Genomic DNA, 230,686 nt, shown 5'->3' with positions numbered 1-230,686 from the left:
TTCCATGATGGAGACAACGTTCTCCTGTTCGTCGATCACAAGAGCTATGATCATCCTTGCTCCCTCCATATAATTTCATAGTAATTCAATAGGTTTAATAAAAATATAAAGGAGCAACTTCCGTTTGTAAAATTGAAAAAATAGAAGCGATGGTTCAAAAAATATGAAGATCTGTACAACGTTCTCCCGCATAGTGGTCCAGCAAAAAACGAATCCATGTTTCCGTTGCCGGATGGCATGCTCCACTCGCAAATCGTCGCAAGATGCCGACGGTCAGTCCATGGCGAAAATCGACAATTGGCAGCGCCACTGTTCCTTCGGGAGGAGGGGTGACGGAGATTTTTGGAACCACCGCGACACCAAGCGCCGCATGAACGTAGTATTTTAGCGCCAACATATTGCTCACTTCGGTTTCATACAATGGTTGAATATCGAGTTCAATCAACTTTTTTTCCAAATGGCGCCGAAATGGGCAAGCAGCGCTTGTCACAAGGAGGCGCTCATAGGCTAAGTCGTGAAGATCGATCGATGAACGTTTGGCCAACGGGTGGGAAGAAGGAACAAGAAGCACGACATCCTCGGAAAACAATGGTTCGAAGCTTGTCCCTGTTAACGATTCCGGAGTTGCGCAAATGGCGATGTCAATGTCTCCACGCTCGGCCATGTCGATAAGCGTTTGGTTGCTATGAATTTGGATATTGAACGAAATAGCAGGGTGCTTGTTCCGGAAAGCGCTCAGCCAGGCAGGCAGACGATAGCTGGCTGTCGGTTCCATTGCTCCGATGCGGATGACGCCTCCTTCGCCCTCGATGCACTCTTTCAAGGTTTTTTGCAAGTGCTCGAAGCTTTTTAGCAAAAACGCTCCTTTTTCGCTGAGCAATCGGCCTGCTTCAGTCAACTGAAACGATTTGCCCCGTTCGATGAGGGTGACGCCGAGCTCGGATTCCAAATTTTTGATATGGGTGGTAACGGTTGATTGTGCATAGTTCAATTCTTCAGCTGCTCGTTGGAAACTACGGTGTTTCACGACCGCTTGAAATGTTCGGATGGTTCGCAAATCCATCTTGTTTCCTCCCCTCGACGTTCTCTTTTTCCCTTATAAAAAAGGCAGATTGTCCGACAGGGGCAATCTGCTTGCACGATAAGGGTGAGTGGGTGAAATCGCTTCTTACAACGAGCTAGAAACAGACAGATGAAGGGCGGAGCCCAATTCTGATAAGCTTTCATCAAGCCGGCGCTTCAATTCTTCAGGCAGCGAGTAGCCCCCTTCCGGAAGACGGGTAACCCATTGATCGACAGCGTAGACGCCGCCCAACAAGTAGCGCGCTCCCAAGGCGGACAGAACAGGTTTCAATCCGTAGTCTATCGCGAGCAAATGGGCAAGGGAGCCGCCGATGAACAACGGAAGGACGACTTTGTGCTGCAATCCCTTTTGCGGCAGCAAATCCAAGTACGCTTTCAATATTCCTGTGTAGGAGGCTTTGAAAACGGGACTGGCAATGATGATGCCATGAGACTTCTCTACTTTTTGGTTGGCGGCTGCAATGGCGGGGCTGTCAAAGCGAGCCCGCACCAAATCATCGGCCGGCAAGTCGGCTACGCGAATTTGTTCGATGGCGAATCCCTTCTGCCGCAAAGCCTGTTCGGCATACTCAATGAGTCCATTGAGGCGGGACGTGGACGATGGGTTTCCGTTGAGAATAACGATATCAGGCATGGCAACACACTCCTCTATAATTCATATAGGAATACTTGGTTTTTCGATATCGTATCACGCAACAGATGATGTGTCAATCGCCTTTTTGCAAATTTCTCCATCTTGTGTGCAAAACGGTGATGGACATCTGTTCGCTAGAATGCGGCACCCGTTTTTCCCCTTCCGTTTGGCGTGCGGCGACTTTGCTGTGAAAGGGATTCCAAATAGTCATGCTTCAAGGTAAACTAAAAAAGGAATGATCAAAAAGGAAGGGGGACGCATAGGATGCTTGGAGCCATTGAAGCCGGAGGCACAAAATTTGTCTGCGCCATCGGCGATGAACAAGGGAACATTCATGAGCGGGCGGTGTTTCCGACGACGGCGCCGGAAGAGACGATGGCGCACGTTATCGATTTTTTCCGCCCCCACAACGTGGAGGCGATCGGGATCGGGTCATTCGGCCCGGTTGATTTGCGCCCGGACAGCCCGACGTATGGGTACATTACGAGCACGCCGAAACAGGCGTGGCGAAACTTCGATTTTGTCGGCGCGATAAAGCAACATTTTCCCGTGCCGATCGGCTTTGACACGGATGTCAACGCGGCGGCGCTCGGCGAGCAGCGCTGGGGGGCGGCGCGAGGGCTTGACAGCTGCCTGTACATGACGGTCGGAACGGGTATCGGCGTTGGGGCAATCGTCGAGGGCCGCCTGTTGCATGGGCTGCTTCACCCGGAGATGGGCCACATGTTGGTCCGCCGCCATCCGGATGACGCGTTTGCCGGCATTTGCCCGTATCATGGCGACTGTTTGGAAGGGATGGCGTCTGGCCCCGCGATTGAGCGGCGTTGGGGGAAAAAGGGAGCGGAGTTGGCGGACCGCCGTGAAGTATGGGAGTTGGAAGCCTTTTATCTTGCCCAGGCGATCACCAACTACATCCTCATTTTATCGCCGAAAAAGGTGATCACGGGCGGAGGCGTCATGAAGCAGACGCACGTGTTGCCGCTTGTGCGCCGTCATGTGCAGGAACTGCTCAACGGGTATGTCGAGCACGAGGCGATTTTGCGGCGGATTGATGAGTATATTGTCCTTCCGGGGCTTGGCGACAACGCCGGCATTGCAGGTGCGTTGGCGCTTGCGGCGAGGGCGATCGAATAGCAAGAACGGCCGTCCACCGTCTTCAATCAGGCGGTGGGGCCGTTTGTTTTTTGTTTGAAGGCAGGGGCTCTGACCGACTGTTCAAAAAACTCGTTCAAAAATCGACCAATTGGTCAAAAAATATCGTTTTTGAGTTGCAAATCTGTATAACATTAGTTTATAATTAGTTTGACCATCCGGTCATGAGTGATATGGAGGCGAGGACAATGATCCATGCTCGACGGTTGGTGGAATGGCTGCAACAACAAGGTGTGCGCGCCGATTTAGTGAAACCGCGCGCGCTGCTGCCGTCGTATCGGCAGTGGATGAGGACGAATGGGAAAGGAATGAGTGGCTGCCATGGATGAGCGGCGCGCCCAATTTATTGAGGCGGCGTTGAAATTGTTTGCTGAAAAAGGGTATCACACCACTTCCATTCAAGATTTGGTCGAGGCGTGGGGGATTTCCAAAGGAGCGTTTTATCACCATTTCGCCTCAAAGGAGGAGTTGTTGCTTTCGGTGCTCCGCTACTACAGCGAAAAAATGGTCGCTGATTTCATGGCGGACGGCGGGGAAGGGACGGAAAAAGAGCGGTTTGTCCGCCAGCTGGCTGCCCATTTTTCTCACATTCGCGAGTACAAAGACTTTTTGCGTATGATGATGTCGGAGCAATTGCCGAAAGTCAATCCGGAAGTGGAACGGTATATGTTCCGCCAGCATGGGCGCCTTTTTTTATGGTATTGCACGCGCCTAGCGGAGGTCTATGGCGAGGCGGTTGGTCCGTATGTGTATGATGTGGCCATGATGACGAACGGCATCATCCGGCAATATTTGTTTTACTTCTTTTTTCGCGAGGAGGCGTTTGATGCGGACGAGGCAGCTCGTTTTCTTGTGCGGCGCATTGATGCGATTGTCGCCAGCTTCACGGCTGATGAGCGCCCGCTTTTGACCGAGGAGGCGCTTGCGCCATGGATGGAACTGGAGAAGCGTGAGCGCGAGCGTCAGCGGGAGCGGCTGGCTTCGGCGTTCGCCGCCGTCCGGGAGGCCGTCAATGGACTCAATCCGAAGCAGGGGAACGATGTGCTGGAAGCCATAGCGGCGCTGGAGGAGGAGCTGCTTGGGCGCAATGAGCCGCCGCGCGCCTATATCGTCGAAGCGCTGCTGTTGTATTTGCGGCATCAACAGGCGCCTCAACTGGCGTCGGCTTTGGATGCATTGGTCAAAGAAATGGATGAATACCAACGACAAAACGGATGGGAGAGAGAAGTATGGAAAAAGCGATAGCAGTGCCGACGAGCACTATTCGTCATCGCCCGTTGCTGATCACCGGGCTCATTATTGCGATGCTCTTTGCGGCGTTGGACGGGACGATTGTCGGAACGGCGATGCCGCGCATCGTCGGGGAACTTCGCGGACTCGGTGTCATGACGTGGTTGACAACGGCGTACATGCTCACGTCAACGACGGTCGTGCCGATCGCCGGCAAGCTCGCCGACTTATTGGGCCGGCGGATTGTCTATGTGAGCGGGTTGGTCATTTTTATGGCTGGTTCGGCGCTTTGCGGCATGGCGAACGATATGACCGAGCTCATCATTTACCGCGGCATTCAAGGACTGGGCGGCGGGATTATGATGCCGATGGCCATGGTCGTCATCGGCGACGTCTTTACCGGCAAGGAGCGGGCGAAATGGCAAGGGGTGTTCGGCGGCTTGTACGGCCTTGCTTCGGTGCTGGGCCCGCAAATCGGCGGCTTTATCGTCGACCATTTGAACTGGCGCTGGGTGTTTTACATCAACTTGCCGGTGGGCATTCTCGCCACGGTGCTGATTGCCATGGGGTTAAGCAAATATAAAGCCGAGGGGCCGGTGAAATTTGACATCGCCGGGATGGCGACGTTGACCGTGGGCGTCGTCAGCCTGCTGTTGGGACTGACGTTTGGCGGCGACCGATATCCGTGGGGGTCGTGGCAAATCGTCTCGCTGTTTGCGGCCGCCGTTGTCTTTTTCGCTTTGTTTGTTTGGGCGGAAAAGCGAGCCGAAGAGCCGATCATTCCGCTTTGGCTGTTTGGCAATCGGACGTTTACGCTGCTCAATGGCATTGGCTTTTTCATGAGCGTCGGCATGTTTGGCGCGATTATGTTTGTGCCGTTTTTCATGCAAGGCATCATCGGCGTGAGCGCCACCCAGTCCGGGACGATCATGACGCCGATGATGATTACGATGATCATCGGCAGCGTCGTTGGCGGCCGTTTGGTGTATCGGATCGGAGTGAAAACGCAACTCATCGCCGGCATGATCATTATGGCGTCCGCATTCGGGCTCCTTGGCACGATGGATGTCGATACGTCCAAATGGACGGCGACGATGTATATGATTATTCTCGGTCTTGGCACCGGGCTTGTGATGCCGATTTTGACGCTCGCCTTGCAAGAAAGCTTCCCGAAATCGGAGCTTGGCGTTGTCACCTCTTCGAGCCAATTTTTCCGCTCGATTGGCGGGACGTTTGGGATGACAGTGCTTGGCGCCATCATGAACCACCGGTCGAGCGTCTTGCTTGACGAGCGGCTCATGCCAAAGCTTGAAGCGCTGCCGGCGCAGGCGAAAGGGCTTGTCGACCGCTTTGCCGATATGATTCACACCGACCCGCAAGGCTTGTATTCCGTCTTGCTCAGTCCGGAAGCGATGGCGAAAATTCCAGCGCCGCTTCGGGACATGTTCGTGCCGGTGCTGAAGCAGTCGCTTGTCGATTCCCTGCAGGCGGTCTTTTGGTTCGGGCTCGCGTTTATCGCGGTGGGCTTGCTTTTGGTGTTCGGCTTGAAACGGATCGCCTTGTCCGATCGGGCTGAGGCGATGAAGCCGTTGAAGCAGGCAAAAGAGACCGAGTGAAGAAAAGGAAACGGCGGACCGCGCCTTTTCAGCGAGAAGGCGGGCCGCCGTTTTTTGCCGCGACGAACAAACCGCCCCGGAGGTGATAAAGCATGCGGCGGGGGCGGATGGGCGAATGGAAGCAGGCAAGCTCCATGACTCTCATTTGCCAAGCGATTCATGCATCGCGCATGGCGGTTTTACAGCAGCGTTCCGCAATGGGCGGCTACGGCGCGCCTGCATCCGCGCTTTGGCCGAAGACGCGCGAGCGGGTGAGAAAGCGGACGCCTTCCGGGCCTTCAAGCGAAAACATGCCGCCGCGCCCCGGAACGACATCGATGATGAGCTGCGTATGCTTCCAATATTCATATTGCGCCTTGGCGATGTAAAACGGGCAGCCGCCGATTTCGCCAAGCAAAACGTCGGAATCGCCGACGATCAACTCGCCGAGCGGGTAGCACATCGGCGAGCTGCCGTCGCAGCAGCCGCCGGATTGATGGAACATGAGCGGGCCGTACTTTGCTTTCAGCTTTTCGATTAACGCTAACGCTGCTTCCGTGGCGATGACTTTCGGTTCTTCAGCCATTGGGTGTCCCTCCTTTGCATTCATGCATTTCGTTTGTTTTCGGTATGGACGGTCGATCGGCGGATCGGCGGCCCGCCGCTTGGCGGAGAATGAGTGAAACAACAGCAGTGTCATCAAGGTAAAAGAGGGTGTCCCAAACGGACCGGGACACCTTGTCAACATGGTATGGTGGGCTCTTCGCCTCAAAACGGGGAGGCGGTGAAAGAGTGGGTGGGTGAGTATTAGAACAAGCCCAGTTTTTTCGGCGAATAGCTGACGAGCAAGTTTTTCGTTTGTTGGTAATGGTCAAGCATCATTTTGTGCGTTTCGCGGCCGATGCCGGACATTTTGTAGCCGCCGAACGCCGCATGGGCCGGATAGACGTGGTAGCAGTTCGTCCAGACGCGGCCAGCCTGGATGCCGCGGCCGAAGCGGTACGCGGTGTTGATGTCGCGCGTCCAGACGCCGGCGCCAAGGCCGTACAGCGTCTCATTGGCGATCGAAAGCGCTTCGTCATGATCTTTAAACGTCGTGACCGCGAGCACTGGGCCGAAAATTTCTTCTTGGAAAATGCGCATTTTGTTATGCCCTTTGAAAACGGTCGGCTTGACGTAATAGCCGCCGGACAGTTCTCCTTCGAGCATGTTCCGCTCGCCGCCGATCAAAAGTTCGGCGCCTTCTTGTTTGCCGATGTCGATGTATGACAAAATTTTCTCGAGCTGTTCGGAGGAGGCTTGGGCGCCGATCATCGTTTCCGTATCGAGCGGATTGCCTTGCTTGATTTGCTTGACGCGCTCAAGCGCCCGTTCCATAAAGGCGTCGTAAATCGACTCATGGATGAGGGCGCGCGACGGGCATGTGCACACTTCGCCTTGGTTTAAGGCGAACATCGTAAAGCCTTCAAGCGCTTTATCAAGAAAGTCATCGTCTTTGTCCATCACATCAGCGAAGAAAATGTTCGGGGACTTGCCGCCCAGCTCGAGCGTAACCGGCACGATGTTTTGCGAGGCGTATTGCATGATGAGCCGTCCGGTCGTCGTTTCGCCGGTGAATGCCACTTTCGCCACGCGCGGGTTCGAGGCGAGCGGCTTGCCGGCTTCTAAGCCAAAGCCGTTGACGATGTTGACGACGCCAGGTGGGAGCAAATCTTCGATGAGTTCGATGAGAACGAGGATCGACGTCGGCGTTTGCTCCGCCGGTTTCAACACGACGCAGTTGCCTGCGGCCAATGCCGGGGCGAGTTTCCATGCCGCCATGAGAATCGGGAAGTTCCACGGGATGATTTGCCCGACGACGCCGAGCGGTTCTTTGAAATGATAGGCGACTGTGTCGTGATCGATTTCTGAAATCGTGCCTTCTTGCGCGCGGATGCAGCTGGCAAAATAGCGGAAATGGTCGATGGCAAGCGGAATGTCAGCCGCGAGCGTCTCGCGGATCGGCTTGCCGTTTTCCCACGTTTCGGCGACGGCCAGCATTTCCAAATGTTCTTCCATCCGATCGGCGATTTTGTTCAGCAAACGGGCGCGCTCCGCTGGAGACGTGCGTCCCCAGGCGTCTTTGGCCGCGTGGGCGGCGTCAAGCGCCAGTTCGATGTCCGCCGCTTTGGAGCGCGGCACTTCGCAATACGGCTGTCCGGTGATGGGCGTGATGTTTTCAAAATACTCGCCGTCGACCGGCGGCACCCATTTGCCGCCAATGAAGTTTTCGTAGCGCTTTTTAAATGTGACAAGCGCGCCTGGCTGGCCTGGTTGTGCGTAGATCATCCCCGATTCCTCCTCCATTTGAGTTTTTTGTATTCGCTTACAAAGGAAAGAATATTATAAAAATTCTTTCCAATGAATACAATATCATGACTGAACAATACTGTCAAATCGAAAATGTCCATGCAGCCGTATAGATGGTGATGAGAAGAGGCGCCCCGTTGCGTTTGGGGCGCCCTTGGTTGGCTTCAAGGACTTGAATCGACGGTTCGGCCATCAATCGACTTCCAAGCCTTCCAGCCAGCGGCTTGCGTAGACGCTGCAAAGATGGTGGAACACTTCGATCGCCTCGTTCGGGTCAGCTGCAAAAAAGGTGCTGGCGGCCGTTTCGTTTTCTTCGCGGACGAACTCAAGCAAAAAGTCGGTGGCGATCCGGTTGAACAAAAGAAGCGCGCCGTAGGAGCGCTCAAGCTGGCGTTTCCGCTCGAGCGGGTCATCGATGGACAAAAACGGACGCTCATAGCGGGCCGTCATCTCTGACAGCCGGCGCTGGATCTTGCGCTGGGCGTCCGTGAGCATCGCCTCGATCGTCTGTGGCGATAGAAAGGTTTGCTCGCGCAGCATATAGCCCCAAATTTGCTTGAGCGCATGGGCCGATTCGCTCGCAAACGCGATGTTGCCGAGCAGATCGGCAACGTATTGCTCGTCGTCATCAGTTTGAATGCGCAGCTTCATAATGATTTCGAGCACATCGGAATGAATTTTTTCTTTCTGCCATGATTTCGTCAGCTCATGAAGCAAGACGGAAAGCGAGCGTGCCAATTCTTCTTTCGTCATGATCAGCCAGTCCTTTCCCAGCAACATCATTCTCTTTCACATTGTATCATGACGGCTGTCTGGATAAAGCAGATCCGTTATGTTTCCGAATTGACGGAGGAAAACGGCGGTTTGAGCGAAGATTGGGATCCATCGTTTCATCTCTATTTCGCGCAGGAGACTCCCACTTCAACGACCAAAGGGAGTAAGTGGGAGAGGAATGCGCGTTCCCCCTTTCTTTTGTGTATGATAGAATAAAGACGTGGAGAAAACCGTTCAATAAAGGCACTCCCATAACGGCTGCTCGATGGATGGAGTTGGTTGCAGGAAACGTTGCAACCGTCAAACATCGAGCGTAGGTCTGTCTGTTGTGTGTGGAAGCCAAGTACTGCCAACAGACACTCCCATCTCCAAATGTTCACTTCGACACGGTTCGGTTGGTCAAAGGTCATCCGGAAAAAAGGAAGGGGGAGATAAAGATGAAACCGGTTCGTTTGCGCGGTCATCATTTGCTTTGTGTGCACGGATTTCGCGGCATGGGCTACAGCCCGTCGTTCGTGGAAAAAATGTGGGAGATCGTGGCCCGCATTCGCGATGAACACGACGATTTCCCGATTGAAGTCGTCGCGGCGCTCGATGAGGCGTGCCTCGCCTGCCCGCATCATGGGGAGACAACGTGTGAAGCCGGCCCAAATTCCGATGCCCACGTCCGTTCACTTGACGGAGACGTCATTCGCCATTTAGGCTTGGAGCCAGGCAACGTGTATTGGAAGTCCGAACTGATTCGGCGGACGGCGGAACGGGTCAAGCCGGATGATTTGGACGAGTTATGCCGCGACTGCTCGTGGCTGCCGTACGGCGTCTGCAAAGAAGGAATCGCCAACGTCCGCCGCGGCAATGTGGCGCAAACGTGAGAAGTGATTTGCGGAAAAAGAATCGAAGGACGATGGGAACACGGCGCTGCGCTGAGCCGTCATTCGTTTGTCAAGGCGGGGGGCCTGTTGCAGCGGCATCTGTATATATAGATGCAACGAAGAAGTTTAACATATCCTTGACGGAAAAGCGGTTTGTCCATTTTCGACTGTCGAGGGCAAGCCTGTAGCTTGGAAGACCGAACAACCATCCGCTTCACAGACCTATACTGGGGCTGAAAGCGGCGTTGTTCGGTCGCTCGACAGTCGATCCAATGCTCGGTAAAAGCTTCAAATGGTAAAGCTTCAAATGGCATCTATATGTTTTGAAAAGAGTCATGGTCGGCGATGGCGGTGTTTTGGGACGTTGGCGGAAATTTCTAAAAAATGAATAGTTCCATGGGCGGAAAAATGTGATATGATAAACAATTATAGAGACTTTCGACAGAAAGGGTCATGAACGATGAAAGTAGCTAAATTCGGTGGAAGTTCGGTGGCGAGCGCTGCACAATTCCGTAAAGTGGCTGATATCATCAGCTCGGATATCGAGCGCCGCATCGTCGTCGTGTCGGCGCCGGGGAAACGGTACAAGGACGATGTGAAAGTGACCGATATGCTCATCCAGCTGGCCGAACAAGTTGTGGCTGGCGAGCCGCATGAGGAAACAATGGAAGCGATCGTGAAGCGGTATGCTGACATTGCCAATGAGCTGGGGCTGGAAGCCGACGGCTTTTTGGCCGAGCTTGTCGATGACTTGCAGTCGAAAATCAGCGCCTATCGAAGCGAGCCGCCTCGGTTGTTTGACGCCATTAAAGCGAGCGGCGAAGACCATAACGCAAGGCTCATGGCGCTCTATTTGCAAGATTGCGGGCTTGAGGCGAGCTACGTCAGCCCGCTTGAAGCCGGCATCATCGTCACCGATGAGCCGGGCAACGCCCAAGTGCTGCCGGAGTCGTACGACAAACTGAAGCAGCTGCGCGAACGGCGCGGCGTTTTGGTCATCCCAGGATTTTTCGGCTATTCCCGATCGGGCCATATCGTCACGTTCCCGCGCGGCGGGTCGGATATTACGGGCTCGATCGTCGCCGCGGGCGTCAAAGCGGACGTGTACGAAAACTTTACCGACGTCGATTCGATTTATTGCGTCAACCCGTCGATCGTCGCCGATGCCCGCAAGCTGAAAGAAATCACGTACCGCGAGATGCGTGAACTGTCGTATTCCGGATTTTCCGTCTTTCATGACGAGGCGCTTGAGCCGGTCTATCGCGCCGGCATTCCCGTTTGCGTAAAAAACACAAACAACCCGGCCGCTCCAGGCACGTGGATCGTCGCCAAGCGCAACCATATCGACGAACCGGTCGCCGGCATTGCAAGCGACACTGGCTTTTGCAGCATCAACATCAGCAAATACTTAATGAACCGTGAGATTGGCTTTGGCCGGCGTGTGCTGCAAATTTTAGAAGACGAAGGCATCTCCTACGAACATACGCCGTCCGGCATCGACAACATGTCGATCATTTTGCGGGCAGATCAACTCGTGGATGGAAAAGATGAGCGCATCCTCGCCCGCATCCGCGAGGAGCTTGCCGTCGATGAGGTGACGATTGAGTACGGCTTGGCGCTCATTATGGTCGTCGGCGAAGGAATGGAAAAAACGATCGGGATGGCGGCGAAAGCCACGACTGCGCTCGCCAACGCCAACATCAACTTGGAGATGATCAACCAAGGTTCGTCCGAAGTGAGCATGATGTTCGGCGTCAAAGAAGAAGTCGTCAACGAGGCGGTTCGCGCCTTGTACAACGCCTACTTCCAACAGGCAACCGTAAGCCACCTTTCCTAACGCGAAACAGGCGTCCGAAACTCGGGCGCCTGTTCTTATGTACCGAGAAGCCCCCGCTTTCACGCGATCAGCCGAAGGGGGGAATGAATCAGCGTCTTCCATCATGGATGTCCCCCAACGCCGCTCAAAATATCTTGAAAGAAGGACTTCGTTGGAACAGCCAAGTCACAGGGACAGACGGGGATGGTCTGGCTGGCAGTCTGCCTTATGGCAGGTGTCCCCGAGAATCTCCCATCTCTAAGCGTTTGCGTAGGTGGGAGAACGTTCAAGCGCTCTAGGCCGAGCTTTCTTCTTTTTTCGCTCGTTGGCGTACATAAGAGCGGCATGTTCGGAAAATACTACCAATGTACGTCAAAGAAAGCGGAAGGGAGGAAGAACGAATGCGGCAATGGCTAGGAATGGCCGTGCTTGTCGCTGTTTTCGCTTCGTTTCCGGCTGGAGCGGCGGCCATCAGCCGAAGCGAGCTGGAGCAGTACGCTGAGAGTGTCGGCTGGACGGTGAGCGACTTGTTGGACTATTTAGATCGATACGGCTTGACAGCCGCCGATTTTCGCACCATGGATGAACTGAAACAATGGCTTGGCACGCCCATCACCGACGAGCGGCTTCATGCCGTTCTGCGCCGGCACGGGCTGACGGTCGAGGAGCTCGAGGCGCTGCTTGGCCAGTTTGGCGAAACGGTGCAAGACTACACATTTGTCGAAGACTTAGACCGGGCCATCCGTTTTTACTCGCAGCACAACGCCGCCATGCAGCAAATCAACGACTTGCTTGGGGTGCTCGGGATGACGGAACAAGAAGTGCGCGCCTTCACCCGCCATATCGCCTCGCTTGACGACCCGCAGGTAGCAGAGCGGCTTTTGGCGCTTCGTGAGCGGCTGCGCCCGTTTGCGGAGACGGAAGGGCCGTGGACGGAAACAGAGCGCCGCAAACTGCGGGCGATGTGGGAAGAGGGGCTTCGCCTGCTTGAGCTTAAGGCGGACGTGCCGGACATCAAGACGGCCGGAGCGAAGCCCATCCATGTTCGCTTGTACACCCGCCAAGGCGAGAAGGTCGCCGATATCGCCATAACGCGGGAGATGCTCACATCAGGCTACATCGTCCGCGCGGGGGAGAAAGGCATTGACGCCGGGCTGCTCGCTGTCGAGATGAAAGGAAAGATGTATGGGGAAAAACTGCCGGAGACGGCGTCGCCGTATTTGGCCTATACGTTGGCCGGACTGATGCTCGCTTCCGCCGGGTTCCTTCTTTACCGGCGGGTCGGGCGGCTGAAAGGGTGAAGGAACGTGAACGGCAAGCCCGCGCAGTTTTCGTGGGGGCGCCGGGCCGCCCAATGGGCGGCGCTTTGGGCGATCGTCATCGGGGCGGCGACAGCCGGTTGGAACGGCTATTGGTACACCGTCGGTCGGATGGCGGTCAAGCGGGATGCCCCTGCGCCTTCCTCACCGCCGGCCGCAAGCCTTCCAGCGGAACGTTCGGCGCAAAAAGACGCACCGCTTGGCGTCTACCTTGGCGAACTTGCCATTCCGAAGCTCGGGGCGGCGATTCCGGTGTATGAAGGCGTTCGTGAACAAGAATTGCGCCGAGGCGTCGGCCATTATCCGGCGAGCGATTGGCCAGGGGAAAAAGGGCATGTCGTGCTATCCGGGCACCGCGATACTGTGTTCCGCCGCTTTGGCGAGCTTGAGATCGGCGATGCGCTTATCATTCGGACGGATCGCGCCGCCATCCATTACCGCATCGTCAACATTCGCATCGTCGATGACGACGACCGGACCGTTTTGGTCGAGAAAGCGCGCCCGACGCTGACGGTGACGACGTGCTACCCGTTTCGCCTCATCGGCCGCGCTCCGAAACGCTGCATCGTCACCGCCCGCCCGGTTCGGGTTGATGCCCTGGCGTTTCCAAGACGATGATTCACTTGCCTGCAGGAAGGCAAACAAAAAAGGCTGGAAAGTGCGCTCTCCAGCCTTTTACCTTTTCCGTTCCTGCGGCGCCTTGGCATCGATTCGCTCATGCATTTGCTGGCGAAACTCTTGAAGCAGCGCCTCGCCTTGCAGCCCTTTCTTGACAAGGCCGGCCAGCACGACTTCCGCCAAATGGGTGCGCCGCGGGATCATCAGCCCTTCCATCAAGACGCTAATGTGGCCGTTCATTTTCGTGATCGAACGGACGGCGACGAGCATGTTGGCCGGGTCGTTGCTCGTGTGGGTGATCGTCACTTGCAGTTGAAACTCTGGACGCCGCTGCAAGCTCACAAACATTGGCTCATAGTCGTCATCCAAATACGCCTCCACGAGCCAGCGGTTTTGCCCGTCTTCTTTGTTGATGATCAACCCGTCAATAAACGGGATGTCTTGGTGGTGCATGTCGTCATCGATGACCGAGAGCCCGACAAGCTTGAACGTTTTCATCTCGTCCACCTCGTTACCGTTGTCTTATCCAAGATTATAGCACAGGCGGACGAGGGAAGAAAAACGGGATGCCGCCCCTGTTGCTGAAAAACGATCTGCATGTTTTCCGTCGGATGCCAAAAACGCCATTTTGCCCCGCCATTGTCGACGAAGATTTCGCCTTTTTCGCTGGATTGTATCTATAGAGTGCACAAAAAAATGCAAAAATCGCGATTTTACGACCCAAAACGAGATTCGTTATCATAAAGGTGCGGTGGAGGAAAGGGGGGATGCGCCAACACATGATCAACCAAGTCGTGTTGGTCGGCCGATTGACGAAAGATCCCGAGCTTCGCTACACGGCCGAAGGGGCTGCCGTCGCGACTGTCACACTGGCGGTGGCGAGAAATTTCCGCAACGCGGAAGGGGGGATTGACGCCGATTTCGTTCCATGCGTTTTATGGCGGAAAACGGCGGAACATACCGCCAATTATTGCCGAAAAGGGTCGATGGTGGCGGTGACGGGGAGAATCCAAACGCGCCGCTACGATAAAAAAGACGGTCAACGCGTCTATGTCACCGAAGTCGTCGCGGAGTCCGTCCAATTTCTCCACTCCGGAAAGAAACCAGAATGGCCGGAGCACGTATAGTCGTTTCCCCATCCATGCCTTTCAAAGCGAATCCCCAAGAGAAAGAACGTGTCCCCAAACACTCCCCCAACGGATGGCGCTAGCACGTCGTTGTTAGCGCTTTTTTCAGCATGAGGGGAGCTACATGAGCTCGGAGCACTCTTTTACGATTGTCATGATCATCGTTTCGACATGTTTTCGCTTTTTATCCGGCAGCTTCGCGAGCGCGTACACCGCTTCGCTCATCTCTTGGTTATGAAGCAAGTAGTCCAACGCCGCGAGCACCGTTTCGTGCACGTCCGCCGTTCCGTACATGTCCGTCACTTCGCGCAACAGCTCGCGCTGGCGCGTTTCGCCGCCAAGCAAAAAATCGGCGCTGACGTCAAACAACTGGCAGAGCTTCTCAAGCGACTGCACATCGGGAAGCAAACTGCCGTTTTCCCATTTGCTGATTTGCGAACGCGATACATTCAGTTGCTCGGCCAGCTCTTCCTGTGTCCAGCGCCGTTCTTTTCGCAATCGTTTGAGCGTTTCCCCAAGGTTTGTCATCGTTTGTCACCACGCTTTTCATCATTACTCTTTAAAGATAGAAAAGCGCGGAGGTAATGGTTGTTCCTTTTTGGACCATTTATTTCTTCGTTTCCAAATTAGAACATATTTGTCGATTATTCTGTCGTTCGGCCTCTTTTTTGCCCAGGAAGCACATAGTACAATTAGTTAAAAATGGGAAATTTATAAGCAAAAAGAGGGGGTCAAGGTGAACATCTATCTTGCCGATTTTGTCATTTGTGAACGAAACGGGCAGAAGCATACGCAAAAACTGTACCATATCTATATTAAGGAAATGAAAAATCCGTTTTCCGTTCGGCTGAAAACGATCGCCCCGGCCAGTTTCACCGATTCGCTGCGCTCGCTGAAAAACGAAGGTGGACGGATGCGTTTTGCATCGGAAGGCGAGGCGCTGTTTCGCACGATCACGTGCTCGTCCGAAGCTCAGCTCTATTTTGTGTTTAAATGCACGAGCCAGTTGTACATGTTCATCGTCAAGCTCGACCTTCGCCAAAAAAAAGTTTACCGTCGCCCTCTACGAGTGGAACGAACCGAAGCAAAAATACATCCCGATCCGCGTTGACGAATGGCTGGCGATGGAAAAACAGCTCATTTATGAAGTGCTGCAGTCGATTTACCTTGTCGATGATCGGCGTGTGTCGCACTTGTTCGCCAATCTGTCGCGTCCGAAACGGGGAACACCCCATTCCGGTTCATGATCTTCTTTCTTCTCCCAATGGAAAAAAGCATTTCCTTTCATGGCTTTCATACGATATACTGAAAATATAGAACATTGCCGCGCCTCATCTTGAACATCCACTCAGGACAAGACGACAACAAACGAAAGGGGCGGCGAAGGGAGAGGACGCGTCCGTGAAACCGAATCACGCCTTCTTTGCCGCTGCCATGGTTTCGTCCTTTTTTCTTGCCCCGGATGACAGCCAGGCGGCGGAATGGAAAAAAGGCATGAGTTCCCCCGAGATTGCACAAATCCAGCAGCGTTTAAAGGAACAAGGCTTTTTTACATACCCGAAAGCGACCGGCTACTTTGGCGCCATCACCGAAGAAGCGGTCAAGGCGTTCCAACGGGCGATGAACCTGCCGACGACCGGCATCGTCGATGCCGCCACCTACGCGAAGCTGAAAAAGCCTGCGTCAAACGACACGCTTGCCATCGGGTCCCGCGGCGCGGCCGTCCGCGATTTGCAGCGCTGGCTGAAGCAGCTCGGCTATTTCCGCTATCCTCAAATCACCGGCTACTATGGCGCGGTGACCGCCGATGCGGTGAAGCAGTTTCAACGGGCGAACGGGCTTCCCGCCACCGGCCGGGCGGATCGTGGGACGCTTGAACGGCTGAAGCAAAAAGCAACAAGCCAGCCAGTGGAGTCGTCTGACGTGTTGACAATCGGTGATCGCGGCGACGACGTCCGCAAGCTGCAGCAGCAGCTTAAACAACTCGGCTACTTTACCTATTCGGACATCACCGGCTACTATGGGGTGCTGACCGCCGACGCCATCCGCCGCTTTCAACGCGACAACGGCCTGCCAGTGACCGGCGCGGTCGACAACCAAACCGTTGCCCGCCTCGCGAGCGCAGTAAAAGCGAAAACGACCTCCCCTGCACCGATCGAACGCGAGCGTCAAGCGGTTCGCCTCTCAATCGGCGCGCTCGGCGACGACGTCAAGCGCATTCAGACGAAGCTCAAAGAGCTCGGCTACTTCTGGACGGACATCACCGGCTACTACGGCACCGCCACCGCCGATGCCGTCCGCCGTTTTCAACAAGCGGCCCAACTCCCCGCAACCGGCGTTGTGGACGGCGAAACATACGAGCGCCTGATCGGACAAGCCCCTGCGGCGAAGCTGGACGTCATCGAACTCGTCGCCGATGCGGCTGAGCTGCTCGGCGTCCCGTACGTTTGGGGCGGCGAGACGCCGGAAGAGGGATTTGACTGCAGCGGGTTCATTTTTTACCTTTTCCAGCAACAAGGCATCGCCGTGCCGCGCACCGTCGCCTTGATGTGGAATGCAGGCGCATCGGTTTCCGCCCCGGAAGTCGGCGACATCGTCTTTTTCGCCACGACCACGAATAGCCCGTCGCACGCCGGCATCTATATCGGCAACGGCCAGTTCATTCATAGCGGCGCTTCGACCGGCGTGACGACGAGCCGCCTCGACCAACCGTATTGGAAACAGCGGTACTTGGGGGCGAAGCGGTTCTTTTAGCATGCTATATAGATGCAACGAAGAAGTTTACCATATCCTTGACGGAAAAGCGGTTTATCCCTTTTCGACTGTCGCAGGCAAGCCACAGGCTTCTCCGTCACGCCTTGGCGTGACGGAGGACCGAACAACCGCCTGCTTCACAGACTCATATATGTGTCTGTGAAGCGGCGTTGTTCGGTCGCCCGACAGTCGATCAAACGCCCGCTAAAAGCTGCAAATGGTAAAGCTTCAAATTGCATCTATATAGAACGACACCGATGACCAAAATGAGGAGGAAAACGAAGATGAAACATGCATTCCAAATGGCAGCCGCCATCTGCCTCGCCGCCGCCATCGCCCTCGGAGGAAATGGGCAAACGGTTGACGCCGCCGTCCAATGGGGGCAAGTCCAATGGAAACAAGGCATGATCGGCAAAGTCGTCATTTTGCGCGACACGCCCCTATACCGCTTGAACGGAGCAGCATGGCAGTCCGCCATGACGGCGAAACAAGGGCGCGAGTATCGCGCCTACAGCCAAAAACGGGCAGGCGGCGCCGTCTATTACAGCCTCGGCGGCGGACTGTATGCCAAACAAGGGGATGCCATCCAATACGTGCCGTTCACCAAAGACGAACTTCTCGCCCTTGTCGCCCGCTCATTGAAAGGGCAATACATTCTTCAGGCAGGAAATGAATCCGTCCCGTTCGTCATTGAGCGGCAAAAAGGAAATCGTCTGTTCGGCTGGTATTTATACGGCCAAAATATGTCATTGCCGCTTGAAGGCCGCATCGACGGCGCCGCGGTGACACTCTCCATTTATTTCAACGACAATGCCGAAGCGATCGCCGACTCGATCTCTTACTTAAAAGCGTACAACGTGCCGAAGGAAGAGATCGAAAAAATCGCCGAACAGCTCGCCAACAGCGGCGATTACGCCATGCAGCTGCAATTTTCCATCACGAACAGCCCGGAACAATTCGCAGGACAGTTCCGCTTTCTCGATTTGTACCTGAATGACCGCTATGACGTCGTCAAAATGACGCTTGGCCAACCGATGGACGTCACGGTGAAGAAAAACGATTGATGTTTTTGCACAAAATGTTTGCCAACCAAAACCATCAAACTGCCAAAATATCGTTCTAAATTTCTGTTACAGGCATATTCATATCAATGTCGCCATCGATGGCAATAATTTCAATGGCATATTCTCTAAAAAATTTGTATTTAGGGCTAGAATTTAGAAGAAAAATGTATTATTATAGGAGACGTGGAGCATTGAGAAATTATGCTCAAGTGCTCAAGTGCTAGCAACAGATGCTAGGCTTTCTAATCAGCCCAGCATCTAGCCGTCAAGGATGATATTGGTTGATGTTAGCACCTTTTAGGCAATGAATCTACTAAACGGCAGCCGTTTAGGATCATTGTCTTAAAGTTTCATAAAAATGAAGGGGGATTTTAGGCTTTATGGACAAAAAGAAAGCAGTCAAACTCGCCACAGCCAGCGCTGTAGCAGCGAGCGCTTTCGTCGCAGCCAACCCGCATGCTTCCCAAGCAGCCACGGACGTTGCGACGGTCGTCAGCCAAGCGAAAGCGCAAATGAAGCAAGCGTACTATACGTACAGCCACACGGTAACGGAAACGGGCCAATTCCCGGACATTAACGATGTATACGCAGCCTACAACAAAGCAAAACAAGCGTATGCGAACGCTGTCGCTGTTGTGAACAAAGCCGGCGGCGCGAAGAAAGACGCGTATTTGGCTGACTTGCAAGCTACATACGAAACGTATGTATTCAAAGCCAATCCGAAATCGGGCGAAGCGCGCGTGGCTACGTACATCGACGCTTACAACTATGCGACAAAATTAGACGCGATGCGTCAAGAACTCAAAGCAGCCGTCGATGCGAAAGATCTGAAAAAAGCAGAAGAGCTCTACCACAAAATTTCGTACGAGCTCAGAACGCGCACGGTCATCCTGGATCGCGTCTACGGCCAAACGACGCGCGAACTCCTCCGTTCGACGTTCAAAGCCGATGCTCAAGCATTGCGCGACAGCTTGATCTACGACATCACCGTTGCCATGAAAGCGCGTGAAGCGCAAGACGCCGTCAAAGCCGGCAACTTGGACAAAGCGAAAGCCGCGCTTGACCAAGTCAACCAATATGTATCGAAAGTAACCGATGCGTTCAAAGCTGAACTGCAAAAAGCAGCACAAGACGCCAATGCGGCGTATGAAGCGGCATTGACGCCGAAGGTTGAGAGTGTAAGTGCGATTAATGCTAAAGAATTAGTTGTTAAGTTTAATAAAGCTATTGATAAAAATACAATTATTGATGATAAAGGTACGAGCGCAACTGGGGACGATACGCTGAAATCTGGAGTAGTTAAGATTAACGGTTCTGATGCTGCTTCTAACTATGCTAGCTTGAGTGCGGACGGTAAAACTTTAACTATCCAGTTAGCATCTTATACTGCTGGTGCAAACGTTAAATTTGAATTAATTAACGACGGAACTAACTATGTTAAATCTGTTGATGGTAAAAAGGTACCAGCATATGCTGGACTAGTAACAACTGAAGATACAACTCGTGCGGAATTAACAAAAGTTGAATATGTAACTCCAGAAAAAGTTCGTGTATATTTCTCTGAACCAGTTCAAAATCCTGCAGCAGGTGAGTTGACTGTTGCTTATGCAGATGGTACTTCTGTTTCTTTAACTCCAACTCAACCATCTGGTGCTGCAGTTAACTACGTTGAATTTGACATAAGTGGTTTAACAGCAGGAAAAGACACTAAAATTACTTTCAATGGAATTAAAGACTATGCTAACAATGTATCTAAGCCAATATCTGTAACAGTTAAAAAAGACGATTCTGATAAAGTTGCTCCAACAGTTCAATCAATTGTTGCAACTTCACCAACAACTTTTGAAATCAAATTCTCTGAGAATTTAAAAACAATTGGTGCAGGTGCAGTTAAGGTTAATGGTACTGCTGTGACTGGAGCTGGTACTAGCGTTGCAATTTCTTCTACTGACAGTTCTGTAGTCAAAGTAACTCTTGCTTCACCAGTTACAGGTGTTGTTCCAGTTGTTGTTGAAGCTGATGTAGCACGAGACTTCAATGGAAACAAAAATACAGAGTTTACACAATTGGTAAATTTCAATGCTGATAAAGTAGCACCTGAGATTCAATCTTATAAAGTTGTTAATAAAAACTCTGAGAACTACTTAGTTCTTACATTCAGTGAAGCGGTATCAAAAGTTTCTACAGCTAACTTAGATTTCAAATATACTGACAAGTTTGGTGTTACTCAAACTATCACAGTTCCTAACTCTAATGTATCTGTGACTTCAGACGCAAAAGTGGTAGAAATTAAGCTAGAAGATAATGCTACACCTGCTGCTGATTTACCATCTAACATTGCATTTACAGTTGACATTCCAAAAGGATTCTTTAAAGATGGGTTCAACAATGATTCAGTAGCAAAAAACTTTAACATTTACAATCGATAGCACTTCTAGCAAGTTAACTCTTAAAGGTGCAACTCCAATTGTTGACGAATCTGGTAAAGGTGGCACATTATTAGTAGACTTCGCAAATCCTGTGGATGTTGCTTCTGCTACTAATGTTGCAAACTACATCGTTGAAGATGCGCAAGTTCAAAAAGTAGAGTTAGTATCAAACTCTGACTCCGGTGCTCGAGTACGTGTTTACTTAGCAGACAATACTGTTGAAGTATCTGGTAACTATAATGTAACGGTTAAAGGTATTAAAGGATTCTATTCAAACGTTACGGAAATGGACCCTGTAACTAAGAATATTTTTATCACGGAAAACGTAAGACCAACTGTTTCTAAAGTGGCTATTGATAGCTTCACTGGTTCTGCTACCAACTTAACTTTAACTGTTAGCGAACCAGTAACTAATGCAGATGCTACTACAAATGATTATGCTCTATACATTGATGGTGTTGAAGTTACAAATAAAACTGTGACTGTAGCTGCCCAATCAACAGCTGCTAATACGCTTTCAGTTGTAATTAATGAAGACTTGTCCGATGAACTTGCTGCTGGTAAGTCAGTTAAACTTGTTGCTAAAGACACACTTGATATTCAAGATGTTAATAACAACAAGATTTCAGCATCTGATATCATTATTAAGTAAAGGGTTGCGTGTCTGTCGCCACTTGAAAAATGTCGAAAGGCTCTGCAGAGAGAAATCTCTGCAGGGCTTTTTTGTATTAAAGTCAGCAAACCTACTATCAGTCCATGGTCTCTTTTAAGAGACTGTATCAAAAAACTTTTTAAGCATTTAATATAATTATGAACATCAGCTGCAAATTCCATACATTTTGAATAGCCTCAATTCCTTTCGGGGAATTGGGGCTATTTTTGTTTTAGGAGGGAAAAGGATGAGCAAGTATCAAACCATCAACCACCAACAGCTAGAGTTGCTAGAAAGGGAGGTGTCTTCCAAGCAGCCAGCGAAGCGCGTCAACATCGTGAGCCTGAAGCTCGTTCGTGAGTCTAGCGTGCTGTACAGGGAGCGGCAAATCAAATCTCCGGAAGACGCGTACAAGTTGCTGAAGCCGTTTCTCGTGGAAGCCGACCGTGAGAAGTTTGTCGTTGTCTGCCTTGACACGAAAAACCAGCCGACTGCCATCAACGTTTGCCATGTCGGCAGCCTGAACGCCAGCATCGTGCATCCGAGGGAGGTGATGAAGGCTGCCATTCTCTCCAACTCGGCTTCCATCATCGTAGCCCATAATCATCCCAGCGGTCATTGCCAGCCGTCGAGGGAAGACATTGAAGTGACAAAAAGGCTCGTGGAGGCAGGAAGGATCCACTCGAGGATTAATCGAAACAGAGAAACATTGGTTGGGCCTCTATTTTTTTTCATTCATATGCAGGAGTTTGCTTGTTTTTGTTGAAAGAATCCTTAATGATGCATGAACGGAGATTGCTCGTCATTTTGTTGGGGGCAGATGAGCCTGTTGCAAATATGACAAAAAAAGGGGGGGAGAAAAGGTGAAGATGTTTGAGTACCGCTTTGCCATTACACCTCTGTTTCACTTCATTGCAAGCAAATCGATGGAAGCAGGCTTGCATGTATGTGATGGACGTGGAAAGCAAACCGTGCAGTTGTTTATGAATGATGCAGCTTCCGAGAAAGGGAAGAAGCGCATCGGAGCCATACAATATGAAGGAAGCAACGATTACGCAATGAAAGAGCCTTACATTGTCAGCTGGAGGTTTGAACGGGCGTTGCTTCCGGATGGCCTCAAACAAGACTTGGAGGCGATCACGGCGTTTCGCAGAGATCGAAACGCAGGCCCGTCCATCAATCCAAACGCTCAGTCGATTGCTTTTAAGTTTGAAGCGTTGACGGATGCCGTCAAAGAAACGATTGAGGCGATTACGGCTGTTCTTCAGAAGCATGCAAGACGTTGAAACGGTTGCGCGCCTGGCGCTTTTCGATGGGTGGGGCGGTTTGGCTAAGACGGAGATTGGAAGGGAAACGAGGGATTAGGAGTGGCGCATGTATTTCAAATGAAAACGAAGCCGCATGGGTTTCAGCGGTACGACGAATTCATTCGCGATCAGGTCATTGGGATTGGCTGGCCGCTGATTGGCAATTTGAACGGCATAAGCAAAGATGAACGGAGAGAACGATTGCGCAATGTGTACCATTATTCGGGGACGAAGCTTGGCAACGCTCTTGGGGCGATCTGGACGTTTGTCCATACGATGGAACAAGGGGATATCGTGTTGGTTCGCCATGGCGCATGGCTCAGCATCGGCATCATTGGCCCCTATCGCTATGTGAAACATCTCGACAATGATATCGATGGGTTTTGCCACCAGCGATCGGTGGAGTGGAAGATCATCAATGAAAACGTTCGGTTGTATAATGAGAAGGTGCATGAAACATTGCGGAACCCGGGAGTTGTGACAAAAAGCAAATATACTGTACACGAACTTCAACTAGGGATTTAATGGTGAACTAGGAACGTTTGAGACATATATGAAATGGTTCAAAGGTCGAAAATAGTCATTTCGTCTCGCTTCCTTGCGAAGAAAATCATGGTACAATCATGATAAAGGTACAGCTAAGGAAACTTAGCGTCACAAAGCTACAGGGGCTAAGGGGAAACCTATGCCAGCCAGCTGCCATTACCAAAATATAAAAGGAGGAATTGGTAATGTTGAAGAAAGGATGGCCGATTTTGGTGGCGTCGATGCTCGTCGCCTCTCCGGCGTGGGCGGCCGCCAAGCCTGCGGGCAAAGTGCATGAGCGCGAAACGATGGTGAAGAAAGTGGAAGTCGTCGTCAAGAAGAAGACGGAGCAAAAGGAAACAGAAGCGAAGAAAAAACAGGAATCGTCCAAGCAACAAAAATGGCTTGCGCAAAAGTTGGCGCAGTTACATAAAAAAGTGAGCCAAATTGAAGAGCGGTTAGACAAAGTGACCGCTCGCATTCAAGCATTGAGCGAAGCGGAACCGGCAACGGATACGCAAACCTCGCCGACGCCTGCGGATTCGGCGTCAACGGGCGAGCCGTCCGCTTCTCAACCGACAGAAGCCACAGCGGCAACTGACGCTCCGAGCGGACAAGCCGTAGCCGCTAATGACGCTGTAGCTCCGGCGTCCAGCGGGCAAACGGTAACGGAGGCGCCGTCTCCGATTTCCCAACAGCCTGTTGATGAGGATCAAGCGGAGCTTGATGAGGAAAAACAAGAACAAATCGATGGCCTCATCGGCCAGCTCATTGCCCTGTCCAACCAGCTGCGGGCGGTGACGAATGACATTCGCGCTCTTGAAAAGAAAGTCGGCGCCAACAACGCAGACATTCAGAAGGTAAAAGAAAAAGTCAAGGCGTTGAACGATCAAGTGCAAGCGAACAAAAAGGCGTTGCTCAATTTGCTATAGAAATGAGAAAGGGCGCCAGTGTGTGAAGTGCCCCCTGCTGGCGAACATCCTTCTCGACGATTTAGATAAGGAATTGGAGAAGCGAGGATTGAAATTCTACCGCTACGCAGATGACTGCAACATCTATGTGAAAAGTCTGCGGGCAGGACAACGGGTGAAACAAAGCATCCAACGGTTCTTGGAGAGAACACTCAAACTCAAGGTGAACGAGGAGAAAAGTGCGGTGGACCGCCCGTGGAAACGGGCCTTCCTTGGATTCAGCTTCACACCGGAACGAAAAGCGCGAATTCGCCTCGCCCCGGGGTCGATTCAACGTTTTAAACAGCGGATTCGACGACTGACCAACCCAAACTGGAGCGTATCGATGCCGGAACGAATTCATCGTGTCAATCAATACGTCATAGGATGGATTGGGTATTTTCGGCTCATCGAAACCCCGTCTGTCCTTCAGAACATCGAGGGATGGATTCGGAGGAGGCTTCGACTCTGCCAATGGCTTCAGTGGAAACGGGTCAGAACCAGAATCCGCGAATTAAGAGCGCTGGGGCTGAAGGAAACAGCGATCATGGAGATTGCCAATACCCGAAAAGGAGCCTGGCGAACAACCAAAACGCCGCAACTCCATCAAGCCCTGGGCAAGACATACTGGATCGCTCAGGGGCTAATAGTTTGACGCAACGATATTTCGAACTCCGTCAAGGTTGACGAACCGCCTAGTGCGGACCCGCATGCTAGGTGGTGTGAGGGGACGGGGGTTAGCCGCCCCCTCCTACTCGATTGCAATGGTGACCTTCTATTTTTGCTTGGGTTGCTTCTTTTCCTGCTCTTTTAGAAAAGACAGTCCTTAAAGGCATATTCTCTTTGCGAATAATGGATTATTTGAACAGCCTTTCTGCTTCCTTATCTACTCCTCTTTTTGTATATTCAAAGACGAGTGACCAGTATAGAGCAACTTTTGCTGTGGACCACATTTTTTCATTTTTGATAGTATATAATACGTCCCTAATTTTAAACGGAATGAAGAGTATTTGTTCCATTTCCCATTTCCCCGGGATTCCTCTGCTGCGTTGTTTCATAATTTCTTCGGCTTTTTCTTTACAGTGCGCAATGCCGATGATATTCCATTGATAGTATTGTTCATCTACACCGAACCCAAGAAATTTTATATTTTCCCTAGGGATGACAACGCCTAGTTCCTCTTCTGCGCCACGTACAGCAGTATTAAATAGGTCCGGCCCTTGTCCTACCGCTTTACGGTCGTGGGAAGGATGGATTGCTTCGACAACGCTAATATCCAACTCGTTTGGCCGCACCCCGCTTTCAGGCGATCGTTTGGTTAAAATGACGTAATTGTCTGAAGTAATGACAGTGATGGCTACGCCAACGCCGTTTGCTAGCGCTGGGATTGGTTGCCTAACTGTGTTTCCGGCCAAGTATTTCTCTCGGATTGTATAACCGGAAGGAAGTTGTTTATCTAGATTCATATTTAACGCTTTAAATGTATAATAATCTGAAGGAACGAACGAAAAAATGACTTTCATATCCTCATTCACTTTTGTTCGTAGAATTGAATATTTTTCGAGAGAGAGCAAAGGTCCATTCCAACTGTAGCTTTCCCCCCGTTGTTTCTTTGCATCTTCCGCTTTTTCTATTTCTCTCCTCAAAATTTTTAAATCACTGGGAAGCTCAACTGCATGGTTGTTTACTCTTGTTTCAATATTTTCAGGAGAGTAGGTCATAACGCCATCTCCGTCACAAACAATAAACGAAGTAGTTTCATTCCCAATGGTAAAATATGAGGGATCTTTAATAGTTTTTGGCTTTGCAAGGAGGCGCTTCATGTATTTGACAAATTTCCCCCAAGCCTCCTTTAGAGGGTCTCCTAAAATGACCCCGATGATCACACCGAGAACAGCATTGATGATGTCCCGCAACATTGCATACTCCCCTTGCAAATAAAAGCTCCAAGTTTTTATTTAATCATAACATTGATGAACGATGCGTGTCACTCCTTTAATGTCGGCTGTCATTCCTTTTTTTCTATCTTCCAACGGTTTTTTGATGTGTTCTTGCTAATGTTGAGCTGTCAATCGCTCTTCGGACGGAGGTTTCAATGATAATATACAGCATGAATGCGGAAAGGAAGATGGAAAAGATCAACCATTCCCAAGAATAGGACATGGTGTTTTCCTCTATCTCTTTCGATATTGTCTATTTATTTCCTCTATTTCCCTTGTTTTTCCTATCAAAATTTTGTTGCTTTTATGGTAATATGTATAGAGATGACAATGATTTGATCCGAGTGAGGGGGATGGGCATTGCAAAAACGGAAGAAATACGCGGCGGCGAGCGTGGTGTTGGCGTTGGGGCTGCTTGCTCCGGCTGTGTCGCCGACCGCAGCGGGCGCGGAAGACCGAGATGTCGTCAAGCTGCGCATTTTAGAGACGACGGATGTACATATGAATCTCGTCAACTACGATTATTTCAAAGATAGTCCAACGAATGAGTTCGGGTTGTCGAAGACGGCGCGTTTGATCGAGCAGGCGCGCGCTGAGCAGCCGAATACGCTTCTGTTTGACAACGGGGATTTGATTCAAGGAACGCCGCTTGGTGACTATGTGGCCAAAGTGAAGCCGCTGCAAGACGGAGAAGTGCATCCAGCGGTGAAACTGTTGCATTTGTTGAAGTACGATGCGGCGACGGTTGGGAACCATGAGTTCAACTATGGCTTGGATTTCCTCAATGAAGTGTATGACGATGCCAAGCTGCCGATCGTGAATGCGAACGTGTACCGTGACGATCATGACCAAAATCCGGATAACGATGTCAACTATTTCACGCCGTATCAAATTTTAGAGAAAGAAGTCGTTGATGAAGACGGGGAGAAGCATACGCTGAAGATCGGCGTCATCGGCTTTGTGCCGCCGCAAATTATGGATTGGGACAAAGCGAATTTGCAAGGGAAAGTGATTGCGAAAGACATTGTGCAGTCGGCGCAAAAGTATATTCCAAAAATGAAAGCGGAAGGGGCCGATTTGATCGTTGTGCTATCGCACTCGGGCATTGAGACCGGCGGAAACAGCCCGAATATGGAAAACGCATCGTATTATTTAACGCAAATTCCGGGGGTCGACGCCGTGTTGACCGGCCACCAGCATAAAAAATTCCCGGCCCTTCCAGGCACAACACCAGATTTTCCGGACGGAAACGGAATCAACAATGAAACCGGCACGATCAACGGTGTTCCGGTGACGATGCCGGGTTCATGGGGCGATACGCTCGGCGTGATCGACTTGACGGTCGAGCAAGTCGACGGAAAATGGAAAGTGACGCAAGCGAAAGCCCAACTCCGTCCAGTGTATGACAAGGCGACGAAAACGCCCCTTGTCGACAGCGACCCGGCCGTTGAGCAGGCGATCCAAGCGGAACATGAAGCGACGATTCAGTACGTCCGCAGCCCGGTTGGAAAAACAACGAGCCCGATCAACAGCTATTTTGCGCTTATCAAAGACGATCCGTCCGTGCAAATCGTCACGAATGCGCAAAAATGGTATGTCGAAAAGATGTTGAAAGGGACGAAATATGAAGGCCTTCCGGTGCTGTCGGCCGGCGCTCCGTTCAAAGCCGGCGGACGCGGCGGGGCGAGCTACTATACCGACATCCCGGCAGGGGAAATCGCCATTAAAAACGTTGCTGATTTGTACTTGTATCCGAACACGGTGTATGCGCTGAAAATTACGGGAGCCGAGTTGAAAGAATGGCTTGAGTGGTCGGCGGGGCAATTCAACCAAATCGACCCGAACAAGACAGACGTTCAGCCGCTCATCAACAATGACTTCCCGACGTACAACTTCGACATTATTGATGGAGTGACGTACGAGATCGATGTCACCGAGCCGGCGAAATACGACAAAAACCAAAATGTGATCAATCCGAACGCGAGTCGGATTAAAAACTTGAAATTCGAAGGCAAGCCAGTGACGCCGAACATGGAATTTATCGTCGCAACGAACAACTATCGGGCGACGACAAACCGGATCATCAATCCGGGCGGGAAAAACACGATTTTGGCTGCGCCGGATGAAAACCGGCAAGTGATCATCGATTACATTCGGGAAAACGGAACGATCAACCCGTCGGCGGATGGCAACTGGCGGTTTGCGCCAGTGAAAGGGAAAGCGCCGGTGACCGTCACGTTTGAATCGTCGCCGGAAGCGCAAAAATACTTGCCGCAAGACGGCAGCATCCGCTATGTCACCGCCTTGCCGAGCGGATTTGCCCAATATGAATTTGCCTTGCCGCTTTGGAAGGAAGAAAAGCCCAACCCGCCCAAGCAGCCCGAGAAGCCAACCACTCCTCCAGGCCAAGTGAAAAAAGTGTACTGGGATGGCGTGGAGTTGAAAAAAGGGCAAATCGGCCGCTTGACGGTGCAAAAGCCGATCAATCTATGGAAGCGGACGAAGGATGGGCGCCTTGTGTTCGTCCGCATCTTACAGCCTGGGGAAGTGTACCGCGTCTACGGGTATGACGCGCGCTTCGGCGGGCAGTATGCGGTCGGCGGCGGGTATTACGTGACCGACATCGACACGCACATTCGCTACGAAACGCCGTCAAAGGAGAAGTTGAAGCAAGCAAATGGATGGTAACATCAAACACGGCCTTGTGCCGCCATTCATGGCGGGCAAGGCCGTGTTTTTTGCCTCAATGATAGAGCGGAATGTCTTTACAACGCGATCGCAGGCATCAAGGCCATGCCACCAACCGTGGTTCGGTCCAACGGACGAATTCATCAGTCCACGGTCGGGTTGTGATCGACCAAGCGATAGTAGAGACGGTCGTTTTTCTAGGAACCCAAACCGAAACCGAACCGCCATTGACTTTGAACTCCCCCCATCCATCACTGTTGATGGTGACGGTGTCACTCCGGTTGCCGGTAAGGTCATAGAACACTTTTCCGGCGTGTTGTTTGCCAACGTACATCCATTTGCTTCCTCCCGGCCCATCGGTGATCAGTGCGGCCAGTCCGGATCCTGGTTTTTCAGTGACGCCTTCCCTTGTCCACCCGATGATGTCGGAGTGATCAAGATAATCATGTTGCGTTCCATAAGCATAATCCCTGCGCGCGATGAGGAGCGGATCGATTTTGCTTTTCAGCGAAGGAATGTTATATTGTGGAATGCCATAATAGTCACCATAAAAGACGCACGGGTATCCTTCCTGCCGAGTTAGAATAAAGGCGTAAGCCAACGGTTTGAACCATGGGTCGACCCATGACTGCAGCGCTTGGCCGGGTTCGGTGTCATGATTATCAACGAAGGTGACGGCCAATGTCGGTTGATCTTTCATCGTCTTTGGCGAGGAGACCCCCACTTCAACGACCAAAGGGAGTAAGTGGGGGAGGAATCGCTTTTTTTGTTTTTGTATCACTAAAAAATATGATATAATATATGATATAATATATTATATAATATATTTAGTGAAAGAGAGGTGAGACAAATGGACATGACGTTAACAGCCAAAATCAAAATTTACCCAACAGCGGAACAAGCAGAAGTATTGAAAGCCACCCTTTCCGCTTATCGACAAGCGTGCAACGCTGTGTCTGTTGTGATTTTTGACACAAAAGTGCTTGCACAAGCCAAGTTACACGACATGACCTATCGTCTACTTCGATCAAACTACGCTTTGCGTTCGCAAATGGCGCAATCTGTGATTAAAACGGTGATCGCTAGATACCGTTCCCTAAAAAGCAATGGTCATGAATGGACATTGGTTCGCTTTAAAAAGCCTGAATATGACCTCGTTTGGAATCGAGATTACTCCATTGTTCAAGGGTTATTTTCTGTCAATACACTAGAAGGACGAATCAAAGTGCCATTCGAACCAAAAGGCATGGAGCCATATTTTGATGGCTCATGGACGTTTGGCACAGCCAAACTCGTCTATAAGCATAACAAATTCTTTTTGCACATTCCCCATGACCAAAACAATTCCAACCGTAGATGAACACAACATTCGCCAAGTGGTCGGTGTCGATGTGGGTGTTAACTTTCTTGCAACAGCTTATGATTCGCAAGGGAAAACCACCTTTTTTAACGGACGAAAAATCAAGCATATGCGTGCCAAGTACAAACGAATGCGAAAAACCCTCCAGCAAAAAGGGACGGCTTCTGCGCGTCGGAAGTTGAAAACAATCGGACAACGAGAAAACCGTTGGATGACGGATGTGAACCATGCTGTCACGAAGGCACTCGTTCGTCAATATGGAGAACGTACCCTTTTTGTATTAGAAGATTTAACAGGCATTCGTGAAAAAACAGAACGTGTACGTATCCATGACCGATATGAAACTGTATCGTGGGCTTTCTATCAGTTCCGTCAAATGTTAGAGTATAAGGCACGTTTGCATGGGTCAAAAGTGATTGTGGTTGCTCCGCATTACACCTCTTTGACATGTCCAAAGTGCGGGCATACGGAAAAAGCCAATCGAAACAAGCGTACACACACCTTTTGTTGCCGAACATGCGGATATACCTCAAACGATGACCGCATTGGTGCCATGAACCTTCAACGAAAAGGAATAGAGTACATCGTTGAAGGAACGACACAGGCATGACCTGCGTCGTTGGGCAGTTGTCAACCTGCCCCTGATGCAACCCCAAGTCAAGGAAGGAGGACGAAGTCCGCTCGCACTTCTGGGGAGTTGCAAGCCTCCACTTCAAGCGTTAGCTAAGTGGGGGTAGTTGACGAGAGTATTGGTCATTAACGTGCGCATATCAAATGCGCCTCCTGATTTGGAAGCAGTATAAAATTTGTTGTGTAACGGGGCATCAAACAAAGACATCGTTCCGTTTGTTTTCGTAATGTAATTGTGCAACTTGTTGATGTCATAGCTCCAATATTCCCCGACGGTAAATAGTGGCTTGCCAGTCTGAGAACGCACATACGACAACCAATCAGGAAAAAAACTGAACTTAATATGCTTGACGGCATCAAGCCGGAACCCATCAATGTTCGTTGTGTTGACATACCATTTCCCCCAGTTTTTCAGTTCGGTCACGACTTCGGGATGATCCATATCAAGGTCGGCATACATTAAGTAGTCATAGTTTCCGTTTTCCGTGTCTACTTCCCAATCCCACGCTTTGCCGATGCCGCGGAATTTGTAAATGCGGCTTAATTTTCGGCTTTCGTCCCAATCAACGCCGTCAAAATGGTACCAGCGCCACTTAAAGCTGGAGTAGGTGTTGCCCCGCCCGGGAAAATCAAATTTCGTCCATGCTTGGATTTGATAGGTGCCCGAGATTTCTTGGTTGCGGTCGGACGGATTGACTTCGACGGCGTCCACCCATTCCGTGCCGTCGGCGCCGCCTTTATGGTCGAACACGACATCGGCGTACACTTGCATTCCAGCGGCGTGGGCGGCTTGAATGGCTTGAAGATATTGAGCTTTTGTTCCATATTTTGTGCGGACGGTCCCTTTTTGATTGAATTCGCCGAGGTCATACAAGTCGTATACTCCGTACCCTACGTCGCTGCGGCTTGTTCCTTTGTAAGCGGGCGGCAGCCAAAGAGCGGTGATGCCAAGGCTGGATAAGTTGTTGGCTTCATTGGCCACTTTGGTCCATAACGTGCCATCATCCGGCAAGTACCATTCAAAATACTGCATCATGGTGCCGTTAAACGGTGCGGCAGCCTTGGCGTGCTGTCCTGTCGGGCAGAACAGCGAGGCAGTGAGCAAAAACGCGAGCAGGAACACCCACCCTTTTCGAATGATGCGGTGAAACGTTAGTACAATGCCCTTCCCCCTTAATCAAATATTACATTCGACGGTTTGGATTCCAAAAAATGAAGGGAAACGATTGCATAAAAAGAGTAAACAGGAAGCAAAACCTCGAACGTTTACGTCTATTATAATTTTTGTTTGTAATCGTTTTCAATATCGAATTTAAACGATTTTGAGTTAGGAGTGAATCGAAAATAAAAAAAACAGAGGGGAATATAGTTGAAATATTCTGTTTATTCGTATAAGATAAAGATTGATGAAATCGTTTGCATCAACCGTTTTGTGCAAACGATTGCACAAAGAATATAAAAAGGAAAGGAGAGAAGGAAGTTGGCAAAACAAAGGAGAAGGGAGCGGGGGATGATCAAGAAGGCAAGGAGAATGCTATCATTGGTTTTGGCATCGGTGTTGTTGCTGGCATTGACTCCTTTCCAGGCGGTTGCCGCTGCGAACGAGGCAGGAAGTTCTAGCGCTCTAGGGAATGGGGAGCATCGGTGGACGGCCGAATCCACGGCCTCGCAGCCACGGACGATCACGCTAGTCGGCAATTTGCAAGATGAGTTGGGCCATACGGCGGAATGGGATCCGGGGGCATTGGCGACGAGGATGCATGATGAAGGGAATGGGCTTTATACATTCACCGGGACGCTGCCAGCCGGGACCTATGAGTACAAAATTGCGGTCAACGGCAGCTGGGATGAAAATTACGGCGCCGGTGGTCGCAATGGCGCAAATCTGGTGTTGAAGCTGGATCGGCAAACCGAGGTGACGTTTTATTACAATGACCGGACGCATGCGATCGCGGATTCGACATGGTATACGGCGATTGCGAAGGAGAAACAGCCGCGTCTTGTCGGGACGGTGCTGCCGGCCATCGGCTATGAGGGGGAGAACAACGGATGGACTCCAGGGACATCGACAGCGCTGTTGACCGATGATGATTTTGACTCGGTGTACACGTTTACGGCGCGGGTGCCGAAAGGATCGTATGAATATAAAATTGTCCTCGGAAACAATTGGAACGAGAGCTACCCACAAGAGAATGCACGCTTAACCGTTTTGGAAACGACAACCATTACATTCTTCTTCAATGCGAAAACAAAAGAGGTGTACACCGACTACAACCCCAATGGCTCTGACGGTGTTGTTCAGAAAGACCGATTAAAACACAATACATGGGATACGCTGTACCGCCAGCCGTTTGGCGCGGTGAAAGCGGGAACGAAGGTAACGCTTCGTCTTGCGGCGAAAAAAGGCGATTTGACGAAAGCGGATGTGTATGTGAAAAATGCGACGACCGGAACCGCCAAAGTCTACACGATGGAAAAAGTCGGCGTGCTCGGGGATGATGAGTATTGGGAGGCTGCGTTTACTCCTTCTGCGCCGGGGGTATACGGTTATAAATTTATCGCTGTCGATGCCGGGATGAAGGCGGAATATGGCGAAGATACGAAAGAAGGACAATGGGGGAGGGCGGTCGACAAAAATGCGGAGCTGTTCCAGCTGACCGTCTATGATCCGAATTACAAAACACCAGATTGGATGAAAGAAGCGGTTGTGTATCAAATTTTCCCAGATCGGTTCTTTAACGGCAACCCTTCAAATGACAACAGCAAGCAGCAGGCACGCGGGGCGCAGCCGATTGAGCATCGCGATTGGTCGGATTTGCCCGATAATCCGCGCCTGAAAGGAACGAGCGGCTACGATGGCGACGGCGAATGGTCGAATGACTTTTTCGGCGGAGACATCGCTGGAATTGAACAAAAGTTGGATTATTTGCAGTCGCTTGGGGTGAACACGATTTACTTAAATCCGATCGCCAATGCGCCATCGAACCATAAATATGATGCGAGCAATTACAAAGAATTGGATCCGATGTTCGGTTCCCCGGAAGAATTCCAATCGTTTGTGCAGGCGCTTGCGAACCGGGGAATGCATCTCATCTTAGACGGGGTGTTCAACCACGTATCCGACGATTCGATTTACTTTGACCGCTACCACCGCTATCCGACCGTCGGCGCGTATGAATATTGGGAAGCGGTTTACGATTTGATAAATGAAAAAGGATTGAGCGAGGAAGAAGCGCGGAAACAAGTGGAAGAGAAGTTCAAACAAGAGGGACAGACGTTCAGCCCGTATGGGTTTCACCTTTGGTTCAATATTGAAAACAAAAAAGTCGATGGCCATTATCAATACCAATCATGGTGGGGCTATGACAGTCTGCCGGAGTTTAAGTCGGTGACGGGGGAAAAAGTGCCGCATCCGAGTGAATTGAACAACGATGCGCTCGCGAATTACATTTTCCGTGAATCGGATTCGGTGGCGAAAAGCTGGATTGCCCGCGGCGCCTCCGGCTGGCGGTTGGATGTGGCCAATGAGGTGGATCCGGCGTTTTGGCGCGAGTTTCGCCAAGAATTGCTTCAAGGGTCGTACGACCGCGGTCCGACGTTAAAAGAGGGGGAGCAGCCGCTCATTTTAGGGGAAATTTGGGATGACGCATCGAAATATTTTCTAGGCGACCAGTACGATTCCGTGATGAACTACCGGTTCCGCGGGGCGGTGCTTGACTTTTTGAAAAACGGAAATGCAGAAGAGGCGGACAAGCGACTGACGGCCATAAGGGAAGACTACCCAAGTGAAGCGTTTTATGCGCTGATGAACTTAATCAGTTCGCATGACACGGCGCGGGCGGTCTTTCTGCTTGGGAACGGAACGGATTCATCCGAGCGGGCGGAGCTTGATCCGAATTATAATGAGGAACTTGGGAAAAAGAGGCTCAAGCTGGCGGTGATTTTGCAGATGGGATACCCGGGAGCGCCGACGATTTATTACGGCGATGAAGCGGGAGTAACAGGCTCAAAAGACCCAGACAACCGCCGCACGTATCCGTGGGGCAAAGAAGATCAAAATCTGTTGTCCCATTATCAGAAAGTGGGGCACATTCGCCAGCACCATCAATCGTTGTTGGCCCATGGCGACATCAAGACGGTGTATGCGCAAGGGGATGTATACGTATTTGCCCGCCAATACGGGCGTGAAGTGGCGCTCATTGCCGTCAACCGCGGCAATGAGGACAAGACGGTGGCGCTTGACGTCGCTTCGTTGCTTCCGAATGGCACCGTACTCACGGATGAGTTGCATGATGGCGAGAAAGCCACGGTCGCTGGCGGAACGTTGACGGTCACGATTCCGGCCCTGGATGGACGGATGATGTTTGGGACGGTGACGGCGGAAATGCCGGCAGCAGTCAGCAATTTGCAGGCGAGCGCTTCGGATGGCTGCGTGACGTTAACGTGGGAAGGAAATGCGTCGAGATACCGAATTTACGAGTCCACGTTAAAAGGTGCCGGTTATACGATGGTGCAAGAGACGGAAACAACTTCGGCCACGATCGGTTCGTTGACGAACGGAACAGCCTATTACTTTGCCATTGCGGCGGTCGATGAAAACGGGAATGAATCACCGAAGGTCGAAACGAATCGCGTCGTTCCTCATTACCCGCTGACGAGCGACAATGTCCAGTTCGTGACAACGTTAAGCGATGCCACACTGGATTTGTCAAAGCCGCAGCAAGTGGATGTCCATGTCAACATCGACAATGTGACAAGCAAAGGAGCAGCTGATGGGTTGCAAGCGGTGTTGCAAGTGAAAGGCCCGCATGACGAAACATGGAAAGAATACAGAGCGTCCTACCAAGGACAAGACGGCGACGCCAACGTGTTCCGGGCTTCCTTCACTCCGCTCGCCGCAGGGACGTATACGTATCGTTATGCGCTGACGACCAATCTCGGCGAGGAATGGGTGTATACAGCAGAGAAGCAAGTGACGTTTGCGGCAGACAGCAGCGACCAAATAGCGCCAGCAGACGCCATCGAGCTGCGGCAGCCTGCGGTTGAATCCGGACAAGTGAATTTATCATGGACGTTTGTTGGGAAAAAAGATGGAGATGCTTATTTGTTAGCCATCGAGCGCAACGGTGATATCGTGCATACAACCACTTCGATCGGCGATTCATTTACAGACTACGATGTCGAAAACGGCACCGAGTACACGTATGTTGTCAAGTTGTATGACCGCGCCGGCAATGTTGTGGAGTCGAACACGGTCAAGGTGACGCCGGACATTGTGATGGTGAAGGTGATTTTTAAAGTGAAAGCGCCGGATTATACGCCGCTCGATGCCCGCATTACGATTCCGAACAGTCTGAACGGCTGGAACACAGGAGCGTGGGAGATGTCGCGCAACGGTGCGGTGACGCCCGATTGGCAATTTACCGTCGAGGTGCAGGAAGGGGAAACGATCACCTATAAGTATGTGAAAGGCGGATCGTGGGATCAAGAGGGGTTGGCCGACCATACGCGTGAGGACGACAACGATGATGACGTGAGCTATTACGGCTACGGGGCGATTGGCACCGACTTGAAAGTGACGGTCCACAATCAAGGAAACAATACGATGGTTGTGCAAGACCGCATTTTGCGTTGGATCGATATGCCTGTTGTCATCGAAGAGGTGCAAAAACAAGGGAATCAGGCGACGATCAAGGGAAATGCCATTAAAAACGGTGTTTTGACGATCAATGGCGAGCGGGTGCCGATTGATGGCCGGATGGCATTCTCGTACACGTTTGCGCCGGCCAGCCATCAAAAAGAAGTGTCAATTCATATTGAACCATCGGCCGAAAGCAAAACAACCATTTTCAACAACGACGGCGGAGCGATTGCGAAAAACACAAAAGATTATGTGCTGGATTTAGAAACGAAGCAATTGCGCGAAGGGAAGTTGACAACGCCGCCAAGCAACGGCGATTCTCCAGGAAGCGATTGGCCGGGCAGCGAAACGCCGTCCCATGACGGAGGGGCAACGCCAGGCAACGGCACCTCTCCGGGCAGCGGTGGTCCATCGGATGGAGCATCCCCTGGGGGGAGCGTTCCGCCGGGCGGCACAGCTCCGCCGAGGGACGAAGCACCTCCATCCAGACCGCCGCAAAAACCGTCTCCATCGAAACCAAAAGAGAAACCGAGAAAGCCAACCACTCCTCCAGGCCAAGTGAAAAAAGTGTACTGGGATGGCGTGGAGTTGAAAAAAGGGCAAATCGGCCGCTTGACAGTGCAAAAGCCGATCAATCTATGGAAACGGACGAAGGATGGGCGCCTTGTGTTCGTCCGCATCTTACAGCCTGGGGAAGTATACCGCGTCTACGGGTATGACGCGCGCTTCGGCGGGCAGTACGCGGTCGGCGGCGGGTATTACGTGACCGACATCGACACGCACATCCGCTACGAAACGCCGTCAAAGGAGAAGTTGAAGTTGGTGAATGGGGAGTAAGCAAGAAAGCGAGGCCGTCCGAATGAATGGGGCAGCCTCGCTTTTATATGTGAAAATAACGACAGGAATTTTACTTATGGTCGGCATATAATAATAAGTGAATGCATTAAGATGAAAAAAGAGGGATATTGCGAGTAATCGAGAATAAGTATGTTAAACGTTTGCAATGAGTGATAAATGCCGACATTTAGGTGAAAAGAGTGGTGATCATGAATGAAGAAAGAAGTAAGCAAAATCATAAAAGATATTTTTGTGCGTCAAAAAGGATTTGCGAAGACAGAAGACTTAACCAGAGAAGGAGTGAGCAAATATTATATTCGAAAGTTCGAGCAAAATGGAGAAATCATTAGGATAAAACGTGGGCTGTACCGTTATGCTGCATTTGAAAGTGATCAAAATGAAGAAGTGGTTGAAGTATCAAAAGTGATCCCGAATGGTGTTCTTTGTCTTTTGTCGGCATTGTCTTTTTATGAGTTAACAACTTATAACCCGTGGGAGTACCAAATTGCTATTGAAAGAAAATCAAGGAAACCCCGTTTGCCCGATTATCCGCCAATTAAAATTTTCTATTTTTCAAAAAAACAGTTTGAATATGGAATTGAAGAAGTGGAAATAGGCGGCCATAAAATAAGCATTTATAATCGTGAAAAAACGATTTGCGACATTATTCGATACAGAGAAAAAATAGGAATCGATTTAATGAAAGAAGGTTTGCGAAATTATTTACAAAGTCCTGAAAAAAACATAAATAAACTGGTGGAATGTGCTGAGAAAATGCGCATCAAGACCGTTTTATTAAAATACTTAGAGGTGCTTTTATAATGGGAAATGTTAAAAATATACCTGCTTCAGTTGGAGAAAGACTAAAGAATCTTGCCAAACAAAGCGGAAAAACCTTTGATTTCATTTTACTGTTGTATTTTCAAGAAAGGTTGCTATACCGACTTTCCATTTCTCATTATCGGGATAAATTTGTTCTAAAAGGCGGTCTCTTTTTATTTTCCTTAACACAATTTCAATCTAGGCCAACCAAAGATATTGACTTTTTAGCTAGACAAATTTCAAATGATATTCAATATATCAAAACTGCGTTTGAGTCCATTTGTACGTTAACTGCTGAAGAAGATGGAGTCGAATTTGATGTAAAGGGCATTACGGCTGAACGAATTAAAGAGGGTGCTGATTATGAAGGGATTCGTATGAAAATTCTGGCAGCACTTGGCAAAATAAAAAAGCAATTGCAACTGGATATTGGATTTGGTGATGTCGTGATCCCAAAACCACAAGAGATGCAGTATCCTACTTTATTAAATATGAAGCCCCCGGAGATTCGAGTCTACTCAACTTATTCAGTAATAGCTGAAAAGTTTGAGGCGATGATCTCACTATCTGTTGTCAACAGTAGAATGAAGGATTTTTATGATGTTTTCACACTTTTATCAACCGAGAATTTTGATGGACGCGTCTTATGGGAAGCCATATTTGAAACCTTTCAAAGACGTCGAACGAATTTAGAAAAAGAACATCGGCTCTTCACCAAAAGTTGTACTTGATTTTTTCTGAACATCCCCTATTTACGCTTGTGAGGGAACATCAGCACTTTTTGCCTATCCTTGTCAGGAAACCGTTGTCAAGTACATGTTGTGGTGAAGAGCCATTCTTTTTTCTCTTTTCTTTTGATGGAAAGGCATCTATGATGAAAGAAAAAGAGAAAGGAAGGAGCGGACGGAAGTGAGAAAATGGGTGCAGACGGCGGCAATCGGAATGCTGTTGGCTGCGGCTGGATGGCTTTGGATGCCGAGTTCATCAATGGTCAAGGCGGAGGATTGCGGGGAGCTTGTCGGAACGGAAAAAGTGTGGTGGGACGGCGTTGAACTGAAGCCCGGACAAATCGGCCGGTTGACGGTCACAGCGCCGACAGAGCTATGGTTGTCGAACAAAGCAGTGAAGACGCTGCCAAGCGGTGCGGTGTATCGCGTATACGCGTTGCGCGGCGGCTATTTTGATGTCGGCCGAGGATATGGGATCAAGAACGATGCCCGCGTCCGCTATGAAACGCCGTCAAAAGAGAAGTTGGCCGCTGCTTTATGCGTGCAGCGGGCGAAGGCAAACATGGCGGATGTCACGATGAACGGGGTGGCGATCGGCGACTCGCGCGCCAAGGTCGAAGCGATGTACGGCAAGGCGAAGCGGAAGACGAAAAACGCCTACGGCCTATATTGGGAGGCGTATGATCAGGGCGGTTACAAAAACTTTTTGATGGTGAGCTATGACCGTGATCGGGTGGCGGCGATGTACACGAATCAGCCGATTGTCCAAACGAAAAAAGGAACGGGCATCGGAACGGCGAAAACGGTGGTGGAAGCGCGCTACGGCCGGCCGCTTGCGGTGATTCAAAAAAAAGATGGCCTTTACAGCATCCAAAATGATGAATATGATACGTATCTTGTCAACGGCCGCTACGTCACCTTCTTTTATGACCGGTACAACAACAACCGGGTGGATGGCGTGCTTGTCGTCAATCGGGCGCTCGAGTATGAAAAGCCCGGGTTTTACGGAACGGCGACGGAGGAGCTGCGCACGGCCTATGAATATCAAATTTTTGATTTAGCAAACGCGGCGCGCCGCTTGCACGGGCTTCCGGCGCTCGCGTGGGATGCGAAGGCGGCGGCGGCCGCCCGTGAACATAGCGAAGATATGGCGGTCCATCACTACTTCTCTCATACGAACTTGCAAGGCCTGTCGCCGTTTGACCGCCTGAAGCGCCATGGCATCGCTTATCGCGTGGCGGGAGAGAACATCGCCTACGGACAATACGATGCGATTTTTGTCCATGAAGCGTGGATGCACTCGCTCGGTCATCGGCAAAACCTTTTATATCCGGACTTTACCCGCCTCGGCGTTGGGGTGGCGTTCAATTCATTTCATCAACCCTACTACTCTCAAGAGTTTTATACTCCGTGACCGCGGATGATGTTTTCGCTTCTACAGAGCGTCCCAACCTTGCTGGGACGTTCTTTTTTTTTTTTGACTAAATAAATGGAAAAGGGTTCCCCTTTTTGTAGAAGTTTGTCGTATAATAGAATCAGTGTCAACAAAATGATAGAAAGAGAGGAAAATAGGACCAGTGGGAAAAGCGAAGAACATCATCCGCATTGGGATCGGGGCGGTGTTGGCCGCATGGACGGCGCTGCAGGCGGCAGAAGCGGATGCCGGAGCGAATGTCGTCTACTGGGAAGGCATGCGCCTCGTGCAGGGGCAGATTGGAAAATTGGAGATCGTGAAACCGATTAACCTATGGAAACGGGAAAACGGGGCGCTGACGTTTGTCCGCGTGTTGCAGCCTGGAGAACAGTACCGGGTGTATTCGTATGACGAGGCGTTTGGCGGCCAATACGGGGTTGGCGGTGGATATTACGTCACCAATATCAAAGGGCATGTCGTGTATAAAACGCCGTCAAAGGAGAAGCTGAAGCTTGTCAATCCTGGGCGGTACGGAGCGAAACAACTGGCGGTCGGCACGGTGGTAAAGGAGGTGTCGACGCGCATCGCCTCCGGGGTGGAAAAAGAGGAAATGGAAATCGTCGGAACGCGCGGCAAGCAGCATGTGTACAAGCTTGACATCGATACGTCGAATGAGAGGCTGGCCATTGAGACGGCGCTGTCCAATGATCAAGTGCTTGGCATTGAACCGGTGCTTGAGCAGGCAAAACGGTACGATGGCCGCGACGGAATCGTACTGGCGGCGGTGAACGGCGATTATTTCAAAGAGGATGGTTCGCCGACCGATTTGATGGTGCACCGGGGAGAGATCGTGATGACGAATACAACGCCAACGGCGGAACGGACGATTTTTGGCATCAGCGCTGATGGAAAGCCGATGATTGGAAACCCAGATGTTCAAATTGGCGTTCGAATTGGAGAAGGAGGCTCATATCCCGTCGATGGCATCAACAAGCCGCGGCGCGCTCATCAGTTGATTTTGTACACCCCGTATTTCGCTGCCTCCACGAAAACGAACGCTCTTGGGACGGAAGTCGTGCTGACGAATGTACAAGGGGTGTTGAACGGGAATGGAACGGTCACCGGAACGGTGAAGAAAGTTGTAGTCGGTCAAGGCAATGAACCGCTCCAACCTGGAGAGCTCGTGCTATCGGGCCACGGCCGGGCGAGCGACTATTTGCGGCAGGCGAAAGAAGGGGATGCGGTGGAAATTTCCCTTCAGTATGACCAGCCCGAATGGAGTGGGGTGAGAGAAGCGCTCGGCGGCCGATACCGGTTGGTGGCGGATGGACAGGCGCAATCGTTTGCGATTGCTGGGGTGCATCCTCGCACAGCCGTCGGCATTGACCGCAACGGCAACGTCATGCTCGTCGTTGTCGATGGCCGCCAGCCTGCTCATAGCCAAGGCATGACGTTGAATGAGCTGGCCAAACTGATGCATGAGCTTGGCGCCGTCGATGCGATGACGCTCGATGGCGGCGGTTCTTCGACCTTTGTCGTCCGCCAGCCAAACGGGCAGCTCAAAGTCGAAAACAAGCCGTCTGATGGATTTGCGCGTCCGGTGGCGAATGCGCTTCTTGTTGTGTACAAAGAGACGCAAGAGAACGGGGAAAGCGAAGAAGTGCTTGATGATTTTGAGAACGAGTTGAAGTGGAATGCATCGGGCGTCAACTATGTGGGGGCTGCGGTCGAGCGGACGACAGAAAAGGTGAGAGAAGGAAAGCAGGCGCTGAAAATTTCATACGATTTCCGCGGGATGCCAGGGACATCCGGCGTCTATGCTAGTCGGGAGAAAGCGATTTGGATTTCGAAACGGCCGCAAGCGATTGGCATGTGGGTGTATGGAGACGGAAGCGGCCATTGGCTGCGCGCCCAGCTGCAGGATGGAAGCGGGCGCCGCATTTGGATCGATTTTGCCCGCCATGTCGATTGGATCGGTTGGAAATATGTCGAAGCCGCTGTGCCCAGCGATGTCGCGCTTCCGCTCATGCTGGAGATGCCGGTGCGTTATATGGAAACGGATATCGGACGGAAAAACGCCGGAGCGATTTACATCGACGGCCTTCGCGCCATCTTCCGCTGATGGGCGCGCCTCCCCTGCTTGCCTAGAAGAGGGAATGAACAAGGGATGTTGCTCACTAATCGAGAAAGTCCTTGCATGCTGTTCTTCTAGGCATTTGCATTTCTCTGAAAAGTATTGTATATATTAGAAAATGGGCGGATAGGCAAACCACAAGGGAGGCAAAAGTTTGACGATGGACGAGCAAACATTGTTGGAGCAGTTGCGGAAAAATCCGCCGAAGCTGGTCGGAGGATATAAAAAACAAGGATGGGCGATCAAAGTGTTGGAGCGAATCGCCAATCCGGATGTGGAAGACGAAGGGGACGGCCGGGTGACGGCCAAAGCGGTGCTGTGGGCGCAAGACGGCACGTATTACCCGGCTTTTTTGACAATTGACCTCAATCAACAAGGAAGAGTCGTCGGCGTCTATTTTATCGCTGAAAACAAGGAGCAGTTCGATTTGATTCCGTTCGAATGGGCGAAAGAGTTTCTTGGCAAGCCAGAGCAGGAAATCGTTCCGTTTCGCTACCGGACGCTGAGCAAAATCGACGGCGACAAGCAGCAAACCCATTGGCCGGACTTTCGTTGATCAAGGCTGGCTCTGACAGTCAAAAAGGTGGCTGAAGAGTCGGCCTTATTTTATGCTTTGAAGGGCTTACGTTCGATTTTTTTCAGAACATATTTTCATTTTGTTTCTTTTCCAGTAAAATTGAAATACATGTTTCCTATTTTTATAGATAGCAGGTGAAAGTGTGAGGAGAAAACGGAGAAAAGCATTTTCCATCATCGGATGGCTGGCGGTGTTTTGGTTGTCGTTTTCGCTGTTGGCTGTTCAGGCGGAAGCGGCCCCGTTCCCAAGTGTGGAGCGGCTTGAACAGCATGCCGCCCAGCTTGAGCGGGCGATGAAAGCGGATCAATGGTCCAAGCCGTACCGTCTCTTCAACCAAGTCAAACGCGATTATGAGGCGGCAAAAAAAGAAGTGGCGCGCGTGCGTCCACAAACGGCAAGGGCGCAGTTGGAAAAACGGATCGCGGCCGGAGAACAGACGATGAAAAAGGCTTCCGCCTATATCAGCGCGGTCGAAAGCGGGGAGCGATTGCGCGCCTTGACGGCCAACGTCGACCGGGCGCTGCGGACGGGGGATGTGGATGTTGTGTACGATTCCTACGGTCCGCTGGAATATCAAATTCGCAAAACAGCGATTCTCATCGGCCGCGTTCCGGGAGCGTCGCTGCGCGAAAAGATGGAAGGATGGTTTCAACGCCCGGCTTTGGCTGTCAAGCTGCGTGCCTATGATCCCATCAATATTATGAAAGCCATGGACAAGCTGCTTGATGCGTATGATGAAGGGGATATCGCGCGGGCGGAGCGGTTGCTGTCGCTTTGCGACCGGTGGCTGCCAAACGTGGTGGATGCGGCGACGCGCAAGCAGCTGGCGGTGTATATCGATGATTTTAAAGCGCCGGTTGTCTTAGATGTCGATATCGAATAAACTGGCGCATGTCGGGAGAGGAGAGACGGATATGAAGGTGATTCAGCGATGGGCGGCGGCTCTTCTATTGCTTGCGGCTTCATTTTCGGTTTGGAGTCCGCCGGCGGAGGCGGCGACGGCTCCGGCGTCAACGAAGGTGCTCGAAGAAGTGCGGGAAATTGTCCGCCAGTATTATGTGGAACCAGTGAGCGATCAAGTGCTGAAGGCGAGCACCCCGCAAGATATTGTCAAACAGCTTGACCCGTATTCTGCCTATATGACAAAGGAAGAATACGAGGAATTTTTGAAGTGGATTGATATGGAGTCTGTCGGCATCGGCGTGATGATTGAGGAAGATGAGGACGGCGTCCACATCATGTCTGTCTTGGACAATGGGCCAGCCGCCCGCGCCGGACTGCAGCCGGGCGATGTGATTCAGGCTGTTGACGGGCAGCCGGTAACGAATGAGACAATGGAAAAAGTATTGAGCTTGATCGCAGGGGAAGAAGGAACGACGGTGGCCGTAACCGTTTGGCGGCCGTCGACCGAGGAAACCGTCAGCGTCACCATCAAGCGGGAAAAAATCGACTGGCCGAACGTGGAGTTCAAACGGCTGGCAGGGAATATCGGCTATATTCAGCTATATAGTTTTGATGAGACAGCGCCTGGTGAGATCGAACGCGCCATTCGCTCGTTAAGCGGGGTGAAAGGGTGGATTTTTGACCTCCGCGACAATCCGGGGGGATATGTGGAAACGGCGCAGCAAATCGCCGGCTTTTTCCCGAATGTGAAACAGGCGTTTCAGTTGCGCGACCGTTCGAATCACCCAGAAGTGTATGCCGCTGTCAAACAGCCGGTGCAAATGGCGGGTCCGATCCGGCTGCTTGTCAACGCGTCGAGCGCGAGCGCGTCGGAAATGTTGGCGGCGGCGGTGAAGGAGCAAAAGGCGGCCGTTTTGTATGGGCAACGGACGTTTGGCAAAGGATCGATGCAGGAAATGTTTGAGCTGTCGGACGGCAGCATGTTGAAGTTGACCGTCGCCCACTTTTTCTCGCCAAAAGGGACGCCGATTCATCACGTTGGGGTGAAGCCGGATGTGCCGACGGTTGTCGGTAAAGAGCTGTATGCCGCTCACCGCGATTTGCTGATTGGCCAGCTGAAAGGGTATCAGTCGCTCGGCAAGCTGCGCAATGCGCCGGTCGATAAGACGTTTGTCGTCCGCTTCTCTCGTCCGCTCGCCAATACCGCGGTAAGCGGAGTAAAATTGTATCAATTAGGTGGACAGGAAGCGGCGGTGACGGCGCAAATCCGCCGGGGGACGGAGCTTTTGATCAAACCGGCAGCGAAGCTGGCCAAAGGGCAGAGCTATTTATTGGTCATTCCGCCGGTGTTAAAAAGCAAAGACGGCGTGGCGATGAAAAAAGGCGCTTACATGGAGATTCAAACCGCTGCTTCTACGAAATAAGGCCCTCCCGTCCAGATGCGTTGGATAGCCGTCTGCTCTTGATGGTGCAAAGTTCGGCTGCTTCGACTAAGGCTCGGCTGACAACGGGAGCGCGGTCGTTTTGAACGGAACGATGCAAAGAAAGCTGGCCTCCATCGGTCGTTTGGCGACCATGGGGGCCAGCTTTTTGCCGATTACGTTTCGCTTGATTGCGTTTCTTGCCTTTCGCTCTGTGCCGGGGAGGATGGGATTGTCACCTTCCAGGACGTCCAATCCGGTTCTGCTTTGTGCAGCAATTCCGGTGGGAAGAGGAACGTCCATGGTTTGCTGGTGTGGGCTTTCACTTCCAGATGGCACGGAAATAATCCGCGGGCGACCATGTCGCCAGCATGATCCCGCACTTCAAGCGGGATTTGTTCAAAATGGATATGTTTGTCGCTGCCGTTGCGAATGAGCAACGTGACGGCTAGTTCACCGGAAGGCAGCTGTTTCGCTTCAATGCCCATGAAGTTCACCTCCCCGGGAGCGGGAGGCGGAACCGAGTCAACGAGGGCTTGCAGCTGTTGGTGCTGCTTGGCCGACAGCGCCTGCTCCCAGCTTTCCTCTAGGTCGAGCCGATGCCGCGGTGTCAGTTCAAAGGCGATCTTCCATCCATCTTGAGGCAACTGATCGACGAGCTTGTCCTCGGCGGCGAACAAAAACCGCCACGGGCGGGCCGTCATCGGCGGCAGCTCGCCGAAAGCGCTCATATCAAACTCTTTGCGGGCGATCGCCGTGCCATCCTCGTCAAGCAGCAACAGGCGGATTCGTTCAAAGCGAACCGGCTTCGGCAGCGTGTTGCGCAAAATGGCGACAGCGACAAACCCATCGTTGTATTCGACCAGCTTGACGCCGGAAATGGAAATTTGGTTTGGCTGAAGCGGCGGCAGCTGTTCGTGGTAAAAGCGATAGACGTACGTTTCCTCTGGAGACAGCTGCCAGTCCGGATGAAACGACAGCGTCGTTTTCGTTCCGCCCTCCGGCTGTTCGACATGCTGCGCCGGCAGCTCGGCCTCCGGTTGTGTGCGTTGTTTTCGTCGGAAAATCATAGGGAACCTCCTTTACGAGGCGGCGTGCTGCGCCGCGGTTATGGTTCGTTCGCGGCGACGGCCGCTTCGTCATCGATGACAAACTGGCTTTTCAAATAGTTCATGGCTGTGGTGCAAATGCCGGCGTCGATCGCTTGCTGCAGCGCGACGAATTCGCGGTAGGCGTCCATTTCAAAGGCACGGTACGGATCCTCTTGGCCGTAGCTGCGCAAATGAATCCCCTCTTTCAATACATTCAGTTGATTTAAGTGGCGAATCCAGTGGGCGTCGATGGTTTCGACCATCAAATGCTTAAGCCGCATCGTTTGTTCTTCGTCGCACGGAAGATCGGCGAGCGCCGCTTCAAGCGATTTGTATTCGTCCCAAACAAGTTGGGCGATTTCTTCTTTTTGCTTATGGCGAAGATCCTCAATCGGATAGGCAAATTGGAAAAAGGCACGGCGCAGCTCGTTGTGCAGTCCTTCGATGTCCCACTCTTCAAACAAAACGTCTTCCGGACAATAACGGTCGATCGTTTGCGTGATATAACGCTGAATGTGCCGAAGGAGCTCGGACAGCACCTCTGCTTGCTTCAGCGCCAAGACGCGATCGCGCATATAGTAGATGACTTTGCTTTGTTGGTCAATCACAGTGTCCAGTTTCAATAAATGCAAACGCGCTGAATAATGGGCGTTTTCAATCGTTGTTTGTACTTTCTGGACGAACTTGATCGGGTCGGGCGACACGATGAGCCCGGTTTCATCCGTCTTGACTTTGCTTCGCCATTTTTCCAGCTCCTCTTGATCGTACAGCCGAAATAAATCATCCTCCAGCGAAATGATAAACTGGGAAGACCCCGGATCTCCTTGGCGTCCTGCCCGGCCGCGCAGCTGCATATCAATGCGATGGCTTTCATGCCGCTCTGTGCCGATGATGTGCAGCCCGCCAAGTTCCTTGACGCCTTCTCCAAGCAAAATGTCGGTCCCGCGCCCGGCCATATTGGTCGCGATCATCACTTGCCCTTTTTGCCCGGCGGTGGCGATGATGCGCGCTTCTTCTTCCTCCGTTTTGGCATTGAGCAGGTGGTGAGGGATGCCTGCTTTCGAAAACGCCGCTGACAACCGTTCCGACTGTGCGACCGATGTCGTGCCGATGAGAACGGGACGGCCGATGGCATTCATTTTTTTCACTTCGTCGATAATTTTCCGTACTTTCGCCTCGTACGTCTGGTAGACGAGGTCGTCCCAGTCGGTGCGGCGGGATGGCCGGTTTGTCGGAATCGTAATAACGCGCAGCCGGTACGTTTGCCAAAATTCTTCTTTCGACGGCGTAGCGCTGCCGGTCATCCCGGCTAGCTTCTCATACATGCGAAAATAGTTTTGGATCGTAATCGTGGCTTGGATGTCGTTTTCTTCGGTGATTTCCACACCTTCTTTCGCTTCAATGGCTTGATGCAGGCCGTCGCTGAACGAGCGCCCTTCCATCACCCGGCCGGTGAACGGGTCAACGATCATCACTTTGCCGTTTTTGACGATGTAATCGACATCCCGCCGCATGATAAACCAAGCGCGCAGCGACTGCATCGCATGATGGAGCAGCACGTGATGCTCCCAGTCGTATAGGTTATCGATGCCAAACGCCCGCTCGATTTTTTGCGCCCCTTCTTCGGTGAGGAAAATTTGTTTCGTCTCCGGAGACCGTTCATACTCTTTTCCTTCTTCGAAGGTGCGGACGATGCGTGCCATAATCGGGAACAATTCGGCTCCGATTCCCGATTTATTGGCGATGATGAGCGGGGTGCGCGCTTCGTCGATTAAAATGCTGTCGATTTCATCGATGATGGCGTAATACAGCGGGCGCTGCACTTTATCTTCGAGGCGGTACACCATGTTGTCGCGCAAATAATCAAAGCCGAACTCGGTGCCGGTGCCGTACGTGATGTCGGCCGCGTACGCTTCTTTTTTCTCGCTGGCCGTCATTTGCGACACATTCAGGCCGACGGTTAAGCCGAGAAAGCGGAACACACGGCCCATTTGTTCGCAGTCCCGGCGCGCCAAATATTCGTTGGCCGTAATAATGTGGACGCCTTTTCCAAGGAGGGCGTGCAAGTAGCTTGGCAAAGTGGCCGCCAACGTCTTTCCTTCCCCGGTCTGCATTTCGGCGATGTTTCCTTCATGCATCGCCAATCCGCCCATCAGTTGCACGTCGTAATGGCGCAGACCGAGCACGCGCCGCGCCGCCTCCCGGACGACGGCAAACGCCTCGGTTTTTATGTCATCGAGCGTCTCGCCGCGTTCGAGCCGTTCTTTGAAGACAACCGTTTTTTGGCGCAGTTGTTCATCGCTCAGCGAAGAAATGGTTGGTTCCCATTCATTGATTTGCGCCGCCAGCTTGGCAAGACGCTGCACTTCTCGCGCGCTTTCGTCAAATAGTTGCTTTACTTTTGCAAACATATGTCCATTCCTCTCCTAGACAGGCATGATTCACACCAAGTGCTCTAAAACCTAATTATAGCACAAGATGTTTCCTGTGGAGGGAGGATGTAAAATGTGGAATCGTTCGCCGGATTGGCGCTCGAGCTTCTCGCGGCAAGGGAAAAAGAAATTTTCCATCCTTGGGGACAAAAAAGGGGTGTAAAAAAAGATTGATTTACTCATCGTATATGGTAACATAAAGATGATGTGTGTTTCCGCGATTTTATAAGGCCAAGGTGATTGCACATGAATATGGAAGCATTTTCCGCATGTTTGGCTTCGTTTATTACAGTATTGGTCATCACCCCGTTCGTGATCAAGCTCGCCATCAAAATTGGGGCGGTCGATCGGCCGAACGGAAGAAAAGTGCATACAAAAGTCATGCCAAGGCTTGGCGGATTGGCCATTTTTATCGGTGTCGCCGTCGGCTATTTTGTCGGCGGGGTGTATAAAGAGCAAGTGACGGGGATGACGGTCGGCGCCATCATCATCGTGCTCGTCGGGATGCTCGACGATTTGTACGAGCTGTCGCCAAAAGTGAAGCTGGCCGGCCAGCTGCTGGCGGCGTTCGTCGTTGTCGCTTCCGGGCTGAAGGTCGATCTTTTGACTGTCCCGTTTGTCGGCACGTTTGAGTTGGGGCTGTGGAGCTACCCGATCACCATATTTTGGATTATCGCGATTACGAACGCCATCAACTTGATCGACGGGTTGGACGGATTGTCCGCAGGCATTTCCGCCATTGGAATTGCGGCCATTGCCGTCATGGCGGGCATGGCGGGCAAAATGCTCATTTTCACGCTCTGCTTGATCATCTTGGGCAGCGTCATCGCTTTCTTGTTTTACAACTTCCACCCGGCGAAAATTTTCATGGGGGATACCGGCGCGTTGTTTTTAGGTTATGCCATTTCCGTCCTGTCGGTGCTAGGGCTTTACAAAAGCGTGACGCTCTTCAGCTTCGTTGTTCCGGTGATCATTTTGGGTGTGCCGATTTTCGATACGACATTTGCCATTATTCGCCGCATTGTGAATAAAAAGCCGATCTCGGCGCCGGATAAGTCGCATCTTCATCATCGGTTGCTGGCCCTTGGCTTTTCGCATCGCAACACGGTGCTGCTCATTTATGCGTTTGGCTTGATGTTTGCCATCAGCGCGATTTTGTTCTCCGCCTCGACGTTATGGCAGTCCATTCTCATTGTCTTTGCCTTGATCGTCTTCGGGGAACTGCTTGCTGAACTGATCGGCTTGGTCAATGATCAGTACAAGCCGTTTATGACCTTTATTCGCAAGCTGCTTCGGGGAAGCCGAAAAGTATACGGAAATGACCGATAAATAGCAAATGGGCCGTTTGTGTCATGAAAGGGACAAACGGCTTTTTTCAGGAATGGCCCGTCTTTGGAAAATTATACCCTTCTTTTTCGTTGTTTATGCAGCTTCTGCCGTTCCTTCGCTGATTTTTTTTGCGGCAAGGCCAAGATTGCCACAAAACTGTCATTATATATTGACGCAAATGTGATAAACTAAACATGTTTATTCTACATATTTTTTGGATTTGGAGGAACTTGCGATGAACGTGCCAATGTTGGATTTAAGCGAACAGTATGAACAATTGAAGCCGGAGATCATGCGCGTATTGGATGAAGTGATGCGCTCCTCCCGCTTTATTTTAGGGGATTATGTCAAAAAGCTAGAAGCAGATATTGCCGCCTACAGCCGGGCTAGACATGGGATCGGCTGCGGCAACGGAAGCGATGCGATACATATTGCTTTGCAAGCGGCCGGCGTCGGGCCGGGCGATGAAGTCATCACGACGGCGTTCACCTTTTTCGCGACGGCAGGATCGATTGCGCGGGCCGGCGCCAAACCGGTGTTTGTCGATATCGATCCGGTGACGTTCAACATCGATCCAGCGAAAATTGAAGCGGCGGTGACGGAGAAGACGAAAGCCATCATCCCGGTGCATTTGTACGGGCAAATGGCGGATATGGAGGCGATCGCCGCGATTGCCAACCGGCATGGATTGGTTGTCATCGAGGACGCCGCCCAGGCGATCGGCGCGAAATACAACGGGAAATGCGTCGGCGAGCTTGGGACGGCGGCGACGTACAGCTTCTTCCCGACGAAAAACTTGGGCGCCTACGGGGATGGCGGCATGATCATTACGAATGATGACGAACTGGCCGAAAAATGCCGGGTCATCCGCGTTCATGGCAGCAAGCCGAAATATTACCATCATGTACTTGGCTACAACAGCCGCCTCGATGAGATGCAAGCGGCGATTTTAAGCGTCAAATTCCCGCATCTGGATCGGTGGACGGAACAGCGGCGCAAGCATGCGGCGACGTATACGCGCCTGCTCGAGGAGGCGGTCGGCGACCTTGTTGTGACGCCGAAAGAAGTCGACGGGCGCTATCATGTGTTCCATCAATACACGATTCGAGCGCCGAAGCGCGACGAGCTGCAAGCGTTTTTGAAAGAACAGGGGATCGCGACGATGGTGTACTATCCGCTGCCGCTGCATTTGCAGCCGGTGTTTGCTTCGCTCGGGTATAAGGAAGGGCAGCTGCCGGAGGCGGAAAAAGCGGCGAAAGAAGCGCTGTCGCTGCCGATGTTCCCAGAGCTGAAAGAGGAGCAGCAACAGTACGTCGTCGAGAAAATCGCAGAGTTTTACCGTCATTTCGCTTGATCGTCCAACCGGCCAAAGGAAACGTCACTTGCGCACAGCAATGGCGTTTTCTTTGGCGTTGGATCATTTGTTTTGTTCACAACACTTTGTTATTTTATGATAAGGGATGGTGGCCGGATTGACGGCGGAAAAACGACCGTTTGTGCTATACGAATATTTGCGCTTTTTTTGGCAGCGAAAATGGTGGTTTCTTGTCGTTCCGCTTGCGACGATCGTGTTGACCGTCATCGCAGGGCGGCTTTTGCTGCAGGGGGAGAAGTATACGGGGAAAGCTGTCGTGTTTACCGGATCGATTGATGTAAAAGAGTTGACGGATCCGAAAAATATAGAAGCGAAGTTTCCTGAGGTGAAAAACTTGGATGTCGTCGTTCCTGAAGAACAGTACGTGCAAATCACGGTCAAAGGCGACGATGAACAAGACGTGAGTCGAGAATTGAAGCTTGTTGTGTCGGAATACAGCCAGGGGCTCAAGCGCCATTCGCAAGAGCGGATTGATGTCACCACGAAATACTTGCATGCGCTGGAAGAACGGGAGCGCGCCTTGCAGCAAAAAGTCGATTATTATAGCGAACAAATACAGTCGGGCCGCTTGAATCCGGAACAGCTCCATGACATCAGCGACTTGTTGGTTGAGTCGGAAAACAACTTGACTGAAGTGATGGAGCGTGTCAATCGCATCCGCGGCAATCTTGTCTTTTACGAAAAACCGGCCGTATTGTCGGAAACGGTGGCGAAATCGAAAACGTATACGGGGCAGCTGATGGCCGTCGGCCTTGTCCTCGGCCTGTTTTTGACGGTCGTTTGGCTCGTGCTTTGGAAGTATATATTGGACGCGAGGAGGTACTATTCTTCATGATCCGTTTTGCCATTGTCGGCATGGGGCATATCGCCAAAAAACATATCGATGCCATTGAAAAGGCGGACGGCGCCGAGCTGGCGGCCGTGTGCGACACGAATCCGGAACGTTTGCGCGACGTGTCGGATGTTCCTGTTTACACTGATATGGAGACGATGTTGAAGGAGAACGAACAGATCGATGTCGTCAACATTTGCGTTCCGTCTGGATTGCACGCGCGGCTGGCCAAGCTGGCGGCCCGCTATCGCCGTCATATCATTGTGGAAAAACCGATGGCGCTCCGTGTGAGCGACGCCGAAGAGATGATCCGCGCGGCGAAAGAAAGCGGCGTGAAGCTCGCGGTCGTTCATCCGAACCGCTTCCGTCCAGCGATTCGGAAGCTGAAAGAGGCGATGGAGCGCGGGATGTTCGGAAAACTGAGCCATGCGAACGCCACGGTGCGCTGGAATCGAAATCAAGCCTATTATGATCAGGCGGCGTGGCGGGGGACGAAAGAGTTTGACGGCGGCGTCTTGATGAATCAAGCCATTCACAATTTGGATTTGCTGCTTTGGCTGATGGGGCCGGTCAAGGCGGTGCAAGCGATGGCGGCGACAAGGCTGCGCAAGATTGAGACGGAAGACGTCGCGGCGGCGGTCGTCGAGTTTGAAAGCGGGGCGCTTGGCGTCATTGAGGCAGCGACGACGATTTATCCGCAAAACTTGGAGGAATCGATCGCCATTTTCGGTGAAACGGCATCGGTGAAAATCGGCGGCCGGACGGCCAACTTTATCGAAACGTGGGAAGCGGAAGGCGTCAGCGAGGAAGAACGGGCAAAGCTCATCGATGAGATCAACGCCGACCCGTTTGGCAAGCCGGGGCACCAATGGATCATTGAAGATATGGTGCAAGCGATTCGCGAAGACCGCGAGCCGATCGTCACGGGTTTGGACGGATTGGCTCCTGTTCGGCTGATCGAAGCGATTTTGCGTTCGGCGGAAACGGGGACAAGAGTGCAACTATCTGAGTAGAAAGGAATGAGAGGAATGAACTACGCGGAACGGCTGTTGCAAAAATTTGAGAAACGCGACGCGGTCATCGGCGTGGTCGGGCTTGGCTACGTCGGGTTGCCGCTGGCAGTCGAAAAAGCAAAAGCAGGGTTTCATGTCATTGGCTTTGACATCCAACAAAGCCGCGTCGATCAAGTGAACAATGGGATCAACTACATCGGCGATGTCGTCGATGAAGATTTGCATGAGATGGTCAAACAAGGGCGGCTTGTGGCGACGACCGATTACGCCCGGATCGCGGAAGTCGATGCCGTGGCGATCGCGGTGCCGACCCCGCTCGATGAGCATCATCAGCCGGATACGTCCTACGTCGAAAACTCGGCGAAGGAAATCGCTAAATACGCCCATGAAGGGATGCTTGTCGTGTTGGAATCGACCACCTATCCAGGTACGACGGAAGAAATCGTGAAACCGGCGCTGGAGAAAAAAGGGCTCGTCGTCGGGGAGACGGTGTTCGTCGCCTATTCGCCGGAGCGGGTTGACCCGGGCAACAAGCAGTTTAAGACGAAAAATACACCGAAAGTCGTCGGCGGCGTGACAAAGACGTGCACGAAAGTGGCAGCGGCGATGTATCGCGCCGTGCTTGAAGGCGATGTGCACGAAGTGTCGAGTCCGGCGGTGGCGGAAATGGAGAAAATTTTTGAAAACACGTTTCGCCATATCAACATTGCGTTAGCGAACGAAATGGCCATTTTGTGCGAACGGATGGGCATTGATGTCTGGGAAGTCATCGATGCAGCGAAAACGAAGCCGTACGGATTTATGGCGTTTTATCCGGGGCCGGGGCTTGGCGGCCATTGCATTCCAATCGACCCGTTTTATTTGACATGGAAGGCGCGCGAATACAACTACCATACGCGCTTGATCGAGCTGGCCGGAGAAATCAACAACGCCATGCCGGAATATGTCGTCAACCGCGCGATGCTCATTTTGAACGAAGAAGGGAAGGCGCTGCGCGGTTCGAAAGTGACGGTGCTCGGCGTCGCCTACAAAAAAGACATTGATGATGTGCGCGAATCGCCAGTGTTGAAAATCGTCGAGCTGCTCGAGCAATACGGAGCGGAATTTGCGGTCGTCGACCCGTATGTTCCGTCGTTCCGGGCGTGCAACCGGGTGATTGAGACGGTCGAGCTGACGCCGGAACTGCTTGCACAGTCAGATCTTGTCTTGATTACGACGGACCATTCCAACATCGACTATGAAATGGTCGCTCGTCACAGCCGGGTCGTGTTTGACACACGCAACGCCATGAAAGATGTGTCGAAACCGGCCAAATACGTCAAATTGTAAGCGAAGGAGACGAAACCATGAACGTTGTCGATCCCTCTGTTGTTTGCGGTGAACGTGTCGAAATCGGCCATTTCACGGTCATCGAGGCGAATGTCAAAATCGGAAACGACGTTAAAATCGGACATCGCGTCACGATTCACGAAGGAACCGTCATCGGCGACGGCGTGACGATCGCCGACGGAGCGGTGCTCGGCAAACCGCCGAAGCCGGCGAAAACGAGCACCGTCAAGCTGTCGGGCGAGCTGCCGCCGCTTGTCATCGGCGACCATTGCACGATCGGCGCCAACGCTGTCATCTATCGAGGAGCAGTGATCGGCGCCTACACATTGATCGCTGATTTGGCGAGCGTGCGCGAAAACGTGCACATCGGCCAATATGTGATCGTCGGGCGCGGGGTGTGCGTCGAAAACCACGTCCAAATCGGCGATCGGACGAAAATCCAGTCGAACTCCTACATCACGGCCTACACAACGCTCGAAGACCATGTGTTCATTGCTCCGTGCGTCACGACGACCAATGACAACTACATGGGGCGGACGGAAGAACGGTTCGCCAAAATCAAAGGGGCGACCGTCAAGCGCGGGGCGCGCGTTGGAGGCGGAGCGATTTTGCTGCCGGGCGTGACGGTGGCGGAAGAGACGTTTGTCGCCGCTGGGGCGCTTGTGACGAAAGATACGGAACCGAGGACGGTCGTGAAAGGATTCCCGGCGCGCTTCAGCAAAATGGTCGACGAGCGGGAGTTGTTATAAATTGTTCTCGGCATTCAAGCGTTTAGGAGCGGACTCGCTCCTTTACGCGTTTATGAACGTCGGCACGAAGCTGATTGCCTTTTTGATGCTGCCGATTTATACAAGCTATTTGTCCAAGGCGCAGTACGGGGCGGTCTACTTGATCGACCAATGGACGTCGATGCTGACGTTTCTCGTCATTTTCGGTACAGATTCGGCGCTCTCTTTTTACTATTACGACACGGACGACAAAGAGAAGCGCCTTTTGTATGTGCGTAACGTCATGTACTTCCGGCTGTTTGTCGTCGCCATCTTATTTTTGGCTGTCGTTTTGGCCGGTCCGTGGATCGCAGGCGCGCTGTTTCAAGAGCCTCGCTATGTCGATTTGCTGTACATCAGTATCGCGACGTTGCTGCTCGATACGATTTTCGTCATGGCGACGACGGTGCTGCGGTTTGAATTTCAGACGAAAAAAGTCGTGATTTGGACGCTCGTGAAAATGCTGCTTGTCGCTGTGCTGTCGTATGCGGCGCTCCGGTGGTTCGCGGCGACGCCGGAAGGGCTGCTCATCGGCCGGCTCGTGAGCAGCGCGCTCGTGTTTTTGTTGATGTTGCATTTGACCGTCAAGTATATGGTGTGGCGCGTGCGCTTTGACGTGTTAAAGGAGCTGCTTGCCTACGCCGCCCCGCTCGTGCCGACTTCGCTCGCCTTTTGGGTGATCGCCAACGTCAGCACGTTTTTCATCCAACGGTTTGCGTCGTTGGAGGAAGTCGGGGTGTTTGGGGTTGCCTTGCGTCTCGCGACCGTGATCACGCTCATCACGAGCGGCGTGCAGATGGCGTGGCGTCCGTATTCGATGTCGATGAAAGACCGGCCGGAAAGCCGTGCGTTGTTTGCGAAAGTGTATATGGCGCTTTTGCTCATTGGAGCGTTTGGGCTGCTTTTGATCGCCACGGCGAGCCCGTGGCTTGTGGGAACCTTTTTCAAACCGGAATATCGCGATGCAGCGTCCTATATTCCGTTTTTATCGGCCGTCACGTTTTTGAACTTTTATTATCTGATTGTTTCCACCGGCTTGTTTTTGACAAAGGAAACCGGCTATATTTCACGGGTGTTCACGCTAGCGGCGCTTCTTCATCTTGCGTTGAACGCCGTGTTGGTGCCGCTTTGGCTCAGCTGGGGGGCGATCGCGGCCAGCCTCATGACGTATATGGTCGCCGTGGCTTTCATTTTTCGCAAAAGCCAGCAAGTGTATCCTGTGCCAGTGTCATGGAAAAAGATGGCTTTGGTTTTGGTCGGCACATTGCTCGCCCTCATCGTCATCGTCTACGTTCAGCAGGCGCCGCTTGCTGACGGCTGGGTGCTCGCTGGTTGGGGCTTGTTTGCCGCCACGCTCTTTGCCAGCCGGGTTGATCGTGATTTGCGCCGTCCGGTGCGCACGATCGAGGGCGAAAATGCGCAAAATACTTGATAACCGCTCATCTGATCTAGGAGGTGTTTCGGATGAAAATCGCCACCGTGTTAGGCGCCAGACCGCAGTTTATCAAGGCTGCCCCCGTCTCGCGCGTCTTGCGAAAACAATATACCGAAGTGCTGATCCATACCGGGCAGCACTATGACCCGAATATGTCGGCCATTTTTTTTGAGGAGTTGAACATTCCGACGCCTGACTACTATCTTGGGGTGGGTTCAGGCAGCCATGGAAAGCAAACGGGCGAAATGCTGATGAAAATTGAAGAAATTGTCATGCAGGAAAAACCGGATTATGTGCTCGTCTATGGCGATACGAACTCGACGCTCGCGGGCGCTCTTGTCGCAGCGAAGCTCCATATTCCCGTCATCCACGTCGAAGCCGGACTGCGCAGCTTCAACAAGCAGATGCCGGAAGAAATCAACCGCATCATGACCGATCATGTCTCCGAGCTCTTATTTTGTCCAACGGAGACGGCCGTGGAAAATTTACGAAAAGAAAATATTACGCGAAACGTCTGGAATGTCGGCGACGTCATGTATGACGCCATTTTGTACAACAAGGAGCTCGCACAGCGCCAATCGACGATTTTGGCTGATTTGTCGCTGGCGGAACAATCCTACTACTTGATCACCATTCACCGAGCGGAAAATACCGATGACCCCGACAAATTGAAAGCCATTTTGGCTGCTTTTCGGGATATTGACGGAACGAAAGTGTGGCCGATTCATCCCCGGACGCGGCATAAGCTTGAAGAGTACGGCTTGGACGCTTCGGCGATTCCAGGGCTTCGGCTGATCGATCCGGTCGGTTATTTGGACATGCTTCGGTTAGAGAGCGGCGCGAAAAAAATCATCACTGATTCAGGAGGCGTGCAAAAGGAGGCGTATTTCTTGCGCGTGCCTTGCGTGACGGTGCGCGAACAAACCGAATGGGTGGAAACGCTCGAAGGCGGGGCGAACATCTTAACCGGCACGGACCGCGAGAAGATCGTCGCGGCGGTTCACAAGGAAGTCGCCCCTGTTTATGTGGACGTCTTTGGCGATGGGCATGCGGCGGAGAAAATCGTGGCGGCGATCGGACAGCGATAAGGGTGCGTCGGCATGTTGGACGTGTTGATTGGGTTGATTGTTCTTGTCGCCTCCACCTTGATGTTTCGCTATGCAGCGGGGACGCTTTCATGGACGGCGCCGAATCTCGTGTCGATTGTGTACTATTACTCGTTCCTTCTGTCAAGCTTCATCGGCGCGCTGCTGATCGCCTTGGGGATGGACGATTACTACATGATTCGCAAGCTGTTTCGGCCTGAGGAATACCGGCAGATTGGATTTGCTGTCGTATGCTTTGTCATGATCGTGTTCCCGCTGTCGATGGTGGTCGTTTCAAGGCTGTGCGGATTTGAAGCGAGGCAGGAGTTTCGCGCCTATTTGCAAAAGCCGCTTTCTCCGTTGGCTGGAGCGACGGGCAGCCAAGTGTTTTATGCGTTTTTGGCGCTGTCGCTGCTCAGTTTTGCCGCCATTGCATATATGATTTGGAAAACGCCGACGATTCCGGTGTTTGCGCTCTTGACAGGGACGGATGAGAGCTTGGCTGCGTTGCGTGTTGAGGCGTCGCGCCATTTTGCCGGAAACGTGCTCGTTCGCAATATTTTTGCCATTACGCTCACGCCGCTTTTGTCGTTTATCGCTTATTTGTTTGCCGAGCTGACGCACGAGTGGCGGTGGAAGCTGCTGTTTATCTGTCTGTTTGTCGGGGCGGTGTTCGTCAATGTGTATGATTTGGCCAAATCGCCGATTTTCTTTTACGTGATGATGTTTTTGCTGATTCGCATCTACATTGGAAAAACAAGGCTGTCGGCGGCGAAATTGGCGTTGTATGGGGGAGTAGGGGCGGCGGTGCTCGTCGGCATGTACATCGTCATTCAAGGGGTGCAAGATGTTGCGACCTTTTTGTCTTACAACAAAGGCCCGATCGGCCGCATGATTTTGGCGCAAATCGCGCCGACGTTTCTTCATTTGAATTTGTTCGGCGAAGCGCTGCCATTTCTTTATGGAAAAAGCTTGCCCTCGATTTTAACAGGGTTGTTTGACGTCGAGAATGTCCGCTCCGCCCGCCTCGTGATGGCGCACGTGTTCCCAGAGCGGATTGAAGACGGGACAGGGGGAGTGTTGAACACCCTTTTTGTCGCTGAGGCGTATGCCAATTTCGGTTATGTGGGGATCGTCATCGGCACGCTGTATGTCGGTGTCGTGACGCAGCTGTTGTATATTGGGTTTCTACGGCTGCCAAAAAATCCTTTGTTTTTAAGTTTGTTCGTTTATTTTTCCATTAACATCCCCCGCACGCTCGTCGGTGGGTTCACCGATTTTTTGTTCAATCCGACCTGGGTGCTGCTCGTGGCATTGTTTGGCGGAATGGCGTTGTGGCTGCGGGTGCAGGGGGATTTACGGGCATGGTTTGCAACGAAAAGGCGAATGACCGATGAGGGATGAATGATGAAAACCGTATTGATTTATTACCCGTTTTCACTCGCCGCGGAACGAAACAGCGGGTCAAAGCTGCGGCCGTATGAAATGCATCAAGCGTTTTTGCGCTGGGGAGCGAAAGAGGGAGTGGACGTTCTTCTGATCGCCGGCACGTCAGCCGAGCGGGAGAAGCAATTTCAAGAGCTCCGCAGCCAAGGCAAGCTCGATGATGTCTGGTTTTGCTATATGGAAAACCAGACGATTCCGCTTTGGCTCACGGACCCAGGACACCGGCCGCAACGTCCGTTCGTCGACCGAGACGTTCTCCGCTACTTGAAAGCCCGCAATGTTCCGATCGGCGTCTTTTACCGCGACGTCTATTGGAAGTTTCCTGATTTGTATCCGCTCCGCGGTTGGAAAAAAACGGCCATGCAAATGATGTACCGTTGGGAAGAACGGTTTTACGAGCGGTACTGCGATGTCATCTTTTTGCCGAGCCTCGAAATGGGAACATACGTCGCGATCCGCCGCCCGATGGTCGATTTGCCGCCGGGTGGGAAGCAAAAGCCGTTTCAGCGGTTCGGGACGGCGAAACAGCCGCTGAATGCCATTTATGTTGGCGGCATCAACAATGCCGACTATGGGCTTTTGCTCCTGCTTGAGGCGATTCGCTTGGCCAACCGCCGCAAGCCGCTTGTTTCGCTCACCGTCGTCTGCCGAAAAGACGAGTACGAGCGGCAGCCGCTTGCGGTGAAAGAAGAGCTTGCCGCCTTGCAAGTGCGCGTCGAGCACGTCAGCGGCGAAGCGCTCGACCGTTTGTATGCGGAGATGGATTTCGCCTTCATCCCGCGGCGGCGGAGCGAGTATAATGATTTTTCCGTTCCCGTCAAGCTGGTTGACTATCTGTCGAGCGGCCTGCCGATTGTCGCCACCGCTTGCTCAGCGCAAAAGCGGTTGATTGAAGCGGATGGGTACGGCGTCATTTGCGACGACAACCCGTCGTCGATGGCAGAAGCGATCGCCAAGATGGCCGACATGCTCGAGGAGTGCCGCTTGCGCATTGCGCAGACGTTTATGGCGAAACATTCGTGGGAAGCGAGAGTGGAAAAGGTGAAAGAAACGTTGGTGGGGGGCCTCCGATGAAAGTCGCCTTATTGGCTCCAAGCAAATCGATCCATACGCATAAGTGGGCCCGCTTTTACCAAACGCAAGGCATTGATGTGAAAGTCGTGACGTTTAAAGACCATTACGGGCCGGAGCAAGCGAAAGAAGTCGAGACAGTCGTGCTGCCGAAATGGCTGCCGGGGAAGTTGTCGTATTTTTCCACTGTCTTTTCATTAAAGCGGCTGCTCGCTTCGTTTCAACCAGATATTTTGCACGCCCATTATGCCTCCAGCTACGGGTTGATCGGGGCGCTTGCTTCGTATCATCCGTTTTACGTCTCCGTCTGGGGGCGCGACGTGTATCAGTTTCCGAATGCCAATCGTTGGAACCGACGGATGCTTGAATATACATTCCAGCGTGCGGATGTCATTTGTTCGACAAGCCATGTGATGGCGAAAGAAACCGGAAAGTATACGGACAAACCGATCGAAGTGACGCCGTTTGGTGTTGATGTCGCCCGCTTCAAACCGTTGCCGAAACAGCCGAAACGGACCGTGACGATCGGCACGGTGAAAGCTCTTTCCGACAAGTACGGGATCGCCGATTTGATTCGGGCGTTTGCCATTGTGCACGAGCGGCATCCGCAAACGGAGCTGTTGATCGTCGGCGACGGGCCGCAGCGGAGCGAATACGAGGAGCTGTGCGCCCGCCTCGGCATCCAATCCGTGACGACGTTTGCCGGCAAAGTTCCGAACGAACAAGTGCCGCTGTATATCAATCAAATGGATATTTTCGCCGTGCCTTCGACGGAAGACAGCGAAAGTTTTGGCGTTGCCGCCGTCGAGGCGATGGCGTGCGGCGTTCCCGTTGTCGTCTCCAACGTCGGCGGGCTGCCGGAAGTCGTTCGTGAGGGAACAACGGGGTTGATCGTGCCGAAAAACAGTCCGGAAAAGCTGGCGGAGGCGTTCGAACGGCTGCTGCTTGATGAGAGGCTGCGGCAACGAATGGGGGAAAACGGCGTCAACCATGTCCATGAACATTACGATTGGACGGAAAATGCGATGCGCATGATCCGATTGTATGAACAAACGTTGAAAGGCGGTGGAGGGAGTTGATGAGGAACAAAGCCGTCATGTCAGCCGCCGCGGTTGGTGCTCGTTTGTTGCCGAAAGCGGAGGCTAAGTCGCGAAGCCGGCGGCTTTCCGTTGGCAAGCTCATGATGACCGTCGGTTCGCGGCAACGATTATCCATCCAAGGACAGCGGGACGATGCCAGGGGGGCGTTTCCCCTTTTCCACGCCTCGTTTGCGCTCGCCTCTTGGCGCTCGAAATGGAACGTTCGTTTGCGATTTTTTGGGAAAGTGGTGTGGAGCGGGCCATGAGGATCATGTACCTATGCCAACACTTCCCGCCGGAAACAGGCGCACCGCAAATTCGTGTGTATGAGGTGAGCAAAGAGCTGATCAAACGGGGGCATCAAGTGGAAGTGCTCACGGCGTTCCCGCATCATCCGCACGGCGTCATCCCCAAGCCATACCGCGGCCTGTTTTATTTGTTCGAACAATGGGACGGCATTCCCGTTCATCGGACATGGATTTATCCGTCGCCAAAGGGGAGCTTTTGGAAACGGCTCGCTTCGTATTTTTCGTTTACGTTCAGCTCGTTTTATTCGCTGCTTGTGAAAGCGAAGCCGACGGATGTGATCATTTGCAATTCCCCGCCGTTGTTTTTAGGGATCACCGGGTACGTGGGTGCGAAGTTGAAACGGGCGAAGTTTGTTTTCAACGTCGCCGACATTTGGCCGGAATCGGCCGTTGAGCTCGGCATTTTGAAAAATCGGCTGTTCATTCGAATGGCGAGATGGCTCGAGCTGTTTTTATACCGGAAGGCGTGGAAAATCGCCGCCGCGACGGAAGGCATTCGCGATTATATGATTGAGCAAGGGAAAGCGCCCGAAGATGTCTTTTTATTGCCGAACGGCGTCAACACGGATGTGTTTCGCCCGTTGCCGAAAAACAAGAAGCTGCTCGCGGAATTAGGGCTCGAAGGAAAAGTGGTGTTTACGTACGCCGGAACGATGGGATACGCCCAAGGGCTCGATTCGGTGCTGCGGGCGGCGGCCATCGTCAAAGCGAAAGATGAACGGGCGCATTTCCTGTTTGTCGGCGACGGCCAAGAGCGGGAAAAGCTGATGGCGTTAAAAGAAGAGCTTGGCCTTGACAATGTGACGTTTTACGGATCCGTTCCGGTTGAGAAGATGCCGGAGATTTTCTCCATCACCGATTACAGCATCGTTTCGCTGCGCAACATCGACTTGTTTAAAGGAGCAAGGCCGTCGAAAATTTTCCCGGCGATCGCCACCGGAACCCCGGTGCTGTATTGCGGCGAAGGGGAGAGCGCAGAGATTTTAGAAACATACCATTGCGGAAAAATCGCTCCTCCAGAAAATCCCGAACAGATCGCCGCGGCGGTTCTCGAGCTGCTTTGCCTTCCGAGAGAGGAATACGAAAAGATGGCGGAAAATGGGCGCAAGTTGGCGGTGGAGCAATACTCATGGATTCGCATTGTCGACGATTTGCTTCACGCCCTTGGCGATGAAACAAAACGTGAATCCGTCAGATGGACAGAAAAATAGAAAAAGAAGAAAGGGCGTTCCGCTCACAAAGAAGGACGCCCTTTTTTGTTCCCGCGTGATGCCGAGGTGGAGAGCAAAATCCCGTATGACATCATGGACTCTGTCGCTAGAACGAGACTTCAGCACCGGGGAAGTAGTGTTCTAAAATTTGCTCCGCCGTCCATCCGCGCTCGGCGAATGCTTTTGCTCCGTATTGGCTCATGCCGACCCGGTGCCCCCAGCCTTTTCCCGTGACGGTGATCGAGCTGACCCCTGACGGCGAGGCGGAAAGCGGCATGATGCCATCCGTTGTTTGTACTTTGATTCCTTCGACGCCGGCGAGCGAAACCGTTCCGTTCTCTGTTTGGACAGAATAAGATGACAAGGAAGAGGCGGCGATGCTGCCGTTCGTCGTTTGAATCGACACGGATGGACCGCTTTTTTGCACTTGAATGTCGAACCAGTTGGACGGCAAGATGCCGTAAAATTGATTGCCGTCTAGCGGGAACAGTTTGCGGATGGTCGTTTCATTGCCTTTCACCGTTTTTTCGCCGGCCGAGGTTTCAATCGTGACGGCCCCCACTTCCCCGTTCGCGCCGGTTTTGGTGATCGAGACGTCGTATAAAACAACCGATGGATCGGTGAGCCCGAACGAACGCAGCAGCACAGACGGGGAGAAGGTGAACGACCAACGGCTGTACGGCGATGATTCATACGGGTCATCGACGCTCGCCAAATATGGGTAGGCGGTTTGCGACGAGTTCCAGACGTCGCTTACGTTGGCGGTTCTGCCGCCGCTTGTCGAGTGGTAATACGTTTCAATGACACTGCCATTATATTTAAGATACAATCCTCTTGTCGCATCCACTGCCTCGTTCGATCGGGGAGATTCTCCATCATATCCTTTATACGTCTGTGTGTTTGGATTGGTCGTCAAACTTGTTTTATGTTTATAGGCATAGTTTCGGGCTGCAATGGCTTGCGCCTTCAGCGCCTCAAGCGGCCAAGAGGCAGGCATCTCGCTCGGCACGACTCCTTTTAAATAATCTTCCATATCTAAAATATTGACAGCATACAAGGCGCTGTTTTGCAGGCGAATGTCGACGCTTCCCCGATACCGCGTTTGGTTCACCTTGACAAGGGACAACGGCGCCGCGCCGATTGTTTCTTGAATAGTAAATCCGGTGCTTGAAAAATCCGTCTTTCCATTGTACGTGACAAACACGGTCGAAGAGGAAGACCGAAATGTCAGATTTGTCCCGCTTGGCAACGGGGTGATCGTCAACGTCTCTTTATTGACGATTTGATAGTTTCCTTCGACGGCGGCTGTCACCGATGCCCCTTTATATAAAAGGACTTGCACGGGATTGTTGTACGTTTTCACCCCAGCGGCGTTCGAGGCGGAAGGAGAGGTGATGAGCCAAAACAGGACGACGGCCAACCACGCTAGTTTTTTCACCGTCTACTTCACCTCACCAAATTCAGCGGCCATCCAACCCCGCCGCCCGTCAGACAGCTGCACGTTGTACCATTTCTCTCCTTTGCTGTTGGTAAACGGCTGGATATAGACCATCTCTGTCCCTTTTGGAACGGTCGCAATAATCGGATAAGAAGTCGTCGCTCCTTTTCGAATATTGACCGCGGCCGTGGCGATGACGTGCTTGGTGCTGTCGCTGCTGACAGCGGATGTCGAGACATCGCCTGAATGGATCCATCCTTTCAGCGATGAAGATAGGACGACGTTGTACCAAAGTCCTTGGGAAGTAAGGTGCGCCCCGACGACTTGCAGTGAAGCCCCTGCCTGTTTATAAGTGATGACGCGGTAGCTCGTTGACGCTCCGCTGCGGACGGCCGCATTGTTTTTCGCTACATAGACGACAGAAGGCAAAGAAGGCGAAGCGGGTTTGCTGGCAAGTTGTTGTTGAAGCTGTTGAATTTGTTGTTGCTGGGCGGCCAGTTGTGCTTTCAGGTTGGCAATGTCGTTTTTCATCGGGTTGAGCTGGGACGTCACCCAGTCGACGCTCGCTAACACGACTTCTTCCGATGCTTTCATCGCCGATGGCGTAAACAAGAGGGCGCCTGCCGTCATTCCGACCGCCAGGCTGGCAGCAACGGCCCATTTGGCTTTTCGTTTCATCATGTTCATCTCCCCCGTTTTTGGATATGGAAAGAAAGGAGAATAATAGCTTTCCTAAAAGGCCGGTGAAACACAACGGATTCGCTTGGTTCATGAGGAATCGCAAGGAATGAAAACGCGATGTTGCCATGTTTCTCCAGCTTGAGAAACACCGTTGCCAAAGCTTTATATCCGTTGCATCATCGGCCTTCTCATGCTATTATTCTCCGAATGTGAACAAACTAGAATTGGCTGAAGTATTCTTCCAGTCCTTCGCGAATGCCGACGGCTGCTTTTTGGCGGAACGCTTTCGTTTTGAGCAGCGCCTCTTCATTCGGATTGGAGATGAAGGCGAGCTCAACAAGAATGCTCGGCAGCTCGTTTTTCCGGTTGACGTAAAAGTCTTGCGTTTTATGGCCGCGGTCATATGTTCCGAGCTGTTGGACAAGATGTTTTTGCACGATGGCGGCCAACTGCTCGCTTTTTGGCCCGTTGAAGTTGCTCGATACGTTGTAGTACGTTGTCGTTCCGCGAGATGTCCGCGAGTACGAGTCGGCGTGAATGCTGATAAAGGCGTCGTAGTCGGAACTGTTGGCGATCCATGTCCGTTCCGACAGCTCCAAAAAGATGTCGGTGCTTCGCGTCAATTTCACGATCGCTCCGGCCCGCTCCAATTCTTCTTTTAGCAATAAGGCGGTGTCCAGCGTAATATCTTTTTCCCGCGTGCCGCCAGGGCCGATCGCCCCGGTGTCGTGCGCCCCGTGCCCTGCGTCAATAATGATTTTTTTGCCCTTGAGTCCGGTCTCGAGAATTTTCAGCGCCAATCGGTCGCTGTAATGGCGAAGGGTGAACGTGTACCCCGGTTCAAAGGTGATGAGCAGGCTGCTGCCCGTCCACTCCACCGTTTGGATGCCTGGAATGTCGGTCGACGGGACTTCAGCGTAGGAAAACGAGCCGGTGATTTTCAGGCGATTGCCAGGCAACAACGAATAGGAGACGCGGAAATTAGACGTTTTTTTCCACGTCAAATAGGCATTGTCGTTGATGGTCGAAAACGTCGGTTCCACGAGACTATTTAAGGCGACGGTAGAGGTGCTCGATTCTTCCACCCATCCGCGGACGCCATTGGATGTTTCGACATTCAGCCATCCATGATATTCGTAAAGGACAGCAAGCCGCTCATTCGCTGCCAGCGTCTTCAACGATTGATAGTTTGAAGAGGCGCCTCGGCGCAGCGGAGTGCCCGCCTGTTTGACGTATACGTAGGATGGGGCGTTGACTTCAAACGCCGGCATCCATCCCGTTTTCCCCGATGCAGAGGTGACTTGCACCCAGTCGAACGGAGATGCTTCTGTCGTCTTCAAAACCGTGACCGTTCGGTTTTTCGCAATCCGCTCGATGACGGCGGCGCTCAACGAAGGTTCGGCAAACAGCGCCGCATTAGCGGTTGTCACCTGCTTTTGCTTCCCCTGGCTGGCTGGTGGGGAAAGGTAGGATTTGGTTACGACCGTCTCGTGCACCCAGCCGAGCGTTTTTCCATTGAGGGACACTTTGTACCAAAGCGCTCCCGACGCATCTTTGGCGCTTGACAGGCTGTTCAGTTTGGTTCCTTTTTTCAGTTGGGTGACGACTTTTGCTTTTAAAGATGGAGCTTGCCGCACATTGGCGACCGACACGCTGACCGTCAGCGGCTGGCCTGAGATGCTGGACGTATCCGAGACACCGCTTGGAACCGAAATGGTTGATGACATCGTCAACACTTTTTCCGACACCCATCCCCGGACATGTCCGAGATCAACGCGGTACCAAAGTTCCTGACCATTTGTGACGAACAAATCGATCACTTTGACAGATTGACCGCGTGACACTGTGGCGACGGCGCGGTAATGGACGCTCGCCCCGCGGCGAACCGGGGAGGACTGCACAACGTTCATGAATGTCGGCAAAAGTGTCGGAAGCTGTTTGGGTATGTAGATCTGTTCCGTTTTCACCCATCCTTTGACTCCCGCCCACTCCACACGCACATACTGTTCCCCGAGCGAATTGGTGAACTCGGCCATGATGGAGACGACATCGCCGTTAGACAGTGTTTTTACGACCGGATAGTAAGGGGATGCCCCCTTGCGCATCGCGATGTCGTTGGCGGCGATGACCGCACGCTTTCCGACGAGCATGGAAGGTGGTTGGTTGGAAAAGCTGTCCGCACGCGCCCAGCCGGTGACGCCTCCGTACTCGATGCGGTACCACGTTTCACCATAGGCGTTTTGAAACTCGTCTATGACGTTCACTTGTTGGCCAGCGGGAATCGAACCAACGGCCCGATATGAATCGGTTGCCCCTCTTTTCAGCAACGAGTCTTGCTTGGCGAACATCACGTTAGGGAAGGCGGAAGAGACATGCGCTTCAGAAAAGTCGTCTGCCCGCGCCCAGCCCGTGATGCCCTTGTATTCGATGCGATACCACGTTTCGCCAGCAGCATTTTGGAACTTGTCGATGACCTTTACTTGTTGGCCAGCGGAAATGGATTCGACGATTTGATAGGAATCCGTCGCTCCTCTCCTCAGCAAAGCGTTATGCTCAGCGACCATGAGTGTCGGTGAGGATGAGGAAGGACTTCCATCGGCGGCCAAGGCGGCTGACGGCCATAGCGGGCAAGTCGCCAACAAGACGGAAAGAAGCGTTTTTTTCAAGGATTCGATCCCCCCTTTTTCTCAAGTTTGTGTTTTCTATACTATCATAGCGAATTTTGCCGTTTTATCCAACCCGAATTCAGTCCTATTATGAGAAAAAATGAAAAGTTTTGTTGAAAAAGAGAGAAAAAAGCAGAGGACATGAAAGGTTGTGCTCTTTCATCATCATTGCGGCATGATACGCTGTAAATGGAAAAAGGCGCCCCATTGCGTTTGGGAGCACCTTCTTTGTGATCGTTAATTTTGGCTTTGTGTGGATGGTGAATCGCTGCGCGTGAGGGAGGCGTTGGACGTCTCGAGCGCTTGCCGCAGCGTTTCATTGATTGAGCTGACCGATTGCTCGTCCGGGATGTAGTAGTACACGCCGTTGATCGTTTCGTCGTATCCTTTCAAATGCAAATTTTCTACATCCGCGTTTTTCATTTTTTGATAGACGTAGATGAATGACAACAACTCGGACGGAGGGATGTTCGTCCGCACGTGATCCCCTAAATCGGCGATGACGTCATCCAGCTTCGGCAGCGAGGTGATGGACGTGCTTTTGTCAATAATGGCGCGAATGACTTGCTTTTGCCGCTCGTTTCGGCCAAAATCGCCGCGGGGGTCCGATTTTCTCATGCGCACATAGGCGAGCGCTTCATTGCCATTCAACTCTTGTTTGCCTTTATGGAACGTATGCCATTTGAGCGAACCTGTCAGCTGAGCTTTGAATGTGAACGGAACATCCACCGTGACGCCGCCTAGGGAATCGACAATTTTTTCGAACCCTTCAAAATCCGTCGTCACGTAATAGTCGATCGGAACATTGATCAGCTCATTGACGGCTGCAATGGTCGATTGAATGCCGCCATGACTGTAAGAATGGGTGATTTTGTCTTTCCGCCCTTCGCTCGGGATGTAAACGCGCGTATCGCGGGGAATGCTCAACAAATACACTTTGTTCGTCTTCGGATTGACGGTCAACAACATGACGACATCAGACCGCCCCTCCTCGTCGTGGTACTGGTTTTCCACTCCGACTAACAGAACGGTAAATGGGTCTTTGCGCATCTCAATGTTTCTTGCCGGCTTGCTTGATGGATCAAGCGCTTGATAAATTTTGCTTGACGCCTGTTTCGCCTCGGAGTAAATATTGTAGCCAAAGGCGCCGACACCCCCGAGCAACAGAAGAAACACGAGCAAAAAGAATCGGCGGAGCCGCTTTTTTTTCTTTCGCTTTTTCACCGTTTTTCTTGTATGATTCATCGTTTAACCCTTCTTTCCTTTACGGTGTCGTTTTAGGAAGACGAAAGCAGCCGCTCGGCATACTCCATCGCTCCCGCCTGAATGTCCGCCCTTCCGTTTGTCAGTTCGGTCATCCACTCGCCGAACGAAGACTGGCCGTCCTCGGGAACGAGAACATCAAACGTGACGCGGTCGGCATATTGGATATTTTTAATAGTATATACGGAAGAGCGCAGCTCATTTTCCACCTTCCCAAGCCACGGGTAGTCGATCGTGACATGCATGACGCGCATGAGCCGACGCTCGACGATGCCGGCGGCGTTCAGCCCCTCGGAGACAGCGCGGCTGTAAGCGCGCACCAACCCGCCCGCGCCGAGCTTGATGCCGCCAAAGTAGCGGGTGACAACGGCGACGGTGTCTTTCACCCCTTTTTTCTTCAGCACCTCAAGCATGGGCACCCCTGCGGTGCCGCTCGGCTCGCCGTCATCGTTCGCTTTTTGGATTTGGTCATGCTCGCCGATCAAATAGGCGGAGCAGTTGTGGGTGGCATCCCAATGCTTCTTCTTGATTTGTTGAATAAAGGCGACGGCCTCTTCCTCGGTTTCAGCGCGATTGATATAGCAGATGAACCGTGATTTTTCGATCACGATCTCGCGTTCGCCGTATCCTTTGACCGTGTAATATGTTTGCAACAAAGCAAAACACCTCAACATACAAAAAACGCGAAAACGGTTTAATTTTGTTCATTTTTTTGCATGAATGGCTAGCGCTCTACTCTCATTATGGTAAACTGAAAATAAAAGAGCAATAGATAGGGCATGCTTTTATTATTATAAATCGACAACTTTTTTCCTTCAAACAAATTTTGCTGGCGCCCATGCGCACCGCTTGGCAGCGCTGTTGGAGGTTGGCAAATGGCTGAGGCAAAACAGTGGGACGTGAAGCAATTAGATCGGATTGTCGAAAAAATGATCGACACCGTTCAACACAGCAAAGACGAAATTTTCCGCATCGGGGAGCAGTCGCGTCAAGAGCACGACCATTTGCTTCGCGAACTCGAGGAGGTGAAGCGGCTGACCGTGCAGGCGATCGAAGAAGCGGACCGGCTCGAAATGGAGGCGCGCCGGGCGCGCCGCCGCCTGTCGGAAGTGAGCCAAAACTTTTCGACCCACTCGGAGCAAGATATTCGCGAGGCGTATGAAGCGGCGCACGAGCTGCATATGAAGCTGACGATGGTGCGCGAGCGGGAGAAACAGCTGCGGCTGCGCCGTGATGAACTCGAGCGGAGATTGGCGAGCCTTGCGCAAATTATCGAACGCGCCGATTATTTAGTTGGACAAATTACGGTCGTGCTCCACTACTTAAACAGCGATTTCCGCCAGGTCGGCGAGCTTATTGAAGGAGCGAAGCAAAAGCAGGAATTTGGGTTGAAAATCATCGAAGCCCAGGAAGAAGAGCGGCGGCGGCTGTCGCGGGAAATCCATGACGGCCCGGCGCAGCTGCTCGCTCACGTCCTTCTTCGGTCTGATTTGGTCGAAAAGGTGATCAAAGAGCGAGGGACAGAGGCGGCGATCGCCGAGATTCGTGATTTTCGCAAAATGGTGCGTTCGGCTTTGTCCGAAGTGCGCCGCATCATTTACGATTTGCGGCCGATGGCGCTTGATGATTTAGGATTGGTTCCGACGCTAAAAAAATACTTGCAAACGACCGAAGAATATAACAAGGGAGTCCACATTTCCTTTGTACATATCGGCGAAGAAATTCGGCTGCCGTCGCGGATGGAGGCGGCCGTGTTTCGGCTTGTCCAAGAATCGGTGCAAAACGCCTTGAAGCATGCCGAAGCGCGCCATATCGACGTCAAAATGGAAGTGACGTGCCACCATCTGCTTGTCAGTGTCAAAGACGATGGCAAAGGATTTGATCCATCGGTCAAAAAAGAAAATGCGTTCGGCTTGATTGGAATGCGGGAGCGGGTGGAGCTGCTCGGCGGCACGCTCGACATCCGCTCAAAGATTGGCAGCGGAACGACCGTGTTCATTCGCGTTCCGCTCGACCGTTCGACTGACAAAACGAACAAGGAGGAAAGGAAACGATGAAAACACGCATCGCGATTATCGACGATCACCAGCTGTTTCGCGAGGGCATCAAGCGCATTTTGGAATTTGAGGGCGATTTTGAAGTCGTGGCGGAAGGAAGCGACGGAAGCGAAGCGCTTTCGATCGTCGAAACATACCGCCCCGATTTGGTGCTGATGGACATTAACATGCCGGACATCAACGGCGTTGAGGCGACGAAACAGCTGATTGAAGCTTACCCTGATACGAAAGTCGTCGTGCTGTCGATTCATGACGATGAAAACTATGTCATGCGCGCCTTGCAGACGGGAGCGACCGGGTATTTGTTAAAGGAGATGGATGCCGATACGCTCATTGAGGCGGTGAGAATCGTCGCGGAAGGCGGATCGTATTTGCATCCGAAAGTGACGCACAACTTGATTCGCGAATACCGCCGCTTGACGTCGGAAAAAGGCGGCGTGGCGGTCAAACAAGAAGTGCGCCGTCCGCTGCATTTGCTGACGCGGCGCGAGTGCGAAGTGCTGCAGCTGTTGGCCGACGGCAAAAGCAACCGCGCCATCGGCGAGGCGCTTTACATTAGCGAAAAAACGGTGAAAAACCATGTCAGCAGCATCTTGCAAAAATTAAACGTCAACGACCGGACACAAGCCGTTGTGGTCGCGATCAAAAACGGCTGGGTGGAGGTACGCTGAACGGAACGGGGGCTCTCGCCAGTCTTTGCAGCGGTGCATTGACGATCGAAGTGGCTTCCTGTGGCATCGATGCGCCGTTTGGCGGCGAAGGAGCGGCTTGGGCAAAGCGTTGCATGAGGATCAACGATTTTCCGCTTCACGGCTTGCCCGCGTTCTTTGCCTCCTCATGCATTGAGCGGTGGTGGACAGCCAGTCTTTTTGGTATAATGGCAGAAAAGGCTGAATCAGGAAGGAATGGCGCCCGTGAAAATTGCGATTGTCACCGATAGCACGGCTTATTTGCCAAAAGACGTGCGCGAGCGGCTCGGCATCCGGATGATTCCGCTCAGCGTCATTTTTGGGGACGAAACATATCGCGAAGAGATCGATATGACGGCCGATGAATTTTTCGCCAAAATCAAGCAGCACCCGAAGCTGCCGACGACATCGCAGCCCTCAGTCGGCGAATTTGTCGACTTGTTCACTGCCATTCGTGAGGAAGGGTACGACGCTGCCATCAGCATCCACCTCTCAAGCGGCATCAGCGGCACGTACCAAGGGGCGGTCACGGCAGGGACGATGGTGGACGGATTGCGCGTTTACGCCTACGATTCGGAAATCAGCTGCATGGCGCAAGGGTTTTACGCCATCGAAGCCGCCGAGATGGCGCAAGCGGGGAAAGCGCCGGACGAGATTCTCGCCCGCCTCGATGAGATGAAGCGAACGCTGCGCGCCTACTTTATGGTCGACGACTTGGCCCATCTGCAGCGGGGCGGACGGCTGACCGGGGCGCAGGCGTTCATCGGCGGCCTCTTGCAAATCAAGCCGCTTCTTCGCTTTGAAAACAAAGTGATCGTGCCGTTTGAAAAAATTCGCACGCGCAAAAAAGCGATCCACCGCATCGAAGAGCTGTTCGCCGAAGATGCGGAAAAGGGTGTGCCGCTCAAAGCCGCCATCATCCACGCCAACCAGCCGGATGAAGCGGGCCGCTGGCGCGATGAGCTGTCCGCCCGCTATCCGCACGTCGAATTTTCGATCAGCTATTTTGGTCCCGTCATCGCCACGCATGTCGGCGAAGGCGCGCTCGGGTTGACGTGGTATCAGCCTTAAGCCGGGGCTGCAAAGCGCCGTCTCGAGGCGCTGCAGCCAAGCGCAAGGCGGAACGGTGCGCTCCGCCTTGCGCGGCGGCGAATTTGTTGTACAGTAGGTTTCTCTCTGCTTTATGAAACGGACCGAAGATGCGGGGCTGGCCGAACTTGTCGAACCGTTTTCCTTTCCTGAAAAACTTGTCGCTATTTCCCTGGGAATGTTGTCGAAACACGTTATCGATCGGCTCCATGACTCTCCTGTGAATCTTCGCTGGCATCAGGTTTCGCCGCATCCATTTCTTTCGAAGGCCGATATGTCGTGAAAAAGACGGTCAAACCACATCCTGATTCCATTTGGAAAGGCCTTTTCATCTCCACTTTCTTTTCTGATCGAATGTTGTTGTTTTGTGCATGACACCCGTCTTTTATTACCAGCCTTCTAAAGAATGCCGTGAGATCGCTCTTCCTGTACCTTTATGCGCTTCAAGTCTCTCAACTTGGGGAGAGGGTGGTTTTCCATGGCGTTTTTGCCGCGTCATCCGCTCTTTTTGGCTCCCGACTAGGAGACATGCTTTTCCTAAATGACAAAAGGAGTGATGCTCATTGTACATTCCCCCATCAGCCGCTGCTTCCCCGCTCGTCGCTTGGCTCAATGGCCAGCGCCTACCCCGAGAGCAGCTGCCGTTTCCTGATGGAGAAGTCGCTGCCGCCATCCAGACCGGTTCGCTATGCGAACAGCCCGGGCTCATCAAAACAGCGCGCGGCTGGCGCTGCGGCCGTTGCGGAAATGATGATCGCCATCTGTTCGCCTCGTTTCCATGCGCCCGCTGTGGATCGGATTGCGCGTATTGCCGCAAGTGTCTTGTGATGGGGCGCATCAGCTCCTGCACTCACCTTGTGCACGTGACGATGCCGCTTCCGTCCGAGCGGCACGAGGCGCCGCTTGTTTGGGATGGGACGCTGTCCGCCGCTCAGGAGGATGCCGCTATGGCTGTCAAACAGGCCGTGCTCGATCGAAGCGAACTGCTCGTTTGGGCTGTATGCGGTGCAGGGAAAACCGAGATTTTGTTTCCCGCCATCGCCGCCGCGCTCGAGAAGGGCTGGCGCGTTGGCCTAGCCACGCCGCGTGTCGACGTCGTCCGCGAGCTTGCTCCCCGCTTTCGTCAAGCGTTTCCGCGCGTTCCGCTTGCCGTATGGTACGGCGGAAGCGAAGAGCGCGGGCGGATCGCTTCCTTGGTCCTCTCAACCACCCACCAGTTGCTGCGGGCTTACCGCGTCTTTGACGTTATGATCGTGGATGAAGTCGATGCCTTCCCATATTCTGTTGAGCCGATGCTCCAATACGCCGTCAGTCAAGCGCGGAAAGAACAGTCGAGCCTCATTTATTTAACCGCCACCCCATCCCGCGATTGGCAGCTTGACATCACAAGAGGCAAACGGAACGCCGCCGTCATCCCCGCCCGCTACCACGGCCGTCCGCTTCCCGTCCCCGTGTTGGAATGGTGCGGCAATTGGCGCAAACGGTTAGAGCGCGGCCGCTTGCCCGAAAACGTCCTTGCGTGGGTTCTCCATCGTTTGGCGCAGGGAAAACAAGCGTTTTTGTTCGTTCCCCATATCGATGAGCTTGAAGCGGTCACCCGCCTCTTGCAGCGCGTCGATCCCCGCATCGTCGGCGTTCATGCCGAAGCCCCAGACAGAGCTGAGCACGTTCAGGCGTTTCGCGATGGGCGCGTGCCGCTGCTCGTCACAACAACGATCCTTGAGCGCGGCGTGACCGTGCCGAACATCGATGTCGCCGTCCTTGGCGCCGAAGACCGCATTTTCACGGAAAGCGCCCTCGTGCAAATCGCCGGCCGCGTCGGCCGCCACGCCGCGTTCCCTGACGGCGATGTCCGCTTTTTCCATCACGGGAAAACGAACGAGATGGTGCGGGCGCGCCGCCATATCCTTCGCATGAACGAAGAAGCGCGAAAAAGGGGGCTGCTGCGCCCATGAACTGCCTTCTTTGCCATTCTCCATATAACCCGATTAACAGCTGGCGCCAGCTTCTTTTCCTCGAAGACCTTGACGTCCTTTGCCCGCGCTGCCGCGGGTCGTTCGCCGTCATTCACGGCCGCCTTTGCGAGATGTGCGGCCGTCCGCTTGAGGAAGCCAAGCCATCGCTGTGCGCCGACTGTCTAAGGTGGCAGGAAGATGAACAATGGGGGAGGGCGCTCGTGAAAAACCGATCTGTCTATCTATACAACGACTGGATGAAAGACGTCGTCGCCTTGTGGAAATTCCGCGGCGACTATGCCATCGTCGAGGCGTTCCGCCGTCCGTTTTCCCAAGCGTTTCGCCGCCATTTCGGCCGCGGCTGGCACGTCGTCCCGATCCCGTTAAGCCGCGAACGCCTGTATGAGCGCGGCTTCAACCAAGCGGAAGCGCTCGCCCGCTTGCTTCCATCCCCGTATTTCCCTTGGCTGGCCCGCCGGCATTCCGAGAAGCAGTCGAAAAAATCGCGCCACGAACGGCTGGACACCGACAACCCGTTTTTTCTCTCAGGACATCCGCCGATAAATGGGAAGCGAATCGTTCTTATCGATGACATTTACACGACGGGCATCACCGTCCGCCACGCGGCCCGCGTGCTGCTTGAGGCGGGGGCGGCGGAGGTGTGGGCGTTGACGTTGGTGCGGGCGTGAGCAGGCTAAACATTTGCCTGCAGGATGCCGATATAAACAGTAGCAACTGAATGGAGCGGAAGGTGAACGGGGATGGAAATTCGCAACGTTTTTACCAGACAATCGATAACGTCGCCTAATCAAACGCTGATCGTGCAAAAAGGCGAAACATACGATGCTGTCATCAAAGAAAGCCAAGGGGGCGCCGCCGTTGTCGCAATCAAGGGGACCGACGTGCGGGTGCAAACGGAAGGGGAATGGCCGCAGGAAGGGCGTGCAACGATCCAAATCGTCGGTGAACAAGAAGGAGTTCCTGTGGCGCGAATCGTTCCCCGTCCGCCGCAAGAGACGGACAAACAAGCGGTTCATTTTTCTGCTTCTGAACCGTTATCACCTGAGCTGAGACAGGTCGGGGCTTGGCTGCAAAAACATGGACAATCGCTCACAAAAGAGATCGTTTCCACCTTGCGGACGTTTTTCACCGAAGCCCCAGGCACCGTAGAGCAGAAATTAGATACTGTTCGTGTGGTCATCAATAAAAAGCTGGAACTGACCAGCACCCACCTTGTCGCTGTCCATGAGGCGCTGCATGGGAAGCCGCTCGGAGAGAGGCTCGTAGATATGGTAGAGGAGCTGAAGGTGAATGAACAAAAGAAATTCCGCGTTTCCATGGAAGGAAAATTGGATGACAGGGCGTCAACTTCTATGTCCCGTGTTGGTTCTCCACAAGAATTCGTTCAACAATTGCTGCAACGATTAACAGCTCTTTTGTCCGAACCGCATCAAAAGGCAAATGGCACAGAGATGATGCAAGCGATCAATTTATTGCGCGACAAGGTTCTTCATGCCATCGAGCAACTGAAAAAAGAGCCGCATCTTGAACAAGCGCTTGACTTGATTCAAAAGGAGATTGGAGAAGGAGTTCAGATTCATCCTGCCTGGAGGCAGGCGTTCAACGAAGCATTGACCGAAGCGCGCCAGTCGATGGAAAACGGAAGAGAGCTTGCTGCCCGGAAAGCGTTGTTCGATATGTTGAGTGACATGGAACAAACCCTTTCCTCGGGATCATCGGACTATGTTCCGCTTAATGGAACATGGATGCAAGCGAGTGTGCCGATGCAAACGAAAGACTTTCTCGTGCAAACGGTCACAGCCAAAATGGCACAGGCGTCCCGTGACTTTCAGATTGTGAAGCGCAATGTGATGCGCCATTTGGAGACGGTGCTGCACTGGGCGGAACAAAGAGGACAAGCCGCCCGCTTGCAGGCAAAACAGTACTTGGAAAGCGCAATTAAGCAGTTGGACAACGTCATTTTAAAAAGTGATTTGATGCTGTTTACGGACATGGCGACGGAAAAGCAGCTGATGAAGGCGAGCTCCCAGCTGGCCGAAGCCAAAAAGCGGCTTCATCAAGGGGATGAGCAAGGCGCTCGAAAATTGGTCAATGGGGTAAAAGAGACCCTTGCGAATATGGAACTGAAACTTTCCGAAGCAAAAGTGAAGCATTTTGTGGTCGGTTTGGGAGAACCGCAGGAAGATGCGTCCAAAGCGTTTCTCCGGCACATAAACGAAGCGACGCAGCCGTTCGTTGACGGCCCATCAGCACGGCAACTGTTTGAAGCATTCCGACGGTTTGGTTTTACCCACGAGTATGAGGCGGTTGAATCGTTCGTGCAAAAAGGTGCGGACGAGGAAGGAACACTGCAAAATATGAAGGCGGCGCTCTTGCAGCTTGTGCAAAGCGAAAATGAACCCATCGCGCGCCAGTCGGTGCAAGCGCTGGCCAATTTGACTGGCCAACAGCTGTTAAACCGCTGGGACGCAGGAGTGGGCATGCAAAGCCTGTTCTTCTCCTTGCCGTTGCGATGGCAAAATGAAGTGCGGAACGTCAACGTCTATGTCAACGCCCGCCAAGATGGCGAGCGAATCGATTGGGAAAACTGTCAGCTGTATTTCTTGCTGGAGACGAAAAAACTGGGAGACCTCGGCATTTTGCTTCAAGCCAATGAGCGAAGCTTGTCCGTCACCCTTCGCAACGACCGCGATGACTTTGCCCAAAAAGCCGCGCCGTTCATCGATATGGCAAAAAAGCGATTGGAGGAGATCGGCTACCACGTCAAAATGGTCAACATCGCAAAGCTGACGAATGAAACGAAGCGGCAGGAAGAAGAAAAACGGGTGCCATCCGTTCGCCTGTACGGACCGTTTACGGAAAGAGGGTACGATTTCACGATATGATGGCGCAATATTTCAATCAAAAAAAACGAAAGCAAATGACTGGTCCGACGGCGGCCGTCATCCGGTATGACGAATCGTCGGGCCAGTCGCCGACTGTCGTCGCCCAAGGAAGCGGACATGTGGCGCAGAAAATCATTGAACTGGCGAAACAGCATCACATCCCGATTCAAGAAGACCCATTGCTCGTGCAAAACTTGCTTCAGCTTGATCTTGGCGACCGCATTCCGCCGCAATTGTATGCGGTCATTGCTGAAATACTCATTTTAATTCAGGAACTTGAAAAAAATCACTAAACATGCCTAAAATAACGACCGATATAAAAATGGGGGTAATACATAGTGGATTTTTTTACAGAAGAATGGATTTACCAAAAAAACTCGCAACAGCTGACGGCATTGTTATATGAAGGATTGATGGAATGTTTGGAAGAGGCCATCGCGGCCCTTGAACAAAAAGACTATTGGAAAGCGAACAAACAACTGCAAAAAGGAAACGACATCCTTCGCCGACTCGGCGTTGGATTGCGCTATGACGCGGGCATTATCGCCCATCAGTTGGATGCGCTTTACAACTATATGGCTGGGCGCCTCATCGAGGCGAATATGAAAAAAGACGTGAAGATTGTTCAGGAAGTGTGGCAATTAACGGCTACGATCGCCACCGCGTGGAACGAGGCGCTGAAGAGCGGCGCCTCCCCCGCGCAAACGGTGCGAAAGCCCAAAACAGCAGCGTATGAGCAGTTTGTCGCCTATGAGCAATCTTAAGCAAAGGAGTCGGTTTCGATGCGAATCAACCATAACATTCAGGCGCTCAACGCCTACCGCAATTTGGCGGCCAATCAATCGAGCATTTCGAAAAACTTGGAGCGCCTCTCCTCCGGTTTGCGCATTAACCGTGCGGCTGACGACGCAGCAGGGCTTGCCATTTCGGAAAAAATGCGCTCGCAAATTCGCGGCCTGCAAATGGCGGAACGGAACGCGCTCGATGCGATTTCGCTCATCCAAACGGCGGAAGGGGCGTTAAACGAAGTCCACAGCATCCTGCAGCGGATGCGCGAGCTGGCTGTGCAGGCGGCGAATGGGACGAACCAAGATACGGACCGCGAAGCACTTGACAGCGAATTCCAACAATTGAAAGATGAAATTGAACGGATCGGAACGGATACACAATTTAACACTATGAATATTTTAGCCAGCGGCCAAAATATTACGATCCAGCTGGGGCCGAATAATGGACAGTCCTTGACAATATCGTGGGAAAAACAAAAAAAAGATTCCCTTGGAGAAGACAAGAAAGATATTAACTCATTGGATATCAAGCAGGTGGCGAATGCCCAAGCTGCTATTGCAAAATTAGATGAAGCGATTATATCAGTGTCGAAAACGCGATCGAAAATGGGCGCTTACCAAAACCGCCTTGAGCATACGATTAACAACTTGACAACCGCGAACGAAAACTTGACCGCCGCTGAATCCCGCATCCGCGATACGGATATGGCGATGGAGATGGCCGAGTTTACGAAAAACAACATTTTGACGCAAGCGGCGCAGGCGATGCTCGCGCAATCGAACCAGCTGCCGCAAGGGATTTTGCAGCTTTTGAAAAGCTAATCGGACCGCATTGGGCGGGGCATAAACGCCTCGCCCTTTTGCTATGATTGTGCGATAATGGGGGTAGCGAGAGGTGATGGCGATGGAAGTGCAAAAAGTGACGCGCACAGGGCTGGCGAACGTGGGCCGCAAAGATGATGCCCCGATGGAATCGGTGTCCTTCACTGAAGTGATGGCGAAAACGCGCCGCGACGTCGTATGGGAGCGGATCAACGAACAAGTCCGCCAAATCGAGGAGCAAGGGAAGAAGCTTGCCGAGTCGCGGACGGTTGAGGATTTGCGCAAATACAAACAGCTCGTCAAGTCGTTTTTGGACGACGCGGTGAAAAACGGCCTGCAGCTCGAAGAACAGCGCGGCTTCAGCCGCGGCGGGCGGGCGCGCATTTATAAGCTCGTGAAGGAAGTGGATCAAAAGCTCGTTGAACTGACGAACGAAGTGTTGAAAAAAGAACAAAAGGGGCTTGAGATTTTGCGGCTTGTCGGCGAGATTCAAGGATTGATCATCAACATTTACACATAACCGCTCTGTTTATGTGGGCATCAACATAGCCCCGTGGTCGACCTGCTTGCGGCTGTAGAAGATGGCTAACGGCGCCGCATGCAGAAATGCGGCGCTGACAGAGGGATGATGTCGGCGCCAAGCCGGTGATCACGAGAAGACGCCGTTATTCAACCTAATCGCTTTTATAAGGCGGCTTTATGGCCATGATCGGGAGGGATCCACGATGGCGGAACTAGCCAATTGTTCGAAGTGCGGGCGGTTGTTTGTCAAGTTATCGACCCGCGACGTATGCGAGTCGTGCTATCAAGAAGAAGAACGGCAATTTGAACGCGTTTACGCGTTTTTGCGCAGACGGGAAAACCGCACGGCGACGATGGCGCAAGTGGTGGAGGCGACAGGGGTGGAGGAGAAGCTGATCATTAAATGGATTCGCGCAGGGCGGTTGCAGCTTGTTCATTTCCCGAATCTCGGCTACCCTTGCGACTCGTGCGGTGCGCTGATCCGTGAAGGGCGGCTATGCGCCAAGTGCCTCGGCCAGCTGCAAGCCGACTTGCGGCGGGCGGAGGGGGAAAAGGAAAAAGAAGCTCGTTCCCGCCGCGCCACTTATTACAGCCAAGATCATAAAGAGCGCTAAACATTTCCGTCAGTGTTCCGATATAAACAGTAGCACGATGTGAACCGTGTCGGTCAAGAGAGGTGAACGCGATGAAAATCCACCATATCGGTTCAATGAACGTCAACCCGTATCAACGCCAGCTCGTCAAAACAGAGCGGCTGGCGGCGGGGAAAGCCAATGGCGATCAAGTGGAAATTTCCAAAGAAGCGAAAGAGCTGCAAGAAGCGGCAAGCTGGGAACAGGCGCGGCAAGCGAAACTTGAAGAGCTGCGCCAACAAATTGAAACCGGCGCATACGAAGTCGACCCGCGGGCGGTCGCCAAGCGGATGATCGAGTATTACCGAAACCATCGATAAAGGAAGCGGATCGAGATGACATTTGCCCCACTCATTCGTCTGTTGCGGGCGCACAGTGAGCTTTATGAAAGCTTGCTGGCGCTGTCGAGGAGGAAGACGGAAGCGTTGAAGAAAAACGACATCGAGGCGCTGTCGGCTTTGCTTGCCGACGAACAGAAGCATATTTTGGCCATCCGCCAACTCGAGGAACGGCGGCAGCGATGGCTGAAGGAGACGCTCGGCGATGAGGCGGCGACCCTCTCCCGATGCATGGATCTGGCAAAAGGCAAGGAGCGCGAGGAGCTGAGGGAATGCCAAGCGCGGCTTCAGACCGCTGTGAACGCGGTGGCCGAGGCGAATGAATTAAACCGCCAGCTCATTGAGCAGTCGCTCCAGTTTGTCACCGCGATGCTCGAGACGTTCGCCCCAACGCCGTCCACGTACAGCCGCACGCAACAATACGCCCCTTCGCCCGAGCGACCGCTGTTTGAATCGAAAGCGTAAGGAGGAAGAACGATGCTCTCGACATTCCACGGCCTTGAAGCCGCCCGGCGCGGCATGATGGCCCAACAAGCCGCCTTGTACACGACAAGCCATAACATCGCCAACGCCAATACGGAAGGGTATACACGGCAGCGCGTTCAACTGCGGCCGACGCCGCCGTTCCCGACGCCCGGCCTCAACCGCCCGAACATCCCAGGGCAAATGGGGACAGGAGTGGAAGCGTCGTCGGTCGAACGGGTGCGTGAATATTTCCTCGACATCCAATACCGCGGCGAAAACAGCAAGCTCGGGTACTGGGAAGCGCGCGCGGATGCGGTGGCGAAGATGGAAGATATCATGAACGAGCCGTCCGACAGCGGGTTGGCGAAAACGATGGACCAGTTTTGGCAGGCGCTTCAAGATTTGAGCACCCAGCCGGAGAACGAAGGGGCGCGCTCCGTCGTGCGCCAGCGCGGGTTGGCGGTCGTCGAGACGTTCCATTACTTGTCCAATTCCTTGACGCAAATCCGCACGGACATCGGCACGCAAATCGGCACGACGGTGACGGAAATCAATTCCCTTCTCAACCAAATCAGCGCGTTGAATGAACGGATCGCCGAAATCGAACCGAACGGCTATTTGCCGAACGACTTGTACGACGAGCGCGATCGGTTGGTCGACCAGCTGTCGCAATATATGGAGATCGGCGTGGAAAAGCATCCAACCGGCGGAAACGCTTTGCCCATGGCCGAAGGAACGTACGACGTTTACGTGATGAACGGGAGCGCGAAAGTGTATCTCGTTCAAGGGCGCACGGCGTCTGTTGTGTCATTTCCCGACGGCAGTGATGTCGACGGCGACGGGGTGAAGGAAATGCCCCCCGCTTCAGGCGTCAATACGCTTGATGTCAGCGGGACGACCGTTTCCTTTTCCTCTCTTCCGAACGGTAAATTGCGCGGGTTGATCGAAGGATACGGCTATCAAACAGGAACCGACGCCAGCGGCCAGCCGATCGTCAAAGGGCTGTACCCCGACATGCTTGCCAACTTGGACAAACTCGCCTATACGTTCGGCACGGTGCTCAACGCCGTTCATCAACAAGGCTACGGGCTAAACGGGAGCACGAATCACCCGTTTTTTGATGGGATCAGTGCCGTAAGCGGCGCGGCGAAAACGATCAAGCTCGCCGCCGACATCGACGATTTGGCGAACATCGCGGCGTCCACAAAAAGCGGGGAAACAGGGAACGGCAACAACGCCATCAACCTCGCCAACGTCCGCAGCCTGCTTCTGTCCAATGCGACCGTTTCGCTGCAAGACAACATCGCCGTCAACTTGGCGTCCCTGAATTTGCCGCTTTCCTCAGGCACGGTTGAAACGAACTATCAAGGCTGGATCGGCCAGCTTGGCGTCGACGGTGAACAGGCGAACCGGATGAAAACGAACAGCGAAACGCTGCGCCAGTCGGTGGAGGAAAAACGGCAGTCCGTCAGCTCCGTGTCGCTCGATGAAGAGATGATGAACATGATCAAATACCAGCACGCCTACAACGCCGCGGCAAGGCAGATTACGGTGATTGACGAAATGCTCGATAAACTCATCAACGGCATGGGCGTCGTCGGAAGGTAGGTGAACGGTGATGCGCATTACGCAAAGCATGTTGGCGAACAATACGCTTAAGCAGATTACCCGAAGCTACGCCAATTTGGACAAATATCAAACCCAGCTTTCGACGGGGAAAAAAATCACCCGCCCGTCGGACGATCCGGTTGTGGCGATGAAAGGAATCGCCTACCGTTCGAATTTAGCCGAAGTCGAGCAGTTCAAACGCAACTTCTCGGAAGCGTACAACTGGGTGGAAAACTCCGATTCGGCGCTCGATAAGGCGACGCAGGCGCTCCAGCGCATCCGCGAGCTCGTCGTGCAGGCGAGCAACGACACATACGAAGAAACGCAGCGCCAGGCGATCGCCAAAGAAGTGCGCCAGTTGACCGAACATTTGGTCACGATCGCCAATACGAAAGTCGGCGACAAATACATTTTCAACGGCGCGAAAACGACCGAGCCGCCTGTGACGGTGAACCCGGACGGCACGATTTCGGTGTCGGCAAACAGCCAACAGCTGAACATTGAGCTTGCCAAAGGCATTTACATTCCGGTCAACATTCCGCCGAGCACAGCGTTCGGGGCAGGCAGCGGATTGTTTGCCGACTTGCAAAACTTGGCCGCTTCCCTCGAAAATCCGAGTACGACCGGTAATGATGTAACGGGCTATTTAGACAAACTCGACAGCCATTTGACGAATTTGCTCGGCGTCCGCGCCGAACTCGGCGCGCGCATGAACCGGATCGAGCTGATGGAAGACCGCATCGACAGCCAGCAGGTGATCGCGGAAAAAATGTTGTCGGACAACGAAGACGTTGACCTTGAAAAAGTCATCACCGATTTGAAAACGCAAGAAAGCGTCCACCGCGCGGCGTTGGCCGTCGGCGCGCGCGTCATTCAGCCGACGTTGGTCGACTTTTTGCGTTAAACTAGCGTAATGCCCGCCAAAAGGAGCGATGGCCATGCGCATTCCGCAGCTTAAGATGGAAGCGACGTACGCCAAGCTGGCGATCTCAAGCGAACCTGCGCGGCTTGACATCGCCCAGCCGCCCGCCGAGATGACGATTGAACAGCCGCCTGCCGAAATGAGCGTCGCTTCCATCCCCGCGCGCTTGACGATCGACCAGACCGAGGCGTGGGCGGCGGTGAACAACAAGCACGTATTTCGACTGATTCAAGACGCGGCCGCTGACGGGCAGCAAGCGGTGCTCGACTTCATCGAGCGCGCCGCCATTCAAGGCGATGAACTGATGCGCATTGAACACGGCGGCGATCCGCTCATCGAGCAGGCGGAGGCCAACAGCGAAGGCCCGCCGCTTGAGTTTAACATCGCCCTCGTCCCGCCGCCGTTTAGCGTCAAGGTCGACTATGAACCGGGCAGACTCACGATCGACTGGAACACCTACGCGCCGCGCATTGATGTGAAACCGCATGCGCCGATCATCCGCTGCCAGCAAGGGGCGGTCAAGATCGATCTCGCCCAGCGCCCGTCGCTTCACATTGACGTCGTCATTTGACGAAAATAGGAGGAACAAGGGATGAACATCGACACGAAATACCATGGAACGGTGGCGGTGAACGAGCAAGACATCGTCCACTTTCCCCATGGCCTGCCCGGATTCGCGGACGAGAAGCGGTTCGTCCTTCTTCCGCTCGCCGACACGCCGTTTGTCATCTTGCAGTCGGTCAAGACCCCTGCGCTCGGGTTTATCTTGATTGAGCCGTTTTCGTACTTTCCGTCGTACGAATTTGAACTGGATGAAGCGATGGTCGAACAGCTTGACATCGAAAGCGAACGCGACGTCGCGGTGTACGTCATCTTGACGGTTGCCGACCCGTTCGACAACACGACGGCGAACTTGCAGGCGCCCGTGGTCATCAACGCCCGAAAACGAATCGGCAAGCAAGTGATCTTAACGAACACCCCGTACAAAACGAAACATCGCCTCTTCCCGGAAAAAGCGGCGACGTAAAGGAGGCGGTCCGATGCTTGTCCTAACACGCAAAATCAAAGAAGCGATCCAAATCGGCGACGACATCGAAATCACCGTCCTCGCCATCCAAGGCGACCAAGTGAAACTCGGCATCAACGCGCCAAAACAGATCGACATCCACCGCAAAGAAGTGTATCTTGCCATTCAGGCGGAAAACAACGCCGCCGCCGAAGCGTCCGAAGCCTCGCTCGCCGCACTGACCGCCAAGCTGAAACAATGGAAACAACCATAACGCTGAAGCGCCCACGCGGCGCTTTTTTCGCCCCATCGACAAAAAATTTAAATTTCCCTATTAAACTTCCAAAAAACGCGCCGATATAAAAAGTGAGCGCGGCATATGGCGAAAGGCGGCCGACTTTCGCCCTAGCCCCGCCGTTCCACAAGGACGTGGAAAACATCATTTCAAGGAGGAAGAGAACATGAGAATCAACCACAACATTGCGGCGTTGAATACGTATCGGCAGTTGACGACCAATACGACCAACGCTTCGAAATCCATTGAAAAACTTTCGTCTGGCCTCCGCATCAACCGCGCGGGCGACGATGCGGCGGGTCTTGCGATCTCGGAAAAAATGCGCGGCCAAATTCGCGGGTTGGAGCAAGCGAGCCGCAATGCTCAAGACGGTATCTCGCTCATTCAAACGGCGGAAGGTGCGCTGAATGAAGTGCACTCCATCCTGCAGCGGATGCGCGAGCTGGCAACGCAGGCGGCCAACAGCACGAATACGCAAGCAGACCGCGAGCAGCTGCAAAAAGAGTTCAACCAATTGACGTCCGAAATCAACCGGATCGGTAATACGACGGAATTCAACACGCAAAAATTGTTGAACGGCAATGTGAGCGGCGCGAGCCCGATTAAACTGCAAATCGGGGCGAACACCAATCAGTCGTTTGAAATTAAAATTTTCGATATGCGCGCCCAAGCGCTTGGCTTGGCAGGGACAGCGGCCGGTAGCAAAGCTAGTGGCTTAGGTGCTGCTACTACTTCAAACGGTACGAGCGTATCGAATGAACTTAAGGTAGGCATTTCTAGCGCTACATTTACAAGTGGTGCAACGAACCAATTGACAGACGTTAGCAACGCCAGCACGCCTGAATATGCTTTAAATATCATGTCTTTCAGCGGCGCAACGGCGGCGATTTCGAAAATCGACATCGCGATCAACACCGTTTCGACAGAGCGCGCCCGTCTCGGTTCTTATCAAAACCGCTTAGAGCATACGATCAACAACTTGGATACGTCGGCGGAAAACTTGACGGCGGCGGAATCGCGCATCCGCGACGTCGATATGGCGAAGGAAATGATGGAATTTACGAAACAAAACATTCTCACCCAAGCGGCCCAATCGATGTTGGCGCAAGCGAACCAACAACCGCAGAGCGTGCTTCAGCTGCTGCGATAATCGAAAAGAACAATCAGGCCTCTTCTCGACCTCGGGGAGAGGCCGTTCTCTTTTATTTTGTTCGGAATAATTTTCCGAATCTCATTCGCTTCACACTGACAAAAATGATCCGATAATAATGATAGAAGGTGTCAGAGAGTAGTCGACAAATCTCGTGTAGGAGAGTGCAGGACATGCAACTCAACATTTTCGGACAGACGTTTGAATATCGCAATGATCGATCAGAGCTTGAAGCGATGTTCCAAAAAATCTTCTCCATGATTGACGAGGCGGATCGGCAATTGAGTCATCTCGTCATCGATGGCGTCGAAGTATATGACGATTTTGAAACCTATGTGGAGGAACGAATCGATTTCATCCGCACGATTGACGTGGTAGCGGTGACGATCGAAGAATACATACAAGATGTACTCCAGACGATGCATTCGTATTTGCTGCGCGCCTTGCCAGAGATTGAGCGCATCATTGATGAGTTTTACCAAACGCCTTCGGAAGATGCGTGGATGCGATTCGAGCAAATGCTGGAAGGAATCCAATGGATCGACCAAGCTCTTTATTGGCTCACCGAACACCCGAAACATTCGCTTGATCGCCAAGCGCTCGCTCGCATCCGGGAAACGCTGGCGGAACAATTGCGGCAATTGCTCGAAGCTGTAGAAGCAGGCGACGCGATTTTGATCGCCGACTTGATCCAGTATGAGATCAAGCCGCTATGGAAGGACATTATAGAGCACGTAAAAGTCAATGTTGTGAACTAAACGCAGACAGCAAAGGCAGTGAACCGAATTGAGCATTTACACAGGAAAAAAAATCTTAATTATCGGCGGCACGGGGACGATCGGACAGCATCTCACCAAAGCGCTCTTGCAGCATGACCCGAGCGTCATTCGCATTTTCAGCCGCGATGAGCATAAACAGTTTGAACTGGCGCAACAATTCAAACAACATGCCAAAGTGCTTCGCTATTTAATCGGAGATGTCCGCGACGAAGCGCGGGTGCTGCGGGCGATGGAGGATATTGACTACGTCTTTCATCTCGCCGCCATGAAGCATGTGCCCGCTTGTGAATACAATCCGTTTGAAGCGGTGAAAACGAACATCATCGGCACGCAAAATGTCATTCAAGCCGCTTTGAGCGCCGGAGTGAAAAAGGTGTTATTCACCAGCACGGATAAGGCCATTTCGCCCACGAACACGTACGGCGCGACAAAGCTGACGGCGGAACGGTTGATCGCGGCGACCGAGTATCAAAAAGGACCGAAGAAAACGATTTTCTCGGCGGTGCGGTTCGGCAATGTCATGGGGTCGCGCGGTTCGGTCATTCCGTTGTTTAAAAAGCAGATTTTAGAGGATCGAGAAGTGACCGTCACCCATATGGACATGCTTCGCTACATGATGACGCCGTCGCAGGCCATTTCTCTCCTTTTGAAAGCGAACGAACTGGCCGTGGGCGGAGAAGTGTTTGTGCTGAAAATGCCCGTGGTGGCGCTGAAAGATTTAGTTGAGGTGATGATTGAAGAAGTCACCAAGAAATATCGCATCAACGAGCCCATTCGCATTAAAGAGATCGGCTTGCGCCCGGGGGAAAAAATGTATGAAGAGCTGATGACAGAAGATGAAGCGCATACGGCGTGGGAAACGGACGACATGTATGTGATCGGCCCTCCCTTTGGCTGGAAGCCGCATGCCTATCCAAAGGAATGGAGCATCCGCCCGTGCCAAAACCCGTTTCAAGGCGAGATGATTGATAAAGAAACATTGCGCCGTTGGATTTTGGCAGAAGGCTTAATATAGGGGAAAAGGTGAGTGATGGAGCGATGAGCATCATGTTGTTGGCAGAGAATGAACAATTTTTGCAAAACCGCTATCCATCCATTTGGCAGCTATGGAAGCAAATTGAGCATGAATCGGTTTGGAAACAATATGAAATCGTCCCGTCCCATGCTGGGCCGCCGACGATTCAAGTTCATGTGGATGGACGCCCTCTGTATTTGCACAGCAAATACAATCCCGAACAGGAAGCCGAGCGCCTCGTCGAGCAGCTCAAAGACCAAGTGGAGCAATGCGACCATTTGTTTTTTTACGGCATCGGGCTCGGCTATCATGTCGAAAAACTGTTATCCATGTTTCCTGATAAGTCGTTCACCATTTATGAACCAAATCCATGGATCTTTTTCCGCTTTCTGTCGTACAAACGGGTGACCGAATGGCCGCTTCATCGGCTTCGCTATTTGTATGTCGAAACCGGCGAGGAATCGCGCAGGCAGTTCTTTGCTGAGTTTGCCAACGCGCTCGAGACGAATGTGGGGCTTGTGGCGCTGCCGAGTTATGAGCGCATTTTCGTCGACCAATATCGGCAATTTGTCCGACAGTTTCGAGATATTCTCCAGTCAAAGCGCATCAACTTGGCGACCGAATTTGCCTTTGGCAAGCGCTGGACATTGAACAGCTTGATGAACTTGCCGACAACGTGGAGGTCGCCAAGCATTTTCAGCCGAAAAGAACATTTTCGTTCCAAACCGGTTTTGCTTGTGGCCGCTGGGCCGTCGCTGCAGGAGGAATATGACAACCTTCGCTATATAAAGGAAAAAGGGCTGGCCTATATCTTTGCCGTCGGATCAGCGAATCGAGCGTTAGTGGCGAACGGCATCCTTCCCGACGCCGTTTGCACGTATGATCCACAGGCTCATAATTTCGCTGTGTTTTGGGACATGATTGACAAAGGCATTGACGCCAACGTGCCGATGATTTACGGGACGAGCGTCGGATACGAAACGATTCAACAATACAAAGGGCCAAAGTTTTACGCCGTCACCTCCCAAGACACGGTAACGCCATACTATTTGGACAGCCTTGACCACAGCGAAGTGATCGACGATGCGTTCTCCATCGCCATCATTACATTGCAAATCTTGGCGAAGCTGGAGGCGAATCCGGTCATTCTTGTCGGGCAAAATTTCGCCTTTCGCGACAATTACTATTATGCGAAAGAAATCAAACGGGGAGAAAAGCAGACCGCTGAAGTGCTCGAACATGAGCGGCGCGGCCTCATGCAAGTAAAGGACGTATACGGCCGCCTTGTCACGACGAATGAATCGCTCAACCAAATGCGGCTGCTGATGGAGCACTATATCCAGAAGTATGCTCAGATCGAAGTCATCAACACAACAAAAGGCGGTGCGGATATTTCTGGCGCACCATTTCTTCCGCTGGAGGCCGTCATCCAAAACCGGTTGACGAAGAAAGTCGTGAATGAAAACTGGCATGCCGGCCAAGAACGCAACCCGACGCAAGGGATGGAAGACAAAATCGGGAACATGAAGCGTGCGATGACCGATTTCATCAAGAGATATCATGAGCTTGAAGCCATGTTTCATGAGTTGGAGCGAGCCGCTATTCGAAAAAAAGAAGACAAATTGCTCAAATTATTCGCCCGCTTCGATGAGCAGTTCCGCCGCTTCACCCAAAACGACTTTTTTGACGTATACGTCCGGCCTGTCGTTCGTGTCTATACGGAAATGCTGCAAAAAGAAGCGCACAACATCCGCAAAGAGCAAGATCCCGTTGTGAAAGCGGGCAAGGTGGTTCGGGCGTTCCGCAGTTATTTGCATCTATGCCAGCAAGTCTATAACGAAATGGCGCCGTTGGTGCAAACCTATCTGCATCCCGCCCTGAAACAGAAGGACGATGGCTGGAAGAGACGCGAATGCACATCTAGTGAATTTCAATACATCGGCCAATGGCGGAAAAAGGAGATTAAAATTGAAAAACAATCGTCCGGAGAAGCGGATGTGATCAGCGCATATTACGAAACGAACGAACCGAATGCCACGATTAAGTTTACGTTTAAAGGGACGGCGCTTCGGGTGATTGGGGCGAGGCACGTGGAGTGTTCGGATCAATTGCAAGTAATTATGAGGGGATATAAAAGGAACTTCTCTGCTCAAGATAGAAAAATAGGTGATTTATTTTCTCCACAATTTGAACAGATTTTATTCCAAATATCAGGATTGTCACCAAGGATATACGATGTGGAGATAAAGTTGGCTGATGATAGAATCTTTATTTTTCAGCGAATAGAAGTGAAGGATTAGAAGCTTTTGGTCTTAGAAAGTGGAAAAGGAATGTTTTGGAATATAGAATGTTGATGGAAGGATGAAATAGCTTGAGCTTGAAAATATTTTACGGGCTAATATCTATTTGTGGGTTGAATACTACCTTTGCAAATGCACTTAGAGAAAAAGGGTTCGATACTAAGTCTGTCTCATTTTTAAAACATTACTTTGAAAAATCTGATATTGACTTTGATATTAATCAATTTACTAAACACGAAAAAATAGCAATTCGTCAAAAAATATTCGAAGAACATAAAGATCACTACGATATTTTTCATTTCTTTTTTGCCCACACATTTTTATATGACCAGAAAGATTTGATTTATTTGTCTTCTAAAGGAAAAAAATTATTTATGCACCACAATGGAACTGATGTAAGGCGACCTAGTGTATTGGAGAAATTTAATCCGTATGCGAGATTGATGTATAAAGATTTTTTGGTGAATGAGGATGAGGTAGTTAAATACATAAAAAATTGCGCTGAATGGATCCCTGTATCAATTGTACAAGATTTAGAATTGGCCGAATATGTGCAACCCTTCTATGATTACGTAGAAATACTACCTTTACCAATTGATTTGCGATTGGATAAATATAGTATTGAAAATTATGATTATGAACCAATTACTTCAACGCGAAAGAGAAGGTTGAAAATTATTCATGCTCCGACAAATCGAACATTTAAAGGGACAGACTATATTGTTGATGCTATAAAGAAAGTATGTTTGAAGAGAAACGATATCGAATTTATTTTAATCGAGAATCAAAATCATAATGATTTTCTCAAAGAGCTAGCCAAAGGAGATATTATTATTGATCATCTATTATACGGGGCTTACGGAATGTTATCGATTGAAGCAATGGCGCTAAAAAAGCCAGTCATTACTTATATCAACGATTTTGTTAAAAAAGGTTATCCTCATGATCTGCCTATTATATCCGCGACGATAGATAATCTTGAAAAGGTTATTGACCAATTAATAGATGATAAAGAAAAAATGATTTATGCAGGCGAACAAGGAAGAAAATATGTAGAGGAGTACCACGACTTAGAGAAGGCTGTTTTGCCAAGGCTCATAGATATATATGAAAAATATTGTTAGTTCCTTCATTTGGCGTATAATTTTATTTTTTGTATATTTCGTAAAAAATGAAATGTATCAAACACTATACCTACCCTAAAAAGGGATGCGACTTCCAAATGTGATTTAATCTGGATCATTATTACAAAATGTATCCGGTAAAAAAAGGATTATATAGGAGGAAAGAGAACAAAATGATAGGGAGATATAAGGTGCAAAAAAAAATTTTGAATTTATTTACATGTTTGCTGGACGATAAAGACCAAATATTGATTTGGGGAGCGGGAGAACATACTGTTGCTTTGTTAGGGTTTCTGAGAGAAAAAAATATTTCGCTCCATTCTATCCGAGGGATTGTTTCTTCTTATAAAGAATATGATCAAATAATGGGAATCCCAGTATACTCGCTTCAAGAGGCTCTTGATTGGATTGATCATATTAAGTACATTGTTGTTTCCTCACACTCTTTTCAAAATGAAATTTTGTCGGGATTAGAGAAAAATGGATTACGCTCTAAGGCGTTCGTTTTGTATGATACGGAGAAGTTTGATCCATTGTTTTATTGGAAAGTAGGAAAACAGTTGTATTACAACTATGAAGATATTCCTGAGGAACAAATTATTCATGAGGTAAAGCTAGGCAATATTGAATTTAAAATGTTGCTTAACATAAAGGAGTTTATCCAGAACACCATTTACAATTACGGCTATTATGAGGAAAAGGAAACTCGATTTTTATTACAACAAATTCAGCTGGGCCAAACGGTTTTTGACTTAGGTGCGAATGTCGGTTATTATACTTTAATGTTTGCCCGAAAAGTTGGAAATAGTGGGATAGTCCATTGTTTTGAGCCGGATCGCAAAAACTTTAGACAACTGGTGGATAATATCTATTTGAATCAATTGTCAAATGTGGTGGCTAATCAAGTCGCTGTTTCGAATGCTAATGGTTATATGACTTTGTATTCTAACTCTGATGAGCATGGAGGAATGAAATCAATTGTGCAGCAATTTGAACACGTTTATTACCGAGAAAAGGTAGAAACTATCTGCTTGGATGATTATGTTAAACAAAACGAGATTCATAAAGTAGATTTTATTAAAGTTGATATTGAAGGAGCAGAAATGCTTGCTTTTCAGGGAGCTGAACATCTCCTCTCATCTTCCAAAGCACCAGATATTATGTTAGAAATTAATCCTATTTGTTTATCAAGATTAGGATTTTCCGATATAGAGCTTCAGAAGTTGTTAATTGACTATGGATATAAAATATACTTGATAGAAGATAATGGCACGTTAAAGCATCTTCCATCGGAAATCGAAACGAGGAAGTCTATTAATGTCTTTGCGACAAAAAAAGATTATTGAGTTAAAGGGTGTTAATTATGAAAAAGTTGAGAGTAGCAGTCTTGTCAGATCATCCAAGCAATAAAGATCCTAGAATATGGAGAATGACAAAAACCTTGGTGGAATTAGGATATGAAGTGACGCTCTTTTGCCAAAAAGAAAAAGGCGATCGAGAGTATGATTATGAAGACAATATTCATATTAGGAGAGTATTAGATTATAAGTTAGGCACCTCAGTGTTAATTGATAAATATTTAATAGCACATTTTCAATTAAGAGACGCTTTGCTGAAGGAGGAACGCTTTGATATTTTCCATTGCCATGACCCAGAGACGTGGCCAATTGGATATTTAATGGCTAGGGAACAAAAGGCAAAATGGATAGCAGATTCACACGAGTATTTTCCAGACTATATTGAAAAGCGAAATTATGGGGATGATATAAATAAATATCATACTGCTGTTCAATTAGGAAAAAATCGCGGGAATTATATAAGGTTTGCAGACGGGGTTATAGCTGTTAGTGAAGAAATGTTACATGTTCTTTCCAATGAGTATTCTCTCACCTGCCCTAGGACGGTGATTTTTAATACTCGTTATTCCTCACATATAATGACCAAATCCAAACAAAAAACACGCCAAGAGCTTGGCCTCAGTGAAGAGTTTAAATATTTTGTGTTTGCCGGAAACATTATGCCAGATCGAGGCATTGATACGATTATTGAAATGATTAAGATGATGCCAGACCACTTTCGCCTTATTATTATTGGTGATGGTTTATTGGATGATTATGTAAAAGAAGAACATAAACAATCTCATAAGATTATATATTTAGGTAGATTAGAATACATAAATTTAATTAAATATGTTTATGCTTGTGATGGTTACTTGTATTTTCCGCATCACTATGGAGAAAATGTATTGAGAAATTACAAATACGCTATTCCGAATAAATTATTCGATGCTATCTTTTCTGATATTCCTTTTTTTACATATGATGGATTTGCTTTCTCTGAGATTGTAAAAAAATTCTGTGTGGGGGTTGCTTATCCAATTGGGAAGGACATAGCGTCTATTACTGAGGATATTGTTAATAAGTTAAATAACAATGCTTTTGCGAAAGAATCTTTCGAACAGGCCAAAATATACTATTCATGGGAAAATCAGAAATATAAGTTGGATAGTTTATACAAGGATATTTTTAGAGAGGAACTTAAATAATGAGGAGCAAGGTTGGGTACTTTTGTAGGAAATTTTCTGTATGAGGTGATAAATTATGACCGCTATCTGCGCAGTTGTTCCATCCTTTAACTCAGAGCTGCATATTGAACAGACCGTTGCCAGCCTTTTAAATCAGACAAAGCCACTCCATAAAATCGTTATTGTAGATGATGGCAGTCAAGATGGTACGTTAGAAGTCATTAATAGAATGATGCGGGAAAACAAAAATATAGAGTTGATTCAATTAAAACAAAACTCAGGTCCTTCGTATGCACGAAATATTGGGGTTGAGCATGCAGACAGTGATTGGATCCTATTTATGGATTCGGATGATATAGCTCATCCGCTATTAATTGAAGAGCTTCAAGCACATTTGGAGCGTTTGAATCGAACAGGTGATCAGCCAGAGTATTTTCTTGCTCATCCCAACTATCGTCATATTGATGAACATGGCAAGGTAATAGATGAGTTAAACTACGGTCGTCCATATAGGAAAGAGGAAGCTTTGGGATTTCTGCTATTAAGGAATACAATCGCGACAAGTGGTATTTTAGTGAATCGGGAGTTGTTTCGAAAAGTAGGTGGATTCAATACTGAATATCGTTATGCAGAAGATTGGGATTTATGGTTGCGAATGAGTGAACATAGCGGAATCGCCCATATCAATAAACATTTAGTTGATATTCGAAGACATTCCCATAATTTATCTGCGAGTATGTCTACCATGCATGAGTATGAAAAAAAAGTGCTGTTGTCTTATTCATTAAAGAAGATAAAAGAAGCGATCTTTAGAAGGACGAAACTTTCTCCCACGCAGAATATGTGTGATTATGTTTCCATTCTTTTTCGTTTAGACAAATGGGAGGAAGGCTATACAATTATACAAGAGTTAAAAGATGACGACCGTAATGATGAGCAGGTCTTATTCTTAGAGGGGATTTATTTTCTGAAGACCGAGAGCGCTATAGAGGCTGAGAAAAGATTTGCAGAGATACTTAACGTTAACCAGTGTGATGGGGCATCTTTAAATAATTTAGGAGCTGTGAAGTTAATCAGAGGAAAAGTAGAGGAAGGTAGGAACTTGCTGCTAAGAGCTTTAGAACTTTACCCTAATTATTTAGATGCTAGTTATAATCTTCAGGCGAATCCGCCTTATACTTGGAAATCGCTGAAGTTTACATGGAGAAAATTACGTTCTAAATTAATCTCTTATAATCGGCAATAAAATCTTTTCTACGGGTTTCGAAAGTGTTCCAAGACTATTACAAGCGTTGGAGAATGAGCTACAAAGGATACATCTTCGACCTCGACGACACGCTGTATTGTGAACACGATTACGTCAGATCGGGATTTTGGACGGTGGCGAATGAGCTGGCGAAGCAGCGTCCAGACATAGGGATAGACGGCATTCATCAAATGCTGATCGATGAATGGCGGCGAAATGGGCGCGGGCGGGTGTTTGATGACGTATGCAAGCAGCTAGGTATTGACGCCGATATTGCCCGCCTCGTCCATCTTTATCGCAGTCATCGGCCCGATATTTCGCTATATGATGATGCGAAGGAAGTCCTGGCTCATTTGAGACAGACAGGAAAAAAGCTTGGCATCATCACGGATGGGGATTCGACGATGCAATGGTCGAAAATCAAAGCGCTTGAACTCGAGCATGTCGTAGATGCCATCATCGTCACCGGCGATTTGGGAAGGGAACATTGGAAGCCGAGCGAAACGCCGTATCGCAAGATGGTGGAGGAGTTGGGGGTGGATTTTCGCGATTGCGTATACATCGGCGATAACCCCAATAAAGACTTTATTGCCGCGAAAAGGCTTGGGATGGGCACGGTGCGGATCATTCGAGATGTCGGCGATCATATGCGAACGATGTTGGGGGACGAATACGAAGCGGACATGACGATTCATTCGTTGACCGAATTGATTGACAGGCGTTTGTAGGTGGAGGGGGCTTTTTCCGCGTTTGGTGAAAGAGGTGGTTCGTATACACGTATTGGTGACCAGCATTTCCAAAAAGATTCCGTTGCTTCAAGCGGTTCGACGCGCCATGCAGAAAATCGGAATGCCAGGGATTTTGATCGGGGCTGATCGAAACAGTAGCTGCATTGGCCAATATTTTGTCGACGAATTTTGGCACATGCCTTCACTCGAACAGTTCACTGTTGAAGAATTCATTTCGATTTGCCGTCAAAAGCGCATCCGCTTCATTATACCGACAAGAGATGGCGAGCTTCCGTTCTTTTCTTCCTATCGTCAAGTATTCGAAGAGAACGGTATATTTGTCATGGTGTCTGAACGGAACGCGATTGAGATTTGTCTTGACAAGTTGCGGTTTTATGAACTGCTCTCTGCTCAAGGGTTTCCTGTCATTCCGACAGCACTTTCGTTGGAAGAGCTGAACGATGGAGACTATGTTGTGAAGGAGCGTTACGGAGCGGGGGCGAGAAACATAGGGCTTTGTTTAACGAAAGAGGAAGCAAATCAGCATGCCAAGAAGCTGGAGGCCCCTGTTTTTCAACCTTTTATCGCTGGGACAGAGATCAGCATCGATCTCTACATGACACGGACAGGACACGCGAAGGGAGCAGTGGCTCGAAAAAGGGATTACGTCGTGAATGGGGAGTCACAAGTCACCACAACGATCAGAAATGAGAAATTAGAGGGCATGTGTATCGCTGTCGCCTCCTATTTAGGGGTATACGGGCATGCGGTGATGCAAGTGATCATCGATCGTGAGGGGCAGTTTCATCTCATCGAGTGCAATCCCCGCTTCGGTGGGGCTTCGACGTTAAGCATCGAAGCTGGTTTGGATAGTTTTTATTGGTTTTTCCTTGAGTCCCAAGGGGTGAACTTGAACGATTATCCATTTATCCGTTCAACGAATGAAAAGAAACAAATTCGGTATCCCGCCGATTTCGTAATCGATTTGTAAAGGGGGATTCAGTTGAAAACACTCATCATCATCCAAGCCCGCATGGGATCATCGCGGCTGCCGGGAAAAGTGCTCATGCCGCTTGGGGATACGGTTGTGTTGGACTATGTTGTTTCACGATGCCAACAAGTAGAAGAAATTGATGAAGTGGTGGTGGCGACGTCCACTCTGATGCAAGATGATGCGATTGAAAATTGGTGCCAGAAACGCTATGTATCTTGTTTCCGCGGCTCAGAGGGCGACGTGCTTGCGCGCTATTATGAATGTGCAAAACCTTATCAGCCTGACTATGTGATTCGTGTGACGGCGGATTGTCCGTTTGTTGATTATGAATTGGCAGACCAAATTGTGGGAGCTATGAAAGCAGAACCATCGGATATTGTCATCGTGGAGGGAGAGTTGCCGCGCGGTCTAGTGGTTGAAATGGTGTCGTTTTCGGCGCTCGAATACATATACCATCATGGCAAAGAACCGCGTCATCGCGAGCATGTGACGTACTATGCCTATGAATTTCCGAGTGAATTCCGCCGCACCTATGTTCAAGCGCCGAAAGACATTTGTCAACCGCAGTTGCGCATCACATTGGATACCGAAGAAGACTATCAATTGTGCGCGGCCGTTGCGAACCATTTCAAAGGGAATCGGCTTGTTCGTTCGAGCGAGGTCGTTCAGTTTTTACTGGCTCATCCCGATGTGGCCAAGCTCAACGCCCACGTTCAGCAAAAACCGGTGGTGTAACATGTGTACGCGGAGGCAAAGCGATGAGTGATCAAAATAAAACGATTGTCCTTTATAATGGGCAAAGTCAGTATGGTGTGCTTCGATATTTTATTCAAGATCTCGCTGTAAGTTTTCAACAACTTGGTTTTGAAGTGAAAATTATAGATCTTCTAGCATCTTCATGGATAGCAGACCTAGAAAGAGTTTTAAGAGAAAAAGAGGTATTTTTCTTCTTATCCATGAATGCCATGGGAATTGACATAAAGGTTGGAGATCAGTCTTTATATGACCATTTAAATACTCCATTATTCGCCTTTTTAGTTGACCACCCTATGTATCATATAAATCGATTAAACCAAGGAGTAAAAAATCTCATTGTTTCGACTGTGGATCAAACCCATCTCTCATTTCTAAGAACCTTTTTGAATGGAGTATATTCCAAAGTTTTTATTCCTCATGGTTCTTCGTATCATGAGGTTTCTGTTTCAAGTAAGACAATAGAAGAGAGAAAGATCGATATTTTATTTGTGGGGACGTTTACAAATCCAGATCACTTCCGAAAACAATGGATAAACTGTGATAAGTATATCGGTAAATTGTTTGATGCAATTATGGAAAAATATTTATATACTCATAATGAAACGTTAATTGATATAGCTGAGAGTGTATTTGTCGACTATGGAATTGATCAGGAATATATGCATCACGTTAACTTTTGGAGCCATCTTGTGAATGTAGATTTGTATATACGAAACAGGAGAAGAATGGAAGCGGTTTTGGAAACGGCCAAGTTGGATGCTAGATTTGAGGTATATGGGAATGGATGGGAAAATTTATTCACTAATCATCATTCCATAAAGTTGAATCGGGCTATTGGTTTTGGAGATGTATATGAGAAGATGAAGGACTCCAAACTTGTTCTGAATGTTTTGCCCAATTTCGTTCACGGTGGTCATGAGAGAATTTTTACGACTATGCTAAATGGATCCGTTAGTTTGACAGACAACAATCTATTTTTGGAAAGTGAATTTAAGGACGGAGAAGATCTTCTTTTGTACTCTTTTGCTCCGTATCCTCATGCTAGGATACAGTCATTTTTAGATGATAATGCAACGTTGCAGAAGATTGCTGAAAATGGAAGAAAGAAAGTCATGGAAAAGCATACTTGGCTGGCAAGAGCGGAAAAAATCGTTGAAACGGTTATGTATCACAAACATTTTATGGCTTGAATGGATAGAGGCGGATAGGATCATGAATATTTTATTCCGTGTCGACTCATCGTTTGCGATCGGCACTGGTCATGTGATGCGCTGTTTGGCGTTGGCGGAGATGCTGAAAGAAGCTGGTTGCGCCGTTTATTTTGCGATGAGGGCAGGCCCAGAGGATTTGTGCGATGAGGTTGAACATAAAGGGTTTCCTGTGCTCCGCCTTGTGTACGAAGGACCTGTTGTACAAAAAATCGATGCGAAGCGGACGATTGAGATGATTAGGAAGCAGCTTCCATCGCTCGATTGGTGCATTGTCGATCATTATGAGCTTGACCGCTGCTGGGAAGAAAACGTGAAAGCCTATGTCGGCCGTATGATGGTGATCGATGATTTAGCGAACCGACCTCATCAATGTGATTTGTTGTTGGATCAAAACTATTACCGTCAGGCGCAACAGCGGTACCATAGTCTTGTACCGCCAAGCTGCCGTCTATTGTTAGGTCCTCAATATATGTTGTTGCGGCCGGAATTTTATGAAGCGAAAAAATTCTCCCAGCTTCGCAACGGTCAAGTGAAGCGGATCCTTCTGTTTTTCGGCGGCAGCGATCCGACGAATGAAACGGAGAAAGCGCTGCATGCTTTTCGAGAGTTGGATGTTCTTGATGTGGAAGTTGACGTTGTGGTAGGGAAAGCCAATTCGAATCGTGTTCGCGTGGAATCATTCTGTCGTGAAAAGGGCTTTCGTTACCATTGCCAAATTGATTACCTTGCTGAGTTGATGGCAAAGGTGGATTTTTCGCTGGGAGCCGGCGGCGTGTCGATGTGGGAACGATGCTTTCTCGGCCTGCCCTCCGCGGTGACGATCGTGGCGGAGAACCAAAGGCGATCGACGGAAGACGCTGCCGCGTACGGAGCCGTTTGGAATATAGGTTGGCATGCAGATGTAAAATCGGCTGATTATGCCGATATCATAGATAGAGCGATGGCTTCACGGGAAGAGCTGAAGCACATGAGCCGCAAAGCGCTCGAATTGGTGGGGAGTACAAAAGAGTATATTGTACATCCGGTCGTGAAGGCGCTATTGGAGGGATGATTCATTGATCCAAGACATTCAAATCGGCCACCGTCTTATTGGGCCAAATCATAAACCGTTTATTATTGCGGAAATGTCCGGTAACCATAATCAATCGTTGGAAAGAGCGTTGGCCATCGTGGAGGCGGCAGCGCAAGCAGGCGTCGATGCGGTGAAATTGCAGACGTATACGGCGGATACGATGACGCTCGATATGGACGAAGGAGATTTTTTGATTGATGACCCCGAGAACCTTTGGCGGGGGAATTCGCTTTATAAGCTCTATCAGGAAGCGTACACGCCTTGGGAATGGCATAAGCCGATTTTTCAACGCTGTAACGAATTAGGGCTTATCGCGTTCAGCACTCCTTTTGATGAAACGGCCGTTGAGTTTTTAGAGGAACTGAATGTGCCTGCCTATAAAATCGCCTCGTTTGAAAATACGGATTTGCCTTTGATCCGCAAGGTTGCCGAGACGGGGAAACCATTGATTATTTCAACAGGAATGGCAACAGCGGCGGAGTTGGACGAAACGGTTAGAGCGGCGAGGGAAGCGGGATGCCAGGATCTGATTTTGTTAAAATGTACAAGCACCTATCCTGCGACGCCGGAGAACTCCCATTTGGCGACGATTCCGCATATGAGAGAGCTGTTTCAATGTCAAGTCGGACTGTCCGACCATACGATGGGCATTGGAGTCAGTGTCGCCGCTGTTGCGCTCGGCGCCACTGTCATTGAAAAACATTTCACCCTTTCCCGCGCAGAAGGAGGAGTGGATGCCGCTTTTTCCATGGAACCGCATGAAATGGCTGCATTAGTGATCGAAACGGAACGGGCTTGGCAAAGCATCGGCCATGTTCAATATGGCCCTACGGACGCGGAGAAAGCATCATTGAAACATCGCCGGTCGTTATACATTGTGCGAGATATGAAGGCAGGCGAGACGTTGACGAAGGAAAATGTGCGCGCGATTCGTCCTGGCAATGGATTGCCGCCGAAATATTTTGACCAGTTGCTTGGAAAAACCGTGAAACGCGACGTGAAAAAAGGAACGCCGGTGACATGGGATTTATTATGGTAAGGAGTGATCCGTATGAGAATATTGTTGACAGGCGGTGCGGGGTTTATTGGGCGCGCCGTGGCGAAACGGTTGCTTGATGATGGACATGATGTCTGGATTGTGGATGACCTTTCGAATGGGCGGGAAGAAAATATTTCCGAGTTTCGCCATCATCGGAATTTGAAGCAATTCATCGTCGGGGATATCAAAGATGAACGTTTGCTTGCCCAGCTTTTTCGTGAACATGAATATGATCTTTGCTACCATTTAGCGGCATCGATTAATGTACAGGATTCCATTGATGATCCTAGAACGACGTTTTTCAACGATACGGTCGGAACGTTTTATCTTCTTGAACAATGCCGGAAGCATGACACGAAACTAGTGTTTATGAGCACGTGCATGGTCTATGACCGCTGCCATGATGAAGCAGGCATCGCGGAAACCCATCCGACCAAGCCTGCTTCGCCGTATGCGGGAGCGAAAATTGCGGCGGAAAATATGGTGTTGTCTTATTTCTATGCTTATCACCTGCCCGTTGTCGTTGTGCGTCCGTTTAATACATATGGTCCTTATCAAAAAACAAGCGGCGAAGGCGGGGTTGTCGCCATCTTTATTCGGAAAAAATTGATGGGGGAGCCGTTGCACATTTACGGCGATGGCACGCAAACACGCGATTTATTGTATGTGGACGATTGTGCGCGATTTGTTGTTCAGGCAGGCTATTCAGATAAGGTGAATGGGGAAATCTTGAACGCTGGATTAGGCAGGGACATCTCGATCAATGATTTGGCCAAGCTCATTGTGGGCGATGAAAAGCGGATTAAGTATGTTCCCCATATTCATCCACAGAGCGAGATTCAAAAATTGCGATGCAATTATGAGAAAGCCAAGCGGTTGCTTGGTTGGGAGCCGCAAGTGTCTCTTGAAGAAGGGATTCAAAAGACGGAAGAGTGGATCAAAACGAGCCGCCTGATGTAGTCGGGGCGGCTTTTCTTCAGTGTATCCAAGGAGGGAATGAGGCGTGAAGCTAGCGATCCATGGTGGAACCCCTGTGCGTGAATCCTTTTTGTCTTACGGACAGCAATGGATTGATGAAGAGGATATTCAAGCGGTGGTCGAAACATTGCGAAGCCCGTTGATTACACAAGGACCGAGAATTCAGCAGTTTGAAGAAGCGGTGGCCCGCTATGTCGGGGCGAAATATGCGGTGGCGTTTGCCAATGGAACAGCTGCCTTGCATGGAGCTTGCTATGCGGCTGGTATTTCGCAAGGAGATGAGGTGATTACGACCCCGATTACCTTCGCAGCCAGCGCCAACTGTGTGCGGTATGTAGGGGGCAAGCCCGTGTTTGTGGATATTGATGAAAACACGTACAATATCGACCCCAGCCTCATTGAGAAGGCCATCACGCCGCGCACGAAGGCGATTATTGCCGTTGATTTTACAGGCCAGCCTGCCGATTTAGATCCAATTCGGGAAATCGCCCAAAAATATGGTCTCGTCTTCATCGAAGATGCAGCTCATTCTCTAGGTTCGTGTTATAAAGGAAAGAAAGTAGGCTCGTTAGCAGATATGACGATGTTCAGCTTTCATCCTGTCAAGCATATTACGACTGGTGAGGGAGGGATTATTGTCACTGACGATGAGGAGTATTATCATAAATTAAAACGCTTTCGTACGCATGGGATTATAACAGAAAATGTAAACAATGATGAAGGGCCTTGGTATTATGAGATGGTGGATCTCGGCTACAATTACCGAATGACGGATTTGCAAGCAGCGCTTGGGCTCAGCCAGTTGACAAAGCTTGATGCATTTGTGCAGAAACGGCGAGAAATTGCTGCGATCTATAATGAGGCGTTTTCTAACGTTCCTGGTGTATGCATTCCTTATCAACTTCCATATGTTGATTCTAGCTGGCATTTATATGTACTTCAGTTGCAATTGGAGCATTTCCGGGTTGGGCGCAAAGAGATCTTTGAAGCGCTGCGGGCGGAAAATATCGGTGTGCACGTTCATTACATTCCGGTTTATTTCCACCCTTATTATCAACAACTAGGATATAAGAAAGGCATTTGTCCGATTGCGGAAAAGTGGTATGAAGGAGCGTTAACGATCCCCATTTTTCCGAAAATGAGCGAATATGATATCCGAACGGTTATAGAAGGGGTAAACAAAGTGCTCTCCTTTTATCGAAAATAACGAGGTTTGTCGCCTGGTTTTTATTTGATGGAAGCCGCTTTCTGAGTTTTTATTGGTGACCGCGGCAGGAAATGGCGATGGGAATGGAGAAAGGAAAAATACGGTTTCATGATTTAGGTATCGTTAACAATTTGGACCTTAGGTATTAAGGGCAAGGTTACATCTTGTTTATTTCAAAACGTATGTTCATAATGAAAATAAAGACTGTGGCATGGAGGTTGTATCATGTCTGGCAAAGAAAAGGTCGTTCATTTTAAATACTTGTTTGCTGATGACTATAATCCTGTCTACGTCAATGGGGCGCACGGCGGAATTTCTCCGCAGGGGGAGATTGTTGTGAACTTTTATTTTGAACGCCGTCCCTTGCCTTACGAGGAAACATACGTGTTTGAAGGAACGGGACAGCCAGCAAGAAAGACGGATGTACAGCCCCCTGACCATGAGGAAAATGTGATCCGCTATGTGTCAACTGGGGTTGTGATGAATTGGGAGACCGCGAAACTTTTTCACGAGTGGCTGGGTGAGCATATTATGATGTTGGAACAAATTCGGAACGAGGGGACACAGCGATGATTTTACGCGCAGAGAAGTCTTCATCTACTGGAATCGACGAGTATTTTCGTTTGCCGAAAACCCAAGCTGTCCGTGCCCGTTTTCCCGTTTCGGAACCATTGATTCGGGAAACAGTGGGAGAGGAACGTGTTCGGTTGCCTCATGTTGAGGAAACAGCAACACCAATGAAAACGGTGATATGGCGAAATGAGCATTCTTTTGGACGGGTGACTCCCTTTATTTATGACCAAGTGCGAAAGGCAGAAAACATAGCGAAACTGCAAGCCATCAGAGAACTGGGAAGCGATTGGAATGGAAATGGCGCCGATTCATTTTCCGGTAAATTGATTGAGAAGGTCTTCAATGTAATTCACACGATCATTAAGCAGCCGAAGCTGTTCCCCACAGCACGAGATAGCATTCAGCTTGAATTTGAAAAAGAAAATGGCGATTACTTGGAGTTTGAACTTTTTGAAAACAAAATTGATGTTTTTGTGTCATATGCAGATGGGTGTGAAATGGAAACATCGATCCCATACGATGTGCGGGAGATTAATCGAATCATTGTTGACTTTTATGAACCCAAAGATCGAACGGGAAGAAAGGCTGTTTAGAGCTGTTTTTCCGAGCATTGTATGGGATGAGGAGCAGAACCGTCCATCGTCTGCTTTGTTCAAAGACAAAAGAGGCGTTTCGGTTGACCGAGACGGCGGGCGAACGGAGGAAGAGATCGTTTCTAGATTTCAAGACCGTTTTGGTGTGGAAAAAGTGAAGGCTGTCGTCTATGTTGAAGCCGGTTTTTGTATGGATATAGGCGCTCATCTTGTATATTGTCCGTCGCGACGAAATCCATATCATGCCGAAATTCATGATTCTCCTAGTAAAACGATGTTATCAACCGCTAAAGCGAGAAAGCTGGCATTGCATTGTGCAGTTGTTTATCGCGCATAGATCTACAAGACTGGTGAAAACAAAATTTTCCTTCCCCCGACAAAACCGTCCGTCTCGACGCGCAAGAACCTCTAATAAAGCGTCGGAAAAAGAATCTTCATTTAGATCAATAAACCGGATGTTTGGCGGGGGAGTGACGATTTTCCATGCGTATTCGATGTCGTCTTTGTCTTCGAGGGAATTGGTCTTCTTGAATGCCACAGCTGATTTGCTTTCGCTCCCTCTCTTCTTTCTTCTGTTTCAAAAACTGCTCTAAATGTTCCAACCCCAACGTACTCATCTCCTTTGCTTTTCGATACCTTGTATTATACATCAATTTTTCCAAGAAGGACTCTTTCTTCGTTGCCCACCGCATTTCTCTCCTTCCCCCCTTCACACTTCCCATGTTTCATCCGATATAAATCATAGAAAGTGTCCAAAACAAAGGAGCGGTTTGTATGACGATTGAACGGGTGTCTTCTTCTTTCCTTTCATATGAGCCGATGCGAAGCGAACAGGTGCATGCAACCGTCGAACGCGCGGCAGTGCAGCCTCAAGAAGCGGGGGGTTCTGCTTCTTCCCTTTTTCAACCGCTTTCGGAAGAAGCCGTGGAGAAAGTGGTCAACGGCTTGAATGAGCTGGTGCAGCCGAGCCATACGTCGGTTCGGTTTGAGCTGCACAAAGAGTTGAACGAGTATTACGTGCAAGTAATCGATGAAAAGACGCATGAGGTGATCCGCGAAATTCCGCCGAAAAAGCTGTTGGATATGTACGCGGCGATGATGGAGTTTGTCGGGCTTTTGGTGGATAAAAAAATTTAACGGTGGTGAGTCGAAATGGCGAATACGTTGCGCATCAGCGGCCTCGCGAGCGGAATGGACATTGACAAAATCGTCAGCGATTTGATGAAAGCGGAGCGGGCGCCGCTTGATAAATTGAAGCAGAAAAAGCAGCTGCTCGAGTGGCAGCGCGATGATTACCGAGCGATGAACACGTTGCTTCAGGGGCTTGACGACTATTTGTTCAGCAACATCACACTCCAAAGCAGCATGCTCAAAAAAACCGTCTCGAGTTCGAACGAATCGGTCGTCACAGCGACGGCGGGCTCGAGTGCGGCGAACGTGGCGGCGGCGATTCAAGTCAATCAAGTGGCCACATCGGCCGTCTGGCTGTCCGATGCTACGAAAAGGGTGGATAAAGCGAGTTTCTCGGTAGACGCCGATGTCACGCTGACGATTAACGTGACAAACGGGGATGGGACGACGAAGCAGGCGGCGATCACAGTGAAGAAAGGAACGACGCTCGATGGGGTGATCGCCCAACTCAACAGCAACCTAGACCTTGGCGTCAGCGCGTTTTACGACGAGCAAACCGGGCGGGTTTCGATCATGAAAAAAGAGACGGGGGGGCGGGCGAGCCTTGTGCTCGCCGACCAGACGACGGCTGACTTTTTTGCGCAAAAGCTCGGGTTTGCGGGCGCGATAGCGGGGCAGGAGCTCCCGGGGAAAACGGCAGGGAAAGACGCCGACATTACCATCAACGGCTTGCGAACGACCCGCTCGTCGAACACATTTACGATCAACGGTGTGACGTATACGGTGAAAGGGACGGGCACGGCGACGGTGTCGGTGGCGACGGACGCGGACGCGATGTTTAACGCCATTAAAGGGTTTGTTGACAAATACAACGAAACGATCGCCAAAATCAACGCCGAGCTGAAAGAAGAGCGCTACCGCGACTATCCGCCGCTTACCGACGAGCAAAAGGAAGCGATGACGGAAAAGCAAATTGAGCTGTGGGAAGAAAAAGCGCGGAGCGGGATGCTTCGCGGTGATTCGATTTTGTCCAGCGCCCTCAGTAAAATGCGGATGAATGTGTACACGAAAGTGGAAGGGGCGAACATCCCAAGCGGGTTCTCGCAGCTCGCGCAAATCGGGATTACGACGTCGTCGAATTATCTAGACGGCGGGAAATTGATCATTGACGAAACGAAGTTGCGGGAGAAAATCAAGGAAAATCCGGATGCCGTCTATCAGTTGTTTAACCAAGACGGCGCGACCGATGCGGAGAAAGGCATCGCCCGCCGCCTGCGCGATACGATTAAAGCGACGATCGGGAAAATTGAGCAAAAAGCGGGGAAGACGATTTGGACGAACCAGCAGTTTGCGATCGGGCGCGATTTAATCCAGATCAATGACCAAATTGACCGGTTTCAAGATCGGCTGAAACAGATTGAAGACCGCTACTACCGCCAATTCACAGCGATGGAAGAGGCGATTCAGCGCGCCAACCAGCAAAGCATGTACTTGATGAACGCCTTTGGCGGCGGTATGCAGGGATAGGCGGGTGAAGGCTAAGGCGCCATCGTGGTGACAGTGGGTGAAGAGGCAACCCCGCTCACGGATGGCAACGAATGAAGGGCGTTCGGCGCTGTAGGCGGTGAGGAGCGGCGCGGCCCGTTGTGCTGAATCAGATGATGGCTTTGCGATGGGGTGAACATCATAGAAGAGGAGTGACGGAAGATGGCGACAAACAATCCGTATCAACACTACCAAGCGAACGCGGTGCAAACGGCGTCGCCTGGCGAGCTGACGTTGATGCTGTATAACGGGTGCTTGAAGTTTATCAAGCTTGCGCGCCAGGCGATCGAGAAAGGGGACATTGCGGCGCGCAATGAGAACTTGATTAAGGCGCAAAACATCATTTTGGAACTGATGAAGACATTGAAGATGGAGTATGAGGTTGCGAAGTCGATGATGACGATGTATGACTACATCTACCGCCGTCTGATCGAGGCGAATGTGAAAAGCGATGCGGCGATTTTGGACGAGGTGGAAGGGTATGTCGTCGAGTTTCGCGATACGTGGAAACAAGTGATTCAGCTCCATCGGCAGCGCCAATACGCGGAAGGCGGGCAGGCGTAATGGGCGTGGTGCATGATGTGTGGCGGGTGACGAAGGAGCTGCTGGAGGCGACGGCGTTGCCGTGGCCGTCCGAGGAACGGGAAGAGCGGCTTCGGACGGTTGATCGATTGCTTCAGGAGCGCGAGGAGCTGCTTCGGGAGCTGCGTCCGCCGTACAGCGAGGAAGAGCAGCGGCTTGCCCGCGAGATCATCGCTTGGAATGAAGAAATTGAGAGGCGGCTTCACCGCGTGGGTGATGAGATTCGAAACGATTTGCGCATGGCGGGGGCGAAGCGGCAGGCGAATGCCCGCTATGTTCATCCGTACGAGCAGCCGCTTTCGTTCGATGGAATGTTTTACGATAAACGGCGATAGGTGGAATGGATATGGCAAAATTGACGAGTGACGCGCTGGACATCATCCGCCAATACGCAGCGTTGCTCGAGACAGTCGAAGAAGGGCTCGACTATGTGGCGGCGAGCTTTTCTGACCCGCGGCGGATGCATGCGGACGTGCTGCTTTCGGATGTGTTGCTGGCGCTTGGGAAAATCGGCGAGACGAACGTGTATCTAGAGCAGCTGTTCGCTGAGGAGAACGATTTCGTCCGTCATCTTGAACGGTTTGTCGATGTGCTCGACGCGGCCGCGGCACTTGACGGGCAGTTTTCTGATGCAGCGGCAAAGGAGCGGATTGTTTGCGGACGGTTGTCACCGGCGTTTCAAGCTTGGAAGGCGGCGGTTTCCGGCCGGTTGCGGCGGTATGTCGTCCAATGAGGATGGATCCATTGGTGAGGTCATTGCTTAGGGGGAGATACAATCCATCGCCAGTCCATTCCAACGCAAGGTAGGGACGATCATCCGCCAGCCTTGTCTGTCGGAGGGAGGCATTGGGACCAGCGCAGCGCCACGCGACGGGAACGAATGACCGACGGGGTGGCAGCTGGCATGGAACGCGGGGCAGCGGCAGGGAACGTGCTGTCACGGTTTCGCTCGTTGTACGGGCGGCCACGGATGTTTAAGTAGAGAACGGAAAAAAAGCAAGGACAGCGCTGTGCTGTCCTTTTCGCTTCAAACCGCCTTCACAATCGTGATGTTCATCTCTTTCCGCAAGTCAATCTCATACGGACTTTTCAGCTCCTCGCCCGCGGGATTTTTGATGACGCGGACGATGGGGCGGAGCGGGAAACCCGGAAACACTTGCGAGACGACGCCGACTTCTCCGGTGTTGAGTTTGACGGTCGTGGCGACCGGGTAGACAGCGATGTAGGAAAGAAAGAGCTTAATGAGCTCGTAGTCCAAAATGCCGCCCGCCGCGGATAAGTATTCGGCTGCTTCGTGCGGCGAGTATTGTCTTCGGTGGTAGCGCGCTGACGTCAAGGCGTCAAAGACGTCGGCGATGGCGACGATGCGGGCGTATTCGTGAATTTCCTTGCCCGATAAGGCGCGCGGGTAGCCGCTGCCGTCGCACCGCTCGTGGTGCTGCAAGGCGCAGTGGGCGGAAAAGAGCGAGATGTTGCGCTGGCGACGCAGCAGTTCGAAGCCGAGATATGTATGGCGGCGGACGATTTCCTTTTCCTCTTCCGTCAAGGCTCCTTTTTTCCGCCAAAGACCGTCAGGCAGCTGGGTCATGCCGATGTCAAACAGCAGCGCGCCGATGCCGAGGTCAAGCAGCTGCTGGGGGCGATACCCTTTGGCGATGCCGATGACGCCGGCGATGGTGGCCACGTTGACCGAGTGGTGGAAAAAGTAGCCGTTCGAGATGACCAAATCCGACAAGTTGATGAGCAAGTTTTCTTGCTTCAATAAGTAGTCCAAAATGTCTTTGAACACTTTTTCATACTCTTTTCCCAAATCGAGCGAGGAGGCGCGGCTGAGCAGCTTTTTTTGCTCGATCAAGGCCGTCATCGTCTCGTACACTTTTTTCACCGCCTGCTGGCGCACGGTCGGGCTGATGAGCGGGCGCGGGCGGATGTCATATGTTTGTTTGTCGTCAATATAAATGTATTGAACCCCTTTTTGTGCTAAAGAACGGATGTAGCCGCTTGTCAGCCGCACGCCGCGCGACAAAAGGACGCTGCCGTTGGCGGCGAACAAGTCGACAGCGAGCACGTCACCGCTTTTCGCATGGGAAATATGGACCTTTCGCATCGTTCACACACTCCGTACCTTCCACATCATAAGAAAAAACACCTATGTCTATCTTACCATATTTTCCTGTGTTTTTCACAAAATCTTCAAAAATATTTTTGATTGAAACATGGATTGGATGGGTAATAAAAAAGTGTAGGGATTTACAGTTTTAAAGATAAGGAGTGGTCAGCGATGATGTATAACGTTCGCGGGGAAAACATCGAAGTCACGCCAGCGCTGCGCGAGTACGTGGAGAAAAAAATCGGCAAATTGGAGCGCTATTTCGATCGCACCGATGACGTGAATGTCCATGTCAATTTAAAAGTCTATAACGATGGACAAGGGAAAATCGAAGTGACCATTCCGATTCCGCATTTGTTGCTGCGCGCTGAAGAGCGCCATGAAGATATGTATGCGGCCATCGATTTAGTAACCGATAAGCTCGAGCGGCAAATCCGCAAACATAAAACGAAAGTCAATCGGAAGCTGCGCGACCGCGAGAAAGAAGCGAAGCTGGTTGCCCCTGTGCCAAGCGGCGCTTCCGCGGCGGAGAATAATGAAGAGGAGTTTGAAATCGTGCGCACGAAACATTTCAGCTTGAAGCCGATGGACAGCGAAGAAGCGATTTTGCAGATGAATTTGTTGGGGCACAACTTCTTCATTTTCACCAATGCGGAAACAAACCGGACGAACATCGTCTACCGCCGCAAAGACGGAAAATACGGATTGATCGAGGCGAATTAAACGGTTGCCTCTTGTGCGCATCCCCTGCTTTTTTTGGCAGGGGATGTTATAATATGCATGAGAAAAATCAAAATGGGGGAGAGCGATGGAGGAATTGTTGCGTCAAATTTTGTCCAAGTTGGACAACATGGAAAAAGGATTTTTGGTGTTCCAAGAAGAAACTCGCCAACGGTTTGAGCAGATGGATGGCCGTTTGACGGAGATGAACGGACGCCTCGTCGGCCTCGAACAGGAAATGAGCGCGGTGAAAGAGCGGTTAGACCGTGTGGAAACGCGGTTGGGCGGCGTAGAGACCCGGTTGGACGGCGTGGAAACGCGGTTGAATGGCGTGGAGACCCGGTTGGACGGCGTGGAAACGCGGTTGAATGGCGTAGAGACCCGGTTGGACGGCGTGGAAACGCGGTTGGACGGCGTAGAGACCCGATTGGACGGCGTGGAAACGCGGTTGAATGGTGTGGAAACTGAATTGGAGGAAGTGAAAGAGACGCTTCATCGGGTCGAAACGCAGCTTGTGGATGATGTGCAAATATTGCTTCGCAAAATTCATGAAAAAGTTGAGGAGAAAAGTTTTGAAATTTATGCGCTGAACCGGCGGCTTCACCATGCGGAAGCGGCGATTGAGCAGCTTCAGTCCAAGGCGTGATTCCCTCTTTTGGACATGCCCCTCTCTAAGCCTGTGCAACAGTTGTCACCTATCCCTGTAAATGATATGATGAAGAAGTGAGTCCATGAAAAATAAGGAGCGTTTCCTATGCTTGGAGTCTTAAAAAAAGTATTTGACCCGAACAAGCGTCAGTTGGCAAGGCTCGAGAAAATTGCGGATCAAGTGGATGCGCTCGGTCCGGAGATGGCCCGACTGTCCGATGAACAGCTGCGGCAAAAAACCGAGGAATTCAAAGCCCGCTACCAACAAGGCGAATCGCTCGATGATTTGCTTGTTGAGGCGTTTGCCGTTGTGCGCGAAGGGGCGAAGCGCGTCCTTGGCTTGTACCCATATAAAGTGCAAATTATGGGCGGCGTCGTCTTGCATGAAGGCGACATCGCCGAGATGAAAACTGGGGAAGGGAAAACGTTGACGGCGACGATGCCCGTCTATTTGAATGCCTTGACGGGGCGCGGCGTGCATGTCGTGACAGTCAACGAATACTTGGCGACGCGCGATGCGACGGAAATGGGCAAATTGTATGAGTTTTTAGGCATGACCGTCGGCTTGAACTTAAGCGGCATGTCGCGCGAGGAGAAGCAGGCGGCGTACAACGCCGACATTACGTACGGGACGAACAACGAGTTTGGCTTTGACTATTTGCGCGACAACATGGTGCTCTATAAAGAGCACATTGTGCAGCGGCCGCTCTATTATGCGATCATCGACGAGGTTGACTCGATTTTGATCGATGAAGCGCGGACGCCGCTCATCATTTCCGGCACGGCGCAGAAGTCGACCAAGCTGTATGTGCAGGCGAATGCGTTTGTCCGCACGTTGCGCAAAGATGTTGATTACACATACGATGAAAAAACGAAAAGCGTCCAGCTGACGGAAGAAGGAATCAACAAAGCGGAGCGCGCGTTTGGCATCGACAACTTGTTCGATTTGAAACACGTCACGCTCAACCATCATATTCAGCTGGCGCTAAGGGCGCACGTGACGATGCAGCGCGATGTCGACTATGTCGTGCAAGACGGAAAAGTGATCATCGTCGACCCGTTCACCGGGCGCTTGATGCACGGCCGCCGCTACAGCGATGGGCTTCATCAAGCCATTGAGGCGAAAGAGGGGCTCGAGATTCAAAACGAGTCGATGACCTTAGCCACGATCACGTTCCAAAACTATTTCCGCATGTACGAAAAATTGGCGGGGATGACGGGGACGGCGAAGACGGAAGAGGAAGAGTTCCGCAACATTTACAACATGCGCGTCGTCGTCATTCCGACGAACCGCCCGGTCATCCGAGAAGACCGTCCGGATTTGATTTATCGGACGATGGAAGGGAAATTCCGCGCCGTGGTCGAGGACATCGCCGCCCGCCATGCAAAAGGGCAGCCCGTGCTTGTCGGCACGGTGGCGATCGAAACGTCCGAGATGTTGTCGGAGATGCTGAAAAAACGCGGCATCCCGCACAACGTCTTAAACGCGAAAAACCATGCGAAAGAGGCGGAAATCATCGCTCAAGCCGGGCAAAAAGGCGCGGTGACGATTGCGACGAACATGGCCGGGCGCGGGACGGACATTAAGCTTGGCGAAGGGGTCAAGGAGCTTGGCGGGCTCGCGGTCATCGGCACGGAGCGTCACGAAAGCCGGCGGATCGACAACCAGCTGCGCGGCCGTTCCGGGCGTCAAGGCGATCCTGGGGTGTCGCAGTTTTACTTGTCGCTTGAAGATGAATTGATGCGCCGTTTCGGCTCGGAAAGCTTAATGGCGATGATGGACCGCCTTGGAATGGACGACTCGCAGCCGATCCAAAGCAAAATGGTGACGAAAGCGGTCGAGTCGGCGCAAAAGCGGGTCGAAGGCAACAACTTCGACGCCCGCAAACAGCTGCTTCAATATGACGATGTCCTGCGCGAACAGCGGGAAATCATTTACCGCCAGCGCTATGAAGTGCTCGATTCCGACAACTTGCGCGGCATTATCGAAAAGATGATCCAATCGGTGATCGAGCGCGTCGTCAACGCTCATACGCCGAAAGAAGAGGTTCCCGAAGAATGGAATTTGAAAGGGCTCGTTGAGTATCTCAACGCCCATCTGCTTCCGGAAGGGGATGTAACGGAAGCTGACTTGCGCGGCAAAGAGCCCGAAGAGATGATCGAGCTCATTTGGGCGAAAGTGAAGGCGCGCTATGATGAGAAAGAAGCGCAAATCCCGCCTGAACAGATGCGCGAGTTTGAACGCGTCGTCGTCTTGCGCGCTGTCGATATGAAATGGATGAACCATATCGACGCGATGGAGCAGCTTCGCCAAGGCATCCATTTGCGCGCCTACGGGCAAGTCGACCCGCTGCGCGAATATCAGATGGAAGGCTACGCCATGTTTGAGGAGATGATTGCGGCGATTGAAGAGGAAGTCGCCACCTATATTATGAAGGCGGAAATTCACCATAACCTTGAGCGCCAAGAGGTGGCCAAAGGCGAAGCGGTTCACCCGAAAGAAGACGGCGAAGAACCGAAGAGAAAACCGGTCCGCAAGGCGGTGCGCGTCGGCCGAAACGATCCGTGCCCGTGCGGGAGCGGGAAAAAATATAAACATTGTTGCGGAAGAGTGGTATAACCGTTTATAAATAATAAAGGGAGGCTCGGCCTCCCTTTTGAATGGCAGACATTCATCGTTGGCATACTATATTGATGATGAGGTGAGGACAACATGATCGATTTGGTGGAAATCAAGCAAGAGCTTGAGAAAATGGCTAAGCGATTAGCGGAAATCAGGGGGTCTCTTTGACCTCGAAGCGAAGCAGGCGCGCATTCGCGAATTAGAAGAGCAAATGGCGGCGCCCAACTTTTGGGATGATCAAAAGGCGGCGCAGGCGGTCATTTCCGAAGTGAATGCGCTCAAAGATCTCGTCGAGGAATTTTCCTCGCTTGAAGAACGGTTTGACAACTTGGAAGTGACGTACGAATTGCTCAAGGAAGAGCCGGATGACGAGCTCCAAGCTGAGCTCGTCGAGGAAGCGAAAAAGCTGATGAAAGACTTCAGCGAGTTCGAGCTGCAGCTGCTGCTCAACGAGCCGTACGACCAAAACAACGCCATTTTGGAGCTCCACCCGGGCGCGGGCGGCACGGAATCGCAAGACTGGGCGTCGATGCTGTTGCGCATGTACACGCGCTGGGCGGAGAAAAAAGGGTTTAAAGTCGAGACGCTCGATTACCTCCCGGGCGAGGAAGCCGGGATTAAAAGCGTCACGCTGCTCATTAAAGGGCACAACGCCTACGGCTACTTAAAAGCGGAAAAAGGGGTGCATCGGCTGGTTCGCATCTCGCCGTTTGACGCCTCAGGCCGCCGCCATACGTCGTTCGTGTCGTGCGAGGTTGTGCCGGAATTGGATGATAACATTGAAATTGAGATCCGGCCGGAAGAGCTGAAAATCGACACGTACCGCTCAAGCGGCGCGGGCGGGCAGCACGTCAACACGACCGACTCGGCCGTGCGCATCACCCACTTGCCGACCGGGATTGTCGTCACGTGCCAATCGGAGCGGTCGCAAATCAAAAACCGCGAAAAAGCGATGAATATGTTGAAGGCGAAATTGTACCAAAAGAAACTCGAGGAGCAACAAGCCGAACTCGCTGAGCTGCGCGGCGAGCAAAAAGAAATCGGCTGGGGCAACCAAATTCGTTCGTACGTCTTCCATCCGTATTCGCTTGTCAAAGACCATCGGACGAACGTCGAGGTCGGCAATGTGCAAGCGGTGATGGATGGGGAAATTGATGTGTTTATTGACGCGTATTTGCGTGCGAAGTTGAAGTAAAGGGCGATCATCGGATCGTCCTTTTTTTCGCTTCAAAATCGTGTTTTGGCCTTTTGACGCATCTATGCTTTCGTGATACGCTGAAGGTAATGATAAGGAAAAAGGAGGGCGATGGCTTTGGCTGTGCGCAAACAATTGCTTTACGAACTGATTGACCGGTTGGATGAAACGGATCATCAAACAGCGTACGATTTTTTGATGTACTTGCTTGATCGGTCCAGAAAGGAACGAATGGTATGGGAGCGGATTGACGAAACAGATGAAGAAGAAGCGTTGACGGAAGAAGAGCGCCAGCAGCTGCAAAGCGATGAAGGATATATCACCGGGGGAGAAGCCAAGCGTGAATTCGGGCTACAAGTTGATTTACCGTAAGGCTGCAGTCAAATTCATCGCTCGTCAAGACAAAGATGTTCAAGAACGATTCGCTTTCGGGCTGCAAGGTCTGCTTGCGATCCCGCCGCAGGGGGATATTAAAAAGTTGAAGGGGCAGGATGGATTATATCGGCTGCGGGTCGGAACATATCGTGTTTTGTTTCGCATCGATCATGAAGAACGAATCATCTATATTGAGGCGATCGGCAACCGCGGGGATGTGTATTGAGGCTTGTATTTTTTGGCTAGGGCGATCATCGGATCGTCCTTTTTTCCTTTAGCATAGCAGACCATTATCGCGTTAATCGGCTGTCATTTACTTGCCAAAACGGGCATGCTATACTCACAGAGGAAGGTGGGGAAGCATGCGGGAGCGAAGAGAGAAGACCATGCCTCCGGCGGTGGAGGCGGCTTTGGAGTATGCGTATGTTCTGATCGGCGCGGCGATCGTCGCTGTGGCGTTTAACGTGTTTTTGCTGCCGAACCGGATCGCTTCGGGCGGAGTTAGCGGCATCAGCACGATTATGCACGCGTTGTTTGGCATTGAGCCTGCCTACGTCCAATGGGCGCTCAACATTCCGCTCTTTATCGCTGGTGTTGTGCTTTTGGGCCGGCAGTTTGGCGTGAAAACGTTCGTGGGGACGGTGTTTTTGCCGCTTGTCGTCTATTTGACGAAAGAGATGGAGCCGGCGACGACAAATCCGCTTCTTGGCGCGATTTTTGGCGGCATCGGCGTTGGGCTCGGCCTTGGCATGGTGTTTCGCGGCCGGGCGTCGACCGGCGGCACTGATTTGGCGGCGCAAATCATCCATAAATATACCGGGCTGTCGCTTGGGATGTGCGTGATTTTCATCGATGGCTTGATCGTGTTGACCGCGGCGTTTGTGTTTGATATCGAACGGGCGCTCTATGCCTTGATCGCGTTGTATGTGACAAGCAAAACGATCGATCTCGTCCAAGTCGGGCTTGGGTATTCGAAAATCGCTCTGATTATTACAAAAGAAGAGGAAAAAGTGCGCCGCGCCATTTTACACGAAATCGACCGCGGAGTGACGCGCTTGCCGGCGTATGGCGGCTACACGGAACATGAGCGGCCGGTGTTGATGTGCGTCGTCGCCCAATCGGAGTTCACGAAATTGAAACAAATCGTCCGAACCATTGATCCGACAGCGTTTGTCATCGTTGCGAACGCTGCTGAGGTGCTCGGCGAGGGATTTCAACGTACGTAACAGGGGAAGAAATCGGTTATAATAAATGGGGAACGGAATTTTTCGTTTGAGGGGGAGTTCGCCATGAAATGGAAGTTGGCTGCGATGTTCCTTGGCGTTTCGCTCGCGCTCGCGGCATGCGGAGGTGGCGGGGATAACGCTGGGAACAACAACGGCAACAATGGTGGAGGGGATACCGCCGCGTCCGCCGAGCAAATTTTTAAACAAAACTGTGCGTCCTGTCATGGACAAGACCTGTCGGGCGGGGTCGGCCCGAACTTGCAAAAGGTTGGAAGCAAGTATTCCAAAGATGAAATTAAAAACATTATCGCCAACGGCCGCGGCACGATGCCGGCAGGAATCATTAAAGGGGAAGACGCCGACAAAGTGGCGGAATGGCTGGCTGCGAAAAAATAATGGACGGATGTTTCTGACTCTTTGAAAGGAAAAGATCGCTTCATTCAAGGAAGGTGCACCGCCTTGTTCGCTTAAGAACGGGGCGGTGTTTTCTGTTTTTGCATCTTTTGTCCTAGTTTCTCCATTGTTCCCCATTTGAAATATAAATGTAAAATTCGACAATAGAAAATCGTGTTATAATAATCCTTGCGGAATTTTGCAAGATTCATTCGAAACAGCTCGAGAAATGGCAGCAAGTGAAATATGCTTGACGGAAAAGATGTTTATCCATTTTCGACTGTCGAGGGCAAGCCTGTGGCTTGCCTCCGTCACGCTAAGGCGTGGCGGGGGCGGACAACCACTCGCTTCACAGACCCATGCATGGGTCTGAAAGGGGCGTTGTTCGGCCGCTCGACAGTCGATCAAATGATCCAAGCCGTAAATATGAAGGCCTCAAATTGCATCTATATAGTCGAAAATTAGGTGATTATGATGATTGAAATGCAAGATGTATACAAAACGTATCCAAACGGCGTTGTGGCGTTAAACGGCATCAACGTTCGCATCAAGCAAGGAGAATTCGTCTACGTCGTTGGGCCCAGCGGAGCTGGGAAGTCGACGTTTATTAAAATGATGTACCGCGAGGAAAAGCCGACGAGCGGGACCATTATGGTCAACGGCGTCAACCTTGCCAAGCTGAAAGACAGCAAAGTTCCTCTTTTGCGCCGCCATATCGGTGTTGTGTTCCAAGATTTCAAGTTGCTTCCGAAGCTCAACGTTTACGAAAACGTGGCCTTTGCCTTGGAAGTCATTGAAGAATCGCCGAAAGTGATCCGCAAAAAAGTGATGGAAGTACTCGACTTAGTCGGCCTCAAACATAAAATCCGCTCTTATCCGAACGAATTGTCCGGTGGCGAACAACAGCGCGTCTCGATCGCCCGCTCAATCGTCAACTCCCCGAAAATCGTGATTGCCGACGAACCGACAGGAAACTTGGACCCGGAAACCTCATGGGGCATTGTGGAGCTGTTTGAAAAAATCAACGACCGGGGAACGACGATTGTGATGGCGACTCACAACAAAGAGATCGTCAACGCGACCCGGCGGCGCGTCATCGCCATCGAAAACGGGAAAATCGTCCGCGACGAGGCGAAGGGGGAATACGGCTATGACGCTTCATACGTTTAAGCGCCACGTCCGGGAAAGCATCAAAAGCCTTGGCCGCAACGGTTGGATGACGTTTGCCTCCGCGAGCGCCGTTACGGTGACGCTTTTGCTTGTCGGCGTCTTTTTTGTCGTCATGTTCAACATCAACCATTTTGCCCAAAAAGTCGAAAACGATGTCGAAATTCGCGTCCATATCGAGCTGACGGCCGACAACCAGCAAAAAAACGCTTTGCGCCGGCAAATTGAAGCCATTCCAAACGTGAAGGAAGTGCGCTATTCATCAAAGGACGAAGAGCTGAAGCGGCTGATCAAAAGCATGGGGGAGGAAGGCTCGTCGTTCCGCTTATTTGAACAGGACAACCCACTAAGCGATGTATACGTCGTGAAAGCGGCCCATCCGCAAGATACAGTGAAAATCGCCAAACAAATCGAAACATTGCCGTTCGTCCATAAAGTCAATTATGGCCAAGGGACGGTCGAGAAGCTGTTTGACGCACTGAAAGTGGCGCGCAACGTCGGGCTCGTGCTCATTCTCGGATTGTTGTTTACGGCGATGTTTCTCATTTCCAACACGATCAAAATTACGATTTTCGCCCGCCGCCGCGAGATTGAAATCATGCGGCTCGTGGGCGCGACGAACGGGTTTATCCGCTGGCCGTTCTTTTTGGAAGGGCTATGGCTTGGAATGCTCGGCGCTCTCTTCCCGATCGCGGCGCTTTCGATCGTGTACTACAACGTGTATCAGGTGTATGAACAGTGGGTTTCCTTGCCGTTTTTTGAACTTCTTCCGTTTTCGCCGTTTATGTGGCAGTTGAGCGCACTGCTGCTGGCGATTGGCGCGGGCATCGGCATTTGGGGAAGCGTCATGTCCGTGCGCAAGTTTTTGAAAGTGTAAAAAAGAATCATACATAGGGAGAGGGGAAAGCGATGAAGAAGAAAAATATGATGGCGCTCGCCGTCGCCGCGGCGCTCGGTCTTGGCGTTCTGCCGCCGGCGGCGGATGCCGTCAGCACTCGTGATATCGAACAAAAGCGAGGGGAGATCGACGCGCTTCGTTCGAAGCGGTCAGAGGTGCAGGAACAAATCAGCGAGGCGCAAAAAAACATCGAAGCCCTTCAATCGCAGCAAAAACAAGTCGCCAACGATATGGAAAAGCTGAACATGGCCATTGAGGAAACGAGCGGCAAAATCCGCAACGTCAGCGTCGACATTGACCAAACGGAGCAAGCCATTGACGAATTAAAACAAGAAATTGCCGAAATTCAAGAACGCATTGAAAAGCGAAATGAAATTTTGAAAGAGCGGCTCCGTTCCTTGCAGGAAAGCGGCGGGACGATCAGCTACTTGCAAGTATTGCTTGGCGCGCAAAGCTTCAGCGACTTCATTGACCGGATGAGCGCCGTGACGACGATCATGGAAGCGGACCAACAAATCATCCGCGAGCAGGAAGCCGATAAAGCGTTAAAAGAGAAAAAGGAAGCCGAATTGACGGAGAAGCGGAACAAGTTGCAAGCGGATTTGCAAGAATTGAAGCAGCTGCAATCGAAACTCGCGGGCCAGCTGGAGCAAAAAAATCGCCTGATGGCCGATTTGAAGCAAAGAGAGGAAGAAGAGCATGATCATAAGATGGCGCTCGAAGAGGAAAAAGAGCTGATCGCCAAACAAGAAGCGGCAGTGAAACAACAGCTTGCCGAACTTGAGCGGCAAAAACGGGCGGAAGAAGCAGCGAAACAACGGGCGCGTACGTACACTTGGTCTGACAGTGGTGAAGCATCGTCAGGGGAAACGCCATCCGGCGGCAGCACACCGCCTGTGTCGAGCGGGGCCTTCACCCGTCCAGCCAACGGTCCGATCACCTCGGGCTTTGGCTACCGGTTTGGCGGCACGGACTTCCATCCCGGGGTCGACATCGGCAAGCGGGCTGCTGTCGTTCCCGTTGTGGCGGCCGCAGATGGCATCGTGTTCCGGTCCTATTATTCTAGCAGCTATGGCAACGTCATTTTCATCAGTCATGTGATTAATGGGCAAACCTATACGACCGTGTACGCCCATTTGGAAGCGCGTCTTGTTGGCGAAGGGCAGCACGTCCGCAAAGGGCAAGTGATCGGCTATATGGGCAATACCGGGAATTCGACCGGTCCGCACCTTCATTTTGAACTGCACCGCGGCGGCTGGAACCCAGGAAAAACGAATGCGGTCGATCCGCGTAATTACATCGCTTTCTAAATTCTGCTATACGCAACTTGTCTGTCTATGAGGCGGACAAGTTGCGTATTTTTTGATTGATTGGACATCAAGGAAATGGTTTGGCCGCACCACATCCCCCCTTGACTCTGTACCTTAGTACACTGTTTATAATGGTACACAACAATGGAAATCTTCCCGTTGTCGAAAGGAGGATGAGTGATATAGGTTTCATGAGCGAGGATCTGAACAAATTAAGAAAGAGACATTTCTGGATAGGAGTGATTTTTACCATGAAAACATACCGAATGACCGTCCGAGGCATGACATGCACCGGCTGTGAACAACATGTCGCCAGAGCGCTGGGGGCGATTGGGGCCAAGCTGATGGATGTCAGCTTCCAGCGCGGTGAAGCGGTATTCGCGTTGCCTGAGGACACGGACGTTGACATGGCGAGACAAGCGGTCCAAAATGCCCATTACGAGCCGGGGGACATTTTTCGCCTGTTTTTAGGTTGACAGGCGAACGGAAGTTTTATATAATTATCTCGAATTCAAGATTTATTGAATGAAGAGAAATGGTTGCGCCTAACGAGGATGAGACAAGAAAAAAACGGGAATCAATAGCGTAGGCGGTGGTGGTTATGGCGCTTGCGGATTCGGAACAGCAAGCGCTTGATGGCCCATCATTTCTTGCAATGAAGGAGTGGAAAAGATGATCCGCATCGACCGGGCGTCGTCCCGATATTATGCTGATTACGGGTGGCTGAAAACATATCATAGTTTTTCGTTTGGCGAGTATTACGACCCGGACAACATTCAATTCGGGCCGCTGAGGGTGTTAAACGACGATTTCGTCGCGCCGCTTGCGGGGTTTGGCGCCCATCCGCACCGGGAGATGGAAATTGTGTCGATCGTGCTGAAAGGCTATTTGCAACATGAAGACAGCACCGGACATAAGGCGGTGACAACGTTCGGCGGCGTGCAGCGGATGTCGGCCGGCACCGGCATCGTCCATTCGGAAGTGAACCCGTCGGCGACGGAAGAGGTGAACTTTTTGCAACTTTGGTTTTTGCCGGAACAATACGGATTGCCGCCGTCGTACGAGCGGACCGAGTTTCCGGTCGACAAGATGAAAAACGCCTTGCTGCCGATTGTCACGAAACACCCGTCTTCCCCGGGGATTGCTCACATTCATCAAGATTTGACGATTTATCTTTCCGATTTGGAAGCCGGGCATGAGCTGACGTTTACCCAGCCGGAAGGACGGAACATCTTTGTCTTTGTCATTGAGGGGGATTTGACGTTAAACGGCGAGGCCCATCTCGAGCGGCGCGACGCGGCCCGCATTACGGACACACCGGCGCTTCGCCTGGCGACGAACGAAGGATCGCGGTTGATGCTCATCGACTTGCCAAAAGAGGGGTGAAAGCGTTTCGTTTTTGTCCGGCTCATTGGTTTGGCTTCCATTCTAGATCGTGCCAAGAAGACGAATCAAAAAGAGGCATCGTTCGCCGCCAAGGGCGAGGGGTGCCTCTTTTTCCGCTCTGTATGAGTTGAGAAATCAACAAGGAGCGTGTAAACTAGTAAAGGATGGGCAACGCACTAGCATACTCGGTACAAGCCCAACATATGATGAAGATAAAGGCATGGCACGGCGTGAGGCGGTGCTTTTCCTTTTCGTGTTTTGCAAAAGCCGTCAGCGTTGGGGCGGAAGGGATGTTCATTTGCTTCACTGACGGAGGAGCGAGGAGAAAGCCCCCTTCTCGCACCGCAGCAAGCGGTGGGGAAGGTCAAGCATAGGGTGAGGAGGAAGCAACGTGAAAAAATCGACGACGGCCGCATTGATGGCCATATCGATGCTCATTGGGGCGGGAGGGACGTACGCTGGCCTTCAGTTGGCGGACCGCCCGATGGAAGGCTCGCTTTCGACGATTGTTTCGAATGAGCCGTCCAAGTCGACGAACGACAGCGAAGAGATGAAAAAAATCCGGCAAGCGTATGAGCTCATTAAGAATCGGTACGTGGAGAAAGTGGATGAAGAAAAACTGACGGAAGGCGCCATTCAAGGTATGATCAACACGCTCCATGACCCGTATTCCGTCTACATGGATGCGGAAACGACGGAGCAGTTCAACGAGTCGCTCGACTCGTCGTTTGAGGGGATCGGCGCCGAAGTGAGCATGATCGATGGCAAGGTGACGATCGTTGCTCCGATCAAAAACTCGCCGGCGGAAAAAGCGGGTCTGAAGCCGAACGATCAAATTTTGCGCGTCAACGGAGAAAGCCTGGAAGGGCTTGATTTATATGAAGCGGTATTGAAAATCCGCGGCAAGAAAGGAACAACGGTGGAGCTTGACATTTTGCGCCCCGGCGTCAAAAACGTGATGAAAGTCAAAGTCGTCCGCGACGAAATTCCGATTCAGACGGTGTATGACTCGATCAAAACATACAACGGCAAAAAGGCGGGCTATTTGCAAATTACGTCGTTTTCGGAAAACACGGCCGCCGATTTTAAAAAGAAATTGGCGAAGCTTGAGGCCGAACATATTGATGGCTTGATCATCGATGTGCGCGGCAATCCGGGCGGCTATTTGCAAAGCGTTGAGGAAATTTTGAAACAGCTCATCCCGAAAGGCAAACCATATGTGCAAATTGAAGAACGCGATGGCGATCGGCAAAAGTTTTATTCCGATTTAACGGCGAAAAAGCCATACCCGATCGTTGTGCTCATCGACAAAGGAAGCGCATCCGCGTCGGAAATTTTGGCGGGAGCGATGAAGGAAGCGGGCGGCTACAAGCTGGTCGGCGAGGCAACGTTCGGCAAAGGGACGGTGCAGCAGGCGATCCCGATGGGCGACGGCAGCAACATCAAATTGACGCTGTACAAATGGCTGACGCCGGACGGGCATTGGATCCATAAAAAAGGGATCAAGCCGGATGTCGCGGTGGCGCAGCCGGATTATTTCCACGTCGCTCCGCTTCATGTGGAAAAACCGCTTCGGTATGACATGAACGACGAGCAAATCGCCAATGCGCAAAAAATGCTCAAAGGGCTTGGCTTCAACCCGGGCCGCACGGACGGCTACTTCAGCAAAGAAACCGAACAAGCCGTTCAAGCGTTCCAAAAAGCGAATCAGCTGCCGGTTACGGGACGAATCGATGAGACGACGGCGGATGTGCTGCAAACGAAAATCATGGAAGCCGTCCGCGATCCGAACCATGATGTGCAGCTGAAAAAAGCGCTTGGCGTGTTGTTTCCGTCGTAAGCGAGCCGAGGGCGATTGATGCTATATATGGTAATCAGAAAGGGTGTCCCGATCCTTCTGGGACACCCTTTCTTTTTATCATCTCTATAGATGCAATTTAAAACTTTACCATTTTTCGTTTTTACCAGTGATTGCATCCGACTGTCGAGTGACCGAACAACGCCGCTTCCAGACCCATGAATGGGTCTGTGAAGCGAGTCGTTGTTCGGTCTTCCAAGCCACAGGCTTGCCTTCGACAGTCGAAAATGGACAAACCACTTTTCCGTCAAGGATATGTTAAACTTCTTCGTTGCATCTATATCGAATCGAAGGAGGCTGCTGCCAGGCCGCAAGTGAAAGCAGGAGATGTTCAAGCGGATCCGATTGATCCGTCCGACCTTTTCGGTTTTGGATCACCTATGCCTTCCTACAGGCGGGCTGGTGTTTTCTCCCTTTCTGATGGAAGCGGCAGCTGCACGGTTTTTTCGACCGCAAACCGCGGCCGCCGTTTCACCTCTTGATAAATTTTGCCGATGTATTCCCCGATGAGGCCGAGGCTCATGAGCACCAGCCCGCCGATGAACCAAACGGAAATCATGAGCGACGTCCAGCCTGATTCGGCGTGCCCGAGAAGTTTGCTGATGAGGGCGTACAGCCCGGCCGCACCGCTCGCGAGAAAGGCCAAAAAACCGATGAGCGTAATGGCGCGAATCGGTGCGACGCTTAAGGACGTGATGCCGTCAAAGGCGAAGGCGAGCATCTTTTTGAGTGGGTATTTCGACTGTCCAGCCCACCGCTCATGCCGGTCGTAAAAGACGCACGTCGAGCGGAAGCCGACGAGCGGAACCAACCCGCGCAAAAAGAGATTGACTTCCGTGTAACGGCTCAGTTCATCGAGCGCCCGCTTGCTCATCAGACGGAAATCGGCGTGGTTGTAAATCAGCTCGATTCCGATGGCCCTCATGAACCGATAAAAGGCTTGGGCGGTCGTACGCTTGAACCACGTGTCTGTCTTTCGGCTCCGCCGCACGCCATACACGATGTCATACCCTTCGCGGTATTTTTGCACAAATTCGCGGATTGCCTCCACATCATCTTGCAAATCGGCGTCAATGGACACGGCACAATCGGCGTATGCCCGAACGGTTTCGAGCCCAGCGAGCAGCGCCCGCTGATGGCCGACGTTGCGAGCGAGTTTCACACCGGAGACAAACGGGTTGCGCTCGCTTTCTTCTTCAATGAGCGCCCATGTCCGGTCGCGGCTGCCGTCGTCGACAAACACGATATGGCTGCCGATGGCGACCGCTCCTTCTTCGAGCAGCTGCTCAAGCAAAGCGGTCAGCCGCCGGGCCGTTTCCGGCAACACTTCTTCTTCGTTGTAGCATGGGACGACGATGGCTAACAATGGTTTGTCCACCATGTTTCTTGCCTCCCTTTCACTCCACTTCGTATACATAAATTTTCCAGACTGACTGTCGATCGGTGAACGCCCGCAAGAAGCGGAGATGGATGTCGCGGGCGTTTTCGATCGGGACGGAGGAAAAAATGTACTTGCCGCCAAGCTGTTTGAATGCCTTTGTGTTGATCTCGAAATGATGGATGACTTTATGCGATCGTTTCGTGAACATATAATGTTTTCCGAGCTCTGCCGAGAACAAATAGACGCGGTTGCCCCAATGGTCGAAATAGTCTTTCAGCACTGGGCTTTTGTCCAATTCTTTGGCAATGATGCGGCGAAACTTCCGCTTATACGATAACGGGTAAAAATTGTTGTACGTATCGAGCGTATAAAACCCGTTGTATTGAGCGATGGCCGGGTGAAGCCCAACGCTGGCGACGCGGTAGGACGATACCGGCTTGCCGATGTATTGCTTGATTTTGGTAAATAAATGTTCAGAATAAAACTGCTCGAACGACGGCGTGCCAGCGAGGCGATAGCGGATTTCCTCGTTAAACCCGCCAAGCAAAAGCAGCTGCAGCGCCAAGGCGATCGGCACGAGGCGCCGCCATGCGGTCCGTTCCTTGGCTAAGATTTGCAAGGCCAAGGCAAAATCGACGTAAATGACCATCGGCCGCAAAAAATGGAAGCGGGCGAAATTGAACGTATTCAAAAGTGAAATCCGTTCTTTCAGCGGCTGCCACCCTTTGTAAAACCAAAACGCATACCAAGCCGATAAGGCGATGTTCAACCAAAACAGCAAAAGGAAGCGCCGCTCCAATGGCCCGCGCTGACGGCGGCGCAAAACGAGAAAAAACGCCGCCCAAAGCACCGGCAAGATGATCGGCCCATGGACGGTCATCACATGCGTATGGCCGAGCACATAGTTTTTCAACGTCAACCGAAGGCAGTGGACGAAGCTGAGCCGCGAGGAGAGGAACTCGTTCCGGCTCGTCGGTTCGCCGCTGAAGACAAGCGAGTACACGAGGCGGTACTCGATGGCCAAAAACAAGCTTGTCATCAGGGCGATCGCGGCGAAAAACCGCTTGTTCCACTGCTTGCGGACAACGCCGTCAAACAGCCACACCGCCGCCATCGCGGCGAGGAAAAAGAAAAATCCGAGCACAAAGCTGGCGTAAAACGGAAGCAAGATGATCGCAAGCCATTCTTTCCATGTCGCTTCTCCGTTGCGGATCGACAGAAACGCCCAAAGCGCCAGCGGCATGCCGAGCGTGCTTAACATGCCGGACGGCCAAAACGGTGTCAGCGCAAAAGCAAGCGCCGCCCCGACGCGAATGAGCCATGATTCCGGTGAAGGCAAAAAGTGGCGCCTGAGCAGCCAATACATACCCAAAAAGGCGAATACCCTCGTGATCGTCTGGCTGAGCGCGTACGCCACCATGGAGGGAAACAAAGCGTGCAGCCACACGATGCCGCTGAATTCTGTGCCGAAGGCGTTGCGCGGCAACCCGTTGATCACTTGCGGGATGACGGCATCGATTGGGCCAAATAGTTGGCCGCTGCGAACGAGCACGCGATACCAGGCGATGTTCGAATCCATATTGTCGTGCACGCGAATATGGGCGTGTTCGCTTAACATGTACAGCGGAGAAAGGTAGAGAGCCAATACGATGAACGCGATGGCAACCGCTTTTCGTTCTCTTTGTTCCATCTCGCGCGCCCTCCTTTCCCATACGGGAAGATTGCACAACATGATCCATTATAAACCGCTGCGATTAAAAGAGAATAAAAAAATCGTAAAGAAGTAGTGAAGAAGAAAAACAAAAAGGCTTATCACCACAACACGTACTTGACAAGCAAGGCGTTTTTGGATCCGCTATATAGCTCAAACATGGATGGACTGATTTTTCTTTATGCGCGTGAGTAAGACATAATTGGAAACCGTCCAGGACAACTTTAGGATGAACAGCCATAAAAAAAGAAAGTGTCCCAACGCCCAATGGTGCACCGTTTATGACCACCATCATATACGCGTGAAACACCTTCACAAAATGATCGATCATCTTTTCTTGAAAGGGCGACGATCTTTTCGGTCCAACCTGCATGAAACCCGTCAGGCAAACAGCCCCATCACGCGCCTAAAGCCGCGCCGTTTTCGTTTCGCTTCTTTCGGCGGTTCATGCGGGGATGGGGGCCGGGTGTTCAACTGCTGTTCAAGACGGGCGACCGTTTGCTCCAGCACGGCGAGGCGGGCGGCGATTTCCTCCATTTCTTGACGGTGGTGCAACAGTTGAATGGAGACGACATCATCCGCTTTTTGTTCCAATTGTTGCTCGAGTTCATCCAAACGCGAGGAGACGCGGTCCATTTCCGGTTCGATATATTCTTGGAACAGAGCGTGAATGGGAACGTTTGGCGGCGTTGTGGAAGAACGGCTAGAGGCCGGCGGTGCTTCGGGTGTTGCTTCTGGCGGCGCTTCCATGGCGGCGCCTTGTTCAAATTTGACACGTTCGAGCAAGGCGACCGTTTTTTCATCAAACAAGTAGTGGCCGGCCTCGTTTCTCCGCAACGGAATGTCGTATTTGCGCACCCAGCGCTGGATCGTTTTCGGCGATACACCAAGGCGAGCAGCGACGTCGGACGTTTTCAATTCCATCGTTTCACTCCTCCTTGTTTCGTCTTGTTTATCCTTTTTCCTCTGCATCTTTGAAAATCCTTCCCAGCCGACAAAACTAGTGTTGATTCGGCAAAGAAAGTGGAAAACAGCGAAGATTCGCCATTGGCGAAAAAAGATGGCTGTGGGCATGGGAATTGGTCATGCCATTTGGTAGAATAGAAGATAAAGAATGATGAACGACGCAAGGGGTGAAGCGGATGGCAACATGGTGGCTGGAATGGCTTGAGGGCGTCGCGTCGGTTTGGCGGCAGCCGCTTCTTTATTATGGCGCCGCGCTCGCTTTGGCCGTCGGTTGGCGGCGGGTGAAGCGGGAGCGCCGCGATTTTCATGTGCGCGTCTACAGCCTATGGCAAGAGTGGCGCGGGCTTTGGACGAAGGGATGGATGGCTGGAGCGATGTTGTCGGCGGCGGCCGTCGGCATCGGGATCGCGGTGCCGCAGGAAGCGGTTTGGACGGTGACGGTGCTGACGGTGCTCTTTAGCTTGGCGATGGAAGCGCGGTTGTTGTCGCCTGCTTATCCAGTTGGCGGCGCGCTTCTCGTGTTCGGTTTGGCGGAGCGAAGCGGCGCGTTGTCCCGCTGGCTTCCCGATGGCATGACGGCGGCGCCGGCTTTGGCGGTGTGGCTTGCGTTGCTTTTGTTTTCGGAAGGATGGCTCATCATTCGCACGCGAAACGAGGCGGCCTCGCCGCAGCTTGCGAAAAGCAAGCGGGGGATGACGGTCGGCCTGCAATGGACGCAGCGTCTTTGGTTTGTGCCGGTTGTGCTGCCCGTATCAGGCGGCGCGCTGCCTCCGGCTTCCTGGTGGCCGCTCGTTTCGACGGGAGACGGCTATTCATTTTGGCTCGTGCCGTTTCTTCTCGGCTTTTCCCAGCGCCGCCAGCACATGCTGCCGGCGGAAGCGGCGCGCGCGGAGGGGCGGCTTGTTGTTCGGCTGGCGTTCGTTGTCGCCCTATTGGCTGCTTCCGGTATATGGTATCCACCGCTGGCGGTGGCGGCGGGGGCTATGGCCATCATCGGCCGCGAATGGATCGCGTTTTCCGGGCATCGCGCCGACCGCGCCCGTCCGCCCCGCTTTGCCCGCCATCCGCACGGCTTAGTGATTGTCGGCGTGCTTCCTGGCTCGAAAGCGGAAAAAATGGGGCTTTCGATCGGAGAAGTCATCATCAAAACAAACGGCGCCCCGGTGCGGACCGAAACCGAGTTTTACGAGGCGCTCCAACGCAACCGCGCGTTCTGCAAGTTGGATGTCGTCGGACATAACGGCGAAGTCCGTTTCGTCCAAGGGGCGCTCTATGAGGATGAGCATCATGAACTCGGGCTGCTGTTCGTCCGTGATCGGAACGCATCAGCGTCTGAAGCTGTTTCGTAAAGGAGAATGGATCATGTGGTTTTTGGCGGCACTCATCATTCCGTGCTTATTGGTGCTGTTGTTTGCGCGGGTGACGTACAATCGGTACATTGCTGTGCTGTTGACGACGGCGCTGCTTGTCGCTTCCTACTTGAAAGGCTATACGGATGAGCTGCATGAAATCGTCGCTGACATTGCATCGACGATCGCCGGCTTTCTTTGGGCCGGCCGCATGCTCGACCATCTGAAGCAAAAATGAAGCGGCGTTGTCGGTTCAACCGTCTGTTTTTGGAAAAAGGCATCGTCGGCTGAACCTCGGATTGTCGAAACGGAACGGAGCGAAGACGCGGACCTTGGGCATGAATGGGTCCGCTTTTTCGCGTTAGGGGAATGGAAAATGCTGTGCAGAATGGTGCGAATATGAGTTCGCATTTTTGATGCATGGATCATCACGATGTGATACAATGGGGAAAGATGGTACGAAGGAGGAGGCGAAACGGTGGAGGGCCGTTTTCAATTAGTGTCGCCATACGAACCGCAAGGCGATCAGCCGCAGGCGATCGCCAAGCTCGTTGACGGCCTGCGCCGCGGGGTGAAGCATCAAACGCTGCTTGGGGCGACGGGGACGGGCAAAACGTTTACGATCTCGAACGTGATCGCCCAAGTCAACAAACCGACGCTTGTCATCGCCCACAACAAAACGCTCGCTGGCCAATTGTACAGCGAGCTGAAAGAGTTTTTCCCACACAACGCCGTCGAATATTTTGTCAGCTATTACGATTATTATCAGCCGGAAGCGTACGTGCCGCAGACGGATACGTACATTGAAAAAGATGCGAAAATCAACGATGAAATCGACAAATTGCGGCACTCGGCGACATCAGCCTTGTTTGAGCGCCGGGATGTCATCATCGTGGCCAGCGTCTCATGCATTTACGGTTTAGGGTCGCCGGAAGAATATCGAGAGCTCGTCGTCTCGCTGCGCGTTGGGATGGAAATCGAGCGCAACGCGTTGCTGCGGCGGCTCGTTGACATCCAATACGACCGCAATGACATCGATTTTCGCCGCGGCACGTTCCGCGTCCGCGGCGATGTCGTCGAAATTTTCCCCGCGTCGCGCGATGAACATTGCATTCGCGTCGAATTTTTCGGCGATGAAATCGAGCGCATCCGCGAGGTGGACGCCTTAACCGGCGAGGTGCTCGGCGAGCGGGAGCACGTCGCCATTTTTCCGGCGTCGCACTTCGTGACGCGCGAGGAGAAAATGCGGCTCGCCATTCAAAACATCGAACAAGAGCTTGAGGAGCGGCTTGCCGAACTGCGCGCGCAAGGGAAGCTTTTGGAGGCGCAGCGGCTTGAGCAGCGGACGCGCTATGACCTTGAAATGATGCGCGAGATGGGCTTTTGTTCAGGCATCGAAAACTACTCGCGCCATTTGGCGCTGCGGCCGCCGGGCTCGACGCCGTACACCTTGCTTGACTATTTTCCGGACGATTTTTTGATCATCGTTGATGAGTCGCACGTCACCTTGCCGCAGCTGCGCGGCATGTACAACGGTGACCGGGCGCGCAAGCAAGTGCTTGTCGACCACGGCTTCCGTCTGCCGTCGGCGCTTGACAACCGGCCGCTCACGTTTGAAGAGTTCGAGCAAAAAATCAATCAAATTATTTACGTCTCGGCGACGCCAGGGCCGTACGAGCTTGAACACAGCCCGGGCGTTGTCGAACAAATCATCCGCCCGACCGGGCTTCTCGACCCAACGATCGACGTCCGCCCGACGAAAGGGCAAATCGACGATTTGATCGGCGAAATTCATGAGCGCGTCGAGCGGAACGAGCGGACGTTGGTGACGACGCTGACGAAAAAGATGGCGGAGGATTTGACCGATTATTTGAAAGAAGCGGGGATCAAGGTGGCGTATTTGCATTCGGAAATTAAGACGCTCGAGCGCATTGAAATCATCCGCGATTTGCGGCTCGGCAAATACGATGTACTGGTCGGCATCAACTTGCTGCGGGAAGGATTGGACATTCCGGAAGTGTCGCTTGTCGCCATTTTGGACGCCGACAAAGAAGGGTTTTTGCGCTCGGAGCGCTCGCTCATCCAGACGATCGGCCGGGCGGCGCGCAACGCGAACGGCCATGTGATCATGTACGCCGATACAGTGACGAAATCGATGGAAATCGCCATTCAAGAGACGAAGCGGCGCCGCGCGATTCAAGAAGAGTACAACCGAAAGCACGGCATCGTGCCGCGCACGGTGAAAAAGGAGATTCGCGACGTCATCCGCGCGACGTATGCGGCGGAAGAGACGGAGATGTACGAGGCAAAGCCGGCGGCAGCGATGACGAAACAAGAGCGGGAAGAGCTGATTCGAAAGCTCGAAGCGGAAATGAAAGAGGCGGCCAAAGCGCTCGACTTCGAGCGGGCCGCCCAGCTGCGCGATATCATTTTCGAATTGAAAGCGGAAGGGTGATGGCCGGGTGAACGGAATGGATAAAATTATCGTCAAAGGGGCGCGCGCCCACAACTTGAAAAACATTGACGTCGAAATCCCGCGCGGCAAGCTCGTCGTCTTGACCGGGCTGTCCGGGTCGGGGAAGTCGTCGCTGGCGTTTGATACGATTTACGCGGAAGGCCAGCGGCGCTACGTCGAATCGCTGTCGGCGTATGCCCGCCAGTTTTTAGGGCAGATGGAAAAACCGGACGTCGATGCGATTGAAGGCTTGTCGCCGGCCATTTCGATCGATCAAAAAACGACGAGCCGCAACCCGCGCTCAACCGTCGGCACGGTGACAGAAATTTACGATTACTTGCGGCTTCTATTCGCCCGCATCGGCCGCCCCATTTGCCCGACGCACGGCATTGAAATCCAATCGCAGACGATCGAGCAAATGGTCGACCGGCTGCTCGCTTACCCGGAGCGGACGAAAATGCAAATTTTGGCGCCGATCGTCTCGGGAAAAAAAGGGACGCACGCCAAGACATTGGAGGATATTCGCAAACAAGGGTATGTGCGCGTCCGCATTGACGGCGAGATGCGCGAGTTGACGGAGGACATTGAGCTGGAAAAAAACAAAAAACATTCGATTGATGTCGTCGTCGACCGCATCATCATCAAAGACGGCATCGCCGCCAGGCTTGCCGATTCGCTTGAGACGGCGCTGAAGCTCGCCGACGGCAAAGTGGTCGTTGACGTGATCGGCGAGGGGGAGCTCTTGTTCAGCGAAAAGCACGCTTGTCCGTACTGCGGCTTTTCGATCGGGGAGCTTGAACCGCGTCTGTTTTCGTTCAACAGTCCATTCGGCGCCTGCCCGGACTGCGACGGGCTCGGGGCGAAGCTCGAAGTGGATCTCGATTTGGTCATCCCGAACGATGAGCTGACGTTAAAAGAACACGCCATCGCTCCGTGGGAGCCGCAAAGCTCGCAATATTACCCGCAGCTGCTCGAAGCCGTGTGCCGCCATTACGGCATCCCGATGGACGTGCCGGTCAGAGATTTGCCGAAAGAGCAGCTCGATAAAATTTTGTACGGCAGCGGCGGAGAGCCGATTTATTTCCGCTATACGAATGATTTCGGACAAGTGCGCGAACAATACATCGCATTTGAAGGCGTCATTCCGAACGTCGAACGCCGCTATCGCGAGACGAGCTCGGACTACATCCGCGAGCAGATGGAAAAGTATATGGCGGAACAACCATGTCCGACATGCCAAGGCTACCGGCTGAAAAAAGAAAGCCTGGCCGTCCTTGTCGGCGGCAAGCATATCGGCGAGGTCACCGCCATGTCGGTGACCGAGGCGCTCGCCTTTTTTGACGGGCTCGAGCTGACCGAAAAAGAAGCGCAAATCGCCCGCCTTATTTTGCGTGAAATTCGCGACCGGCTCGGCTTTTTGCAAAACGTCGGCCTCGACTATTTGACGCTCAGCCGCTCGGCAGGAACGCTCTCCGGCGGCGAGGCGCAGCGCATCCGCTTGGCGACGCAAATCGGCTCGCGGCTGACGGGGGTGCTGTACGTGCTCGACGAGCCGTCGATCGGGCTTCATCAGCGCGACAACGACCGGCTGATCGCGACGTTGAAAAGCATGCGCGACCTCGGCAATACGCTCATTGTGGTGGAGCACGACGAGGATACCATGCTGGCCGCGGACTATTTGATTGACATTGGTCCGGGGGCGGGCATCCACGGCGGCGAGGTCGTCGCCGCCGGCACGCCGGAAGAAGTGATGAACGACCCGAACTCGCTCACCGGCCAGTATTTATCGGGGAAAAAATTCATCCCGATTCCGGCCGAGCGTCGCCGTCCGGACGGACGTTGGCTTGAGGTCGTCGGCGCGCGCGAGCATAACTTGAAAAACGTATCGGTGAAAATCCCGCTCGGCACGTTTGTCGCTGTCACCGGGGTGTCGGGCTCGGGCAAAAGCACGCTCGTGAACGAAGTGTTGTATAAGGCGCTGGCGCAAAAGCTGCACCGGGCGAAGGCGAAACCGGGCGAACATCGCGGCATCCGCGGGCTGGAGCATCTCGATAAAGTCATTGACATCGACCAGTCGCCGATCGGCCGCACGCCACGCTCGAACCCGGCGACGTACACCGGGGTGTTTGACGACATCCGCGACGTGTTTGCCTCGACGAACGAAGCGAAAGTGCGCGGCTACAAAAAAGGGCGGTTCAGCTTCAATGTCAAAGGCGGGCGCTGCGAGGCGTGCCATGGCGATGGCATCATCAAAATTGAGATGCACTTTTTGCCGGACGTGTACGTCCCGTGCGAAGTGTGCCACGGCAAACGGTACAACCGCGAGACGCTCGAGGTGACGTATAAAGGAAAAAACATCGCCGAGGTGCTCGACATGACGGTCGAAGATGCGCTCGACTTTTTCGCCTCGATCCCGAAAATCAAACGCAAGCTCGAGACGCTCTATGACGTCGGGCTCGGTTATATGAAGCTCGGCCAGCCGGCGACGACGCTCTCGGGCGGCGAGGCGCAGCGTGTCAAGCTCGCCGCTGAGCTTCACCGCCGCTCCAACGGCCGGACGCTCTACATTTTGGACGAGCCGACGACCGGGCTTCATGTCGATGACATCGCCCGGCTGCTTGATGTGCTCCACCGGCTCGTCGACAACGGCGATACCGTGCTTGTCATTGAACATAACTTGGACGTCATCAAAACCGCGGACTATATCATTGACTTAGGTCCGGAAGGCGGCGACCGCGGCGGACAAATCGTCGCTGTCGGCACGCCGGAAGAGGTGGCCGAGGTGGAGGAGTCGCACACCGGCCGCTACTTAAAACCGATTCTCGAGCGCGACCGGGCGCGCATGCAGGCGCAATATGAAGCGGTGAAGGCGTAAAGGCCTTTGCGGCTTTGTCCGCCGCTTGGGACACCGGCGGCCGCCGCCTTTTTTTGCCGTCGGCAGGAAACTTTTCCTAGCGGCCGTCGTATATACAGGTAAAGGAAACTTGGAAAGGGGATTGCCGATTGTCGACGAACAAAGTGTTATCCGCGCTTTGTTATTTCAGCGTCTTTTTTGCGCCGTTCATTTTGCCGATTGTCGTCTATTTTGTTGTCGAAGATCTTGAAGTCAAACGCCATGCGAAGCGGTCGCTCGTGTCGCATTTGATTCCGGCCGTTACGATCCTCTTGTTCATTGCGTTGGCCGCGTCGCCGGTGTTGTTTGGCCATTGGAGTGGGGAATCGTTTCTTTTTGGCGGCGGGCTCGTCTGGCTTGGATTCCTTGTTGCTGGAGCGGTGAACCTCGTTGTCATCGTTTGGAATGTCGTAAAAGGGATTCAAGTGTTAAAATAAGAGAAAGCGTCCGTTTGCCAGCGATGCCGCGCGAGCAGCGAACAGCGCCGCATGAAGCCTGTAAAAAGGCATTGGCCGGCGGGCGCGAGACTCGAATAAAGATGGTGATGGGATGCTTAATTGGCTGATCGGTGTGTTGATCAATACGGTGCTGCTCATGGCGATTGACGGCTATTTTGATGATATTCACTTCAGCGGCATCGGCGCGGCGTTTTTGGCGAGCGTCATTTTGGCGGTGCTCAACGCCGTCGTCCGCCCTGTGCTCATCTTGTTGACGCTGCCGGTGACGGTGTTGACGCTCGGTTTGTTTTTGTTTGTCATTAACGCCATCACGCTCATGATGACCGCCGCGCTGATGGGGGATGCGTTCCAAATCGGCGGCTTTGGCACCGCGCTGCTTGCGTCGATCGTCTTGTCGTTTTTCCATTTGCTTGTGCAAAAAGCGATTATCGAGCCGCTGCGCAACCGGTCGTAACGGGGGCGTGATCCATTGGAAGGCCGGTGGCGCCATGGTTTTCCGTGATCGTGTGAAAAGATGGCGAATGCGGCAAGGGGTTGCAATGGGAGAAACGATGCGGTGAAGATCGTTTCGGTTTGATGTGTTTGGCTTGATCGGGACGGGGGGAGCCGTCCCTGTTTTGTTTTCCCCGATGTTTTCCATTCAATGGCGGAACGAAACGTGTTACAATGGAAAAAGATGAAGAAAGGGGAGAAAGGCGACGTATGCCAAAAGTGCGGACGAAAGACATCATTGAACAGTTCCAGCTCGAGCTCGTCAGCGGCGCGGAGGGCATTTACCGCCCGATTACGACAAGCGATTTATCGCGGCCGGGGATTGAAATGGCCGGCTATTTCGCCTATTACCCGGCGGAGCGTCTGCAGTTGCTCGGACGGACGGAGCTGTCGTTTTATGAAACGTTGACGCCGGAAGAAAAAAAGTCGCGGATGGAACGGCTTTGCACCGACATTACGCCAGGGATCATCGTCTCGCGTGGACTTGAGGTGCCGCCGGAGCTGATCGAAGCGTCTGAGCGCCAGTCGGTGCCGGTCATGCGCTCGACGATGAAAACGACCCGCCTGTCAAGCCGATTGACAAACTATTTGGAAAGCAAGCTCGCCCCCACCACCGCGGTGCACGGGGTGCTTGTCGATGTGTACGGCGTCGGGGTGTTGATCACGGGCAAAAGCGGCGTCGGCAAAAGCGAAACGGCGCTGGAGCTCGTCAAACGCGGCCATCGGTTGGTCGCCGACGACTGTGTGGAAATCCGCCAAGAAGATGAAGATACGCTCGTCGGCAGCGCGCCGGAGCTGATCGAGCATCTGCTTGAAATTCGCGGCCTCGGCATTATTAATATGATGACGCTGTTCGGCGCAGGGGCGGTGCGGACGCATAAGCGCATTTCGCTCGTCGTCGACTTGGAGCTTTGGGATCCGGAGAAGCAGTACGATCGGCTCGGGTTGGAAGAAGAGAAAGTGAAAATTTTGGATACCGAATTGCCGAAATTAACGATTCCGGTCCGCCCAGGGCGCAACTTGGCGGTCATCGTCGAAGTGGCGGCGATGAACTTCCGGCTGAAGCGGCTCGGGGTCAACGCGGCTGAGGAGTTTTCGGCGCGATTGAGCGACGCCATCGAAGACGGCGCGCACGATTACGACTGATCGGCGGCGTTTCTTGCGTCAAAGGAATGGATCTCGTTTGGGCATGGAGCATAGGAGGTGGAAACGATGGAATCGACGATTCAGCCGCTCGACCGCGTGTTTTTGCACCTTGGCCCTATTACGATTTATTGGTATGGGGTCATTATCGGCACCGGTGTGTTGATTGGGCTATGGCTCGCGACGCGCGAAGCGGTGCGGCGCGGCTTGCCGAAAGAGACGTTTGTCGATTTAGTGCTGTTTGCCGTGCCGATCGCCATTGTCTGCGCGCGGGCGTATTACGTGTTGTTTGAATGGCACTATTATTCAAAGCATTTGTCAGAGATTCCAAAAGTTTGGCAAGGCGGCCTCGCCATTCACGGCGGTTTGATCGGGGCGGTGGCGACGGGCGTGGTGTTCGCCCGCGCGCGCGGGCTGTCGTTTTGGAAGCTCGCCGATATTGCCGCACCAAGCATCATTTTAGGCCAGGCGATCGGGCGCTGGGGCAATTTTATGAACCAAGAGGCGCATGGCGGCCCTGTGTCGCGCCAGTTTCTTGAAAATTTGCATTTGCCGGATTGGATCATCAATCAAATGTACATTGACGGCCGTTATTGGCATCCGACTTTTTTATATGAGTCCCTTTGGAACCTCGTCGGCTTTTTCTTGCTTCTTTGGCTGCGGCGCGTCAATTTGCGGCGCGGCGAGCTGTTTTTGTCCTATTTGATTTGGTATTCCGTCGGCCGCTTTTGGATTGAAGGGATGCGCACCGACAGCTTGATGCTGGCCGGCAGTCTGCGCGCGGCCCAAGTCGTATCCGTGACGCTGATCGTGTTGTCGATCGCACTGTGGATCGTGCGCCGGGCGAAAGGATGGGCAAAAGCAAGGTATCAAGACGAATAGCCGTCCTTATCCGTTGACGGATGACTAGGGAAAAAGAGAGGCGGCGTGTGGTGAAAAGGTCACACGGCGGCATGAAGACAAGCGAAGGAGAGAGGAGATATGGTAGGAACATTGCAGCGCGGCGTCATCGCCGGACTGAAGACGTCATGGGCGCTCGGCAAAATCATTTTTCCAGTGACGCTCATTTTAGCGCTGTTGCAGCCGACCCCTTTATTTTCATGGTTGATCGACCTTGTCACTCCCCTGATGAAGTGGTTCGGCTTATCCGGCGACGCGGCCGTGCCGCTGGTGCTCGGCAATTTGCTCGGGCTGTACGCCGCGATCGGGGCGATGCTGACGATCGAGTTTACAGTGAAAGAAGTGCTCATTCTCGCTGTCATGCTTTCCTTTTCTCATAACTTGATCGTCGAGTCTTCCGTCGCTTCGCGGACGGGTATGAGCGTTTGGCTCATGCTCGCCGTGCGCATTGGCTTGGCCGTTGTCTCCGGTTTGTTGATCGCCCATCTATGGGATGGGGGGCAGGAACTCGCTCAATATGGGTTTGTCTCGCCTGAAGCCGCCTCGCCGTCCGGCTGGGGAGAGATCATCTTGGCGGCGCTGAAAAAAGCGGCGACCGGCATCGTCCAGCTGGTTGCGATTGTCATTCCATTGATGACGATCATTCAAGTGTTGAAAGAACGCCACTGGATTGAGACGTTTTCGCGCTGGATGGCGCCAGCGACCAAGATGCTGGGCATGAGCGCGAACACATCGCTCACCCTTGCCGCCGGTTTTGTGTTCGGCCTCGCTTATGGGGCGGGGGTGATGATTCAGGCGGCGAAAGAAGACGGCGTCTCGAAGCGCGACTTGACGCTGGCGTTCATTTTTCTCGTATCTTGCCATGCGGTCGTCGAAGATACGCTCATTTTCGTCCCGCTTGGCATCTCTGTTTGGCCGCTGCTTTTCATCCGCTTGGTGACGGCCGTATTGCTGACAATGGCGGTGGCGTTCGTTTGGCGCCGCTTTGAACAACCGACTAGAAAGGAAGCCGCTTCATGACGATTCGCACCATTTTGTTTGATCTTGACGGCACATTGATTGATACGAACGAGCTCATCATCCAGTCGTTTTTGCATACGTTGGAGAAGTACTATCCAGGCCGTTACAAACGTGAGGACGTCCTGCCGTTCATCGGCCCGTCGCTCTATGAAACGTTCGGCTCGCTCGATCCGGAACGGGTCGAGGAGATGGTGAAGACGTACCGCACGTTCAACCACGCCCATCATGACGAACTGATTCGCGAGTTTGACACCGTGTATGAAACGATCGAAACGCTGCACCGCCATGGCTTCCGCCTTGGCGTTGTGACGACGAAAATGCACGACACCGCCCTAATGGGGTTAAGAAAAACGCGGCTGGCGCCGTTTTTCTCGTGCGTCATCGGCCTCGATGACGTCACGCGGCCAAAGCCGGACCCCGAGCCGATTTACAAGGCGCTTGAGGTGCTGCAGTCAACACCGGACGAAGCGCTCATGGTCGGCGACAACTACCACGACATGTTGGCCGGCCAAAACGCTGGGGTGAAAACAGCCGGCGTCGCGTGGGCGATTAAAGGGCGCCAATATTTGGAACAATATAAACCGGACTATATGCTCGAGAAAATGAGCGACTTGCTCGCCATTGTCGGCATCAACGAATGAAAGGAGGAATCATCCTCCCGGTGAGACGAACGACCAAATACCCTGTCCGAGGGGCGAACTCGCTCTGGCAGTTGTATCGCACCGTATCGTTTTGGAAAGTGCTGAAAAACGTCATCATCATTCAAATCGGGCGCTACACGCCGTTTTTGCCGCTGAAACGCTGGCTGTACCGCACGTTTCTCGGCATGAACATCGGCGAGCAAACCGCGCTCGCCTTTATGGTCATGCCGGACATTCTCTTCCCAGAAAAAATTCACATCGGCCGCAACTGCGTCATCGGCTACAACACGACGATTCTCGCCCACGAATATTTGGTTGACGAATACCGCCTCGGCGATGTCGTGATCGGCGATGAGGTGATGATCGGCGCGAACTCGACCATTTTGCCCGGCGTGGTGATCGGCGACCGCGCCGTCGTCGCCGCCGGCACCGTCGTCCATCAAGACGTCCCGCCCGGGGCGATGGCCGCGGGTTGCCCGATGCGCATTGTCCGCCGGAATGAACCGCCTTCCGATTGAACGGGGGCGGTTTTCCATTTTGGAATAGGAAAAAATGAAAGAAACGAAAAAACAGAGAGTCTGTTTTTTTGCCCCCTATAAGTTAAACTTCCAGTTGGATTTATATAGGATCAATGATGAAAATATGAAACTTTAGGTGGCAGAACTAAAAATTGTTGGCTCTTCACCACAAAGTGTACTTGACAAAGAAAGACGATTATGATAGAGAAAATCAAAACATCATTTTTCCTTTTTTATACCACACATCTCTTTTTAACAGGCATTCGTGAAAAAACAGAACGTGTATGGATCCATGACCGATATGAAACCGTATCGTGGGCTTTCTATCAGTTCCGTCAAATGTTAGAGTATAAGGCGCGTTTGCATGGGTCAAAAGTGATGGTGGTTGCTCCGCATTACACCTCTTTGACATGTCCAAAGTGCGGGCATACGGAAAAAGCCAATCGAAACAAGCGTACACACACCTTTTGTTGCCGAACATGCGGATATACCTCAAACGATGACCGCATTGGTGCCATGAACCTTCAACGAAAAGGAATAGAGTACATCGTTGAAGGAACGACACAGGCATGACCTGCGTCGTTGGGCAGCTGTCAACCTGCCCCTGATGCAACCCCAAGTCAAGGAAGGAGGACGAAGTCCGCTCGCACTTCTGGGGAGTTGCAAGCCCCCACTTCAAGCGTTAGCGAAGTGGGGGTAGTTGACGTCTAACCTGTTTAGGTGAGAATGGGAATAACAACTTTCGGTGAAGGTGTATAAGAGAGAGTTCACAAGATGCAAAGTCAGCGAAACACGTAAAAAGCCGCCCCGTAAATGGGGCGGCTTTTCCTTTTGGACCGCGCATGCGGCGGTCAGTTGAAAAATATTTTTGGCCGCACTTGAGTTCAAGGAACTCAAAGGGCATTATTTATCGTATGCTTGTTTTCCGAATCTCATGCAAAGAAAATAATAAAGCATTTTGACAGAAGTGTCAAGAACGGTTTTCTGGATCTTTTCTAAGTTTAGTGTACATCCTACGGATTTTTTCGTCAATCAAGTCCATTTGTTCGCTTGTTAATTTGAAAACGCCGTCTTTTGCTTTTTTGGGTTTGAAAATGCGAATTTTGCTTATAGGGCGCATTTGGTTTGGAATGGCCACTGCCTTTTTTTCGTTCAGTCCCTCAATCGTACCTAAAAAGACCGAGTCTTTATGTACATCCTGTTCTGTTTCGTTTTCGTCTAATGAAGATAAAGGAACGACGTTGACGACGGGATTGTTTTTTGAACTATCGCGAATGACAACAGCATAGTGCATGCCGCCGAATTCAGCGCCAACATTAAAGCCAAAATGCGCTAAAACGATTTCTGACCGCTTATAAGCTCTTAGGTAAGATGGGGCAAATGTTTCTTCCCAGACGAGATATTTGTTTTGTGTTTCAAGCCACTCAATAAATATTCTTCCCCGCTTTTCGTCCATATTCTCAATGATTTTTTGCAGTTCCATTAGCTGTCTATTCATTTCTCTTACCAAATCTTTATTCTCATGCAACTTTTTTAACAAGGCTTCTCCTCCCTTTCCATTATAATAGATGAACGAAATGTTGTCTCTTTAATGTTCAAATGCTTGGCGATCGCAGTCATGCTGTCTATGTCGGATTCGGCCATCATGATTTTTAAAGTGTGCTTAAGTCCTATGCCATCTAGAAATTTTTTCTAATATTTTCACTTACCAACAATTATAACACTAAAACATCGAATATTTTATAATATTCATCATTGAGCACCGTCTGATGTGAGATCGACACGCCCGCCGTGGATGTCCTTCATGGCTGCCTCCGTCATGCGGGAGAACATCACGAAGTTGACGTGGTACGTCAATACGAGCCCCCAGAATGTGCGGTGAAACGGCCATCCGGGACAAATCGACCTTCAGTTTGATGAGTGATGATGGAACCAAAGGGAGAAAGTCAAACAGGAACTCCCGGAATCGACACTGCAACTCGAAGGCTTGAGAATCTTGCTTGAAACGTCAGCGCTCCTTCTTGGTCATCCGGCGAAGATTGGCTTAGTAAAACGGGCAATCGTTGTTCTTGCACTTGTAGATGTGGTATTTTTTTGTGCTCTTTGATTTTCTCAAGCCGATTCTCGCCGACGAATATTTAGTGGACGAATACCGCCTCGGCGATGTCGTGATCGGCGATGAGGTGATGATCGGCGCGAACTCGACCATTTTGCCCGGCGTGGTGATCGGCGACCGCGCCGTCGTCACCGCGGGCACCGTCGTCCATCAAGACGTCCCGTCCGGGGCGATGGTCGCCGGCTGCCCGATGCGCATCGTCCGCCGGAATGAACCGCCTTCCGATTGAACGGGGGCGGTTTTCCATTTTGGAATAGGAAAAAAGGAAAGAAACAAAAAAGGAGAATTGCGGATTTTGACAAGATGGACTACCGCTATTTTTATTAGAAAGCAGATCACCGCCTATGCCGTGTGGAACGAAACGGACAAGCGCTTCTAGTTTTTTGAAGCGATCTTGTCCGTTTTGTTATTGGCAAAGCGTTTTCCCCTTGACGCTGTGGCCGCAAAGGAGTAAACTACTAATAACTTCACTTCTCTACCATATTAGCAAACTAAAGCATCTCGATAAAGGGCGTGGGGACATGGCAAAAAAGCTGTTTATGTTTGAAAAACCGTTAGGCATGCGCGATACGCTGCCGTTTTTATATGAGTTGAAAAAACAAGTGCGCTCGGTGATGGCGGAGGAAATTGAGCGCTGGGGGTACGAGTTTATTGAAACGCCGACGCTTGAGTATTATGAAACGGTCGGGGCGGCGTCGGCGATTGCCGATCATCGGCTGTTTAAGCTTCTCGACCAGCAAGGGCATACGCTCGTGCTTCGGCCGGATATGACGGCGCCGATCGCCCGGGTGGCGGCGTCGCGGTTGTATGACGACGGCAATCCGCTCCGGCTGGCGTACAACGCCAATGTGTTCCGCGCCCAGCAGCGCGAAGGCGGGCGGCCGGCGGAGTTTGAACAGATCGGTGTGGAGTTGATCGGCGACGGCACGGTGACGGCCGACGCCGAGGTCATCAGCTTAATGGTCGCCCTGCTGAAGCGGACGGGACTCGGGCGGTTTTCGGTGGCGGTCGGCCATATCGGGTATGTCAATGCTCTGTTTTTGGAGATTTTAGGGAATGAGGAGCGGGCGAGTGTATTGCGCCGTTTTTTATATGAGAAAAATTACGTCGGCTACCGTGAACATGTGAAGTCGTGGCCGCTTTCGTCGATCGATCAAAAGCGGCTGTTGGATCTTCTTTCCTTGCGTGGCGGAACGGACGTGATTGAACAGGCGAAAACGCTCGTCACAAGCGAGAAGGGGCGGCGGGCGGCCGATGAGCTGGCGGTGCTCACGGCGGTGCTTCGGACGTACGGAGTGGCCGAGGCGGTGAAGCTCGATATGGCGCTTGTCAGCCATATGAGCTATTACACTGGCATTTTGTTTGAAGTGTACGCCGAGCAAGTGGGATTCCCGATCGGCAACGGCGGGCGGTATGATGATTTATTGGCGAAGTTCTCGCGCCCGGCGCCGGCGACGGGGTTTGGGTTGCGCGTCGATCGGTTGATTGAGGCGATTGGGGAAACGGATGTGCGCGATGACATCGAGTGCATCGTGTTCAGCCAAGAGCGGCTGGCGGAAGCGGTGGAATTGGCCGAAGCGAAACGGGCGGAAGGCAAGCGCGTCGTCTTGCAGCACATTGCCGGCATTCGTGATATTGACGCCTACAGCCAGCGCTACCGGTCGATCGTGTATTTGCTTGGCCGCAGCGGGCGCGATGGGCAGTGAACATAACAGAGAAGGCGCCGCCGGTTGGTCATCGACGCTGTTGAAAACGGCAGCGATTGGCGGGACAGAGCGGATGCGAAGAACGGACGGGAGAGGCTGCCCATGGCGGTGGAGAGCATGCGGTGTACTCGAGGACCAGCGCCGCATTTGACATGATGAGGAGCAAGGAGGAAGAATGATGCTGACGATTGCCATGCCAAAAGGGCGCATTTTTGAAGAGGCGGTCGAGTTGCTGCGGCGAGCGGATTATGCGCTGCCGCCGGAATTTACCGAGTCGCGCAAGCTCGTCATTGATGTGCCAGAGGAAAACATGCGCTTTATTTTGGCGAAACCGATGGATGTCGTCACCTATGTCGAGCATGGGGTCGCGGATTTGGGCATTGCCGGCAAGGACGTGCTGATGGAAGAAGAACGGGATGTGTACGAACTGCTCGATTTGCACATCAGCCGCTGCCATTTGGCGGTCGCCGGGCTGCCCGGCGCCAAGATGAACGAAATCGCACCAAGGGTGGCGACGAAATACCCGAACATCGCGTCAACGTATTTTCGCGAGCAAGGCGAGCAAGTCGAAATCATCCGCCTGAACGGATCCATTGAACTCGCCCCGCTGATCGGCCTTGCCGACCGGATCGTGGACATCGTTTCCACGGGGCGGACGCTCAGAGAAAACGGGCTTGTCGAACTTGAACGGATCGCCGAGGTGACGTCGCGCCTGATTGTCAACCCGGCGAGCTACCGGCTAAACGGCGGGGACATTGAACGGTTGGTCGACCGATTGGCGGCGGTCATTCCCCAGCCGTAGGAAAAAAGGTGTGACAGAGCGGAAATGGGCGGTTTCTGAAGAATGGGTTGGTGGAGATTCGGGAATGGCGGAGCGGCGTTGACAACGCCGTTGGAAAATAGCATATAGATGCAACGAAGAAGTTTAACATATCCTTGACGGAAAAGCGGTTTGTCCATTTTCGACTGTCGGAGGCAAGCCTGTGGCTTGCCTCCGTCACGCCTTGGCGTGACGGAGGATCGAACAACCGCCTGCTTCACAGACCCATATATGGGTCTTTAAGCGGCGTTGTTCGGTCGCCCGACAGTCGATCAAATACTCGGTAAAAGCTGCAAATGGTAAAGCTTCAAATTGCATCGATACAGATTGCCAATGGACGAAAACCGATGGACGTCACAGAAAGGGGAGCGAACGATGAAAATCGAACGGATCCGAGGCGGCGTCTCGCTGCGGCGCACGATTGAAAGCGGAACGGAGGAGCAGCGGCGCGCGGTGCTTGATATCATCGCCAATGTGCGCGCCCGCGGCGATGCGGTGCTCAAAGAATATACAGAACGGTTTGACGGCGTAAGCTTGGATTCGCTCAAGGTGACGGAAGAGGAAATGAAGCGCGCGCATGCGGCGATGGACGCGGAGATGCTGGAGATCATTCGCCAAGCGGCGGCGAACATTCGCGACTACCATGAGCGGCAAAAGCGCGAATCATGGTGGATGACGAAAGAAGACGGCACCATTCTCGGACAAAAGGTGACGCCGCTCGATGCGGTCGGGTTGTACGTGCCAGGCGGGACGGCCGCTTATCCGTCGTCTGTGCTGATGAACGTTATTCCCGCACAAGTGGCGGGGGTGAAACGGATTGTCATCACCTCGCCGCCAAACAAAGACGGCACGCTCCCGGCTGGGGTGCTGGCCGCCGCCTATGAACTCGGCGTGACGGAAATTTACAAAGTCGGCGGCGCGCAGGCGATCGCCGCGCTTGCTTACGGGACGGAAACGATCCGGCCGGTTGACAAAATTTTCGGGCCGGGCAATATTTATGTGGCATTGGCGAAGCGGGAAGTGTTCGGGCATGTGGCGATCGACATGATCGCGGGGCCGAGCGAAATTGTCGTGCTGGCGGATGAAACGGCCCGACCGGATGAGATTGCGGCGGATTTGTTGTCGCAAGCCGAGCATGACGTGCGGGCGTCGGCCATTTTGGTGACGCCGTCGATGAAATTGGCGCTGGCGGTGGCGAGCGAAGTCGAACGGCAGCTGGAAACGCTGCCGCGCCGCGACATTGCCCAAGCGGCGCTCGAGAACTACGGCGCCATTTACGTCACCGAGACGCTTGAGGAAGCGGTGGATGTCGTGAACGAACTGGCGCCGGAGCATTTGGAAGTGATGACGGCAGAACCGCTCGCGCTTTTCGGCCGGCTCCGCCATGCGGGAGCGATGTTTTTCGGCCGCTTCAGCTCCGAGCCGGTCGGCGACTATTTCGCCGGGCCGAACCACGTGCTGCCAACCAACGGCACGGCCAGATTCTCAAGCGGCTTGAGCGTTGACGAGTTTGTGAAAAAATCAAGCGTGATTGTTTACAGTGAAACCGCATTGAAACAACATGGCGACAAAATCGCCGCCTTTGCCCGCCTCGAGGGGCTGGAGGCGCACGCGCGCGCCATTGAGGTGCGGCTCGAGAAAGGGGAATGAATGATGGCAAGGGAAGCGATGATCGCAAGAACGACGAACGAGACGAGCATTCAGTTATCGCTTTCGTTGGATGGCGAAGGGAAGGCGGAACTGGAAACGGGCGTGCCGTTTTTAACCCATATGCTCGATTTGTTCGCCAAGCACGGCCAGTTCGATTTGCACATTGAGGCCAAAGGCGACACGCATATTGACGACCACCATACGACGGAAGACATCGGCATTTGCCTCGGGCAGGCGATCAAGGAAGCGCTTGGCGACAAAAAAGGAATCAAGCGGTACGGCAACGCGTTTGTGCCGATGGATGACGCCTTGGCGCAAGTTGTGATCGACTTGAGCAATCGCCCGCATTTTGAGTTTCGCGGCGAGTTTCCGGCAGCGAAAGTCGGCGCGTTTGATGTCGAACTCGTGCATGAGTTTTTATGGAAACTGGCGCTTGAAGCGCGGATGAACTTGCATGTCATCGTCCATTACGGGCGCAATACGCACCATATGGTCGAAGCGGTGTTTAAGGCGCTCGGGCGGGCGCTCGATGAAGCAACGATGATCGACCCGCGCGTCAAAGGCGTTCCGTCGACAAAAGGGATGCTGTAGCCGATGGAGTGGGGCGCCCCCCGTGGGGAAAGAGTTCCGCAGGCGCAGGAAAGGCGGTCGGATCGAGGCAGCGCTTCCTGCGGGAAAAGCTCCATGGATGCAGGAAAGGCGACCGGATGCCAAGGAGAGGTTTGCACATGGAAGGAGCGCCGTAAAAAAGCATGCCGCCATACCGTTGTTCATTGAACAAGGGGATGGGCATGGATCAGGGAAGAAAGGAATGGGATGACGATGATCGGGATCATCGACTATGGCATGGGCAACTTATACAGCGTCAGCAAAGCGCTCGAGCGGCTCGGCTGTCCGTATGTCCTAAGCGGCGACAAAGAGGAGCTCGAGCAGGCGCGCGGGCTGATTTTGCCCGGTGTCGGCTCGTTTCGCGATGCGATGCACATTTTAAATGAGACAGGCCTAGCTGCTTTCATCCGTTCGGCGGTTGAAAACGGCACGCCGCTGCTCGGCATTTGTTTAGGGATGCAGCTGTTGTTTGACGAAAGCGAAGAAAACGGGCCGACAAAAGGGCTTGGCTTGCTTCGCGGCCGCGTCGTCCGCTTTCCGGGCGTCACGAAAACCGGCGAGCCATACAAAGTGCCGCACATGGGCTGGAACCGGCTCCGCTTTCATCGTCCGTCGCCGCTCCTTCGTGGCGTCGAGGAAGGGCATGTCTATTTTGTCCATTCGTATTATGTCATTCCAGGGGATGAGGACGTCGTGCTCGCGAGCAGTGAATATGACGTTGATGTTCCGGCGATCGTCGGGCGCGGCTGTGTGTTTGGCACACAGTTTCATCCGGAAAAAAGCGGTGCGGTCGGCATGAGCATCTTGAACAATTATGTCGGCATCGCCACGGGAAGGGGGAACGGCTGATGGCGGCGTTTACGATTTATCCGGCGGTCGATATGCGCGGCGGCAAGTGCGTCCGCCTGCTGCAAGGCGATTACAACAAAGAAACGGTGTACGGCGATTCGCCGGTCGCGATGGCCGAGCAATTCGCCGCTCAAGGGGCGGAGTGGATTCATATGGTCGATTTGGACGGAGCGAAAGAAGGGCGCCGCGTCAACGACCGGTTTGTCATTGAAGCGGCCCGTCGTCTTTCCGTCCATGTGCAAGTGGGCGGCGGCATCCGGACGGAAGAGGATATCGTGCATTATTTAGAAAATGGGGTCGCCCGCGTCATTTTAGGAAGTGCGGCCATTTCCGACCCGCCGTTTGTGAAAAAGATGCTCCAAAAATACGGCCGCCGCATCGTGATTGGCATTGACGCCCGCGACGGCTTCGTGGCGACGGAAGGGTGGCTTGCGACGTCGAACGTCAAGGCGGAAGAGCTCGGGCGGATGCTCGCTGAGGCGGGGGCGGAGACGTTTATTTTCACCGATATTGCGACCGATGGCACGCTGTCGGGCCCGAACATCGCCGCCGCGGTCCGGTTGGCCGAGGCGACGGGAAAAGAAGTGATCGCTTCTGGCGGCGTCAGCTCGCTTGACGATTTGCGCGCGCTCTGCCAATATGCTGGACAAGGCATCGGCGGCGCGATCGTCGGCAAGGCGCTTTATACGAATCAGTTTACGCTCGCGGAAGCGCTCAAGGCGGTGAACGAGCGATGATCACGAAGCGCATCATCCCGTGCCTCGATGTGAAAGACGGGCGCGTCGTCAAAGGAGTGCAATTTGTCCAGCTGCGCGATGCCGGCGATCCGGTGGAGCTCGCGAAGGCGTACGATGAGCAAGGGGCGGACGAGCTCGTGTTTTTGGACATTTCCGCTTCCCATGAAGGGCGGAAAACGATGGTCGATGTCGTCGAGCGCGTCGCCGCCCAGCTAGCGATTCCGTTTACGGTCGGCGGCGGCATCCACTCGCTTGAGGATATGAAGCGGATGCTTCGCGCCGGGGCCGACAAAGTGTCGCTCAACACCGCCGCGGTGCTCCATCCGACCTTGATCACCGAAGGGGCGGACTTTTTCGGCTCGCAATGCATCGTCGTCGCCATTGACGCGAAATACGATGAAACGCTTGGTTCATGGCGCGTCTATACGCACGGCGGCCGCAACGCCACGAACTGGGAAGTCGTCGCTTGGGCGCAGGAAGCGGTCCGTCTTGGCGCCGGGGAGATTTTGCTGACGAGCATGGACGCGGACGGCGGCAAAAACGGTTTTGATATTGAGTTGACGCGGCGGGTGAGCGAAGCGGTCCCGATTCCGGTCATCGCCTCGGGCGGCGCCGGCAAGGCGGAGCATTTCCTCGAAGCTTTCGAAAAAGGGAAAGCAGACGCGGCGCTCGCGGCATCGATTTTCCATTACAAAGAAACGTCAGTCGGACAAGTGAAAGCGTACTTGAAAGAAAAAGGGGTGAACGTGCGATGACGGCGGACATTCGCTTTGATGAAAAAGGGCTTGTACCTGCCATCGTCCAAGATGCGCAAAGCAAGGAAGTGCTCACGCTTGCCTATATGAACAAAGAGTCGCTTAAAAAAACGCTGGAGACCGGAGAAACATGGTTTTACAGCCGCTCGCGCCAAGAACTATGGCATAAAGGGGCGACATCTGGAAACGTGCAGCGCGTTGTCGACATCCGCTACGACTGCGACGCCGACGCCCTGCTCGTTCTCGTCGAGCCGGCCGGCCCGGCTTGCCATACCGGGTCGTATTCCTGTTTTTCCCGCTCGCTGGACGGCGCGGCGCGCACGCCGGCGGCCGACCGGTTCGCGATTTTGCATGAGCTTGAACAAATCATCGCCCAGCGCGACGCCGAACGGCCGGAAGGGTCGTACACGACGTACTTGTTTGAAAAAGGCGTCGATAAAATTTTGAAGAAAGTCGGCGAAGAAGCGGCGGAAGTCATCATCGCGGCGAAAAACCGGAGCCATGACGAATTGAAATGGGAAGCGGCCGACTTGTTGTACCATTTGCTTGTACTGTTGCGCGAACAAAAGCTGCCGCTTGACGCGGTGCTTGCGACGCTTGCCGAGCGGCACGCGCAAAAGGTGGAAGCGAGCGACAAAAAATAACAAGATGGTTAGGTGAGAAAAAGGAACGTCTGCCATCGCGCCGGCGTTCCTTTTTTGCACGGAAAAACCGCATTCCTAAAGTTTCTTGCTTGTTTTCGCCGCCGATATGGTATACTGTTGTTCGACGAATTTTACGGACGACGGAGGACAGAATGGGAAAACAACTGAAGCGATCATCACGAAAAGCGACGATTGTACCGTTCATCCAAAGCGGAGATTACTTTTTTAAAAAAGGAATGAAAGCATACGACCGAGGCGATTTGGAAAAGGCGAGGAAATATTTTGAGCGCGCCGTCCGTTTGGATGAGCGCGACGCCTCATTCGCCTTGCAGCTTGCCCTTGTGCTGTCGGAGCTTGGTGAATATCAATTTTCCAATCAATGGCTGTTCAAAATTATCCATGATTTGGACGAAACGATGTACGACTGTTTGTATTTTTTGGCGAACAATTTCGCCTGCCTCGGCTTGTTTCGTGAAGCAAGGCAATACGCGGAGCGTTATTTGGCGCATGAGCCGGCCGGAGAGTTTGCCGACGATGCTGCTGACTTGCTTGAGCTGCTTCGGCTCGATGGATCGGAATGGACGGAAGAAGAGGAGCAGCTGATGGTGCTGGAGGATCGGGCCCGCCGTTTGCTTGAGGAGGAGCGGTTTGCGGAAGCGATTGAAGCGCTTGAAGCGCTCGTCGCGCGCTATCCGGACGTTTGGTCGGCGCATAACAATTTGGCGCTTGCTTATTTTTACAGCGGCGATGTCGACAAAGCGAAACAGAAAGTGCGTGAAGTGCTCAAATGCGATCCCGGCAATTTGCATGCGCTTTGCAACGCGCTTGTCTTCGCCTATTACTTGCGTGAGGAAGAACAGGCGGCCGCGCTTTGCGAGACGCTGGCCGGTTTGTATCCGTTTTTTCGCGAGCATCAATACAAGCTCGGGGCGACGTTCGCGCTTGTCGGGCGGTTCGATCTGGCGTTCCGTTGGCTGCACCGTTTGTATAAACAAGGCTTTGACGGTGATGGGCCATTTTATTATTGGCTCGCTTGCGCTGCCTACTATACTGGCCATGAGTCGCTCGCTCGGCAAATGTGGGAGGTGCTTGCCACCCTTCATCCCGAAAAACGCGGTGAGGAGCCGTGGGCCGTTTCAGCGCCGGTGGATGAGGCGCTCATCCGCTTGATGGCTTGGCTGGAGGGCGACGAGCTGGCCGACCGTCTGTACGGATTGTACTTGTTCAGCCGCTCGCCGCAGGCGAAAGAGGCATCGATGTCGCTTGCGGTATGCCGCCTCTTGCCGTCCGATCCCCGTCTGCGCCCGTTTATCGACTGCTTTTTGTTCGGCTTAACCGATGGCCCGTCCGCTTGGGCGGCGAACATCGGCCGCATGGTCGATGCGCTTTCGGCGCATAATGAGGAAAAGGAAGCGCTCTGCCGCTTCGCCTTCGCGATGGCCGTCCATCCGTCGGCTGATCGCGAGCCATTTGCGAACGGAGCCGCGTGGGCGGCGGCGATCGAATACATGTGGCGCCGACAGCAAGGAGAGCGTGTGACGCAAAGAGAGATGGCGGCCAAATACGGCGTTTCGGCGTCGACGGTGCAAAAATACGTGCAAAAAGCGCGCCGGCTCTATACATGAGCAAATCAATAGACAGGGCGAATCGACTTCTATACGATGAAAATGGAATGATTCTCAAGCGAGGGAGTGGACGGTGTGGCAGACGAAAAAATTTACGATGTCATTATTGCCGGAGCCGGGCCGGCTGGGCTGACGGCTGCTGTCTATACATCGCGCGCCAATTTGTCGACGCTGATGATCGAGCGCGGCGTTCCGGGCGGGCAGATGGTCAACACTGAGGAAGTCGAGAACTATCCTGGCTTTGAAACGATTTTAGGCCCGGAATTGGCGGCGAAAATGTTTGAGCATGCGAAAAAATTCGGCGCGGAGTACGCATACGGCGATGTGAAAGAAATCATCGACGGCGAGGCGTACAAAACGGTCATCGTCGGCGATAAAGAGTACAAGGCCCGCGCGGTCATCATCGCCACCGGAGCGGAATATAAAAAACTCGGTGTACCGGGTGAAGCGGAGCTCGGCGGCCGCGGCGTTTCGTACTGTGCGGTGTGCGACGGGGCGTTTTTCAAAGGAAAAGATTTGGTCGTCGTGGGTGGGGGCGACTCGGCGGTCGAAGAGGGCGTTTATTTGACGCGGTTTGCCAATAAAGTGACGATCGTTCACCGCCGCGACAAGCTGCGGGCGCAAAAAATTTTGCAAGACCGGGCGTTCGCCAATGAAAAAATTGATTTCATCTGGAACCATACGGTGAAACAAATCAACGAAAAGGACGGAAAAGTCGGCAGCGTGACGCTTGTGCATACGCAAACAGGCGAGGAACGCGAATTTCCGTGCGACGGCGTTTTCATTTACATCGGGATGGTGCCGCTCTCGAAGCCGTTTGCCAATCTTGGCATCACGAATGAAAACGGCTATATCGTCACGAACGAAAAGATGGAGACGAAAGTGCCGGGCATTTTCGCCGCCGGTGATGTGCGGGAAAAAACGCTCCGGCAAATCGTGACGGCTACCGGCGACGGCAGCATCGCCGCGCAAAGCGCCCAGCATTACGTTGAGGAACTGAAAGAAAAGCTCAATAAGCAAGGGGTCAGCTGATCCGGTAACCAAATCGCAATCAAATCGTAATGGTTATTTAACCCAGATGTAACACGGGCGCAACACATTTGTCGTATGCTATAAGTAAGTAATTGACCCCCTTTTATATAGATCCTTGATTCGGCGCGGGCGTTTGTCCGCGTCTCTTTTTTCTTTGCCTGCGCGCTTGCATCCTGCCGCCCCGCTCGAAACGGCGGGGGATGGCGTCTTTCGGCTGGAAGCGGAATGTTGGGCCCCCGAGGTTTTTGCAGACGGGAAGCGGACGGTTTCCAGCGGTTTGAAGGTGGAGCGGCCTAACTATTTATGGTAAAATAAAAATGATTATGTGCGTGTTTGCGGATGGTTGGGGTGAACGAATTGCAACGGGTGACAAACTGCGTATTATATAAAGACGGCCAAGTGCTGCTGTTGCAAAAGCCGAGGCGCGGCTGGTGGGTCGCTCCGGGCGGGAAAATGGAGCCCGGCGAGACGGTGCGTGAAGCATGCATTCGTGAATACCGGGAAGAGACGGGCATTTATTTGAAAAATCCAGAGCTGAAAGGCGTCTTTACGATCGTGATGAAAAATGGGAATGAAACGGTGTCGGAGTGGATGATGTTTACGTTTTTCGCCGACGACTTCATTGGTGAAAACGTGCCGTCTTCCGAAGAAGGGACGCTTGCTTGGCATCAGGTGGAGACGCTTTCGACGCTGCCGATGGCCCCTGGAGACTATCATATTTTGGATTACGCCTTGAAAGGCAAAGGGGTCATGTACGGGGTGTTTGTCTATACAGAGGAATTCGAGCTGCTTTCATATCGGCTCGATCCGAGCTGATGGAGAGGAGGGGCGGAGATGGGACAAAACGGGGCGCTGCAGCCGATTCAGCTCGTCATCATCACCGGTATGTCCGGCGCGGGAAAGACGGTGGCGATTCAAAGCTTCGAAGACCTCGGCTTTTTTTGTATTGACAACTTGCCGCCGACGCTGCTGCCGAAATTTTTGGAGCTCGTCAAAGAATCCGGGAATAAAATGAACAAAGTCGCCCTTGTCATGGATTTGCGCAGCCGCGACTTTTTCGATCATTTGTTCGCCGCGCTCGATGAGCTGGGTGAGCAAGCGTGGGTCGTCCCCCAGGTGTTGTTCTTGGACGCCCAAGATTCGACGTTGGTGGCCCGCTACAAAGAAACGCGGCGGACGCATCCGCTTGCGCCGAACGAGCCCCCGCTTGAAGGAATCCGTTTGGAGCGGAAGCTGCTCGAAGAACTGAAAGGGCGGGCGCAGATCATTTACGATACGACGGGGCTCAAGCCGCGCGAGCTGCGGGAGAAAATCATCCGCCAGTTCTCATCGCACGCTCAATCCGGGTTTACCATCAACGTCATGTCGTTTGGGTTTAAGTACGGCATTCCAATTGATGCAGATTTGGTGTTTGACGTCCGCTTTTTGCCGAACCCGCATTACATTGAACATATGCGTCCGAAAACCGGGTTGGATGACGACGTATCGTCCTACGTGCTCAAGTGGGGGGAAACGCAAAAGTTTTTGGAAAAGCTCATTGATTTGTTGTCGTTTATGTTGCCGTATTACCAGCGAGAAGGAAAAAGCCAGCTGGTGATCGCCATCGGCTGCACGGGCGGCCAGCACCGTTCGGTGGCGCTCGCAGAATATATCGCCCGCCATTTTTCGGCCGACTATAAAACTGTTGTCTCGCACCGGGACATGGAGAGGAGAAAGGACATACACCGATGAGGAACGAACGAGCAGCGAAACTGGTCGTCATCGGCGGCGGCACCGGGCTTCCCGTGCTGCTGAGGGGGCTGAAGCAGCATGAATTGGATTTGACCGCCATTGTCACGGTCGCCGATGACGGCGGAAGTTCCGGGCGGCTGCGGGATGAACTGCACATTCCGCCGCCCGGGGATGTCCGCAACGTATTGGCCGCGCTGTCTGACGTCGAACCGCTCATTGTCGAGCTGTTCCAGCACCGTTTTCAAAACGGCAACGGCTTATCCGGCCATTCGCTCGGCAATTTGATTTTGGCGGCGCTCACATCGATCACCGGCGACTTTGTGAAAGCCATCCGTGAGATGAGCAAAGTGTTGAACGTGCGCGGCCAGGTTCTGCCGGCGGCGAACAAGAGCGTCGTATTGCACGCGGAGATGGAAGATGGTTCCATTGTCTCTGGCGAGTCAAAAATCCCGAGTGCGGGAAAAAAAATTAAGAGGGTGTTTTTAACGCCGGAAGACATTGAGCCGCTGCCGGAGACGGTTGATGCCATCCGCCGCGCCGATTTGATTGTCATCGGGCCGGGCAGCCTATACACAAGCATCTTGCCGAATTTGCTCGTGCCGAAAATCGGGCAGGAAGTATGCAAGGCGAAGGCGAAAAAAGTATATATATGCAACATTATGACTCAGGCCGGCGAGACGCCGCACTATACGGTGAGCGACCATGTGGAGGCGCTTCATGCTCATCTTGGCGGCCCGTTTTTGGACGCGGTGATCATCAACAGCGGAGCGATCCCGGAAGCGATCCGCCGCCGCTACGAGGCGGAGCGGGCCGAGCCGGTGCGTGACGACAGCAGCGGGCTTTCGTTGCAAGTCATCCGCGACGATATTGTCACGTACGAGGATGGGGTCATTCGCCATAATACGGCGAAAGTCGCCGCCCTTCTTCTCGGGCTTCTCCCTCACCGTTAAAGGCGGGACCCGAGTAGGCCGCAAAGCGCCATTATGGGCGGTGATGCTCCCGGTGGCCGCGCCGAAAGTCAGGCACCTCCAACCGGCCGGATGCGGGGAACGAATGGAGGTGGAGCGATCGTGTCTTTTGCATCGGAAACGAAAAAGGAATTGACCCATTTAGAGGTGAAGCCTTGCTGCTTGCGCGCGGAGCTGTCGGCGCTTTTGCGCATGAACGGTTCACTGTCGTTTTCCGGCGGGCGAATGGCCATCGATGTCCAGACGGAAAATGCGGCGATCGCTCGGCGCATTTATACGTTATTGAAAAAGGGCTACGATGTCGCCGTCGAGCTGTTTGTCCGCAAGAAAATGCGCTTGAAAAAAAACAACGTCTACATCGTCCGCGTGACCGACGGTGCGGCCTCTTTGCTTCGTGAACTTCACATTGTCAACGGCGATTTTTCGCTCATCCATGACATTTCCCCGGAGCTCGTCAAGAAAAAATGCTGCAAGCGCTCGTATTTGCGCGGCGCGTTTTTGGCTGGCGGTTCGGTCAACAACCCGGAGACGTCGTCTTACCATTTGGAGATTTTTTCGCTGTATGAGGAGCATAACCGGGCGTTATGCGAATTGATGAACAGCCACTTTTTTTTAAATGCGAAAACGTTGGAACGGAAAAAGGGGTTTATTACGTATTTAAAAGAGGCGGAAAAAATCGCCGAGTTTTTGAACATCATCGGCGCCCATCAAGCGCTGCTCCGCTTTGAGGACATTCGCATCGTCCGCGATATGCGCAACTCGGTCAACCGGCTTGTCAATTGCGAAACCGCCAATTTGAACAAAACGATCGGCGCTGCGCTTCGCCAGGTGGAGAACATCCGCTACATCGACGAGACGATCGGCCTTGATTCACTGCCGGCCAAGCTGCGGGAAATCGCGAAACTTCGCATCGAGCATCAAGACGTGACGCTGAAAGAGCTCGGGGAGATGGTTGCCGGTGGAAAAATCAGCAAATCCGGCATCAACCACCGGCTGCGCAAAATTGATGAGATCGCGGAGCGGCTGCGGGCTGGAAAGCCGGTCGATTTCCATAAATCGCTGTAAAGGGGAGATGGAGAATGGTGGAAAAACAAGTGGAAGTGAAATTAAAAACCGGGCTGCAGGCGCGCCCGGCGGCGTTGTTTGTCCAAGAAGCGAACCGTTTTTCCGCTGATGTGTTTTTGGAAAAAGACGGAAAACGGGTCAACGCGAAAAGCATTATGGGCTTGATGAGCCTTGCTGTCGGCCATGGAGCGGTGATCACGCTCATTGCCGACGGTCCGGATGAGCAAGAAGCGATCGAAAAGCTCGCCGCCTATGTGCAAAAGGAAAAGTAAAGCAGCGTGTGGGGCTGGCGGGGAAAGGAATGGAAAAGGCTGCTCCGTTTTTGTCGGAAGCAGCCTTTTTTCGTCAATGTCGGTGCAGGCGCAGCTCTATAGCGGTTCTGCCAACGTGTGCATGCCTTATTTTTCATCAGCGCGCGTCAGCACGCGGTCAATGATGCCGTATTCCATCGCTTTTTGCGCGGTCATAAAGTTGTCGCGGTCCGTATCGCGCTCGATCACTTCGATCGGCTGGCCGGTGTTTTCCGATAAAATGCGGTTCAATTTGTCGCGCAAGAACAAAATGCGCTTCGCTGCGATTTCGATTTCCGTCGCTTGCCCTTGGGCGCCGCCGAGCGGTTGGTGGATCATGATTTCACTGTTTGGCAAGGCGAACCGTTTCCCTTTCGCACCGGCGGCAAGCAAAAACGCCCCCATGGAAGCGGCCATGCCGATGCAAATTGTCGATACGTCCGGTTTGATGAACTGCATCGTGTCGTAAATCGCCAGGCCAGCTGTGATCGAGCCGCCCGGGCTGTTGATGTACAAGGAAATATCTTTGTCCGGGTCTTCCGCCGCCAAAAACAACAGCTGCGACACGATCGAGTTGGCCACTTGGTCGTCGATCGGGCTGCCAAGGAACACGATTCGGTCTTTCAATAAGCGCGAATAAATGTCGTACGCCCGCTCCCCGCGGTTCGTCTGTTCGATGACAGTCGGAATCAAATACATCAAAAACGCCTCCTTTTCCATCCTAATGGATCAATATGTACGCCTTAATCATACACGAATGGTCAATGAAGGTCAAACAAAACGACCTTCCCCATTCTTTATAACATATTCGCGGCTGGCGGCAAACATCCCTTTTTTCATCATAACCGCTTTTTCGTTTTTTTAACCTGTTGCCCCGTTGATGGGGGAAGGAACAAAGGTGCAATTTTTCCTGCTTTTGATGGCATTTTTCCTCTTGCATTTTTGCGCGATCCTGCTATAATAGAACATGCGACGGAACGAAATAGAGAAATCATGAACTTCCATGCCCTCGTAGTGTAGTGGATAGCACGAGAGATTCCGGTTCTCTTAGCGTGGGTTCGAATCCTGCCGAGGGCGCTACTTGTATCCGACCTGTTCGGATCGGAATTCCTAAACTCCTTGATACGACCGCGTTTGCGGTCGTTTTTCATTTTTGGGGAATCCCGAAAAAAACGATAGAATCCGAAAAAATTTTGCACGAATTTTGCACGGCTATTTGGTACGATCCAGTTCCGCCATCGCGAGATCGACCTGCCGGGATTCTTTTTGTTCCATCTCATCTAAAATATGCGAGTACGTTTGCAGAGTAGTGACAATATGGCGGAACGGGAAACGAGTTTGGAGCAGCTGGCTTCGATTCGGTTTCGCCAACCGTCGATCACGATTCGGACCTTGTCCGCAGACAAAGCGTATGGCGCCACGGAGTATCTGGAAGCGCTCTTTCTTCATCCAGACTACAGTTTTTTGTTTTTTGTCGTGTAAATGCCACTAATAAGTGAAAGGTGCAAACCGAATCCTCCTTCCGTTGCGTCACCCGATTGGGCGGCGCTTTTTATGTAGGTGAGGTGATACACGTGTAGAAGTTGCACGAGGTATTGAACGATAACAAAAGCTAAACCACATGAAGAAAAAGGACGGAATGACCTGGGGCGACTGGATGGAGATCATGGGGTCCGGCGCGATACGTATAAACGAGTGCGCGGGGCGGTGAGGAGGAAATGGGAAGGAATAAAGACCCTTAGGTTAAAAAACATATACTTGGTATATGGTTGTAATCCTGCCGAGGCAAAACAGCCGCCTAGGCGGCTGTTTTTCTTTTAGATCAGCAGCGGACGCGCCGCTTTCCTCGAGAGGGTTCCCAAATCAAGGGCTCGGGCGGGGCATTGGGTTTTTTCGTCTGAACAGGCGCCGGTTCGGGCGGTCGCCAAGGCCGCTTTCCGCCGTCAAAAATTTCTCCTACCCCCTCCCGCTCCCGTTGTGTACAATAAAAGAAAGGGAGGCGTGACGATGAGGGCGGAGTTATGGCAAGAGCAGCGGCTGCAGTTGTCGCTGACAAAGGAACTGGTGCAGGCGATTGAACTGTTGCAATATTCCGCAGTGGATTTGGAAGCGTTTTTATATGAACAGTCGCTGGAAAACCCGTTTTTGGAAATTCGCCGCACCCGGGTGCGGCAACGGCCAAGCCGGACAGAAAGAGACCAAAAGCAATGGCTCGAGAACATTGGCGCCCGCGCAGAGACACTTGTTGGCCATTTGCTTTCTCAGCTGCCTGCGTTGAAGCTGGCCGATCGGGAAGAGCGCATCGTCCGTTATCTCATTGCCTCGCTCGATGAGGATGGCTATTTGCGCGTGCCGCTTGCCGAGCTGGCGGCGCGGTTTTCCGCATCGGAACAAGAGATGGAACGGGGGCTGCGCCTTGTGCAGTCGCTCGACCCGCCGGGAGTCGGCGCCCGCGATTTGGCGGAATGCCTCTTGCTGCAGCTTGAACGTCTTCCTGAGCGCGACGAGCTGGCGGAAACGATCGTCCGTTATCATTTTGTTCCTTTTGCGGAAAAGTCGTGGAAAACGCTGGCCAAGCAGCTTGGCGTCAGCCTTGGCGAACTGCAGCGCGTCTTCGAGCTCATTCGCACACTCGAGCCGCGGCCGGGCATTCACTATTCGAGCGAAACGCCGCCTTTGGTCGTGCCGGATGTCATCGTCACCCGCGGGGCGGATGGAGACTGGATGGCCGCCTATAATGATGACATCCATCCGGAGCTCGGATGGAATCGGGATTACGAGCGGCGCATCGCCGCATCCGGCGACCGGCATGCCGAACAGTTTATCAAAGAAAAATATCGGCAGTTTACATGGCTCGCGAAAAGTTTGGAGCAACGGAAACAGACGCTTCTCCATTTGACGGCCGTCATCATCGACCGCCAGCGCCCGTGTTTGGAGTTGGGGCTTTCGGCGCTCAAGCCGATGACGATGCGCGAGGTGGCCGAGGAGCTCGGCGTTCATGAATCGACGGTGAGCCGCGCGGTCCGGCATAAATATGTGCAAACGCCGTTTGGCACCGTGGAGCTGCGCCGTTTCTTTTCGAATGCCGCGACGGCCGCAGGGGATGAAGCGGCATCGTCCGCCCGCGTGAAAGCGATCATTGAGGCCCTTATTTCCGAGGAAGATCGGCGGGCGCCGCTGTCTGACCAACAGCTTGCTGATTTGCTTCGCGATCGGCACGGCATCGCCATTTCGCGCCGCACGGTCGCCAAATACCGCGAGCAGCTGCGCATCCCGTCTTCGGCAAAGCGGAGGCAATATATCGGCCTGCCGTAACGGGCGGCCAATCGAAACGGCAACTGCTGTAGAAAGAGAGGAAGAAATGAATGCATATCCGATTGTATACGAAAACCAATTGCCCGCTCTGCGACAAAGCGAAAGCCGTTTTGACGGAGCTGCGGGCGGACTATTCGTTTACGCTGGAAGAAATTGATATTTACAAAGATGATGAACTGCTGGAAAAATATCAGCTGATGATCCCGGTTGTGGAATTGGATGGCGAAGAAATCGGCTGGGGAGCGATTGAAAAAGAAGCGGTGAGAAAACGGTTGCGGCGGGCGCAAAACAGTTGAACGGCTATCGTCCTCCTGCTATAATGAAAATGGCGCGGGAGGAATTTTTTATGGCACTGCGGGACATAATATGTCATACCGGGACATAAGATGTCCCTATATTCAATCGAGGAGAAAGGATCCATGCAGCCGTTATTGGAGGCACAAAAAAAATTATTGCCTGACTTGCTTGACGTTATGCAAAAACGATATCAAATTTTGCACTCCATTTCGCTTATGGCGCCGATCGGGCGGCGGGCGCTGGCGGCGAGCCTCGGCATGAGTGAGCGGGTGCTCCGGTCGGAAACAGAATTTTTGAAAGGACAAAACTTGCTTTCCGCCGATGTGTCGGGCATGCGGTTGACGGAGGAAGGCCAGGCGCTCCTTCATACGCTCAATGATTTGATGCGGGAAGCGCTCGGACTCAAAGAGCTGGAAGCCGCGCTGCAGGAACAGCTCGGCATTCCGCGGGTGATTGTCGTTGCCGGGGATAGCGACCGTTCCCCTTGGGTAAAAAAAGAAATGGGTAGAGCGTGTGTCGCCTGCATGAAGGAGCTGCTTGAGCCCGGGGACATCGTCGCCGTGGCCGGCGGAACGACGATGGCGGCGGTCGCGGAGATGATGACGCCGGATTCGAAGCTTCGCGATGTGTTGTTCGTGCCGGCGCGCGGCGGCCTTGGCGAAGATGTCGAGAATCAGGCGAACACGATTTGTGCGAAAATGGCGGAAAAAGCGATGGGCCGCTATCGGTTGCTGCACGTGCCTGACCAGCTGAGCGATGAAGCGTACGCGTCGCTTGTCGAAGAGCCGGCGGTGAAAGAAGTGCTTGAGCTCATCCAATCATGCCGCATGGTCGTCCATGGCATCGGTGAAGCGGTGACGATGGCCAAGCGGCGGAAGACGCCGCCTGTAGAGATGGAGAACATCATCGCCCGCCATGCGGTCGCCGAGGCGTTCGGCTACTATTTCAACGAGTACGGCGACGTCGTCCATAAAGTGAAAACAGTCGGCATTCAACTTGAACACCTCCCGCATGTCGAGCATGTCATCGCCGTCGCCGGAGGGGCGTCGAAGGCGAAAGCCATTCGCGCGTACATGAAACGGGCGCCGCACTCGCTATTGGTGACGGACGAAGGAGCCGCAAAAGCGTTCGTAGGGGAGTAATCTCCCTTGCTGATACAATCCAATCGCAAGGAGGAAAATAAGATGGCAGTCAAAGTGGGAATCAACGGATTTGGCCGCATCGGACGCAACGTCTTCCGCGCGGCATTGAAAAACCCGGACATTGAAGTGGTGGCGGTGAACGATTTAACCGATGCGAATACGCTTGCTCATTTGTTGAAGTACGACTCCGTCCATGGCCGTCTGGATGCCGAAGTGTCGGTGAACGGCAACAACTTGGTCGTCAACGGCAAAGAAATCATCGTCAAGGCGGAACGCGATCCGGCGAACTTGGCGTGGGGCGAGATCGGCGTTGACATCGTCGTTGAGTCGACCGGCCGCTTCACGAAACGCGAAGACGCCGCCAAACATTTGGAAGCGGGTGCGAAAAAAGTGATCATTTCCGCACCGGCGAAAGACGAGGATATTACGATCGTCATGGGCGTCAACCAAGACAAATACGATCCAAAAGCCCATCATGTCATCTCGAACGCTTCGTGCACGACGAACTGCTTGGCGCCGTTTGCCAAAGTGCTGCATGAAAAATTCGGCATCGTCCGCGGCATGATGACGACCGTTCACTCGTACACAAACGACCAACAAATTTTGGACTTGCCGCATAAAGATTTGCGCCGGGCTCGCGCGGCCGCGGAATCGATCATTCCGACGACGACCGGGGCGGCGAAAGCTGTTGCGCTTGTCTTGCCGGAACTGAAAGGCAAATTGAACGGCATGGCAATGCGTGTGCCGACGCCGAACGTATCAGTTGTCGACTTGGTGGCGGAATTGGAAAAAGAAGTGACGGTCGAAGAAGTGAATGCCGCATTGAAAGCGGCGGCCGAAGGCGAATTGAAAGGCATCTTGGCTTACAGCGAAGAACCGCTCGTCTCGCGCGACTACAACGGCAATCCGGCTTCGTCGACGATCGATGCGCTCTCGACCATGGTCATTGAGGGCAAAATGGTGAAAGTCGTTTCCTGGTACGACAACGAAACCGGCTATTCGCACCGCGTCGTCGACTTGGCCGCCTACATCGCCTCGAAAGGGCTGTAAAACCAGCTTGGCGTTGAGTTTTCCATCCGTTCAAGTCTATAATAGGGAAATGGAGGGGAGCGGGGAAATGATCCCCACTCCTTTTCCTTTGTCCAAACTGCAGCCAAAAGGGGGCACGAACGATGAACAAGAAGACGATCCGCGACGTTGAGGTGAGGGGAAAGCGCGTCTTTTGCCGCGTCGATTTCAACGTTCCGATGGAGCAAGGCGCCATCACCGATGACACGCGCATTCGCGCCGCACTCCCGACGATCCGCTATTTGATCGAGCAAGGGGCGAAAGTCATTTTGGCGAGCCACCTCGGCCGCCCGAAAGGAAAAGTGGTCGAAGAATTGCGTTTGGATGCCGTTGCGAAGCGGCTCGGCGAGCTGCTTGAACGGCCGGTCGCCAAAACGAATGAAGCGGTCGGCGATGAGGTGAAAGCGGCGGTCGACCGTTTGAACGAAGGCGACGTGCTCTTGCTTGAGAACGTCCGTTTTTACCCTGGCGAAGAGAAAAACGATCCAGAGCTGGCCAAAGCGTTTGCGGAGCTCGCGGATCTGTATGTCAACGATGCGTTCGGCGCCGCCCACCGCGCTCATGCGTCGACGGAAGGCATCGCCCATTACTTGCCTGCGGTGGCCGGGTTTTTGATGGAAAAAGAACTCGAAGTGCTCGGCAAAGCGCTCTCGAATCCGGACCGCCCGTTTACAGCGATCATCGGCGGCGCGAAAGTGAAAGACAAAATCGGCGTCATCGACAATTTGCTTGAAAAAGTCGACAACTTGATCATCGGCGGCGGACTGGCGTACACGTTCGTCAAAGCGCTTGGGCATGATGTCGGCAAGTCGCTGCTTGAAGAAGATAAAATCGAACTGGCGAAATCGTTTATGGAAAAAGCAAAAGAAAAAGGCGTCCGTTTTTATATGCCGGTGGACGTGGTCGTCGCCGACCGGTTTGCGAACGACGCCAACACGAAAGTCGTGCCGATTGACGCGATTCCAGCCGATTGGGAGGCGCTTGACATCGGCCCGAAAACGCGCGAATTGTACCGCGATGTCATTCGCGAGTCGAAGCTCGTTGTCTGGAACGGCCCGATGGGCGTCTTTGAAATGGAGGCGTTCGCGCACGGGACGAGAGCGGTCGCTGAAGCATTGGCGGAAGCTGCCGATACATACTCGGTCATTGGCGGCGGGGATTCGGCGGCGGCGGTTGAGAAATTCGGCTTAGCCGACAAAATGGATCATATTTCCACCGGCGGCGGCGCGTCGCTTGAGTTTATGGAAGGAAAACAGCTCCCAGGGGTCGTGGCGTTAAACGACAAATGACGATGCAGCGGCAGCTTGGGGGCGCGTTGGCGCCGCCCGGCAAGCGATAATGGCCGCTGACGACAACCCGGCGGCGATGGGCGGCGGCCTTTTCGCCAACGGAGGGGCGCCAGCCAACACCAAGCTTTATTCCCCGAGGGGAGCGGGGCGGTCCGCGCCGCCCAGCGAAAGGAAGGGTGAACGATGAGAAAACCGATCATTGCAGGCAACTGGAAAATGCATAAAACATTAGCGGAAGCGGTTCAATTTGTCGAGAACGTAAAAGGGCTCGTGCCGCCGGCCGATGAAGTCGATTCCGTCGTTTGCGCGCCGTTTCTCTTTTTGGATCGGCTGGTGCAAGCGGCAGACGGCACGAATTTAAAAATCGGGGCGCAAAACATGCATTTTGCCGACCAAGGGGCGTACACCGGCGAAGTGAGCCCGGTCATGCTGAAAGACCTCGGCGTCACGTACGTCATCCTCGGCCATTCAGAGCGCCGGCAGATGTTTGCGGAGACGGATGAAACCGTCAATAAAAAAGTATTGGCGGCTTTCACCCGTGGGCTTGTGCCGATTGTTTGCTGCGGGGAAACGATCGAGGAGCGGGAAGCCGGGCAGACGAATGCGGTCGTCGCTTCACAAGTGGAAAAAGCGCTCGCCGGCTTGACGCCGGATCAAGTGAAGCAAGCGGTCATCGCTTACGAGCCGATTTGGGCGATCGGCACGGGGAAGTCGTCGACGGCGGAAGATGCGAACGACGTGTGCGGCCATATTCGTTCGGTCGTCTCGCGCCTGTTTGGCCCGGAAGCGGCGGAAGCGATCCGCATCCAATACGGCGGCAGCGTCAAACCGGACAACATCCGCGACTTTTTGGCGCAAGAACAGATCGACGGCGCCTTAGTCGGCGGGGCGAGCTTGGAGCCGGCTTCATTCTTGCAATTGGTGGAGGCGGGGCGCCATGAGTAAACGACCGGTTGCGCTCATCATTTTGGACGGGTTTGCGCTGCGCGACGAAACGTACGGCAATGCGGTCGCCCAAGCTCACAAGCCCAATTTTGACCGCTATTGGAACGAATACCCGCACACAACGCTCAAGGCGTGCGGCGAGGCGGTCGGGCTTCCGGAAGGGCAGATGGGCAACTCGGAAGTCGGCCATCTCAACATCGGCGCCGGGCGCATTGTGTACCAAAGCTTAACGCGAGTCAACATTGCCATTCGCGAAGGCGAGTTTGACCGAAATGAAACGTTTTTGGCGGCGATGAACCATGTGAAACAACACGGGACAAGTTTGCATTTGTTCGGCTTGCTTTCCGACGGCGGGGTGCACAGCCATATTCACCATTTGTACGCCCTCTTGCGCTTGGCGGCGAAAGAAGGCGTGAAGCGCGTGTACATCCACGGCTTTTTGGACGGCCGCGACGTCGGCCCACAAACAGCGCCGCAATACATCAAAGAACTGCAGGAAAAAATCAAGGAATATGGCGTCGGCGAAATCGCGACGTTATCGGGCCGCTACTACTCGATGGACCGCGACAAGCGGTGGGACCGCGTCGAAAAGGCGTATCGGGCGATGGTGTACGGGGAAGGGCCGACGTACCGCGATCCGCTCGAGTGCATCGAGGACTCGTACAAACACGGCATTTACGACGAATTCGTCCTGCCGTCGGTCATCGTCCGCGAAGACGGCCGGCCGGTGGCGACGATTCAAGACAATGACGCGATTATCTTCTATAATTTCCGCCCTGACCGGGCGATCCAAATTTCAAACACGTTTACGAATGAAGATTTCCGCGAATTTGACCGCGGCCCGAAACATCCGAAGCATTTGTTCTTTGTCTGCTTGACCCATTTCAGCGAAACGGTGAAAGGGTACGTGGCGTTCAAGCCGACGAACTTGGACAACACGCTCGGGGAAGTGCTGTCGCAGCACGGACTGCGCCAGCTGCGCATCGCCGAGACCGAAAAATATCCGCACGTGACGTTTTTTATGAGTGGCGGCCGCGAAGAGAAATTTCCAGGCGAAGACCGGATTTTGATCAACTCGCCGAAAGTGCCGACGTATGACTTGAAGCCGGAAATGAGCGCCTATGAAGTGACCGATGCGCTGCTCAAGGAAATTGAAGCCGATAAGTACGATGCGATCATTTTGAACTACGCCAACCCGGATATGGTCGGCCATTCGGGCAAGCTCGAACCGACGATCAAGGCGGTGGAGGCAGTGGACGAATGCCTCGGCAAAGTCGTCGATGCCATTTTGGCCAAAGGCGGCATCGCCATCATCACCGCCGACCACGGCAACGCCGATGAAGTATTGACGCCGGACGGCAAGCCGCAAACGGCTCATACGACGAATCCGGTGCCGGTCATCGTGACGAAAAAAGGCATCAAGCTTAGAGACGGCGGCATCTTAGGCGATTTGGCGCCGACGATGCTCGATTTGCTCGGCTTGCCGCAGCCGAACGAAATGACGGGGAAATCGTTGATTGTCAAATAACGATACGAAGGAAAAGGAGTGTGTGTTCATGTCTGCGATTATTGATGTTTACGCCCGCGAAGTGCTCGATTCGCGCGGCAACCCAACCGTAGAAGTGGAAGTGTATACAGAAGAAGGCGGTTTCGGCCGCGCCCTGGTGCCAAGCGGCGCCTCGACTGGGGAATATGAAGCAGTCGAACTGCGCGACGGCGACAAAAACCGCTACCTCGGCAAAGGGGTGTTAAAAGCGGTCGAAAACGTGAATGAAATCATTGCGCCGGAAATCATCGGCCTCGAGGTCACTGACCAAGTGGCGATCGACCGGAAGTTGATTGAACTAGACGGCACGGAAAACAAAAGCAAGCTTGGCGCCAACGCCATTTTGGGCGTCTCGCTTGCCGTGGCCCGCGCGGCAGCGGATGAGCTAGGCCTGCCGCTGTACCAATACTTGGGCGGCTTTAACGCTAAAACGCTGCCGGTGCCGATGATGAACATTTTAAACGGCGGCGCGCATGCGGACAACAACGTCGACATTCAAGAATTTATGATCATGCCGGTCGGGGCGGAAAGCTTCCGCGAAGCGCTGCGCATGGGGGCGGAAATTTTCCACAGCTTAAAAGCGGTGCTGAAAGCGAAAGGCTACAACACCGCGGTCGGCGATGAAGGCGGCTTCGCCCCGAACTTGAAATCGAACGAAGAAGCGCTGCAAACGATCATCGAAGCGATCGAAAAAGCCGGCTACAAACCGGGCGAACAAGTGATGCTCGCCATGGACGTTGCCTCGTCCGAGCTGTACAACAAAGAAGACGGCAAATATCATCTTGAAGGCGAAGGCGTTGTGAAAACGTCGGAAGAAATGGTCGCTTGGTATGAAGAGCTTGTATCGAAATATCCGATCATCTCGATCGAAGACGGGCTCGATGAAAACGACTGGGAAGGCCATAAACTGCTGACCGAGCGGCTCGGCAAAAAAGTGCAGCTTGTCGGCGACGACTTGTTTGTCACAAACACGAAAAAACTGGCCGAAGGCATTGAAAAAGGCGTCGGCAACTCGATTTTGATCAAAGTGAACCAAATCGGCACGCTCACCGAAACGTTTGACGCCATCGAAATGGCGAAACGCGCCGGCTACACCGCCGTCGTCTCGCACCGCTCCGGCGAAACGGAAGACAGCACGATCGCCGACATCGCCGTCGCAACAAACGCGGGTCAAATTAAAACAGGTGCTCCATCACGCACCGACCGCGTCGCGAAATACAACCAGCTGCTCCGCATTGAAGATGAACTCGGCCACACGGCCATTTACCAAGGCATCCGCTCGTTTTACAATTTGAAAAAATAACGGGAACAGGCGTCCCCAACGGAGGGGGCGCCTGTCGTTTTGACGGAGGCGAAAAGAGAATCGAATGGCTGGCGGTGATCAAGACGTCTTGATGCATTCAGGAAAGCTGCGCCTCTCCTTTAGACGGGAGAGGAAACAGCCGTTTTATGCTGCACAGTGTAGCGTTGGATGTTGTCTCATGATGAAGAGAAAGTCAAGTATCATCATTTGTAGAAAATAGTCGAATTTTTTGTAATGATTTATATAAATTGAAATAAAGGTTTTCTCCCGTTCCACGGCGAATAAATACAAAGAGAAAATAGGGGAACGGAGAGAAAATATGATGCCAAATCACAAAGACGAGATCGAAAAGTTGTCCACTGCCATGAAAGAAGCAAAAAGTAAACGAGCATATGAACGCTACCAAGCGATTTATCTTCATTTGCAGGGATATACCAAAGGAGAAATCGCAACGATTATTGGTCGATCCAAGAAAACTATTTATAACTATATTCATGCCTACGCCCAGCGCGGTCTTGATGGACTGGAGATGAAATACTCACCTGGCGCCCCACGTCGATTGACCCCTGAGCAGGAAAAAGAGCTGGCTTTGATCATTGAACATCAGCTCCCCGTAGATGTGGGATTCGAAGCAAAATATAATTGGACGCTTGCGATAATCGCTGAACTCATTCAACAAAAGTGGGGGCCAACATACACGCTTCGCGGAACAAGTGACATTCTGCATCGGTTAGGGCTAAGCTATACGAAACCGACCTATACACTAGCCAATGCCGATGAAGAGAAACAAAAAGAATTCGTCGAAATCACCTTCCCTGAAGTAAAAAAAAACTGGTAGATGGGAACATCGCCCATGTCCTCTTTCAAGATGAGTCGATGATTCGTGATTACCAAGCGATTCAAAAAACATGGTTTGTCAAAGGAAAACAACGAATCATTCCGACGTTTGGAAAACATCAAGGGCTGAAGCTGATTGGCACGTTGAACTACGAAACAGGGGAAGTGTTTTGCATCGAAGAAGAACGCTATGACGCGGAAACATTTCTTCGATTTCTTCAACTTGTGTTAGAACGCTATCCCACAGGCAAAATAGTGATGATTTTAGATAACGCTCGAATTCACCATGCCAAACTCATTCAGCCATTTTTAAAAGAACACGAAGATCGGTTAGAGCTCGTCTTTTTGCCACCATACAGTCCGCAATTGAACTTGATTGAAGGGCTATGGAAATGGCTGAAATCAGACGTGATTTACAACGTGTTCTATTCGAGTGTGCAAGAAATTAGAAAGAATGTCCAAGCCTTTATTCAGCGAATCAACCAGAAACCAGAACAAACGATCGATCGTTTGTGTGTTCAGTTGTAAATCTTTAATTCAACTTATATATCAAAGACAAAAAAAAGAAATGATGTGTTTGATTTCGTTATCAAAATGGAAGATAATAAACATAAATATTTGATTCGCATGGTAAATTACACCAAACCTTTGGGATGGGTTCCATTTAACGACTTTCAAATAAATCAAGTCAATGAAATTGAATAGCCCGTAGTGCTTTGATGAACACTTATTTACAAGGGGCTGTATCAATGAATAAAATTATGATTTTCATTTATTGCATCTGTTTGTTTTTAAAAGCGGTTGAAAAATAAACTTTGCTGCAGATGAGCATGGTTCCTCAACTTAAAGTTTCATCAAGCACATGTTGGAATGATGAACATCAAAAAAGGTAGAGATTTATCCATAAATGGCATTGTAGGATAGGGCACACCATCGTCCAATTTTGCCTGGAAAGTAAGAAATCTTTAGAAGGCTGGTGAAAAACGACTGATTTCGCCGAACCCATTGTTTTCGGTCGAAAGAGAAGCGTTGATTTTGCAAGACTTCTCTATTTGAGAAAAAAGTCCATTTTCCGCGATTTTTCACTAAATCCCCGGCCTTTTAGGTGCTGTTCCTTTTCCTATTCCAACGAGCTGACATTGTCCCGCATAGGTCGATGGACGCAAGTGGTCCGTTCGTTTATAATATTTTTGAATGATCAGAATATTTAGGGGGGATAGGGATGGAACAAACGATTGTCGAGACGCGGTATGGGCGGCTGCGCGGTGTGATGAATGGAAGCGTTTTCGTTTGGAAAGGGATTCCGTACGCGAAAGCGCCGGTCGGGGAGCGTCGGTTTTTGCCGCCAGAGCCGCCCGATGCGTGGGATGGGGTGCGGGAGGCGACTGCTTTCGGTCCTGTCGTGATGCAGCCGTCAGATCCGATTTTCAGCGGATTGCTCGGGCGGATGAGCGAGCCGCCGAGCGAAGACGGGCTGTACCTGAACATTTGGTCGCCGGCGGCGGATGGGAAGAAGCGCCCGGTGTTGGTTTGGATTCATGGCGGCGCCTTTTTGTTCGGCTCGGGTTCTTCGCCGTGGTATGATGGGACGGCGTTCGCGAAACACGGCGATGTCGTTGTCGTGACGATCAACTACCGAATGAACGTGTTTGGCTTTTTGCATCTCGGTGATTTGTTCGGCGAAGAGTACGCTCAAGCCGGGAATCTCGGAATTTTGGACCAAGTGGCGGCGCTGCGCTGGGTGAAGGAGAACATTGCGGCGTTTGGCGGCGATCCGGACAATGTGACGATTTTCGGTGAATCGGCGGGAGCGGCGAGCGTCGGCGTGCTGTTGTCGCTTCCGGAGGCGAAGGGGCTGTTTCGGCGCGCCATTTTGCAAAGCGGTTCGGGATCGCTTCTTCTCCGTTCGCCGGAGACCGCCATGGCGATGACCAAGCGCATTCTCGAGCGTGCCGGCATCCGCCCGGGTGACCGCGGCCGGCTCTTGTCGATTCCCGCCGAGGAGCTGCTGCGGGCGGCGCTGTCGCTCGGTCCGGGAATCATGTACGGTCCGGTGGTGGATGGCCGCGTATTGCGGCGCCATCCGATCGAGGCGCTCCACGACGGGGCGGCCAGCGGCATTCCGATTCTCATCGGTGTGACGAAAGACGAGTACAACTTGTTTACCTTGACGGATCCGTCATGGATGAAGCTTGGCGAACACGAACTGCTTGACCGGATCAACCGTGAAGTCGGGCCCGTGCCGGAGGCGGCGATTCGCTATTATGCAGAAACGGCGGAGCCGTCGGCGCCCGCCTGGCAAAAGTGGCTTCGCATCATGACGTACCGCGTGTTTGTCGAGGGGATGCTGCGGACAGCGGACGCCCAAGCGGCCCACGGAGCGGATGTGTACATGTACCGGTTTGACTATGAAACGCCGGTGTTCGGCGGGCAGCTGAAAGCATGCCACGCGCTCGAGCTGCCGTTTGTGTTTCACAATCTCCATCAGCCGGGCGTCGCGAATTTCGTCGGCAACCGGCCGGAGCGCGAGGCGATCGCTGACCAAATGCATTACGCCTGGCTGGCGTTTGCCCGCACCGGCAACCCGAACGGCGATCACTTGCCGGAAGCGTGGCCGGCGTATACGAGCGAGCGCAAGGCGGCCTTTGTCTTTTCAGCCGCCAGCCATGTCGAAGATGATCCGTTTGGCCGCGAGCGAGCGGCATGGCAAGGACGCTAGAAGATTTGATTCTTGAGGGAGCACCGCCATCTGTGAAAAAATGGAGCTTCGGCCTCTCTCCGCTAAACCAACAAAGGAACGGCCAACCGCCGTTCCTTTGTTATTCGTTTGCCCCCTGAGAAGGAAGCCCGAACTGTTCCGCCAGCGCTGGGTCGCGGTCGATGGCCTCGATGAGCTTGCGCATGACGTTGACGTCAAACGTAAAGTTCGCCCCAATCGGCGAGGTGACGAAAATTTTCCCTTTCTTCGCCTCCCGCGCCCGTTTGAATTGATAGCCGTCAATCGCGATGACGACTCGTTCGTCCGGTCTTGCCATTGAAGTCCCTCCAGTCGTTGCCGATTTGCTTTCTATTGTAACGTATTTCGGCGGCGGACGACAATGATCATACCGCACCCGATTCATGGAGCGTCAAGCGGATGGAGGATGAAACGCTCCCCCATCTATGCCAAAGGGGAGGAGCAGGGAATTTTTTGGCCCCATCCCTTCGATTTAGCCCTCTAGAAAAGACAGGAAATGTAGTCTTTCCTTCAACATCGTTCCATTCTTTCGCTGCCTCCAGGCCGATCAGATCAGGTCAGATACGTTGCGATTTTTGCCAGGCATTCATCAATGATTTCATCGATTTCCTCCATTTGAGCATCTTCTGGCTTGTATTTTTTTAAAATTTTTAGATGACGGGCTTTCCAATCTAATGTTTCACAAAAAAGAGAATCTGTTCCTTTCGTCGTGTTGAGACAGGCCCGCCAGTTGCCGCCAACGGCGATCTATGGTATAGTGAAATTATTGCAACGTCGGTCGTTGGAGGTGTCAGGCATGCATGCCTTGCTTGTGACGCTGCTTGTCATTGTGTCGATCGCGCTGATCGCAGTTGTCTTGCTGCAGTCGGGCCGCAGCGCCGGGCTGTCGGGGGCGATCACCGGCGGCGCCGAGCAATTGTTCGGGAAGCAGAAAGCCCGTGGGCTCGATGCGGTGTTTCAGCGCGTCACGGTCGTGTTGGCCGTCTTGTTTTTCGTATTGACGATCTTGGTTACGTACGTACAGCCATCATAAGTCAAACATGGGGCGGTCCATAGAATGAAGGGCTGCCCTTTCTATTTCACACTAGAGAGGAAGGAGAGCCGATGATGAAAATTGTTCCGCCGAAGCCGTTTTTCTTTGAAGCCGGGGAGCGGGCGGTGCTGCTTTTGCATGGGTTTACCGGCAATTCCGCCGACGTTCGGATGCTTGGGCGATTCTTGGAATCGAAAGGGTATACGTGCCACGCTCCGATTTACAAAGGGCATGGCGTGCCGCCGGAAGAGCTCGTCCACACCGGACCGGATGATTGGTGGCAAGACGTCATGAACGGCTATCAGTTTTTGAAAAACAAAGGCTACGAAAAAATTGCCGTGGCTGGATTGTCGCTTGGAGGCGTATTTTCTCTCAAATTAGGCTACACTGTACCTATAGAAGGCATTGTGACGATGTGCGCGCCGATGTACATCAAAAGCGAAGAAACGATGTACGAAGGTGTGCTCGAGTATGCGCGCGAGTATAAAAAGCGGGAAGGGAAATCAGAGGAACAAATCGAACAGGAAATGGAACGGTTCAAACAAACGCCGATGAAGACGTTGAAAGCCTTGCAAGAACTCATTGCCGATGTGCGCGCCCACCTTGATTTGGTTTATGCGCCGACGTTCGTCGTCCAAGCGCGCCATGATGAGATGATCAATCCAGACAGCGCGAACATCATTTATAACGAAATTGAATCGCCGGTCAAACAAATCAAATGGTATGAGCAATCAGGCCATGTGATTACGCTTGATCAAGAAAAAGATCAGCTGCATGAAGATATTTATGCATTTCTTGAATCGTTAGATTGGTAATGGAGAAAGGAGGGGATGGCCAATGGATCATGTGTTGGCCGAACGCATTTTAACGTTTATGCGCGATGAGGCGTACAAACCGCTGACCGTTGAGGAACTGGAGGAAGCGTTTGGGATTGAGGATGCGGACGGGTTTAAGGAATTTGTCAAAACGCTTGTCGCCATGGAAGAGGAAGGCCTTGTCGTCCGGACGCGCAGCAACCGCTACGGCGTGCCTGAGCGGATGAATCTCGTGCGCGGCAAGGTGACCGGCCACCCGAAAGGATTCGCGTTTGTCACACCGGAGGAGCCGGGACTGGATGATATTTTCATCCCGCCGTCCGAATTGAAAAACGCGATGCATGGCGACACGGTGCTTGTGCGCGTCCAAGCCGATTCATCCGGGGCGCGCCGCGAAGGAACGATCGTCCGCATTTTGGAGCGCGGGGTGAAAGAGGTCGTCGGCACGTACACGGAAAGCAAATATTTCGGCTTTGTCATCCCGGATGACAAACGGATCGTCAATGACATTTTCATCCCGAAAAACGCGGCGAACGGCGCGGTCGAAGGGCATAAAGTCGTCGTCCGGCTCACCTCGTACCCGGAAGGACGAATGAGCGCTGAAGGGGAAGTCGTGCAAATTCTCGGCCATAAAAACGACCCGGGCGTCGACATTTTGGCGATCATCTATAAATACGGCCTTCCGCTTCAATTTCCAGAAGACGTGATCGAGCACGCCAACCGGGTGCCGGACGTCATTACGGAGAAAGACTTGGAAGGGCGCCGCGATTTGCGCGGCGAGATGATCGTCACCATTGACGGCGAGGATGCGAAAGACTTAGACGATGCGGTGACGGTGACGAAGCTTGAAAACGGCAACTATAAGCTCGGCGTTCATATCGCCGATGTCAGCTACTATGTTGAGGAAGGCTCGCCTATTGACCGCGAGGCGTATGAACGCGGCACGAGCGTTTATTTGGTTGACCGCGTCATCCCGATGATCCCGCATCGGCTGTCGAACGGCATTTGCTCGCTCAACCCGAAAGTCGATCGGCTGACGCTCTCGTGCGAAATGGAAATCACCCCGCAAGGAGAAGTCGTCCGCCATGAAATTTTCCCAAGCGTCATCCGCACGGCGGAACGGATGACGTATTCCGATGTCAATAAAATTCTCGTTGACAAAGACGAAGCCTTGCGGGAAAAATATGCGCCGCTTGTGCCGATGTTTGAGCTGATGGCTGAGCTTGCCGACATTTTGCGGGCAAAGCGGATAAAGCGCGGGGCGATTGATTTCGATTTTAAGGAGGCGAAGGTGCTTGTCGATGAAAACGGCAAGCCGTACGATGTCGTCTTGCGCGAGCGGTCGGTCGCTGAGCGGTTGATTGAAGAGTTTATGCTGGCGGCGAACGAAACGGTGGCTGAGCATTTCCATTGGTTGAACGTGCCATTTATTTACCGTGTTCACGAGGATCCGAAGCCGGAAAAACTGCAGCGCTTTTTAGAGTTCATCACGAACTTCGGCTATGTCGTGAAAGGAACGGGCAACCAAATCCATCCGCGCGCCCTCCAGCAAATTCTCGAAGCGGTGCGCGGCGAGCCGGAAGAAATGGTGATCTCGACCGTCATGCTTCGGTCGATGAAACAGGCGCGCTATGACGCCGAGAGCCTCGGCCATTACGGCCTGTCGACCGAGTTTTACACCCATTTTACGTCACCGATCCGCCGCTACCCGGATTTGATCGTCCATCGGTTGATCTGGACGTATCTCATTAACGGCCAGATGGATCTTGACACCCAGCAAAAATGGGCGGAAAAGCTGCCTGAAATTGCGGAACACGCTTCCGATATGGAGCGGCGCGCCGTTGAGGCGGAGCGGGAGACGGACGATCTGAAGAAAACCGAGTTTATGGAAGACAAAATCGGGATGGAGTTTGACGGCATTATCAGCTCGGTGACGAACTTCGGCTTGTTCGTTGAGCTGCCGAACACGATCGAAGGCTTGGTGCACGTCAGCTACTTAACGGACGACTATTACCGCTACGACGAACGCCACTACGCGTTGATCGGCGAACGGACCGGGAAAATGTACCGCATCGGCGATGAAATCACCGTCCGCGTCATCAACGTCAACAAAGACGAACGGATCGTCGATTTTGAAGTCGTCGGCATGAAAGGGCGCCGCCCGCCGAAAGCGAAAGCCGCTCCGGTCGTCATTGAAGGGAAAAAGCAAAAACAGGCCAAGGCAAAGGCGGAAGCGAAAACGAACAGCGGCAAAAGCCGCCACGCGAAGGCGAAAAAGAAGAAAAAGAAAAAACGGTGAGGAAAAGCCTCGCGCCCGGCTTTTCCTTCTTTTTCGTTTTTGATAAAATAAGAAACGCTACGATGAGGAGGGGGAAAACGGATGCCGAAAGGCGAAGGAAAGGTCATCGCGCAAAACAAAAAAGCACATCACGATTATTTCATCGAGGAAACGTACGAAGCCGGCCTCGTGCTGCAAGGGACGGAAATCAAATCGATCCGCAACGGCCGGGTGAATTTGAAAGATTCGTTCGCCAAAGTCGAAAAAGGGGAAGTGTTTCTCCATAACATGCACATCAGCCCGTACGAACAAGGCAACCGCTACAACCACGATCCGCTGCGGACGCGAAAGCTTTTGTTGCACCGCCGTGAAATCAACAAACTGATCGGCTACACGAAAGAGCAAGGGTATACGCTCGTGCCGCTCAAACTGTACATTAAAAACGGCTTTGCCAAAGTGGAGCTTGGTGTGGCCAAAGGGAAGAAAAAATACGACAAACGGGAAGACATGAAGCGGAAAGAAGCGCAGCGCGAAATCGAGCGGGCGTTCCGCGAGCGGCAAAAACTGTAGAAGAAGTCCGCGGTGGTTGGGGCGCTGGCCGCGAGGAGAAACTTGGACTCATCGGGCTTGATTGGCAGTGCGCGCAGCGGGTTTGGAAACGGGCGAGCCCCGTCCGTATGGCGGGCGCTTCCGGGACAGGACGAATGGTTTCAAACAATAAAGAAGATGTCTTCCAACATCGCCCCCGCCGTTCGAGGGAAATCCTGTTTTTTGGCGGAATTGAAAACATTCCCATTGCAAATGCGCACCGCCATGGTATAATAAAAAGTGCAACAGCCGGTTATCCCATGCTTAAGCTGTTCCGGTCTTTCTTCGCACCGCGGGGACGATCCGGATTCGACAGGGGTAGGTCGAGCTTAAGCGGCGAGCCGAGGGGGACGTCCTCGTAAAAACGTCACCTAAAGATAACTGGCAAACAAAACTACGCTTTAGCTGCCTAATTGCTGCAGCTAGCTCCTCCCGCCATCGCCCGTGTGGCGTCCGAGGGGTTCATATGAAGCGGGCTACGCCCAAATCCGCCGCCTGAGGATGAGGGAAGAGATGAACCAGGCTAGCCGCCGGGAGGCCTGTCGGTAGGCGGAACGGACGGCGAAGCGAAATATACCGACTACGCTCGTAGATGCTTAAGTGGCGATGCCTCTGGACGTGGGTTCGACTCCCACCGTCTCCATTTCCAACATCCGAACGGTTCGGACAAGAAATCGTGAAACCCTTGATGCGACTGCATTTGCAGTCGTTTTTCATTTTTGGGGAAGCCCGAAAAAAACGATAGAATCCAGAAAAATTTTGCGCGGCTTTTTATTGTAACCCATGGTGCTAGTTGAGCGTTGACGCTCAACTAGCACCATGGGTTATTGTTACATCTTATCCGAAGTGGTGATGAATATGATGGAAATTGAGGGGAAATTTAAGACGCTCAAATACTTTGTAGATGGGTATTATAATCAATCGATGATCATGAATTTGACGATATGATTAGAGAATTTAGAGACGAAGAACCAGAGAGTTTGGTTCATGCATTAAGAGCTGAATTAGCTGAATTACAAAAACTAATAGACAATGGGGATAGAGAAACATTTAAAAAAATAGAGATTTTATTGCATGATAATAGTTTACGATATATTGAGTTTGAAGATGGTCAAGCGTTTATTAATCGTGTTTTAAATGTTCTGGATAATAAAAACTAAAATATTCTCACCCAATTAATTAAAAAGCCTTTCTCATTCGAGAGGGTGAATCCACAAACACTTCATTTGAAGTGTTTGTGAATCTTGCGCAGAACGTGCAAAAAGAGAGAGTCAACGATACATATAGGGGATTCCGTACGTCTCTGTTCGGTTCAGTTCTGGGTATTCGGAAGTGAAATGAACCAAAATCGGACTGCCATCGCAGGAAGGAAAATGACGGAAAAAGTGCCGGTCTCCGTAGCGAATGGCTTCTAGCGCCAAGGTCAATTCTTGTTCGAATACTTGTTTTCGGCGGATGTTTTCTTCCTTGCCCATTTGCTTGCTGCCGACAAACACATAAATGAACAAGGCGAGATGTTGCCCTGCCTGTTTCCATTCTCCCAATACTTCATCGCGCATGGCATTGAGCCGTGTGGTCGCGAACGAGCGGCCGATCGCTAAATAGAGGTCTCCCGTCGCATCAGAGTGAGTTAACGTATACATTCGTCCGATGAGCGGGAACGTATGGGTGGTTCCGGCGGCGAACTGGGTGTGTAGCCGGTCGATAGAAAGGTGTTTCATGGCGGTCCCTCCTTCTTTCATCTTGTTCTGCAGCGATGATGGGCCCATAATATGAATATGCGCCTCGTTTGTTCATGATGAATGGATTCGTGATCGGGAAAAAGAGATAAAAAAGAAGGCCGAACGAGCGAATCTTTCGCTTCGTTCGGCCGAGCGATCGGCGCCTGTTAGTCGGTTGCGGCGGATGGCTCTTTGTCTGCCGCTGCTTCACGATGAGCGGCAGGAGTGTCGGCTTCGGCCCATTGCGGGCGCCAGGCGATGCAAAGCGCCCCGCCGATGATGCCGAGAATCGTGCCGACTAAGAAGCCGCCCAAGGCGCCCATGATCGACAGAATGGCACTGAACATACCGATGATGCCGAGCAAGGTGGATAGCCGCGGCATGGCGTAGGAAAGAATCCCCATCAACATGACCATGCCGCCAAGGAAAAAGCCGGCGAACACCATGCTTCCGGGAACGAGAGAAATTTCGTATAGCTGCATCGGAATCCATAAAATCACAAGGCTTGATAACAAGAGAAACGTCGCCCCCCAAAACGGGCGGCGTTTCCGCCAGCGACCGAACGCCTGCCAGCTAGAACGAATGATGCCCAATGTTTCTCATCCTTACTGAAATTAGTTGAGTTTTTCAAAGTACACTTTCATGCCCGGCAGCGATACTTTTTGCTGGAATAAGTAGACGGTTTTGATATCGCCGTTTTCGATCGTAATGCTGTCGGCTCCTTGTGTGAATTCTTTGGCCGCTTTCTCGACTGGGTTGCTCGTATCGCCGACATAGCTTTCTTTCATCGTCAAGCTGCCGAAGGAGATGTTGCCGTTGATTTGCGTCGCTTTTTGCACGAGGCCGTCAATGGAGACAGGCTCGCTCGCGACAATGACGACGCGAATGCCCAAGGCCGGGAAGTCTTTCGAAATCCGAAGACCTTGAATCGTCGCTTTATCCATTTCATTGACGAAGACCGGCGTCTGCGGCGCATTGCCTGCTTCCGCCACGCCGCCGTACATTTTAAACCCGCTGCCGTTTAGCTTGTCAAACTGAACAGTGAATTCGCCGACCCCGCTGATTGGTACGGCATAGGCGACGCCTGTCAGCCCGAAGGCGGACAACATAAGAGTGAGGGCAAAAAATCCTCCGAGCAAGGCGAGAAGCAACGGTTTTTTGGCCGTGTGCCCTCCTACAATCAGTGATTGGCTGGCCATATTCATGAACATTCTCCTCCCCTTCACATAAATTGAAAGCGCTTTAAATATAGATTTAATTAAATATTAAAATAATTCAAATAAAATAAAATCCCTACATTTGTAGGGTTTTTTCCCGTCTTCGTCGCAGAGGGGAGAAGGAATCAACGCACGCGTTGCGAAAATACAATAGTGAGGGAACACGGTCGACCAAAAAAGGGGGGCGTTGCCTTGTCAACAGAATTGCACAATCATTTGTTTCGACTGCTGAGAGAGGCTTCGGATATTTTGCGGCAGTATGAAAGGGAAGTGAACCGGGAATGGAAGCGGATCGGCGAAGCGCTTGGCAAGCGGAATGCGCGGGTTCAAGAGGTGTTTTCCACGCTGTGCGCATTCGTTCAGGCAAGATTGCTCCCGTACGGGGGCGAACACCCAGCGAATAGGCATCTCGAACGCATTGCGGCGTTTCATCCGGAGATGGTCATATTTTCCCTAAATTTAATGGAAAATACGGTTCATCAAGTGTTGAAGGCGCATGCGTCAGCGGCTGCTACGCTGCACCCAGCCGTGCGGTATTTGTTTTTCAAATGGAATGAATGGTTGTTGTATGAAATGAATGAGCAATCATTCAAAATCGGCCGCGATTCCTCGTGGAAAAAAGAATCCTTGTGGAAAGACGCCGTCATTTTGTTCAACGAATGGATTTTGCGGGCGCAGACGTTTGAGGAATCGGCGGCGCATATTTGTTTTGGTTTTTCCTATTTTCTTCCTTTCAGCCGCTGCGCTCTGTTTCAATTTGTCAATCAGGAGAGCACAGCCATCGGTCTGCACGGGCATGGCGTGGACAACGGGCAAATTCAGCGCTTGCGCGTGGAATTGGACAGCATTCCGATGTTGAAAGAAAGTGTGGGGAAATTGAAAGCGGAAGTGCATGAATTTCGCCATTTTCGTCCGATTTATGTGCCGAGGGCGAGCGAACAGTTTCCGCGCCTGTATGTGGACCCGTTCGGTTTGGCCTCGCTGGTGATCGTTCCGGTGTATGTGCCGACGGAAGGGAGGATGATTGGAGGCGTCGTTCTCGACCGCGGACCGGGCCGCTTCTTTGCCGTTGACCGCCGCCTGTTTCCCGCGCTGATGAAATTTGGCCAAAGCGCGGGGGAGTTGCTGTTGAAATGGATCAAGGCGCCAAAAAAAGAATGGGAAGGGATGGCGGAATCCTTGTCGCCAAGAGAAATTGAGATTTTGAAGCTGCTCGCCGACGGAGCCTCGACATTGGAAGCGGCCTGTCAGCTTTATTTGAGCGAATTTACGGTGCGCGACTACATTTCCAGCGCCTTAAGGAAACTCAACGCGAAAAATCGGACGGAAGCGGTGGCAAAAGCGCTGCGTCTTGGGTTGATTGGATGACGAGGCGGACTGGTCTGTCCGGCCGTTTCATTTCACACCATTTTCGCCGATTGCTCACCGTTTGGACACAGTTTTGTTCTATACTGCCTACTGAAAAACATGAAAACATGGCAGGGGGGAAAACTGTGGAACAAACGGTGAAGGCGGCGGACAAACAGCGGCCGATGTATGCGGCGGTCTGGAGGTGGCATTTCTATGCCGGGATCATCTTTGCGCCGTTTCTGATCATTTTGGCGTTGAGCGGGGCCGTCTATTTGTTTAAGCCGCAGATCGAATCGGCTCTGTCCGGCCATTTGTACGAGGTGGACAAGGTTGGGGAAAAAAGGCTGTCTCTCGTTGAGCTGACGGAACGGGTCAAGGAGAAATATCCGCATGATTCCGTTGTCTCTGTGACGCTTGAGAAAGAAGCGAATCGGACCGTGAAAATCGGGATGATGGACAAAGGAGAAATGGTGTTTGCCTTTGTCAATCCGTATACCGGGGAGATTCAAGGGACATTGCGCGCGGATGAGAATTGGACGGAAATCGCGAAAAAAATCCACAGCGAGCTATTGATTGGCGGAACGGCGGCCAACCGTCTTGTAGAGCTGGCGGCTTGTTGGGGCTTTATTTTGTTGGCCACGGGCCTCTATCTTTGGTGGCCGCGGCAATCATTCTCTGTTCTCGGGACGTTTTGGCCGCGCTGGCGGGCGAAAAAACGGTTGGCTTGGCGCGATTGGCATGCCGTGACCGGTGTATGGATGAGTATCGGGATTTTGCTGCTCATTGTGACAGGGATGCCGTGGACAGGGGTCATGGGGGAGGTCATCAACCGGGTGGCGACGGCGACAAACACCGGGTATCCGCCGTTTGCGTTCAGCTTCGGACTGAAGCCGGAATCGAAAGTGGTCACCAAAGAAGTGGCGCAAGACGTGCCATGGGCGGCCGAACAACTGCCTGTGCCTTCTGTTCGCAAGCGCAAGGCGGCCCCGCTTTCGCTCGATGAGGTGTATGCGATCGCGGAGGCGAAAAAGGTGAAAAAGCCGTTCACCATTTCGCTGCCGCAAGGGGAAAAAGGGGTGTTTACCGTTGCGACATCGAAGACGAAGCCATGGGAGAACGCGACCTTGCATATTGACCAATATTCGGGACGGGTTCTGAGCGATGTCCGCTTTTCCGACTACGGCGCATTGGCCAAAGCGATTACGATTGGCATCGCGTTCCATGAAGGGCGGTTGTTTGGGCTGGCCAATCAGCTCGTCAATCTCGTTTTTTGCCTCGGGCTTGTGTTTTTGTGCGTCAGCGGCTTTGTGATGTGGCGCAAGCGCAAGCCGAAAGACGGTTTCGGCGCTCCGGCGCGGGTGAAGGATCCTCAAGCGGCGAAAACGGTGTGGGGCGGCATGATCGCCGCAGCGGTCGTGATGCCGCTGTTTGCGTTGTCGCTCGTTGTGATTTGGCTGTTTGACCGTTTTGTGGTGCAAAAGATTCCGAGCGTTCGCCGCTTTCTAGCGGCGTAAACATCTTTGGAAGCGGCTTGAATGTCCTTGAGCATCAGGCCGCTTTCTTTTCTCGACGTTGGGTTTTTTTGTCATGTTCGGCACGGGGGCGGCATATGGATAAAAAGGGAATCTTCTTCAACGCATCAAAAGGGAGGAAATGAGAATGAACCAGCCCTACGCGTCCCATGCTTCGTCACCGCAGCTCATTGCTCTGGTTGACCCGTATGTGTACCACGCTTTCCAAGCTTTGAACGGCAAAGAAGTGGTGGTGGAAACAGTCCGCGGTTCGATCCAAGGAACTGTGAGGGATGTGAAGCCGGACCATATCGTCATCTCGGCGCATCAGGCGGTTTATTACATCCGCTTGGCGCAAGTGGTGTCTGTTCGCCTCAGCAATTAATGGAGAGGAGGAAAAGAGTCGTGGTATTTCAGCGGATCGACCGGCTGGCGATCGAATTGCCGAAGCCGAAGTACGCGGACCCCAATGCGGCTGCCGCTGTCCAGGAGCTGCTTGGCGGCCGTTTCGGAGAAATGTCGACGTTAAACAATTATTTGTTTCAGTCATTCAATTTTCGGCAAAAACAGAAGCTGCGCCCGTTTTACGAGTTGGTGGCGAGCATCACCGCCGAAGAGTTTGGCCATGTGGAGCTCGTGTCCAATGCGATCAACCTTTGCTTGACCGGCTCCACCCATCCAGGTGATCCGGATACAGCGCCGATGAAGGATGCGAAAGACAAGCGCAATACGTATCATTTTATCGCGACGGCGCAGACGGCGTTTCCCGGCGATTCGATGGGGAAGGCGTGGACGGGGGAGTACGTGTTCAACAGCGGCAACTTGATTTTGGATTTGCTTCACAACTTTTTCCTTGAATGCGGAGCGCGCACGCATAAAATGCGCGTCTATGAAATGACGGACCACCCTACCGCCCGCGAGATGATCGGCTACTTGCTTGTGCGCGGGGGCGTTCATATTTTGGCGTACGCCAAAGCGATCGAAGTGGCTACGGGGGTCGATGTGACGAAACTGCTGCCGATCCCGAAGTTGGATAACCGTGTGTTCGACGAGGCGAGAAAGTATGAGGATCAAGGCGTCCACCGCCGGCTTTATACGTTCAGCGATCGCTATTACAAAGAAATCGTCCGCATTTGGCAAGGAACCCATCCAAGCGATGGACAGCCGCTCGAGGTGGTCGAAGGAGCGCCCCAAGGGGGGGCGATCCCCGATTTGGACGAAGTGCCGGAAGAATTCGCCCCCGGGATTTCGGCCGAAGATTTTTTCGAAATCGCCAAGCGGCTGCAGCGGTCGGCAGGGTTGTGATGAGGCGCCCAACGGCGCCTCATTTTTTGAAAAGCAGGTCATTGAACAAAAAGGACGGCGCAACGAGGGCATGACGTTTCCCTTGAGCGTCCACGATTGGAGGAATCGCTATCTTTCTTCATGTTGTTCACCGGCGGCGCGGGCGGCAACGGTTTGGAGCACGTCGAGGAATGTTCGGGCGCTTTTCGGCAAATACCGTTGTCGGTCGAGGATGGCGGCGGCTTCCGCTGTCATCGAAGAGTCGATGATCTCCAGCACCTTGATGCCAGGGAGGCGAAACAAGGCTACGGTGGATTGCGGCACAATGGTGGCCCCGAGGCCTTGGGCGACAAGGGAGAGCAATATGGTCGCGTCCGGGCATTCGCATAGAACGTTCGGTTCAAAGCCATGACGGCGGCATTCCTCGATGACCCGCTCGTACTGTCCGGCGCCGTGCACCCGGTGGAGAAGGAGAAGCGGCCAATCCGCAAAATCGCGCATGCATAATGAGGGTTGGCCGGTTTTCCATTGCGCCGGCAACACGCCGACATAACGTTCGCCGGGCAGACGGATGACGTCGTAATCAGCCGAGTCGATCGGCAGGCGGACGATGCCGATGTCAATGCGCCGCTCGTAAAGCAGCTGACAAATGGAAAATGTATCTCCTTCACGGAGATGAAAGGTCACGTTCGGAGCTTGTTCATGGAAGTGACGGATTGCTTGGGCCAAATAGTAAAAGCACGATTTGACGCAGCCGATCGACAGCGTTCCCGCCGTTCCCTCTTCGATTTCTTTTACTTCCGCCACGGCGTCATCAAGCTGGGCGAGCAGCCGTTTCGCCTTTTCGTAAAACGCTTTGCCTGGTGCGGTGAGCTCCATTTTTTTCGCCTTTCGATCAAATAAAGGAACGCCGAGCTCTTCTTCGAGCTGCTTCAGCTGCTGGCTGAGCGGCGGCTGGGCGATATGAAGCTTTTGCGCCGCTTTCGTGATTTGCCCCTCTTCGGCAATCGTGATGAAGTATTTCAGCTGCTTCACATCGATCATGGTCGTGCCTCCTCTCTTGCTTCCATATCTTTTTCGTATAGGATGGTTGATCATTTTTGTATTTTTCATATATGAAATCATATGTTATATTAATTTTGAACATTCTGAATGATAGCGCTTCCTTATCTATTATACGTGAAAACGGGGGGAATGAAAATGCCGGCCAAAACAGGTCAGGAGTATATGGAGCGGCTCAAGCGGGCGAAAAGCAGCGTGTACATCCACGGGGAAAAAGTGGAGGATGTCACCGTTCATCCGGCGTTTTGCAACGTCGTCCGTTCGATGGCGGCGCTTTACGACCGGCAATATGAAAAGCCGGAGAAAATGTTGTACCGGTCGCCGACAACCGGGCAACTCGTCGGCATGACGTTCATTCAGCCGACAACCATTGACGAGCTCATCGCCCGCCGCGAGGCGACGCAAGAATGGGCGCGTATGTCGGCGGGGATGATGGGCCGTTCTCCCGATTATTTAAACGCGGAAGTCATGGCCATGGGCGTCGCCAATGATCTATTTGCCGAAGATGATCCGATGTTTGCCGAAAACGCGAAAAACTACTATGAGTACGCGCGTGAAAACGACATCAGCTTGACGCACACGCTCATCCATCCGCAAATGAATCGCGCCAAGGCGCTTCATGAACAAAACGATGCCGATGTGCCGCTCCATTTGGTGGAACGGCGAAAAGACGGGATCATCGTCAGCGGCATCCGTCTGTTGGCGACGCAAGGCGGGATTACGGACGAAATTTTAGTGTTTCCATCGACCGTGAAAAAATCGACAGCTGGTGAAGACCCGTACGCGCTCGCCTTTGCCATTCCGAACAATACGCCGGGCGTGAAGTTCATTTGCCGCGAGGCGTTTGACTACGGGCGGAGTTCGTGGGACCATCCGCTGGCGTCCCGCTTTGAAGAGGGCGATGCCATCGTTTCGTTTGAAAACGTGTTTGTGCCGTGGGAGCGCGTGTTTGTTTGCGGCAATTCGTCGATTTGCAACCGGACGTTCCGAGAGACGAATGCGGTCATTCATATGTCCCATCAAGTGGTGGCAAAAAACATCGTCAAAACGGAGTTTTTGCTTGGCGTCACCCTTTGTCTGATCGAAGCCATCGGCATCGGCGAATTCCAGCATGTGAAAGATAAAGGGGCGGAAATCATGCTCGTCTTGGAGACGATGAAGAGCCACCTGTACCGGGCTGAGCATAACGCCAAGCCAGACCGATGGGGGACGATGACGCCGGATTTTGCCGCGCTTGATGCCGCGCGCAACTGGTATCCGCGCATTTATCCGCGCCTGGCGGAAATCATTCGCATTTTAGGGGCATCGGGCATGATGGCGATTCCGACGGAAGCCGACTTTGACAACGAAGAAATTGGCGATATCGTCCGCCGCGCGATGCAAGGGGCGACGGTGGACGGCTATGAGCGCGTTCAGCTGTTCCGGCTCGCCTGGGATCTCACGATGAGCGCGTTCGGAGCCCGGCAGACGCATTACGAATATTACTTTTTCGGCGATCCCGTTCGGATGGGGATGGCGTATTTCGACGCATATGAAAAAGAGCCGTATCAACAGTTCGTGCGTGAATTTCTGCGCGGCGCCAAAAGCGTGTTCATTCCTTCTGACACCCAGCGGTGACAGTGCAAATGGAGTTGAATTTGATCGAAAGGGGAGAAGGATGGTGAAATTTTCTATTATTCGCTGCGCCCGCGCGGTGCTGCATGTGACCGATTTGGCCGCCGCCCGCGATTTTTACGAACGGGTGCTTGGGTTTGTCGTGACGGAAGCGGATGAGAGCCATCTGTATTTGCGGGGGCTGGAAGAATATCATCATCATAGCCTTCTATTGAAAAAGGCGCCCCGCCCTGCGGTTGAAGCGCTTGGCTACAAAGTCGGTTCCGAACAGCAATTGGAAGCGCTTTATGAATGGTTTGCGGCGCAAACGCTGCAGCCGAAATGGCTGGAAGCAGGAAGCCAGCACGCCGTCGGGAGAGCGTTTCGCGTGCAAGATCCGTCCGGGCTGCCGCTTGAGTTTTTTGCCCACATGGAGAAAACAGAGCGGCTTTTGCAGCGGTATGACGTATACCGCGGCGCCCGTGTGCAGCGCATTGACCATTTCAACTGCGCGGTGACGGACGTTCAACGCGCGTACGACTTTTATGTCCAAGGATTGGGCTTTGCCTGCTCGGAGTATACGGAAACGGAAGATGGGAAGCTGTGGGCGGCATGGCTGCACCGGAAGCAAAACGTCCACGATTTGGCGCTGATGAACGGAAAAGGGCCGCGCCTTCACCATATCGGGTTTTGGCTGCCGGACCCGCTCAGCCTCATCCATGCGTGCGATGTGCTGGCGGCGTCCGGATATGCGGCAAACATTGAACGCGGGCCGGGCCGCCACGGATTGTCGAACGCCTTCTTTGTCTATTTGCGCGACCCGGATGGCCACCGAATTGAGCTGTATAACGGCGATTATTTGACGAGTGACCCCGATTTTCCGCCGATCCGCTGGGATTTGGATGATCCGCGCCGGCAAACGTTCTGGGGGCATGCGGCGCCGGACAGCTGGTTTGAAGAGGCGTCTGTCGTTCTTGACGTTCACAGCGGTCAGCCGATCGAGCCGAACGAACCGACATTGGCGAAGCAGAAACCGACCTTCCTGATTTAGAAGAAGACCGCCGCCCTTCTGCTCGCGGTTTTCGGGATCAAGATTATATATGATTTTATCGTTGATTTCATATATGATAATGTGTACAATATAAATAAGATTCAGAAAAATAAAGTCAATAGGGGGCAAGGGGATGGCATACCGCGAGGCGAAAGAACGGCTGCGCGGCTCGATCGCGCCGGTCGTCACGCCGTTTGATGAGGAAGGAAACGTTGATTTTGCGGCGCTCGCCGCGCTCATCGATTGGCATATTGAAAGCGGCACGCACGGCATTTCCGTCACGGGAACGTCGGGAGAGCCGAGCTCGCTGACGCTTGAAGAGCGAAAACAGGTGATGGAAACGGCGAAAAAAGCGGTGGCGGGTCGGGTGCCGTTCGTGCCGGGGACGGGCTCGACCAACCATGCGGAAACGATCGAGCTGACCAAATTTGCGCAAGAGATTGGAGCTGATGCCGCAATGGTCATCGTCCCGTATTACAACCGTCCGTCTCAAGCTGCACTGTATAAACATTTTAAGGCGGTGGCCGAGGCGGTCGACATTCCGATCATCGTCTACAACATTCCGGGGCGGACGGCGGTCAATTTGGAAGTCAAAACGTTGGCGCGGCTGGCCGAAGATTGTCCGAACATTATCGGCGTGAAGGAGTCAAACAAAGATTTTGAACATGTGAACCGAGTGCTTTGGCACTGCGGGCGCGATTTTCTTCTCTTTTCCGGCATCGAGCTTTTGTGCTATCCGATGCTGGCGATCGGCGGCGCCGGATCGATCAGCGCGACGGCGAACGTCGTGCCGCATAAAGTGGCCGAGCTGCACGACGCTTGGTTTGAAGGCGACATCAAGCGTGCGCAAGATCTTCATTTTGAACTGATGGAGCTCAATGATGTGCTGTTCATTGAAACAAATCCAGGTCCGGTGAAAGCGGCGCTCGGGATGATGGGGAAAATCACCCCGAAGCTCCGGCTGCCGCTCGATTTGCCAAGCGAAGAGCATCAGCGGCAAATCCGCCGCACGCTCGTCAAATACGGGTTGCTGGCTGAAGAGACGCAGGACGAAGAAATGCAAAAAGCGACATAAAACAAGCACGTGCAACCGGTCACGAGTGTTGATGATCCGTTGCTTCCCGAAAATAAAGCACCATGCAGCTGCACGCTCCGTCGGCAAGCGAACCGCTTGCCGACGGCGGCAGAAAAGCCGGGAACAATGCTTTCTCAACTGGTTTTGATTGGTTCACCAACACGCCTGGCAACAGGCATATTAGATGCAACGAAATCGTTTAACATATCCTTGACGGAAAAGTGGCTCATCCATTTTTGACTGTCGAAGGCAAGCCTGTGGCTTGCCTCCGTCACGCCAAAGCGCGATCAAATGCTCGGTAAAGCTGCAAATGGTAAAGCTTCAAATGGCATCGATACAGATGAGGAGGATACATGATGGCGAATGTGCGCTTGCGCCTGGCCGGCATGAGGCGGACGATTGAGGCAAAGGCGGATCCGCGCGGCGGGACGGTGTCGTTTGGCGGGCTGACGCACCGCATTGATGAATTGGAATGGGACGCGCCTATTGGCGGGGCGATGTACGGGGTGGCGCTGAATGATGGAAAGGAGTGGGCGGCGCTGTCAAAAGAGATGAACGCCCCGCCGTATGAAAAGCCGCCGGAAGGCCCGGTGCTGTATATGAAGCCGGCAAACACCATCAACGCCCATCGGCGTCTGGTGCTTCTGCCTCGTGGGGTGAAGCATCTTCAGGCTGCTCCGGCGCTCGGGCTGGTGATCGGGCGGACGGCGGCGCGCGTGCGGCGCGAGCAGGCGCTCGATTTTGTATTCGGCTATACGATCGTGAATGATCTGTCGATTCCACACGAGCAGCGGCACCGCCCGGCGGTGAAGGAGCAGGCGCGCGACGGGTTCGCCCCAGTCGGCCCGTGGATCGTGCCGAAAGAGGAAGCGTCGCCGCTCTTTTCGCTCGCCGCACACGTATATGTGAACGGACACCTCGTCCAGCGTGCAGACCCGAGCCGCTTTCGCCTTCCAGTCGAACAATGGCTTGCTGAGGTGACCGAATTTATGACCCTTTACCCAGGCGATGTGCTGTTTTTCAGCTGGCCGGCCGATGCGCCGCTTGTTACAGCAGGAGATGTGGTGCGCATCGAAATCGAAAGGATCGGTGTGTTGGAAAATGAAATCGCCCTGGAACAAGGAGGCGATGAATGATGAGGCGGGCGCGTGTGGCCTGGAACGGAATCGTGACCGAAGCCGAGCCGCTCGACGATGGCCGCCTCCGCCTGCCGGACGGAACGATCGTCGGGGAGCTTGACGTGATGTGGCTTCCCCCGGTGGAGCCGGGAGTGATCGTGGCGCTTGGATTGAATTATGCCGAGCATGCCGGCGAATTGTCTTTTGTTGCGCCGAAAGAGCCGCTTTTATTTTTCAAAGGGAAAAATACGCTCATCGGCCATCGCGGCCGAACCGTTCGCCCGGAGGGGGTCAACATGATGCATTATGAATGCGAGCTCGCGGTCGTCATCGGCCGCCCGGCCAGCCGGGTGAGGGCGGAACGGGCGTACGACTACATTTTCGGTTACACGATTGCCAACGATTACGCTGTTCGCGACTACTTGGAAAATTACTACCGGCCGAATTTCCGCGTCAAAAACCGCGACCGGACGACGCCGCTAGGCCCGTGGATCGTCAGCCATGAGGAAGTCGGCGATCCGATGGCGCTTCGTTTGCGGACGTATGTCAATGGGGCGGTTGTGCAGGAAGGATATACGGGCGATATGATTTTTTCGATCCCGTATTTGCTTGAGTACATCACCGAATTCATGACGCTCGCGCCTGGCGACGTGATTTTGACCGGCACGCCGAAAGGGGCGGTGAACGTCCAGCCCGGCGATGAAGTCGTGGCCGAAATCGAACGCATCGGCCGGCTGATCAATTACATCGTCTAGCCAAAGGAGGAGGAATGATGCCACACTTTATTTTGGAATACACGGCCAATCTCGGCGAAGAGGCCGATATTCGCGGCTTGCTTGGAAAAATTCACCGCGTGTTGATCAAGCGGAGCGATTGGTTTCCCGTCGGCGGCATCCGCTCGCGCGCCATTCGGCTTGACGAGTACTATGTGGCTGATGGGGCCGAAGACGATGCGTTTGTGCACGGGACGCTGAAAATCGGCGCCGGGCGTCCGGAACAGGTGAAAAAAGAAGTCGGCGACGAGCTGTTTGCCGTGATGAAAGACCATTTCGCCCCGCTGTTCGCCAAACGCTATTTGGCGCTGTCGCTTGAGCTGTATGAATTCAACGAGGCGGGGACGTATAAACACAACAACATTCATGCGCGTTATCGGACATAGCGGGAGGGGGAAACGAATGGCAGTGCAACCAAAAGTGCTTCATTATATCAATGGGCAGTTTATGGAAGGGGCAGCCGGTGCGTATTTCGACAACATCAATCCGTTTACGAACGAACCGATCAACGAAGTGGCCGAAGGGCGGAAAGAAGACATCGACGCAGCGGTCCGGGCGGCAAAGGAGGCGTTTGATCACGGGCCGTGGCGGACAATGTCGGTCGAACGGCGTCTTCGTTACCTTTTCCGCATTGCTGACTTGATTGAGCAGTATGCGGACGACATCGCCTATTTAGAAGCGCTTGACACCGGCATTCCGATCAGCCAGGCGAAAAAGCAAGCCGCCCGCGCGGCGGAAAACTTCCGCTTTTACGCGGAAATGGTGAAGACGCGCCTTGTCGGCGAGGCGTACCATGTGAATGGACAGTTTTTAAACTATACCGTTTATAAACCAGTCGGCGTCGCCGGGCTCATCACGCCGTGGAATACGCCATTTATGCTGGAAACGTGGAAGGTGGCTCCCGCGCTGGCGACCGGCAACACCGTCGTCTTGAAGCCGGCCGAATGGTCGCCGTTGACGGCGAATAAACTGGCGGAAATCATCGATGAAGCCGGGCTGCCTCGCGGGGTGTTCAACGTCGTGCACGGGTTTGGCGAAACGGCGGGCGCCGCGTTGGTTGCCCACCCGGATGTGCGCCTCATCTCGTTTACCGGCGAGACGACGACCGGCATGGAAATTATCCGCAACAGCGCCGCAACGTTGAAAAAAACATCGATGGAGCTCGGCGGCAAGTCGCCGCTCATTGTGTTCGCCGATGCGGATCTCGAACGGGCGCTCGATGCGGCGGTTTGGGGGATGTTTTCGCTCAATGGCGAACGGTGCACGGCCAACTCGCGGCTTTTGCTTGAACAGTCGATTTACGACGAATTTGTCGCCCGGCTGAAAGAGCGCGTCGACCGCATCGTCATCGGCGACCCGATGAACCCGGCGACTGAACTCGGTCCGCTCATTCACCGCGATCATTGGGAGAGGGTGAACCGCTATATTGACATCGCCAAGCAAGAAGGGGCGGACGTCTATGCCCCCAGCGTTCCAACAGGATTGGAAAAAGGCAATTTTGTGCCGCCAACGTTGCTGCTTGGTTGCCATAACGGCATGAGGGTGGCGCAGGAAGAGATTTTCGGACCGGTCATGGCGGTCATGTCCTTTGCGGATGAAGAAGAGGCGATACGGCTGGCGAACGATGTGAAATACGGGCTGGCGGCATACGTCTGGACGAACGATATGAAGCGCGGCCACCGCGTCGCCCAAGCGATCGAAAGCGGGATGGCGTGGGTCAACTCGCCGAACGTCCGCGATTTGCGCATCCCGTTTGGCGGGACGAAATACAGCGGCATCGGCCGCGAAGGTGGGCATTACAGCTTTGATTTCTATACGGAAGTGCAAGTCGTCCACGTCGCCGTCGGCGATCCGCCGATCCCCGCGTTCGGCAAGGGGGAGAAACCGACCGCCTTGTCTGCCGAACAGGCATAACGACTAGTCAATGTATATGATCTAGTATATGATAAACGTATGGAAACGAAAGCGAAAAACAAAACCCAATTGGCTTACGAGTATATTCTTTCCCGCATTGAAAACGGCGTCTATGGCCCGGGATACCGCGTCGTCATCGATCAAATCGCCCGCGAGCTTGGACTCAGCAGCATCCCGGTGCGCGAGGCGATCCGCCAGCTCGAGGCGGAAGGGCTTGTCGAATTTAAGCCGTATACAGGCGCCGTTGTGAGCAACATCAACGAGAAAGAATATATCGAGACGCTGTCGGTGTTGGCTGTGCTGGAAGGCTATGCGACCGCGCTTGGCTCCGCCAATTTGACGAAGGAGGCGATCAACGAGCTTGAGCGGTTGAACGAACGGATGGAGCGGGCGCTTGAAGAGCTGGAGCTGGAACGGTTCAGCGAGCTGAACTATGAATTTCATTCCTTGATTTACGCCCATTGCGGCAACGCCTACCTCGAAGAGCAAATCAAGCAAATTTGGCAGCGGATGAAGCGCATCCGCGTGTACGGATTTACGTTTGTCCCGCAGCGGGCGAAAGCATCGATCGAAGAACATCGAGAGATCATCCGTCTGTTGCATGAACAGGCGCCGCCGCATGAAATCGAACAATACGTCCGTCAACACAAAATCAACACCGCCGAAGCGTTTAAGCGGCGGCGCTGATCTTCTTCCGCCGGGTGGAGGCCTGGCGGGAGAACGATGATTTGAAAGCGTTGTCAATATAAAAGGGGGCAAAAAAGATGAAAAAAGGAATGTCTCTATTGATGGCGGCATTATTGCTCATGTTCCTTGCCGCCTGTGGGAAGACGGCGACATCGGGAGGAGAGGATGAAATCAAAATTGGCGCCATTTTTTCGGCTTCCGGCGGGGCGGCCCCGCTTGGCAAACCGGAGATGGAGACGGTCAAAATGCTCGTTGAGCAATGGAACAAGCAAGGCGGCATTGATGGAAAGAAAATTAAGCTGATTGCCTATGATGACAAGTCCAACCAAAACGAGGCCGTATTATCCACGAAAAAACTCATCGAACAAGACAAAGTGACGGCCATCATCGGCGGCACGATCAGCGGCAACTCCTTAGCCATGATTCCACTCATTGAAAAAGCAGGCATTCCGTACATTTCCCTCGCCGCAAGCAAACAAATCGTCAACCCAAGCGATGGATCCTCGCGTCATTGGACATTTAAAACCGCTCAAGGGGACAATATCGTCATTCAGAAGCTGCTTGGTTTTTTAAAGGAAAAAGGATGGACGAACGTCGCTTGGCTGAACGTCGCCAATGCATACGGAACAAGCGGGCATGAAGAGTTTGTGCATTATGCCCCGGAATATGGGGTGAAAGCCGTCATCGAAGAGGAATTTGAGGCGACGGTCGATGACGCGAAAGCGATGTTGACAAAGGTGAAAAAAGCGAATCCGCAAGCCATTATCGTATGGGGAACGGCGCAGGAATCGGCGGTCGTCACGAAAAACATCCGCCAGTTGGGCATTGAGGCGCCGATTGTGGAAAGCCACGGCATCGGCACGAAAAGCTTTATCGACTTGGCCGGGGAGGCGGCCAACGGCGTATGGTTCCCTGCCGGGCGCATTTTAGTGGCCGATCAGCTTCCGGACAGCGACCCGCAAAAAGAAACGCTGCTAAAATACAAAGAACAGTTTGAGAAAGCGTACGGCTATGCCCCGACAACGTTTGGCGGACATGCGTGGGATGCGTTCCATTTATTGGTCAATGCGATCAAGGAGGGCGGCGCGGATCAAGAGAAAATACGGTCGGTTCTGGAGAATACAAGAAAATTTATCGGCATTTCGGGCGTCTTCCATATGTCGAAAGACGACCATACAGGGCTTGACGCCGACAGTTTGGTGATGGTGCAAATTCAAGACGGAAAGTTTGTGCTCGCCGAGCAGTAAACAGGGAATGAGGTCGCTAATTCCCTTTTGTTCCACCTAACCGTTGAAGGAGGGACGGGGCATGGAAGCGTGGAGCCAGTTTGTGCAGCTGCTGTTTTCCGGGCTGACGGTCGGCAGCATTTACGCGTTGGTGGCGCTCGGATTTGTCATTACGTACAGCGTGACCGGCATTTTAAATTTGGCTCAAGGCGATTTCGCTATGTTGGGGGCGTTGTTTTGCATTACGTTGGTCAATAATGGCGTGCCGTTTGCCGCGGCCATCGGCTTGAGCATGCTTGCTGTTATGGCCGTCGGCGCGTTGTTTGAACGGCTGGCGATTCAGCCGGCGCGCCGTTCGCCTGTCGCCGTGCTCATTATTATCACAATCGGCGTTTCGTTTGTGTTTCGCGGATTTGCCCTGCTCGTTTGGGGGACGGATCCATACGCGCTGCGCCCCTTTACGGGCCATGGAGCGCTTGAGGTGTTTGGAGCGGTCATCCAATGGCAAAGCGTCTGGGCGATTGTCATTTCGCTCGCAAGTTTTGCCGCCTTGCATCTGTTTTTTCACCGAACGTACATCGGCAAGGCGGTGGCGGCCTGCGTCATCAACCCGTTTGCCGCTCGGTTGATGGGAATTGACATCCGCAAAATGTCGCTTGGGGCCATGGCCGTCAGCGCCGGTCTGGGGGCGCTCGCGGGAACCGTCATCGCCCCGATTTCGGGCGCCTCCTATGATATGGGGATGATGATCGGGCTGAAGGCGTTCATCGCCGCCGTTGTCGGGGGATTGACGAACGCCCCGGCGGCGATCGCCGGTGCGTTTCTCGTTGGGCTGCTTGAATCATTTGCGGAAGGATACTTGTCCTCGGGGTACAAAGAAGCGATCAGCTTTGGGCTGTTGTTGCTTGTGCTGTTGTTCATGCCGAACGGGCTGTTTGCCAAGATGACAGGAAAACGGGTGTAAGGGGGGCGGACAGATGGAGCGCGTTCAACAAATGGCGGATGGGCGGAAACGATGGTTGTTCCTTGCCGGCGCAGCTGTCTGGCTCGGTCTCCCCTGGCTCGTCTTCGGCAATAACTACGTGCTAAGCACTCTGATTCTCATCGGGCTGTACGCGCTCGTGAGCACAGGGATGACGCTGTTGATGGGATATGCGGGCCAAATTTCGCTCGGTCAGGCGGCGTTTTACGGCATCGGCGCTTATGCGTCCGCCTATTTGACCGCGCATGCGGGATGGCCGTCCTGGCTGGCGCTGGCTGCCGGCGCGGTTTTGGCTGCATTGGTGGCGCTTGTGGTCGGCATTCCAGTTTTTCGGCTGCGTGAGCATTATTTGGCGTTGGCGACGTTAGGATTCGGTGTCATTATGTTTACGTTCTTTAAAGAATGGAAAGGGATCACGGGAGGGTTAAATGGCTTTTTTGGCATTCCCCCGATCCGTATAGCTGGGGTTCCGTTGCAAAGCGATCTCCAGTTTTACTACCTCGTTTCGTTGTTTGTTCTGGCCGGGTTATGGTTTGCCCATAATATTGTCCGCTCCCGGGTCGGAAGGGCGCTGCGGGCGATTCATGGAAGTGAAGTGGCGGCAAGTTCGCTTGGGGTGAACATTATGAAATACAAGCTGCAAATCTTTATGCTCAGCGCTGTCTATGCTTCGATTGCCGGGAGCTTATACGCCCATTATGTTACGTTTATCAATCCGGACTTATTCGGCATCGTCCCGTCGATTTCCTTTTTGATTATGGTGGTGATCGGTGGATCGGCCCATGTGTGGGGCGGGCTCGTCGGCGCGGCCGTCTATGTTTGTTTAGGAGAATGGCTCAAAGCCGTTGTCCCGCTGTTGCTTCCGAATGCCGGTGGAGAGTTTGAAATTGTCTTTTTTGGCTTGTTGTTGGTGGTCATGTTGATTTATATGCCGAACGGGTTGACGGGTGTGATGCAAAAGAGGATGCGGCGCTTTTTTGAAATGGGCGGACGTCAAGAGAAGCAGGTAGCCACAGTTGAGAGGCATAAGGCGCGTTCGATCGGAGGGGAGCGGGGATGAGCGCAGTGTTGCTCGAAGTGGAGCAATTGTCCAAGTCGTTTGGCGGCGTTCAGGCGGTGCAGAACGTGTCCTTTCACGTGAAAAAAGAAGAAATCGTCGCGGTGATCGGGCCGAACGGGGCGGGCAAAACGACCTTGTTCAATATGATCAGCGGCATTATTCCGCCGACGAGTGGTCTCGTTCGTTTTCAAGGAGCCATGGTCAGCGGCAAACAACCGCACGAGTTGGCGATGCTGGGAATGACAAGGACGTTTCAAAACTTGCAGCTGTTTGCCGAGATGACAGTATTGGAAAATGTGATGGTCGGCTTTCATACACGGTTGACGGGCGGAATCCTCAGCGCCGGCTTTCGGCTGCCGCGTACGGTGAAAGAAGAAAAGCAAGCGCAGAAACAGGCGTTTTCCTGCCTCGAGCAGGTCGGTTTGGTCCATCTCGCCTGGGAGCGGGCGGGCACGCTGCCATATGGGATGCAGCGGCTCGTGGAAATCGCTCGGGCGGCTGTGTCTCGTCCTTCGCTCATTTTGCTTGACGAACCGATGGCCGGGCTGAACCCGCAAGAATCCAAGCAGCTCGTTGATGTGTTGCTGGCGATGAGGGAACAAGGCTTTACCTTTTTGTTCGTGGAACATGATATGGAAACGGTGATGGCGATCGCCGACCGGATCGTTGTCCTCGATTATGGCAAAAAAATCGCCGAAGGGGCGCCGGAAGAAATTGCGCGGCATCCGGATGTCCTCAAGGCGTATTTGGGAGAGGAGGCGGTCTGATGCTTGTGCTTCGCAGCGTTCATGTCCACCACGGCCATTTGCACGTATTGAAAGGGATCGATTTGCACGTCGGCGAAGGAGAAATCGTGGCGATTGTCGGAGCCAACGGGGCGGGCAAAAGCACGCTGCTCGGCACGATCGCCGGCGTCTACGCTCCAACCGAAGGGGAGATTCTTTTTGAACATAAACCGCTTCCATACGGAAAGGTGGAGCAAATTGTTGAAAAAGGTATTTGCCTTGTGCCGGAGAGGCGGCAAATTTTTGACAGTCTGTCCGTGAGGGATAACTTGCTGCTGGGGGCGTACCGCCGCCACCGCCGCGACGGACAGGAAGTGAAGCGCGACTATGAGCGGGTGCTTGAACTGTTCCCGAAACTGCAAACGATGCTCGACCGTCCGGGAGGACTATTAAGCGGCGGCGAACAGCAAATGCTGGCGATCGCCCGCGGGCTGATGGCGAGACCGAAGCTGCTCTTGCTTGACGAACCATCGTTAGGGCTGGCGCCGCTTGTGGTCAAGGAAGTGATGGGGATGCTGACACAGCTCTGCGATCAATTTCAGACGGCCATGATTCTTGTCGAGCAAAACGTGCGTGCCGCCCTGCAGACAGCGGATGAGGCGTATGTGTTGGAACGGGGAAGCATCGTGGTGCACGGGAAGGCCGCCGAGCTGCTTGCCGATGAGCGGGTGGCAGAGGCGTACCTTGGAGCGGCGGGCCGCCGATGACAGCCGTATATCGTCGTTGTTTCTTTCCCCTATTTCTGCTATGATGGGGGTAGATTTGACCCTCATTTCGGCATGAATGGGGCCTAGCCATAGAGGCAAGATGTCGGACGAAGCGCCCGTCGTGTGGAAACATCAAGAAGGAAAGCCGCCCAACCGCCAGCTGAAGGCGTAGGGCTGCTGGATGACGAAAAGGGAAGGATGGGAGAAACGTATGGATGATCGTACATTTCGCAGAGCCATGGGAAAATTTGCGACCGGCGTGACGGTCGTGACGACCGAATTTCAAGGGGAAGCGAAAGGAATGACGGCGAACGCGTTTATGTCCGTTTCGCTCGACCCGAAACTTGTCGTCGTCTCCATTGGCCATAAAGCGCGAATGCATGACATTGTCAAGCAAACGGGGAAATTTGCCGTCAACATTTTGCGGCGCGATCAAGAGGAGTTGTCGCGCTTGTTTGCCGGCCAGTTGAAAGAAGAGCGCCCCGTTTCGTTTGATTGGGTGAACGGCCATCCGATTTTGCCGGAGGCGTTGGCGAATATTTTATGCAACGTCCACAGCACGTACGTGGCCGGCGATCATACGCTTTACTTTGGGGAAGTGACCGATATTTTGATGAAAGACGAACCGGGCGACCCGCTCTTGTTTTTTGAAGGGAAGTACCGGAGCATTGGACAATAAGCGCCCTTGGATGGATCGGGGCCGCTATGTCGATGCGGGTACGACGCAACAGGCAGTTCAGCCCGTCATCTTGCGTCCCGGCCGTTTCCATGGCGCTATTAGAAAAGGTGTCCCGCTGTTTGGGACACCTTCGTTGTTATTTTTTCAATACATCGTGATCAACGTACCGTTCGCCGTTCAGTTCGCTGATGACGTTGATGGCGACTTTCGCCCCGTCGCCCGCTGTGATGATCGTATGAACGCTGACGCCGGCCACCGTCCCTGCCGCCCAAATGCCGTCGATGTTCGTTTTGCCATTGGCGTCGACGTCAATCACCGTTTTAATGCGCGGCTCCGTGCCCGGTTTGGTGCGCAGGCCGATTTTTTCCGCCAGATCCGTGGCGACGCCGGTGGCGAAAATGACGTGTTTCGCCTCAAAGGAGCCGTTTTCCGTTTCGAGGCGGAATCCCCCGTCTGTTTTTTGCACATTTGTCACTTGCGTTTCCACCAATTCCGCCCCGAATTTTGCGGCTTGCTTTTTCCCGGTTTCCACCAATTCCGGGCCGCTGATTTCCGGAACCCCGTAATGGTTTTCCACCCAAGCGCGCTTTGTCATGCCTTTGTCGCTGTCAAACAAGACCGTTTTCTTCCCGGCTTTGGCGGCGAAGATCGCAGCGCTTGCCCCCGCAGGCCCGGCGCCGATGATGGCGATGTCGTACATCGTGACCGCCTCCTTCTTTTGAATATTGGCACTATTATTACCTTATCACAAATAGAAAAAGAGTCCAAATGATCTGCTCATTATTTATAATTATTATCATTTTGTATTTACTTTAAATAATCATGGGTGTATAATAGATACCAAACACGCAGCAAAGGGGAGGAAACGCGTGAATAAACCGGCCGTTTGTGAACAGTGCGGTCAGCCGTTGCGGCGGCTGAAACATTCGCTGCTTTGTCAATGCGGGATGAAAATTGTCGTGCAAAAATAATATACCGAAAAAACGGCTTCCTGTTTCTGTCGCATTCAACCGGCGAATGGCGCCGGTTTTTTTCTGTCCTCATTTGGGGCGGCGGCGAATATATAAAAGTAAAACCGCATTTTTCACAAGGGTTGGTGCCGCTGATGCACGACAAACGAGATTTGGGCGCCCGCTTGGCCGCCTTTTACCGAGGGATGGCGGAGTGGGTGGGACAAAAGCAGAAGTATTTTCCTCTTCCATCCCATGAAGAGAGCCGGGATCAGTTGCTTGCTTGTTTATATATGAGGGAGCACATGCCGTCGGATTTGCGTGAAGCGATGGAAGACGCCGGATGGCGGCTCGAGGGGCAAGAGGCTCATCTCATCGACGCGATCGAACAAGTTTTGGCATATTTGCGCACGCGGGTTGATGGCGGATGGGAGCTTCGAAAGATGACAAGAAAGGAAGCGAAACAGTTGCTTCATAAACGGGCGGAGGCAGTGTTCGGAAGCCCAAGTTCTGTTCGGCCGACACGCATTATGGTGACGATGGACGAGGCATGGGTGGATGAGCCGGGGCTGATCGAGCGGCTGCTTCTTTATGGCATGGACATCGCCCGCATCAACTGCGCCTACGGTTCTCCGGAAACGTGGGAGGCGCTCGTGGCCATCATTCGTCAAGCCGAGAAGCAGTTGGAGCAACAGCTGCAGGGGAGGCGATGCCGCATTTACATGGATCTGCCGGGGCCAAAAATCCGGGTCGACCGCTTGGCGGTCAACGCGGGGCCGATGAAGCTCTCTGTGAAGAAAAATCTATATGGAGAGCCAATGGAGCCGCTCTTCGGCCTCATTTCCTTCTCTTCTTCCCCGCCGCCGTCTCCGCTCCCCCGCGATGTTTCATTCTTGTGGCAGTTGACGGCTGAGGACGGAGCGACCGTCGAAGAAGGGGATGAACTGCTGTTTACCGATGTGCGCGGAAAAAAACGAAAACTTCGGGTCACTGAACAAATCGCGCCGTCTTGTTTTAAAGTTCTTCTTTCGCGGACGGCCTATGTGCAAAAAGGGATGAAACTGCGGCGCGGGTCGGCTTCTTTCACTCTATGTTCTGTTTTGTTCATTCCAATGAAAGCGTTTGTCACGGTCGGTACACCGCTGTATATTTATTTCGATGACGCTGCGTTTGCACAGGCGCAGAATGGCTGCGGTGTGAAAATGACGACGACGTTGGCGAAAGCGTGGCGCAATGTGCGGGCGGGAGACCGCCTTTATTTGAACGACGGCCAAATTGCAGCGCGGGTCGTGAAAGTGCACGAGCGGCATGTAGAGGCCAAAGTCGTTGCCGATGGCGGAAAGCGAAAAGCGATTAAGCAAGGAACGGGCATCCATCTTCCCGATTCGTTTCTCCATTTGACTGTTCCGCCGCTCACCGACCGCGACCTTGAATGGATTCCGTTCATCGCGAGATGGGCGGATATCGTCGGGCTGTCGTTTGTTCAGGCCCCTCATGACCTGCGAAAGCTTTATCATTTGCTTGCCGAACAAGGGGCTGGTTCTCTCCCGGTGATCGCGAAAATCGAAACGCGGGCGGCGCTTCATAACTTCGTTCGCATCTTGCTTGAGGGATTGAAGTTTCCGGCGTTTGGTGTGATGATTGCGCGCGGCGATTTGGCCCTGGAGATTGGATTTGAACATCTTGCGGCCGCACAGAACGACGTTTTGGCGCTATGCCGGGCGGCTCACATCCCGGTCATTTGGGCGACGCAAGTGCTTGAACAAATGGCGAAAAAGGGAATTCCGTCGCGCGCGGAAATCTCGGATGTTTTTCTTGGAAAACAGGCGCAATGCATCATGTTGAACAAAGGAAGGCATATTGCGGAGGCGGTGCGCTTATTGTCGTCGTTGTTGGAAAAGGAGGAGAGGCAGAGTGAGCCGCTGGCGATGCCGAAAACGGACGGCGAACGGATGAACCTGCTTAACTTGTGGGAGGATGAAGGGTGAGCGTTGGCCACTGCTTCCGCCGTCTGTTTGAGAAATGAGCCGCTCCAAAAAAGGAGTCCTGCTGTGTTAGGGGGCTCCGTATTTTTTGTCTAAATGTAAACCTATATAAAAATAAAGTTGACAAATAAAAAACATATCAGGCACAATAGAAACAAATATTTGGAGAGGAGGGAAGATGTGCGAATCCATTCCTTTGTTTGGGCGGCATTTTTTGCCGCGTTGACGGCTGTTGGTGGGTGGATCAAAATTCCGGTGCCGTATGTGCCGTTTACGCTGCAAATCGCGGCGGTGTACTTGGCCGGCTGTCTGCTTGGCCCAAAAATCGGAGCGCTTAGCCAACTTCTATATGTCTTGATTGGGCTGGCGGGCGCGCCCGTGTTTGCGGAAGGAGGCGGGCTCGGTTATATTTGGAAGCCGACGTTTGGCTATTTGCTCGGTTTCATCGCCGGGGCGTATACGTGCGGCTCGCTTGTGCACCGCTTTCAATGGACAAGAGCGCAGGACATATGGAAGGCGAATTTGGCGGCATTGTTGGTCGTGTATGTGTTTGGCTGCGCGTGGCTGTACATAGCGATGAAATGGATCGCGGGGGCTCCGCTTTCCATCGGCCAAACGCTATGGTTCGGCTTTCTTCTCCCGGTGCCGGGAGATCTCGTGCTTTGCGCCGTTTGTTCGGTCATCGCGGCGCGCGTATGGCCGCGCGTCCGACCGATCATGATGACTCGAGGGATGGGGGGATAAGAGAATGGGGCAAGCCATTTTCATGACGGGAACAGGAACAGAAATCGGCAAAACGGTCGTCACTTCCATCGTGGCGTTGGCGCTGGAGCGGCTTGGGATGAAGGTCGGCGTGTTTAAACCGGTTCAGACTGGACTGGCCGAAGACGGGGTGTCGTTTGCCGAACAATATTGGTATGAACGGGTGGCGAAGATTCCGACATCAGAAGGCATGTACTATATGGAACCGGCGATGTCGCCGCATTTAGCGGCGAAGTTGACCGGCACGTCCATCGAACCAGAGAGGGTGGCCGAACGGTTGGAATGGCTTACGCAGCGCTATGATGTGGTGCTCGTCGAAGGAGCGGGAGGGTTGGCCGTTCCGTGGTGTGAGCGCGATGGACGATGGTATATGACGAGCGATTTTGTCCGCGACTATGAGGTGCCGGCGATTCTCGTGTCGCTCTCAAGCCTTGGTGCGATTCATCACGCGGTGACGACGGCGGCGTATGCCGACGCGCAAGGCATTCGTCTGCTTGGCCTGATGTTTAATCAGTTTCAGGAACAAGAGATCATCCACCAAAACAATGTCGAAACGATCGCCGCCTTGCTTCGGCTGCCGGTGCTGGCGGTCGTGCCGCTCCTTCCTGCAGTCTCAAGGAGGGAACTGGAAACCCTAGCTCAGCATTGGATCGAACAAGGAAAGGCGAAACAACTGCTGGAGGTGCTTGGCGTTGGCGTATAGCTACGAGCAATTGGAACAGTGGGACAAGCAGTACGTCTGGCATCCATTTACGCAAATGAAGCAGTATGCCAAAGAACGCCCCTTGATCATTGAACGCGGGCAAGGAAGCTATTTGTACGATGTCGACGGCAACCGGTACTTGGACGGCTATGCGTCGCTATGGGTCAATGTCCACGGCCATAACGATCCGGAGCTGAATGCGGCGCTTCGCGAGCAATTGGAGAAAATTGCCCATTCGACATTGCTTGGTTCGGCGAATGTGCCGTCGATTTTGTTGGCCAAACGGTTGCTTGAATATTGGCCGCACATGTCAAAAGTGTTTTATTCCGATACCGGGGCGGCGGCGGTGGAAATCGCGCTCAAGATCGCCTATCAGTATTGGAAAAACATCGACCCGGTCCAATATGCGAAGAAGAACAAGTTTGTCTCGTTGAAGGAAGCGTACCACGGCGATACGGTCGGGGCGGTGAGCGTTGGCGGCATGGAAACGTTCCACCGCATTTTTGCGCCGCTTTTGTTTGAGCGGATCGAAGTGCCGTCGCCGTACGTGTACCGTATGGACGAATACGGAAGCGAGCAGGAGATCGTCGGCTATTGTTTGCGTGAGCTGGAACGGGTGCTTGAGGAGCAGCACGATCAAATCGCCGCGGTTGTCATCGAGCCGCTTGTGCAAGGAGCGGCGGGGATCATCGTCCATCCGCGCGGGTTTTTAAAAGGAGTGGAAAGGCTTTGCCGCCGGTATGGGGTGCTCTTCATTTGCGACGAGGTCGCCGTCGGCTTTGGCCGCACCGGCACGATGTTCGCTTGTGAGCAGGAAGAGGTGAAGCCTGATCTTGTCTGCCTTGGGAAAGGGATTACTGGAGGATATTTGCCGCTCGCGGCCACACTGGTCACGGAAGAGATTTATGCGGCATTTCTCGGCGATGTGGACGAAGACAAAACGTTTTACCACGGCCATACGTATACGGGGAATCAGCTCACTTGTTCCGTTGCGCTGAAAAACATTGAGCTCATCGAAAAACGCAGCTTGATTGACAGCGTAAAGCGGAAGGCGCGCCGGCTGGCCGAATGGCTTGAGCGGTTGTATGAAATTCCAATTGTTGGCGACATCCGGCAAAAAGGCTTGATGTGCGGCATTGAAATCGTGAAAGACCGAAGAACGAAAGAAGTGTTTCCGCGCGCGGCCATGGTGGAGCACCGGATCATCCTTGAGGCGCGCCGGAGGGGGCTTGTCATCCGTCCGCTCGGCCCGGTGTTGACGTTCATACCAGTTCTTTCGATGAGCGAAGATGAAATGGCTGAGGCGGTGCGCATTTTGTTCGATTCGCTTGCCTGTTTGTACGAACAGGCGCGCGCAGAGTTTCTATAAGCGGGGGCGGCGGACAGCCGCCTGCTTTTGTTTTTCGAATATACTGGGAATAAAAGAAAATAATTTCCTTTAATGAGAATATATTGTAGAAAGAGACCTTCCTTTGCATTCACGGATCGATGATTTGGGAGAAATCGCCGTTTTTCACCAGCCTTCTAGGTACTGGCCTAAGCAGCGGGCGTTTTTCCTGCATACAGTGGGACTAAAGCAAGCGGAAGGGGGGAAGCAAGATGAGCCATCTCCAAGTGGCGGATGAGCGCATTTGGCGGCCATGGGGCTGGTGGTTTTGGCGGCCGCGCCCGTTTTTCTTCGGCGCTCCGTTTTTTGGCGCTCCATTTTTCGGCGGCTTTTTAGGCGGTTTGCTCGGGAGCGCATTGGTTCCGCCGTTTTTCTATCCGTGGTGGTATGGCCCCATTTGGTGGTGAGAAACCGGCAAGGGTTGGGCGGACGGCCCACCCTCTTTTCTTGTTTGTTGCATATGAATACAGTGTAGCATTCTAGCTTTGGGGAAAGGAGAAGGAACGATGCTATTTCCAGGATTGTTGTTTGGCGCCCCATTTGTCGGCGGCTTCTTGGGCGGACTGCTCGGCGGCGCGTTAGCTCCGCGTCCGTTTTACCCGTACCCGCCGTATCCGCCGTATCCAGGCTGGTGGTATTGATCGTCTATTCATGAAAGAATAAGCATCCCTGTGGAACAAGAAGGGGTGCTTATTCAATGATCCCGGTGTCGCGGATGCGGACGTCCGCTGTTTGCAGCATGCTCCATACCGATTCGGATGGCGCTGTCATCCCTTTCTCCCCTTTCTGCGCCCTGTCTTCTTAACGGATGGAGAAAGAGGATGTCCTTCTGCCGTTCGGACATCCCCTCGTTTTGTTATTGCATGGCATTTCGTTGATAAGGGAGCTGATTCGTATACCCTTGGAACTGCTGGTACGTTTGCTGAAGCTTTTGCGGATCGGCGGCTTCAAGCTTGTACCATCCTTTTTTGAACATCAAATTGTACAAGTCGCGCTGACAGTTTTGCGTTTCGGTGAAAATATTCATCATATCTTGATATAACGGTTGGTTGCTCGCTTCATGCAAAAAGACGCTGTACGACAAGGTCATGTATTTTTCCGTCGTCAACATGTCGTTTAGAAAATCGCGCTCGTTCATTTGCGGCGTTTTCGGCACTTGCATCTCCGGATTTTGCACTTGTTTTGTGTTCATGCGGCGTTCCTCCTTTCACATCACCGGTGGCTGCGGCGGGTTTTGCAAATGGCGCAAAATCATGTCGTAATGGCGCTGATGCATCTGTCCAGCGCGCTCGATCGCCTGCACCACTTCAGGGTCTCGGCATTGCGAGGCGAAAAAGTGCGCTTTTTTCGCCGCGAGCAAGTTCCACGACATCATGTCGGAAAAATACATGGCGTCTTTGGTGGACACCATTTGCGGCGGCTCGGGCATCGCCGCCTGCGGGTTCATTTGTGGTTGCTGTTGCATCGTTGTTCGCTCCTTTCGTCGGTTGTTCGCTTGTAGATTGTGCAGAGAGTGGAAAATTATGCGCATATAAAAAATAAACCGTGGGGAAAAAACATATTCAATTGAATTGAAACATGGTACAATAAGAATGGTGAATGCGTTTCCATACAAGGAGGCTTGCAACAGTGGAGCAGTTGATGCGCGATTTTTTCCTGTTCTTATCGAAAAATAAAACATTGACGAAATGGGCGAAACGATACGGCCTTCGCTTCGGCGCTTCACGGTTTGTCGCCGGCGAAACGATCGAGGAAGCGGTGCGCGTCATCCGCCAGCTGAACGAAAAAGGATTGGCGGTCACGGTCGACTATTTGGGTGAGTTTGTCGACAATGAGCAGGAAGCGAATGAGATGGCGCGCCATTGCTTGGAGGCGATTGAGGCGATCAGCCGGGAGAAGTTGAACTCGCAGCTGTCGCTGAAAATGACATCGATGGGGCTTGATATTTCCGATGAGCTTGTCATGCGCAACATGCGCCGCATTTTGGATGCGGCAAAACAGCGCGGCGTGTTTGTGACGATCGATATGGAAGACTATTCGCGCTGCCAAAAGACGCTGGACATTTTTAAAATGTTGAAAAAAGAATACGACAACGTCGGCACGGTGCTGCAGGCGTATTTGTACCGGACGGAACAAGACATTGAAGATTTAAAGCCGTACCGCCCGAACTTGCGGCTCGTCAAAGGAGCGTACAAAGAGCCGCCTGAAGTGGCGTTTCCGGATAAAAAAGATGTCGATGAGAACTTTAAGAAGATCATTAAAATGCATTTGCTAAACGGCAACTATACGGCGGTGGCGACGCATGACGACGCCATCATCGAATATACGAAGCAGCTCGTCAAAGAATACAACATTCCCAACAGCCAGTTTGAATTCCAAATGCTGTACGGCATCCGCCCGGAGCGCCAACTCGAGCTGGCGCGCGAAGGATATACGATGCGCGTGTACGTTCCGTACGGCACGGACTGGTATGGCTATTTTATGCGCCGGCTCGCCGAACGGCCGGCCAACGTGGCGTTTGTTTTAAAAGGCATCCTCCGCAAGTAGGGGCGCAAAACAGAGGAAAACGCCGGCGGCCGCCGAGCGTTCGGGCGCAGAAGGGGACAGGCATCCAGCGAGCGGCCATGAAGCCGGTTTCCATTTTAAACCATGGCCGCTGCATATCCCGAGGCGTCGGGCGGTCATTTGAGGGAAAGGCCGTTCAGATCGTGCGGCCTTTCTTTGCTTTTCCCTATATCTGCAGCTATGACAGGCGGGAGCTGACGATGTGGGCGTCAGCTCCCTTGCATGTTGTGCTTTTTGTACTGCTGGTTTTGGCTTGTCCGTTTGCCGCCGCCGTCGGCTTCGACCGTCGGGCCGGCGTTTCCTTTGACGCTTGCGGCGCTGACGCCGCGTTCAGACGGATTTTTTTTCAGCCGGGCCATCGTCTTCACCTCCTGTTTGTTAGTATGGATGAAAGAACGGCCTCGATGTGAAAAAAATGTGCGCAAATATATTGCGAAAATTACCAACATACTATATATTGAATATAGAGAACGTTTTCACGGCTATTTTTTTCGCCGAAAAATGAATGATGATTCATTCAATGGTGTGAGGGGGAACCGAAATGGCAAAACGCATTCGGCGCGCCGCGGTGCTTGGGTCCGGCGTCATGGGTTCGGGCATTGCCGCCCATTTGGCGAACGTCGGCATTCCGACGCTGCTGTTGGATATCGTGCCGCGGGAATTGACGAAAGAGGAAGAAGCAAAAGGTTGGACGCTCGAGCATAAACAAGTGCGCAACCGCCTCGCCAATCAGGCGCTCGAGCGGCTGCTCAAGCAAAAACCGGCGCCGCTCATGTCCAAAGACAACATCGCTTTGATTGAAACGGGCAACTTCGAGGATGACTTCCACCGGCTCGCGGAAGTCGATTGGATCATTGAAGCGGTCGTTGAAAAGCTGGAAGTGAAAAAAGAAGTCTTCGCTCGCGTCGACGAGGTGCGGACGCCGGGGACGATCGTCAGCTCGAACACATCCGGCATCTCGATCGCCGCAATGGCGGAGGGGCGTTCCGACGATTTCAAAAAACACTTTTTAGGCACGCATTTCTTCAACCCGCCGCGCTATTTGAAGCTGCTTGAGATCATCCCGACGGAGCATACGGATCCGGATGTGGTCGCCTATATGAAATCGTTCGGCGAAGACGTGCTCGGCAAAGGCGTCGTCATGGCGAAAGATACGCCGAACTTCATCGCCAACCGGATCGGCACGTATGGCTTGCTCGTCACCGTCCGCGAGATGATGCAAGGCGGCTACAGCGTCGGCGAGGTCGATTCGGTGACGGGGCCGCTCATCGGCCGGCCGAAAAGCGCGACGTTCCGCACGCTTGACGTCGTCGGGCTCGATACGTTCGTGCATGTCGCCAACAACGTGTATGAAAACGTCGAAGGGGAAGAAAAAGAGGCGTTCCGCGTGCCGGAGTTTATGAAAACGATGCTTGAAAACGGCTGGCTCGGCAGCAAATCCGGACAAGGCTTTTTTGTCAAGCAAGGAAAAGACATTCTCGAGCTGAACTACGTCACGATGCAATACGAGCCGCGCAAAAAGCTTGTCACCCCGGCGGTGGAGATGGCGAAGCAGGCGAAAGGAGCGGCCGCCAAGCTGCAAACGCTCGTGTATGCCGATGGCGACCGCGCGGGAACGCTCCTTTGGAACATCATCGCACCGACATTGCTGTACACTGCCCGCCTTGTCGGGGAGATCGCCGACGACATCGTAGCGATCGATCAGGCGATGAAGTGGGGGTTCGGCTGGGAGCAAGGTCCGTTTGAACTGTGGGATGCGATCGGCCTCGAGAAGTCGGTGCGCAAAATGCAGGCGGAAGGGCGCGACATCCCGTCGTGGATCACGGACATGCTCGCCGACGGAGCCACATCGTTCTATAAAACGGAAAACGGCCGGCTGTTCTATTATGCGCCGGGCGGGTATAAAACAGTAGAAGAAAACGAAAAAGTCATCCACATCCGCCGACTGAAAGAGGCGCGCGGCGTCATCAAGAAAAATGCCGGCGCCAGCCTCATTGACCTCGGCGACGACGTGGCGCTTCTGGAGTTCCATTCGCCGAACAACGCGATTGGCGCCGATATTGTCCAAATGATCAACGAGGCGCTTGAGGAAGTCAACCGCAACTACAAAGGGCTCGTCATCGGCAACCAAGGGAAAAACTTCTGCGTCGGCGCGAACTTGGCGATGATGCTCATGGAGGCGCAAGACGAAAACTTTTTTGAATTGGAACTTGCCGTTCGCCAGTTCCAGCAAGCGCTTCTCAAAATGAAATACAACCCGAAGCCGGTCGTCGTCGCGCCGTTTGCCATGACGTTAGGCGGCGGGGCGGAAGTGAGCTTGGCGGCTTCGCGCATCCAAGCGGCGGCCGAGACGTACATCGGGCTTGTCGAAGTCGGCGTCGGCTTGATTCCGGGCGGCGGCGGCAACAAGGAGCTGTACATCAAACGGTTGAACAGCCTGCCGCGCGGCGTGGACGTCGACTACGTCAAAATCGCGGCCAGCGTATTTGAAACGATCGCCATGGCGAAAGTGTCGACGTCAGCGGCGGAAGCGCGCGAGCTTGGCTTCTTGAATCACCGCGACGGCATCACGATGAACGGCGACCATCTGCTGTATGAAGCGAAACAGGCGGTGCTCTCGATGTATGAGGAAGGGTACCGGCCTCCTGTAAGGAAGAAAGTGCCGGTGGCCGGCGAAAGCGGCTATGCCGCCATGCTGCTTGGGGCGCAGTCGATGTTCCATTCCGGCTACATCAGCGAGCACGATTTGAAAATCGCGAAAAAATTGGCGTATGTTCTAGCCGGCGGCAAAGTGCCGTACGGAACGGAAGTCGACGAGCAATATTTGCTCGATCTCGAGCGCGAGGCGTTTTTGAGCCTCATCGGCGAGCCGAAGACGCAAGCGCGCATGCAGCATATGCTTGTGAAAGGAAAACCGCTCCGCAACTAAAGCGGAGGAGATCAAGGGGGGATTGGCGTGAGAGAAGCGGTCATTGTCGCAGGTGCGCGCACGCCGGTCGGCAAAGCGAAAAAAGGAACGCTCGCCCACGTGCGGCCGGATGATTTAGGGGCGCTCGTCGTCAAAGAAACGATCAAGCGCGCGGGGAACTATGAAGGAAACATTGACGACTTGATTATCGGGTGCGCCATGCCGGAGGCGGAGCAAGGATTGAACATCGCCCGCAACATCGGCGCGCTCGCCGGGCTGCCATATACCGTGCCGGCGATCACGATCAACCGGTATTGCTCGTCCGGTTTGCAGGCGATCGCCTATGCGGCGGAACGGGTGATGCTCGGCCATTCCGACACGGTCATCGCCGGCGGGGTCGAATCGATGAGCATGGTGCCGATGATGGGGCATGTCGTCCGCCCGAACGCCCGCTTGGCGGAAGAAGCGCCGGAATACTACATGTCGATGGGGCACACTGCCGAGCAAGTGGCGAAAAAATACGGCGTCAGCCGCGAGGACCAAGACGCATTCGCGGTGCGCAGCCACCAGCGCGCCGCCAAGGCGATTGCCGAAGGAAAATTCAATGAAGAAATCGTGCCGGTCGAGGTGACGGTGCGCAAAGTAGAAGGCAACAAACTCGTTGAGGAGAAAGTCGTCTTTACACAAGATGAAGGCGTGCGCCCGGACACGAATATGGAAACGCTCGCGAAACTCCGGCCGGCGTTTGCGGTAAACGGCACCGTCACCGCCGGCAACGCGTCGCAAATGAGCGACGGGGCGGCGGCGGTCATGGTGATGGACCGCGAAAAAGCGGAGTCGCTCGGCTTGAAGCCGCTCGGCAAGTTTCGTTCGTTCGCGGTTGCCGGCGTGCCGCCGGAAGTGATGGGGATCGGCCCGGTCGCTGCGGTGCCGAAAGCGTTGAAGCTGGCCGGCCTTGAGCTGTCCGACATCGGTTTGATCGAGCTGAACGAAGCGTTCGCCTCGCAATCGATCCAAGTCATCCGCGAACTTGGGTTGGATGAAGACATTGTCAACGTCAACGGCGGGGCGATTGCTCTAGGCCACCCGCTCGGCTGCACGGGCGCGAAGCTGACCTTGTCTTTGCTTTACGAAATGCGGCGCCGCAACGTGCAGTTCGGCATCGTCACGATGTGCATCGGCGGCGGCATGGGAGCGGCCGGCGTGTTTGAGCTGCTGTAGCGGCAGCTGACAGCGAGCGGGCTTCATCAGCTCGCGCGAGGCATGCATCCGCATTTGCCCGGCTGCATGGAACGTCTATTTCCCGGGCGGCGTTGCCGCCCGGATCATCAATCATCTTTCGGGGGAGGAAATCAACGATGGCCAAAACGATGGAAGAAGCGATCAAAGGCGGCAGCTTTTTGATTGAAGACATTCCGGCGGAGCGCGTGTTTACGCCGGAAGATTTCACCGACGAACATCATATGATTGCCAAAACGACGGAAGAGTATGTCAACAATGAAGTGCTCCCGCAGCTCGAGCATTTGGAAAACCACGAGTTTGACCGTTCCGTGAAATTGCTTCGCAAAGCGGGCGAGCTCGGCTTGTTAAGCGCTGACATTCCGGAAGAATACGGCGGTTTGGGCCTAGATAAAGTCAGTTCGGCCATCATTGCGGAAAAAATGGCGCCGGCCGGCGGTTTTGCCATTTCGCACGGGGCGCACGTCGGAATTGGCTCGCTGCCGATTGTGTTGTTTGGCACGGAAGAACAAAAACAAAAATATTTGCCGTATTTAGCGACCGGCGAAAAAATCGCCGCCTACGCCTTGACGGAGCCTGGCTCGGGTTCGGACGCCCTCGGCGCGAAAACGACGGCGAGATTAAACGCGGAAGGCACGCATTACATTTTAAACGGCGAAAAACAATGGATCACCAACTCCGGTTTTGCTGATGTGTTTGTCGTCTATGCAAAAGTCGACGGCGAACATTTCACCGCGTTCATCGTGGAACGCGACTTCCCGGGCGTTTCAACTGGTCCGGAAGAAAAGAAAATGGGGATTAAAAGCTCGTCGACAAGAACGCTCATTTTGCAAGATGTGCCGGTGCCGAAAGAAAACGTGCTCGGTGAAATCGGAAAAGGCCATGTCATCGCCTTCAACATTTTGAACATCGGCCGCTACAAGCTTGGGTTAGGGGCGGTCGGCGGCGCGAAGCGGGCGCTTGAAATCACGCTCAAATACGCCAATCAGCGCCAGCAATTCAAACGCCCGATTTCGCAGTTTACGTTGACGCAGGAAAAATTCGCGACGATGGCGTCGCGCCTGTATGCCGCCGAAAGCTCGGTTTACCGCACGGTCGGCTTGTTCGATGAACGGATGGGCCTGCTTGATGCGGAAAAGGCGAAAGATGGCAAAGAAGTGGCGAAATCGATCGCCGAATATGCGATCGAATGCTCATTGAACAAGTTTTTTGCCACGGAAGTGCTCGATTACATCGTGGATGAAGGCGTGCAAATCCACGGCGGGTACGGCTTTATGCAGGAATACGAAATTGAGCGCGCCTACCGCGATTCGCGCATCAACCGCATTTTTGAGGGGACGAACGAAATCAACCGCCTTCTCGTGCCGGGCATGTATTTGAAAAAGGCGTTAAAAGGCGAGCTGCCGCTCTTCCAAAAAGCGCAGCAGCTTCAGGAAGAACTGATGATGATGGCCGCCGAAGAGCCGGGGACGGGCGCGCTGGAACAAGAGAAATACTTGGTGCGCAACGCGAAAAAAATCGCCTTGATGGTCGCCGGTTTAGCGGCGCAAAAATACGGCCAGCGCATTGAAGAAGAGCAAGAAGTGCTCGTCAACATCGCCGACATCGTCTCGAACATTTATGCGATGGAATCAGCGCTTTTGCGCACGGAAAAAGCGATTCAGGCGAGCGGTGAGGAGAAAAACAAACAAAAATTGCTGTACACGCAAATTTTCTGCCAAGAGGCGTTCAATGAAATTGAAGCCCATGCGAAAGAAACGCTCGTCGCCGTCGAACAAGGAGACACGCTGCGGATGATGCTCGCCGCTCTCCGACGGCTGACGCGCCATACGCCGATCAACGTGATCGCGAAAAAACGCGAAGCGGCCGCCGCGCTCATTGAAGCCGAACGGTATATTGTGTGATAATGGGAAGTGCCAGGCGTTTGCCTGGTGCTTCTTATTTGTTTGCCACACAGCGGAAATGAAAGGGAGGAGTGAAGATGGCGCTCACGCTCTATTGGTATCCAAAATGCGGAACGTGCCGGAAGGCGAAAAAATGGTTGGATGAACACGGCATTGAGGTGCAAACGGTGCATTTGGTCGACGAGCCGCTGACGAAAGAGCAGCTCGCCCGTTTGCACCGTCAAAGCGGGCTGCCGCTCAAAAAATTTTTCAACACGAGCGGGATGAAATACCGCGAGCTTGGCTTGAAGGACAAGCTCGACCGCGCATCGGAAGACGAGATGCTCGATTGGCTCGCCTCGGACGGGATGTTGGTCAAACGGCCGATTTTGACGGACGGCGAGCGGGTCGTCGTGGGCTTTCGCGAACAAGAATACGAGGCGTTTTTCGCGGCGGGGACATAAAAAATTTTTTGCAAAATCGGGTGAATTCAGTGAGTTTTTGCGGAAAATCGGTTATGATGAAAAGGAATATACATTTTGTCGCAATGGAGGGATACGATGAACACGCCGAAAGAACTTCGCTATACAAAGGAGCATGAGTGGGTGCGCGTGGAAGGAGAGAACGTGCGCATCGGCATTACGGATTACGCCCAATCAGAGCTTGGCGACATCGTCTTTGTCGAGCTGCCGGAAGTCGGCGCAGAGGTTACGGCGAACGAGCCGTTCGGCAGCGTTGAATCGGTGAAAACGGTCTCGGAATTGTATGCGCCGATCAGCGGCACGGTCGTTGAAGTGAATGAGGCGTTAAATGACCATCCGGAGTACGTGAACGAATCGCCGTATGACAAAGCGTGGATGATCGTCGTCAAACCGAATGATTTGAGCGAAATCGACAATTTGTTGACGGCGGAACAATACGAGGCGATGATCAACGAAGGATAAACGTTCCTGCAATCTTCGCTTCGATTCGGGCACTCTATACATACCGGAATTTGATTGAAAAAAGGGGTGCTCGCGATGGCGCTGCAAACGACGCGCATAGATGTCACGGACCGGATCATCGGCAAACTGAACGGCCGCTCGCTGGAGTTGTACGAGGAAGGAGAGCTCATCGGGCGCCTTCCGCTTCCGGCGGCCGTCCCGTTGAAAAAGGGGTATACCGAACAAAACGGAAGAATTTACAAACAGGTGACCGCTACCGTTGAGCCGGACCAAAAATATGTCGATTGCGACGGGGAAGCGGGCTGGTGTTGAAAGGCAACGGTGGATGGCCGTTGCTTTTCATTTTCAACATTTGGCCGGCGCAAGACATACAATAATAGTATCCTCATTTGAAGTTAGGTGGGTCGGACATGCGACGCGTGGAAAAAGTGATCATCGTCGAAGGGCGATCAGACAAGCAAAAAGTGGCGGCGGTGCTGAACGAACCAGTCGTCATCGTCTGCACAAACGGCACGATCAGTGATGCGCGCCTTGAGGAGCTGGCCGATGAGCTGGAAGGATGCGATGTATACGTCTTGGCCGATGCCGATGAGGCGGGAGAAAAATTGCGCCGGCAGTTTCGCCGCATGTTTCCAGAGGCGGAGCATCTTTACATTGACCGGGCGTATCGCGAAGTGGCGGCCGCTCCGCCTTGGCACTTGGCGCAAGTGCTGTTGCGCGCTCGTTTCGACGTCCGCATCGAATCGCTCATGAGGGGAAGAGGCGAGTGAAAGCGATCGACCGAAACGATGTCATGCGAGTGGTGGAAGTCGAGCCGCTTCTGGCCCTTTACTTGTATACCCCGCTGTGCGGCACGTGCCAGCTGGCGCGGCGGATGCTAACGGTGGTGGAGCAGTTGTTTCCGGCGCTGCCGTTTTACGAAACGGACATCAACTATATCCCTGAGCAGGCCGTTGCGTGGAAAATTGAAAGCGTTCCTTGCCTGCTTCTTTTTAGGGACGGAACGGTCGCAGGCAAGTGGTATGCCTTTCATTCCGTTCCGTATTTGTACGAAGTGATTCAAGCCTGCTTGCCGTCCCGATGATTCGCCTTTTTTTGACGCTGTTTGACACATTTCTTGGGAAATGACAAAAACGGCGCTCGTTCGTCAACGGGTTGTCGAGATTTTTGTAAAGGATTTCTCCTCTTCAGGTGGAAGTGAAAAAATAAAAATGGGGGAGGGGATATCCATGGAAATGCGTGAATTAGTCGGGCAGTTCGTGGAACGGATGCAAGCGTTGCGTCATTTGATGCCGATTTTGCCGGATGAGCAGCTGTGTGTTCGGTTTGAAAGTGGGGATGAAACCGCCTTGCTGTTGATCGGCAAGGAACCAGCCGCTTTAGGGATGGAACACGATGAACGGAAAACATTGACCGTGCGCGGCCCCAAAGAAGCGCTCGCGTCCTTGCTGAACGGCGAACTGAAGCTGCAGCAGCTCGTCCGCCTGCAAGAAGTGCACGTGTCAGGAAGCTTCCGTCAGCTGTTGCTTCTTGAATCGCTCCTCCATTTGGCTAAACCGTATCGGCATGTTGGGTGAAAAAATTGTTGACAGCGTTCGACAAGCGGTGATACAATCACATTCGTAAATCAATTGCATAGGCGATTGTTGCGCTCTTATCAAGAGAGGTGGAGGGATGTGCCCAATGAAGCCCGGCAACCGTCAGCGCGTGCGCTGAAATGGTGCCAATTCACACAAAGCGGCCTGCTTTGAGAGATAAGAGACGGAATGGTGCACAATACCTTTCTGTTCTCTGCGGGCAGAAAGGTTTTCTTTTTGCGCTCTGCCGCTTGGGAAGGAAGGTGAAACGATGATTACACTCGAACAAGTGACAAAAATCTATCAAGCGGCCAACGGCTCAGTCACGGCCGTCGACAATGTGTCGCTTGAGATTCGCGAAGGAGAAATTTTCGGCATTATCGGCTACAGCGGCGCGGGGAAAAGCACGCTCATCCGCTTGCTCAATGGGCTCGAGAAGCCGACGAGCGGCCGGGTGGTCGTCGCCGGGCGCGATATGACGCGCGTGAAAGGTCGGGAGCTGCGCAAGGCGCGCCAAGAAATCGGGATGATTTTCCAGCATTTCAACTTGCTTTGGTCTCGCACAGTCAGGGAAAACATTGCCTTTCCGCTTGAAATTGCCGGCGTCCCGAAAGAGGAGCGGAACAAGCGGGTGGATGAATTGATCGAACTTGTCGGCCTTTCCGGGCGCGAGGATGCCTACCCGTCGCAGCTGAGCGGCGGGCAAAAGCAGCGGGTCGGCATCGCCCGGGCGCTCGCCAACAACCCGAAAGTGCTGCTTTGCGACGAGGCGACATCGGCGTTGGACCCACAGACGACCGATGCGATTTTGGACTTGCTCGTTGACATCAACAAGCGCCTCGGGCTGACGATTGTGCTGATCACCCATGAAATGCACGTCATCCGCAAAATTTGCGACCGCGTTGCGGTGATGGAAAGCGGCCGAATCGTCGAGCAAGGCGACGTGCTGCATGTGTTCCGCAACCCGCAGCAGCCGATTACGAAACGGTTCGTCAAGCAGCTGATCGAGCCCGAGGAGACGGAAGAGGCGATTTCCCATTTGTTTGGCCAATACCCGAGCGGGCTGATCGCGCAGCTGACGTTCGTCGGCGCGGCAGCCGGAAAGCCGCTCATCACCGAAGTGGTGCGTCAGTTTGCCGTCGATGTCAACATTTTGCAAGGGAAAATTTCGCAAACCCATCAAGGTGCCTATGGGGTGCTGTTCATTCACCTCGACGGAGCGGCCGATGAAATCGACCGGGCGCTTGACTACATTCAACGCCAGCAAGTGGCGGTGGAGGTGATTCACGATGCTCGCTAACCTCCTGCCGAACGTGCAATGGGAGACGATGTGGGCGGCGACGGTCGAGACGCTGTATATGACGGGAGTGGCGGTGGCGGCCACTTTCGTCCTCGGAATCGTTCTTGGCTTGCTTCTATTTTTGACAGCGAAGGGCAACCTATGGGAAAACCGGTTTGTCAATACCGTGATTGCGGCGTTTGTGAACATTTTCCGCTCCATTCCGTTTATTATTTTGATCATTTTGCTCATTCCGTTTACCACCTGGCTCGTCGGGACGATGCTTGGCGCCAATGCGGCGCTGCCGGCTTTGGTCATTGGGGCCGCGCCGTTTTACGCCCGCATGGTCGAAATCGCTCTTCGCGAAATTGATAAAGGCGTCATCGAAGCAGCCCAAGCGATGGGTGCCTCAACGTGGACGATCATTTGGAAAGTGCTGCTGCCGGAGTCATTGCCGGCGCTTGTCTCCGGCATTACGGTGACGGCGGTGTCGCTCGTCAGCTATACAGCGATGGCTGGAGCCATCGGCGCCGGCGGGCTTGGGAACTTGGCGTATTTGGAAGGGTTCCAGCGCAACCATAACGATGTGACATTTGTCGCAACCGTATTGGTGTTGGTCATTGTATTTATCATTCAGCTGATCGGTGACTTTGTCACTTCGAAAATCGATAAACGATAAAGGGGGAAACAACTGATGAAGAAATGGTTGGGTGTGTTGCTCGCCGCCATTCTCGTGCTCGCTTTGGCGGCATGCGGCGGCAACAATAACGACAGCGCGGAAGGCGGCAAAGACGGCAAATTGGTGAAGTTGAAAGTCGGTGCGTCGAACGTGCCGCATGCGGAAATTTTGGAAAAAGCGAAACCGATTTTGAAGAAAAAAGGCATCGACTTGGAGATCATTACGTTCCAAGATTACATCTTGCCGAACAAAGCGCTGGCTGAGAAGCAAATCGACGCCAACTATTTCCAACACATTCCGTATTTGGAATCGCAAAAGAAAGAGTACGGCTATGATTTCGTCAACGCCGGCGGCATTCATATCGAGCCGATCGGCTTATACTCGAAAAAATACAAAAGCATTGAAGAACTGCCGGACGGCGCGACGATCATCATGAGCAACTCGGTCGCCGACCATGGCCGCATTTTATCGATGCTGCAAGAAAAAGGGCTCATTAAATTGAAACCGGGCGTCGATAAAACGAAAGCGACAGTCAATGACATCATCGAAAATCCAAAGCATTTAAAATTTAAGGCCGATGTCGACGCCGGGCTTCTGCCGCAAATTTACAAAAACGGCGAAGGCGATGCGGTGCTGATCAACGCCAACTATGCGCTTGACGCCGGTTTGGACCCGGCGAAAGACCCGATCGCCGTGGAGTCGCCGAAAAACAATCCGTATGTGAACATTGTGGCGGTGCGCAAAGGCGATGAAAACCGAAAAGAAATCAAAACGCTTGTCGAAGTGCTGCAATCGAAAGAAATTCAAGATTTCATCAAAGAAAAATACCACGGCGCCGTCATTCCAGCGGCGACAAACAATCAATAACGGGAGCGAATCGCTTCCGTTATTTTTTGCACAAAAAAGAGCCGCCCGAAAGTTCAAAACCGTTTTGGATGGAGAGACGCCGCGGCCGGTCTGTTTTCCCGCGCTTCATCGGTTGTTCAAACGCGCCAGTACGGCGGCGAGCATGACGATGATGACGCAGTTTTGCAGGGCGACCACTGTCGTTAAACTGAAGATGACGTCCCCGTGTTCACCGAGAATGCTGCCGATGATGATCCACGCCAAAAACGAAGCGAAAGCGACGGTTAAGGCAAAGACAACCCAACGAATCAATGGCATTCCCCCCTTTCCTATGATGATGGAAGTGGAACAGAACCGTTCGTTTTCATCATGACATTCCGTCGATGTTGGCGAAACGGTGGTGTTTCCACAAGCTTTTAATACCATTCGTTGTTTAATATCGTTTTCCTTCATCCTATTTCGCGCAGGAGACTCCCACTTCAACGACCAAAGGGAGTAAGTGGGAGAGGAATGCTCGTTCCCCCTTTCTTTTGTGTATGATAGAATAAAGACGTGGAGAAAACTGTTAAATAAAGGCATTCCAATAACGGCTGCTCGATGTATGGAGTTGGTTGCAGGAAACGCTGCAACCGTAAAACATCGAGCGTAGGTCCGTCTGTTGTGTGTGGAAGCCAAGTACTGCCAACAGACACACCGAGAGAATCGGCAACGATGCAGGCATGACCTGCGTCGTTGGGTAGTCGTCAACCTGCCCCCTGATGCAACCCCAAGTCAAGGAAGGAGGACGAAGTCCGTTTGCACTTCTGGGGAGTTGCAAGCCCCCACTTCAAGCGTTAGCGAAGTGGGGGTAGTTGACGCATACTAACAGCAGAAACGAACAAAGGGAGGAAAATGATGATGAACAACGAAACACATGCATCGGTCGAATCCGCGCTTCATCGCTACAAAGAGGGAATTGGGGCGTTCACCAAAAAACTTCCGAATGTGGCCGAGCGGTTTAACGCGTTTACGGAAGCGTGCTTTGCCGAGGGAGCGCTGTCAAAAAAAGAAAAACAATTGATTGCCCTCGGCATCAGCTTGGCGGCGCAAGACGAGTATTGCACGATTTACCATACGAAAGGATGCCTTGACGAAGGAGCGTCGGAACGGGAAATTTTGGAAGTATGCGCGGTGGCGGCCGCGTTTGGCGGCGGGGCGGCGATGAGCCAGGCGGTGACGCTCGTGCAGGAATGCCTCCGCGAGCTGCGGACAGCCCATTAGACTCCGGCAACGGGGTCTTTTTTTTGCAAAAGCTCGTACAAACAGCCCGTTTTCGTGTAAAATATAAAAAGCGCTGTCCCTTTTTCCTGTTTTTCTCCGTTTAGTTGCGTCTACATAGTGAAAAAGGGGGCGGAATAGTTGCGCATATTTTTCATTTGTTATAAGATTGTAATGAGAATAAAATGAGAATGAGCGTCCGCTGGGTCAACAGCGAGCGATGACTATTTTCAAGCAGAAATTGGAGGTATGCTGCATGGCAGTGTTGACGATTCAAAATCTCCACGTTGCGGTGGAAGGGAAAGAGATTTTAAAAGGGGTTGACTTGGAAATCAAAGGCGGGGAAATCCACGCTATTATGGGTCCGAACGGGACGGGAAAATCGACGCTGGCTTCGGCCATTATGGGGCACCCGAAATATGAAGTGACGGAAGGATCGGTGACGCTCGACGGCCAGGATGTCCTTGAGATGGAAGTCGATGAGCGGGCGCGCGCCGGCCTGTTTTTGGCGATGCAATACCCAAGCGAAATCAGCGGGGTGACGAACGCCGATTTCCTGCGCGCTGCGATCAACGCCCGGCTTGGCGAGGGCAACGAAATTTCGCTTATGAAATTCATCCGCAAGCTCGATGAAAAAATGGCGTTTTTGGAAATGAATCCGGATATGGCGCACCGTTACTTAAACGAAGGATTCTCGGGCGGGGAGAAAAAGCGAAATGAAATTTTGCAGCTGATGATGCTTGAGCCGAAGATCGCCATTTTGGACGAGATCGACTCCGGATTGGACATTGACGCGCTGAAAATTGTCGCCAAAGGCGTCAACGAAATGCGCAGCAGCGAATTCGGCTGTTTGATCATCACTCACTACCAACGGTTATTGAACTACATCACGCCGGATTACGTGCACGTCATGATGCAAGGGCGCATCGTCAAATCCGGCGGTCCGGAACTGGCGCAGCGGCTTGAGGCGGAAGGGTACGACTGGATCAAAAAAGAGCTTGGCATTGAAGACGAAACGGTCGGACAAGAAGCGTAAGCGTTAGGAGGAGGATTATGGCGACAGAAACGAAAATCCCATTCGATGAAACCTACATCCGCACGTTCTCAAGCGGGCGCGGCGAGCCGGACTGGCTGACGGCGCGGCGCCTTGAGGCGCTTCGGCTGGCGGAGCGGCTGCCGCTTCCGAAACCGGAGAAAACCAAAATCGACAAATGGAATTTCACCGAGTTCGCCCGCCACACGGTCGACAGCGCGCCGTATGATGGTCTTGGCGATTTGCCGGAAGCGGTCAAGGCGCTCATCGAGGCGGGCGAAGGAACGAAAAACTTGTACGTGCAGCGCAACCATACGCCGGCGTACGTGTCGCTGTCCGATGAATTAAAAGAAAAAGGAGTCATTTTCACCGACATCTTCACAGCAGCGCGCGAGCATGGCGATTTGCTGAAAAACTATTTGATGACGGCGGTCAAGCCGGATGAGCACCGCCTTGCCGCGCTCCATGCGGCGCTGCTCAACGGCGGTGTGTTTGTCTATGTGCCGAAAAACGTGGAGATTGAAACGCCGCTTCAAGCGGTCTATATTCAAGACGAAGACGATATCGCCTTGTTCAACCATGTCATCGTCGTGGCGGAAGACAACAGCCGCGTCGTGTTTGTCGAAAATTATATATCGGCAAGCCGCGAAGGAAACGCGGTCGTCAATGTGGTTGCCGAGGTGTTTGCCCAAGTGAACGCAAGCGTCTTTTTCGCCGCTGTCGACCATTTGGCGAAAGGCACAACGACGTACGTCAATCGGCGCGGCATCGCCGGGCGCGACGGACGGATCGAATGGGCGCTCGGGCTGATGAATGACGGCAACACGGTCTCCGAGAACATCACCCGCCTTGTCGGCGACGGCTCGTTCGGCGATACGAAAACGGTCGCGGTCAGCCGCGGCGAGCAAGTGCAAAACTTTACGACGAGCGTCATTCATTACGGAAAGCATACAGAAGGCCACATTTTAAAACACGGCGTCGTCCGCGACAGCGCGACCTCGATTTTCAACGGCATCGGCAAAATTGAGCACGGCGCGTCAAAGTCGAACGCCGAGCAGGAGTCGCGCGTCTTGATGTTGAGCGAAAAAGCGCGCGGCGATGCGAACCCGATTTTGCTCATTGATGAAGACGACGTCATGGCGGGCCATGCGGCATCGGTGGGACGCGTCGATCCGATCCAATTGTATTACTTAATGAGCCGCGGCATTCCGAGACGCGACGCGGAACGGCTCATCATCCACGGCTTTTTGGCGCCGGTCGTCGAGGCGATTCCAATTGAAGGCGTGAAAAACCAATTAATTGAAGTGATTGAAAGGAAAGTTCAATCATGAATGTGAACGACATTCGCGCGTTGTTTCCAATTTTGCATCAGGATGTCAACGGCCATCCGCTCGTTTATTTCGACAGCGCGGCGACATCGCAAAAGCCGCTGCCGGTGATTGAGGCGCTTGACCGCTATTACCGCGAGTACAACTCGAACGTCCACCGCGGCGTCCATACGCTCGGGACGAAGGCGACCGATGCGTACGAAGGCGCGCGCGAAAAAGTGCGGCGGTTTTTAAACGCCCAATCGGCGCAGGAAATCATCTTTACGCGCGGCACGACGGCATCGCTTAATTTGGTCGCCTCCAGCTACGGGCGCGCCAACGTCAAAGAAGGCGATGAGATCGTCATCACGTACATGGAGCATCACAGCAACTTGATTCCGTGGCAGCAGCTGGCGAAGCAAACGGGGGCGACGTTAAAATACATTCCAATGCAGGAAGACGGCACGATCGATCTGCGCGATGTCGAGGCGACCGTCACCGAAGCAGCGAAGATTGTCGCCATTGCTCATGTATCGAACGTGCTTGGGACGATCAACCCGGTGCGGGAGATCGCCCGCATCGCCCATGAGCGCGGCGCGGTCGTCGTCGTCGATGCGGCGCAAAGCGCTCCGCATATGAAGGTCGATGTCCAAGAACTTGATTGCGATTTTCTCGCCCTTTCCGGCCATAAAATGTGCGGGCCGACGGGAATCGGCGTATTATATGGCAAAAAGAAATGGCTTGAGCAGATGGAGCCGGTCGAGTTCGGCGGCGAAATGATCGATTTTGTCGAGCTGTACGACTCGACGTGGAAAGAGTTGCCGTGGAAGTTTGAAGGCGGCACGCCGATCATCGCCGGGGCGATTGGCCTTGGGGCGGCGATCGATTTCCTTGAACAAGTCGGCTTGGACGCCATCGCCGCCCATGAGCACGAGCTGGCGCAATACGCACTCGAACGGCTGGCTGGCATCGACGGCGTCACGGTATATGGCCCGAAAGAACGGGCGGGGCTTGTGACGTTTAACATCGAAGGGGTGCATCCGCACGATGTGGCGACCGTTTTGGACGCAGAAGGGGTCGCCATCCGCGCCGGCCACCATTGCGCCCAGCCGCTCATGAAATGGCTCGGCGTGACGGCGACCGCCCGGGCGAGCTTTTACCTTTACAATACGAAAGAGGAAATCGACCGGTTCATCGCCGCATTACAGAAAGCGAAGGAGTACTTCAGCCATGTCTTCTAACCATCCGTTGGACCAGCTTTACCGCCAAGTCATTATGGATCATTATAAAAACCCGCGCAACCGCGGGGTGCTTGAGGGCACGAACGTCGATGTCAACATGAACAACCCGACGTGCGGCGACCGCATCCACTTGACGATGAAAGTTGAAGACGGAAAAGTCGCCGACGTCAAATTTGAAGGGGAAGGCTGTTCGATTTCGATGTCGTCGGCGTCGATGATGACGCAGGCGATCAAAGGGAAAACGGTGGAAGAAGCGCTTCGGCTCGCCCACATTTTTTCCGACATGATCCAAGGGAAAGAGTACGACGATTCCGTCGACCTTGGCGACATCGAAGCGCTCCAAGGCGTTTCCAAGTTTCCGGCCCGCATCAAATGCGCGACGCTCGCGTGGAAAGCGCTCGAAAAAGGACTGCATCACCACTAAGTCTAAAGGAAGGTGAACCGAGATGGCGAAAAAAGCACCGGAAATCGGTGAATACAAGTACGGCTTCGTCGACAAGGACGTCTCCGTCTTCCGCGCCCAGCGCGGCTTGACGCGTGAAGTCGTCGAAGAAATTTCGCGGATGAAAAACGAACCGCAATGGATGCTCGAGTTCCGCTTAAAAGCGCTCGACATCTTCTACAGCAAACCGATGCCGCAATGGGGCGGCGACTTGTCAAGCCTCGATTTCGATGAAATTACGTACTACGTCAAACCGACGGAAAAATCGGGCCGCTCGTGGGATGAAGTGCCGGCGGAGATCAAAGCGACGTTCGATAAATTAGGGATTCCAGAGGCGGAACAAAAATATTTGGCCGGCGTCTCGGCGCAATACGAATCGGAAGTCGTCTACCACAACATGAAAGAAGACCTCGAAAAACTCGGTGTCATCTTTAAAGACACCGACTCGGCGCTGAAGGAAAACGAAGACTTGTTCCGCGAGTATTTCGCCAAAGTCGTGCCGCCGACGGACAACAAATTTGCCGCGCTCAACTCGGCCGTCTGGTCGGGCGGTTCGTTCATCTACGTCCCGAAAGGCGTCAAAGTCGATACGCCGCTTCAGGCGTACTTCCGCATCAACTCGGAAAACATGGGGCAGTTTGAACGGACGCTCATCATCGTCGACGAAGGGGCGCACGTCCATTACGTCGAAGGCTGCACGGCGCCGATTTACACGACGAACTCGCTCCATAGCGCGGTTGTTGAGATCATCGTCAAAAAAGGCGCGTACTGCCGCTACACGACGATCCAAAACTGGGCGAACAACGTCTTCAACTTGGTGACGAAGCGCGCCGTCTGCGAAGAAAACGCGACGATGGAATGGATTGACGGCAACATCGGCTCGAAGCTGACGATGAAATACCCGGCCGTCATCTTAAAAGGCGAAGGGGCGCGCGGCTTGACGCTCTCCATCGCCATCGCCGGCAAAGGGCAGCACCAAGACGCCGGGGCGAAAATGATCCATTTGGCGCCAAACACGTCATCGACGATCGTCTCGAAGTCGATCTCCAAGCAAGGCGGAAAAGTCACGTACCGCGGCATGGTCCATTTCGGCCGCAAAGCGTCCGGCTCGCGCTCGAACATCGAATGCGATACGCTCATTCTCGACAACCAGTCGACATCGGACACGATTCCGTACAACGAAATTTTAAACGACAACATCTCGCTTGAGCACGAAGCGAAAGTGTCGAAAGTGTCGGAAGAGCAGCTGTTCTACTTGATGAGCCGCGGCATTTCCGAGCAGGAAGCGACGGAAATGATCGTCATGGGCTTCATTGAGCCGTTTACAAGAGAGCTGCCGATGGAATACGCGGTCGAGATGAACCGCTTGATCAAGTTCGAGATGGAAGGAAGCATTGGGTAAGCTTGATGAAGCAAGGGTGGAGCGTTCGCTTGGGGGTGCTTCCCCCACAAAACGCCCACATGATCGACGCAGGGCAAAACAAGGGAGCGGCCGGCGCTTATTCTCTCCGGTGGTCTCTGGAAGCGTCAAGGCCGCCCTGCAGGCCATTTCCTCCCTCATGGGAGCATGTTTTTAGGGGAGCGCTCTTTTTTGGGCGCTCCCCTGTCATTGATTTCAAATGCCAGGCGGATCTGTTCAGCCGCGCTCAGTCTTCCTGTTTAGCGCTGCACTTTTTCAAGCGCCAATTTGATGCCGAACCCGATCATCACCGCGCCCGTGATGCCTTCGATCCATTTCTTCGTTTTCGGCCGCTTCATGAAGTCGCTGATATAATGGATGAAGGAAATGTAAAACAAAAACCATATCGCGGTCATCGCCGTATAAGCCGCCCCCATTAGGAGAAACGGAGCGAAGGAGTGCGCGCCGGGCGCCACGAACTGCGGCAAAAACGTTAAGAAAAAAGCCGCCACCTTCGGGTTCAAAAAATCGGTGAGAAACCCTTGCCGGAAGCAGGCGGGCTGTTTTTCTCCGCTATTGACATCCGTTTCCACACCTAGGGCTTCGCCTTTTTTTATGACTCCATATAATGCCTTGACCCCTAAATACGTTAAGTACACAGCCCCCACATACTTCAGGATCGAAAACAGCAGGGCAGATTGCATGATGACGGCGGAAAGCCCGAGCGACGCCGCGGCGGTGTGGAGAAACAAGGCGCAGCAAACCCCTAGTGCGGTTTTCAAGCCGCCGATCTTCCCGGCGGAAATCGTGTTTTTGGTCACCACCGCCGTGTCGGGGCCGGGCAGCACAATCAAAAATATCGATAAGAGAAGAAACGGGTACAGATGAATCATCGGAAGCCCCCCATTATCAGAATGTTCCGATGGTTACCATTGTATCGCAACGGTTCCTCGGTTGTAAATCTGGACGTTCTGAACCGCCGCTGCTCTTTGATGGGACGGCGGTCATTTTTATTTCCTGGAGGTGGCACATATGATATAGTGAAGATAGCTGGAAATCGAACGAATTGGTGATTGATATGATTTACATCGGACTGACCGGCTGGGGGGATCATGACAGCTTGTACCCGCCAGGTCTTGCGGCAAAAGACAAGCTGCTGGAATACGCGGCTCATTTTCCGACAGTCGAGGTCGATTCGTACTTTTACGCTATTCAGCCGCGTTCGAACGTGGAAAAGTGGATTCGCGAGACGCCACCGTCGTTTCAGTTTATTGTGAAGGCGTACCAAGGGATGACTGGGCATGAGCGCGGCCCGATTCCGTATGAAAGCAAGGAAGCGATGTTTGCCGCGTTTTTGGACTCGATCGCGCCGTTTCAGGAAGCGGGGAAGCTGGCGATGGTGCTGTTTCAGTTTCCGCCGTGGTTTGACTGTCGGCGCGAGCATGTGGAGTACTTGCGCTGGGTGAAAGCGCGGATGGGGGAGGTGCCGGCGGCGCTCGAATTTCGGCACCAATCATGGTTTTCGCCGCGCTTTTATGAAAAAACGCTTCGCTTTATGGAAGAGGAAGGGTGGATTCACGCGATTTGCGACGAGCCGCAGGCGGGGGAAGGGTCGGTGCCGACCGTTTTGCATCCGACCGACCGGGAAAAGACGCTCATCCGCCTGCACGGACGGAATGTCCACGGCTGGAACAAGGCGACGGCCGGCGAGAACTGGCGGGCGGTCCGCTACTTGTATCGATACAACGAGCGCGAGCTGCGCGAGTGGGCGCGCCATATCGAGGCATTAAAGCAAAAAACGAAACAAATTTACGTGCTGTTTAACAACAACTCCGGCGGCGATGCCGCTGACAACGCCAAACAATTGATCGATTTGCTTGGCATTGAGTACACGGGCCTGGCGCCGCGGCAGCTTGGTTTGTTTTGAAGCGGGGGGAGAGACAAAATGGCGTATATGTTGCTTTTTTTGATCGGCTTTATCGCGGGGACGGTGGGCAGCTTGGCCGGCCTTGGCGGCGGGGTGATCATCGTGCCGGCGCTTCTGTTTTTCGGCGCGCTCGGCTGGCTGTCGGCGGTGACGCCGCAGGTCGCGGTCGGCACGTCGCTTGTCGTCATTATTTTCAATGGCTTATCGTCCACATTGTCGTATATGAAAGACAAAATGGTCGACTATCAAAGCGGCTTGCTCTTTTGTCTTGGCAGCGTTCCCGGGGCGGTCATCGGCGCTTGGGTGAACAATACGCTGAGCGCCGCTCATTTTTCATTGTATTTTGGGCTGTTTTTAATCGCCATGTCGCTCTTTTTGTCGCTCAGTCAAAAGAAAACGAAGCGTTCGGCTGACGAGACGGCGGCGGCGAAAGAAAACGGGGTCGAACGAACGGCGGCGGAGCAGGCGCGGCCGGCGCCGTGGTGGAAACGGCGTGTTGTGCGAACGTACACGGACCGAAACGGTGAGGTGTTCACATACGGCTATCAGCCGCTCATGGCGGTCGCCATCGCGTTTGTCGTCGGCTTTTTCGGCGGGCTGTTTGGCATTGGCGGCGGCTCGCTCATGGTGCCGGCGATGATCGTGCTGTTTCGCTTTCCGCCCCATGTGGCGGTCGCCACGTCGATGTTGATGATTTTTTTGTCCTCGCTCGTCGGCTCTCTCACCCATGTCGCGATGGGAAACGTGCAATGGTCGTTTGCCCTGGCCCTCATTCCTGGGGTGTGGATCGGGGCGAAAACCGGAGCGTGGATCAATAAGCGGATGCCAAGCCGGACGCTTGTCGTCGTGCTGCGGCTAGTGCTTGTGCTGCTCGGGGCCCGGCTTGTATGGGGAAGTTTGGCGTAATGGAAGGAGGGGCGCGCGTTTTGAAGCAAACTATTTATATTTACCATACGAACGACGTGCACAGCCATTTTGAACATTGGCCGCAAATCGCCCGCTTTTTGTCAGAACGGAGAAGGGAGCATCGCGCGCGCAACGAGGCGATGCTTTTGTTTGATGTCGGCGATTTTCTCGATCGCGTGCACCCGATTACCGAGGCGACGCGGGGGAAGGCGAATGTGGACTTGTTGAACGATCTTGGCTATGATGCGGTGACGATCGGCAACAACGAAGGGATCACCCTTGATCATGATGAACTGGATACGTTGTACGAACAGGCTCGGTTTCCGGTCGTGGTCGCCAATTTGTTTCGCCGCGATGGCGTGCGGCCGCATTGGGCGTTGCCGTATGTCGTCATCCCGGCGACGGAGACGTTTCGCATTGGGGTGGTTGGCGCCACCGCTCCGTTTTCTCACTTTTACGAGCTGCTCGGCTGGAAGATCGTTCCGCCGTTTGACATGTTGGCAGCGGCGGTGGAGGAAGTGAGGCAAAAGGCCGATTGCGTCGTTGTGCTGTCCCATCTTGGGGTGAATGAGGATGAAAAAATTGCTGCGACGATCCCAGGCGTGGACATTATTTTAGGCGCTCACACCCACCATGTGTTTCTAGAAGGAAAAACATTGAATCAAACACTGCTTTGCGCGGCGGGGAAATACGGAAAATATGTTGGGGTGGTCAAGCTGGAGATTGACCAAAACCGGCTGTCCAGGGCATCCGCGACGGTCGTGGATGTCGAACCATTGCCCCGCTCCGAGGCGGTCGAGCGCCATCTTGTTTGTCTTGAGCAGGAAAGTTTGGCGCGGCTTGAAGCGGAACAAGTCGCCGTGCTCCATGATGACTTGCCGCTTGACTGGTTCGCCCCGTCGCCGCTCGCGAATTTGCTTGCTTCCGCTTTGCGTGAGTGGTGCCAAGCGGACATCGGCATGGTCAACGCCGGCGTGCTGCTTGCGCCGCTTGCGAGAGGACCGGTGACGAAAAAAGATTTGCATCGCATTTGCCCGCATCCGCTCAACCCGTGCAAGGTGAAGCTGCGCGGCGCGGAGCTCAAAGAGATTATCCTTGAGGCCAACACGGAACGGATGAAGCATTGGCAGTTTAAAGGGTTTGGCTTCCGCGGCGAAGTGATGGGGGAAATGGTGTACGACGGCGTGGACATCGAGGCCGGGCTCGAGGAGGACGGCCAATGGCATATCCGCCGCATTATGATCAACGGCGAGCCGCTCAATCCCGAGCGCACGTATGAGGTGGCGACGACCGATATGTTTGCGATCGGCCACTTTTATCCGCAAATTCAGCGGGCGGCGGAAAAAACGTATTACATGCCGGAGTTTTTGCGCGATCTTCTCGCTTGGAAATTGGCCCAATAGGCAGGCACTTCTTTTTCCATGCTTCATACATTGGAGTATGGAAAGGAGAGTGACTGCGGCGATGGTCGAAGTGAAGCCGATCATCATTGACGGGCATCCGTTTATTGCTGTGTCCGTCCAGCTGCCGAAAACGAATTTGTTGGCGGTGGCGGGTGAAAAAGGGTACATTATGTGCGGGGCGCTCGATGTGGCGCTGTTGAATGAGAAATTGCGCGACCGCGGCATTATCGCCGGGCGGGCGGTCGGGGTGCGCACGATTGAACAGCTGCTTGAGGCGCCGCTGGAATCGGTGACAGTCGCCGCTTTGGAGCTCGGCATTGAAGAGGGAATGAAAGGAAGAGAGGCGCTGTTGAAAATGCGGTGAAAAAATCCCTCCTTGCAAGCATACATATAGCTTGTAAAGGAGGGATTTCATTTTGTTGCGCCCCCGATTCGTGCGGAAGGGGCCGCTCCCGTTCCGCTATGTGTTTTTATTGACGTTCGTTTTTTTTATGTTCTCGACGGCGGCAAGCCTTTGGATTGTCAATAAAGGCATTAAGCCGGTGCTCATGGAGATTGCGGAAACGGAAACGAAGCGGATTGCCAACTTGGTGATCAATAACGCCATTGAGCAGCAGTTTCAAAAAGACAACCCTGAATTTCGGCAGCTGGTCACGGTTCAAAAGGACGAAAGCGGCAAAATTGTGTCGGTCGATTTTGACACCGCGGTGATCAATCGCATCTTATCGGAGACGGATGATCATGTGATGGAAAGCTTAAAGGCGGCGACAGAAGGACGGCTTGAACGGATGGTCCTTCCCGAAGTCGAGTCCGGAACTGGAAACAGCCGCGGCATCATTTATTACATTCCGCTTGGAAAAATCACGGATAATGCCCTCTTGGCCAACCTCGGCCCGCGCATTCCGGTGCAGTTTCAGATCGTTGGCAATGTCGACTCGGAAGTGACGAAAGAAATTCGAGCCTATGATATTAACAGTTTTTTTATTGAAATTGATATTCATGTATCGGTCGACATCCAAGTCGTCATTCCTTTTGCCTCGAAAATTTCCAATGTGACAACAGATATTCCAGTTGTGATGCGCTTTATTCCGGGAGAAGTGCCGCAGTTTTACAACAAAAACGGCGGCCCGCTCGGCCCGTCCATCCAGCTTCCGAATCGGTAGTGGGAAAGGCTGTCAATGCGCGCCTCTAAAAGGCCGGCGACTGTCATCTTCCTAAATCGATCGTTCTCGTTCGACTTTCGAAGGATCGAACAACCGCCTGCTTCACAGACCCATATATGGGTCTTTAAGCGGCGTTGTTCGGTCACCCGACAGTCGACCAAATACTCGGTAAAAGCTGCAAATGGTAAAGCTTCAAATTGCATCTATATAGTTCCGTTAGGTTGACGGATGCCCGCGTCAGCCGTTGGGAATGGTTTTGACAGAAACATGGAAACGTTATGCAAAAAAAGTGTTCTTCCCGGCGAAGGGGCTTTGGCTGTTTCTCTGGCGTTTGTCAAGAGGAAACAGCTTTTTTTGTTTTTCAAATAGAAAACAACTAGACGAGTTGGTTCGAATTTTGTAATATTATATTAAATTGAAAATAGTTTTATTATTTACATAGCAGTTTGAAAGGGGGAATGAACGGCCGGCATCGGAAGGCATGCATCAGTTTGCGGCGCCATCCGGCGCGGCGGACGAGCGCACAAGGCAGACGGGCTCTGTCGATATAGTATGCAGAGAAAGGTGTGCGCTCTGGTGACAGAACATTTTGAACAATGGGGGGAACAAGAAATGAAGAAAAAAAGAGCAGCAGGTGTCTTTTTCTCATTGATGCTGACGGCAGGTCTTTTGGCCGGTTGCGGCGGCAACCAGCAAGGCGGCAGTTCTTCAGGCGGAAACGGCGGCGGAGGCGGGGGCGGCGATGTGATTAAAATCGGCGCCAACCTTGAGCTCTCCGGCGGGGTCGCTTCGTATGGACAGTCGATCGCCGAAGGAGTAGAGCTGGCGTTTGAGGAAATCAACAAAGAAGGAATCAACGGCAAAAAGTTGGAGCTTGTCAAAGTAGACAACAAATCGGAAGCGGCCGAAGCGACAAACGGCGCCATCAAGCTGATCAGTCAAGATAAAGTCGCTGCCATTATCGGGTCGGCGACGAGCACGAACACGCTCGCTCAAGTGCAAATTGCCAATGACAATAAAGTTCCGATTATTACACCGTCTGGGACGAGCGAAACGGTGACCGTCAAAGATGGCAAAGTGAACGAGTTCGTCTTCCGGACGTGCTTTATCGACCCGTTCCAGGGAACGGTGGCGGCCAAATTTGCGTTAAACGAATTAAAAGTAAAAAAAGCGGCCGTTTTGATCGACAGCGCGAGCGATTATTCGAAAGGGCTGGCGGCTTCATTTAAAGACACATTTACAGCTGGCGGCGGCCAAATCGTCTCTGAAGAAGCGTATGTTGCGAAAGACACTGATTTCCGTGCGACGCTGACGCGCATTAAATCCAAAAATCCGGAATTCATTTTCCTGCCGGGCTATTATGAAGAAGTCGGCCTCATCGTCAAGCAGGCGCGCGAGCTTGGCTTGAACGTGCCGATCATGGGCGGCGACGGCTGGGATTCGCCGAAGCTGGTCGAGATCGCGGGCAAAGACGCGTTGAACAACACGTACATTACGAACCATTATTCGTCGGGCGACCCGGATCCGAAAATTCAAGAGTTTGTGAAAGCCTTTAAAGCGAAATACAATAAAGCGCCGGATGCGTTCAACGCGCTTGGCTATGATACAGCCTACTTCCTGGCCGATGCCATTAAGCGGGCCGG

At 52.7% G+C, this 230,686-nt stretch carries 220 protein-coding genes, 1 tRNA gene, 1 other RNA gene, 8 pseudogenes and 2 riboswitches (2 of these 232 cut by a window edge); of the genes and pseudogenes, 194 read left to right on the top strand and 36 right to left on the bottom strand.

Annotated elements, in window-relative coordinates; all coding sequences use genetic code 11:
• The 3 genes from GHH_RS16220 to ssuE form a co-directional block, all read right to left on the bottom strand.
• On the bottom strand, positions 1-54 hold the 5' portion of the coding sequence (locus tag GHH_RS16220; protein WP_015375914.1) for a hypothetical protein. The gene continues 306 nt to the left of window position 1, outside the view; only the first 54 of its 360 coding nucleotides appear in the window; the start codon lies at positions 52-54; its stop codon lies off the left edge, out of view.
• A 100-nt stretch (positions 55-154) separates the two neighbouring features.
• A complete protein-coding gene (locus tag GHH_RS16215; RefSeq protein ID WP_015375913.1) occupies positions 155-1,063 on the bottom strand; it encodes a LysR family transcriptional regulator in 909 nt (302 codons plus the stop codon).
• Between the two features lie 105 nt (positions 1,064-1,168).
• The gene (ssuE, locus tag GHH_RS16210) at positions 1,169-1,717 is read right to left on the bottom strand and encodes an NADPH-dependent FMN reductase (RefSeq protein WP_015375912.1); all 549 of its coding nucleotides are present in this window, start codon (positions 1,715-1,717) and stop codon (positions 1,169-1,171) included.
• 264 nt (positions 1,718-1,981) lie between these two features.
• On the opposite strand from ssuE, the gene GHH_RS16205 reads away from it, so the two are divergent.
• The 4 genes from GHH_RS16205 to GHH_RS16190 all read left to right on the top strand — a co-directional run bounded on the left by GHH_RS16205 (position 1,982) and on the right by GHH_RS16190 (position 5,715).
• Positions 1,982-2,851: an ROK family protein gene (locus tag GHH_RS16205; protein ID WP_015375911.1), complete on the top strand. Its 870-nt coding sequence runs from the start codon at positions 1,982-1,984 to the stop codon at positions 2,849-2,851.
• 206 nt (positions 2,852-3,057) lie between these two features.
• Complete coding sequence (locus tag GHH_RS19260) at positions 3,058-3,198, top strand: hypothetical protein (RefSeq protein ID WP_011232673.1); 141 nt, start codon at positions 3,058-3,060, stop codon at positions 3,196-3,198.
• Positions 3,191-4,114, top strand: a complete 924-nt coding sequence (locus tag GHH_RS16195) for a TetR/AcrR family transcriptional regulator (RefSeq protein ID WP_015375910.1) — start codon at positions 3,191-3,193, stop codon at positions 4,112-4,114. The genes GHH_RS19260 and GHH_RS16195 overlap by 8 nt, the downstream gene beginning before the upstream one ends.
• Positions 4,099-5,715: an MDR family MFS transporter gene (locus tag GHH_RS16190; RefSeq protein WP_015375909.1), complete on the top strand. Its 1,617-nt coding sequence runs from the start codon at positions 4,099-4,101 to the stop codon at positions 5,713-5,715. The genes GHH_RS16195 and GHH_RS16190 overlap by 16 nt, the downstream gene beginning before the upstream one ends.
• A 205-nt stretch (positions 5,716-5,920) precedes the next feature.
• Here the strand turns inward: GHH_RS16190 and GHH_RS16185 are convergent, their stop codons facing one another.
• From GHH_RS16185 to GHH_RS16175, 3 genes are all read right to left on the bottom strand, one after another.
• Positions 5,921-6,280, bottom strand: coding sequence for a DUF779 domain-containing protein (locus GHH_RS16185; RefSeq protein ID WP_015375908.1), 360 nt, complete (start codon positions 6,278-6,280; stop codon positions 5,921-5,923).
• A gap of 221 nt (positions 6,281-6,501) precedes the next feature.
• Positions 6,502-8,022, bottom strand: a complete 1,521-nt coding sequence (gene adh / locus GHH_RS16180) for an aldehyde dehydrogenase (RefSeq protein WP_015375907.1) — start codon at positions 8,020-8,022, stop codon at positions 6,502-6,504.
• Positions 8,023-8,235: 213 nt separating this feature from the next.
• Entirely contained in the window at positions 8,236-8,823 is a 588-nt protein-coding gene (locus tag GHH_RS16175; protein ID WP_033006607.1) for a hypothetical protein, read from the bottom strand.
• Positions 8,824-9,254: 431 nt separating this feature from the next.
• Here GHH_RS16175 and GHH_RS16170 point away from each other — a divergent pair, with 431 nt between their 5' ends.
• From GHH_RS16170 to GHH_RS16155, 4 genes are all read left to right on the top strand, one after another.
• Entirely contained in the window at positions 9,255-9,689 is a 435-nt protein-coding gene (locus GHH_RS16170) for a DUF1284 domain-containing protein (protein ID WP_015375905.1), read from the top strand.
• Positions 9,690-10,149: 460 nt separating this feature from the next.
• Positions 10,150-11,526: an aspartate kinase gene (locus GHH_RS16165; RefSeq protein WP_015375904.1), complete on the top strand. Its 1,377-nt coding sequence runs from the start codon at positions 10,150-10,152 to the stop codon at positions 11,524-11,526.
• 380 nt (positions 11,527-11,906) lie between these two features.
• Entirely contained in the window at positions 11,907-12,806 is a 900-nt protein-coding gene (locus GHH_RS16160; RefSeq protein ID WP_015375903.1) for a processed acidic surface protein, read from the top strand.
• A 6-nt stretch (positions 12,807-12,812) separates the two neighbouring features.
• Positions 12,813-13,442: a class D sortase gene (locus GHH_RS16155; protein WP_015375902.1), complete on the top strand. Its 630-nt coding sequence runs from the start codon at positions 12,813-12,815 to the stop codon at positions 13,440-13,442.
• A gap of 57 nt (positions 13,443-13,499) precedes the next feature.
• On the opposite strand, the gene GHH_RS16150 is transcribed toward GHH_RS16155, so the two are convergent.
• Positions 13,500-13,940 (bottom strand): YwpF-like family protein, encoded by a 441-nt coding sequence (locus GHH_RS16150; protein WP_015375901.1) that lies wholly within the window; start codon positions 13,938-13,940, stop codon positions 13,500-13,502.
• A gap of 269 nt (positions 13,941-14,209) precedes the next feature.
• Here GHH_RS16150 and ssb point away from each other — a divergent pair, with 269 nt between their 5' ends.
• A complete protein-coding gene (gene ssb, locus GHH_RS16145; RefSeq protein WP_011232661.1) occupies positions 14,210-14,569 on the top strand; it encodes a single-stranded DNA-binding protein in 360 nt (119 codons plus the stop codon).
• 120 nt (positions 14,570-14,689) lie between these two features.
• Here the strand turns inward: ssb and GHH_RS16140 are convergent, their stop codons facing one another.
• Positions 14,690-15,097: a helix-turn-helix domain-containing protein gene (locus tag GHH_RS16140; RefSeq protein WP_015375900.1), complete on the bottom strand. Its 408-nt coding sequence runs from the start codon at positions 15,095-15,097 to the stop codon at positions 14,690-14,692.
• Between the two features lie 208 nt (positions 15,098-15,305).
• Here GHH_RS16140 and GHH_RS16135 point away from each other — a divergent pair.
• From GHH_RS16135 to GHH_RS16090, 10 genes and pseudogenes are all read left to right on the top strand, one after another.
• A pseudogene (locus GHH_RS16135) lies at positions 15,306-15,816 on the top strand (hypothetical protein).
• A gap of 154 nt (positions 15,817-15,970) precedes the next feature.
• Positions 15,971-17,323, top strand: a complete 1,353-nt coding sequence (locus GHH_RS16130) for a peptidoglycan-binding protein (RefSeq protein ID WP_015375898.1) — start codon at positions 15,971-15,973, stop codon at positions 17,321-17,323.
• A gap of 284 nt (positions 17,324-17,607) precedes the next feature.
• Positions 17,608-18,387 (top strand): hypothetical protein, encoded by a 780-nt coding sequence (locus GHH_RS16125; protein ID WP_015375897.1) that lies wholly within the window; start codon positions 17,608-17,610, stop codon positions 18,385-18,387.
• 380 nt (positions 18,388-18,767) lie between these two features.
• Positions 18,768-20,816 (top strand): S-layer protein, encoded by a 2,049-nt coding sequence (locus GHH_RS16120; protein WP_015375896.1) that lies wholly within the window; start codon positions 18,768-18,770, stop codon positions 20,814-20,816.
• Between the two features lie 91 nt (positions 20,817-20,907).
• Complete coding sequence (locus tag GHH_RS16115; RefSeq protein ID WP_041470604.1) at positions 20,908-21,468, top strand: hypothetical protein; 561 nt, start codon at positions 20,908-20,910, stop codon at positions 21,466-21,468.
• Positions 21,469-21,715: 247 nt separating this feature from the next.
• Positions 21,716-22,234 (top strand): RadC family protein, encoded by a 519-nt coding sequence (locus GHH_RS16110; RefSeq protein ID WP_015375895.1) that lies wholly within the window; start codon positions 21,716-21,718, stop codon positions 22,232-22,234.
• A gap of 103 nt (positions 22,235-22,337) precedes the next feature.
• Positions 22,338-22,754: a hypothetical protein gene (locus GHH_RS16105; protein WP_041470761.1), complete on the top strand. Its 417-nt coding sequence runs from the start codon at positions 22,338-22,340 to the stop codon at positions 22,752-22,754.
• A gap of 81 nt (positions 22,755-22,835) precedes the next feature.
• Positions 22,836-23,300, top strand: coding sequence for a hypothetical protein (locus tag GHH_RS16100; protein WP_015375893.1), 465 nt, complete (start codon positions 22,836-22,838; stop codon positions 23,298-23,300).
• 96 nt (positions 23,301-23,396) lie between these two features.
• A riboswitch (cyclic di-GMP riboswitch) is annotated at positions 23,397-23,479 on the top strand.
• 27 nt (positions 23,480-23,506) lie between these two features.
• Positions 23,507-24,232 carry a hypothetical protein gene (locus tag GHH_RS16095; RefSeq protein WP_015375892.1) on the top strand — a complete coding sequence of 242 codons (726 nt, stop codon included), beginning with the start codon at positions 23,507-23,509 and terminating at the stop codon, positions 24,230-24,232.
• A 31-nt stretch (positions 24,233-24,263) separates the two neighbouring features.
• Positions 24,264-24,937 (top strand): annotated as a pseudogene (locus tag GHH_RS16090) (group II intron maturase-specific domain-containing protein); the annotation flags it as partial.
• 170 nt (positions 24,938-25,107) lie between these two features.
• Here the strand turns inward: GHH_RS16090 and GHH_RS16085 are convergent.
• Complete coding sequence (locus GHH_RS16085) at positions 25,108-26,169, bottom strand: hypothetical protein (protein WP_033026388.1); 1,062 nt, start codon at positions 26,167-26,169, stop codon at positions 25,108-25,110.
• Between the two features lie 381 nt (positions 26,170-26,550).
• On the opposite strand from GHH_RS16085, the gene GHH_RS16080 reads away from it, so the two are divergent.
• Positions 26,551-28,878, top strand: a complete 2,328-nt coding sequence (locus GHH_RS16080) for a bifunctional 2',3'-cyclic-nucleotide 2'-phosphodiesterase/3'-nucleotidase (protein WP_015375888.1) — start codon at positions 26,551-26,553, stop codon at positions 28,876-28,878.
• 97 nt (positions 28,879-28,975) lie between these two features.
• Here GHH_RS16080 and GHH_RS16075 read toward each other — a convergent pair.
• Positions 28,976-29,578 (bottom strand): annotated as a pseudogene (locus GHH_RS16075) (alpha-amylase domain-containing protein); the annotation flags it as partial.
• Between the two features lie 150 nt (positions 29,579-29,728).
• On the opposite strand from GHH_RS16075, the pseudogene GHH_RS16070 reads away from it, so the two are divergent.
• Positions 29,729-30,848: pseudogene (locus tag GHH_RS16070) on the top strand (RNA-guided endonuclease InsQ/TnpB family protein).
• Between the two features lie 111 nt (positions 30,849-30,959).
• Here GHH_RS16070 and GHH_RS16065 read toward each other — a convergent pair.
• Positions 30,960-31,991 (bottom strand): annotated as a pseudogene (locus tag GHH_RS16065) (alpha-amylase); the annotation flags it as partial.
• A 408-nt stretch (positions 31,992-32,399) separates the two neighbouring features.
• On the opposite strand from GHH_RS16065, the gene GHH_RS16060 reads away from it, so the two are divergent.
• From GHH_RS16060 to GHH_RS16025, 8 genes are all read left to right on the top strand, one after another.
• Positions 32,400-37,346 (top strand): alpha-amylase family glycosyl hydrolase, encoded by a 4,947-nt coding sequence (locus tag GHH_RS16060; RefSeq protein WP_371198453.1) that lies wholly within the window; start codon positions 32,400-32,402, stop codon positions 37,344-37,346.
• Positions 37,347-37,559: 213 nt separating this feature from the next.
• On the top strand, positions 37,560-38,168 hold the full coding sequence (locus GHH_RS16055; RefSeq protein WP_015375883.1) for a type IV toxin-antitoxin system AbiEi family antitoxin domain-containing protein: 609 nt from the start codon (positions 37,560-37,562) through the stop codon (positions 38,166-38,168).
• On the top strand, positions 38,168-38,899 hold the full coding sequence (locus GHH_RS16050) for a nucleotidyl transferase AbiEii/AbiGii toxin family protein (protein WP_015375882.1): 732 nt from the start codon (positions 38,168-38,170) through the stop codon (positions 38,897-38,899). The genes GHH_RS16055 and GHH_RS16050 overlap by 1 nt, the downstream gene beginning before the upstream one ends.
• 178 nt (positions 38,900-39,077) lie before the next feature.
• On the top strand, positions 39,078-40,310 hold the full coding sequence (locus GHH_RS16045) for a CAP-associated domain-containing protein (RefSeq protein WP_015375881.1): 1,233 nt from the start codon (positions 39,078-39,080) through the stop codon (positions 40,308-40,310).
• 163 nt (positions 40,311-40,473) lie between these two features.
• A complete protein-coding gene (locus GHH_RS16040) occupies positions 40,474-42,432 on the top strand; it encodes a phosphodiester glycosidase family protein (protein WP_015375880.1) in 1,959 nt (652 codons plus the stop codon).
• A 166-nt stretch (positions 42,433-42,598) separates the two neighbouring features.
• Entirely contained in the window at positions 42,599-43,000 is a 402-nt protein-coding gene (locus GHH_RS16035; RefSeq protein ID WP_015375879.1) for a hypothetical protein, read from the top strand.
• A 163-nt stretch (positions 43,001-43,163) separates the two neighbouring features.
• Positions 43,164-43,904, top strand: coding sequence for a hypothetical protein (locus GHH_RS16030; protein ID WP_013146466.1), 741 nt, complete (start codon positions 43,164-43,166; stop codon positions 43,902-43,904).
• Positions 43,905-43,935: 31 nt separating this feature from the next.
• Entirely contained in the window at positions 43,936-45,348 is a 1,413-nt protein-coding gene (locus GHH_RS16025; protein ID WP_013146465.1) for a S41 family peptidase, read from the top strand.
• A 173-nt stretch (positions 45,349-45,521) separates the two neighbouring features.
• Here the strand turns inward: GHH_RS16025 and GHH_RS16020 are convergent, their stop codons facing one another.
• A complete protein-coding gene (locus GHH_RS16020; RefSeq protein ID WP_013146464.1) occupies positions 45,522-46,415 on the bottom strand; it encodes an accessory Sec system S-layer assembly protein in 894 nt (297 codons plus the stop codon).
• Positions 46,416-46,453: 38 nt separating this feature from the next.
• A complete protein-coding gene (gene secA2 / locus GHH_RS16015; protein ID WP_015375878.1) occupies positions 46,454-48,847 on the bottom strand; it encodes an accessory Sec system translocase SecA2 in 2,394 nt (797 codons plus the stop codon).
• A gap of 267 nt (positions 48,848-49,114) precedes the next feature.
• Here secA2 and GHH_RS16010 point away from each other — a divergent pair, with 267 nt between their 5' ends.
• The 13 genes from GHH_RS16010 to GHH_RS15950 all read left to right on the top strand — a co-directional run bounded on the left by GHH_RS16010 (position 49,115) and on the right by GHH_RS15950 (position 63,148).
• Positions 49,115-50,197 carry a glycosyltransferase family 4 protein gene (locus GHH_RS16010; RefSeq protein ID WP_015375877.1) on the top strand — a complete coding sequence of 361 codons (1,083 nt, stop codon included), beginning with the start codon at positions 49,115-49,117 and terminating at the stop codon, positions 50,195-50,197.
• Between the two features lie 235 nt (positions 50,198-50,432).
• Complete coding sequence (locus GHH_RS16005) at positions 50,433-51,551, top strand: DegT/DnrJ/EryC1/StrS aminotransferase family protein (protein ID WP_015375876.1); 1,119 nt, start codon at positions 50,433-50,435, stop codon at positions 51,549-51,551.
• A 118-nt stretch (positions 51,552-51,669) separates the two neighbouring features.
• Positions 51,670-52,407: a hypothetical protein gene (locus GHH_RS16000; RefSeq protein ID WP_015375875.1), complete on the top strand. Its 738-nt coding sequence runs from the start codon at positions 51,670-51,672 to the stop codon at positions 52,405-52,407.
• Positions 52,404-53,417 carry a Gfo/Idh/MocA family protein gene (locus tag GHH_RS15995; protein WP_015375874.1) on the top strand — a complete coding sequence of 338 codons (1,014 nt, stop codon included), beginning with the start codon at positions 52,404-52,406 and terminating at the stop codon, positions 53,415-53,417. Before GHH_RS16000 ends, GHH_RS15995 begins: the two co-directional genes overlap by 4 nt.
• Positions 53,418-53,432: 15 nt before the next feature.
• Positions 53,433-54,746 (top strand): nucleotide sugar dehydrogenase, encoded by a 1,314-nt coding sequence (locus GHH_RS15990; protein WP_015375873.1) that lies wholly within the window; start codon positions 53,433-53,435, stop codon positions 54,744-54,746.
• 17 nt (positions 54,747-54,763) lie between these two features.
• A complete protein-coding gene (locus tag GHH_RS15985) occupies positions 54,764-55,495 on the top strand; it encodes an acyltransferase (RefSeq protein WP_013524679.1) in 732 nt (243 codons plus the stop codon).
• A 1-nt stretch (position 55,496) separates the two neighbouring features.
• Positions 55,497-56,945 carry a lipopolysaccharide biosynthesis protein gene (locus GHH_RS15980; protein WP_015375872.1) on the top strand — a complete coding sequence of 483 codons (1,449 nt, stop codon included), beginning with the start codon at positions 55,497-55,499 and terminating at the stop codon, positions 56,943-56,945.
• Positions 56,946-56,977: 32 nt separating this feature from the next.
• Positions 56,978-58,036, top strand: a complete 1,059-nt coding sequence (gene wecB / locus GHH_RS15975) for a non-hydrolyzing UDP-N-acetylglucosamine 2-epimerase (RefSeq protein WP_013146455.1) — start codon at positions 56,978-56,980, stop codon at positions 58,034-58,036.
• A gap of 12 nt (positions 58,037-58,048) precedes the next feature.
• Positions 58,049-59,437, top strand: a complete 1,389-nt coding sequence (locus GHH_RS15970) for an O-antigen polymerase (RefSeq protein WP_015375871.1) — start codon at positions 58,049-58,051, stop codon at positions 59,435-59,437.
• Positions 59,438-60,553, top strand: a complete 1,116-nt coding sequence (locus tag GHH_RS15965; RefSeq protein WP_015375870.1) for a glycosyltransferase — start codon at positions 59,438-59,440, stop codon at positions 60,551-60,553.
• Positions 60,550-61,629 carry a glycosyltransferase gene (locus tag GHH_RS15960; protein ID WP_015375869.1) on the top strand — a complete coding sequence of 360 codons (1,080 nt, stop codon included), beginning with the start codon at positions 60,550-60,552 and terminating at the stop codon, positions 61,627-61,629. The genes GHH_RS15965 and GHH_RS15960 overlap by 4 nt, the downstream gene beginning before the upstream one ends.
• Entirely contained in the window at positions 61,629-61,895 is a 267-nt protein-coding gene (locus GHH_RS15955) for a hypothetical protein (RefSeq protein ID WP_015375868.1), read from the top strand. The genes GHH_RS15960 and GHH_RS15955 overlap by 1 nt, the downstream gene beginning before the upstream one ends.
• On the top strand, positions 61,892-63,148 hold the full coding sequence (locus tag GHH_RS15950; RefSeq protein ID WP_015375867.1) for a glycosyltransferase family 4 protein: 1,257 nt from the start codon (positions 61,892-61,894) through the stop codon (positions 63,146-63,148). The genes GHH_RS15955 and GHH_RS15950 overlap by 4 nt, the downstream gene beginning before the upstream one ends.
• Before the next feature lie 106 nt (positions 63,149-63,254).
• On the opposite strand, the gene GHH_RS15945 is transcribed toward GHH_RS15950, so the two are convergent.
• From GHH_RS15945 to GHH_RS15925, 5 genes are all read right to left on the bottom strand, one after another.
• Positions 63,255-64,586: a SpoIID/LytB domain-containing protein gene (locus GHH_RS15945; protein WP_015375866.1), complete on the bottom strand. Its 1,332-nt coding sequence runs from the start codon at positions 64,584-64,586 to the stop codon at positions 63,255-63,257.
• A 3-nt stretch (positions 64,587-64,589) separates the two neighbouring features.
• Positions 64,590-65,267 carry an SH3 domain-containing protein gene (locus GHH_RS15940; protein ID WP_013146448.1) on the bottom strand — a complete coding sequence of 226 codons (678 nt, stop codon included), beginning with the start codon at positions 65,265-65,267 and terminating at the stop codon, positions 64,590-64,592.
• A 218-nt stretch (positions 65,268-65,485) separates the two neighbouring features.
• Positions 65,486-67,933: an SH3 domain-containing protein gene (locus GHH_RS15935; RefSeq protein WP_013146447.1), complete on the bottom strand. Its 2,448-nt coding sequence runs from the start codon at positions 67,931-67,933 to the stop codon at positions 65,486-65,488.
• 237 nt (positions 67,934-68,170) lie between these two features.
• The gene (locus GHH_RS15930; protein ID WP_015375865.1) at positions 68,171-69,178 is read right to left on the bottom strand and encodes an LCP family protein; all 1,008 of its coding nucleotides are present in this window, start codon (positions 69,176-69,178) and stop codon (positions 68,171-68,173) included.
• 32 nt (positions 69,179-69,210) lie between these two features.
• Complete coding sequence (locus tag GHH_RS15925; protein WP_015375864.1) at positions 69,211-69,852, bottom strand: YigZ family protein; 642 nt, start codon at positions 69,850-69,852, stop codon at positions 69,211-69,213.
• A 219-nt stretch (positions 69,853-70,071) separates the two neighbouring features.
• On the opposite strand from GHH_RS15925, the gene GHH_RS15920 reads away from it, so the two are divergent.
• The 43 genes from GHH_RS15920 to GHH_RS15710 all read left to right on the top strand — a co-directional run bounded on the left by GHH_RS15920 (position 70,072) and on the right by GHH_RS15710 (position 108,570).
• Positions 70,072-71,253 (top strand): sensor histidine kinase, encoded by a 1,182-nt coding sequence (locus tag GHH_RS15920; RefSeq protein WP_015375863.1) that lies wholly within the window; start codon positions 70,072-70,074, stop codon positions 71,251-71,253.
• Positions 71,250-71,924: a response regulator transcription factor gene (locus GHH_RS15915; protein WP_015375862.1), complete on the top strand. Its 675-nt coding sequence runs from the start codon at positions 71,250-71,252 to the stop codon at positions 71,922-71,924. Before GHH_RS15920 ends, GHH_RS15915 begins: the two co-directional genes overlap by 4 nt.
• 243 nt (positions 71,925-72,167) lie before the next feature.
• Positions 72,168-73,013, top strand: a complete 846-nt coding sequence (locus GHH_RS15910; protein ID WP_015375861.1) for a DegV family protein — start codon at positions 72,168-72,170, stop codon at positions 73,011-73,013.
• Positions 73,014-73,125: 112 nt separating this feature from the next.
• Entirely contained in the window at positions 73,126-73,314 is a 189-nt protein-coding gene (locus GHH_RS19255; RefSeq protein ID WP_041470600.1) for a hypothetical protein, read from the top strand.
• Positions 73,315-73,594: 280 nt separating this feature from the next.
• The gene (locus GHH_RS15900; RefSeq protein ID WP_015375860.1) at positions 73,595-74,986 is read left to right on the top strand and encodes a DEAD/DEAH box helicase; all 1,392 of its coding nucleotides are present in this window, start codon (positions 73,595-73,597) and stop codon (positions 74,984-74,986) included.
• Positions 74,983-75,675, top strand: coding sequence for a ComF family protein (locus GHH_RS15895; RefSeq protein WP_015375859.1), 693 nt, complete (start codon positions 74,983-74,985; stop codon positions 75,673-75,675). The genes GHH_RS15900 and GHH_RS15895 overlap by 4 nt, the downstream gene beginning before the upstream one ends.
• A gap of 72 nt (positions 75,676-75,747) precedes the next feature.
• Positions 75,748-77,892, top strand: a complete 2,145-nt coding sequence (locus GHH_RS15890; protein ID WP_015375858.1) for a hypothetical protein — start codon at positions 75,748-75,750, stop codon at positions 77,890-77,892.
• The gene (locus GHH_RS15885; RefSeq protein WP_013146438.1) at positions 77,889-78,185 is read left to right on the top strand and encodes an EscU/YscU/HrcU family type III secretion system export apparatus switch protein; all 297 of its coding nucleotides are present in this window, start codon (positions 77,889-77,891) and stop codon (positions 78,183-78,185) included. The genes GHH_RS15890 and GHH_RS15885 overlap by 4 nt, the downstream gene beginning before the upstream one ends.
• A gap of 45 nt (positions 78,186-78,230) precedes the next feature.
• Complete coding sequence (gene fliS / locus GHH_RS15880; RefSeq protein ID WP_015375857.1) at positions 78,231-78,656, top strand: flagellar export chaperone FliS; 426 nt, start codon at positions 78,231-78,233, stop codon at positions 78,654-78,656.
• Between the two features lie 18 nt (positions 78,657-78,674).
• Positions 78,675-79,502 carry a flagellin gene (locus GHH_RS15875; protein WP_015375856.1) on the top strand — a complete coding sequence of 276 codons (828 nt, stop codon included), beginning with the start codon at positions 78,675-78,677 and terminating at the stop codon, positions 79,500-79,502.
• 82 nt (positions 79,503-79,584) lie between these two features.
• Complete coding sequence (locus GHH_RS15870; protein ID WP_015375855.1) at positions 79,585-80,022, top strand: YaaR family protein; 438 nt, start codon at positions 79,585-79,587, stop codon at positions 80,020-80,022.
• Between the two features lie 205 nt (positions 80,023-80,227).
• Positions 80,228-80,638, top strand: a complete 411-nt coding sequence (locus tag GHH_RS15865; protein WP_015375854.1) for a TIGR03826 family flagellar region protein — start codon at positions 80,228-80,230, stop codon at positions 80,636-80,638.
• 71 nt (positions 80,639-80,709) lie between these two features.
• The gene (gene flgM, locus GHH_RS15860; protein ID WP_015375853.1) at positions 80,710-80,976 is read left to right on the top strand and encodes a flagellar biosynthesis anti-sigma factor FlgM; all 267 of its coding nucleotides are present in this window, start codon (positions 80,710-80,712) and stop codon (positions 80,974-80,976) included.
• 15 nt (positions 80,977-80,991) lie between these two features.
• A complete protein-coding gene (locus GHH_RS15855; RefSeq protein WP_015375852.1) occupies positions 80,992-81,459 on the top strand; it encodes a flagellar protein FlgN in 468 nt (155 codons plus the stop codon).
• A 12-nt stretch (positions 81,460-81,471) separates the two neighbouring features.
• A complete protein-coding gene (flgK, locus tag GHH_RS15850; protein ID WP_015375851.1) occupies positions 81,472-83,067 on the top strand; it encodes a flagellar hook-associated protein FlgK in 1,596 nt (531 codons plus the stop codon).
• 10 nt (positions 83,068-83,077) lie between these two features.
• On the top strand, positions 83,078-83,971 hold the full coding sequence (gene flgL / locus GHH_RS15845; RefSeq protein WP_015375850.1) for a flagellar hook-associated protein FlgL: 894 nt from the start codon (positions 83,078-83,080) through the stop codon (positions 83,969-83,971).
• Between the two features lie 34 nt (positions 83,972-84,005).
• Complete coding sequence (locus tag GHH_RS15840) at positions 84,006-84,560, top strand: DUF6470 family protein (protein WP_015375849.1); 555 nt, start codon at positions 84,006-84,008, stop codon at positions 84,558-84,560.
• A 21-nt stretch (positions 84,561-84,581) separates the two neighbouring features.
• Positions 84,582-85,016, top strand: a complete 435-nt coding sequence (fliW, locus tag GHH_RS15835) for a flagellar assembly protein FliW (protein WP_015375848.1) — start codon at positions 84,582-84,584, stop codon at positions 85,014-85,016.
• Between the two features lie 13 nt (positions 85,017-85,029).
• Positions 85,030-85,269, top strand: a complete 240-nt coding sequence (gene csrA, locus GHH_RS15830) for a carbon storage regulator CsrA (protein WP_015375847.1) — start codon at positions 85,030-85,032, stop codon at positions 85,267-85,269.
• Positions 85,270-85,456: 187 nt separating this feature from the next.
• The gene (locus GHH_RS15825) at positions 85,457-86,440 is read left to right on the top strand and encodes a flagellin (RefSeq protein WP_015375846.1); all 984 of its coding nucleotides are present in this window, start codon (positions 85,457-85,459) and stop codon (positions 86,438-86,440) included.
• 173 nt (positions 86,441-86,613) lie between these two features.
• A complete protein-coding gene (locus GHH_RS15820) occupies positions 86,614-87,198 on the top strand; it encodes a hypothetical protein (protein ID WP_015375845.1) in 585 nt (194 codons plus the stop codon).
• A 28-nt stretch (positions 87,199-87,226) separates the two neighbouring features.
• Positions 87,227-88,234, top strand: coding sequence for a UDP-N-acetylglucosamine 4,6-dehydratase family protein (locus GHH_RS15815; protein WP_015375844.1), 1,008 nt, complete (start codon positions 87,227-87,229; stop codon positions 88,232-88,234).
• 23 nt (positions 88,235-88,257) lie between these two features.
• Positions 88,258-90,534, top strand: coding sequence for a motility associated factor glycosyltransferase family protein (locus tag GHH_RS15810; RefSeq protein WP_236612573.1), 2,277 nt, complete (start codon positions 88,258-88,260; stop codon positions 90,532-90,534).
• A gap of 71 nt (positions 90,535-90,605) precedes the next feature.
• Complete coding sequence (locus tag GHH_RS15805; protein ID WP_015375842.1) at positions 90,606-91,658, top strand: glycosyltransferase family 4 protein; 1,053 nt, start codon at positions 90,606-90,608, stop codon at positions 91,656-91,658.
• A 191-nt stretch (positions 91,659-91,849) separates the two neighbouring features.
• The gene (locus GHH_RS15800; protein WP_168105298.1) at positions 91,850-93,004 is read left to right on the top strand and encodes an FkbM family methyltransferase; all 1,155 of its coding nucleotides are present in this window, start codon (positions 91,850-91,852) and stop codon (positions 93,002-93,004) included.
• 17 nt (positions 93,005-93,021) lie between these two features.
• On the top strand, positions 93,022-94,203 hold the full coding sequence (locus GHH_RS15795) for a glycosyltransferase (RefSeq protein WP_015375840.1): 1,182 nt from the start codon (positions 93,022-93,024) through the stop codon (positions 94,201-94,203).
• A gap of 55 nt (positions 94,204-94,258) precedes the next feature.
• Complete coding sequence (locus GHH_RS15790) at positions 94,259-95,428, top strand: glycosyltransferase (protein ID WP_015375839.1); 1,170 nt, start codon at positions 94,259-94,261, stop codon at positions 95,426-95,428.
• 53 nt (positions 95,429-95,481) lie between these two features.
• Positions 95,482-96,156, top strand: a complete 675-nt coding sequence (locus tag GHH_RS15785) for an HAD family hydrolase (protein ID WP_041470597.1) — start codon at positions 95,482-95,484, stop codon at positions 96,154-96,156.
• A 22-nt stretch (positions 96,157-96,178) separates the two neighbouring features.
• Positions 96,179-97,147, top strand: coding sequence for an ATP-grasp domain-containing protein (locus tag GHH_RS15780; protein ID WP_015375837.1), 969 nt, complete (start codon positions 96,179-96,181; stop codon positions 97,145-97,147).
• A gap of 12 nt (positions 97,148-97,159) precedes the next feature.
• A complete protein-coding gene (locus tag GHH_RS15775; RefSeq protein WP_015375836.1) occupies positions 97,160-97,885 on the top strand; it encodes a cytidylyltransferase domain-containing protein in 726 nt (241 codons plus the stop codon).
• 23 nt (positions 97,886-97,908) lie between these two features.
• Positions 97,909-99,096 carry a glycosyltransferase gene (locus tag GHH_RS15770; protein WP_015375835.1) on the top strand — a complete coding sequence of 396 codons (1,188 nt, stop codon included), beginning with the start codon at positions 97,909-97,911 and terminating at the stop codon, positions 99,094-99,096.
• A gap of 22 nt (positions 99,097-99,118) precedes the next feature.
• A complete protein-coding gene (pseG, locus tag GHH_RS15765; protein ID WP_015375834.1) occupies positions 99,119-100,168 on the top strand; it encodes a UDP-2,4-diacetamido-2,4,6-trideoxy-beta-L-altropyranose hydrolase in 1,050 nt (349 codons plus the stop codon).
• Between the two features lie 4 nt (positions 100,169-100,172).
• Positions 100,173-101,228 carry a pseudaminic acid synthase gene (gene pseI, locus GHH_RS15760; protein WP_015375833.1) on the top strand — a complete coding sequence of 352 codons (1,056 nt, stop codon included), beginning with the start codon at positions 100,173-100,175 and terminating at the stop codon, positions 101,226-101,228.
• Between the two features lie 12 nt (positions 101,229-101,240).
• Entirely contained in the window at positions 101,241-102,188 is a 948-nt protein-coding gene (locus tag GHH_RS15755) for a dTDP-glucose 4,6-dehydratase (protein WP_015375832.1), read from the top strand.
• Between the two features lie 43 nt (positions 102,189-102,231).
• Complete coding sequence (pseC, locus tag GHH_RS15750; protein WP_015375831.1) at positions 102,232-103,413, top strand: UDP-4-amino-4,6-dideoxy-N-acetyl-beta-L-altrosamine transaminase; 1,182 nt, start codon at positions 102,232-102,234, stop codon at positions 103,411-103,413.
• Positions 103,414-103,638: 225 nt separating this feature from the next.
• Positions 103,639-103,986 carry a hypothetical protein gene (locus tag GHH_RS15745; RefSeq protein WP_015375830.1) on the top strand — a complete coding sequence of 116 codons (348 nt, stop codon included), beginning with the start codon at positions 103,639-103,641 and terminating at the stop codon, positions 103,984-103,986.
• Complete coding sequence (locus GHH_RS15740; RefSeq protein WP_015375829.1) at positions 103,983-104,579, top strand: hypothetical protein; 597 nt, start codon at positions 103,983-103,985, stop codon at positions 104,577-104,579. The genes GHH_RS15745 and GHH_RS15740 overlap by 4 nt, the downstream gene beginning before the upstream one ends.
• Positions 104,530-104,916: a hypothetical protein gene (locus tag GHH_RS19030; RefSeq protein WP_144052018.1), complete on the top strand. Its 387-nt coding sequence runs from the start codon at positions 104,530-104,532 to the stop codon at positions 104,914-104,916. Before GHH_RS15740 ends, GHH_RS19030 begins: the two co-directional genes overlap by 50 nt.
• A gap of 437 nt (positions 104,917-105,353) precedes the next feature.
• Positions 105,354-105,716, top strand: a complete 363-nt coding sequence (flaG, locus tag GHH_RS15730; protein WP_015375826.1) for a flagellar protein FlaG — start codon at positions 105,354-105,356, stop codon at positions 105,714-105,716.
• Positions 105,717-105,731: 15 nt separating this feature from the next.
• Entirely contained in the window at positions 105,732-107,237 is a 1,506-nt protein-coding gene (locus GHH_RS15725) for a flagellar hook-associated protein 2 (RefSeq protein ID WP_015375825.1), read from the top strand.
• Positions 107,238-107,417: 180 nt separating this feature from the next.
• Positions 107,418-107,819: a flagellar export chaperone FliS gene (fliS, locus tag GHH_RS15720; protein WP_015375824.1), complete on the top strand. Its 402-nt coding sequence runs from the start codon at positions 107,418-107,420 to the stop codon at positions 107,817-107,819.
• Positions 107,819-108,172, top strand: a complete 354-nt coding sequence (locus GHH_RS15715) for a flagellar protein FliT (protein WP_015375823.1) — start codon at positions 107,819-107,821, stop codon at positions 108,170-108,172. The genes fliS (GHH_RS15720) and GHH_RS15715 overlap by 1 nt, the downstream gene beginning before the upstream one ends.
• 11 nt (positions 108,173-108,183) lie before the next feature.
• Positions 108,184-108,570: a hypothetical protein gene (locus tag GHH_RS15710; protein WP_015375822.1), complete on the top strand. Its 387-nt coding sequence runs from the start codon at positions 108,184-108,186 to the stop codon at positions 108,568-108,570.
• A 294-nt stretch (positions 108,571-108,864) separates the two neighbouring features.
• Here GHH_RS15710 and GHH_RS15705 read toward each other — a convergent pair whose 3' ends face one another.
• Positions 108,865-109,944 (bottom strand): HD-GYP domain-containing protein, encoded by a 1,080-nt coding sequence (locus GHH_RS15705; RefSeq protein ID WP_015375821.1) that lies wholly within the window; start codon positions 109,942-109,944, stop codon positions 108,865-108,867.
• Between the two features lie 174 nt (positions 109,945-110,118).
• On the opposite strand from GHH_RS15705, the gene hpf reads away from it, so the two are divergent.
• The 14 genes from hpf (at position 110,119) to GHH_RS15630 (ending at position 123,728) form a co-directional block, all read left to right on the top strand.
• On the top strand, positions 110,119-110,670 hold the full coding sequence (hpf, locus tag GHH_RS15700; protein WP_015375820.1) for a ribosome hibernation-promoting factor, HPF/YfiA family: 552 nt from the start codon (positions 110,119-110,121) through the stop codon (positions 110,668-110,670).
• An 85-nt stretch (positions 110,671-110,755) separates the two neighbouring features.
• Positions 110,756-111,313 (top strand): hypothetical protein, encoded by a 558-nt coding sequence (locus tag GHH_RS15695; protein WP_041470595.1) that lies wholly within the window; start codon positions 110,756-110,758, stop codon positions 111,311-111,313.
• Positions 111,314-111,421: 108 nt separating this feature from the next.
• A complete protein-coding gene (gene secA / locus GHH_RS15690; RefSeq protein WP_013146417.1) occupies positions 111,422-113,935 on the top strand; it encodes a preprotein translocase subunit SecA in 2,514 nt (837 codons plus the stop codon).
• A 93-nt stretch (positions 113,936-114,028) separates the two neighbouring features.
• Positions 114,029-115,133, top strand: a protein-coding gene (gene prfB / locus GHH_RS15685) for a peptide chain release factor 2 (protein WP_013146416.1) whose coding sequence is annotated in 2 segments (ribosomal slippage) — positions 114,029-114,103 and positions 114,105-115,133 — 1,104 coding nt in all. Because the reading frame shifts where the segments join, the coding sequence is not laid out codon by codon here.
• A 111-nt stretch (positions 115,134-115,244) separates the two neighbouring features.
• Complete coding sequence (locus GHH_RS15680; RefSeq protein ID WP_011232575.1) at positions 115,245-115,505, top strand: hypothetical protein; 261 nt, start codon at positions 115,245-115,247, stop codon at positions 115,503-115,505.
• Positions 115,474-115,734, top strand: a complete 261-nt coding sequence (locus GHH_RS15675) for a type II toxin-antitoxin system RelE/ParE family toxin (protein WP_014196752.1) — start codon at positions 115,474-115,476, stop codon at positions 115,732-115,734. Before GHH_RS15680 ends, GHH_RS15675 begins: the two co-directional genes overlap by 32 nt.
• 136 nt (positions 115,735-115,870) lie before the next feature.
• Positions 115,871-116,734 (top strand): YitT family protein, encoded by an 864-nt coding sequence (locus tag GHH_RS15670; RefSeq protein WP_015375817.1) that lies wholly within the window; start codon positions 115,871-115,873, stop codon positions 116,732-116,734.
• 63 nt (positions 116,735-116,797) lie between these two features.
• Positions 116,798-117,130: a cytochrome c551 gene (gene cccB / locus GHH_RS15665; protein WP_015375816.1), complete on the top strand. Its 333-nt coding sequence runs from the start codon at positions 116,798-116,800 to the stop codon at positions 117,128-117,130.
• Between the two features lie 471 nt (positions 117,131-117,601).
• Positions 117,602-118,297 (top strand): cell division ATP-binding protein FtsE, encoded by a 696-nt coding sequence (gene ftsE, locus GHH_RS15660; protein WP_011232571.1) that lies wholly within the window; start codon positions 117,602-117,604, stop codon positions 118,295-118,297.
• Positions 118,278-119,171 carry a permease-like cell division protein FtsX gene (ftsX, locus tag GHH_RS15655; RefSeq protein WP_015375815.1) on the top strand — a complete coding sequence of 298 codons (894 nt, stop codon included), beginning with the start codon at positions 118,278-118,280 and terminating at the stop codon, positions 119,169-119,171. Before ftsE ends, ftsX begins: the two co-directional genes overlap by 20 nt.
• Before the next feature lie 32 nt (positions 119,172-119,203).
• Positions 119,204-120,502: a murein hydrolase activator EnvC gene (locus GHH_RS15650; protein WP_015375814.1), complete on the top strand. Its 1,299-nt coding sequence runs from the start codon at positions 119,204-119,206 to the stop codon at positions 120,500-120,502.
• Positions 120,503-120,753: 251 nt separating this feature from the next.
• Positions 120,754-120,978 (top strand): heavy-metal-associated domain-containing protein, encoded by a 225-nt coding sequence (locus GHH_RS15645; RefSeq protein WP_015375813.1) that lies wholly within the window; start codon positions 120,754-120,756, stop codon positions 120,976-120,978.
• Positions 120,979-121,174: 196 nt separating this feature from the next.
• Complete coding sequence (locus GHH_RS15640) at positions 121,175-121,888, top strand: pirin family protein (RefSeq protein WP_015375812.1); 714 nt, start codon at positions 121,175-121,177, stop codon at positions 121,886-121,888.
• A 391-nt stretch (positions 121,889-122,279) separates the two neighbouring features.
• The gene (locus tag GHH_RS15630) at positions 122,280-123,728 is read left to right on the top strand and encodes a S41 family peptidase (RefSeq protein WP_013146403.1); all 1,449 of its coding nucleotides are present in this window, start codon (positions 122,280-122,282) and stop codon (positions 123,726-123,728) included.
• 406 nt (positions 123,729-124,134) lie between these two features.
• Here GHH_RS15630 and GHH_RS15625 read toward each other — a convergent pair whose 3' ends face one another.
• The 3 genes from GHH_RS15625 to GHH_RS15615 form a co-directional block, all read right to left on the bottom strand.
• A complete protein-coding gene (locus GHH_RS15625; protein ID WP_015375810.1) occupies positions 124,135-125,127 on the bottom strand; it encodes a glycosyltransferase family 2 protein in 993 nt (330 codons plus the stop codon).
• Between the two features lie 16 nt (positions 125,128-125,143).
• Positions 125,144-126,817, bottom strand: a complete 1,674-nt coding sequence (locus tag GHH_RS15620; RefSeq protein WP_015375809.1) for a DUF6044 family protein — start codon at positions 126,815-126,817, stop codon at positions 125,144-125,146.
• 402 nt (positions 126,818-127,219) lie between these two features.
• Positions 127,220-127,762 carry a MerR family transcriptional regulator gene (locus GHH_RS15615; protein ID WP_015375808.1) on the bottom strand — a complete coding sequence of 181 codons (543 nt, stop codon included), beginning with the start codon at positions 127,760-127,762 and terminating at the stop codon, positions 127,220-127,222.
• 218 nt (positions 127,763-127,980) lie between these two features.
• Between GHH_RS15615 and GHH_RS15610 the strand changes: the two genes are divergently transcribed.
• The 12 genes and pseudogenes from GHH_RS15610 to GHH_RS18575 all read left to right on the top strand — a co-directional run.
• Positions 127,981-129,153, top strand: coding sequence for a PDZ domain-containing protein (locus GHH_RS15610; protein WP_015375807.1), 1,173 nt, complete (start codon positions 127,981-127,983; stop codon positions 129,151-129,153).
• A gap of 13 nt (positions 129,154-129,166) precedes the next feature.
• Complete coding sequence (locus GHH_RS15605; RefSeq protein WP_013146398.1) at positions 129,167-129,391, top strand: CsbA family protein; 225 nt, start codon at positions 129,167-129,169, stop codon at positions 129,389-129,391.
• Positions 129,392-129,631: 240 nt separating this feature from the next.
• Positions 129,632-131,608 (top strand): excinuclease ABC subunit UvrB, encoded by a 1,977-nt coding sequence (gene uvrB / locus GHH_RS15600; protein WP_015375806.1) that lies wholly within the window; start codon positions 129,632-129,634, stop codon positions 131,606-131,608.
• A 16-nt stretch (positions 131,609-131,624) separates the two neighbouring features.
• Positions 131,625-134,483 (top strand): excinuclease ABC subunit UvrA, encoded by a 2,859-nt coding sequence (gene uvrA / locus GHH_RS15595; RefSeq protein ID WP_041470758.1) that lies wholly within the window; start codon positions 131,625-131,627, stop codon positions 134,481-134,483.
• Between the two features lie 128 nt (positions 134,484-134,611).
• Complete coding sequence (locus GHH_RS15590) at positions 134,612-134,938, top strand: DUF4870 domain-containing protein (protein WP_015375804.1); 327 nt, start codon at positions 134,612-134,614, stop codon at positions 134,936-134,938.
• Between the two features lie 112 nt (positions 134,939-135,050).
• The gene (locus GHH_RS15585; RefSeq protein ID WP_015375803.1) at positions 135,051-135,413 is read left to right on the top strand and encodes a phage holin family protein; all 363 of its coding nucleotides are present in this window, start codon (positions 135,051-135,053) and stop codon (positions 135,411-135,413) included.
• 248 nt (positions 135,414-135,661) lie between these two features.
• Complete coding sequence (hprK, locus tag GHH_RS15580) at positions 135,662-136,597, top strand: HPr(Ser) kinase/phosphatase (RefSeq protein WP_011232552.1); 936 nt, start codon at positions 135,662-135,664, stop codon at positions 136,595-136,597.
• A 66-nt stretch (positions 136,598-136,663) separates the two neighbouring features.
• Positions 136,664-137,476, top strand: a complete 813-nt coding sequence (lgt, locus tag GHH_RS15575) for a prolipoprotein diacylglyceryl transferase (protein WP_015375802.1) — start codon at positions 136,664-136,666, stop codon at positions 137,474-137,476.
• 99 nt (positions 137,477-137,575) lie between these two features.
• Complete coding sequence (locus GHH_RS15570; protein WP_015375801.1) at positions 137,576-138,514, top strand: nucleoside recognition domain-containing protein; 939 nt, start codon at positions 137,576-137,578, stop codon at positions 138,512-138,514.
• Positions 138,511-139,155: a pyrophosphatase PpaX gene (ppaX, locus tag GHH_RS15565; protein WP_015375800.1), complete on the top strand. Its 645-nt coding sequence runs from the start codon at positions 138,511-138,513 to the stop codon at positions 139,153-139,155. Before GHH_RS15570 ends, ppaX begins: the two co-directional genes overlap by 4 nt.
• 20 nt (positions 139,156-139,175) lie before the next feature.
• Positions 139,176-139,673, top strand: a complete 498-nt coding sequence (locus tag GHH_RS15560; protein WP_041470757.1) for a DapH/DapD/GlmU-related protein — start codon at positions 139,176-139,178, stop codon at positions 139,671-139,673.
• Positions 139,674-139,925: 252 nt separating this feature from the next.
• Positions 139,926-140,246: pseudogene (locus GHH_RS18575) on the top strand (zinc ribbon domain-containing protein); the annotation flags it as partial.
• 397 nt (positions 140,247-140,643) lie between these two features.
• Here GHH_RS18575 and GHH_RS15550 read toward each other — a convergent pair.
• Positions 140,644-141,213, bottom strand: a complete 570-nt coding sequence (locus GHH_RS15550; protein ID WP_015375798.1) for a type II toxin-antitoxin system PemK/MazF family toxin — start codon at positions 141,211-141,213, stop codon at positions 140,644-140,646.
• 214 nt (positions 141,214-141,427) lie between these two features.
• Positions 141,428-141,789: pseudogene (locus GHH_RS19740) on the bottom strand (transposase); the annotation flags it as partial.
• A gap of 4 nt (positions 141,790-141,793) precedes the next feature.
• Between GHH_RS19740 and GHH_RS19020 the strand changes: the two are divergent.
• The 16 genes and pseudogenes from GHH_RS19020 to GHH_RS15465 form a co-directional block, all read left to right on the top strand.
• Positions 141,794-142,018 (top strand): annotated as a pseudogene (locus GHH_RS19020) (DapH/DapD/GlmU-related protein); the annotation flags it as partial.
• A gap of 292 nt (positions 142,019-142,310) precedes the next feature.
• Positions 142,311-143,495: an ATP phosphoribosyltransferase regulatory subunit gene (locus tag GHH_RS15540; protein WP_015375796.1), complete on the top strand. Its 1,185-nt coding sequence runs from the start codon at positions 142,311-142,313 to the stop codon at positions 143,493-143,495.
• A gap of 178 nt (positions 143,496-143,673) precedes the next feature.
• Positions 143,674-144,297 (top strand): ATP phosphoribosyltransferase, encoded by a 624-nt coding sequence (gene hisG, locus GHH_RS15535; RefSeq protein WP_015375795.1) that lies wholly within the window; start codon positions 143,674-143,676, stop codon positions 144,295-144,297.
• A gap of 393 nt (positions 144,298-144,690) precedes the next feature.
• Positions 144,691-145,965 carry a histidinol dehydrogenase gene (gene hisD, locus GHH_RS15530; RefSeq protein ID WP_015375794.1) on the top strand — a complete coding sequence of 425 codons (1,275 nt, stop codon included), beginning with the start codon at positions 144,691-144,693 and terminating at the stop codon, positions 145,963-145,965.
• 3 nt (positions 145,966-145,968) lie between these two features.
• Positions 145,969-146,556 carry an imidazoleglycerol-phosphate dehydratase HisB gene (gene hisB, locus GHH_RS15525; RefSeq protein WP_011232544.1) on the top strand — a complete coding sequence of 196 codons (588 nt, stop codon included), beginning with the start codon at positions 145,969-145,971 and terminating at the stop codon, positions 146,554-146,556.
• Between the two features lie 225 nt (positions 146,557-146,781).
• The gene (gene hisH / locus GHH_RS15515; RefSeq protein WP_015375792.1) at positions 146,782-147,423 is read left to right on the top strand and encodes an imidazole glycerol phosphate synthase subunit HisH; all 642 of its coding nucleotides are present in this window, start codon (positions 146,782-146,784) and stop codon (positions 147,421-147,423) included.
• Positions 147,423-148,160 carry a 1-(5-phosphoribosyl)-5-[(5-phosphoribosylamino)methylideneamino]imidazole-4-carboxamide isomerase gene (hisA, locus tag GHH_RS15510; RefSeq protein WP_015375791.1) on the top strand — a complete coding sequence of 246 codons (738 nt, stop codon included), beginning with the start codon at positions 147,423-147,425 and terminating at the stop codon, positions 148,158-148,160. Before hisH ends, hisA begins: the two co-directional genes overlap by 1 nt.
• On the top strand, positions 148,157-148,915 hold the full coding sequence (gene hisF / locus GHH_RS15505; RefSeq protein WP_014196727.1) for an imidazole glycerol phosphate synthase subunit HisF: 759 nt from the start codon (positions 148,157-148,159) through the stop codon (positions 148,913-148,915). The genes hisA and hisF overlap by 4 nt, the downstream gene beginning before the upstream one ends.
• Entirely contained in the window at positions 148,912-149,559 is a 648-nt protein-coding gene (hisIE, locus tag GHH_RS15500) for a bifunctional phosphoribosyl-AMP cyclohydrolase/phosphoribosyl-ATP diphosphatase HisIE (RefSeq protein WP_015375790.1), read from the top strand. Before hisF ends, hisIE begins: the two co-directional genes overlap by 4 nt.
• Positions 149,560-149,711: 152 nt before the next feature.
• Positions 149,712-151,184: a lipopolysaccharide assembly protein LapB gene (locus tag GHH_RS15495; protein WP_015375789.1), complete on the top strand. Its 1,473-nt coding sequence runs from the start codon at positions 149,712-149,714 to the stop codon at positions 151,182-151,184.
• Positions 151,185-151,259: 75 nt separating this feature from the next.
• Positions 151,260-152,216, top strand: coding sequence for a thioredoxin-disulfide reductase (gene trxB, locus GHH_RS15490; protein ID WP_011232538.1), 957 nt, complete (start codon positions 151,260-151,262; stop codon positions 152,214-152,216).
• Positions 152,217-152,555: 339 nt separating this feature from the next.
• Positions 152,556-153,032 (top strand): 8-oxo-dGTP diphosphatase, encoded by a 477-nt coding sequence (locus tag GHH_RS15485; RefSeq protein ID WP_014196721.1) that lies wholly within the window; start codon positions 152,556-152,558, stop codon positions 153,030-153,032.
• Positions 153,033-153,050: 18 nt separating this feature from the next.
• Entirely contained in the window at positions 153,051-153,947 is an 897-nt protein-coding gene (rapZ, locus tag GHH_RS15480; protein WP_015375788.1) for an RNase adapter RapZ, read from the top strand.
• Positions 153,944-154,897, top strand: a complete 954-nt coding sequence (gene yvcK / locus GHH_RS15475) for a YvcK family protein (protein WP_013146373.1) — start codon at positions 153,944-153,946, stop codon at positions 154,895-154,897. The genes rapZ and yvcK overlap by 4 nt, the downstream gene beginning before the upstream one ends.
• A gap of 120 nt (positions 154,898-155,017) precedes the next feature.
• Positions 155,018-155,980, top strand: coding sequence for a DNA-binding protein WhiA (gene whiA / locus GHH_RS15470; protein WP_011232534.1), 963 nt, complete (start codon positions 155,018-155,020; stop codon positions 155,978-155,980).
• 14 nt (positions 155,981-155,994) lie between these two features.
• Positions 155,995-156,252 (top strand): HPr family phosphocarrier protein, encoded by a 258-nt coding sequence (locus GHH_RS15465; RefSeq protein WP_015375787.1) that lies wholly within the window; start codon positions 155,995-155,997, stop codon positions 156,250-156,252.
• Between the two features lie 126 nt (positions 156,253-156,378).
• On the opposite strand, the gene clpP is transcribed toward GHH_RS15465, so the two are convergent.
• Entirely contained in the window at positions 156,379-156,969 is a 591-nt protein-coding gene (gene clpP / locus GHH_RS15460; protein ID WP_011232532.1) for an ATP-dependent Clp endopeptidase proteolytic subunit ClpP, read from the bottom strand.
• A 306-nt stretch (positions 156,970-157,275) separates the two neighbouring features.
• Here clpP and GHH_RS15455 point away from each other — a divergent pair.
• The 12 genes from GHH_RS15455 (at position 157,276) to GHH_RS15395 (ending at position 170,731) form a co-directional block, all read left to right on the top strand.
• A tRNA-Arg gene (locus tag GHH_RS15455) sits at positions 157,276-157,347 on the top strand.
• A 240-nt stretch (positions 157,348-157,587) separates the two neighbouring features.
• Positions 157,588-157,752 (top strand): hypothetical protein, encoded by a 165-nt coding sequence (locus tag GHH_RS19250; RefSeq protein WP_015375785.1) that lies wholly within the window; start codon positions 157,588-157,590, stop codon positions 157,750-157,752.
• A 525-nt stretch (positions 157,753-158,277) separates the two neighbouring features.
• Positions 158,278-159,585 (top strand): RNA polymerase factor sigma-54, encoded by a 1,308-nt coding sequence (gene rpoN, locus GHH_RS15445; RefSeq protein ID WP_015375784.1) that lies wholly within the window; start codon positions 158,278-158,280, stop codon positions 159,583-159,585.
• A gap of 50 nt (positions 159,586-159,635) precedes the next feature.
• A complete protein-coding gene (locus tag GHH_RS15440; RefSeq protein ID WP_014196719.1) occupies positions 159,636-159,881 on the top strand; it encodes a glutaredoxin family protein in 246 nt (81 codons plus the stop codon).
• Positions 159,882-160,004: 123 nt separating this feature from the next.
• Positions 160,005-161,024: a sugar-binding transcriptional regulator gene (locus GHH_RS15435; RefSeq protein WP_011232529.1), complete on the top strand. Its 1,020-nt coding sequence runs from the start codon at positions 160,005-160,007 to the stop codon at positions 161,022-161,024.
• Positions 161,025-161,066: 42 nt separating this feature from the next.
• Positions 161,067-162,074 (top strand): type I glyceraldehyde-3-phosphate dehydrogenase, encoded by a 1,008-nt coding sequence (gene gap / locus GHH_RS15430; protein ID WP_015375783.1) that lies wholly within the window; start codon positions 161,067-161,069, stop codon positions 162,072-162,074.
• 122 nt (positions 162,075-162,196) lie between these two features.
• Positions 162,197-163,381, top strand: coding sequence for a phosphoglycerate kinase (gene pgk, locus GHH_RS15425; RefSeq protein ID WP_015375782.1), 1,185 nt, complete (start codon positions 162,197-162,199; stop codon positions 163,379-163,381).
• Between the two features lie 183 nt (positions 163,382-163,564).
• Entirely contained in the window at positions 163,565-164,326 is a 762-nt protein-coding gene (gene tpiA / locus GHH_RS15420; RefSeq protein ID WP_015375781.1) for a triose-phosphate isomerase, read from the top strand.
• On the top strand, positions 164,319-165,854 hold the full coding sequence (gene gpmI / locus GHH_RS15415; protein WP_015375780.1) for a 2,3-bisphosphoglycerate-independent phosphoglycerate mutase: 1,536 nt from the start codon (positions 164,319-164,321) through the stop codon (positions 165,852-165,854). The genes tpiA and gpmI overlap by 8 nt, the downstream gene beginning before the upstream one ends.
• A 28-nt stretch (positions 165,855-165,882) precedes the next feature.
• Entirely contained in the window at positions 165,883-167,175 is a 1,293-nt protein-coding gene (gene eno, locus GHH_RS15410) for a phosphopyruvate hydratase (RefSeq protein ID WP_015375779.1), read from the top strand.
• A 319-nt stretch (positions 167,176-167,494) separates the two neighbouring features.
• Positions 167,495-168,540, top strand: a protein-coding gene (locus tag GHH_RS18560) for an IS630-like element ISBs2 family transposase (protein ID WP_015374552.1) whose coding sequence is annotated in 2 segments (ribosomal slippage) — positions 167,495-167,998 and positions 168,001-168,540 — 1,044 coding nt in all. Because the reading frame shifts where the segments join, the coding sequence is not laid out codon by codon here.
• Between the two features lie 694 nt (positions 168,541-169,234).
• Positions 169,235-170,731, top strand: a complete 1,497-nt coding sequence (locus GHH_RS15395; protein WP_015375778.1) for a carboxylesterase/lipase family protein — start codon at positions 169,235-169,237, stop codon at positions 170,729-170,731.
• A 100-nt stretch (positions 170,732-170,831) separates the two neighbouring features.
• Here the strand turns inward: GHH_RS15395 and GHH_RS15390 are convergent, their stop codons facing one another.
• Positions 170,832-171,047, bottom strand: a complete 216-nt coding sequence (locus GHH_RS15390) for a hypothetical protein (protein WP_013144264.1) — start codon at positions 171,045-171,047, stop codon at positions 170,832-170,834.
• Between the two features lie 498 nt (positions 171,048-171,545).
• On the opposite strand from GHH_RS15390, the gene secG reads away from it, so the two are divergent.
• From secG to GHH_RS15365, 6 genes are all read left to right on the top strand, one after another.
• Positions 171,546-171,782, top strand: coding sequence for a preprotein translocase subunit SecG (gene secG / locus GHH_RS15385; RefSeq protein ID WP_013144265.1), 237 nt, complete (start codon positions 171,546-171,548; stop codon positions 171,780-171,782).
• A gap of 74 nt (positions 171,783-171,856) precedes the next feature.
• Positions 171,857-172,597: a carboxylesterase gene (estA, locus tag GHH_RS15380; protein ID WP_033004594.1), complete on the top strand. Its 741-nt coding sequence runs from the start codon at positions 171,857-171,859 to the stop codon at positions 172,595-172,597.
• 22 nt (positions 172,598-172,619) lie between these two features.
• Positions 172,620-174,896 carry a ribonuclease R gene (gene rnr / locus GHH_RS15375; RefSeq protein ID WP_015375777.1) on the top strand — a complete coding sequence of 759 codons (2,277 nt, stop codon included), beginning with the start codon at positions 172,620-172,622 and terminating at the stop codon, positions 174,894-174,896.
• An 81-nt stretch (positions 174,897-174,977) separates the two neighbouring features.
• Positions 174,978-175,445, top strand: a complete 468-nt coding sequence (gene smpB, locus GHH_RS15370; RefSeq protein ID WP_013144268.1) for an SsrA-binding protein SmpB — start codon at positions 174,978-174,980, stop codon at positions 175,443-175,445.
• Positions 175,446-175,757: 312 nt separating this feature from the next.
• Positions 175,758-176,109: a transfer-messenger RNA gene (gene ssrA, locus GHH_RS18550) on the top strand.
• Positions 176,110-176,407: 298 nt separating this feature from the next.
• Entirely contained in the window at positions 176,408-176,623 is a 216-nt protein-coding gene (locus tag GHH_RS15365; RefSeq protein ID WP_223813714.1) for a hypothetical protein, read from the top strand.
• Between the two features lie 111 nt (positions 176,624-176,734).
• Here the strand turns inward: GHH_RS15365 and GHH_RS15360 are convergent, their stop codons facing one another.
• From GHH_RS15360 to GHH_RS15350, 3 genes are all read right to left on the bottom strand, one after another.
• Entirely contained in the window at positions 176,735-177,184 is a 450-nt protein-coding gene (locus GHH_RS15360; RefSeq protein WP_015375776.1) for a staygreen family protein, read from the bottom strand.
• 167 nt (positions 177,185-177,351) lie between these two features.
• Positions 177,352-177,777, bottom strand: coding sequence for a DUF6114 domain-containing protein (locus GHH_RS15355; RefSeq protein ID WP_013144270.1), 426 nt, complete (start codon positions 177,775-177,777; stop codon positions 177,352-177,354).
• A gap of 21 nt (positions 177,778-177,798) precedes the next feature.
• Positions 177,799-178,389, bottom strand: a complete 591-nt coding sequence (locus GHH_RS15350) for a DUF6230 family protein (protein WP_015375775.1) — start codon at positions 178,387-178,389, stop codon at positions 177,799-177,801.
• A 204-nt stretch (positions 178,390-178,593) separates the two neighbouring features.
• Between GHH_RS15350 and GHH_RS15345 the strand changes: the two genes are divergently transcribed.
• The 4 genes from GHH_RS15345 to GHH_RS15330 all read left to right on the top strand — a co-directional run bounded on the left by GHH_RS15345 (position 178,594) and on the right by GHH_RS15330 (position 182,567).
• On the top strand, positions 178,594-179,769 hold the full coding sequence (locus GHH_RS15345) for a response regulator transcription factor (protein WP_015375774.1): 1,176 nt from the start codon (positions 178,594-178,596) through the stop codon (positions 179,767-179,769).
• A 125-nt stretch (positions 179,770-179,894) separates the two neighbouring features.
• Positions 179,895-181,265 carry a PepSY domain-containing protein gene (locus GHH_RS15340; protein ID WP_015375773.1) on the top strand — a complete coding sequence of 457 codons (1,371 nt, stop codon included), beginning with the start codon at positions 179,895-179,897 and terminating at the stop codon, positions 181,263-181,265.
• Between the two features lie 145 nt (positions 181,266-181,410).
• Positions 181,411-181,647 (top strand): YuzF family protein, encoded by a 237-nt coding sequence (locus GHH_RS15335; protein ID WP_013144273.1) that lies wholly within the window; start codon positions 181,411-181,413, stop codon positions 181,645-181,647.
• A gap of 20 nt (positions 181,648-181,667) precedes the next feature.
• Positions 181,668-182,567: a manganese catalase family protein gene (locus GHH_RS15330; RefSeq protein WP_014196698.1), complete on the top strand. Its 900-nt coding sequence runs from the start codon at positions 181,668-181,670 to the stop codon at positions 182,565-182,567.
• A 108-nt stretch (positions 182,568-182,675) separates the two neighbouring features.
• Here GHH_RS15330 and GHH_RS15325 read toward each other — a convergent pair whose 3' ends face one another.
• On the bottom strand, positions 182,676-183,590 hold the full coding sequence (locus GHH_RS15325; RefSeq protein WP_015375772.1) for a LysR family transcriptional regulator: 915 nt from the start codon (positions 183,588-183,590) through the stop codon (positions 182,676-182,678).
• 156 nt (positions 183,591-183,746) lie between these two features.
• On the opposite strand from GHH_RS15325, the gene hpaB reads away from it, so the two are divergent.
• The 14 genes from hpaB (at position 183,747) to GHH_RS15255 (ending at position 197,258) form a co-directional block, all read left to right on the top strand.
• The gene (gene hpaB, locus GHH_RS15320) at positions 183,747-185,225 is read left to right on the top strand and encodes a 4-hydroxyphenylacetate 3-monooxygenase, oxygenase component (protein WP_015375771.1); all 1,479 of its coding nucleotides are present in this window, start codon (positions 183,747-183,749) and stop codon (positions 185,223-185,225) included.
• A 43-nt stretch (positions 185,226-185,268) separates the two neighbouring features.
• A complete protein-coding gene (gene hpaD / locus GHH_RS15315; protein WP_015375770.1) occupies positions 185,269-186,252 on the top strand; it encodes a 3,4-dihydroxyphenylacetate 2,3-dioxygenase in 984 nt (327 codons plus the stop codon).
• A 133-nt stretch (positions 186,253-186,385) separates the two neighbouring features.
• A complete protein-coding gene (gene hpaI / locus GHH_RS15310; protein WP_015375769.1) occupies positions 186,386-187,327 on the top strand; it encodes a 2,4-dihydroxyhept-2-ene-1,7-dioic acid aldolase in 942 nt (313 codons plus the stop codon).
• A gap of 356 nt (positions 187,328-187,683) precedes the next feature.
• Positions 187,684-188,463, top strand: coding sequence for a fumarylacetoacetate hydrolase family protein (locus GHH_RS15305; protein ID WP_015375768.1), 780 nt, complete (start codon positions 187,684-187,686; stop codon positions 188,461-188,463).
• Positions 188,460-189,200, top strand: a complete 741-nt coding sequence (locus GHH_RS15300) for a fumarylacetoacetate hydrolase family protein (RefSeq protein ID WP_015375767.1) — start codon at positions 188,460-188,462, stop codon at positions 189,198-189,200. Before GHH_RS15305 ends, GHH_RS15300 begins: the two co-directional genes overlap by 4 nt.
• A 17-nt stretch (positions 189,201-189,217) precedes the next feature.
• Positions 189,218-189,604 (top strand): 5-carboxymethyl-2-hydroxymuconate Delta-isomerase, encoded by a 387-nt coding sequence (locus tag GHH_RS15295; protein ID WP_013144279.1) that lies wholly within the window; start codon positions 189,218-189,220, stop codon positions 189,602-189,604.
• Positions 189,605-189,620: 16 nt separating this feature from the next.
• Entirely contained in the window at positions 189,621-191,132 is a 1,512-nt protein-coding gene (hpaE, locus tag GHH_RS15290; RefSeq protein WP_015375766.1) for a 5-carboxymethyl-2-hydroxymuconate semialdehyde dehydrogenase, read from the top strand.
• A gap of 39 nt (positions 191,133-191,171) precedes the next feature.
• Positions 191,172-191,819, top strand: a complete 648-nt coding sequence (locus GHH_RS15285) for a GntR family transcriptional regulator (protein WP_015375765.1) — start codon at positions 191,172-191,174, stop codon at positions 191,817-191,819.
• A 77-nt stretch (positions 191,820-191,896) separates the two neighbouring features.
• Positions 191,897-193,066 (top strand): ABC transporter substrate-binding protein, encoded by a 1,170-nt coding sequence (locus GHH_RS15280; RefSeq protein ID WP_015375764.1) that lies wholly within the window; start codon positions 191,897-191,899, stop codon positions 193,064-193,066.
• Positions 193,067-193,127: 61 nt separating this feature from the next.
• Entirely contained in the window at positions 193,128-194,009 is an 882-nt protein-coding gene (locus GHH_RS15275) for a branched-chain amino acid ABC transporter permease (RefSeq protein ID WP_015375763.1), read from the top strand.
• Between the two features lie 13 nt (positions 194,010-194,022).
• Entirely contained in the window at positions 194,023-195,087 is a 1,065-nt protein-coding gene (locus GHH_RS15270; protein ID WP_015375762.1) for a branched-chain amino acid ABC transporter permease, read from the top strand.
• The gene (locus tag GHH_RS15265) at positions 195,084-195,854 is read left to right on the top strand and encodes an ABC transporter ATP-binding protein (protein WP_015375761.1); all 771 of its coding nucleotides are present in this window, start codon (positions 195,084-195,086) and stop codon (positions 195,852-195,854) included. Before GHH_RS15270 ends, GHH_RS15265 begins: the two co-directional genes overlap by 4 nt.
• On the top strand, positions 195,854-196,579 hold the full coding sequence (locus GHH_RS15260; protein WP_015375760.1) for an ABC transporter ATP-binding protein: 726 nt from the start codon (positions 195,854-195,856) through the stop codon (positions 196,577-196,579). The genes GHH_RS15265 and GHH_RS15260 overlap by 1 nt, the downstream gene beginning before the upstream one ends.
• 211 nt (positions 196,580-196,790) lie before the next feature.
• Entirely contained in the window at positions 196,791-197,258 is a 468-nt protein-coding gene (locus tag GHH_RS15255) for a flavin reductase family protein (protein ID WP_013524562.1), read from the top strand.
• Positions 197,259-197,394: 136 nt separating this feature from the next.
• Here the strand turns inward: GHH_RS15255 and GHH_RS15250 are convergent, their stop codons facing one another.
• Positions 197,395-197,958: an FAD-dependent oxidoreductase gene (locus GHH_RS15250; protein ID WP_015375759.1), complete on the bottom strand. Its 564-nt coding sequence runs from the start codon at positions 197,956-197,958 to the stop codon at positions 197,395-197,397.
• A gap of 405 nt (positions 197,959-198,363) precedes the next feature.
• Between GHH_RS15250 and GHH_RS15245 the strand changes: the two genes are divergently transcribed.
• The 6 genes from GHH_RS15245 to GHH_RS19665 all read left to right on the top strand — a co-directional run bounded on the left by GHH_RS15245 (position 198,364) and on the right by GHH_RS19665 (position 203,686).
• The gene (locus tag GHH_RS15245) at positions 198,364-200,196 is read left to right on the top strand and encodes a pyruvate kinase (RefSeq protein WP_015375758.1); all 1,833 of its coding nucleotides are present in this window, start codon (positions 198,364-198,366) and stop codon (positions 200,194-200,196) included.
• Between the two features lie 177 nt (positions 200,197-200,373).
• Positions 200,374-200,937, top strand: a complete 564-nt coding sequence (locus GHH_RS15240; RefSeq protein WP_015375757.1) for a biotin transporter BioY — start codon at positions 200,374-200,376, stop codon at positions 200,935-200,937.
• A gap of 4 nt (positions 200,938-200,941) precedes the next feature.
• Positions 200,942-201,658, top strand: a complete 717-nt coding sequence (bioD, locus tag GHH_RS15235) for a dethiobiotin synthase (protein WP_015375756.1) — start codon at positions 200,942-200,944, stop codon at positions 201,656-201,658.
• Positions 201,648-203,027, top strand: a complete 1,380-nt coding sequence (bioA, locus tag GHH_RS15230) for an adenosylmethionine--8-amino-7-oxononanoate transaminase (protein ID WP_015375755.1) — start codon at positions 201,648-201,650, stop codon at positions 203,025-203,027. Before bioD ends, bioA begins: the two co-directional genes overlap by 11 nt.
• A 230-nt stretch (positions 203,028-203,257) precedes the next feature.
• Positions 203,258-203,452, top strand: coding sequence for a hypothetical protein (locus GHH_RS15225; RefSeq protein WP_011232484.1), 195 nt, complete (start codon positions 203,258-203,260; stop codon positions 203,450-203,452).
• Between the two features lie 99 nt (positions 203,453-203,551).
• Positions 203,552-203,686, top strand: a complete 135-nt coding sequence (locus GHH_RS19665) for a hypothetical protein (protein WP_011232483.1) — start codon at positions 203,552-203,554, stop codon at positions 203,684-203,686.
• Between the two features lie 215 nt (positions 203,687-203,901).
• Here GHH_RS19665 and GHH_RS15220 read toward each other — a convergent pair whose 3' ends face one another.
• The gene (locus GHH_RS15220; RefSeq protein WP_011232482.1) at positions 203,902-204,237 is read right to left on the bottom strand and encodes a spore coat protein; all 336 of its coding nucleotides are present in this window, start codon (positions 204,235-204,237) and stop codon (positions 203,902-203,904) included.
• A gap of 15 nt (positions 204,238-204,252) precedes the next feature.
• Entirely contained in the window at positions 204,253-204,510 is a 258-nt protein-coding gene (locus GHH_RS15215; protein WP_011232481.1) for a hypothetical protein, read from the bottom strand.
• Between the two features lie 164 nt (positions 204,511-204,674).
• Between GHH_RS15215 and GHH_RS15210 the strand changes: the two genes are divergently transcribed.
• The gene (locus GHH_RS15210) at positions 204,675-205,592 is read left to right on the top strand and encodes a proline dehydrogenase family protein (protein ID WP_015375754.1); all 918 of its coding nucleotides are present in this window, start codon (positions 204,675-204,677) and stop codon (positions 205,590-205,592) included.
• 227 nt (positions 205,593-205,819) lie between these two features.
• Here GHH_RS15210 and GHH_RS18545 read toward each other — a convergent pair whose 3' ends face one another.
• Positions 205,820-205,969: a YuzL family protein gene (locus GHH_RS18545; protein WP_015375753.1), complete on the bottom strand. Its 150-nt coding sequence runs from the start codon at positions 205,967-205,969 to the stop codon at positions 205,820-205,822.
• A 182-nt stretch (positions 205,970-206,151) separates the two neighbouring features.
• On the opposite strand from GHH_RS18545, the gene GHH_RS15205 reads away from it, so the two are divergent.
• From GHH_RS15205 to GHH_RS15150, 12 genes are all read left to right on the top strand, one after another.
• Positions 206,152-208,539 carry a 3-hydroxyacyl-CoA dehydrogenase/enoyl-CoA hydratase family protein gene (locus GHH_RS15205; RefSeq protein WP_015375752.1) on the top strand — a complete coding sequence of 796 codons (2,388 nt, stop codon included), beginning with the start codon at positions 206,152-206,154 and terminating at the stop codon, positions 208,537-208,539.
• A 27-nt stretch (positions 208,540-208,566) separates the two neighbouring features.
• The gene (locus GHH_RS15200) at positions 208,567-209,739 is read left to right on the top strand and encodes an acetyl-CoA C-acetyltransferase (RefSeq protein ID WP_011232477.1); all 1,173 of its coding nucleotides are present in this window, start codon (positions 208,567-208,569) and stop codon (positions 209,737-209,739) included.
• 137 nt (positions 209,740-209,876) lie between these two features.
• A complete protein-coding gene (locus GHH_RS15195) occupies positions 209,877-211,661 on the top strand; it encodes an acyl-CoA dehydrogenase family protein (RefSeq protein ID WP_011232476.1) in 1,785 nt (594 codons plus the stop codon).
• A 77-nt stretch (positions 211,662-211,738) separates the two neighbouring features.
• A complete protein-coding gene (locus GHH_RS15190) occupies positions 211,739-212,104 on the top strand; it encodes an arsenate reductase family protein (RefSeq protein WP_011232475.1) in 366 nt (121 codons plus the stop codon).
• Between the two features lie 96 nt (positions 212,105-212,200).
• Complete coding sequence (gcvH, locus tag GHH_RS15185; RefSeq protein WP_011232474.1) at positions 212,201-212,584, top strand: glycine cleavage system protein GcvH; 384 nt, start codon at positions 212,201-212,203, stop codon at positions 212,582-212,584.
• Between the two features lie 75 nt (positions 212,585-212,659).
• Positions 212,660-212,896: a YusG family protein gene (locus tag GHH_RS15180; RefSeq protein WP_011232473.1), complete on the top strand. Its 237-nt coding sequence runs from the start codon at positions 212,660-212,662 to the stop codon at positions 212,894-212,896.
• Positions 212,897-212,994: 98 nt separating this feature from the next.
• The gene (locus GHH_RS15175) at positions 212,995-213,354 is read left to right on the top strand and encodes a toprim domain-containing protein (protein WP_011232472.1); all 360 of its coding nucleotides are present in this window, start codon (positions 212,995-212,997) and stop codon (positions 213,352-213,354) included.
• Positions 213,351-213,668 (top strand): thioredoxin family protein, encoded by a 318-nt coding sequence (locus tag GHH_RS15170; protein ID WP_011232471.1) that lies wholly within the window; start codon positions 213,351-213,353, stop codon positions 213,666-213,668. Before GHH_RS15175 ends, GHH_RS15170 begins: the two co-directional genes overlap by 4 nt.
• 145 nt (positions 213,669-213,813) lie before the next feature.
• Positions 213,814-214,161 carry a hypothetical protein gene (locus GHH_RS15165; RefSeq protein ID WP_015375751.1) on the top strand — a complete coding sequence of 116 codons (348 nt, stop codon included), beginning with the start codon at positions 213,814-213,816 and terminating at the stop codon, positions 214,159-214,161.
• A 74-nt stretch (positions 214,162-214,235) separates the two neighbouring features.
• Positions 214,236-214,345, top strand: a riboswitch (SAM riboswitch).
• A gap of 87 nt (positions 214,346-214,432) precedes the next feature.
• Positions 214,433-215,461, top strand: a complete 1,029-nt coding sequence (locus GHH_RS15160) for a methionine ABC transporter ATP-binding protein (RefSeq protein WP_015375750.1) — start codon at positions 214,433-214,435, stop codon at positions 215,459-215,461.
• Positions 215,451-216,119, top strand: coding sequence for a methionine ABC transporter permease (locus GHH_RS15155; RefSeq protein ID WP_011232468.1), 669 nt, complete (start codon positions 215,451-215,453; stop codon positions 216,117-216,119). Before GHH_RS15160 ends, GHH_RS15155 begins: the two co-directional genes overlap by 11 nt.
• 15 nt (positions 216,120-216,134) lie before the next feature.
• Positions 216,135-216,986 carry a MetQ/NlpA family ABC transporter substrate-binding protein gene (locus GHH_RS15150; RefSeq protein ID WP_015375749.1) on the top strand — a complete coding sequence of 284 codons (852 nt, stop codon included), beginning with the start codon at positions 216,135-216,137 and terminating at the stop codon, positions 216,984-216,986.
• A gap of 105 nt (positions 216,987-217,091) precedes the next feature.
• On the opposite strand, the gene GHH_RS15145 is transcribed toward GHH_RS15150, so the two are convergent.
• Entirely contained in the window at positions 217,092-217,283 is a 192-nt protein-coding gene (locus tag GHH_RS15145; protein WP_015375748.1) for a hypothetical protein, read from the bottom strand.
• A gap of 579 nt (positions 217,284-217,862) precedes the next feature.
• Between GHH_RS15145 and GHH_RS15140 the strand changes: the two genes are divergently transcribed.
• The 6 genes from GHH_RS15140 to sufB all read left to right on the top strand — a co-directional run bounded on the left by GHH_RS15140 (position 217,863) and on the right by sufB (position 223,647).
• Positions 217,863-218,225 (top strand): carboxymuconolactone decarboxylase family protein, encoded by a 363-nt coding sequence (locus GHH_RS15140; RefSeq protein WP_015375747.1) that lies wholly within the window; start codon positions 217,863-217,865, stop codon positions 218,223-218,225.
• Positions 218,226-218,478: 253 nt separating this feature from the next.
• Positions 218,479-219,258, top strand: coding sequence for a Fe-S cluster assembly ATPase SufC (gene sufC / locus GHH_RS15135; RefSeq protein ID WP_014196681.1), 780 nt, complete (start codon positions 218,479-218,481; stop codon positions 219,256-219,258).
• Between the two features lie 17 nt (positions 219,259-219,275).
• Positions 219,276-220,586 carry a Fe-S cluster assembly protein SufD gene (sufD, locus tag GHH_RS15130; protein ID WP_015375746.1) on the top strand — a complete coding sequence of 437 codons (1,311 nt, stop codon included), beginning with the start codon at positions 219,276-219,278 and terminating at the stop codon, positions 220,584-220,586.
• A complete protein-coding gene (locus GHH_RS15125; RefSeq protein ID WP_015375745.1) occupies positions 220,583-221,803 on the top strand; it encodes a cysteine desulfurase in 1,221 nt (406 codons plus the stop codon). Before sufD ends, GHH_RS15125 begins: the two co-directional genes overlap by 4 nt.
• On the top strand, positions 221,793-222,227 hold the full coding sequence (gene sufU / locus GHH_RS15120; protein WP_015375744.1) for a Fe-S cluster assembly sulfur transfer protein SufU: 435 nt from the start codon (positions 221,793-221,795) through the stop codon (positions 222,225-222,227). The genes GHH_RS15125 and sufU overlap by 11 nt, the downstream gene beginning before the upstream one ends.
• A 22-nt stretch (positions 222,228-222,249) precedes the next feature.
• Positions 222,250-223,647, top strand: a complete 1,398-nt coding sequence (gene sufB / locus GHH_RS15115) for a Fe-S cluster assembly protein SufB (protein WP_015375743.1) — start codon at positions 222,250-222,252, stop codon at positions 223,645-223,647.
• A 257-nt stretch (positions 223,648-223,904) separates the two neighbouring features.
• On the opposite strand, the gene GHH_RS15110 is transcribed toward sufB, so the two are convergent.
• A complete protein-coding gene (locus GHH_RS15110) occupies positions 223,905-224,537 on the bottom strand; it encodes a LysE family translocator (protein WP_015375742.1) in 633 nt (210 codons plus the stop codon).
• Positions 224,538-224,722: 185 nt separating this feature from the next.
• Here GHH_RS15110 and GHH_RS15105 point away from each other — a divergent pair, with 185 nt between their 5' ends.
• The 6 genes from GHH_RS15105 to GHH_RS15080 all read left to right on the top strand — a co-directional run.
• Entirely contained in the window at positions 224,723-225,571 is an 849-nt protein-coding gene (locus GHH_RS15105; protein WP_041470751.1) for a DUF72 domain-containing protein, read from the top strand.
• A gap of 18 nt (positions 225,572-225,589) precedes the next feature.
• Positions 225,590-226,477 carry a sulfite exporter TauE/SafE family protein gene (locus tag GHH_RS15100; RefSeq protein ID WP_015375740.1) on the top strand — a complete coding sequence of 296 codons (888 nt, stop codon included), beginning with the start codon at positions 225,590-225,592 and terminating at the stop codon, positions 226,475-226,477.
• A gap of 20 nt (positions 226,478-226,497) precedes the next feature.
• Positions 226,498-227,880, top strand: a complete 1,383-nt coding sequence (locus GHH_RS15095; RefSeq protein WP_015375739.1) for a bifunctional UDP-sugar hydrolase/5'-nucleotidase — start codon at positions 226,498-226,500, stop codon at positions 227,878-227,880.
• A 61-nt stretch (positions 227,881-227,941) separates the two neighbouring features.
• Complete coding sequence (locus tag GHH_RS15090; RefSeq protein ID WP_011232452.1) at positions 227,942-228,244, top strand: YunC family protein; 303 nt, start codon at positions 227,942-227,944, stop codon at positions 228,242-228,244.
• Between the two features lie 52 nt (positions 228,245-228,296).
• The gene (gene yunB / locus GHH_RS15085; RefSeq protein WP_015375738.1) at positions 228,297-229,043 is read left to right on the top strand and encodes a sporulation protein YunB; all 747 of its coding nucleotides are present in this window, start codon (positions 228,297-228,299) and stop codon (positions 229,041-229,043) included.
• Positions 229,044-229,655: 612 nt separating this feature from the next.
• Positions 229,656-230,686 carry the 5' portion of an ABC transporter substrate-binding protein gene (locus tag GHH_RS15080; protein ID WP_015375737.1) on the top strand. It continues 166 nt past the right edge of the window, so only the first 1,031 of its 1,197 coding nucleotides appear in the window; the start codon lies at positions 229,656-229,658; the stop codon falls past the right edge of the window.

Origin of the sequence: Geobacillus sp. GHH01, from assembly GCF_000336445.1 — a bacterium.
GTDB lineage: Bacteria > Bacillota > Bacilli > Bacillales > Anoxybacillaceae > Geobacillus > Geobacillus zalihae.
Note: the sequence above shows the minus strand (reverse complement) of the source record. Positions and strands in the feature narration are given on the sequence as shown.

Bases quoted from the DNA above. Each gene is read 5' to 3' on its own strand.
- GHH_RS15110 (WP_015375742.1), bottom strand. From the start codon at position 224,537: ATGATTCATCTGTACCCGTTTCTTCTCTTATCGATATTTTTGATTGTG.
- flgK (WP_015375851.1), top strand. From the start codon at position 81,472: ATGCTCTCGACATTCCACGGCCTTGAAGCCGCCCGGCGCGGCATGATG.
- hisF (WP_014196727.1), top strand. From the start codon at position 148,157: ATGATCACGAAGCGCATCATCCCGTGCCTCGATGTGAAAGACGGGCGC.
- GHH_RS15175 (WP_011232472.1), top strand. From the start codon at position 212,995: ATGCGACGCGTGGAAAAAGTGATCATCGTCGAAGGGCGATCAGACAAG.
- flaG (WP_015375826.1), top strand. From the start codon at position 105,354: ATGACGATTGAACGGGTGTCTTCTTCTTTCCTTTCATATGAGCCGATG.
- cccB (WP_015375816.1), top strand. From the start codon at position 116,798: ATGAAATGGAAGTTGGCTGCGATGTTCCTTGGCGTTTCGCTCGCGCTC.
- rapZ (WP_015375788.1), top strand. From the start codon at position 153,051: ATGGGACAAAACGGGGCGCTGCAGCCGATTCAGCTCGTCATCATCACC.
- GHH_RS15215 (WP_011232481.1), bottom strand. From the start codon at position 204,510: ATGCAACAGCAACCACAAATGAACCCGCAGGCGGCGATGCCCGAGCCG.
- csrA (WP_015375847.1), top strand. From the start codon at position 85,030: ATGCTTGTCCTAACACGCAAAATCAAAGAAGCGATCCAAATCGGCGAC.
- sufD (WP_015375746.1), top strand. From the start codon at position 219,276: ATGGCGACAGAAACGAAAATCCCATTCGATGAAACCTACATCCGCACG.
- gcvH (WP_011232474.1), top strand. From the start codon at position 212,201: ATGAACACGCCGAAAGAACTTCGCTATACAAAGGAGCATGAGTGGGTG.
- GHH_RS15865 (WP_015375854.1), top strand. From the start codon at position 80,228: ATGGCGGAACTAGCCAATTGTTCGAAGTGCGGGCGGTTGTTTGTCAAG.
- ssuE (WP_015375912.1), bottom strand. From the start codon at position 1,717: ATGCCTGATATCGTTATTCTCAACGGAAACCCATCGTCCACGTCCCGC.
- GHH_RS15325 (WP_015375772.1), bottom strand. From the start codon at position 183,590: ATGATCGATGTGAAGCAGCTGAAATACTTCATCACGATTGCCGAAGAG.
- GHH_RS16005 (WP_015375876.1), top strand. From the start codon at position 50,433: ATGAACGTGCCAATGTTGGATTTAAGCGAACAGTATGAACAATTGAAG.
- eno (WP_015375779.1), top strand. From the start codon at position 165,883: ATGTCTGCGATTATTGATGTTTACGCCCGCGAAGTGCTCGATTCGCGC.
- GHH_RS15870 (WP_015375855.1), top strand. From the start codon at position 79,585: ATGGAAGTGCAAAAAGTGACGCGCACAGGGCTGGCGAACGTGGGCCGC.
- secA2 (WP_015375878.1), bottom strand. From the start codon at position 48,847: ATGTTTGCAAAAGTAAAGCAACTATTTGACGAAAGCGCGCGAGAAGTG.
- GHH_RS19665 (WP_011232483.1), top strand. From the start codon at position 203,552: ATGCTATTTCCAGGATTGTTGTTTGGCGCCCCATTTGTCGGCGGCTTC.
- GHH_RS15275 (WP_015375763.1), top strand. From the start codon at position 193,128: ATGGAAGCGTGGAGCCAGTTTGTGCAGCTGCTGTTTTCCGGGCTGACG.
- GHH_RS16185 (WP_015375908.1), bottom strand. From the start codon at position 6,280: ATGGCTGAAGAACCGAAAGTCATCGCCACGGAAGCAGCGTTAGCGTTA.
- hpaI (WP_015375769.1), top strand. From the start codon at position 186,386: ATGGCATACCGCGAGGCGAAAGAACGGCTGCGCGGCTCGATCGCGCCG.
- GHH_RS15650 (WP_015375814.1), top strand. From the start codon at position 119,204: ATGAAGAAGAAAAATATGATGGCGCTCGCCGTCGCCGCGGCGCTCGGT.
- GHH_RS15585 (WP_015375803.1), top strand. From the start codon at position 135,051: ATGCTTAATTGGCTGATCGGTGTGTTGATCAATACGGTGCTGCTCATG.
- GHH_RS16215 (WP_015375913.1), bottom strand. From the start codon at position 1,063: ATGGATTTGCGAACCATCCGAACATTTCAAGCGGTCGTGAAACACCGT.
- GHH_RS15220 (WP_011232482.1), bottom strand. From the start codon at position 204,237: ATGAACACAAAACAAGTGCAAAATCCGGAGATGCAAGTGCCGAAAACG.
- rnr (WP_015375777.1), top strand. From the start codon at position 172,620: ATGGATCATGTGTTGGCCGAACGCATTTTAACGTTTATGCGCGATGAG.
- sufC (WP_014196681.1), top strand. From the start codon at position 218,479: ATGGCAGTGTTGACGATTCAAAATCTCCACGTTGCGGTGGAAGGGAAA.
- pseG (WP_015375834.1), top strand. From the start codon at position 99,119: ATGAATATTTTATTCCGTGTCGACTCATCGTTTGCGATCGGCACTGGT.
- GHH_RS15965 (WP_015375870.1), top strand. From the start codon at position 59,438: ATGATGAAAACCGTATTGATTTATTACCCGTTTTCACTCGCCGCGGAA.
- GHH_RS15990 (WP_015375873.1), top strand. From the start codon at position 53,433: ATGAACTACGCGGAACGGCTGTTGCAAAAATTTGAGAAACGCGACGCG.
- hpaE (WP_015375766.1), top strand. From the start codon at position 189,621: ATGGCAGTGCAACCAAAAGTGCTTCATTATATCAATGGGCAGTTTATG.
- GHH_RS16190 (WP_015375909.1), top strand. From the start codon at position 4,099: ATGGAAAAAGCGATAGCAGTGCCGACGAGCACTATTCGTCATCGCCCG.
- GHH_RS15930 (WP_015375865.1), bottom strand. From the start codon at position 69,178: ATGAATCATACAAGAAAAACGGTGAAAAAGCGAAAGAAAAAAAAGCGG.
- GHH_RS15100 (WP_015375740.1), top strand. From the start codon at position 225,590: ATGGCGTATATGTTGCTTTTTTTGATCGGCTTTATCGCGGGGACGGTG.
- GHH_RS19250 (WP_015375785.1), top strand. From the start codon at position 157,588: ATGGCGGAACGGGAAACGAGTTTGGAGCAGCTGGCTTCGATTCGGTTT.
- GHH_RS16160 (WP_015375903.1), top strand. From the start codon at position 11,907: ATGCGGCAATGGCTAGGAATGGCCGTGCTTGTCGCTGTTTTCGCTTCG.
- GHH_RS16150 (WP_015375901.1), bottom strand. From the start codon at position 13,940: ATGAAAACGTTCAAGCTTGTCGGGCTCTCGGTCATCGATGACGACATG.
- flgL (WP_015375850.1), top strand. From the start codon at position 83,078: ATGCGCATTACGCAAAGCATGTTGGCGAACAATACGCTTAAGCAGATT.
- GHH_RS15305 (WP_015375768.1), top strand. From the start codon at position 187,684: ATGGCGAATGTGCGCTTGCGCCTGGCCGGCATGAGGCGGACGATTGAG.
- GHH_RS16195 (WP_015375910.1), top strand. From the start codon at position 3,191: ATGGATGAGCGGCGCGCCCAATTTATTGAGGCGGCGTTGAAATTGTTT.
- GHH_RS15695 (WP_041470595.1), top strand. From the start codon at position 110,756: ATGGAGGAATTGTTGCGTCAAATTTTGTCCAAGTTGGACAACATGGAA.
- GHH_RS15615 (WP_015375808.1), bottom strand. From the start codon at position 127,762: ATGGAATTGAAAACGTCCGACGTCGCTGCTCGCCTTGGTGTATCGCCG.
- GHH_RS15950 (WP_015375867.1), top strand. From the start codon at position 61,892: ATGAGGATCATGTACCTATGCCAACACTTCCCGCCGGAAACAGGCGCA.
- hisB (WP_011232544.1), top strand. From the start codon at position 145,969: ATGGCAAGGGAAGCGATGATCGCAAGAACGACGAACGAGACGAGCATT.
- fliW (WP_015375848.1), top strand. From the start codon at position 84,582: ATGAACATCGACACGAAATACCATGGAACGGTGGCGGTGAACGAGCAA.
- tpiA (WP_015375781.1), top strand. From the start codon at position 163,565: ATGAGAAAACCGATCATTGCAGGCAACTGGAAAATGCATAAAACATTA.
- GHH_RS15205 (WP_015375752.1), top strand. From the start codon at position 206,152: ATGGCAAAACGCATTCGGCGCGCCGCGGTGCTTGGGTCCGGCGTCATG.
- GHH_RS15125 (WP_015375745.1), top strand. From the start codon at position 220,583: ATGAATGTGAACGACATTCGCGCGTTGTTTCCAATTTTGCATCAGGAT.
- ppaX (WP_015375800.1), top strand. From the start codon at position 138,511: ATGACGATTCGCACCATTTTGTTTGATCTTGACGGCACATTGATTGAT.
- GHH_RS15875 (WP_015375856.1), top strand. From the start codon at position 78,675: ATGCGAATCAACCATAACATTCAGGCGCTCAACGCCTACCGCAATTTG.
- GHH_RS15705 (WP_015375821.1), bottom strand. From the start codon at position 109,944: ATGCGAAAGGTCCATATTTCCCATGCGAAAAGCGGTGACGTGCTCGCT.
- GHH_RS15855 (WP_015375852.1), top strand. From the start codon at position 80,992: ATGACATTTGCCCCACTCATTCGTCTGTTGCGGGCGCACAGTGAGCTT.
- GHH_RS15195 (WP_011232476.1), top strand. From the start codon at position 209,877: ATGGCCAAAACGATGGAAGAAGCGATCAAAGGCGGCAGCTTTTTGATT.
- hisH (WP_015375792.1), top strand. From the start codon at position 146,782: ATGACGATGATCGGGATCATCGACTATGGCATGGGCAACTTATACAGC.
- GHH_RS15365 (WP_223813714.1), top strand. From the start codon at position 176,408: ATGATTAGAGAATTTAGAGACGAAGAACCAGAGAGTTTGGTTCATGCA.
- GHH_RS16095 (WP_015375892.1), top strand. From the start codon at position 23,507: ATGTTGAAGAAAGGATGGCCGATTTTGGTGGCGTCGATGCTCGTCGCC.
- GHH_RS15540 (WP_015375796.1), top strand. From the start codon at position 142,311: ATGGCAAAAAAGCTGTTTATGTTTGAAAAACCGTTAGGCATGCGCGAT.
- yvcK (WP_013146373.1), top strand. From the start codon at position 153,944: ATGAGGAACGAACGAGCAGCGAAACTGGTCGTCATCGGCGGCGGCACC.
- GHH_RS16085 (WP_033026388.1), bottom strand. From the start codon at position 26,169: ATGTTGCGGGACATCATCAATGCTGTTCTCGGTGTGATCATCGGGGTC.
- GHH_RS15160 (WP_015375750.1), top strand. From the start codon at position 214,433: ATGATTACACTCGAACAAGTGACAAAAATCTATCAAGCGGCCAACGGC.
- GHH_RS15105 (WP_041470751.1), top strand. From the start codon at position 224,723: ATGATTTACATCGGACTGACCGGCTGGGGGGATCATGACAGCTTGTAC.
- hprK (WP_011232552.1), top strand. From the start codon at position 135,662: ATGCCAAAAGTGCGGACGAAAGACATCATTGAACAGTTCCAGCTCGAG.
- GHH_RS15250 (WP_015375759.1), bottom strand. From the start codon at position 197,958: ATGTACGACATCGCCATCATCGGCGCCGGGCCTGCGGGGGCAAGCGCT.
- GHH_RS15970 (WP_015375871.1), top strand. From the start codon at position 58,049: ATGTTGGACGTGTTGATTGGGTTGATTGTTCTTGTCGCCTCCACCTTG.
- GHH_RS15795 (WP_015375840.1), top strand. From the start codon at position 93,022: ATGAAAAAGTTGAGAGTAGCAGTCTTGTCAGATCATCCAAGCAATAAA.
- flgM (WP_015375853.1), top strand. From the start codon at position 80,710: ATGAAAATCCACCATATCGGTTCAATGAACGTCAACCCGTATCAACGC.
- GHH_RS15155 (WP_011232468.1), top strand. From the start codon at position 215,451: ATGCTCGCTAACCTCCTGCCGAACGTGCAATGGGAGACGATGTGGGCG.
- hisD (WP_015375794.1), top strand. From the start codon at position 144,691: ATGAAAATCGAACGGATCCGAGGCGGCGTCTCGCTGCGGCGCACGATT.
- hisG (WP_015375795.1), top strand. From the start codon at position 143,674: ATGCTGACGATTGCCATGCCAAAAGGGCGCATTTTTGAAGAGGCGGTC.
- GHH_RS15810 (WP_236612573.1), top strand. From the start codon at position 88,258: ATGAGCATCATGTTGTTGGCAGAGAATGAACAATTTTTGCAAAACCGC.
- GHH_RS15260 (WP_015375760.1), top strand. From the start codon at position 195,854: ATGCTTGTGCTTCGCAGCGTTCATGTCCACCACGGCCATTTGCACGTA.
- GHH_RS15745 (WP_015375830.1), top strand. From the start codon at position 103,639: ATGTCTGGCAAAGAAAAGGTCGTTCATTTTAAATACTTGTTTGCTGAT.
- fliS (WP_015375824.1), top strand. From the start codon at position 107,418: ATGGCGACAAACAATCCGTATCAACACTACCAAGCGAACGCGGTGCAA.
- GHH_RS16050 (WP_015375882.1), top strand. From the start codon at position 38,168: ATGGGAAATGTTAAAAATATACCTGCTTCAGTTGGAGAAAGACTAAAG.
- hisIE (WP_015375790.1), top strand. From the start codon at position 148,912: ATGACGGCGGACATTCGCTTTGATGAAAAAGGGCTTGTACCTGCCATC.
- GHH_RS18545 (WP_015375753.1), bottom strand. From the start codon at position 205,969: ATGGCCCGGCTGAAAAAAAATCCGTCTGAACGCGGCGTCAGCGCCGCA.
- GHH_RS15955 (WP_015375868.1), top strand. From the start codon at position 61,629: ATGAGGAACAAAGCCGTCATGTCAGCCGCCGCGGTTGGTGCTCGTTTG.
- GHH_RS15790 (WP_015375839.1), top strand. From the start codon at position 94,259: ATGACCGCTATCTGCGCAGTTGTTCCATCCTTTAACTCAGAGCTGCAT.
- GHH_RS15920 (WP_015375863.1), top strand. From the start codon at position 70,072: ATGGCTGAGGCAAAACAGTGGGACGTGAAGCAATTAGATCGGATTGTC.
- GHH_RS15285 (WP_015375765.1), top strand. From the start codon at position 191,172: ATGGAAACGAAAGCGAAAAACAAAACCCAATTGGCTTACGAGTATATT.
- GHH_RS16025 (WP_013146465.1), top strand. From the start codon at position 43,936: ATGAAGGTGATTCAGCGATGGGCGGCGGCTCTTCTATTGCTTGCGGCT.
- ssb (WP_011232661.1), top strand. From the start codon at position 14,210: ATGCGCCAACACATGATCAACCAAGTCGTGTTGGTCGGCCGATTGACG.
- GHH_RS15825 (WP_015375846.1), top strand. From the start codon at position 85,457: ATGAGAATCAACCACAACATTGCGGCGTTGAATACGTATCGGCAGTTG.
- GHH_RS15570 (WP_015375801.1), top strand. From the start codon at position 137,576: ATGGTAGGAACATTGCAGCGCGGCGTCATCGCCGGACTGAAGACGTCA.
- GHH_RS15280 (WP_015375764.1), top strand. From the start codon at position 191,897: ATGAAAAAAGGAATGTCTCTATTGATGGCGGCATTATTGCTCATGTTC.
- GHH_RS15620 (WP_015375809.1), bottom strand. From the start codon at position 126,817: ATGGAACAAAGAGAACGAAAAGCGGTTGCCATCGCGTTCATCGTATTG.
- GHH_RS16110 (WP_015375895.1), top strand. From the start codon at position 21,716: ATGAGCAAGTATCAAACCATCAACCACCAACAGCTAGAGTTGCTAGAA.
- GHH_RS15435 (WP_011232529.1), top strand. From the start codon at position 160,005: ATGCAGCCGTTATTGGAGGCACAAAAAAAATTATTGCCTGACTTGCTT.
- GHH_RS15225 (WP_011232484.1), top strand. From the start codon at position 203,258: ATGAGCCATCTCCAAGTGGCGGATGAGCGCATTTGGCGGCCATGGGGC.
- GHH_RS15840 (WP_015375849.1), top strand. From the start codon at position 84,006: ATGCGCATTCCGCAGCTTAAGATGGAAGCGACGTACGCCAAGCTGGCG.
- GHH_RS15645 (WP_015375813.1), top strand. From the start codon at position 120,754: ATGAAAACATACCGAATGACCGTCCGAGGCATGACATGCACCGGCTGT.
- GHH_RS15465 (WP_015375787.1), top strand. From the start codon at position 155,995: ATGGTGGAAAAACAAGTGGAAGTGAAATTAAAAACCGGGCTGCAGGCG.
- GHH_RS15670 (WP_015375817.1), top strand. From the start codon at position 115,871: ATGCGGGAGCGAAGAGAGAAGACCATGCCTCCGGCGGTGGAGGCGGCT.
- GHH_RS15335 (WP_013144273.1), top strand. From the start codon at position 181,411: ATGAACCAGCCCTACGCGTCCCATGCTTCGTCACCGCAGCTCATTGCT.
- GHH_RS15390 (WP_013144264.1), bottom strand. From the start codon at position 171,047: ATGGCAAGACCGGACGAACGAGTCGTCATCGCGATTGACGGCTATCAA.
- estA (WP_033004594.1), top strand. From the start codon at position 171,857: ATGAAAATTGTTCCGCCGAAGCCGTTTTTCTTTGAAGCCGGGGAGCGG.
- GHH_RS15755 (WP_015375832.1), top strand. From the start codon at position 101,241: ATGAGAATATTGTTGACAGGCGGTGCGGGGTTTATTGGGCGCGCCGTG.
- GHH_RS15885 (WP_013146438.1), top strand. From the start codon at position 77,889: ATGATGGCGCAATATTTCAATCAAAAAAAACGAAAGCAAATGACTGGT.
- GHH_RS15300 (WP_015375767.1), top strand. From the start codon at position 188,460: ATGATGAGGCGGGCGCGTGTGGCCTGGAACGGAATCGTGACCGAAGCC.
- GHH_RS15485 (WP_014196721.1), top strand. From the start codon at position 152,556: ATGGTTGGGGTGAACGAATTGCAACGGGTGACAAACTGCGTATTATAT.
- GHH_RS16105 (WP_041470761.1), top strand. From the start codon at position 22,338: ATGTTTGAGTACCGCTTTGCCATTACACCTCTGTTTCACTTCATTGCA.
- GHH_RS16055 (WP_015375883.1), top strand. From the start codon at position 37,560: ATGAAGAAAGAAGTAAGCAAAATCATAAAAGATATTTTTGTGCGTCAA.
- GHH_RS16120 (WP_015375896.1), top strand. From the start codon at position 18,768: ATGGACAAAAAGAAAGCAGTCAAACTCGCCACAGCCAGCGCTGTAGCA.
- GHH_RS15140 (WP_015375747.1), top strand. From the start codon at position 217,863: ATGAACAACGAAACACATGCATCGGTCGAATCCGCGCTTCATCGCTAC.
- pgk (WP_015375782.1), top strand. From the start codon at position 162,197: ATGAACAAGAAGACGATCCGCGACGTTGAGGTGAGGGGAAAGCGCGTC.
- GHH_RS15785 (WP_041470597.1), top strand. From the start codon at position 95,482: ATGAGCTACAAAGGATACATCTTCGACCTCGACGACACGCTGTATTGT.
- lgt (WP_015375802.1), top strand. From the start codon at position 136,664: ATGGAATCGACGATTCAGCCGCTCGACCGCGTGTTTTTGCACCTTGGC.
- hpaB (WP_015375771.1), top strand. From the start codon at position 183,747: ATGCCGGCCAAAACAGGTCAGGAGTATATGGAGCGGCTCAAGCGGGCG.
- GHH_RS15395 (WP_015375778.1), top strand. From the start codon at position 169,235: ATGGAACAAACGATTGTCGAGACGCGGTATGGGCGGCTGCGCGGTGTG.
- GHH_RS15960 (WP_015375869.1), top strand. From the start codon at position 60,550: ATGAAAGTCGCCTTATTGGCTCCAAGCAAATCGATCCATACGCATAAG.
- GHH_RS16165 (WP_015375904.1), top strand. From the start codon at position 10,150: ATGAAAGTAGCTAAATTCGGTGGAAGTTCGGTGGCGAGCGCTGCACAA.
- GHH_RS15495 (WP_015375789.1), top strand. From the start codon at position 149,712: ATGGGAAAACAACTGAAGCGATCATCACGAAAAGCGACGATTGTACCG.
- GHH_RS15190 (WP_011232475.1), top strand. From the start codon at position 211,739: ATGGCGCTCACGCTCTATTGGTATCCAAAATGCGGAACGTGCCGGAAG.
- GHH_RS15265 (WP_015375761.1), top strand. From the start codon at position 195,084: ATGAGCGCAGTGTTGCTCGAAGTGGAGCAATTGTCCAAGTCGTTTGGC.
- GHH_RS15150 (WP_015375749.1), top strand. From the start codon at position 216,135: ATGAAGAAATGGTTGGGTGTGTTGCTCGCCGCCATTCTCGTGCTCGCT.
- GHH_RS15295 (WP_013144279.1), top strand. From the start codon at position 189,218: ATGCCACACTTTATTTTGGAATACACGGCCAATCTCGGCGAAGAGGCC.
- ftsE (WP_011232571.1), top strand. From the start codon at position 117,602: ATGATTGAAATGCAAGATGTATACAAAACGTATCCAAACGGCGTTGTG.
- GHH_RS16170 (WP_015375905.1), top strand. From the start codon at position 9,255: ATGAAACCGGTTCGTTTGCGCGGTCATCATTTGCTTTGTGTGCACGGA.
- smpB (WP_013144268.1), top strand. From the start codon at position 174,978: ATGCCGAAAGGCGAAGGAAAGGTCATCGCGCAAAACAAAAAAGCACAT.
- GHH_RS15165 (WP_015375751.1), top strand. From the start codon at position 213,814: ATGGAAATGCGTGAATTAGTCGGGCAGTTCGTGGAACGGATGCAAGCG.
- gpmI (WP_015375780.1), top strand. From the start codon at position 164,319: ATGAGTAAACGACCGGTTGCGCTCATCATTTTGGACGGGTTTGCGCTG.
- GHH_RS15915 (WP_015375862.1), top strand. From the start codon at position 71,250: ATGAAAACACGCATCGCGATTATCGACGATCACCAGCTGTTTCGCGAG.
- GHH_RS15350 (WP_015375775.1), bottom strand. From the start codon at position 178,389: ATGAATATGGCCAGCCAATCACTGATTGTAGGAGGGCACACGGCCAAA.
- GHH_RS15725 (WP_015375825.1), top strand. From the start codon at position 105,732: ATGGCGAATACGTTGCGCATCAGCGGCCTCGCGAGCGGAATGGACATT.
- GHH_RS15640 (WP_015375812.1), top strand. From the start codon at position 121,175: ATGATCCGCATCGACCGGGCGTCGTCCCGATATTATGCTGATTACGGG.
- GHH_RS15180 (WP_011232473.1), top strand. From the start codon at position 212,660: ATGGCGCTGCAAACGACGCGCATAGATGTCACGGACCGGATCATCGGC.
- GHH_RS19260 (WP_011232673.1), top strand. From the start codon at position 3,058: ATGATCCATGCTCGACGGTTGGTGGAATGGCTGCAACAACAAGGTGTG.
- adh (WP_015375907.1), bottom strand. From the start codon at position 8,022: ATGATCTACGCACAACCAGGCCAGCCAGGCGCGCTTGTCACATTTAAA.
- GHH_RS16140 (WP_015375900.1), bottom strand. From the start codon at position 15,097: ATGACAAACCTTGGGGAAACGCTCAAACGATTGCGAAAAGAACGGCGC.
- GHH_RS15605 (WP_013146398.1), top strand. From the start codon at position 129,167: ATGTGGTTTTTGGCGGCACTCATCATTCCGTGCTTATTGGTGCTGTTG.
- GHH_RS15440 (WP_014196719.1), top strand. From the start codon at position 159,636: ATGCATATCCGATTGTATACGAAAACCAATTGCCCGCTCTGCGACAAA.
- GHH_RS15770 (WP_015375835.1), top strand. From the start codon at position 97,909: ATGAGTGATCAAAATAAAACGATTGTCCTTTATAATGGGCAAAGTCAG.
- wecB (WP_013146455.1), top strand. From the start codon at position 56,978: ATGAAAATCGCCACCGTGTTAGGCGCCAGACCGCAGTTTATCAAGGCT.
- GHH_RS15895 (WP_015375859.1), top strand. From the start codon at position 74,983: ATGAACTGCCTTCTTTGCCATTCTCCATATAACCCGATTAACAGCTGG.
- hisA (WP_015375791.1), top strand. From the start codon at position 147,423: ATGGCGGCGTTTACGATTTATCCGGCGGTCGATATGCGCGGCGGCAAG.
- GHH_RS15255 (WP_013524562.1), top strand. From the start codon at position 196,791: ATGGATGATCGTACATTTCGCAGAGCCATGGGAAAATTTGCGACCGGC.
- uvrA (WP_041470758.1), top strand. From the start codon at position 131,625: ATGGATAAAATTATCGTCAAAGGGGCGCGCGCCCACAACTTGAAAAAC.
- bioD (WP_015375756.1), top strand. From the start codon at position 200,942: ATGGGGCAAGCCATTTTCATGACGGGAACAGGAACAGAAATCGGCAAA.
- GHH_RS15995 (WP_015375874.1), top strand. From the start codon at position 52,404: ATGATCCGTTTTGCCATTGTCGGCATGGGGCATATCGCCAAAAAACAT.
- GHH_RS15680 (WP_011232575.1), top strand. From the start codon at position 115,245: ATGGCTTTGGCTGTGCGCAAACAATTGCTTTACGAACTGATTGACCGG.
- GHH_RS19255 (WP_041470600.1), top strand. From the start codon at position 73,126: ATGAAACGGACCGAAGATGCGGGGCTGGCCGAACTTGTCGAACCGTTT.
- GHH_RS15715 (WP_015375823.1), top strand. From the start codon at position 107,819: ATGGGCGTGGTGCATGATGTGTGGCGGGTGACGAAGGAGCTGCTGGAG.
- ftsX (WP_015375815.1), top strand. From the start codon at position 118,278: ATGACGCTTCATACGTTTAAGCGCCACGTCCGGGAAAGCATCAAAAGC.
- rpoN (WP_015375784.1), top strand. From the start codon at position 158,278: ATGAGGGCGGAGTTATGGCAAGAGCAGCGGCTGCAGTTGTCGCTGACA.
- GHH_RS15245 (WP_015375758.1), top strand. From the start codon at position 198,364: ATGCACGACAAACGAGATTTGGGCGCCCGCTTGGCCGCCTTTTACCGA.
- sufU (WP_015375744.1), top strand. From the start codon at position 221,793: ATGTCTTCTAACCATCCGTTGGACCAGCTTTACCGCCAAGTCATTATG.
- hpf (WP_015375820.1), top strand. From the start codon at position 110,119: ATGATGTATAACGTTCGCGGGGAAAACATCGAAGTCACGCCAGCGCTG.
- GHH_RS16060 (WP_371198453.1), top strand. From the start codon at position 32,400: ATGCTATCATTGGTTTTGGCATCGGTGTTGTTGCTGGCATTGACTCCT.
- GHH_RS15740 (WP_015375829.1), top strand. From the start codon at position 103,983: ATGATTTTACGCGCAGAGAAGTCTTCATCTACTGGAATCGACGAGTAT.
- secA (WP_013146417.1), top strand. From the start codon at position 111,422: ATGCTTGGAGTCTTAAAAAAAGTATTTGACCCGAACAAGCGTCAGTTG.
- GHH_RS16010 (WP_015375877.1), top strand. From the start codon at position 49,115: ATGAATATGGAAGCATTTTCCGCATGTTTGGCTTCGTTTATTACAGTA.
- GHH_RS15985 (WP_013524679.1), top strand. From the start codon at position 54,764: ATGAACGTTGTCGATCCCTCTGTTGTTTGCGGTGAACGTGTCGAAATC.
- clpP (WP_011232532.1), bottom strand. From the start codon at position 156,969: ATGTATTTGATTCCGACTGTCATCGAACAGACGAACCGCGGGGAGCGG.
- GHH_RS15090 (WP_011232452.1), top strand. From the start codon at position 227,942: ATGGTCGAAGTGAAGCCGATCATCATTGACGGGCATCCGTTTATTGCT.
- GHH_RS15360 (WP_015375776.1), bottom strand. From the start codon at position 177,184: ATGAAACACCTTTCTATCGACCGGCTACACACCCAGTTCGCCGCCGGA.
- GHH_RS15820 (WP_015375845.1), top strand. From the start codon at position 86,614: ATGCAACTCAACATTTTCGGACAGACGTTTGAATATCGCAATGATCGA.
- sufB (WP_015375743.1), top strand. From the start codon at position 222,250: ATGGCGAAAAAAGCACCGGAAATCGGTGAATACAAGTACGGCTTCGTC.
- GHH_RS15890 (WP_015375858.1), top strand. From the start codon at position 75,748: ATGGAAATTCGCAACGTTTTTACCAGACAATCGATAACGTCGCCTAAT.
- GHH_RS15940 (WP_013146448.1), bottom strand. From the start codon at position 65,267: ATGATGAAACGAAAAGCCAAATGGGCCGTTGCTGCCAGCCTGGCGGTC.
- GHH_RS15610 (WP_015375807.1), top strand. From the start codon at position 127,981: ATGGCAACATGGTGGCTGGAATGGCTTGAGGGCGTCGCGTCGGTTTGG.
- GHH_RS15710 (WP_015375822.1), top strand. From the start codon at position 108,184: ATGGCAAAATTGACGAGTGACGCGCTGGACATCATCCGCCAATACGCA.
- GHH_RS16175 (WP_033006607.1), bottom strand. From the start codon at position 8,823: ATGTTGCTGGGAAAGGACTGGCTGATCATGACGAAAGAAGAATTGGCA.
- GHH_RS15625 (WP_015375810.1), bottom strand. From the start codon at position 125,127: ATGGTGGACAAACCATTGTTAGCCATCGTCGTCCCATGCTACAACGAA.
- GHH_RS15145 (WP_015375748.1), bottom strand. From the start codon at position 217,283: ATGCCATTGATTCGTTGGGTTGTCTTTGCCTTAACCGTCGCTTTCGCT.
- GHH_RS16125 (WP_015375897.1), top strand. From the start codon at position 17,608: ATGAAACATGCATTCCAAATGGCAGCCGCCATCTGCCTCGCCGCCGCC.
- GHH_RS16205 (WP_015375911.1), top strand. From the start codon at position 1,982: ATGCTTGGAGCCATTGAAGCCGGAGGCACAAAATTTGTCTGCGCCATC.
- GHH_RS15270 (WP_015375762.1), top strand. From the start codon at position 194,023: ATGGAGCGCGTTCAACAAATGGCGGATGGGCGGAAACGATGGTTGTTC.
- gap (WP_015375783.1), top strand. From the start codon at position 161,067: ATGGCAGTCAAAGTGGGAATCAACGGATTTGGCCGCATCGGACGCAAC.
- GHH_RS16020 (WP_013146464.1), bottom strand. From the start codon at position 46,415: ATGATTTTCCGACGAAAACAACGCACACAACCGGAGGCCGAGCTGCCG.
- secG (WP_013144265.1), top strand. From the start codon at position 171,546: ATGCATGCCTTGCTTGTGACGCTGCTTGTCATTGTGTCGATCGCGCTG.